A 174229-nucleotide genomic window follows, 5' to 3' on the forward strand; every position below is an offset into this window, starting at 1 on the left:
CGGCCCGCTCGGCTACCCGATCACCGACGAGCTACAGGCGCGCGGCCCGTTCAACGCCGTCACCGGCGCCATGAACGCCTTCCAGGGCGGCGTGATCTACTGGTCCCCCGCGAGCGGCGCCTGGCCGGTGTGGGGCGAGATCCTGGTCAAGTGGAGCTCCGCCAAGCGCGAGTCCGGCACGTACGGCTACCCGACGGGGCCGGAGATCCGCTCCGCGACCGGCACCTACTCGCAGACCTTCCAGCGCGGCGTCATCAGCTGGCCCTGAGTCCTTGCATGCACTGATCCCCCGGACCCGTCGGTGCGGGGCCGGGGGATCGGCGTTTCCGGTCAGCGCGCGGCGGCGACCAGGTGGCGCTCGGTGGCGGCGGTGAGCTCGTCCAGCAGGGCCGAGAGCTCCGCGGGGCGGCGGTCGATCGGCGCGAAGTTCCCCTCGCCGTCGAAGTCCGTGAACAGGCCCAGGCTGACCTGCGCGCGGGCGTCGACCATCGAGAAGTTCGCGGTGATCTGGCGCCAGTGCTCCACGGCGCGGACGCCGCCGTCGGCGCCGTACGCCACGAAGCCGACGGTCTTGCCGGCCCACTCCGGCCCGATCGAATCGAAGGCGTTCTTGAACGCGCCGGGGACGGAGTGGTTGTACTCCGGGGTCACGAAGACGAAGCCGTCCTGCGCGTCGATCGCCTCGCCCCAGGCCGTCACTGCGGCGCTGTCGTACTGCCGGTTGGCGGCGCCGGGCACGGTGGCCGAGGTCAGGAGCGGGATGTCGAACTCCTTGAGGTCGAGCACGGTGACCTCGACGTCCTCGCGCGCCCCCGCCGCGGCGGCGACCCACTGGCCGACCTGCTCCGCCTTGCGGCCGTCGCGGATGGATCCTTCGATGATGCCGATCTTCATGAGCGCCCCTTCGATGAGTGTTCGCCCGGTCCGGGCGTCGCTTTCCACCGTAGCGTAGCGGACCACGGTGCGCTATCTGAAGGGTGTTCGCCACCGCCGGCACGGGCGTGAAGACCGTGAACCCGTTCGAGTAGCGGCACAATGGCGGGCATGAGTGACGACGATCCGGTGCTCGCGCACGTCGGCCCGCGGCTGCGGGCCATCCGGCAGGAGCGCGACATCACCCTGACAGCGGTCGCGGAGGCCACCGGCATCTCGGTGAGCACGCTCTCGCGGCTCGAGGGCGGAACCCGCAAGCCCACGCTGGAGCTGCTGCTCCCGCTCGCGCGCACCTACGGCCTGCCGCTCGACGAGCTCGTCGACGCCCCCGAGACCGGCGATCCGCGGGTGCGACTCAAGCCGGTTCGTCACGGCGACCGCACCGTCGTCCCGCTGACCCGCCGCGCGGGTGGCCTGCGCACCTTCAAAGAGGTCATCCGGCCCCGTCCGGGCGACGGTGCCGCGCCCACCCCCGTCTCGCACCCCGGCTACCACTGGGTGTACGTCCTCGACGGCGCGCTGCGCCTCATCCTGGGCGAGAAGGAGATGGTGATCAAGCCCGGCGAGGTGATCGAGTTCGACACCCGGCTCCCGCACTGGTTCGGCAGCGCCGACGGCAAGCCGGTCGAGTACCTCGGCATCTACGGCCCGCAGGGCGAGCGCGCGCACCACGTGCGCGGGGAGTAGCTCAGTCGGACAGGCCGGTGGCCTTGCGGAGGTGGCTCACCCCGGGCAGCTTGTTGACGCCGCGCTGCACCTCGCTGAGCTTTCCGGTGACCTCGACGAGCGGGGGGAGCACGGCGTCGAGGGTGTTGAGCGCGGGATCCGCGACGGCCGTGAGCCGCTCGACGCGGTCGATCACGTTGTTGGCCCGCTCGATCATGTCGGCCATCGCGAGCATCACCTTCGGCAGCTCGGCGATGAGCTCGATGGTGTCGGGCGGGATGGTGCTGAGCTTGCCGACGCTGGTCACGGTGCGGCCGGTGTTGTCCATCGCGCGACCGGCGGCGGACCGCACGGAGTCGACGAGGTCGTTGACCGATTCGCTGATGCTGGGTGGGGCCTTCGGGGGCTCCGGCTTTCTCGCCATGCGACGATCATCGCCCGTCGGGCGCCCGCGCACGGGGATTTGGCTACAGCGACGCGCCGAACCGCTCGACCGCGGCGCGTGCGGTGCGCAGGCCCTCGCTGTCCGGCCCGTCGACGGTGACCGCACCGGACGGGTGCAGGACGACCTCGCCGATCGAATCGCCTGTGGTGTTGACGCGGACGGCCCAGGCGTAGGCCTCGTCGGCCAGCCAGGCGTCGGGGCGCAGTTCCGTGAGGTACCACGCCCCGACGTTCAGGCCGACGGGATCCAAACGATCAGTCCTCGTCGGACTTGATCTCGAGCAGGACGGTGCCCTGCGTGACAGCAGTACCCGGCTCGACGGCCAGGCCGGTGATGACGCCGTCCTTGTGCGCGGCGACGGGGTTCTCCATCTTCATGGCCTCGAGGACCACGACCAGATCGCCCGCGCTGACCTGCTGGCCGTCCTCGACGGCCACCTTGACGACGGTGCCCTGCATGGGAGCCGTGACCGAGTCGCCGGTCGCGGCCACGCCGGCGCCGCGGTCGCGGGTACGCGCCTTCGGCTTGCGGCGAATGACGCCGGCGCCACCTGCGGCACCGCCACCACCGCCGAGCGACAGCTCGCCCGGCAGGGAGACCTCGACGCGGCGACCGTCGACGACGACGACCACGTTCTGGCGGGGAAGGGCGTCGTCCTCCTCGATGGGCTGGCCACCGGTGTAGGGCTCGATCGGGTTCTCCCAATCGGTCTCGATCCACTTGGTGTAGACCTCGAAACCGTTCTCATCCCCGATGAACGAGGGGTTGGAGACGATGTGGCGGTGGAACGGGATGACCGTGGCGAGGCCCTCGACCTCGAACTCGGCCAGCGCGCGCCGCGACCGCTCCAGCGCCTGCTCGCGGTTCTCGCCGGTCACGATGAGCTTGGCGAGCATCGAGTCGAACTGGCCGCCGATGACATCGCCCTGATCCACGCCCGAGTCGACGCGCACGCCGGGGCCGGTGGGCTCGCGGTAGACGGTGATGGGGCCGGGAGCGGGCAGGAAGCCGCGGCCCGCGTCCTCGCCGTTGATGCGGAACTCGAAGGAGTGGCCGCGCGGAGTAGGATCCTCCGTGATCTCCAGCTCCTTGCCCTCGGCGATGCGGAACTGCTGGCGCACCAGGTCGATCCCCGCGGTCTCCTCGGTGACGGGATGCTCGACCTGCAGGCGGGTGTTCACCTCGAGGAAGCTGACCAGGCCGTCGGCCGCGACGAGGAACTCGACGGTGCCGGCGCCGTAGTAGCCCGCCTCGCGGCAGATGCGCTTGGCCGACTCGTGGATGGTGGTGCGCTGCTCGGTGGTGAGGAAGGGCGCGGGGGCCTCCTCGACGAGCTTCTGGAACCGGCGCTGCAGCGAGCAGTCGCGGGTACCGGCGACGATGACATTGCCGTGCTGGTCGGCGATGACCTGCGCCTCGACATGGCGGGCCTTGTCCAGGTACCGCTCGACGAAGCACTCGCCGCGGCCGAAGGCGGAGACCGCCTCGCGGGTGGCCGACTCGAAGAGCTCGGGGATCTCGTCGATCGTGTACGCGACCTTCATGCCGCGGCCGCCGCCGCCGAACGCCGCCTTGATGGCGACGGGCACGCCGTACTCCTTCGCGAACGCGACGACCTCGTCGGCGTCCTTGACCGGGTCCTTGGTGCCGGGCGCCATCGGGGCGTCGGCGCGCTCGGCGATGTGGCGCGCGGTGACCTTGTCACCGAGATCGCGGATCGACGAGGGCGACGGGCCGATCCAGGTCAGGCCCGCGTCGATGACGGCCTGCGCGAAGTCGGCGTTCTCCGAGAGGAAGCCGTAGCCGGGGTGGATCGCGTCGGCGCCCGACTTCTTCGCGGCGTCGAGGATCTTGTCGAAGACGAGGTAGGACTCGGCCGAGGTCTGTCCGCCGAGGGCGAAGGCCTCGTCGGCCAGGCGCACGAACTTCGCCTCGGCGTCGGGCTCCGCGTACACGGCGACGCTGGTCAGGCCGGCGTCCCGGGCGGCGCGAATGACGCGGACGGCGATCTCACCGCGGTTGGCGATGAGCACCTTCTCGATCTTCTTGTCAGCGTGGGCTGCCACTCAAGTCTCCTCGTTCCCTGGGCGAGCGCGGGCGCGTCGCCGTCGTTGTCCCGTCGGGGGCTCAAACTCCTGACGAGTGTATGCCTACTCACTTGTTGCGAAGCCGACAGTCCCCGGTCGGTTTCGGTTACCCGCGAGTAACTCCCGCGTCGCCGATCTCGGTCAGCATCGAACGTAGCGCCCCGAGGTACAGCGTGACACTCCGGCGCGCTGTCTCGAAGCCCGGGAACCGCGCAGCCACGTGAAGTCCGGACGGTGTGCGCAGCATCCAGAGGTAGACGTCCTCGATGGAGTAGTCGCGCGAGCGCAGGGCCGCGGCGCCGCCCGCGTCGTTGACATCGGAGCCGGGGGCGGAGCGGGTGTCCATGAAGGAGACGACGAACCGCGGCGGCGGCGCCTGCGAGTGATCGGGCAGGTCCGCGAGCGCCTCGGCGATGCGCAGGTAGGGCAGGGTGCTGCCCGCCTTGGACCGCTTCCATTCGCCCTGTGCGCGTTGCGCCAGCTCGCCGAAGGTGCGTGCGCCGGTGGTGTCCAGCCGGAACGGCGCGATGCCGACGAACCAGCCGAGCGCGGCGATCCACTGCTCGGCGTCGCGGGTGTGCCGGGTGACGGCGCACCGGAACACCGGCCCGAATCCGAGGTCGGTGTTGATCTTGGCCATGCCCGCGAGAACACCGGTGACCAGCGATGCGCCGGACTCGGAGCACACGCGGGCGAAGTTGTTGGCCCGCTCGTCGTCGAGCAGGTGGAAGTTCAGCGCACCCTGAGGCAGCCGGGGTACGCCGTCGGGGTCGCGACTCAGCGCCGCGCGGGTCTCGTCCGCGAGGATCTTGGCGCTGATCGGCAGCAGGGGCATGGGGAAGGGATCGGGCCGGAACCCGGTCTCACTGAGGTACTCGTTCCACATCCGCGACGCCGGGTGGCTCGCGTCGGCCCGGTCCGCGACCTGCCGGTCGGTGTCCGAGTAGTTCACGTAACTGCCGGTCGGCAGGAGGCGCGCGGCGTCCTCGCTGATCGCCTCGCGGTAGAGCTCGCGGAGCTCGTGGGGGCTCAGGATCAGGGAGTAGCCGTCCAGCAGTGAGTGGTCCGCCGCGAAGAACAGCGTGAACGAGTCGTCCCGCGACACCGTGGAGAACATGTACGCGGGCCAGGTCAGCGGGGCCGTGGACCGGTCGAACTCACCCAGCAGCTGCTCGACGAGCGGTCCGGTGGACCGGTAGGTGCCGATCGTCCTGATCCGCAGGTCGACGGTGGCCGTCTGCGCGCTCCGGCGGAACGGCGCACCGTCGTCGTCGAGGAAGACGTGGGTGCGCAGGACCTCGTGCCGGTCGATCCACGCCCGCAGCGCGGTGCGCAGCCCGGGGATGGACAGGGGCTCCTCGAATTCGATGCCGACGCCGAGCCAGGACTCGCGGCCCCCGTCGATGTGCCGGCGCCGCAGGATCGCCTGCGCGCCGCGCAGATGCGCCTCGTGCACGTGCGAGGTGCCGCGCGGGTCATCGCGCCAGCGCGCCGCGGGACCCGTCGTCGGGGTCCAGTTGCGGAGTTCCCCCGGGCGCAGCGGGTACGCGTCCAGCTCGGTGAATTGCATGGGGGACTTCCGGCAGGGCTAGGCGGCGAGGCGTCGTTTGATGCGCGCCAGCATCGCCGACATCCCGCGCAGGCGCAAGGGGCTGACCACGGAATCGAGGCCGAGCGCGTGGTGGAAGTCGTCGGGGACGGCGGCGATCGCCGCGGCGGACTGGCCGTCGAGACCCTGCGCGAGGATCGACGCGAAGCCGCGCGTGGTCGGCGCCTCGGGCGGCGCGCTGAAATACAGCCGGACGGCCTCCCGGTCGGAGGCGTCGACGTCGAGGAACAGCGGCGACTGGCACTCCGGCACCGGCTCCATCGCCGCTGCCGTCAGGTGCTCGGGGAGCGCCGGCAGCTCGCGCGAGAACTCGAGCAGCAGCTCGAGCCGGTCCTGCTCGCCGACGCCGGCGAAGTCGTCGACGATCTCCGCCAGGGGCTGCGGGAGACCGCTCATGATCCGGCGGTCGGGGCCGCGCCAGGCTCCTCGCCGCGGACGATGGGCGCCCGCACCGTGTTGCCCCACTCGGTCCAGGAACCGTCGTAGTTGCGGACGTCGTCGAACCCGAGGAGGTGCGTGAGCACGAACCACGTGTGGCTCGAGCGCTCACCGATCCGGCAGTACGCCGTGACGGGCGCCGTCGAATCCAGGCCGCCGTACACCTCGAGGAGGTCGGCGTGGGGCAGGAACCGGCCGTCCTGCCGGGCCGCCTTCGCCCACGGGATCGACACCGCGGTGGGAATGTGCCCGCCGCGCAGGGCGCCCTCCTCCGGGTAGTCGGGCATGTGGGTGCGCTCGCCGGTGTACTCCTGCGGGGAGCGCACGTCGACGAGGGCGCGGCGGCCGAGATCGGCGCAGACCTCGTCGGCGAAGGCGCGGATCACCGAGTCGTCGCGCTCCACGACGGGGTAGTCGCTGCGCGGGTACTCCGGCTGCTCCAGCGAGACGTCGCGCGCATCGCTGATCCACAGGTCCCGGCCACCGTCGAGCAGGCGGACGTCCGGATGGCCGAACAGCGTGAACACCCACAGCGCGTAAGCGGCCCACCAGTTCGACTTGTCGCCGTAGATCACCACGGTGTCGTCGCGACTGATGCCCTTGCTGCGCATCAGTTCCGCGAACTGCTCGCCGGTGATGTAGTCGCGCGTCACCGGGTCGTTGAGGTGCAGATGCCAGTCGACCTTCTGCGCCGTCGGGATGTGCCCGATGTCGTAGAGGAGCACGTCCTCGTCGGACTCGATCACCTTGAGGCCGGGGACCCCCAGGTGTCCGCTCAGCCAGTCCGCGGTGACGAGGCGCTCGGGGTGTGCGTAGTCCTGCAGTTCCGCGCTCGGATCGGTCTCGATAGCCACGCCCGTCAGCCTAGCCCCCGTGCGCGACCGCCCGCGCGACGACGCCGCGCAGGTCGACGGCGGCGGCGAGGTTGGTCGCGGCGAACACGGTGGTCTCCTCGTCGGTGCCGGTCCACCCGACGTACAGGTGGGCGGGACGGTCCGCGGCGGTCCGGCCCGGCAGCGCGGACCACGCCAGCCGGAACCAGGTGCGGTCCGCGGCGCTGCCGTCGGGCGCGCGGACCGGCGCGGGCAGGGCGCCGACGCCGGCACAGGTGGTCACGGGACGCGCCGGGTCGGGCGGCGCGTCGACCAGCGCGGCCAGGGTGCGGCGGGGCAGGAGCGTGAGCAGCGGGCCGAACGCGTCGTAGCGCCCGGCGTCCGGGAGCGCGCCGAGCACTCCCTTGACGTCGGCGCGGAGGACGACGACGCCGCCGGCGCCGGCGGCGGGGTCGACGACGACCTCCGCGTCGACGATGGCGTTACCGCGCAGGTCGCCCTCCTCGCGCCGGTTCACGGACAGCCCGAGTACGGCCTGCCCGTCGGGACGGACCCAGCCGAGCTCGGCGGCGATCTCAGCGGCGGCCCGGAACAGGAGGGTGGACTCGGTGCCGCCGAGCGCGGCCGCGCGGGCGGCGAGGTCGGCGCGGTCGAGGTGCGCGACGGTCCAGCGGTCGGGTCCGACGGGGTGGTCGCGCGCGGGACCGTCGTGCTCGAGGCGCCCCCGGGCCAGCCGGGTCGCCGCCGCTGCGGCCCGCGCGGCGGCGGGCAGCTCGCGGGCCGCCAGGGCGGCGTCCCGTCGGGCGGCGGCGAGCGGGGCGGCGGCCGCACGCGGGTAGGGCAGGTCCCGGGCCGTGCCCAGCGCGGCCTCCGCGACCGCGGTCGCGGTGCCGACCCCGTCGGCGAGGACGTGCGAGACCACCAGCGTGACCGCGGAGCCGCCGTCCGTGAGCGGCAGCACCCCGAGGTGCCAGCCCGGCCCGGACCACGGATCGATCGGGGCCGCGGCGCGCTCGTCGAGCCAACCGTCGATCGCCTCCCGCGGGCGTGGAGCCGCCTCCACCGCGATCCGCGGGGCCGCGGCGGTGGCCACCCAGCGGTCGCGGCCGAAGGGCAGCGGCGAGTGGGCGATCCGCCGGCCCAGCAGACCCTCCGTGAGCGCGCTCCGGAATCGCTCCAGACCGGGCAGGTCGATCCCGCGGTCGTAGGTCCACACCACCTGGATGAGCGAATTGCGCCCCGTCGCGCGGGTGGCCGAGGCCGCGCCCTGGTCGACGAACGCGAGCAGGTCGGCCGTCATGCGGCGGCCCCGGCGCCGACCAGGCCGGCCGCGATCCGGTCCCGGATCCGCCGGACGACCCCTGGGGCGAGCGTGCCCGGGGCGTGCCGCAGCTCGATCGACAGCCGTCCGTCGAAGGTCAGCGCGTGGTGGTGCAGCCCGACGAGTGGGGCCAGTGCCTCGGGCGGCGCGCCGTGCACGAGGGCGCGGACTCGCTCGATGTCGACCTCCGAGCTGGTGTGGAAGTCCAGCGCGACGACGCCGTCCGGGGTCGACGGTGCCGGAACCGCGCCGATGTTGCTCAGTCGCACGGGAGCCCCGCCCGTCACCGTCACCGGCGCGGAGCCCGCGAGGGCGGCCGCGACGGTGCCGTCCGCGAGGTCGGCGCGGAGCCGCTCGAGGACGGCGCGGCCGATCTCCTCGGGAGCCGTGTCACCCCGTACCGCGATGGGCACCGTCGACGATCCCGCGAAGTTGGTGACCGCCGCTGCGGGGACCGCGGGCTCGGCGCGGGCCCGCAGGTCGACGGGGCTGAACACGGCCAGCGGGACCGCCTCGTCGGCGGGCCGGTCGAGCTCGGCGCGCTCCGCTGCGACGATGATCCCGGCGAGGAGGCCGTGGACGCTCAGGCCCGCCTCCTTCGCCCGGCGCCGCAGCGCACCGGTCGCCGCGGCGTCGAGGCGGATCCGGTCGAAGGCGAAGTCCCCGGCGTCGACATCGGCGGGTGCGGGCACGGTCGCGGTGGGGAGCACCTCGATGACGGACCCTGCCGGCGGCGCGCCCGCCGCGAGGCGATCCGCCAGGTCCGTCGGGGCTGCGGGCAGCCCGGCCGGGTCCGCGGGCTCGGCACCCGAGTACAGCTCCCACAGCCGCAGGTTCAGGTACAGCGCGTGCGCGCCGTCGGCGACGGCGTGGCTTACGCCCAGCGTGACCCGGTGCAGGTCGCCGTCCGAGACCAGCTGCACCGCGGCGATCTCCTGCGCGGCGTCGACTCCGAGGCGGACATCGCCGGGTGCGAAGGGGCGCAGCTCGACCTGGATCGGTGCGGCCGTCTCGTCCGGTGCCGCGTCCGGCGCGATCAGGTCGAAACCGAAGGCGTGCGCCGCGATCCGACCCGCGAGCACGGGGTGTTCGCGGCGGAGGGCGGCGTACGCGCGGGCGAGGCGGCCCGCGTCGATCGGTCCCCGGACGGTGAAGCTGCCGCTCGAGACGGTCCCGGTGAGGACGTAGGGGATCTCGAGCGGGGTCAATGGGCGGCTGGGCATCTCAGACCTCCAGTCCGGCGAGGGAGGCGACCGTGGCGGCGTCGAAGTCGACGGTGTCGGGCGCCGACAGCGCCGGCGCGCAGCGCACGTCCACCCCGTCGTCCTCGGCGATCGACTCGATGATCGTCGCGGCGCGCCGGGCGGGGATGTCGCCCAGGTCGATGAGCGACGAGATCCGCTGCGCCCGACGGCGGACGGCGGGATCGAGCAGGACGTCGAAGGCGGCGTGCAGCCGCTCCGGGGTCACGCCGCGCATCGGCAGGCACGCGCCGACGCCGAGGTCGGCGACCCGGGCGCCCCAGAAGGGCTGATCGGCGAGCACCGGGCAGATCAGCGTGGGCAGACCCGCACGCAGCGACGCCGCGGTGGTGCCCGCGCCGCCGTGGTGGACGGCGGCCGCGCAGAGCGGCAGCACCTCGGCGTGGACCACCTCGTCGACGACGCGGACGTGATCGCCGAGGTCGGCGCCCACGAGGTCGCTCCAGCCCGCCACGACGAGGCCCCGTCGACCGCGCTCGGCGCAGACCCGCGCGAAGGTCCGCGCCATCCCGTCGGGATCCGCGATCCGCATGCTGCCGAAGCCCCAGTAGATCGGGGCGGCGCCGTCGCGCAACCACTGCATCAGATCGGCGTCCGTGCGCTTGCGTTCACCCTGGCGCAGCCACGCGTCGGCGGGGACCTCCGGGAAGCCCAGCATCGGCCGGGTGCGGCTGAACTCGGGCACCAGGGCAGGGGTCAGGGCGGCGTCGTAGAGCTGCAGGTCGACGATCTCGTGCGCGTCGCGGTTCTTCGCGCGCCGCGAGCGGTAGGGGGCCTCGCCCACCGACATCCGGTGGTAGTTCACCGCCGCCCGCACGTGGGTCCACGTGAAGGAGTCGCCGAGCGTCCACGTCGCGCGTTTGACCATGCGCGGCGAGCGCGACAGCACGTCACTGGTCAGACCGGCCGGGGTGTACTGCGTCATGGGGTAGACGCTGTTGACGGTGCCCGGGAAGAACCGGTAACTGATGATGCTCGCGCCGCTGCGCCGGGTGATCGGGAGCGCGAAATCGACGGCGTCCGAATGGGTCAGGACCACATCGGCGTCCAGGCACACGGCCTCCGTCTCCCGGGAGATGGTGGCGATGTTGCGCACCAACCACCGGCCGTAGGCCCGCATCCGCTCGACGGGGCGGTGGATCACCTCGCGGTAGTCGTCGTCGTAGTCGGGCACGATGTCGTTGAGCCGGTGGGCGTCCAGACCCGCCGACCGGATCAGCGCGACCAGCGGGTCGCCCATGGCGGCGATCGTCACGTCGTGCCCGCGGGCACGGAGCGCGAGACCGATCGCGATCGTCGGTTGGACGTCGCCACGGCTGCCCATGGCGAGGATGCAGACCTTCATGTCGGAGAAGTCCTTTCGGCGGTCGGGCGGAGCTCGGTTCGGGGGACGACGGCGTCGTCGTCGACGGCGGCCAGCGATGCGCGCACCGGGCGCAGGAGCAGCAGCGTCAGCGGCAGGACCGGCACGGCGACCAGCAGCGGGATCAGCTGACACGCGACCACCGCGTAGTCGATCGGCATGCTCAGGGCGGCGGTGATCGACGCCGCGGTGCTGAGGACGACCGCGACCAGCCACAGCGGATCGACGGCACCGATGGCTCGGACGCATCGGCGTTCGGTCCGGACGCGGCGGTTCCACCGCTGGGCCCGTGCGGCGTCCCCGCGCACGGCCAGTCGCATCATCAGCGTCGCGACCGCCGGCCGTCGCAGTACGAGGCCCGCGCAGATCGCGGCGGCCATGAGCCCGCCGATCCCCGTCTCCACGAGGAGGATCACCCGGGGACTGCCCGAGATCGCGGCGGCCGTGATGGACGAGGCGAGGAGCACGAGGGTGAACAGCTCCAGCGGATCGGCCGCGCGCCGCACCGACGAGCGGACCAGGATCCGGACCGCCACGAGCGTCGTGCCGGTGACGAGGGCGATCAGTTGCCCCACGCCGAACAGGTAGCGCAACGCCAGGTACACGCCCACCTGCAGGCCGACGTCGACGAGCAGCGCCACCGGCGGGGCCGGTGGCGACTCGGTGTCGGCGAGGGGGACGGTCATGCGGCGGTGCCGATCTCGAGCAGCGCGTGCGCACCGTCCGCGATCCGTTCGAGGAGACGGAGACGGACGGCACCGTCGAGCGTGCCGGGCAGCGCGCGCGACTCGATCGACAGCCGGCCGCCGAAGGTCGAGACCAGGTACGAGGTGCCGATCGGCACGGCGGGAGCACTCTCGCCGACGTGGCCGGCGGCGTACTCGCGGATGCCGGCGGCGCTCCGGACGATCTGCGCGTGGAAGTCGCGGACCTCGAGCCCGGCGGGCGTGAGGGGATCGGGCACCGCGCCGAGGTTGCTGATGAGAACGGGCGGGCCGTGGCGACGGGTCCGCGGGTCGGGCATCGGGCTCACGGCGGTCCGCAGGACGGTGCCGTCGCGCACGTCCGCACGGATCCGGTCCGACACGGTCCGGGCGATGTCCGCGGTGGGGGCGTCGGTGACCGCCACGTACGAGAAGCCGCACAGCGCGGTCACCGACCGCAGCGGGATGGGCGGATCGACGCGGCTGCGGAAGTCGACCGGGGTGAGCAACGCCACCGCCGCGTCCTCCGCGCATTCGGCGAGCTCGGCGCGGGCGATGATGCCGCTGACCAGCGCGTGCGTGGAGACGCCGTGGGCGCGGGCGGCGGTGTCGAGCGCGGCGGTCTCGGCAGTGCCGAAGCGGATCCGCAGCACGTCGTCGACGTCGGAGCCCGGCTCGTCCGGGAAGTCCTTCGGCACCGCACCGTGCCAGACGGTGCCCGCGAGCCGCTCCTCGTAGTCCACCTCCCCGGGCAGGTGCCCGCGCTCGGCCATCACCCGGTGCGGCTCGGCGGGGAAGTCCCCGGCGCGCCGCACGATCGGCGTCGCGCCGCTCGCCAGCGCGGTGTACAGCGCGAATAGCCGGGCGGCGATCGCGACGATGCCGGAGCCGTCGGTCGCGGCGTGGCTGGCCCAGAGGGTCAGCCGGTAGTCGTCCCCGATCCCGGTCAGCGTCAGCGCCGCCAGTTGGTCGGCGCCGACGAACCAGGGCGGTGTCTGGGCGTAGCCGGTCCAGGGCGCCGCGCTGTCGCGGAAACCGATGGCCGCGGCCACCGTCGGGTCGCCCGGGGCGAAGTGCGGGCGGCCCTTGACGTCCACGATCCGTGCCGCCAGCACGGGGTACTCCTCTAGCAGCGCCGCGAACGCCGACCGCAGCGCCGTGACGTCGACGACGCCCCGCAGCGCGTACGACGTGCCGATCACCTCGCGCGAGGCGGGCCGGACGAAGGACGCCTCGGAGAAGGTGAGTGCGCGGTGGGTCTGCATGAGCGGCTCCTGTTCTGAACGGTGAGGCGGCGTACGTGCGACGGGTCAGGCGGCGGGGGACCGGCGGGTCGCGGTCTGGACGAGTGTGTCGATGCGGTCGGCGACCGCGGTCCGTGCCGCGGGAGAAGCGGTGCCGCCCAGGGTGATCGCGTCGATCCCGAGCCGCCCGCGGAAGGTCGAGATCTGGTGGATGGTGGCCGACGGGGACGGCCGTCGCGACCCGGCGGGGACGCGCAGGCCCGCGGCGTCCATCGAGACGATCGGCCGCAGGTCCTCCGCGACGAGCCCGTCGGGCAGCTCGACGTCGAGCACGCCGAGATTGCTCACCACGACCGGCGGCTCGGCGGCGGTGGCCGTGGCGGTGGCCGTGGCGGTGGCCAGCGCCGCGAGCGCGCGGCCGGAGGTGATGTCGTTGCGCGCCGCGGTCGCGACGGCCGTGCCCAGTGCGGCGGGGTCTGTGCTGCCGGTGATCTCGGGCGCGGCGTAGGAGGCGCCGACGAAGTTGGTGACCTCGGTCGGGGCGAGGAAGGGGCGCACCCGGTGGCGCAGGTCGACGAGCGTCATCGCGCCGATCCGGATCGGCGCGGCGGGGTCCTCGTCGAGGAATCCCGCGCGTTCGGCGCAGAGCAGGACGCCGGAGAGCAGCGCGCTCACGCCGACGCCCTGCGCCGCCTCGCGGAACCGCGCGGTGGTCGCGGGGGAGAACCGGAGCGAGACCGTGTCGGGGAGGTGCTCGTCCGCGTGGTCCGCCGTGCCGAGGACGGGCGCCGCGCCGTACCACCGCGCACCGTCGAGCCGGGCGCGGCCGGTGCTGACCTTGGGGACGTCGAGCTCGGCGAGGACGGCCTGTGCGGAGCGCGGGAACGGATGCGGTTCGGCGGTCGTCGTCGCACCGGTGCGCACCAGTGCCGTGTAGTGCGTCCAGAGCCGGGCGAAGAGGGCGAACAGGTGGGTGCCGTCGGCGAGGGCGTGGCTGACGGCCAGGGCGACCCGATGCCGGTCGCCGAGCGTCGCGATGTGCAGGCGGGCGAGCGCCGAGGTGGGGTCGACCAGGAGGTCGCCGGGTTCGTCGGAGATTCCGGCGCCGGCGACAGGGGCGACGAACGCGAAGCCGTCGCCGCTGGGGGCGACGGCGGCGTCGAGCTCGGGGTGCTCGGCGCGCAGCGCGGCGAGCGCAGCGGTCAGCGCATCGATGTCCAGCGGGCCGCGCACGGTCAGCTCGAAGGCGCACGTCGTGGGATGCGGGCCCACGAAGCCGATCTCGGAGGAGGCGAGGGGGCGGAGCGTCGTGGTCATGAGAAGACGCTAAGACGGGGTTCATTCCTTTCGCGAGACGAACGAGTAGTGTCGCTCGTCACGCGATCTGACCCTTGACCAGGGTTGTGGTAGATCCTCGCCGAGGGACGCCCGGGTGTTCCCGCAGTTCGGACGCTGTACGTGATCGAAGCCTCAACCGTGCGGCGGAACTGCGGAAACGTGGTGATCTCGCGGTGTTAACGGGATGCTTACGTACTGTCGATCGATGAACCTGTGAGGTCCGACACGTCCGTGATGGTGAAGATCAGGCTTGGGGCGCCCGGGGATGGGGCTGAGGCCATCTGAAGGTTGCGGCCGCCTCTATCCGATCCACACGATGCTGAAGATGATCAGCATCTCGGCCTCGTCGTCGACGAGGAAGGACAGTAGGCCGTGACTACCGAACTGCGGTCGCGGTACTCCGGATGCGCGTCGGGGCGCGTCGGCCAGGAATCCCACGGTGCGGCCACTAGTTCTGCGACGCGGGTGAGGAATGCATCGTGTGCGACCTCGTTGGTGCTCAGGAGATCGTGGTACTGCGCCGGCGCAGGTTTGATCATCCTGGGCTGATAGGTCATTGCCGGGCTTCCCACCCCGGAATGGGGTGCAGGTCCTTCGCCTCCGTCTCCCGTGCAGCTGCAGCAGCAGTCTCGAAACCGGGTGCCGAGTAAGCAACGGCGCGGAGCCGCCATCGATGGAGCACCGCGCGCAACTCGGACCACTGGCCGAGGTCATTGCGTGCCGTGTCGAGTGCGGCTCGGTACTCGACCAGGAACTGGCCGTGCCAGGGGCCCGGCAGGATCGACAGGAGCTGCGAGGGATCGTCGGGTTCGGGCTCGACCCAGGGTTCTGCAGTCATCCGCGCTCCTCCAGTTGCGGGAACTCGCTACAGCGGAGTTTACGGGGTTGCGCTACCAGAGGTCGGTGACGCTGACGCCCAGCTCACTCAGCAGCCCGCGTGTCAGCGGGAGGGAGATGCCGATGACGGAACTGGGGTCACCGTCGATGCCCTCGACGAACCATCCGCCCAGACCGTCTAGAGTGAAGGCTCCCGCCACCTGCAGGGGTTCCCCGGTCGCGACGTAGGCGTCGATCTCGGAGTCCGACGGTGCGCCGAACCGCAGCGTCGTGGATCGCGTGCCGACCGCGTCGCCGAGCACGGCACCGTCGGACAGGAGGACCGCGCAGTGGCCGGTGAGCAGGCGACCCGTGCGGCCGCGCATCGCGCGCCAGCGCGCCGTGGCGACCTCGGGGGTGTGGGGCTTGCCGACCAGCTCGCCGTCGATGGAGAGCATGGAGTCGCAGCCGATCACCACGGCGCGGCCGGGGACCGGATCCTCGGCGATCCGTGCGACCACGTCCTGCGCCTTGGCGCGGGCCAGGGCGAGCACGGTGTCCTCGTGCGTGGTCCCGGCGGGCAGCGCGGCCTGGACGGCGTCCTCGTCGACCTGGGAGACCGAGACCACCGGCGAGGTGCCGGCGCCGCGCAGTACCGACAACCGGGCCGGCGAGGCCGACGCGAGGACGAGACGAACGGGAGGGGTCAAGAGCCCTTCGTCCAGAACACCGGGGTCTGGCTGGTGAAGGCGTTGGGGCCGTTGAAGTACTGCGGACGCATCCGCTCGCGGCTGCTGCCCCACAGCGACTTCGGGCCGCCGGGGCCGGTCTGCGGCGCGGAGCCCGTCGCGGCGGCGAGCACCGCGACCACGGCCGCCACGTCCGCGGCCGAGGGATTGCCCTTCTCGAACCGGATGGCGGCCTTGAGCTTCTCGACGTCCGCCGTGCTCGGCTCCACCGGCTTGTCGGCCGCGCTCACAGCGGGATGTTCCCGTGCTTCTTGGGCAGGGTGGCGACCACCTTGCGCTCGAGCATGTTCAGGGCCGTCACGATCTGGCCGCGGGTGTGCGAGGGCGGGATCACCGCGTCGACGTAGCCGCGCTCGGCTGCCACGTACGGGTTGACCAGCGTGTCCTCGTACTCCTGCTGCAGCGTCAGGCGCAGCGCGTCGACGTCCTCGCCCTTGTTCGCGGCTTCGGCCAGCTCCTTGCGGTAGACGAAGCCGACGGCCCCGCCCGCGCCCATGACCGCGAACTGGGCGGTGGGCCACGCCAGGTTGATGTCGGCGCCCATGTCCTTGCTGCCCATCACGCAGTACGCGCCGCCGTAGGCCTTGCGGGTGACGACCGTGATCTTCGGGACTGTGGCCTCGCCGTAGGCGTAGAGCAGCTTCGCGCCGCGGCGGATGATGCCGTCGTACTCCTGGCCGGTGCCGGGCAGGAAGCCGGGCACGTCCACCAGGGTGACGATCGGGATGTTGAAGGCGTCGCAGAAGCGCACGAAGCGGGCGGCCTTCTCCGAGGCGTCGATGTCGAGGCAGCCCGCCAACTGGGTGGGCTGGTTCGCGACGATGCCGACGCTGCGGCCGTCGATGCGGCCGAAGCCGACGATGATGTTCATCGCGCGCTGCGGTTGGATCTCGAGGAACTCGTCGTCGTCGAGCAGGCGACGGATGACCTCGTGCATGTCGTAGGGCTGGTTCGGCGAGTCCGGGATCAGCGTGTCGAGCTCGCGATCCTCGTCGTTGATCGAGTCCTCGATGGAGCCGGTGAGCGGATCGGTCGGCACGAACCGGGGGGCCTCGGCGCGGTTGTTCGACGGCAGGTAGGTGAGCAGCTCGCGGACGTAGTCCAGCGCGTCCTGCTCACCGGACGCGACGTAGTGCGCCGTGCCCGACTTGGTCATGTGGGTCTGGGCGCCGCCCAGCTCCTCCTTGGTGACCTCCTCGCCGGTCACGGACTTGATCACGTCCGGGCCGGTGATGAACATCTGGCTCTCGTGATCGACCATCACCACGAAGTCGGTGAGCGCGGGGGAGTAGACGTGGCCGCCGGCGGCTGCGCCCATCACCACGGAGATCTGCGGGATGACGCCCGAGGCCTGCGTGTTGCGGAAGAAGATCTGCGAGTACAGGGCGAGCGAGACGACGCCCTCCTGGATGCGGGCACCGGCACCGTCGATGATGCCGACCAGCGGGCGGCCGGTCTTGGTGGCCAGGTCCATCACCTTGACGATCTTCTCGCCGTAGACCTCGCCCAGTGATCCGCCGAAGACGGTGGAGTCCTGGCTGAAGACGCACACCTCGCGGCCGTCGATGGTGCCGTAGCCGGCCACCACGCCGTCGCCGACGGGACGGCGGGCGGCCATGCCGAAGTTGGTGGAGCGGTGCTGCGCCAGCTTGTCCAGCTCGACGAAGGAGCCCTCGTCCAGCAGCGCCAGCACGCGCTCGCGCGCGGTGAGCCGGCCCTTCTCGTGCACCTTCTCGATGGCGGCCTGCCCCATCGGGGCCATCGCCTCGGCGTCCTTCTTGCGGAAGGCGGCCAGTTTGCCCGCGGTGGTGTGGATGCTGGGCTCGGCGCCTTGAGCGTCGGCCGCGCCGTCGGTGGTGGAGGCACTCGTCATGGAAGTGACTGTAACCAATAGAGTCGGCCTTCTAGTGCACTGCCCGCCGATGGAGGAGACACGGATGACCGAGAACACGGAGCTCCCGGACGGGGCGGCCATCGCCGACGCCGTGCGCGGCACCCGATGGCACGACGTCTCGGTGGTCCCCACCACCGGATCGACGAACGCCGACCTCGCCGACGGGGTCCGCGCGGGCGACGAGCCCGGGCGGGTGCTCATCGCGGACGTGCAGACCGCGGGCCGCGGCCGGCACCTGCGCCCCTGGTCGGCGCCCGCCGGCACCCAGCTGTCGGTCTCGGTGAGCGTGCCGGTGCCGCCCGCGGCCGCGCCCCGCGCCGGGTGGCTCTCGCTGGTGACCGGCGTCGCCGCGGCCGCCGCGGTGCGGGAGGTCACGGGCCTGCAGGTGGGGCTCAAGTGGCCCAACGACGTGCTGCTCGAGGCCGGGCCCGGCAAGCGGGGCGGCAAGACCGCGGGCATCCTCTCCGAACTCGCCACCGCCCCCGGCGGCGGGCTGGTCGCGGTGATCGGCACCGGCCTGAACACCACCCTCGCCGCGGCCGACGTGCCGGTGGAGACCGCCACCTCGCTGCAGCTGGCCGGTGCGGAGAACCCCGACCGGACGGCGCTCGCCATCGCCTACCTGCGGCACCTCGACGCCGGCCTGCGGGCCTGGTCCGACGATCCCGCCGCCGCGCGGCGCGACTACCTGGCCGTGTGCGTCACCGTCGGGCAGCAGGTCCGGGTGGAGCTCCCGGCCGACGAGGTGCTGCTCGGGACCGCCGTCGACGTGGACGTCGAGGGCCGGGTCGTCGTGGCCGACGAAGCCGGGACGCGCCACGTGCTCTCCGCCGGAGACGTCACCCACCTGCGGCCGGCCTGACCGATGCGGTTCCCGGAGAAGGTACTGATCGACGACGAGCGCATCCTGCTGCACGTGCGGCCGCACGCGAAGGCGATGATCGCGCCGGTGCTGGCGCTGTTCCTCGCCAGCGCCGCCGCCGGGGTCGCGCTCGGGCTGGTCGCGCGCGCGAAGCTCGACGGTGCCTGGCCCGACTGGCTGGTGCTCACCGTCGCGATCGTGTGGCTGATCGTGGTCGCCTGGTTCACGGTGCGGCCCTGGGCGTCCTGGCGGGCCACCCACCTCGTGGTCACCGACCTGCGGATCATGTTCCGTGCGGGCATCGTGCGCCGCCGCGGCATCGACATCCCGCTGCGCCGGATCAACTCCGTGCAGTACCACCAGCGGCTGATCGACCGGATGCTGCGCTGCGGCGTGCTCACCGTGGAGTCCGCGGGCGAGGACCCCCTCGCCTTCCCGAACGTCCCGCGGATCGCGCACACCCACTCGCTGATCGTGGACGCGCTCGACGACGCGGACGCCGGAGGCTCGGCGGAGTACCCTCGGCGGTCATGACCACGCGGGTGCTCCTTGCCGAGGACGACGAGGCGATCGCATCGCCACTGGCCAGGGCGCTCTCGCGCGAGGGCTACGAGGTGACGGTGGCCGCCACCGGCACCGAGGCGCTGCGCACCGCGCTCGACGAGGACTACGCGCTGCTCATCCTCGACCTGGGGCTCCCCGAGCTCGACGGGCTCGAGGTGTGCCGCGAGGTGCGGGCCGCGCGACCCGACATCGCGGTGCTGATGCTCACCGCCCGCACCGACGAGATGGACTTCGTGGTGGGCCTCGACGCCGGCGCCGACGACTACGTGGGCAAGCCCTTCCGCATGTTCGAGCTGATGGCCCGCACCCGGGCGCTGCTGCGCCGCAGCGCCCCCGCGCAGGGCGCCGCCGAGGTGCTCGACGCCGGCGGGATCCGGCTCGACGCGACCGCGCGGCGGGTCACCGTCGACGGCGACGACGTCGCGCTGGCCAACAAGGAGTTCGAGCTGCTGCGGTTCCTGATGGAGCACACCGGCCGGCTGCTGAGCCGCGAGGAGATCCTCGCCGACGTCTGGGGCGACTCCGACCTGCGCGGCTCGAAGACCCTCGACATGCACATCTCCTGGCTGCGCCGCAAGATCGGCGACGACACCGGACCGCACCGCCGGATCGTCACCGTGCGCGGCGTGGGCTTCCGGTTCGACGCTGAGTAGGTCGGCGGAGTGGGTCAGCGGGGTTCCGGCTCGCGCACCGGCCGGGGCGGCGGGTCCGCGCCGTCGTCGGACGCGGCGGCCGGGAGGAAGATCGCGAACGTGGTGGGCTTGCGGCTCTGCAGCTGCAGGCGGCCCCCGTCGCCCTCGATGAAGGCCCGCGCGAGCGCCAGGCCGACGCCCGTGCTTCCCCCGGCCGAGTAGCCGCGCCGGAAGATGCGCTGCGCGTCACCGTCGGACAGGCCCGAGCCCTCGTCGGCGACGGTGACGAGCACGGTGTGCGCGCCGACCGAGCCGAGGGTCACGGTGACCGCGCCGCTGCCGTGCGCGAGCGCGTTGTCCAGCAGCACCGCGGCGGCCTCGCGGACCCGGGAGGCCGTGGCGCGGGCGGGGAGCGGGCCGCCGCCGTCCGGCGTCACGATCAGCCGGCGGTGCGCCTTGAGGAAGGTGGGCGCGAGGTCGTTCAGCAGCGGGGTCAGCGCGGCGCGGACGTCGACGGCGCCCTGCGCGTTGCGTTCGGTCCGGGCCATCTGCACCATCTCGCTCACCGAGGTCGTGAGCCGGTCCACCTGGTCGAGTGCGGCCCGCGCCTCGACGACCACCTCGGGATCGGCGTGCAGGGTGAGCTCGTCGAGCCGGATGTGGATGGCGGTGAGCCGGCTGCGCAGCTGGTGGGAGACGTCGCCGACGATCTGCCGCTCGCGCTGCAGGCGGTCGGCGATCTCCTCGGTCGCGGCGTCGAGCACGTCCAGCACCCGGTCGAGCTCCTCGATGCCGTGCCGGTGGGGATCGGGCCGGAAGTCGCCGTCGGCGAGGCGCTGGGCGCGCTCGGCGACCTCCTGCACGGGGTCCGCCACGCGGCTCGCGGTCACGGCGGCCACCACCACGCCGGCGGTCACGGACAGCACCATCACGATCAGTTCGATCGTCAGCGCGCGGTACTGCTCACTGCGCACGGCGGAGTAGTCCTGTTCGAGCCGCAGGACCCCGGCGTCGCCGAGGGAGGTGCCCTCCACCATCGGGTGCTCGAGGGGTTCCTGCGCGCCGACGGTCAGCTCCCGGGGCGTGCCGGAGGTGTCGGTGTAGGTGAGCACCAGGCGGCCGTCGGAGGGGACGAGCAGGCGCAGCCGGTCCGTCGGCGGCTGCCCGACGACCCCGGTGCGCTGCTCCTGGCCGAGGATCTCCGACGAGGCCCGCTGCAGGCGGTGCTGCAGGTCGGTGCGAGCGGTGTCGTCGAGCCAGCGCCAGGTGTAGAACATCAGCGGCAGGCCCAGGAACAGGCCGGTGACCGCGACGACCGCGATGGTCGAGCGGAGGATGCGGTAGCGCACGCTGCGCGGACTAGCGGTCTGCGGAGGCGCTGCTCGAATCCGCATCGTCGACGGGGATCGACTCCTGCGCGGGAGCGGTGGTGATCTCCTCCGGGAAGGCCCAGCGGCGCAGCGCCCAGAACCGGAACGCCATCTGCAGCAGGTTGCCCACGATGTAGTTCAGCACGAAGTCGACCACGATCAGCGTGGTCTTCGAGTCGACCTGGCGCAGGTTGAAGAAGTTGTTGGCGATGAAGATAGGCGCGGCCATGATCAGCACGCCGATGCCGGAGATGACGAAGAACAGCAGCGCCTCGTGGTGCTTCTCCCGCCCGCCGCGGTTCTTGAAGCTCCACTCGCTGTTGAGGATGTACGACAGGATCACGGCGCACACGCCGGAGAAGATCTTCGCGACGGTGGGCTTGTCGCCGAGCACCGTGAGCACGAGGCCGTAGAAGATCGCGAGGTCGAAGACCGCCGTCGTACTGCCCACGATCGCGAACTTGATCAGCTCGTGGTGCTGCATGACCAGCCCGCGCAGGGGAGCGGGGGTGCGATCGAGAACCGCTTCGATGAATGCCACGTGCGCCACTGTAACGGAACCGTGAATAGTACCGCGCGTCGTGTGACGAGGTCGTACCGGGCCGTAACCCCGTGCCGGGCGCCCCGGCGGCATCCCGGACCTGCGATTATGGACCCGTGAGTGTTCAATCGCGCCAGGGGCGTCCCGTCGTGGCGATGGTCGGCGGCGGGCAGTTGGCCCGCATGACCCACCAGGCCGCCATCGAGCTCGGACAGAGCCTGCGGGTCCTGGCCGCCGCGCCCGACGAGCCGGCCCCGCAGGTGTGCCCCGACGTGGTCCTCGGCGACCACGACGTCCTCGACGACCTGCGACGCGTCGCGACCGGCGCGCACGCGCTGACCTTCGATCACGAGGGCGTGCCCACCGAGCACCTGTTCGCGCTGCAGGCCGAGGGCGTGGTCGTGAACCCGCCGCCGCAGGCCCTGATGTACGCCCAGGACAAGCTGGCCATGCGGCACCGTCTGGCCGATCTCGGCGTGCCCGTGCCGGGCTTCGCGGAGGTCGGTGCCGTCGACGACGTGCGCGCCTTCTGGGACCGCTACCCGGGCGCCGTGGTGCTCAAGGCCGTGCGCGGCGGGTACGACGGGCGCGGGGTGTGGCTGCCGGAGACCCTCGACGAGGCGCTGGCGATCGCGCACGAGCAGTTGGCGGCCGGCGTCCAGGTGCTCGCGGAACAGCGGGTGGAGCTCGCGCGCGAGCTGTCGGCGATGGTCGCCCGCTCGCAGTTCGGCCAGGGCGCCGCGTGGCCCGTGGTCGAGACCGTGCAGCGGAACGGGCAGTGCGCCGTGGTGCTCGCCCCCGCGCCGGGCCTGTCCGACGCGGACGCCGCGTTCGCGGAATCGCTGGCCCTGAGCCTGGCGAACGAACTGGGCGTCGTCGGTGTGATGGCGGTCGAGCTGTTCCAGACACCGTCGGGCGAGATCCTGGTGAACGAGCTGGCGATGCGCCCCCACAACTCCGGCCACTGGTCGATGGACGGCTGCACGACCAGCCAGTTCGAGCAGCACCTGCGGGCCGTGCTCGACTACCCCCTCGGCGACACCGCCGCCCGCGCTCCGCTGACGGTGATGGCGAACGTGCTCGGAGCCGCGCAGGAGCCCGAGATGAGCATGGACGAGCGGCTGCACCACCTGATGGCGCGGATGCCCGACGTCAAGGTCCACATGTACGGCAAGGGCGAGCGGCCCGACCGGAAGGTGGGGCACGTCAACCTCGTCGGCGGGTTCGACGGTGACCGCGAGGACCCCGAATACGTCGCCTCGCTCCGGGAGCGGGCGGAACGCGCGGCGCACTGGATGGCGACCGCGGAGTGGACCGATGGATGGAGCGTGCATGGCTGAGAACGGATCGGGGCCGCGCGTCGGCCTGATCATGGGCAGCGACTCGGACTGGCCCGTGATGGAGGCCGCAGCCGAGGCGCTCGCCGAGTTCGGGGTGCGGTTCGAGGTGGGCGTGGTCTCGGCGCACCGCACGCCGCAGCGGATGCTCGACTACGCCCGCGACGCCGCGGGCCGCGGCATCGAGGTGATCGTGGCCGGCGCCGGCGGCGCCGCGCACCTGCCGGGCATGGTCGCCTCCGCGACGCCGCTCCCGGTGATCGGCGTGCCCGTGCCCCTCAAGCACCTCGACGGCATGGACTCGCTGCTGTCGATCGTGCAGATGCCCGCCGGGATCCCCGTGGCGACGGTGTCCGTGGGCGGCGCCCGCAACGCCGGTCTGCTGGCCGTGCGGATCCTCGGCGCCGGCGATCCCGCGCTGCGCGCGAAGATGGTCGCCTTCCAGGACGGGCTCGAGCAGATGGTGCTCGCCAAGGACGAGGCGCTGCGCAAGCAGCTGCTCGAGGGCTGACCGGCAGCGTCACCCGGTGACCGTCAGCGTCACCGCGTGACGCCGGACGGCGTGCGCAGGCGTCCGTCGTGGACCTCGACGAGGTGGTCCGCGCCCGTCAGCAGGGAGCGGTCGTGCGTGACCAGCACCGTCGCGGTGTCCTGTTCCCGCGTCAGGCGCGTGAGCAGGTCGACGACCGCCGCGCCGCGCTCGTGGTCCAGGGCGCTGGTCGGCTCGTCGACCAGGAGAACCGTCGGCTCGTTCATCAGCGCGCGGGCGATGTCGACGCGTTGACGCTGTCCGCCGGACAGCTGGTGCGGCCGCCGGTCCGCGTACCCGCCCAGGCCGACGGCGTCGAGCAGGTCCAGCGCCCGGCCGCGGGCCCGCCGCGCGCTGCCGCCGCGGATCACGGCCATCACCTGGAGTTGCTCCGCCGCGGTGAGGGAGGGCAGCAGATTCGGCTGCTGGAAGACGATGCCGATCTTCTCGCGCCGCAGCTCCGCCAGCTTCCCCCGGGACATGCCCGTCGTGGACGTCCCGTCGATCACGACGGTGCCGCTGTCGGGCGTGATGAGGGTGGCGGCGACGGCCAGAAGGCTCGACTTCCCGGATCCGGACGGTCCGACGACGGCGGTGAGCGTGCCCGCCGGAGCCTCGAGTGAGACGCGGTCGAGCGCGGTGAGGCGGCCGTCGCCGTCCGGGTAGGTCAGGGTGATGTCGGTCAGGTTCAGGGTCATCGTGCGCTCCCGAGTGCGGTCAAGGGGTCAACTGAGGTGATCCGGCGGATGGACAGCGCCGCTCCGAGGGCGCCGAGGACGATCATCACGGCGGCGGGTACCAGGACGGTCCCGGGCGTGAGCAGGAACGGGACCGCCGATCCGGCGACGACGGCGCCCAGGCCCGCGGCGATCGCGGTCCCGAGGGCGGTGCCGCCGACGAGGAGGACGAACGCCTGGCCGAGCGCGTCCTTGAGCAGCGCCGGCGTGGACGCGCCGAGGGCCTTGAGGATCGCGACGTCGCCGCTGCGCTGAATCGTCCAGACGGTGAAGAACGCCCCGACGACGAGAGCGGAGATCGCGAACAGGAAGCCGCGCATCAACTGCAGCGAGCCGTTCTCGGAGGAGTAGGAACCGATGGCGGACAGGGACTTTCCGGGGGTGACGGTGGTGGTCCCGATGGCTCGGTCGGCCGCGCCCAGGTTGGCGCCCGGCGAAGTGGTGAGGGCGATGACGGTGGCCGCGGGGCTCTCCTGGTGTCCGGAGGGCGGGGCGAGCGACTGCCACGCGTCGAGGCCGGTCCAGATCACCGGCGTGTGGCTGAAGGAGGCGTCGCCGGACACGGCGGCCACCGTGAACGCACGGCCCGCGATCGTGACGGACTGGCCCGCGCTCACCCGGAGGTCCGCGGCCGCGGCGTCGGAGAGGACGACGGCGTCGCCGCTGATCTCACTGCTCTCGGGGGCGAGAGTGCTGCCCGGCTGCACGCCGAAGGCCGTCACGCCCGTGCTCCGATCGCCGGCCGTCGCCTTGGTGGTGGTGATGCCCAGGGGTTCGGCGTGCTCGACGCCCGGCACGGCGGACCACTGCCGCCACTGGGCCTCGGTCACCGTCGAATCGGAGAAGGACAGGTCCTGCCCGCCCGACGGGCTCTGGAAGGCGAGGTGGTCGGCGGGCAGATCGGCGATGGCGGAGACGTTCTGCCGGGCGAGTCCCCCGGTCAGCCCCGACAGGAGACCGACCAACAGGGTGATCAGCACGATGACGGTCCCCATGAGGGCGAACCGCCCCTTGGCGAACCTCAGATCTCGTAAGGCGACGAACACGGTGTGGGCCAGTCCTTTCCGGCTGTGAATGTGATGTCTCCACGGTCGTCGCCGGACCGCCGCCGCGCCTCTCGCGCACGGTGTCAGTTCGCGGGCCGAAGGATGGCGGCGGATCTACATCTTTCGGAAGAGGCGCGGGCGGGTGCGGGTCAGTAGCGTGGGGACACTGTGACCGGCAGATCGGCGACGCCCACTCCCACACCGCGCAGCTCGGTGTGGTGCCTGCACCTGTTGATGGTGGGGCTGCTGGCGTTCGTCGCCGTCCGCGCCCTCGCGGACGGGGCTCCGCACGCAGGGGCCTCGCTCGCCGCCGCGGTCGTCTGCGTACTCGTGTACGCGGTCGGCGCGTTCGCGCCGGCGGTGCGCGGATCGCGGGGCCGGGCGCGGGTGTGGATCGCAGCGCTGTGCGCGGCGTGGCTGGTACTGCTCGTCTGCACGGGGGATGCGGTGTGGGTCGCGTTCCCTTTGTACTTCCTCCAGCTGCACCTGTTGCCGCGGCGGACGGGGCTCGTGGTGGTCCTCGCGACCACCGCCGCCGCCGTGATCGGATTCGCCGTGCACGAGGGGGCCTTCAGCCCGGCGATGCTCATCGGGCCGGGGCTCGGGGCGGCGGTGGCCGTCGTCGTGGTGTTCGGGTACCAGGCGCTCTACCGGGAGAGCGAACGCCGGCGGGGCCTCATCGAGGAACTCACTGCCACACGGGCGGATCTGGCCGCGGTGCAGCACACCGCAGGTGTTCTCGCAGAACGGGATCGGCTGGCGCGCGAGATCCACGACACGCTCGCCCAGGGGTTCTCGAGCATCCAGTTGCTCCTGCACGCGGCCGAACGGGCGCTGCCCCCGGAACCGGGGGAGACGGACCTCGCGGCGGTTGCGGACCGCGCGGCGGCGAAGGACCTCGCGGCGGCGAGGGACTACATCGTGCAGGCGCGCCGTGCCGCCGGCGACAACCTCGGCGAGGCCCGCCGGTTCGTGGCCGCGCTGACGCCGCCCGCCCTCGACGGCACGACCATCGCCGGGGCACTCGAGCGGCTGTGCGAAGCGACCTCCGCCCGCCACCGGATCGACGCCGCCTTCCGCCTCGCCGGGCGCCCGAGGCCGCTCGCCAAGGCGCAGGAGGTCGCGCTGCTGCGGGTCGCGCAGTCGGCGCTGTCGAACACGGTCCGGCACGCCGATGCGGCGAGCGCGACGGTGACGCTGACCTTCGAGGAGGACGCCGTGGAGCTGCTGGTCGCCGACGACGGACGCGGGTTCGACACCGCATCGGTCCCACTGCCGGAACCCGGCACCGGCGGGTTCGGGCTGCCTGCGATGAACGCGCGCGCACGCGAACTCGGCGGCGTCCTGGACGTGACGTCGACACCCGGCGGGGGAACCTCCGTCCGGTTGCGCATCCCCCTGGAGGACAACGGAATCGAGGCACGCGATGACCGATGAACCGATTCGCATCCTCATCGCCGACGACCATCCGATCGTGCGCGCCGGACTGCGCGCGGTGCTGCAGACGGAGCCCGGGATGGTCGTCGTCGCCGAGGCCGCGACCGCGGAGGAGGCGGTCGCCCGGGCGGCGGTGGGCGACGTCGACGTCGTTCTGATGGACCTGCAGTTCGGGCGCGGCATGGGTGGCGCGGAGGCGACGGCGCAGATCACCGCGCGACCGGACGCTCCCCGGGTCGTGATCATCACGACCTACGACTCGGACGCCGATACGCTTCCCGCCATCGAGGCGGGGGCGACGGGCTACCTGCTCAAGGACGCCCCGCCGGAGGAGCTCGCCGCCGCCGTCCGCACCACGGCGGGAGGGCGCACCGCGCTCGCGCCGTCGGTCGCCGACCGGCTGGTCAACCGGCTCCGGGTTCCGGGTGCCGCCCTCACCCGCCGGGAGGGGGAGGTGCTCGCCCTCGTGGCCGACGGGCTGTCCAATCACGCGATCGCCGCGGAGCTGCACCTCACCGAGGGCACCGTCAAGTCCCACCTGGCCCGCATCTACGCCAAGCTGCACGTCGAATCCCGGACCGCCGCCGTCGCCGCGGCCGTCAACGCGGGCATCCTCCGGCGCTGACGCGGCCCTCGCCGTGCCCCGGTTTCGGCACCGCCCGAAATCGACTGTGAAACCGTGACCACTGGTGACAAACCGGACGTGATCGAGATCGCCGCCACGGCCGGGATCGGCATCCGCCACGTTCGGTGACCTGCTGACGAGCGTTCGAGTGTCCGATTTGTCACCAGTGGTCACGGTTTCACAGCCGACGAATCGTGCCGTGGTGTCTTTTCCGGATGAGTCGCTATCGGATGTTTGGTTACGTGCGACTAACTGACAGGATTCGCGCGGGGCTAGAATCATCGGCGAACACACCACGTAGACGCTGATGGAGGCCGTCAATGGCAGGCAACCCCGACTTCGATCTGTTCCAGCTCCCCGAGGAGCACCAGGAACTGCGCGCAGCCATTCGGGCGCTCGCGGAGCGCGACATCGCGCCTCACGCCAAGGATGTGGACGAGAAGGAGCGGTTCCCGCAGGAGGCGCTGGACGCGCTGGTCGCCAGCGGTTTCAACGCCATCCACGTGCCCGAGGAGTACGGCGGCCAGGGCGCCGACTCCGTCGCCACCTGCATCGTGATCGAGGAGGTGGCCCGCGTCTGCGGCAGCTCCTCGCTGATCCCCGCCGTCAACAAGCTCGGCACCATGGGCCTGATCCTCAACGGCTCCGAGGAGCTCAAGCAGCAGGTGCTCCCGTCGCTCGCGAACGGCGAGGCGATGGCCTCCTACGCGCTGTCCGAGCGCGAGGCCGGCTCCGACGCCGCGTCGATGCGCACCCGCGCCCGCAAGGACGGTGAGGACTGGGTCCTCAACGGCTCCAAGTGCTGGATCACCAACGGCGGCAAGTCCACCTGGTACACGGTGATGGCGGTGACCGACCCCGAGAAGGGCGCCAACGGCATCAGCTCGTTCGTCGTGCACAAGGACGACCCGGGCTTCTCCGTGACCGGCTACGAGCACAAGCTGGGCATCAAGGGCAGCCCCACCGCCGAACTGGCCTTCGAGGAGTGCCGCATCCCCGGCGACCGGATGATCGGCGCCGAGGGCACCGGCTTCAAGACGGCGCTGCAGACCCTCGACCACACCCGCCCCACCATCGGCGCGCAGGCCGTGGGCATCGCGCAGGGCGCACTCGACGCGGCGATCGACTACATCAAGGACCGCAAGCAGTTCGGCAAGTCCATCTCCGAGTTCCAGGGCGTCCAGTTCATGGTCGCCGACATGGCGATGCGCCTCGAGGCGGCCCGCCTCATGGTCTACACCGCCGCCGCCCGCGCCGAGCGCGGCGAGAAGAACCTCGGCTTCATCAGCTCCGCGTCGAAGTGCTTCGCCTCCGACGTCGCGATGGACGTGACCACCGACGCCGTGCAGTTGCTCGGTGGTGCCGGCTACACCCGCGACTTCCCGGTCGAGCGCATGATGCGCGACGCCAAGATCACCCAGATCTACGAGGGCACCAACCAGGTCCAGCGCATGGTCATGTCGCGCCAGCTGCTGCGCTGATCCGTCGATCGCCCACGATTCGACAGCGGCGCGCCCCCGTCGTCCGGTCCGGGCCTAACCTGGACCGCATGACGGGGGCGCACGCGTATCGCGGGACGGTCCGGGCAGTGGTGACGACGGTGACGGTGCTCGCGCTCGGCGCGGCCCTCGCCGCGTGCGGCGACAACGGGCGGGCGGCACCGTCGGGCAGTACGACGGCGAGCGCCACGACCCCGGCGGGCACGGCACCGTCGGGCGGCTCGACGGTGAGCCCGCGCTCGACCTCCCCGCGGCCCACGCCCGGCACGTCGGCGCTGACGACGCCCAGCACGCCCGCGGGGCGAACGGAGCTCTCCGACCTGCGGATCGGGCGCAACGAGGGACACGACCGGGTAGTGCTGCAGTTCACCGGGCCGGCGCCGGGATACACGGTCGAGGCGGCGCAGGGGCCGATCGCCGACTGCGCGTCGGGCGCGATCGTGGCGGGCGCGGGCGGCTACCTCGTGATCCGGATCGACGGTGTCCAGCTGTTCGGCGAGAACGGCGAGACGGTCTACACGGGGAGCAAGAAGGTCACGGGCAGCGGGCCCTTCGTGGGCGATGCCACCATCTTCTGCGCCTTCGAGGGGCAGCTGCAGGTGGCCGTTCGGCTGCTGGACGGCGCGCAGCGGCACGTGAACTCGACGCTGCGCGACCCGGGGCGGATCGTGCTGGACGTGTGGAAGGACGAGGGGCCGTAGGCCGGGTCAGGCGACCCGGGCGGTGGCCTTCTCCGTGGCGAACTTGTCCATGAGCTTGCCGGCGTCGGGGTTCGACACGTGGATCACGGAGGCCGGGGCCGCGAACGGGGCCAGCAGGCCGTCGTACAGGTCGTCGACGGTGCGCCACTCCCGGGTCGAGAGCACGCGGTCGCCGGCGGCGTAGCCGGCGGAGGCGGACAGGGCGGTGGACCGCGCCACGACGATCTCGGGGGAGTCGCCCGCGAGCGCGGTGCCCGCGCCGCCGGGCGTGAAGGCGTCGGGGTGTACGCGCACCTCGGTGGTGTAGTCGTCGATGCCGGGCGGAAGGTCGGGTACCGCCTGGCCGAACGCGTCGAGGCCCACTGCGAGGAGGTCATCGACCCCGGCAAGATCCAAGGCCTCCTCGATCCGGTCCGGCGCGCAGAAGGTGACCGACCCGGAGTCGCCGAAGCGGACCTCGCACCCGGCCCACCACGCGCCGAACAGGATCCCCGCCGTTTGCCAGTGCGCCGGCAGCAGCACCCCGACGGCGTCGCCCGGGCCCAGACCGTACTGATCGCGGAGCAGGTTTCCGCACTTGGCCGCCCAGTTCCCGAGCGTGACGGCGGACAGGCCCATCCGGGCGCCGGAGGCATCGTCGTACCAGGTGAACCGGGGCGCGGCACCGTCGGCCTGGACGATCGGGACGAGGAGGCGGTCGGTGACGGTCAGTCCACGCACGGGACGCCTCCGTCCTGCTGGGCGGTGAAACCGGGCTTGTTGAGGAGCGAGCTGATGCGCGCCGCCTCGCTGGGGTCGAGCGCCTCGGTCATGCCCGGCGCGAGTGATGTGGTGGTCGTGGCGGAGTCCGATCCCGAGTCGCTCGAGGAGCCCGGACCCGAGTACCCGTCCTGGATGAGGACCTTGACGTGGCCCGACGACACCGAGGTGCTCGCGACCACGGGGAGGCCGCCGAGCAGGGCGGCCACGGCCTTCGCACCCTGGTCGTTCGACGAGCTCGCGAGTACTGCGCTCCCCGAGCTCAGGCCCGACTCGGAGGTCGACGCGTTGCCCGTCTTGCCCTGCCCGAAGCCCTTGTTGCCGAGGAAGCTCGACACGCCGCTGGCGAGGCCCGTGGTGGAGCCGCCGTTGACCACGTCCACGGTGTACGACGCGCGGTTCACGGCCGGCACCGCGGGCGAGCTCGACGGGGTGGTCATCGTCTTCGTCTTCGGCGCGTCGCCCCCGAGGAGGCCGGCCACGTAGGCCTGGACCTGCTTCGGGTCGACGACGACCACGGACTGCTGCCCGTCGTCGCTCCAGCCGTCGTCGCGGACGACGGGGACCGTCGAGAACTTGATTTTGCCCGCCGACAGGTTCGCGAGCTCCTTCGCGAAGCCCATGACGTCCCAGTCCTGATCCAGCGTGACCGAGGTGGTCAGCGCGTTCTGGAGCTGGCTGAGCTTGCTGGGGCTGGTGAGCGTGCCGGTGGAGAGGATCTTGCTGGCCAGAGAGGCCATGAACACCTGCTGCCGGGTGACGCGGTCGAGGTCGCCGCGCGGCAGACCGTGTCGCTGGCGGACGAAGCTCAGCGCCTGCGGGCCCTTGAGGGTCTGCTTGCCGGCCCGGAACCGGGCGCCCGAGTACGAGTCGTTGACGGGCTTCTTCAGGCAGACGTCCACGCCGCCCACGGCGTCGGTGAGGCGGGAGAAGCCGACCAGGCCGATCTCGGCGTACCGGTCGACGGAGACGCCGGTCAGGTCCGCGACGGTCTCGATCAGCGCCTTGCGACCCTCCTCGTTGCCCTTCTGAACAGCCGTCTTCTCGTCGTCGCCGTCCTTGATCGCCTTGTCCCGGGTGACATTCGCGGCGCCGGCGAAGGCCGAGTTGATCTTGCCCTTGCCCTGGTCGGGGATCGCGACATAGGCGTCGCGGGGGATCGAGATCGCGGTGGCCGACTTCCCGTCGTTGGGGATGCGGATCAGGATGATCGTGTCGGTGTTGAGGGTGCCGTCGTCGACGCCCGCGTTCAGCCGAGCCAACTCCTGCTTGGAGAGCGGGTTGCCCTTCGCGTCGGTGCGCGAGTCGGTACCCACCAGCAGGATGTCGGTCGCGCCGTCGGGTTTGGCGGCGAGCGTCGGACCGCGCTCGATGTCGCCCGCGAACCGGGACCACCAGAACCAGGCCACACCGGTCACGACCAGCACGACCGCCGTGATCAGCGCGATCAGGGCCTTGCCGCTGCGCTGGAGGCGTTCGCGGGTGTCGGCGGACAGGTCGGCTGCACGGGGCACCTGCCGCGGTCTCTGCGCGCCGTCGGCGCCGCCCTCGTTCTCCGCGCGGACGCTGCGACGCTTCGCGTCGACGCCGCGGGAATGGCGTGCGCCGCGTGGACTCGGGCTGTCGGACACCCACCACTCCTTGTCGCCGGGATCGGGCCCGCTTCTTCGGCCCGCTTGATCACATCCCCATAACGGTACCGACTGGACCTGGGAACTTTCGCATGCGCGGCCGTCACGTACGGTTTGCAGTGTGAACCTGGTGATCACCGGCGCGTCCGGCCAGTTGGGATCGGCGCTGGTCGGGGCGGCCGCGGACCGTGGGGTCGCGGTGCGCGCGCTCGGCCGGGACGCCCTCGATGTGACCTCGCCACAGTCGGTCGAGGGCCTCGATCTCGCGCCCGGCACGGTCCTCATCAACTGCGCGGCGCACACGGCCGTCGACGCCGCGGAGTCCGAACCCGACGCCGCCGAGGCGCTCAACGCGCTCGCGCCCGGTCTGCTGGCCCGACGGTGCGCCGCCGCCGGCGCCCGGCTCGTCCACCTCTCGACCGACTACGTCTTCGGGCCCGCACCCGTGCCGCCCCGGGCCTGGGAGCCGGGGGATCCGACGGCACCGTCGAGCGTGTACGGGCGCACCAAGCTCGCCGGGGAGGAAGCGGCCCGGGCGGCGTACCCGCGCACCGTCGTGGTCCGGACCGCGTGGGTGTACACCGGACGTGCTGCCGACGGTGCCTGGGCTCCGGACTTCGTCGGGACCATGGGGCGGCTGGCCGACGGCGGCGTGGATCCGAAGGTCGTCGACGACCAGACGGGCTCGCCCACGTACGCCCCCGACCTCGCCGTGGGCCTGCTGGACCTCGCCGCTCTGCTGTCCGCCGAGCGCGGCCGGGGCGGCGGCGTGCTGCACGCAGCGGGCGGCGGCGCGGCGACCTGGTTCGACCTGGCCCGGGGCGTGTTCGAGCGGGTCGGCGCGAACCCGGCGCGCGTCACGCCCTGCACGTCGTCGGAGTTTCCCCGCCCCGCGCCCCGCCCGGCGTACTCGGTGCTCTCGCCCGCGGCGTGGGCGGCGTGGGGACTGGCGCCCCTCCCGGACTGGCAGGACGCGCTGGACCGGGCGCTGGGCGCCACTTCTGCGACCGACCGGTAACCTGTGCGCGTGCCCGGAACCGCCGACGAGATCGCCCCACCCCCTGTGACGCTCGGGGTGGTCACCGTCACCTATTCCCCGGGCGAGCACCTCGAGAACTTCCTGACCAGCATCGACGGTGCCTTCTCCGGCGCCGCGCCGCGCGTGCTCATGGCCGACAACGGGTCGGTCGACGGTTCCCCCGAGGCCGCCGACGCCGCACACGCCACGGCGGAACTCCTGCGCACCGGCGCGAACCTGGGCTACGGCGGGGCCATCAACTTCGCGGTGGCCCGGCTGCGCGCCGACGCGGCGGCCGGCACCGCGCCGTTCCCGGACTTCCTCCTCATCAGCAACCCGGACGTCGTGTTCGGTCCCGGCTCGATCGACGAGCTGATCGCGGCCGCGGCGCGGCACCCCGAGGCGGGCGCGCTCGGTCCGCTCATCCGCGACCCCGACGGCACCGTCTACCCGTCGGCGCGCAACGTCCCGAGCATGCGGTACGGGATCGGGCACGCGCTGCTCGGCACGGTGTGGAAGTCGAACCCGTGGACCCGCGCGTACAAGCAGTCCGAGGCGGACCTGTCGGAGCGGGAGGCGGGCTGGCTCAGCGGCTCCTGCCTGCTCGTGCGCCCCGAGGCCTTCGCCGCGATCGGCGGCTTCGACGACCGCTACTTCATGTACATGGAGGACGTGGACTTCGGCGATCGCCTCGCGCGGGCCGGGTGGCGCAATGTCTACGTCCCGAGCGCGGAGATCGTGCACGCCAAGGGACACGCCGCGGGGAAGGTGCCGGAGCTCATGCTGCCCGCGCACCACGCCTCGGCGTACCGGTTCTTCGCCGACCGGCATCCCGGTCCGGCGGCCGCGCCCCTGCGCGCGGCGATGAAGGTGGGGCTGGCCGCGCGCTCGCGGATCAGTGTTCTCGCGGCGACGCGGAGACGAAAAGGGGAATGATGAGTTCGGTGGAACAGGACGCCGGGGTGGACCTCAGTGATGTCGAGGCCGTGATCCTGGTGGGCGGCAAGGGCACTCGCCTGCGGCCGCTCACTCTGTCGGCGCCCAAGCCGATGCTGCCCACGGCGGGCAAGCCCTTCCTGACCCACCTGCTCTCGCGGATCCGCGACGCCGGTATCCGCCGCGTGGTGCTGGGGACCTCGTTCAAGGCGGAGGTCTTCGAGGAGTACTTCGGCGACGGATCCGAACTGGGACTGGAGCTCTCGTACGTCGTCGAGACGGAGCCGCTGGGCACCGGCGGCGGCATCCGCAACGTGCTACCCGCCCTGAAGGCGGAGAACGTGCTGGTGTTCAACGGGGACGTGTTGGGCGGCAGCGACATCCGCGCCGTCGTGAACACGCACCGCGAGAAGAACGCCGACGTCACCATGCACCTCGTGCGCGTCGCCGACCCCCGCGCGTTCGGGTGCGTGCCCACCGACGCCTCGGGCCGCGTCACCGCGTTCCTGGAGAAGACTCAAGATCCGCCGACGGACCAGATCAACGCCGGCTGCTACGTGTTCAAGCGTTCGGTGATCGAGGAGATCCCCGCCGGGCGGCCGGTCTCCGTGGAGCGCGAGGTGTTCCCCGCGCTGCTCAACGGTGATCGCAAGCTGTACGGCCACGTCGACTACGGCTACTGGCGCGACATGGGCACCCCCGAGGACTTCGTGGCCGGCAGCTCGGACCTGGTGCGGGGCATCGCACCGTCGGCCGCTCTGGACGGCGTCCGCGGCGAATGTCTGATCCACCCCGGTGCCTCGGTGGCGCCGGGTGCGCTGGTGATCGGCGGGTCCGTCATCGGTCGCGGAGCGGAGATCGGTGCGGGCGCAAGGCTCGACGGTGCCGTCGTCTTCGACGGTGTGCGGATCGAGGCCGGCGCGATCGTGGAGCGGTCGATCATCGGATTCGGCGCGCACATCGGGCCGCGGGCGCGGATCCGCGAGGCCGTCATCGGCGACGGTGCCTCCGTCGGCGCCCGCTGCGAGCTGTTGCACGGCGCGCGGGTCTGGCCGGGGGTCGAGCTGCCCGACGGTGGCGTGCGGTTCTCGACGGACGTATAGGGGCTCCGGCGGTGGCTGACTTCCTGCGGTACGTGGCGATCGGGGACTCCTTCACCGAGGGGGTGGGCGATCCCGATCCGACGGGCACGCACGAGTACCGCGGCTGGTCCGACCGTGTCGCCGAGGTACTGGCCTCGCACTCACCGGATTTCGGCTACGCGAACCTGGCGATCCGCGGCAAGAAGATGGACCAGATCGTTGCCGAGCAGCTCGATCCGTGCCTGGAACTGGCTCCGGACCTGGTGACCGTGTACGCGGGTGCGAACGACTTGATCCGGCCGTCGGTGGACGTGGACGCGGTCGTCTCCGCCTACGACGACCTCCTTGCGCGGCTGGCGTCGTCGGGCGCCACGGTGGTCGTGTGGACGGCGGCCGATACGCACGGCAGCGGGATCTTCGGCGCTCTCCGCGGCCGGTTCGCCGTCTACAACGAGCTGGTGCGCGAGATCGCTTCCGACCGTGGGCTTCTGCTGCTCGACTACTGGCGGATGAAGGAGTACCGCGACCTGCGGATGTGGGAGTTCGACCGCATCCACATGTCGTCGCCGGGGCACGTCCGGATGGCCGCCGGCGTGCTGGACCTGCTGGGTGTGCCGCACGCGCTGGAGATCCCGGACCTGGGTCCCGCGCCGGTGATCTCGCCCGCCGAGGATCGCGAGATCAAGCGGAAGTGGCGCCGCGAGTTCGCGTACCCGTGGATCTCCCGCCGCGTGCGCGGCATCTCCACCGGCGACGGCCTGCCGCCGAAGTACCCGACGCTCATGCGCCCCGTCGGGGTCCCGGCGGACCGATAGCCTTTCCTGGAACCCATGCGTGCGGCGCATGGGTGGAAAATTTGCAGGTCAGTGGCTGTTTTCCGGAACTTGCCATGCGTCCTTCGCATGGCTCGGTGGGTCTCGGCGCCGCTGTGCGATCCCTCCCGGCCGCTCGTCGCGTCCTCATAGCGCCGTTCACTCGTCATAACGTTGCAACGCTATGAAGGAGCAGGACCGACCTGTGGACCGCGGTCCGGTTAGGGGTGAATTCGTCCGAACAGAGTGTCGCGAGCGACTTCGACTCGACCTGCCGGGGCACGACGACTTCCGTGGGATCGACCACCTCGTGTGCAGGCTCGGGGACGATTTCGTGGCAGGTCTCGTGTTGTACACGGGAACCGAGACGCTCGCGTTCGGCGAGAAGAAGCGCGCCGTGCCGGTGAGTGCGCTGTGGGAGCTCGGGCACTGAGCAGCCGGGTAGGCGGACATCGCCGACGGCGTCGCCCTGTGTGGTGTCGGACCAATGTCATCCGATCAGACGATTGTCCACTTTGAGTAGATCTGGAACGCTCGCGAAGTGCCGATGACATGGTTCTCGATGAGTGACGGAAATGTAACGCGGGGACGGGCGCGGAGGCTCGTCCGCGCGGTGGCGATCGTCTGCGCGATCGTAGGAGCGGCGACCGCGTGTCACGGTGACCGAGGCGGCTCGTCCGCTGACGGCACGGAGTCTTCGACCCGATCCAGCTCCAGGTCGTTCGACATTCCTTCAGGGTTTCGCCTGAGCATCGCAGTGCCGGATGGTTGGAACGCCTTCGACGGGGAGCTCAGTGCAGACAAGCGTCAGTACGGCCGCATGATCTATTTGACCTCTCCGGGCGGACCTACATCTGAGGCGGCTCTCAATGCTGCGGCGGGGGCGCCAAAGCCCGGCCAGGCAGCCGTCCACCAGGTAGGGGTCATCGCGTACACCCCGTGCCCGGATGCGAGTCTCGCCGCGGGGCGCTGGACGGAGGAAACCACGATGCCGTCGTCGGAGTCAGGTCCGTACGGCCGCCGTGACTTCCGGGCGAGCCGCGCATTCGCAGGTTCGGGCTGCGTGACCGTCGTCGCGACCGATTTTGCTGGGAAGGGCGAGACGCCCGCATCAACTGCAACGGACATGGCACGCGGGATGACGGCGGACGGTGGCGTTGAACTGACGCGGTCCTAGTGGGTGCACGAACAGACAATTGCGTCGGATCAGTGAGGAGGACGGGGACGTGGGGGACCTTCCACACGGCGACGGACGTCGACGAGGCGGCGGAGCGAGTGATTCGACCGCGGCGCCGCCGCGGATCATGATGCGGTTCGACAGGAGGCTCGGCGCGTATGTTCCGGAAACCTCGGAGCGCGGTGTCCCGGGTGCCGGCACTCCCGGGGCGAGTGCGCTACGGCCGGCGCATCCTGCTCAGAGCCCTGCACGACCGAGACAGCTGAACCGAACGACCGCGGCGCCGAACGGTTCGCCGTTGCCGCGGACGTCACCCTCGGACCGGATGCCTGTGCGTGCGCGTCGCCCGTCGCCGACCGACCCCACTGTGGTGAGGAGGCCTCAGCCGGTCGGGCAGAACATGCCGACACCGCCCCCGCGAGGTGTCGTTCCGGCGCCGGTTGGCAGGCGTCGTATTTCCCGGCGCGTCGTGATCGCTGGTGGGTTCGTTGGAGTCCTGGTACTCGGAGCTGCGATCGGCGGGACGGTTGCGCTCCGGTCGGGTGGTGGAGGCCCTGCCGTCGTCGCGGACGGCCAGACCGAGGGCCCCGGAGCCCCACTCACTCCGGGCACTCGTCCTGCAGGGTCGCCCTGCGATGGCATCACCAGTGCGACGCTGGCTGCGGCAGACCTGGACGTGTCGTCGCAACGCGTTTCCGAGCGCGCCAACGATGTGGAATGCGGGTGGGAGACGTCACGATACAGCTGGCGGCCGTCATTGATTCTCAGCGCGATGAGCCCGGCTTTCAGGGACCATCAGTCGTACATCAACACAGCGCGCAGTGCTTACCGGGTCACTGACGAGAATGTCGCCGGGCGTGATGCGGTGTTTCTGCACGACAGCGCCGATGCAGGGTGCAGCATCGTCGTGTCTTCCAGCTACTGGACGTATCAGATCGAACTGACACAGACGACCGGTCGGCCCGTTCCGACGTGCGCAGATGTCACGCCGTTCGCGGAAGCGCTCGTTCCTCGATTGCCTGCGTGACGCTCTCGGCGCAGGCAGGCCTGTTCGGCACCTGCGCACGGCGGACCGTCGGACATGCGCACCGTGACGCGACTACTCGTCCGGGACGAAGGCCTTCGCGGCGGCGACGAGGCCGCCGCCGAGCGGGAGGATGACGGGGAGCAGGTTCTCGTCGGCGGCGATGATGCGGGTGGCCTCACGGGCGGCGAAGGCCTCGTCGTCGTGGGCGTCGGGATCGGGGACGCGGTAGCCGGCGTCGCCGAGGTTCACGACCACGACGCCGCCCGGACGGAGCAGGCGCACGGCGTCGATGACGTAGCGCGGGTGATCGACGGGGTCCCCGTCGATGAAGATGAGGTCGTAGGCGGCGTCGGCGAGACGGGGGAGGACGTCCAGGGCGTGACCGTTGATCAGGCGGGTGCGGTTCGCGGCCACGCCGGCCTGCTGGAAGCCGATCTTCGCGGCGGCCTGGAACTCCTGCTCGGAGTCGATCGTGGTGAGCACCGAGTCGGGCCGCATGCCGGAGAGCAGCCAGAGGCCACTGATCCCCGCGCCGGTCCCGACCTCGACGACGGACTTGGCGCCGCCCGCGGCCGCGAAGACCGACAGCAGAGCGCCGACGGACGGCGACACCGCGTCGACGCCCAGGTCGGCGGCGCGTTCGCGGGCCGACGACATCGCGTCGTCCTCGACGATGGCGTTCTCGGCGTAGGTGACGAGGGCGGATGCAGCTGAATCAGACACATCGAGAGCCTAGCCGGTCGCGAACCGGTTACCCGGCCGTGACTCGATCGTTAGCTAAGGCGATGCATGCACAGCCAACACTCAGGGAGGGATCAGCACCCCCACAAGGCGACAGGGAAAGGTATCGGTCAGTGAAGAACTCTCATCGCGAGATTGCCGATCGTGGGAACAAAACGGTCGCCTCGGGAGTTCTGTCAGGTGAATAGCCCCGCTGTTCGGCGGCGGCACGAGGAGGAGCGCATGGCCCTGGCCCGCAAGGCCGGACCCCGGCAGGAGTCGCAGCCCCAGGCTGCGTACGCCACGTTCGACGACGAGCGTGCTGCTGAACCCGCAGGCACCGCCGCATTCGACGCGTCCGGTGATCGCTCCGACATGCCCTCCTGGGACGAGCTCGTCCGCGAACACGCCGACCGCGTGTACCGCCTCGCCTACCGTCTCTCCGGGAACGCGCAGGACGCGGAGGATCTCACGCAGGAGACCTTCATCCGTGTGTTCCGCAGCCTGCAGAACTACGAGGCGGGCACCTTCGAGGGCTGGCTCCACCGCATCACGACGAACCTCTTCCTCGACATGGTCCGCCGTCGCAACCGCATCCGCATGGAGGCTCTGCCGGAGGACTACGAGCGCGTACCGTCGTCCGACCCGGACCCCGGGCAGATCTACGCGGACGCCAACCTCGGCCCGCAACTGCAGACCGCGCTGGACGCGTTGGCACCGGAGTTCCGCGCCGCCGTCGTCCTCGCGGACATCGAGGGCCTGAGCTACGAAGAGGTCGCGACCACCCTCGGGGTGAAGCTCGGCACGGTGCGCTCGCGCATCCACCGCGGCCGCAAGTCCATCCGCGAGGCGCTGGCCAATCAGGGCCTGACCAGCAGCGCGGCGCTCGCGTACTGAGCGCCCGGCACGGCACCGTCGGGAACCGACGAACGGGACTCGATCCGTTGAACCCGTGAGTGCAGGTACTGTGGCGGTAGGCCGAGACGGCCGGTTGACCGGAGTAGAGGAGGGGAGCGGCGTGGAGCACCTCAGTGGCAGTTTCAAGCGCGCGTTCGCCCGCCGCCCCGGCGAGTTCTCGTCCACGGAGCACCTGGCGTACGAGGCCGTCGTCGCCTATGTCGACGGTGAGCTCCGCATGAACGCCCACCTCCGCGCCGGAACGCACATCGCGGAGTGCCCCGTCTGCGCCTCGGAGGTGGACGCGCAGCGGCAGGTCCGTGCCGCGCTCCGCGAGTCCGGCGAGATCACCGTCCCGCACCGGCTTCTGGGCCAGCTCGCGCAGATCCCCACCGAGTGCCACGGTGCCCCGTTCGAGGGCTTCCCCACCTTCCAGCCCGAGTCGTCGCGACGCGACGCGCGCAACAAGCGCGGCCGCCGGCGGAACGCTCGGTAGATTCGACTCGTGACGTCCGATTCCGACGCCCAGCGTCCCCGGCTGGAGCCGCGCCCCACGCACCGTCCCTCGGTCTCGGAGGGCGAGCAGGTGGTCTTCGGTCGGCCCGACGGGGTCGACGGTGCCTTCGCGCCCGACGCGGTGCGCCGCGCCGTCGACGGCCGCCCGCAGCCTCGGGCCGCGGCCCCCGATCCCGTGCTCACCGAGGCGTTCTCCCGCCCCGCCGGCAGCGCGGACGCCCTGCAGCGCGACCCCTACGCCGGCCCGCTCGACGCGGAGCCCGAACCCGAGCCCGCCGACCCGTGGCGCGACACCGAGTCGCTCGCCGCGCTGGGCGAGCCCGGCGTCAAGGCCCCGCCGCGGGCGGAGCCGCAACCCGACCCGGAGCAGCTGGGCGTGCGCGACGTGCTCTTCGGTCGTCGCGTGTCCGTCCGCGCGCTCGTCGTACTCGGGGTGATCGCCCTGGTCATCGGCCTGCTGGGCGGCGCCATCGGCCGGGTCACCGGCACCACGATCCAGAAGCTGACCGATTCCCGGGTCACGCTCCCCGTCGACGACACGAAGGTCACCGACCAGGGCGCCATCGCCGACATGGTCTCGAAGGTCGGCCCCAGCGTCGTCACCATCGAGGTGCGCACCCGCACCACCGGCGAGACCGGGTCCGGCTCGGTGATCAACGCCGAGCGCGGCTACATCATGACCAACAACCACGTCATCGAGACGGCGGCCACGAACAAGGACGCCAAGATCGAGGTCGTGTTCTGGAACGGCACCCGCACCCCGGCGCAACTCGTGGGCACCGACCCGAACACCGACGTCGCGGTGATCAAGGTCGCCGTCAACGGCCTGCAGCAGATCTCCCGCGGCGACTCCGGGCAGCTGTTGCCCGGCCAGCAGGTCGTGGCGATCGGCTCCCCGCTGGGGTTGCGGCGCACCGTCACCTCCGGCGTGGTGTCCGCGACGCACCGTCCGGTCCAGGGGCCCGCCGACGGGCCCAACCCGCCCGCGGCCTTCGACTCCGTGCAGACCGACGCGTCGATCAACCCCGGCAACTCCGGCGGCCCGCTGCTCGACCTCAAGGGCCGCGTGATCGGCGTCAACACCCTCGGGCTCGCGCCCGGCGGCGGGTCGATCGGCCTCAACTTCGCCATCGCCTCCAACGTGGCGTTCCCGATCGCCGAGGCGATCATCCGGGGCGACAAGGTGGTGCACGCCGACCTCGGCGTCAACGGCCGCGAGGTCAGCAACGACACCGCGACCGGCGTGCGCGTCGAGAACGTCAAGAAGGGCGGCGCCGCCGACAAGGCGGGCATCCGCGAGGGCGATGTCATCACCAAGGTCGGCGACACGGAGGTCGCCGAGTCCGCGGACCTCATCGTCGCGATCCGCGCCGTCGGCGTGGGCAAGGAGACGACGGTGACGGTGGCCCGGGACGGCCGTCAGGTCCCGATCAAGGTGACGCCCGAACCGCTGAGCTGAGACGCCGCCCCGTGCGCGCGGTCCTGAGCTTCCCGTAGCATGGCGGGGTGTTCTCGAATCTCGGCATGGGGGAGATCCTCATGCTGGTCGTCGTGGGTCTGGTGATCCTGGGGCCGGAGCGGCTTCCCGGGGCGGTCAACTGGTTCTTCACGGCCATGCGGCAGGTGCGCGACTACGCCACCGGCGCCACGCAGCAGCTCAAGGACGAGATGGGCGGCGACTTCGACGCGATCCGTGAGCCCCTCCAGCAGATCCAGAACCTGCGCGGAATGACGCCCACCGCCATCGTCACCAAGCACCTCCTGAACGGAGACGACACGGTGGTCCGCGAGATCACCGATCAGGTGCGCTCCACCGCCGACTCGCTCAACCTGCGCAAGGTGGTCGACGGTGCCGGTGCATCCGCCGCGGCGTCGGCGCCGCTCGAGGTGCCTGCCGGCCCGATCCCGACGATGCCGCGGATGCACAAGCCGCTGCCTCCGGAGGAGCGCCCGCCGTTCGACCCCGACGCCACATAGGCCGCCTACGAGTTTCGGCAGCGCGCTGCCGAGATTCGTGACCGCTGCCTGCACCCGGCAGCGTTGGAGGAATCCGTCAGCGTCGGTAGGACTTTCGGCAGCGTTCAGCGCGAACGATGCGGTCGTCCGGGGCGCGCCTGTGGATAACCACGAATCTGTGGAAAGTGGCCCCGCGAAGCGCGGCCGGAGGTCGGCGGTGGGGTTCACTGGCCGCATGGGGGAGATGTGGACACGACGGCAGCTCAGGGCGATGGGGTGGAGCGACACCCGGATAGCGCGAGCCGCCGAGCAGGAGTTCGAACGGCTGGCACATGGTGTGTACGGCGTCCGCGACGACGGAGCCCCGCAGTGGGTGCGCGATCGCGATCGGGTACGTGCGGCGGCGCTGACCTGTGAGGCGGTGGTCAGTCACGAGAGCGCGGCATTCCTGCACGGCATCCCGTTCCTGCGTCCGGACAGGCGCTACGTCCACTTCACGATCGACCGCACCAGCGGCGGTTGGAAGCGGCGCAAGCAGTACGTGCACGCTCGCCCGTTGCCCGCGGATCAGGTCGCGATCCTCGACGGCGTGCGCGTGACCTCCCGGTGTCGGACCGCAGTGGACGTCGCGATGTCCGGCGGACTGGAGCGCGGCGTCTGTGCGTTCGACGCGGTCCGGCTCGTTCCGCGGTTCCCGCAGCCGCGTGATCCGGAGCCGATTCCCCTCGCTGAGCTACAGGAGTGCCTGGAATCACTGGCTCGATGCAGGGGCGCGGCTACGGCTCGTCGAGCCCTCGAGTTGTCGGTCGAATGTAGTGAGTCGGCGGGAGAGTCGCTGTCCCGCATGCAGATGCTGACCGCCGGCCTGCCGATGCCGCACCTGCAGACCCCGCACGTACTCCAGGACGAGCTGTTCTACGCGGACTTCGACTGGGGACGCGTGACAGGCGAGTTCGATGGCCGCGCGAAGTACGGCGACGAGCCCGAGGAGATCGATGCCGCGCTCGCCGAGGAGAAGCGCCGCCACGAGCTCTTCGCCGTCGCCGGGATCGAGGTGGTCCGCTGGCGCTGGCGCGTGCTGAACACGACAGGCGGTCTTCGTCGGCTTCTTCTGCCGGCGCTGGCGCGCGGCGGACTGATCGAGGCCAGTGCGTGAGCGCGCCCCGCGCCCGCGGTTTCGGCAGCGCGCGGACGAGACTGTTCAACGCTGCCGATCGACGGCAGCGCTCACGAATGTCGGCAGCGCGCTGCCGAAACCCTCCGTACCGACGACGGGCGTAACCGCTGCGGCCAGCCGTGAACCGCCGCATCCGGAGGTGGACCGCCATGACCGGCGGTGACCAGTGGCGGACCGTCGGCTACAGGTGGCGGGTGGTGTCGATCCCCAGCGACATGCCGGCCAGGCCGCGCTTGCGGACGGCCAGCCTGTCGGCGATGCCGCGCAGGGCCGCGCCGGTGGGCGAGTCCGGGTCGGACAGCACCACGGGCGTTCCCGCGTCGCCGGCCTCGCGCAGCTGCGGATCCAGCGGGATCTGGCCGAGCAGCGGCACGTCGGCGCCCACGGCCCGAGTGAGCCTGGCCGCGACCTGCTCGCCGCCGCCGGAGCCGAAGACGTCGAGGACGGTGCCGTCGGGCAACGTCAGCCCCGCCATGTTCTCGATGACGCCGGCCACGCGCTGGCGGGTCTGCAGCGCGATGGCGCCGGCCCGCTCGGCGACCTCGGCGGCCGCGGTCTGCGGGGTCGTGACCACGAGGATCTCGGCGCCGGGGATGAGCTGCGCGATCGAGATCGCGACGTCGCCGGTGCCGGGCGGCAGGTCGAGCAGCAGCACGTCGAGATCGCCCCAGAAGACGTCGGCGAGGAACTGCTGGAGCGCGCGGTGCAGCATCGGGCCGCGCCACACGACGGGGGTGTTGCCGGTGGTGAACATCGCCACCGAGATGATCTTCACGCCGTGCGCTTGCGGTGGCATGATCATCGAGTCGACCTGGGTGGGCCGCGCGTCGGTACCCATCATCCGCGGAACGGAGTGCCCGTAGATGTCCGCGTCGAGCACGCCCACGGACAGTCCGCGAGCGGCCAGCGACGCCGCGAGGTTCACGGTCACGGAGCTCTTGCCCACGCCGCCCTTGCCCGAAGCCACCGCGTACACGCGGGTCAGCGAGCCGGGCTGGGCGAACGGGATGACGGGCTCGGCCTTGTCGCCGCGCACAGTCTTGCGCAGCTCGGCGCGCTGCTCGTCGTTCATCACGTCCAGCTCGACGCGCACCTCGCCGGTGCCGGGCACGTCCGCGACGGCCGTCCGCACACGGTCCACGATCTGCGTACGCATGGGGCAGGCGGAGGTGGTCAGGTACACCTCGACGTCCACCGACGAGTCGGCCTGCACCGCGACCGACTTCACCATCCCCAGATTGGTGATCGGCTTGCCGATCTCGGGGTCGTTCACGGTGGCCAGGGCCGACCGGATCGCGTCTTCGGTTACCGCACTCATAACGTCCTCCATCGTATCCGCAGGCCCGGGCCGCGGAAATCCGCCTCAGCGCGGGGGACGGGGCACCGTCGGCGAGGACGACGGTGCGGCCGGCTGGGACGACCGCGTGGGGCGACCGGACGGCGCCGCCGGACGGACCGAGGAGGGAGTCGGTGCCGCGGTCGACGCGCCGGTCGACGGTCCGCTCGGCGCGATCGCCAGCGCCCCGCCGGGGCCGATCGGGGCGGGCGTCGAGGGCAGGGCCGGGCCCGACGATGGTGCGCCGGCGGGGCTCGGCACCGGGCTCGGGCAGTCGACGACGGTGGGGAGCGGCTTACCGTCGGCCCCGAGGGCCGCGGACGACGGTGCCGCCGGTCCCGAGGGCTTCGCGGAGCGCGTGACCGACGGGGCGGCGGACGGCGAGGGCGTCGGCTTGGCGGACGGAGCGGCGGAGGGACGGGTCGCGCCCGAGGGGCGCGCGGCACCGGCGGGGGTGCCGCACCCGACGATCACCACCTGGCCGGGCGGAAGCGGTTTGGGCAGCTCCTTCGGCGGGGCGACGGGGGCGGTCATGTCGGGGATGCCGCCCACCGGGATCGCGCGGTCCTTGTACGCCTTCGCCCAGGCCACGACGTTGTCGACATACGAATTCGACTGGTTGTACGCGAACACCGCCACCCGCTGCTGCGCCTCGGACTGCAGGTCGGACGCGCTGGAGCACAGGTAGCGCGCGGCGCCGTACGCGGCGTCGCGGACGTTGTCGACGTCGGCCCTGCCGTCGCCGGAGTTGTCGCCGCCGAACAGCGCCCAAGTGGTCGACAGGAACTGCATCGGGCCGAGCGCCCGGGCGTACCCGGCGCCGTCGCGGATCACCGCGTTGCCCGCCAGCGTGCCGTCCAGCGCCGGCCCCTCGATGGGGGTGAGGGTGCGTCCGGAGGCGTCGACGTTGCCGCCGTCCGCGTGCCCCGACTCGATCCGGCCGATCGCCGCGACGAGGCTCCACTCGATGCCGCAACCGGGCGCCTCGAGAGCCATCCGGTCGGCCGCGGCCTGGTAGGCCGCGTACGCGGCGCCGGGGATGCCGAGCGGGCCGGGCGCGACCTTGACCGCCTCGGGACGCGGGGGAATGGGGACGTGCCGCGGTGCGGGCGCGGGCGGCGCGTCCGACGGTGTGGGCGGGCGCAGGTCCGCGATGCCGATCGCGGCCTGGGCGACGAGCTCGGGCCCGGTGGTGCGCGCCGGCGTCGGGGCGTGGATCGACGCCGCGTCTGCGCCGGCGACGCCCAGCAGCAGCGCTGCGGCGCCCGCAGCGGCGCCGGCCCCGAGGATCCGCACGGTCGTCCCTTCCGGTTACTGACGAGTCAGTTTCGTGTCGCACGGTACTGCGCCGTAGTACCGGTGCGGGTGGGACTTACATGAATAACAGGGCTGATCTTCAGGAAAGCGCGGCGATCGCGTCGGCCAGTGTTTCCGGGGCGTCGTGCGCGCCGTGGATCCGCCACGGCGAGACCCACGCGGACTCGGCGAGGCCGGTGTAAACGGCGCCGGTGCGCGTCTGCAGGCCCGCGTCCGTCTCGTACGCGTCCCGCGCGCGGGTGGCGTCGCTCTTCTCCCGCCACTCGGCCCGCTCCGCAGCGAGAGCCACGCCCACGTCCAGGTACACCTGCAGGTCCGGGACGGGCAGGCCGAACCGGCTGAACTCGGTCTCGCGGACCCACCCGGCCACGGCACCGTCGGCGCCCTCGTGCAGGCGGGCCGCACTGTAGGCGGCCGAGGAGGCGGCGTACCGGTCGAGCAGCACCACGTCGTGCTGCTCGAGCGCGGCGCGGATGTCCGGCGCCGCGGCCTGCCGGTCGAAGGCGAAGAGGAGGCCCATTCCGTACACGGATTCGGCGACATCGCCGTTGCCGCCGCGCAGCGCCTCCGCCGCCAGGTCGGCGAACTGCGTGCCGTAGCGGGGGAAGGCGAGCGCGGCCACCGTCAGGCCGCGCGTCGTGAGGCGCTCTGTGACCGCGCGGGTGAGCGTGTTCTTCCCGGCACCGTCGAGGCCTTCGATCGCAACGAGTCGTCCCATGGCCGCCGATCGTATTCACCGGTGGACGGTGTCGCAGAACCGGACACGCCGCGCGAGGTGACAGTATGGATCCATGAAACCCCGCATCCTGGTGATCGACGACGATCCCGCGCTGGCGGAGATGCTCACCATCGTCCTGCGCAACGAGGGCTTCGACTCGACCGTGGTGGGCGACGGCACGCAGGCCCTCAGCGCGGCGCGCGAGTTCCGGCCGGACCTGGTCCTGCTCGACCTCATGCTGCCCGGCATGAACGGCATCGACGTGTGCCGCGTGCTGCGCGCCGACTCGAGCGTCCCGATCGTGATGCTCACCGCGAAGGCCGACACCGTCGACGTGGTGCTCGGGCTGGAGTCGGGCGCGGACGATTACGTGATCAAGCCCTTCAAGCCGAAGGAGCTCGTCGCGCGGGTGCGTGCGCGGCTGCGCCGCACGGACGACGAGCCGAGCGAGCTGCTGTCGATCGGCAACGTGATCATCGACGTCCCGGCCCACAAGGTCACCCGCGACGGCGAGGTGATCCAGCTGACGCCCACGGAGTTCGACCTGCTGGTCACGATGGCCCGCAAGCCGCGCCAGGTGTTCACCCGCGACGTGCTCCTCGAGCAGGTGTGGGGGTATCGCCACCCCGCGGACACGCGCCTGGTGAACGTCCACATCCAGCGGCTGCGCGCCAAGATCGAGAAGGACCCGGAGAACCCGGAGATCGTGCTCACGCTGCGCGGGGTCGGCTACAAGGCGGGTCCGGCGTGACGGGACCCCACCGATCGTGAGGGCGCGGGCCGGAGCGGCCCGGCTGGCGGACTGGCTGCGGGAGGCGGTGCGCGCGGTCCGTTCGGACCCCGCGGTCGTGCTGCGCGACGGTGCGCGGTACGCGGCGATGGGCCTGTCCTACGCCGGGCGGGTGTGGCGGCGGTCGCTGCAGCTGCGCGTCGTGACGCAGACACTGGTGCTCAGCCTGACCGTGCTGCTGCTGCTGGGGTTCGTGCTCACCTCGCAGATCGCCAAGCAGCTCATCGACGCCAAGTTGACCGCCGGCAAGGAGGAGACGGCCCGGGTCAAGCAGAGTCTGGAGATCGCGCTCGGGCGCAGTGAGCCGCGCACCGAGGGCGTCGAGTCCGTGCTGCGCAGCGTCCGGTCGAGCCTGGTCAGCCAGGGCCTGGACGTGGGGCCGACGGCCGCGCGGTCCGGCAACTACGACCCGGTGCTGATCGTGCCGCACGGCGCCGGCCGGCAGCCCACGGTGTCGGGGAACGAGACCGAGGTCCCGCAGGCCCTGCAGAACTTCGTCCGCAGCGGGCAGACCGCCTACCAGCACGCGACGGTGACCGATACGACGGGCCGGTACGGCAAGGTGCTGGTGATCGGCACGCCGGTGCAGTCCTCGATCCAGGGACTCGAGCTGTACCTGGTGTTCCCCCTGACGCAGGAGGAGAACACCCTCACGCTGATGCAGGGCACGCTGTACACCGGGGGTGGCGTGCTGCTGGTGCTGCTCGCCGCGGTGAGCCTGCTGGTCGCGCGGCAGGTGGTGCTGCCCGTCCGGTCGGCCGCGCGGATCGCGGTGCGGTTCGCGGAGGGGCGGCTCAAGGAACGCATGCCGGTGCGCGGCGAGGACGACATCGCCCGGCTCGCGATGAGCTTCAACGACATGGCCGAGTCGCTGTCCAAGCAGATCAACCAGCTCGAGGAGTTCGGCAATCTCCAACGCCAGTTCACCTCCGATGTCTCGCACGAGCTGCGGACGCCGCTGACCACAGTGCGCATGGCGGCCGACATGATCGCCGACTCCGCCGACGAACTGGACCCGGGCCTGCGCCGGACCACCGAGCTGATGCAGAAGGAGCTGGACCGGTTCGAGACGCTGCTCGCCGAGCTGCTGGAGATCTCCCGGCACGACGCCGGCGTCGCCGAGCTGCACTCCGAGCAGATCGACATCGAGGTGCCGATCGCCTCGGCCCTGGCCACCGTCCGGCACCTCGCCGAGCAGTCGGACACCGAACTGATCCTCGACATGCCGGACGACCCCGTCATCGTCGAGGCCGACACGCGCCGCGTCGAGCGGGTGCTGCGCAACCTGCTGGCCAACGCCATCGACCACAGCGAGGGTAAGCCCGTGATCCTCACCATGCGCGCCGACGACGATGCCGTTGCCGTCACCGTCCGCGACTACGGCGTGGGCCTGCGGCCCGGGGAGGAGAAGCTGGTGTTCAACAGGTTCTGGCGCTCGGACCCGTCGCGGGTGCGCCGCTCCGGCGGCACGGGCCTGGGCCTGGCGATCAGCATCGAGGACGCGCGCCTGCACAGCGGGCGGCTCGAGGCGTGGGGCGAACCCGGCAGCGGGTCCTGCTTCCGGCTGACCCTGCCCCGTGCGCGCGGCGGCAAGGTGACGGTGAGCCCGCTGCCGCTCAAGTCGACGATGCGGCGCGCCGGCGGCACGGAGGGGAACTCCGATGACGCGTAGGCTCCTCGCGGTCGCGCTCGCGGGGCTGCTGCTGCTCACCGGCTGCAGCAACATCCCGGATTCGACGAATCCCCGGGTGATCGGCGACCTGGGCGGCGGGACCACCGCCCCAGACCGCGACCTCGGGCCGCGGCGCGATGCGCAGCCCGAGACGATCGTGCGCGACTTCCTCAAGGCCAACGCGGTGGCGGACGGCAACTACGCCGCATCGCGGAAGTTCCTGGTGCAGAACGGCGCGGGCAACTGGCAGGTGCCCAAACAGGCCGTCGTCGTCAAGGACATCGACGTGCTGCCGGGCGAGCGCTCCGCCAACCTCATCAAGGCGACGATCCGCGCCCAGGCCACCGGCTTCTTCGGCGCCGACGGCACACTCGAGCCGACCACGCAGTCCATCACGCAGAACGTCCAGTTGGTGCAGGTCGACGGGCAGTGGCGCATCCAGGGCCTCAGCTCGGTCGGCGACACCCCGATGCTGGTCATCGACACGACGCAGTTCCGCTCGGTGTACCGGCGTCACCTGCTGTACTTCCCCGATCCGACGGGCCGGACCCTGGTGCCCGACGCGCGGTGGCTGGCCAGCCCGCGCCCGAAGCTCGCCGCGGACCTGCTCATGCTCCTGGTGCGCGGTCCCCGCGCGAGCCTCAAGGACGCGGTGCTCAACCCGTTCGGCAGCTCCGCGGCGGTGCGCGGCGCCGTCACCGACGCGAACGGCGACCAGCGCGACCCGGGCGTCGGCTTCGCCGGTGTCCACGTCGACTTCACGGGCCTGCCGCGCGTCGAGCCGGACGTCGCGAGGCTCGTGGCCGGCCAGGTCGTGTGGTCGCTCCAGAGCGCCGAGGTGCAGGGCCCGTACGTGATCACCGTCGACGGAACGGCGCTCGACGAGAAGCACCAGGCGGGCTGGAATCCCAACGACGTCGCATCGCTCAGCCCGAACGCGTCCTCGGATCTCGCCGTCGGCCTGCACGGCGTGCTCGACGGCCGCTTCGTCAAGGTCTCGGGCTCGCAGGTGACGCCGGTCGCGGGGCCGCTGGGGGCGAGTACCTCGATCCGCTCGGTCGGGCTGTCGAGTTCTGGTCGGCAGGTCGCCGCGGTGCTCGACACGGGCGCGCGCGGCGGGCCCGGTACTTCCCTGGCGCTGGGGCCCTACGGCGGCGTGCCGACCCAGGTCCTCACCGCCGCGGTCTCCATGACGCGGCCCTCGTGGACGCCGGACGACACCGGCGTCTGGACGGTGGTCGACGGTGCGCGGGTGGTCAAGCTACGACTGGACCAGACGACGGGCGAGGTCTCGAGCTCGGACGTGGACTCCGGCGAGGTGGCGGCGGCCGCCCCCGGGCCGATCACGGAGCTGCGGCTCTCGCGCGACGGCGTCCGGGTAGCGCTCGTGGTCGGCGGTCGCGCGCTGGTCGGCGTCGTGCAGACGGCACAGACGGGGCAGACGAGGATCACGCACCTGCAGTCGGTGATCACCGACCGGGAGCCGGCGGCCTCGTCGATCGACTGGCAGACCGGCGACCAGTTCGTGGTCGGCCGCAACACCTCGGATTCGCCGGTGCTGATGGTGCGCTACGACGCCGGCGATACGACGCCCCTGCCGAGCCGCAACCTGTCGCCGCCGGTCACGAGCGTCGCCGCGTCGAGCTCCACGGTGTACGCCACCGACTCGTCGGGTGTGTGGGAGATCGGCGTCGCGCCGGACAACGACGCGCAATACTGGAGCCAGGTGGATCGCCTGGCGGGGGGCCGGGCGAACCCGGTGCTGCCGGGGTAGTCGCGCCGGGAGCGGGGGAGCGATGCGCGTCGAGCGGGCGGTGCGCGGTGTCCTCGGCGGGGTCGACGACCTGGTCGAGCTGGCGGTGCCCCGCACCTGCGGCGGCTGTGGCGCGCCGCGCGTGCGCTGGTGCGGCCGCTGCGAGGCCGCCCTCCACGATGCCCCGGCGCTGATCTGCACCACGGCGCCGGCCGGGGTGCCCGTCTGGACGCTGGGCCGGTACGACGGTGCGCGGCGCCGCGCGGTCCTGCAGCTCAAGGAGCGCGGCCGGGGCGATCTCGCCGTTCCGCTGGGCCGGGGCCTCGCGCACGCGCTGCTGCGCCTGCGGGGATGGGGCGAGTTCGGGCTGTCTTCGGGACCGCTCGTCCTGGTCCCGGCACCGACGACCGCGTGGGCGGCCCGGCGCCGCGGCGGCGACGTGGTGACCGCCGTGTGCCGGGCTGCGGCCCGCACGGCCGCTCCCGTCCAGGCGATGACGGTGTCGCCCGTCCTGCGGTCCGTCGGCGCGGCCGAGTCGGTGGGGCTGGGCGCCGCGGCGCGGGCGCGGAACGTGCGCGGCACCGTCCGGGTGCGCGCCTTGCCGGGTCCCGGCACCGTCGTCCTGGTCGACGATGTGGTGACCACCGGGGCCACCCTGGCGGAGTCCGTCGCCGTCCTGGCCCGACGGGGTGTCACCGTGGCGGCGGCGATCACCCTCGCGGCCGCGTGAATCAGTAGGGCGGCGCCAGGTCCGGGAACATCGGAAAATGCTTGACATTGCGGGTCCAGAGCTCGGCGCCGCAAGCGGTGGTGGTCGCGGCGATCACGTAGTCGACGACGTCGATTCCCGAGTGCGAGGCGCGGTAGTGCCGGGCCAGCGCCCCCGCACCGTCGGCGATCTCCTCCGAGACCTCGACCCACTCGAAAACCGAGAGAAACGCGCGCGTGGACGACCTCTCCGGTGCGCGCATGCCGCCGAGTACCTCGGTCCGGGTCAGCACCGATGCGAGGAGGCGGCGCCCGCCCCGGCGGGCGCCGGACAGCCGATCTCGAGCCTCCCGGCGTCCCCGGAGATTGTCGATGAAGATCGACGTGTCGAGGACGATCGCTGGGCCGACTACCACCGGGCGAACCTGTCCTTCCGGGCGGGGCGGATCGCCTCCACGTACTCTTCGCCGTCCGGCGCATCGGGCCCCCACGCCCCGAAACCTCGATCGAGTGCGGCCTCGAACTCGTCGGTGTCGGCGCCGCCGTAGGTCCGGTCGACGGCACGCCGGATCAGCTCGGCGAGCCCGAGGCCGGACGACCGCGACTCGGCGAGAAGGCGCTCGTACTGCGCGTCCTCGAGAGTGATCTGCGTACGGTGACTCATGATGTAACCCTACATCGCATCGTCGGTCGCCGCCCGTGTCGCGACGATCGCCGGGGTAGGCCCGCTGGTTGCGATGACAGATCCGGTACCGCGGGTGACGCGCCAGTGAACTCACAGCGACCAAATCCTGGCGGGAAGGGAGAACGCGGGCTATCTTCGGGGGTACCTTTCCGGTTCGAGTTCTAGGAGGTGATGTCGCACTTCCCAGGCGCCCGGCAGTCCGCCCGGCGTTCGAATCTGCGCCTGCAGTCACGCATCTGACCACGCGCCGGAGTAGTGATCCGGCCGAGCGTGGAGCTGTGGGCCCGCATGAAAGGTTTCACATGACCCTTCTGTCCCCGCGCGATACGAATCGCGCCCACGCGACCCCCAACGTCGAGGTCGACCCCTTCCGCGAACCCGGCCATGTGGCCGACGAGCGCGACAAGGAGTTCCTCACGCCCAACGCCCCCGTGGCCATCGACGGCCGCAACGTGGAGGTGCCCGAGCACTTCCGCGTCTACCTGGAAGACAAGCTGGCCCGGCTGGAGAAGTTCCGCTCCACGATCACGATGTTCGAGGTGAACCTGTTCCACGAGCCGAATCCGCGGCAGTCCAAGGCCTGCCAGCGGCTCGAGCTCACGGTCCGCGGCAAGGGCGGCGTCGCCCGGGCCGAGGCGGCGGCGGAGAACTTCTACGGCGCGTTCGAGACGGCGCTGACCCGGCTGCAGAGCAGGCTGCGCAAGGCGTCGGATCGCAAGAAGGTGCACTACGGCAACCGGACCCCGGTGTCGGTCTCGGAGGCCACGGCACCGTCGGCCCTTCCCGACGCGCCGATCGACGACTCCGACGGCGATCCGTACGCCCATCTGGTCGAGGATCACCTGCCCGGTCAGGTGGTCCGCATCAAGGACCATCCGGGCACCCCGATGACGGTCGATGACGCGCTGTCGCAGATGGAACTGGTCGGCCACGACTTCTTCCTGTTCTTCGACAAGGAGACCGAGCGGCCGTCCGTGGTGTACCGCCGGAAGGCTTTCGACTACGGCCTCCTCCGCCTGACCTGACGTTTCGCCTACCATGGATCCCGGTCGCCCGACAGGTGGCCGGGATCCGTGCTGTCGTGCCGCTCGCGCGACGCGTTGGCAAAGATCGTTTTCATCACGGGATTGAGGTTGCTCAGTGGTTCTCTCCAAGGTGCTGCGGTTCGGCGAAGGCCGGATGGTCAAGCGGCTCGATGGTCTGGCCTCCTACGTGGAGAGCCTGAACGACGAGTACGAGGCGCTCTCCGACGAGAAGCTCCAGGCCAAGACCGAGCTGTTCAAGAAGCGCTTGGAGAAGGGCGAGACCCTCGACGACATCCTCCCCGAGGCTTTCGCGACGGCCCGCGAGGCGGCGTGGCGCGTGCTCGGGCAGAAGCCCTACCACGTGCAGATCATGGGCGCGGGTGCGCTGCACCAGGGCGACATCGCCGAGATGAAGACCGGCGAGGGCAAGACCCTGACCTCGGTCATGGCGGCCTACGCCAACGCGCTCACCGGTCACGGCGTGCACCTGGTCACGACGAACGACTACCTCGCCAAGCGCGACGCGGACTGGATGGGCCGCGTGCACCGCTTCCTCGGGCTCGAGGTGGACTGCATCCTGGCCGGGCAGGACCCGGACCGCCGCCGCGTGGCGTACGCCGCGGACATCACCTACGGCACCAACAACGAGTTCGGCTTCGACTACCTGCGCGACAACATGGCGCACAGCGAGGAGGAGCTGGTCCAGCGCGGCCACCACTACGCCATCGTCGACGAGGTGGACTCGATCCTCATCGACGAGGCCCGCACGCCGCTGATCATCTCCGGCCCGGCGGACGGGTCGAGCAAGTGGTACACGGAGTTCTCGCGGATCGTGCCGCTGATGGAGAAGGACGTCCACTACGAGGTGGACATCCGCAAGAAGACCATCGGCGTGAACGAGGCGGGCGTCGAACTGGTCGAGGACCAGCTCGGCATCGAGAACCTGTACGACTCGGCGAACTCGCTGCTGGTGAGCTACCTCAACAACGCGATCAAGGCCAAGGAGCTCTACGAGCGCGACAAGGACTACATCGTCCGGTCGGGCGAGGTCCTCATCGTCGACGAGTTCACCGGCCGCGTGCTCGCGGGCCGCCGCTTCAACGAGGGCATGCATCAGGCCCTCGAGGCGAAGGAGAACGTCGAGATCCAGGCGGAGAACCAGACCCTGGCGACGATCACGCTGCAGAACTACTTCCGTCTCTACGACAAGCTCGCGGGCATGACCGGTACCGCCGAGACCGAGGCCGCCGAGCTGCACCAGATCTACAAGCTGGGCGTCATCCCGATCCCCACGAACAGGCCGATGATCCGCAAGGACCAGACGGACCTCATCTACAAGACGGAGGAGGCGAAGTTCTCGGCCATCGTCGAGGACATCGCCGAGCGCCACGAGGCCGGCCAGCCCGTGCTGATCGGCACCACGTCGGTCGAGCGGTCCGAGTACCTCTCGCGCCAGCTCGAGCGCCAGAAGATCCCGCACACGGTCCTCAACGCCAAGTTCCACGAGCAGGAGGCGGCGATCATCGCCAAGGCCGGAACGCCCGGCGCGGTGACGGTGGCCACCAACATGGCGGGCCGCGGCACCGACGTCGTGCTCGGCGGTAACCCGGACATCCTCGCCGACCTCGCGCTGCGCGAGCGCGGCCTGGACCCGGTCGAGACGGCGGAGGAGTACGAGGCCGCCTGGGACGAGACGATCGAGAAGATCAAGAAGGAGTCCAAGGAGGCGGCCGACGACGTGCGCGACGCGGGCGGCCTCTACGTGCTCGGCACCGAGCGGCACGAGTCGCGGCGCATCGACAACCAGCTGCGCGGCCGCTCCGGCCGCCAGGGTGACCCGGGCGAGTCCCGGTTCTACCTCTCGCTGGGTGACGAGCTGATGCGGCGCTTCAACGGCGCGCAGATCGAGGCGTGGATGAACCGCGTCAACCTGCCCGACGACGTGCCGATCGACAACAAGTTCGTCTCCCGTGCGATCCGCAGCGCGCAGACGCAGGTCGAGCAGCAGAACTTCGAGATCCGCAAGAACGTGCTCAAGTACGACGACGTGCAGAACGAGCAGCGCAAGGTCATCTACGACGAGCGTCGCAAGATCCTCCGCGGCGAGGACCTGTTCGACCAGATCAACCACATGACCGACGACGTCGTCTCCGCTTACGTCGATGCCGCCACCGCCACCGGCTACGTCGAGGACTGGGACCTCGAGGAACTGTGGACGGCGATGCGCACGCTGTACCCGATCGACCTCGACTGGAAGCAGGTCGTCGGCGAGGACGAGAACGGCGACCGCGACGAGATCACCGGCGCCGAGCTCAAGAGCATCCTCCTCAAGGACATCCACGCCGCGTACGACAAGCATCAGGAGAGCATCGAGAAGGCCGCCGGCGAGGGCACCATGCGGCAGGTCGAGCGGTCCGTGCTGCTGACGGTGCTGGACCAGAAGTGGCGCGAGCACCTCTACGAGATGGACTACCTCAAGGAGGGCATCGGACTGCGTCAGATCGCCCAGCGCGATCCGGTGGTCGAGTACCAGCGCGAGGGCTTCGACATGTTCAACGGCATGCTCGAGGGCCTCAAGGAGGAGTCGGTCTCGACCCTGTTCAAGGTGCAGGTCCAGCAGCCCGAAGAGGACGCAGCGGCTCCGTCCGAAGACGACGATGCCGCGATCACGCTGAGCAAGGCCCTCGCCGAGCCGGATCCGGAGAAGATCACGCTCTCCGGTCCCTCCGAGTCGGGCGACCTCACGGAGATCTCGCAGAGCGCCGACGAGCCGCAGGGCACGCGCTCCGAGCGTCGTGCGGCCAAGCGCGAGGCCGACAGGGCCGCGCAGAAGGCGACCGCCGCGCGCGCCAAGCACCGCCGGTAACAGCGACGGACGGATCGGCCCCCGCATCCCGGGATGCGGGGGCCGATCCGTGTCCTGCGGAGGGTGGCGACGCGCCGCCCTCTTCGAGGTTCGCTCGCCGACCAGGATGTGGCCGCGGTCGGTGGCGCTACTTGCCGCCCTTCTTCGCGTACTCGGGCACCCTGGCCTGGCCGGTGCGGGCACCGATCGCGTCCATCATCCGGTCGGTGGCGCGGCGGATCGACTCCTGATCGTCGACGCTCGCGTCGCTGAGGTCGAGCGGCGGCAGCACGTCGACGGTGACCCGGCTCTTCCAGAAGTTCTTCAGCGTGCGGTGGTCCGTGCGGCCCAGTGCGATGGGCACGATCGGCGTGCCGGTGGCCAGCGCGACGCGCACGGCGCCGGTCTTGCCCTTGTACAGGCGTCCGTCGGGGGAGCGGGTGCCCTCCGGATGGATGCCCCACGCGCCGCCGCCCTCGACGATCCCGGTCGCCGCCTCGAGCGCGGGCGCGGACACGGAGCCGCCGCGCCGGTCGACGGGGATCTGCCCCATGCCGGAGAAGAAGACCTTCTTGAACTTCCCCTTGATCCCGGGCTGGGTGAAGTAGTCGGCCTTGGCCAGGAACATCACCGGGCGCCGGGCGCTCTGCACCACGTAGAACGAGTCCGAGATCGCGAGGTGGTTGGCAGCGAGAATCACCGGCCCGGTACGCGGAATGTTCTCCAGTCCGGTGTATTCGGGACGACCCCAGGCCCAGAGGGCGGGGCCGATCAGCAGGTGGCGGGCGACTCGGTAGCGGAACGCGGCGCGCAGAGAACTCAGCGACATGCCCCATTGTGTACCGCCCCGCGGGTCCGGGCGTCCGCGATTGGCGGAATCAACCCCCGGCGGTGCTCACGCCGCGGTCGTGAACGCGACCCACCGCCACCGTCCGGCCGTGGCCTCGACCCTGCCCGCGGCCGCGAGGACGCGGTCCCCGCGGTTGTAGGTGAGGAAGATCTCGGCGCCCACGTCGGCATCGCCGGCGCGCGACCGGGTGCGCGGTGCGAGCGCCCGGGGTGTGCCGACGTGCACGTCGCCCCAGCCGGACACGATCCCCGCCGGACCGTGATCGGCGAGCGTGCGGAGCACGTCGACGACGGTGTTCGAGGCGATCGCCGCCAGGTGCTTGGCGGGCCGCCGTCGGTCGAGCACCTCGAAGACGGGGCGCAGCGTCGACAGCACGAACCGGTGCGCGTCGGGGTGGACGGCGGCCACGGGCCCGGGCAGGGCCGTCGGGGCCGGCGGTCCGGGCTCCGACGGTGCCGGGACCGGCGGTGCGGCCGGTGCGGCCCGCGTCCGGGTCAGCGGCTGCGCCGGCGGCTCGGCGGACGGCGCGCGCAGCACGACGAAGCCATGGTCCCTCGACGACGGCGCGCGGGACCCCGTCCCGCCGGCCGTGAGAATGATCGCCCCCATACTCATTAGACGCATCAGGAGGCCGTTCGGATCCCTCGTACTCGAACCGGCTCGTCCCCGCGCATCCCGTATGCTGGCGCCGAAGATCGACCCTGGGGAGGTGCAGTGAAGGGCAGGCTCGGCCAGTCCGACGCGGAGTTCTACGCGTTGGAGAATTCCACGACCCCCACGCACGTCGGGTCGCTGGTGATCCTGCGCCCCGAGCAGGGCCTGGACTACGAGCGACTGCTCGACACGATCGAGGAGCGCCTCGCCGAGGTGCCGCGGTACCGGCAGAAGGTCCGGACGGTGCCGCTGGGCATCGCCCGCCCGGTGTGGATCGAGGACCGCGACTTCGACATCACCTACCACGTCCGGGTCTCCGCGCTGCCGCAGCCGGGCAGCGACGATCAGCTGCACGACCTCGTCGCCCGCCTGAACTCGCGTCCGCTCGACCGCGAGCGCCCGCTGTGGGAGGTCTACCTCATCGAGGGCGTCGCCGACGACCGGCTGGCGGTGTTCACCAAGACCCACCTCGCGCTGGTCGACGGCCGCGCCAATGTCGACCTGATGCAGTTGCTGCTCACCGACACTCCGCACACGCCGCAGCCGCCCGAGGACCTGTGGATGGGCCAGCACGAGCCGAGCGACGGCGAGCTCGTGATGGGCGCCGTCATCGACATGCTCTCGCGCCCGAAGCGCACCGCGGCCATGATCCAGGGCGTCGTCGGCGAGGTCGCCGAGTCGATCACCGGGCTGCAGGAGGACGCGGCCAACGTGATCGAGCGCGCGTCGTCGCTGGTGCGCGCCCGCACCGCCGTGACACCGGTCCGCTCGCTCAACGTGCCGATCTCCCGGAGCCGGCGGTTCGCGGTCGCGCGGATGGACCTCGAGGAGTTCCGGCGGCTGCGCGCCGCGTATGGCTGCACGGTCAACGACCTGCTGCTGTCGGTCGTGGCCGGCGGCCTGCGCACGTGGCTGATCTCGCGGGGCGAGCCGATCAGCGCCGGCACGGAGGTGCGGGTGCTGGAGCCGATCGCGGTCGACGACGTGGGCCTGGGCGTCGGGGAGCAGGTGCGCGCGTACATCGTCCGGCTGCCGGTCGCGGAGGGCAACGCGGTGGTCCGGATGCGGCAGATCGCGCACGGCGCGGCCGCCCAGGTGGACCGGGGTCGGCAGGTCGCGGCCCGGGCGCTCGCCGCGAGCGGCGGCTTCACGCCGCCCACGCTGCACGCCCTCGGCGCGCGCACGGCGATGAGCGTCTCGCCGCGCTCGTTCAACATCCTGGTCACCAACGCGCCGGGGCCGCAGGCGCCGGTGTACCTGGCGGGCATCGAGGTGCAGCAGGTGTACCCGGTGCCGCCGCTGATCGCCAATCAGGTGGTGTCCATCGGCATCACGTCGTACAACGGCACCGTCTACATCGGTCTCAACGCCGACCGCGACGGCATGTGGGACGTGATCTCGATGACGGAGTTCCTGTACGAGGCGCGCGACGAGCTCGCCGCGTCCGCGAAGGGGGAGTAGATGTCGGTCCGCGTGTACGTGCCCAGCACCCTGGCCGGGCTGCAGGTCCTGCAGCGCGACGGTGAGCTGTTCCCGTTGGGCGGCACCGTCTTCGGTGTGACGCCGGCGCTGCGCGAGGCGTACACCTCCGGCGACGACGAGGAGCTCGCCGAGGCCGCCATGCGGCAGGCCGCGCGCGCCTCCCTCCGGTTGCTCGCGGTCGACGGTGCGCCGGAAACCGATGGCGCGGAACCGGATCCGATCCGCCGCGTGGTCATCACGGCCGACGTCCCCGCCGCGAAGGAGCGTCCGGACCTCGACGACGCGGTGCTCAAGGTGACCGAGCCGATCCTCCTGAAGAACGTGATCGCCGTGCACGTGGACGTGTCCGACGCCGAGGGCGCCGTCACCCGCGCCGCGCAGGTCGTCGACGCCGCGGACCTGGGCGACGAGGACGCCGAGCTCGCCGTCGGCGATGCGGAGGACCACGACCTCGCCTGGTACGCCACACAGGAACTGCCCTTCCTCCTCGAACTCCTCTAGCCTGGAGCTGGACTTGTAACGAGACGAGGTGAGACCGTGGCTGCTCCGCTGCGCGATGGCGCGCCGTTCGACCCGCTCGTCGATCTTGCAGGCCTGTGGACCACGGAGCTCGCGGAACGTTTCATTCCGTTGCCCGGACTTCCGCCGGCGAAGTACGAGAGTCAAGGGGGGACGCTCGTGGTGAGTCCGCGCGAGGGGACCGCCAACAGCTACGCGGCCGCGGAGCTGGTCCTTCAGTTGCGAGGTCCGGCGCGAACCAACGGGTTCACCGCGTACACCGCAGTCAACATGCGGTTCGACGACCAGACGTGGATCGAACCCGATCTCGCGGTCCTGCGTGAGCCTGCGCAGCAGGTGACGTGGGTACCGGCGGCGCAGGTGTTGATGCCCGTGGAACTCGTGTCCAGGAGCAGTCGCCGCCGGGACCGCATCGACAAGCCTGCCCTGTGTGCAGCGGCGGAAGTGCCGTACTACCTGCGGGTGGAGATCGACGGCAGATACGTGGAGGTCGAGCTCAGCGAGTTGGTCGACGGTGCGTACCGCGTGATCGCGCAGGCGGTGAGCGGCCAGGAGTTCCGCACCGAGGTGCCCTTCCCGCTGACCTTCGACCCGCTCGACCTGCTGGAACCGGGCATCGCGCGCCGCTGACCCCGTAGGTCCGCCTACGGTGGCGGGATGCCTGTGCGGATGATTCGACGCGTTGACCGCGTTCATGGTCGCGGTGGGGATCCTCGTCGCCGGGGCGCCGCTGGCATCGGCGGCGCCGGTGCCGCTCACCGGTGCGCAGTGCCGGTTCGACGGGCACGGGTTCGCGCGGACGGCACCGATCGAGTACACCGGCGCGCCCGCGCACTTCAGCATCAAGGGCGACGGGGCGGGCGGCAACGACGGCTGCAACGTCTTCGGCATGACCGCCGGGTCACGGGGGAGCAGTTCCGCACGGCCTTCGACGGTGCGCGCACCGCCAAGGTCGCGGGCGACCGGTTGCGGGTCGCCGACGGTCCGTGGGGCTACTGGGACTTCGTTGCGAACGGCCCGGCGAAGCCCTCGCCGCGCAGCGCTCGATAGGACAACCTCACAGAAATTGTCCCAACTACCTACGGCATCGTAGGCTCACGGCATGAGCAACCGTTTCCGCGCCCTCCGTGATTGGCTCGAGTCCCCGGCCAAGGACGTCTCCGCCGAGCACCCCCGCACCAATCTGGTGCGCGGCGCCGTGGCGCGACTGACCACCCCGCTGCTCCCGGACGACTACCTGCACCTGATCAACCCGCTGTGGTCGGCGCGTGAGCTCCGCGGCAAGATCGTGCGGGTCCAGCAGGAGACGGACGAGTCGGTCACCCTCACGATCGAGACGGGGTGGGGCTTCAACACCAAGTATGAAGCCGGCCAGTACGTCGGCATCGGCGTGCTCGTCGACGGCAAGTGGACGTGGCGCTCCTACTCGCTGACCTCCGTGCCGGACATGGGGCACGGGCGCGGGCCGCGCGAGGTCTCGATCACCGTCAAGGCGATGAACGAGGGCTTCCTGTCGAACCACCTCGTCACCGGCGTCACCGAGGGCACGATCGTGCGGCTGCAGGCACCGTCGGGCGACTTCACGCTCCCGAACCCCCTGCCGCACAAGGTCCTGTTCCTCACCGCGGGCAGCGGCATCACGCCCGTGATGGCGATGCTCCGCACGCTGGAGCGGCGCGGCATCCCGGCGTCGACGGACATCGTGGCCGTGCACTCCGCCCCGAACGCCGACGCGACGCTGTTCCGCGACGAGCTCGAGGCGTTCGACGCGAACCACGACAACGTCTCCGTGCAACTGCGCTACACCCGCGACGCCGGCCGCTTGACGCCCGCCAACATCGGCGAGGTCGTTCCGGACTGGCAGGAGCGGCAGACGTGGATCTGCGGCCCCGGCGTCTTCCTCAACGACATGGAGAAGGGCTGGAAGGACCGCGGCATCGAGTCGCGGCTGCACCAGGAGCGGTTCACCGTCGAGCGCGCCGATGTCTCGGCGAGCGGCGGCGAGGTCACCTTCCTCAAGGCCGGCAGGACCACCGATGTCGACGGTGCCACCACCCTGCTGGAGGCCGGTGAGGCCGCGGGTGTGCAGATGCCCTTCGGCTGTCGCATGGGCATCTGCCAGACCTGCGTGGTGCAGCTCGCCGACGGTCAGGTCCGCGACCTGCGTAGCGGCGACCTGCACACGGAGGGCGAGCGCATACAAACTTGTATCAGCGTGGCCGTGGGCGACTGCACGCTCGACGTCTAGCCCGGAGCCGTGCCCCATTGCATCACCGTGCGGTGGGCGACTGCACGCTCGACGTCTAGCAACGATCCTGACCTGCGGGTCCGTCACATCCGTTGACAGTCTACGCGGCCGTAACTTACGGTTGCGTAGGTTAGAGACGGACCACTGAAGGGCGGCCCCGCATGGCGATCACCGACATCCCCGAGTACGCGCACCTCACCGAGGCCGACATCGAGACTCTGGGGGCGGAGCTGGATGCGATCCGGCGCGACATCGAGGCCGTCCGCGGCGAGACCGACGTGCAGTACCTGCGGCGCACCATCGCCGTGCAGCGCGGGCTCGAGGTGGCGGGCCGGGCGATGCTCCTGGGCGCGCACAAGCGCGGTTTCTGGTGGGGTTCGGCGGTCTCGCTCGGCCTCGCGAAGATCATCGAGAACATGGAGCTCGGGCACAACATCATGCACGGGCAGTGGGATTGGATGAACGATCCGGAGATCCACTCGACCACGTGGGAGTGGGACAACGCCGGCACCTCGCGGCTGTGGAAGCACACCCACAACTACGTGCACCACAAGTACACGAACGTCCTCGACATGGACGACGACGTGGGCTACAAGACGCTGCGCGTCACGCGCGATCAGCCGTGGACCCCGTTCAACTCGGGCAACCTCGTCTACAACACGATCCTCATGTTGCTCTTCGAGTACGGCGTGGCGATCCAGCACCTCGAGCTCGGCCGCGCGGCCACCAAGTGGAAGAAGTCGTGGTTCGACCGCGAGGGCTTCAAGGCGGACGCTTCGGACGTCGGCCGCAAGATCGGCCGCCAGGTGCTCAAGGACTACGTCGCGGCCCCACTCGTCGGCGTGCCCTTCGGCGGTGCGCGCGGCTGGCGCAAGGCGCTGACCGCGACGATCACCGCCAACGTGATCCGGAACGTCTGGACCAACGCGGTCATCTTCTGCGGCCATTTCCCCGACGGAGCCGAGAAGTTCACCAAGCAGGACGTCGACAACGAGACGCAGGCGCAGTGGTACCTGCGCCAGATGCTCGGCAGCGCGAACCTGTCCGGCGGCCCCGTCGTCGACTTCCTCTCGGGCAACCTCAGCTACCAGATCGAGCACCACCTGTTCCCCGATCTGCCGTCGAACCGGCTCTCGGAGATCGGCGTCCGCGTGCGCGCGCTGTGCGAGAAGTACGACCTGCCGTACACGATCGGGCCGCTGCACGTGCAGTACTACAAGTCCTGGCGGACCATCGCCAAGCTGTCGCTGCCCGACAAGTACCTGCGCGACACCGCCGACGACGCTCCGGAGACCGCCTCGGAGGCGATGTTCGCGGGCACCGAGTTCGCGGAGCCGCGGGTCGACGCGGCCACCGGTCGCCGGTTCGGCCTCAAGGCCGCCCGCGCCGCGGTGCACGCGCGCCGTCGTCGGGCCTGACCTCCCGTCCTCGATGCCCGACGGTGCGCCGCGCACCGTCGGGCATCGACGTGTGCGGGGTGCGTCACTCCTGGAACAAGATCGATGACTTTGTCCTACCCGGCTGCTACAGTGGAATCGTTCTGTTCTTGAGGCCGCTGCATGCGGTCGTACCGATTGGGGATCGCCTCGTGGCTATCACTGACGTCGCGGAGTACGCGCACCTGACCGACGCCGACATCGAGGCGCTCGGTGCCGAGCTGGACGCGCTGCGCCGCGAGATCGAGGAGAGCCGCGGCGAGGAGGATGCGAAGTACATCCGCCGCGTCATCAAGAGCCAGCGCATCGCCGAGACCGCCGGCCGCGTCTTCGGGCTGGGCGCCGGGATGAAGGGCTGGAAGGGCAAGGCCGCGTGGGCCGCCTCCGCCGCGTGCCTGAGCTACGCGAAGGTGATCGAGAACAACGAGCTGGGCCACAACATCATGCACGGCCAGTGGGACTGGATGAACGATCCGGAGATCCACTCCACCAGCTGGGAGTGGGACAGCGCCTCGGACGGCAAGTTCTGGCGCCACACCCACAACTACATGCACCACAAGTACACCAACGTCACCGACATGGACGACGACATCGGCTACGGCATCCTGCGCGTCACGCGCGATCAGCCGTGGGAGCCGTACATGCTGTTCAACCCCATCTACAACTTCACGCTGATGATGGGCTTCCAGTACGGCAAGGCCGTGCAGCACCTCGAGCTGATGAACGCCATGAAGGCGGCGCTCAACGGCGGCGAGCAGTACGCCGAGTACGACTGGGAGGAGTTCCGCAGCAGGCTCAAGGTGGTCCTCACCAAGATCACCAAGCAGACCGCGAAGGACTACGTCCTGTTCCCCGCGATGGCCGTGCCCTTCACCGGCGCCCGCGGCTACAAGAAGGCGGCCTCGGCCAACCTGGTCGCGAACACGGTGCGCGACGTGTGGGATCACATGACCATCTTCTGCGGCCACTTCCCGGACGACGCCGAGAAGTTCACCATCGAGGACATCGACAACGAGACCCTCCCCGAGTGGTACCTGCGTCAGATGCTGGGCACCGCGAACTTCGAGGGCAGCAACGCGCTGCACTTCATCACCGGGCACCTGGGTCGGCAGATCGAGCACCACCTGTACCCGGACCTGCCCTCCAACCGCTACAACTACATCAACTCGCGCCTGGTCGAGATCTGCGAGAAGTACGACCTGCCCTACAACACCGGGCCGATGTGGAAGCAGTACGCGGAGTCCTGGCGCACCGTCATCAAGCTCTCGCTGCCGGACAAGTACCTGACGGCCACCGTCGACGATGCGCCCGAGACGCACTCGAACAAGCGCTTCTACGACGAGTCGGGCGCGACCACCGTGGTCAAGGGTGAGATCGATGCAGACGGCAACCGTCGCGGCCTCGTCTCGCACGTCGAGGAACTGGCGGCAGCGAAGTAACGGGGCGGGCCGGACGCGCGTAGCCTTAGACACGTGGCTATCACTGATGTCGGCGAGTACGCACATCTCGATGACGCCGACATCGAGCAGCTCGCGCGGGAGCTGGACTCCATCCGCGCCGAGGTCGAGTCGTCGCGCGGCGAACGGGACGCCCGGTACATCCGTGGCGTGATCCGGGCGCAGCGCGTGCTCGAGGCCGCGGGCCGGCTCACCATCCTCGGCTCCAAGAGCCGATGGTTCTGGGCCGCCGGCGCGGGCATGCTCGGGGTCGCCAAGATCATCGAGAACATGGAGCTCGGGCACAACGTCATGCACGGGCAGTGGGATTGGATGAACGATCCCGAGATCCACTCCACCACGTGGGAGTGGGACATGGCCTGTCCCGGCGCGCACTGGAAGCACTCGCACAACTTCCTGCACCACAAGTACACCAATGTCGTCGGCATGGATCTGGACGTCGGCTACGGCGTCCTCCGGGTCACCCGCGACGAGCAGTGGGAGGCCAAGCGGTCCGCCCAGTTCCTCAACAACCTGTTCCTCGGGCTCACCTTCGAGTGGGGCATCGCCCTGCACGACATCGAGCTGGCCGAGGCCATCGCCGGGAACAAGCCGTGGCCGCAGACCCGGAAACAGCTGCGCGAGTTGGGCGTCAAGGCCGCGCGGCAGCTGGGTAAGGACTTCGTCCTGTACCCGGCGGTCAGCAAGGCCGTGGGCGGCTCCTTCGGGCGCACGTTGTCGGCGAACCTCACGGCGAACATCGTCCGCAACATCTGGACCTACGTGGTCATCTTCTGCGGGCACTTCCCCGACGGTGCCGAGAAGTTCACCACCGAGTCCATCGTCGACGAGACGCCGGGCGAGTGGTACCTGCGGCAGATGCTGGGCAGCGCGAACATCTCGGGCGGCCGCGCCATGGACTTCATGACGGGCAACCTGAGCTACCAGATCGAGCACCACATGTTCCCCGACCTGCCGTCGAACCGGCTCGCGGAGATCAGCGTGAAGGTGCGGGCGATCTGCGAGAAGTACGACATCCCGTACACCGAGGGCCCGCTGCTGCGCCAGTACTACTTGTCCCAGCGCACCATCGCGAAGCTCTCGCTGCCGGACCGCTGGCTGCGCGCCACCGCGGACGACGCGCCGGAGACGGCGTCGGAGCTGCGGTTCGCCGCGATCCGCGAGCGCCTCGTGGTCGCCCAGGAGAACGCGCAGGACAGGTTCGTCCTCGCGCAGGAGAACGCGCACGACCGGCTCGTGCACGCCCAGGAGGCGGCGCAGGACCGCCTGGCGCACGCCCGCGAGGCGGCGCACGCGGCGCAGCTCGAGGTGGAGCGAGTCGGGCTCCGCACGGCGATCGCCGAGGCGGCGCGGCACAAGGTCGAAGAGAAGCGGGCACGGTCCGAGGCGAAGCGTGCGGGTCGCCGTCGGCGCCGGAGCTCCGGCGTGGCGTAGACTTCTTACTTTGGGCAGCCTAAGACGACTGCCGAGTCGTCCTCGTCGGGAGTGTTTGTTGATGAAGCCCTTGCGCGTCGCGATCGTGGGTTCCGGGCCGTCGGGCTTCTTCGCCGCCGGGAACCTGTTGGAGCAGGACGACATCGAGGTGCAGGTCGACGTGTTCGACCGGCTGCCCACGCCGTTCGGCCTGGTCCGCTACGGCGTCGCGCCCGACCATCCCGCGATCAAGTCGGTCACCAAGATCTTCGACCGCACCGCGCAGCACGAGAACTTCCGCTACTTCGGCAATGTCGAGGTCGCGACCGACATCCAGGCCTCCGAGCTCGCGCAGTGGTACGACGCCGTGATCTACGCGATCGGCGCGTCCGGCGGCCGGCGGCTCGAGGTCGACGGTGCCTGGCTCCCCGGTAACCACCCGTCGAGCGATTTCGTCGGCTGGTACAACGGCCACCCCGACCGCCGCGACCTCGACGTCGACCTCGGCGTCGAGCGTGCCGTGGTCATCGGCAACGGCAATGTCGCGCTCGACGCGGCCCGGATCCTGGTCACCGGCACCGAGAAGCTCGAGGGCACCGACATGGCCGAGCACGCGCTGGCGGCGCTGCGCGGTTCGGCGATCCGCGAGGTCGTCGTGCTCGGCCGTCGCGGCGCGGAGCAGGCCGCGTTCACGCCCTCCGAGGTAGCCGAGCTGGGCAAGTTGCCGGGCGTCGACGTGATCGTCGACCCGGCCGACGTACCGGCGGAGGACAAGGAGCGCGACAAGGCCCGCCCGCCGGTGGAGCGCAACAACATCAAGCAACTGCGCAAGCTGGCCGCGCTCGAGCCGACCGGGGCGGACCGTCGGATCGTGCTGAAGTTCCTGCGCTCCGTGGTCGGCATCGGCGGCGACGACGCCGTTCGCACGGTCTCCATCGCCACCAACGAGCTCGCCCTCGGCGAGGACGGCACCGTCGAGGCGCAGCCCACCGGCGCGGTCGCCGAGCACGAGGCGGGCCTGGTCATCCACGCCGTCGGTTACCACGGCACCCCGATCCCCGGCATCCCGTTCGACACGGAGCGGGGCGTGTTCCGCAACGCCGACTCGCGGATCGTCGGGTACGACGGTGCGCCCCTCCCGGGCCACTACGTGGTCGGCTGGATCAAGCGCGGACCGTCGGGCGTCATCCCCACGAACCGCGACTGCGCGCGCGACACGGTCTCCGTCCTCCTCGCCGACGTCGCGGAGGGCAGGCTCGCGCGCAGCGACTTCGACGGTGCCCAGGTCGAGAAGCTCGTCGTCGAGCGCGTGCCGAACCTCGTCGAGTACGACGGATGGATGGCCATCGACGCGCACGAGACCGCCCTCGCGGAGGAGGACGATCGGCCGCGCGTGAAGCTCACCAGTGTCGACGCGATGATCGACGCGGCGCAGGCGGCTACGGACTGATCCGGCCGGTTCAGCCCAGCAGCGGCCGCACCGATGCGTAGGCGTCGGGCCGGTTCGTGCTCGGCAGGTCGAAGACGCGGCTGACGGGTCCGCCGGCGGCACTCCGGGGCCAGCCCGGATCCTGTGCGGTGACGAAGGCGACTGCCGCGGAATGGATCTCGTCGGAGAGCGACTGCGGCGGGTGGGCTCCGGCGAGTGGCTCCACCGCCGAGCCGTCGAGGCAGTCGAAGAAGAAGGGCACATCCAGGCAGTGCCCGGCGAGCCCGAATCGCCCTGACGGCCAGGAGAACCGGTAGGTCCAGGTCGGCGCGTCGCCGCGGAAGCCGGCGATGCGGGGGACGCTGACGCGGAACATCTTGTCGCTCAAGGCCCGCCCGGCGAGGCGCGCCTTTCCACGCGCCGCGATGTCGCTGTTCGCGGCGAGGTACGGGGCGCGCTGACGCTTCGGGACGGCGAGCGCGGCGAGGATCGCACCGGTCGGGACGAGCGGCGTGATCCGGGCCATCGGCCCCTCGGTGAAGGCCATCGCGAATTCGTCGTCGACGGTCCCGATCACCAGCGGTTTGTCGGCGCCCGCGCCGCCGCGCAGGGCCTCGGTAGTGGGGCGGGGGAGCAGGTCGCCGTCGACGGTGGGCCCCAACTGCAGTCCGTGGGTGAATGCGGCGCGCAGCCCTCGGATCCCGATCGACGTGGCCTTCTTCTGCAGATCGAGGATGCGCTCCTCGAGCACCGTCGACAGGCCCGCCCGAGTCGGTGCGATGCCGGCCCGCGCCGCGAGGTCCCGGCCGAAGGCCTCGGCACGCGCGGCCGATGCGTCGGTGAGCACGCCGGACAGGGCGATCGCGCCGTGGAACAGGTGCTGCGCCACGGGCATGCCGAGGAGCGTCAGAACCGCGCCGCCGCCCGCGGACTGTCCGGCGATCGTGACGCGGCCGGGGTCGCCACCGAACGCGGCGATGTTGCGCCGCACCCAATCCAGCGCTGCGAGCCAGTCCCGCACCCCGCGGTTCGACGGTGCGTCCTCGATCCACCCGAAGCCGTCGAAGCCGAGGCGGTAGGAGATCGTCACCGTGACCACGCCGTCGCGGTTGAAGTTCCGCCCGTCGTACCAGGGGCTCGCGGGGGAGCCTGCGAAGTAGCCGCCGCCGTGGATCCAGACCAGCACGGGCAGGCCGGCACCGACGGCCGGGCGTTCCGGCGAGGGCGTGAAGACGTTGACGTTGAGCGTCGAGTCCCCGGGGATCGACGGCTCGGGAATGAGCACGACTCCGGGGTCGCCGCGCTGCGCGGTGGCCCCGTACGCCGCCGCGTCGAGCACGCCCTCCCACGGCGCCTTCGGGACCGGGGCGGCGAACCGCAGGTCACCCACGGGCGGCTCCGCGAAGGGGATACCCAGGAACGCCGCGGACCGCGGCGCACCCCGCCCGCCCGTCGTCGGCCGCCAGCGGCCCCGGACCACGCCCGCGTCGGTCGCGACCTCGGGGTGTCCGTCCGCCGTCATGCGCATCGTCCTCCAGTCCGTGGGCGGTGCGCGGCGCACACCGTCGGGTGATCCCTCCGCAGGAGAGTCTTCCACCCGCCGCAGTCCCAGCCGGTCTAGCCTCGATCGGACATGGACATCTCGATCACGCGCGCGGACCTCGACGACCCGGCCCTTGCGGACTTCCTCCTCGCCCACCTGCGCGACATGGAGCCGACCGCACCGCCGGAGAGCCGGCACGCCCTCGACCTCGCTGCGCTCCGCGCCCCGGGTGTTCGCCTGTGGACGTTGCACCGGGACGGCGAGCTCGCCGGCACCGTCGCACTCGCGGCGGTCGAGCCCGATCATGAGGAGGTCAAGAGCATGCGCGTGGCTCCTGCCGCGCGCGGTCTCGGCATCGGGCGACTACTGCTCCGGCACGTCCTCGACGACGCACGCGCACGCGGTCTCGAGCGGGTGTCGCTCGAGACCGGCAGCCAGGAGTTCTTCGCGCCGGCTCGCGCCCTCTACGTCGCGCACGGCTTCGCGGTGTGCCCGCCCTTCGGTGGGTACATCGCGGACCCCAACAGCGTCTTTCTCACCAGGATGACCGCTGAGATGTAGCCCTGAGCGGCGCCGGGCAGGGAAGTCCCAGGTCGCACAGGGGCGGCGCCGCTGGAGGTCACTTCTCAGCGACCATCCCGAGTACGGACCGGACCGGACGGCACGCCCGGCACGCCCCGAGCCCGGAGTTCGAGACGGCGCAATTCGAGAGCCCGCGCATTTCGGGTGCGGATGGCTTCCCGCCCCCGATTCGCCCGGGCGGCCCGCCCGCCCGCAGCCGCTCCGCCCGCCCGCTCCGGCCGCCCGGACCGCGCGCCGCCGTCGACGTCCGCGGCCGGAATGCGCCGGGTACCGTCGTTGTTGAGATCGGTGGCGCCCCGAAGCCATCGGGGAAGAGCCGGACTAGGAGCTGATATGACTGACAACGGCACCATCACCACCACCCCCGGCCGCGAGACCGCGGTGCTGGCGGGCGGCTGTTTCTGGGGGATGCAGGACCTGCTCCGCAAGCAGCCGGGCATCGAGGCCACGCGGGTGGGCTACACCGGCGGCAGCAACGACCACGCCACGTACCGCAACCATCCCGGTCACGCGGAGGCGGTCGAGATCGTGTTCGATCCGGCGAAGACCAGCTACCGCGACGTGCTGGAGTTCTTCTTCCAGATCCACGACCCGTCCACGAAGGACCGGCAGGGCAACGACCGGGGCTCGAGCTACCGCTCCGCGATCTTCCCGCTGAGCGAGGAGCAGGAGAAGGTGGCGCGCGACACCATCGCCGATGTCGACGCCTCGGGGCTGTGGCCGGGCAAGGCCGTCACCACGATCGAGGCGCCGGCGCCGTTCTGGAACGCCGAGCCGGAGCATCAGGACTACCTCGAGAAGTACCCGGACGGCTACACCTGCCACTTCCCGCGGCCCGGCTGGAAGCTGCCCAAGCGGGCGACGGCGTGATCATCGCCCCGCGCCTCGGCTGACGTCCGGGCGCGGGGATCACCGCAGATCGAGGGTGGCGATGCCGGTCAGCCGGCATCGCCACCGTCCGTCTCGGGACACGAGGACGGCGAGCACCGCCTCGCACGCGCGGCAGCGCATGACCAGGCCCATCGCCGTGGCGAAGACCCGCGCGATCGCGATCTCGCCGTGGGCGCCGCAGCCGGCGCACTCGGCGGCGGCCGCGCTCAGGTCGACGCCGAAGACCTCCGCCAGCGGCCCCGCCGCGGCGTTCCCGTCCAGTTCGGCCATGATCAACCACCTCCGAATCGTTCGGTGCGGATCGCCGACGCGGCGTGCCCCAGCGATACCGCCCACGCTGCGACCGTCTCGACGAAGGGCGTCGGCCCGCACACGAACAGTGCTGGGGACTGCGCTGCGGGAATCGTCGCCTCCGCGAACTCGTCCTGGGTGAGCCGGCCCGCGGGGCGGGCACCGTCGGACTCGCGAGTCCGCACGACATCGACGCGGGTGCGTTCGAACCCGGCGAGCTCGGCGCCGAAGAAGGCGTCGGCCCCCGTCCGCAAGGAGTACAGCAGCCGGAACTCGACGGGTCGCTCCGCGCCCTCGTTGGCCGCGGCCATGGGGATCAGCGGCACCACGCCCGAGCCGCCCCCGATCAGCTGCACCGGGCCGGCGTGCGCGGGATCGTCCGGCCTCCAGATGAAGTAGCGGCCCAGCGGCCCCTGCAGTTCCACCTCGTCGCCCACCGCGAGGTCGCGCACGAGGTAGGGGGAGACCTCGCCGTCGGCGACCTCGGCCACCACCAGCGTGAGCCGGGTGCCGGAGCCGGACGACGCGATCGAGTAGGACCGGGACGCCTGGTAGCCGTCGGGTGCGGTGAGCCGCAGGTCGACGTGTGCGCCTGCGTCGTTGCCCGGCCAGGTGGGCACCTCGAACGTCAGTCGCCGGGCCGTTGCGGTCTCGGCGCTCGCCTCGACCAGCCGCGCCCGGTGCCAGGCCACCCGCCGCGCGGTCACCAGTACCGCTCCTCGCTCCACGGGTCGCCGTGCAGGTGGTAGCCGTTCTGCTCCCAGAAACCGGGCTCGTCGTCGGGCATCATCTGCAGCGCGCGGATCCACTTGGCGCTCTTCCAGAAGTACAGGTGCGGCACGAGAAGCCGTGCGGGACCGCCGTGCTCGGGGTCGAGCGGCGCGCCCTCGGCCTCGATGGCGATCCACGCCTGGCCGTCCAGGAGTTCGTCGAGCGGCACGTTCGTGGTGTAGCCGCCGTAGCTGTGCGTCATGACGAAATCCTGTGTGGTCTCGATGTTCTCGAAGATCGCATCGAGTGGCACTCCGCGCCAGGGCATCTGGAGCTTGGTCCAGTGCGTCACGCAGTGGATGTCGGTGGTGATGTCCTCCACGCCCAGCGCGAGCAGTCCGTCCCAGTCCCAGGAGTGCTTCTCGCCGGTCTCGGTGTACACGGAGAACTCGAACCGCTCCGTGCTCACCTGTGGTGTGGGCCCGGCCGAGAGTACGGGCCAGTCCTCCACCAGAGTCTGCCCGGGCGGCAACGCGGGATCGTCCCGGCGCCGCCGGCCGCCGAAGCCCTGATTGATGATCGCCATCCCACCGCCTCGCTCACCGGATTTGCACGAGCATAGCGCCGAACTCGCCCGTGCGCCGGGGGAATCCGCGAGCCGTCAGGCCCAGTCGGGGGTGGCGGTCAGGTCGGCCAGCAGGCCGCGGACCGCCATCGCCCGACGGTGCGCCGTCCCCTCCAGTCCGTCGAGGGCGCACTCAGGATCGGCGGGCGGACCGAGATGTGTACACCCGCGAGGACAATCGAGAACGGCCTCCGCCAGGTCGGGGAAGGCCGCGACCACGTCGTCGGTGGAGATGTGCGCGAGCCCGAAGCTGCGGATACCGGGGGTGTCGACCACCCAGCCGCCCGCGGGCAGCCACAGCGCCACGGACTGTGTGGACGTGTGCCGCCCCTTGCCCACTCCGGACACGACGCCGGTGGCGCGGTTGGCATCCGGCACGAGGCGGTTGACCAGAGTCGACTTCCCGACGCCGCTGTGCCCGATGAGCGCGGTGACGCGTCCGGTCAGCAGATCGTGCGCCTCGTCGAGCGGGTCGCCGCGGCCGGCGGCGATCACCGTCAGGTCGAGGTCGGCGAACGCGGCGGTGAACTCCTCCGCGTCGGCCAGGTCGCCCTTGGTCAGGCACAGTACCGGCGTCAGTCCACCCGCGTAGGCGGCGATGAGGGTGCGCTCGACGAAGCCGGTGCGCGGCGGCGGGTCCGCGAGCGCGGTCACGATGAGCAGCTGGTGGGCGTTGGCGACGACGATCCGCTCGTACGGGTCGGTGTCGTCGGCGGTCCTGCGCAGCACCGTCTTCCGCTCGTCGACCCGGACGATCCGCGCCAGGGTGTCCTTGCGGCCGGTCAGGTCGCCGACGACGCCGACCGAGTCCCCGACGACGATGGGGGAGCGGCCCAGCTCGCGGGCCCGCATGGCGGTGATCACCCGTTCCGGGGCGCCGCCGAGGGCGCAACCCCAGCGGCCGCGGTCCACGGAGACGACCATCGCCGTCTCGGCGTCGCTGTGGTCGGGCCGGTTCTTGGTGCGTGGACGACTGCTCTTGCCCGGGCGCACCCGGACATCGGTCTCGTCGTACTCGCGCTTACCCAACGAGCTGGCTCACGACCGGTTGCCCAGCAGCGTGTTCCACATGGCGGGGAAGTCGGGCATGGTCTTGCCCGTCGTCGCGATGTCCTCGACCTGCACGCCCTCGGTGACCAGCCCCAGGATCGCGCCCGCGGTGGCCATGCGGTGGTCGGCGTAGCTGTGCCAGACGCCGCCGTGCAGCGTCGCCGGCTCGATGTGCAGGCCGTCCTCGGTCTCGGTGCAGCGCCCGCCGAGCGCGGTGATCTCGGCGGTGAGCGCGGCGAGCCGGTCGGTCTCGTGGCCGCGCAGGTGAGCGATGCCCCGCAGGTGCGACGGTGAATCCGCCAGGGCCGCAAGCGCGGCGACGGTGGGCGTGAGCTCGCCGATGTCGCGCAGATCCCAGTCCACACCGTGCAGGGCGCCGGTCCCACTGGCGATGATCGCACCGTCGGCGTACGAGACCCCGGCCCCCATCGCCGTGAGGATGTCGGCGAACTGCACACCCGGCTGCGTCGACGCCGGGTTCCAGTGCGGGACGGTCACGGCGCCGCCGGTGACCGCCGCCGCCGCGAGGAAGACGGTGGCGTTCGACAGGTCCGGCTCGACCGTCCAGTCGTGCGCGCGGATCCCGCCAGGCGCGACGCGCCAGGTGTTCGCCTCGGAGGTGTCGACCTCGGCGCCCGCGGTGCGCAGCATGTCGACGGTCATGTCGATGTGCGGCATGGACGGGACGGGCTTGCCGTCGTGGTGCACCACGACACCCTCGACGAAGCTCGGCGCGCTGAGCAGCAGGCCCGAGACGAACTGGGAGCTCGCCGACGCGTCGATGGTGACGGTGCCGCCGCGGATCGGTCCGTCGCCGTGGACGGTGAAGGGCAGCCCGTCGCCGTCGATCCGGGCGCCGAGCCCGCGCAGCGCGTCGAGCACCGTGCCCAGTGGCCGGGCCCGGGCCTGCGGGTCACCGTCGAAGTCGACGGTGCCGCGCGCCCCGGCCGCGAGGGAGGGGAGGAAGCGCATCACGGTGCCGGCGAGTCCGCAGTCGACGGCGCCGCCGTGCAGCGGACCGCCGGTGACGGTGACCGTGGTCCCGCCCGCGAACGCGACCTCGGCTCCGAGGGTCTGCAACGCGGCGGCCATGAGGTCGGTGTCGCGGCTGCGGAGGGCGTTCGTCAGCGTCGAGGCGGACGGTGCCTGAGCGGCCAGGATGTACGCGCGATTAGTGATCGACTTCGAGCCCGGGAGGGCGATCGTGCCCGTCACCGGGCCGACGGCGAAGGGCGCAGGCCACAGCTCCAACAGGTCCACCGGCCCATCCTCGCACATGAGGGCGACCTCACCGCGTGCTACCTTGCTGGGCAGAACAGGTCAGGTCATCACCGCCGGGAGATCCTCGATGAAGCGTAATCGTACGTCCGTGGGCAGGGCTGTCTCGACGGCTGCCACCTTCGCCGCTGTGGCGACCGTCGCGGGGCTCCTCGCGCCCGTCGCGTCGGCCGATCCGAAGCCGGCGGAGCCGCCGAAGAACAAGGCCGGCGAGCTGGTCATCGGTTCCGGCAACCTCCCCGACTCGATGGACTTCGGCGGTGCCGTGCTGTCCGGTGCGGCCGCGGGCTGGAACGGCGCGTGGGCGTCGCTGAACACCGCCAAGGTCGATCCGGCCGACTGCAAGGTGCTCTACGCGGGCCTGCCGATCCCCAAGGGCACCGACACGGCGCAGACCAACGGAAGCTCGCGTGGGACCACCTGGTCGATGGTGGTCTCCAAGTTCGCGATCGATGTGGCGCCGCTGCGCGCCGCGCTCCCGAAGTGCGCGTCGTTCAAGGCCGTCAAGGACGGCGTCGTCAATGAGGTCACCGTGCGCGAGATCGCCGCGACCGGCATCCCCGGTGGCCTGGGCCTCGAGTTCACGCAGAAGAGCAAGCGCGGCAACCAGGTCGAGTACCTGCAGTCACGGCAGTACACCGGCGTGGTCAACGGAGTCACCATGTCGCTGCGCGGTGGGCGCCAGTCCCGCGAGGCCGCCCCCTTCGTGGGTGCCGACGATCAGCTGGCCGTCGATCTGCTTCGCGTGCAGAGCACCATCCTGAAGAACCCGCCGGAGCCGCAGCAGGCGGCCCCCGCTCCCGCCGCGAGCGGGTCGGCGAAGCCCGCGGCGCCGGCCTCTGCGAAGCCGGGCGCGCCCGCGTCGGCCAAGCCGGCCGCGCCGTCGGCGAAGCCGGCTGCACCGTCGTCGGCGGCCCCGAAGGCGCGCTGATCTCTGAACTAATGTTCAGGTAGAATCCGGGGTGTGGAGACCACTCGGGAGTTCAGCGTCGGACAGCTCGCCGCCCGCAGTGGCGTGGCGGTGTCTGCGCTGCACTTCTACGAGCGCGAGGGGCTGATCACCGCACGCAGGACCTCCGGCAACCAGCGGAGGTATCCGCGGGAGATGCTGCGCCGCGTCGCGTTCATCCGGATCAGCCACCGCGTGGGCATCCCCCTGTCCACGATCCGCGAGGCGCTCGAGACGCTGCCGAACGGCCGCACGCCCACGCGGACGGACTGGGAGCGCCTCTCGCGCTACTGGCACGACGATCTGTCCCACCGGATCGACGAACTGACCCGCCTGCGCGACAACCTCACCGACTGCATCGGCTGCGGCTGCCTGTCCATGGCTTCCTGCGCACTCGCGAACCCGCACGACGCCCTGGCCACCACCGGCGTCGGGCCCCGGCGCGTGTTCGACAGCTTCGAGGAGTAGTCCGATGTGCGGACGGTACGCGGTGACCACGGATCCGGCGCTGTTGGCGGGCGAGATCGACGCGGTGGACGAGACGGAGGGCGTCGAGCTCGACGTGCCGGGCTACAACGTCGCGCCCACGACGACCATCGTCACCGTCGTCGCGCGGCACTCGCGCGAGCAGCCCGACGATGCCCCGACCCGGCGGCTGCGCGCGATGCGCTGGGGGCTGCTGCCGCACTGGCAGAAGTCGCTGAGCGGCCCGCCGCTGTTCAACGCGCGCGCGGAGTCCGTCGCGGAGAAGCCGGCGTTCCGCACCGCGATCAAGAACAAGCGCTGCCTGATCCCGATGGACGGCTGGTACGAGTGGCAGGTGCTCGACCCGGATGGCAAGAAGCCGCGCAAGCAGCCGATGTACCTGACCCCGCAGGACGGCACCCGGATGTACATCGCGGGACTGTGGTCGGTGTGGCGTCCCGCCGACGCCGGGCTCGACGTGCCGCCCGTCCTCTCGGCGACGGTGCTGACCACGGACTCCGTCGGCCCGCTGCGCGCGGTGCACGACCGGATGCCGCTCGTACTCACCCCCGAACTGTTCGACCAGTGGCTCGATCCCGACGGTCCCGTCGACCCGGCGCTGTTGCTCCCGCCCGCCCTCGACGTGGCCGAGCGCATCGAGATCCGCCCGGTGTCCGCCTTGGTCAACTCCGTCAAGAACGATGGTGCCGCCCTCATCGAGCGCACCGAGCCCGGCTCCGGGCCCGGCCAGCTCAGCCTGCTCTGACGGAACCTGTCGGACCCTCGATCTACGCTGCGGAGCATCGAAGAAATCGAACCCTTGGGGGAGGGGGCGATGGCGGCACACTACTGGGTGATGCTGATCGTGGCGGGGCTGACCGCTGTCGGTGTGGTCGGGACGCTGTGGCAGAGGCAACGGTCGGAGCAGATGGATCGCCTGCTGAAAGCAGAGCATGAGGCGCGCACCGAATGGTGGAAACGGTTCGAGTGGGCTGCGGAGCAGTCGTTGAAGTCCGACGACATCGGGCAAGCGTTCGGACTACGGATTCTGGATGCGCTGTCCGTGTCCCCGCTCGTGACCACGAGCGAGCGGGAAATCCTGCGTGTGGTGGCGATCGGCTCCCGAAGGCGCAACAATATCAACAGAAAGAAAGGCGCCCGGCGATGACGAGCATCGAAGACAGTGCCCGTGAGCGGGACGAGGCTGATTTCGAGCTTCGGGGTCGAACCCCTGAGGCACGCCAGGCGAGCGCCAGCATCCTTGTGAACATCGATCGACAAGAGGGCAAGACGACCCCGCAGTGGGTGATCGACGTCGCCGAGGGGCGGCTCCCGGCCTGAACCGGCAACCGCCCCGTCGAGCTACGTGATGGTGCGGATCAGCTTCTTGTTGAGGAACTCCTCGATTCCCAGCGGGCCCATCTCGCGGCCGAACCCGGAGCGCTTCACGCCGCCGAAGGGCAGTTCGGCTCCCTCGGCGAGCACACCGTTGACGAACACCATGCCCGCCTGGATCCGGTCGGCGACGCGGGCGGCCTGCTCGGGATCGGTGGTGAACACGTAGGACCCGAGGCCGAACGGGGTGTCGTTGGCGAGTGCCAGCGCCTCGCCCTCGCCCTCCACGCGGTAGACCGTGGCGACGGGACCGAACAGCTCCTGCCGGAACGCGGGGTTGTCCTCCGTGACGTTCGTGAGGACGGCGGGCGGGTAGAAGGCACCGTCGCGCTGCCCCTCGATGGCGAGGTGCGCGCCCGCCTCCACGGCGCTGTTGACCTGCTGTTCGAGCCCGATCGCGGCGCGCTCCGAGGACAGCGGCGCGATGCCCTCGCCCGCGGCGAGGATCTTCGCGGTGAACCTCGCGACGAAGTCGTCGTACAGGTCGGCGGCCACGATGAACCGCTTGGCCGCATTGCAGGACTGGCCGGTGTTGTCGAGACGGCCTGCGACCGCGGCGTCGACCGTCGCGTCCAGATCGTGGGTGGAGAGCACGATGAACGGGTCCGAACCGCCCAGCTCGAGGACGCACTTCTTGAGGTTCCGGCCGGCGACCTCCGCGACCGCCGCTCCGGCCCGCTCCGAGCCGGTCAGTGACACCGCGGCGACGCGGGGGTCCGCGATGATGTCGGCGGCCTGCTCATTGGTCGCCCGGATGTTCACGTACGCGCCCGACGGCAGGCCGGCCTCGGTGAAGATCAGCTGCATCGCCTCCGCCGATTCGGGGCACTGCGGTGCGTGCTTGAGCAGAATCGTGTTGCCCGCCGCCAGGTTCGGGCCCGCGAACCGCGCCACCTGGTAGTACGGGAAGTTCCACGGCATGATCCCGAACAGCACGCCGATCGGGGAGCGGCGGATCACCGCCGAACCCTCGCCCTCCAACAACTCCAGCGGCTGATCGGCGAGGAAGCGCTCCGCGTTGTCGGCGTAGTACGTGTAGATCGCCGCCGAGAAGTCGACCTCGCCCAACGCGTCCTCGAGCGGCTTTCCCATCTCCCGCTGGATGATTCCGGCGAGCATCTCCCGGCGCTCGGTGTGCAGTTCGGCGACGCGCCGGACGAGGGCCGCGCGCTCGGCGACGGTGGATTCCTGCGGCCAGGTGCGCGCGGCGCGCGAGGCGGCGTCGAGCGCGGCCTCGACCTCGGCGGGCTCAGCGGTCGGGTAGGTCTGCAGCACCTCGCCGGTCGCCGGGTTCGTGACTGCGTACTGGACGTCGACCATGTCGGATCTCCTCGTGGGGGACGGAACGGGTTCGTCCCCCACGATAGGCGCCCCAACACATCCCGTGTGTCGTCTCCGACGCTACTGCCACGCGAACAACTGCACCTGGTACCCGTCCGGGTCGAGCACGCCCGCGTACCGCTGTCCCCACGGCGCGTCGAAGGGTGCCATCGCACCGGGATGGCCGGCAGCGAGAAGCTCCGCGTACACCTCGTCGACCACGGCGGGCGAGGCGCAGAGCACACACAGCGTGGCGCTCTGGCCCGTCGGCTTCACCCAGTCGGGCTCCATCGTCCGGATCACCGCGGCGGTGTCCCACATCAGCCGCATCCCGCCGGGCAGCTGTGCCTCCACGTGCGGCTCGTGCTCGGCACCGTCGGGAATGTCCAGGCCGAGCAGGCGGTAGAAGGCGAGGGTGGCGGCGAGGTCGTCCGCGACCATGCCGATGGCGTCGAAGCGCAGGCGTTCAGTCATGGGATCACCGTATGCGCGGTGGTGCCGACGGGTCTTGAAGGTTTCGGACATACTCGACTGCGTGTACCGCGAACGCGCGTCGAGGATCCCCGGCGCGGTCCGGTGGTCCTCGACGGGGAGCGCCGGGACCGCGCTGATCCTGCCCGACGGCTGCATGGACGTCATCGTGATCGACGGCGCGCCCGTCGTCGCCGGTCCGGACGCCGTCGCGGCGCACGTCATGAGGTCCGACGGTGCGCGACTCGACGGCCTGCGGTTCCCGCCCGGTGTTCTCCCGCAGCTGCTGGGCGTCGCCGCCGACGAGCTCACCGGCGTGCGCGTCCCCCTGGCCGAGGTCCTCCCGCGCCGCCGGCTGAAGGTCTCGCACGACCCCGAGGAGATCGCGGCGCAGCTCCTCGACGACGTGGTCCTCGACCGACGGATCACCGGGATCGCGGCCCGGCTCGAGACGGGGCGCCCCGTCGCCGGCATCGCGACGGAGGCCGGGCTCGGGGAGCGGGCGCTGCACCGTCTGGCCCGGCGATCGTTCGGCTACGGCCCGAAGACCCTCGCGCGGATCCTCCGGTTCCAGCGCGCGGTGACCCTGATCCGTGCGGGCGACGCGCTCGGCGTCGCGGCGGCATCGTCGGGCTACGCGGACCAGGCCCACCTGACCCGCGAGGTGCGCGCGCTGACCGGCGTCACGCCGCGGACGCTGCTCGCGCCTGCGCACACGATGGAGTCCGGCGCTACCAGTTGATGCCGGGGAGGCGGTTGAGGGTCTTGCGGGCGAGGCGGCGCAGGCCCTGATCACCGGAGATGCCGAACAGCGGGCTGACCGCCGCGGTGGAGATGTCCTTCGACAGGTCCTTCGTGGCGGCGAGCCGACCGCGCGGCGTATCCACCTCGGCCACATCGACTTCCACGACCTGCGCGGCGCCGGCCCCGTCGTCGTCCGAACCGGCGGACTCGGGGAAGAGCAGATAGCCCTGGTGCTGCGCGGCGGCGGCGATCCGCGGCGAGAGGAACTGGCCGAACTGGGCGAGTGTGCCCAGCGGGGTGTCGATGCGGCGCGGCCGCTCGACGATGGCGCGCACCACGATCTGGCCGGCTTTCTCCACCGACAGCGCCATGGCGTTGTCGTAGGCGTCGGTCGGCTCGATCATCCGGGTGCGGGTGAGCGGCATGTGGATGTTGGTGAAGGTCACGTGGTCCGACATCGTCTCGGCCGCGGTGATGTCGCTGAACGCCTCGAGCGCCGACTTCGAGGCGATGTACGCCGCGAACCGCGGCCCGCGCACCTGCACGCCGATCGACGACACGTTGACCACGTGCCCGGACTTGCGGGCGACCATGTGCGGCAACAGTTCCAGGATCAGGTACACGGCGCCGAAGTAGTTCACGGCCATCGTGCGCTGGTAGTCGTGGGCGCGGTCGACCGAGTCGACGGTCGCGCGCCGGATCGATCGCCCGGCGCTGTTGACCAGGACGTCGACGTGGCCGTGCTCCGCGAGGATCTGAGCGACGGTGGTGCGCACGGCCTCCGGGTCGGTCACATCGCACTGGTAGGGCCGGACGATGCCCTTCGGGACACCGGGCAGCCCCGGCTCCGCCTCGATGCGCAGCACCGCGTCGGCGAGGTCCTCGGGCTTGCGGGCGACGATGAACACGTTCGCGCCCTTGAGCACTGCCTGCTTCGCGGCCTCGCGGCCGATGCCCGAGGACCCCCCGGTGAGCAGGATGTGCTTGCCCACGAGCGGGCCGCGGGGGTCGTCGCGGCGGTTTCTGGCGGGATCGAGGTGCTCGGCCCAGTAGCGGAACAGGCGGGGACCGTAGGACTTCAGGCGCGGCAGCGCCACCCCGAGTCGGCTCAGCACCCGGTAGCTGGCCTCCGAGTCGAAGCGGGTGTTGTAGAACGGGTGATCCAGGATCGACGGCGGGATCCCGATCTGGCGGGCGACGGTGTCCCGGAACGCGCGCACCTCGTTACGGCGCCCGATGCGCGCGGCCAACTCGCCCAGCGGCGCGCTGGGCAGCGGCAGCGTCTTGGGGCCGGAGAACGCGGGCGCGATCGCCTCGTAGATCGCGGCCATGCTCTGGCCCTTGGGGTCCGCCAGGTGGTAGACGGTGCCCGGCGCCGGCGGAGCGGTCACCAGTGCGACCAGAGCGGCGGCGACGAAGTCGACCGGCACGATGTTCGTGTACCCGAGGTTGGCGAACGGGACGTGCAGGTGGTGCGGGATCGTGCCCATCAGGCGCAGGAACGGGAAGAAGTAGTACGGGCCGTCGATCTTGTCGATCGCCCCCGTCATCGAGTCGCCCACCACGATGGACGGGCGGTAGACCTGCCAGGGCACGGACGAGCCGCGGACGAGCCGCTCCGCCTCGTACTTGGTGCGGTGGTAGGGGGTGGGGAAGTCCTGGGCGACGTCGAAGTCGGACTCGGCGAACCACCCCTCGTGGTTTCCGGCCACCGCGAGCGAGGACACGTGGTGCATCGTCGCGCCGAGCCGCTCCGCCAGTTCCAGGGTGTTGCGGGTGCCGCCGACGTTGGTGAGCTGCTGGATCTCCTCCGGCGCCTCCATGTCGTAGACGGCGGCGAGGTGGATCACGTGGTCGACGTGCTCGGGCAGGTCTCCGGGGGTGATGCCGAGGCCCGGCTCCGTGACATCGCCCGCCACCGGCACGACCTGCGGCGCCAACTCGTGGCCGAGGTCCGCGATCAGCCGCTCGAACCTCGGCAGTGACGCGTCGCGCACCAGCAGGTAGATCGTGCTCCCGTGCTCCGCGGCGGCGAGCCGCGCCACCACGGCACGGCCGATGAAGCCCGTCCCGCCCGTGACGAAGTAGCTGGCCATATCACGAACCTACTTTCCGGCGCGGCCACCGCCAAACCCGCCTTGCCCGCCCGCACTCACCTATTGACTACCACGCCCGGTCACGGGGCGGCGAGGGGCGCGAGCACGGCGGACGTCGCGGCCACGAGGTCCGACGGTGCCAGCTCCACCTCCAGGCCCCGTCGGCCGGCCGAACAGAAGACGGTCTCGAAGCCCAGTGCGGACTCGTCGACGGCTGTCGGCAACCGCCTGCGCTGCCCGAGCGGGGACACCCCGCCGAGCACGTAGCCGGTGACCCGTCGCACGTCAGTGGGGTCGGCCATGGCCGGTCGGTGCAGGCCCAGCGCAGCGCCCGCGGCCTTGAGGCTGAGCTTGCCGGAGGTCGGCACGATCGCCACGGCGAGCTGCTTCCCGTCTGTGATGACCAGCGTCTTGAACACCCGCGCCGGGTCGTTCCCCAATGCCTGCGCCGCCTCGCCGCCGAAGGACTCGGCCCGCGGATCGTGCTCGTACGCGTGCACCCGGAACTCGATCCCCGCCGCCTGCAGCGCCGCGATCGCCGGCGTCGCCGCCGCGTTCTTCTTCCCCATGCCGCCCAGTCAATCAGGTGGACTCGTGGTGGACGAACGGTATGAAGACTCGCACGACGAAACGAAGCCGCCTCCGTGTTCTGGGCGTATGACGACGTCGAGCACAGTCAGGTTGGACGCTTCTCCCTCCACCCGAATCGTTCCCTCCCCACCGAAACGCCCGTTGTTTCGAGGGGAGGGAACGGATCGGGGGGAGCGGGCGGTGAACTGGTGGGGAGGGGACGGAACGGCGGGGAGAGGACGGATCGAGGGGGGAGCCCGACGGTACCCGGGGCCCCGGATTGCGGCGTACCGTCGACGGACGTGGGATGGATCGCCGAGAACCTGAGTCCCTCCGCGCTGGCGGCGCGGGCGCTGCGGACCCGCCGGCTGGTGCGCGCGCCGATCTGGCTGTTCCAGCACGGGCTGGGGCGGTTGATGGGCCCGCGGATGGTGATGATCGAACACGTCGGCCGGAAGTCCGGCGAGCCGCGGTACGTGGTGCTCGAGGTGGTCGATCGGCCGGACGTGGACACCGTGGTGGTGTGCAGCGGCTTCGGTGAGACCGCGCAGTGGTACCGCAACCTGCGCGCTCACCCGGACTGCCGGGTCACCGTCGGGAACCGGGACCGAGCGGCGCGCGCCGAACTGCTGGACCCCACGGCTTCCGACGAGGTGCTCGAGCGGTACCGCACCGCGCACCCGGTGGCGTGGGAGCGGCTGCGGGGCGCGATCGAGAAGGCGGTGCAGCACCCCGTCGACGGTCTGCCCATGGTCCGGCTCCGGCTGGGTTGATCCGGACGGCACGGGAACAAGCGGGCGGACCGCGCTGTTGCAGAGGTCGTGAGTGCAGGTAGCGGAGCAGCGGTCCTCGAGCGACCGGTAGCCTTCGTCGGTATGACCGACCGGGAGAACGCGGACGTAGCGGAACTGGACTCGGCGCCCGACGAGACGACCGAGACGCCCGAGCAGCTGACGGCGCGTTTCGAGGCCGAGGCGCTGCCGCTGCTCGACCAGCTGTACGGCGCCGCGCTGCGGATGACCCGCAACCCGGCGGACGCGGAGGATCTGGTCCAGGAGACCTACGTGAAGGCCTACAGCGCCTTCCGCAGCTTCAAGAAGGGCACCAACCTCAAGGCGTGGCTGTACCGCATCCTCACCAACACGTACATCAACGGTTACCGCAAGAAGCAGCGGCAGCCGGCGCAGTACCCCACGGACGAGATCACCGACTGGCAGCTCGCGGCCACGGCGGAGCACAGCTCCACCGGCCTGCGCTCCGCGGAGATCGAGGCCCTGGACGCGCTGCCCGATGACGAGATCAAGGAAGCGCTCTCGAAGCTCCCGGAGGACTTCCGCATGGCGGTGTACTACGCCGATGTGGAGGGCTTCCCGTACAAGGAGATCGCGGACATCATGGGAACCCCCATCGGCACGGTGATGTCGCGGCTGCACCGCGGCCGGCGTCAGCTGCGTGCCGAGCTGGAGGGGGTCGCGCGGGAGCGAGGGTTCCTGCGGGGCGCCGCCGACGACGAGGTCGACGCCGCCGATCAGGAGGTGGAGAAGTGACCTATTCGTCGGACGGGAACCCGGACCTCGAGCTCGACTGTTCCGCCGTGATGGCGGACGTCTGGCTGCTGTTGGACAACGAGTGCGACTCCGCCGCGAAGGAGCGGCTCAAGGCGCACATCGACGGCTGCTCGCAGTGCCTGTCGCACTACGGCATCGAGCAGCAGATCAAGTCGCTCGTGAACCGCAAGTGCGGCGGTGAGCGCGCCCCCGAGGGGCTGCGCGAGCGGCTGACGATCAGCATCCGGCACACCGAGGTGCGATTCCGCCCGGAGTGACCGGTCCGCACACATGACGAGGGCCCGCCGACATCGCGTCGGCGGGCCCTCGTGCGCAAGTGCGGTGAATCCCTGATGGCTCAGGAGTTCGGACGCTTGCCGTGGTTGGCGGCGTTCTTCTTGCGCCCGCGCTTCTTACGTCCACGCTTTCCCATGGCGGTCTCCTTCCTGTCCCGAGCTCATTCGCAGTACCGGCTATTGTTTCACGACGGCACCGACGACGACAAAAAGGCGGTCCCATGGCCTCCCTCGCCGACCTCCTGGCGATCCACACGGACCTCCCCGGCCGTGCCGCGCGCCACCTGCAGCGCATCGCCGGCGAGTGGCAGCTGCTCGCCGATCTGTCGTTCGCGGACCTGCGGCTGTGGGTGCGCAACGACCCGGAGGGCGACCGGACCGACCCGTCGTACATCTGCATCGCGCAGTGCCGCCCCAACACGACCTCGACCGTCTACGACTCCGACGGTGTCGGCGTCGTCGTCCCGCCCTGGGAGGCCCCCACGCTGCACGCCGCGTTCGAGGGCGCCGTGGTGGTGCGTGGCGTGACCCCGGCCTGGACGGGCCCCTCCCGGGTGCGACGCGAGGCGGTCCCGGTGTCCTCGGACGGCGGGGTCGTGGCCGTCCTCACCCGTGACTTCAACGTCACCCACCCGCGCACTCCCAGCCCGCTCGAGGTCGCGTACACCGAGTGCGCCGACGACCTGTGCACGATGGTCGCCGAGGGCACCTTCCCCGAGCGGGAGGAGCTGCCCACCGGCGAGGCGGAACCCCGGGCCGGCGATGGTTTCGTCCGAGTCGACGCGCAGGGCAAGGTCGTGTTCGCGAGCCCGAACGCGCAATCGGCCTACCGTCGGATGGGCGCGCCCAGCGACCTCGAGGGCAGTGGTCTGGTGGAGGTCACCGCGGAGCTGGTGGGGGACTCCTTCGAATCGGAGGACCTGGCCGTCGCGCTCGACGGTGCGTTGCAGCGCGGGGAGGGCTCGCGGATCGAGCTGACGAAGGGCGGCGTGACCGTCGTACTGCGCGTGCTCGGCCTGCATCCGAACGGCCGGCCGGCAGGCGCCGCCGTGCTGCTCCGCGACGTGACGGAGCTCAAGCGCCGCGACCGCGCCCTGATCTCCAAGGACGCGACCATCCGGGAGATCCATCACCGGGTGAAGAACAATCTCCAGTCGGTCTCGGCCCTGCTCCGGCTGCAGGCCCGCCGCACGCGCAACGACGAGGCCAAGCGCGCCCTCCAGGAGTCCGTGCGCCGCGTCGCATCGATCGCGCTCGTACACGAGACCCTGTCGATGAGCGTGGACGAACACGTCGACATCGACGAGGTGATCGACCGGCTGATCCCGATCATGGGCGATGTCGCGCCGGCCGAGGGCGCGGGGACGGTCACCGTCGTGCGGCGTGGCGACGTGGGCCTACTCGACGCCGACCGCGCGATGCCGCTGGTCATGGTCGTCACCGAGCTCATCCAGAACGCGATCGAGCACGCCTTCGGGCCGGGGGAGTCGGGCACCGTCGAACTGCTCGCGCACCGGTCCACCAGGATGCTCGAGGTCACCGTCCGGGACGACGGTGCCGGCCTTCCGCCCGGCTTCACCCTCGACGGTTCCGACCGCCTGGGCCTGCAGATCGTGCAGACGCTCGTGACGTCCGAGCTGGGCGGTGAGCTGCGCCTGACCACCTGGGACGGTGGGACGGACGCGGTGGTGCAAGTGCCGCTCCAGCCCGCCTGACCGGCGCACGAAGAGGGCCCGGTGGAGATCCACCGGGCCCTCTTCGAGTGGTGCTTCCTACACAGCGGTGCGCGTGCGGGTGCGCGCGTTGCGACGCTTGAGCGCGCGACGCTCGTCCTCGCTCATGCCGCCCCACACACCGGCGTCCTGACCGGACTCCAGCGCCCAGGACAGGCACTCGGCGGTCACGGGGCAGCGGTTGCAGACCAGCTTGGCGTCCGCGATCTGCGCGATGGCCGGGCCGCTGTTCCCCACGGGGAAGAAGAGCTCGGGATCCTCGTCGCGACAGATGGCCTTGTGGCGCCAATCCATGTCAGTACACTCCTTCAGGCGCGCGGGCGCGCCACTCATCGCAGGTGCCGATCCGGCACCGAATTTCCAGGCTGTTAACGCGGGGGGAACCGAACTGTTTCCGCGTTGTTACGTCATGAATATTTCCACGTTCCCGGCAGTAGTCAAGAGATTCCGACTCAGAGGTGGGTTATCTCACAGCGGGGGCGGTGAGACCGTGCCTACGAGCGGTGTACTACACTGCTGCCGGTTCAGCGGCGTGCCCGCAAGAATATCCGCACACGCTGCAGGTTTGCAACAGTTTTCTTGCGCTTGGTGATCAATCGCTCAATCCGCCCGTGGTGCTGGCCTCATGTCGAGTCCGTGGGAAGCCCCGGCCGGGAGGCTGCGCTCGCCGCCGTGCCGGTCAGCGCACGCGCGGCAACGGGGGCAGGTCCGCCACGACCCGGATCCGCTCGGGCGAGTACCAGAACCGCACCTCGGTGCGCTCGCCGAGATGGTCCCCGTCGACCTGAGCCGCGACCGGGACGTCGCTGGTCACGCGCAACTCGGGCAGGTCGTCGTGCCGGACGAGATGGCGCACCGTCGGGCCCTTGGTGCGGCGGGCCGAGAGCATCTGCCGGACCAGCATCAGGTTCGGGATCGTGCGCATCGAGCGCGACGCGAACACGCCCAGCCCGGTGCCGTAATCGGTCCCCGGGTTGGTGACGACGGCGCGGTTGTTGAGGAAGGTCCACGGGCTCGCGTTCGAGACGAACGCGAAGTGCACCCCGTCGATGTCCTGCCAGGTGCCCGGCTGCTCGCCCGGCAAGTGGACGGTGAGCTGCGGCTCGCGTCGCGCCGCCTGGAAGAAGGTGCGGATGGAGGTGCGCACGTACCGCCCCGAGGTCGCGGCCTTGCCCTTGGCGCGCAGCGCCTCCATGTTCGCGATGACCTCGGCGTCGACGCCCATGCCCGCGTTGAACAGGAAGTAGCGCTCGTCGGCGCAGCCCAGGCCGATGGTCCGGAAGCTGCGGCGCGCCAGCAGGTCGGTGAGGTGGACGGTGGCCTCCTCCGGATTGCGCGGGACCGCGAGGGACCGGGCGAAGACGTTCGCACTCCCGCCGGGGATCACCGCGACGGCCGGCAGGGATTCGGGGGCGGCCGGGGCGGCCTCGCCGGGCAGGCCCTCCCGCCCGAGGATTCCGCACACCACCTCGTTGACGGTGCCGTCGCCGCCGTGCACGATCACCAGATCGGTGCCGTCCGCGCGGGCCGCGGCGGCGAGCTCGGCCGCGTGACCGCGGTGTTCGGTCTGCGCCAGGGTCACGTCCAGCGTGGACGCCAACGCCATGGCGACGAGGTCTCGTCCCGCCGCGGTGATGGACGTGGCGTTGGGGTTCGAGATCAACAGGGCGCGCACACCGAGCAGCCTACCCACGCCGCCCCGATACCCTGGTGCCGTGACGACCAACGACGGTGACCGGCCCCGCGCGACGCGCTCGACGGCGAAGCGCTCGGGCGCCACGCGTACCGCCGCGCCCGGCACGGTCCTCGTGGCCGGCGGCCTCGTGGCGCTCGAGGGCGCGATCGCGCTGGTCGTGGGCGTCGTCGAGCTGGTGCGCGGGCTGACCGGCAGCGCCGCCACCACCACCGGCGCCTACGGCCTGGCCTTCTGGATGATCCCGATGGGCGCCGCAGTGCTCGCCGGCGGCGTCGCGCTGCTGCGCGGCAAGCGCTGGGGCCGCACCGTGGGCGTGCTCACCAACCTGCTGCTCGGTTTCACCGGCATCAGCGGCGCTTTCGCCCAGAGCTCGCCGCTGCTCGGCTACCCCCTCCTCGCCCCAGCGATCGTCGTGCTCGTCCTGCTGTTCAGCCCGCCGACGGTGGCGTGGCTCGAGGGGGAGTACCGCCGGGACTGACCGGGGTCTTGGGCCCGGTACGAAAGACAGCGTCGGGCCCTCCGTCACTCGCCGCGCCTTGCGCGACTACCGATTCTGTTCGGGGCGGGTGAGGAAGATCGGCTTGCCGAAGGTGGTCAGTGTGTCGTCGGTGGCGTCGGTGCTGATGGCGACGGTGGCGTAGGTGCGGACTTGGACGCCGCCGATGCAGTTGTCCACGGCGATGCGGATGTCGCGGGACATGACCTGCGCGTTGGGGCCGACGACGGCCTTCTTGGCGTACGGGATGTCTTTGGTGGTGCCGGGTTTGAGGATGCCGGAGATGTTGCCGGTTTCGGTGACGGTGTCGGAGAGGGTGCCGGAGAGGCTGCCGGTTCCGGTGCCGGAGACGCTGCCGCCGCCTTGGCCGCCGCTGGAGCCGCCTTGGCCTTGTCCGGTGACGGTGCCGGATGCGGTCACGGTGGGGGTGATCGAGGCGGTGGTGGCGTTGGATAGGGATCCGCCAACGGTCAGGCTGTCAGCGGTGACTGCGCAGCCGACTTGAACTCCTGTTGTGAGGGTTGCCGACTTGATCTTGTTGACAGGCTTGTGTTTTGCGTCGGCGATCTCGATCTTCGCTTCGCCGCCGACGGAGCTGAATCCTTCGAAGCTCTGGGGTGATCGATTCAGCGGTGGCACGCTGTCGAGCTTCTCGCCGAACTTGGAGACGGTCACCTTCCATCCGTCCCGGGTGATCAGTTCGCGGCTGGTGTCGGCGAACTCGCCGGTGCGGATCTGTCCGGGGACCGGCACGCGCATCAGGGGCGCCGGCGGCGGGGCCACTGTAGCCGCCGCAGGTGACGGCTTGGGTGCTGGAGCGGGCGCGGCAACAGCCGGGCCGGCGGCGAGCGTGACCGCCGCCGCAGCGGCACACAGCGCGATCAGCGTCCGCGGCAGCCGAGACGTGTGGGTACGTGCGGAGGTTGGCATGTCGAAGTCTCCCTGGGTGAAGTCAATTCACAGATGTCACATCTGCAACAACAGCCCCAATGGCACCACACTGGGCACGTGTACGCAATCCGGGTAGATAACAGATCGATCACAGTTGCGTGGATATCGCATCCACGTGATCGCGATCACAGACCCGGTGGGGTCGCGGTGTGCGGCCGGTCTACGGGTGCAAGGTGGGCAAGGTTTCCGGATTCAGGTGTATTGACCTGCGGTGTTTGTGGTGCGCGGCGGCGACGGTGGCTCCGAGAGTCGATCCTCGGTAGGCGAGCTAACCGTGGGTGATAACGAATTTGAACTACGGCAATGAGACAACTATCCGCTACGGTTGGATCTACCGGATCGCGATAGCCCGGCTGATGTGCCCGTGATGTAGCAAGTTTTGCCGAAAGGGGAGGCCCATGTCCGCGGACGAGGCCCGGCCGCTAGCTGTGCAACAACCGGCACCGGGGCCCCAGCCCGGTGCGTCCAGATCGGCGTCGCCGCCCCCGAGTGCGGCCACCGGGGGCGAACCTGATGGGAAGTCCGCCGATGACGAGCTCCGCGCCCTGGCGCGGAAGGCCGCCGGGCTGGTCATCGGACTGGTGCTGTTGATCGGCTGCGGGTTCGCCGTCTCGCATCTGAACGCGTGGGGCGAGCGGTGGACGATGCCGTTGGTCTTCGTGGTGTTCGTGCTGGTGATGATGCTCGCGAGCAACCTTGTGGTGGGTGGCGCGAGTGCGGTGTGGAACGCCGCCCGTAGCGGCGCCCGGTGATGACCCCACCTGCCGAGCCTGGTCGGAGCGGGGATGGTGCTGCGGTGTTCGCCTCGGCGTTGCGTCGGCTGTTCACTCTGGCCGGTTCGCCGACGGTGCGCGCGGTGGCGGACGCTGTCGGGGTCAGCGCGGCGACGGTGTCGAACTGGCGTACCGGTCGGCATCTACCCGCTGAGTTCGAGACGGTCGAGCCGATGCTGGTGTGGTTGACCGCCCGCGCCACCAGTAATCGGCACGTGGTCGCCGAGGTGGTGACGGTCTCGCAGTGGCAGCAGTTGTTCAGCACGGCGACCGGCCGTGATCCCGCGCTGCCGGTGCTCACGCAGATCGCGACCGCGGCCGAGCAGTGGGCGCTCGACACCGATACCAGCGAGCCTGTGCAACTCGACGCGGCTCGGTTTCTCCTTCTGAGCTGTGTCGCAGTCTCGTCGACCGGAGTTCTCACTCTTCGCGTCCCCGAGCTGCCCGCCGCCGCGGGCCGCATAGTAGCAGAGCTTGTTGAGATCGGTGTTCTGAGCCTGACTCCCGACCCCGGCGACGAGAACCAGGACCTCGTGCGATTGACGGATCTGCGCGTGATCGAGACCTGGTCGCGCCTGTCGACGTGGGTCGAGCAGGCCCGGCCGGTCCTCATCTCCCGCAGCGCACTCGAGCAGGACGCCCAGCGCTGGGCGACCGCCGGCCGGCCCCGCGCGTGGCTCTACGACCACGTGCGCCTGACCTTGACCGCGGACGCGTTGATCGCACTCAGCCCCGACCTTGGCGCTGCGGGCACGCAGAGTGCGGCGTTCTGGTTCGGAGCGGCGACCACTGCGCATATCCCGCCCGGAACCGTCACCGAATTCTGGGCCGCCTCGCAAGCTGCGTCCCTGCGCACGCTCCGCGTGCATCAGATGATCGCCGCCGTGCTCATCGCGCTCATCGCGATGACCCTCGGCCTCGGCCTCGCCCTCGGCGCCGTGACCGCATGAGGCCGGCGATGAACGCCCGCCAAGACCGTGACACCCGGCCAGCATCCGGAGTCGCCGAGGAGGCCGCTGCACCGCACGATGATGGGCGATATGCGTTGTTCAGTGGGCCGTTGAACAAGCCCCGAACCGGGGTGCCGTGTTTAGTCACCCCACTAAACACCACTAAACAAACCAGTCCTGGCCTGCGAAAACGCGTGTTCAGTCGGATTCGGCGATTGACAACGTCGAATCGTGTGGAAGCTTGGCATCCATCACCCGGCACTTCGCCGAATCTCCGATCCACTTCCCCGCATTTTGGAGTGTTCTGATGCCCACACCCACCCCACCGCCGCGGCAACCGCAGCCGGTGCCGCTCCCACCCGGGAGCCCGCGGCACGCCCGCACCGCCACCGAACCGACCAGCAGCGCGTCCGACGACTCGTCGCAGTCGGTGCTCCAGCAGCGTCTGCAGGGAGCGTTCCTCACGATCATCGGCATCGCCGGATTGTTCGGCGGTGTCCTGTTCTCCATCGAAGCACCCCGGTTCACCCCGGTGCCGGTGGTGTTCCTGACCTTCTGGCTCGTGATGGTCATCGTCGGGAAGATCCTCTTCGCCGGCCTCGGGAAGCTCCGCGAGACCGGTGTCACCGCTGCGCCCGCGGCCGCGCAGGTGCGTGCGGCGGCTGCGGTCGCTGGGATCGTCGTCGCTGTCGGGATGATGGGATTCGCCGCCACCACCGGCGTCGGCGCGGGTGTGGCGAACGCGGTCTGCCCGGGGGATGCGACCTGCCCGCCCGGCCCCGGACCGACCCTGACGTTCGACCCGCCCACCCAAACCCCCGGCGGGCAGCAGGGCAACCAAGGCGGGCAGCAGACCGGTGGCAACACCGGCGCCACCTCTCCCTCACCGGCCGGTAGCGGCGGGGACAACGGCCCCGGAATCCAGGCCCAGACCCCACAGTTCGGCAGCCCCGGCCAGCAGGCACCGAACATCCCCGGCAACGAACAACCCGGCCAAGGCAACCAGGGCGGCCAGCGGCCTGCGCAGGGCAACGGGCAAGGTCAGCCGAACCAGAGCCCGGCGGTGCAGACCACCGCGCCCGGCGGGCCCCGTCAGACCGACAATCAGCAGCCCGGGCAGCAGACCCAGTCCGGGCAGCCCAGCAGCCCCACTGTCACGGTCACCAAGACCGAGTCGCAGTGCGCGGTCCCCGGCGCCGGCAACGGCGCAGCAGGAGCCCCCGGGAACCCCGGCAACAACGACTCAAGCAACAACGGCGGCAGCACCGGGCCGGACGGTGGCGAGAAGAAGGACGGCGCCCCGTCGTGGGCATACCTCGTTGGCGAAGTGTCAGCGTTGATGGCCGGCCGCCGTGGTCGTAAGGCTGGCCCGCTCAACCCGGATGGATCTGCTCCGACCAACGACATGACTCCGAACGATCAGGTCGACGGGGAAAACTACAAGGAGTGGACCACCCCCGACGGGAAGCGGACGTTCATCCTGTCCGAGAACGCCGACGCACCGTCCAAGTACCGCTTCAACATCAACGAAGTCGACCGCCCCGACGGCGGCAGCGTCGACGTCAACGACGACGGCTCACTCTCCACCTACGACCGCGACGGCAACGAAGTCAACCGATTCACACCCTGGGCCTACGACACCGTCACCGGCCAGAAGATCCCCACCAGCTACACACGCGACGGCAACGACCTCATCCAAACCATCAACCGCCCGGAGGGCAACAACAACCCGATCCTCGCCGACCCGCCAGGAAACGACGGCCCACCGCCGATCGATTCATCCCTCCCGGGACGCCCGGACCCTGCCTCGACAATGCCCACCAATGAGCTGCCCGACGCCGAGCGGCCCACCCTGCAACCGCCCGTATCGGCACCTACGGAAAGCCCGTCACAGTCCGCCGCGCAGAGGATGATCGCTGGACCGATGAGAGATGCGCTCGCGCAAGCCAGAGGAGAGGACAATCCGACGCCGAGCCCCCTCGACAGCATTTTGCAGGCGACGGGCAAGACGCGATCATCCAGCCCGTTGGCGCCGCTCGAGTCCGTCGCCGCGCGCGTCCAGGACCCGGACGCACCAACAGACCCCATGGGCCCGTTGCTTCGCCAGGTTGAAGCGAACACCCAGCCCGAACGATCTGCAATCTCCGAGGTATCAGATCTTATCGGAGCTGCGCGGCAACAAATACTTCAAAATAGGGTGAACCCAGCCCTTGATCGCTTGCGTCGCGCGCAGGAAGATTACCAGGAGAACCCGAACAACTACCTCAAGAAGAAGGTTGAGGAGGCCCGGGCTGACCTCGCCAAGGCTTACGCGGAGATCGGGTCCCTGCCAAACATTGATGGCGTCACACCTGCGAGGGTGACTCGCCTAGCTAATGGTGGTTTCGAGTTCCGCAGGCCGGACGGCGCAATAGTAAATATCGTCGCTGGCCGCGACGGCGGCATCATTGCTTCCGAGGATATTCCCGGAGGAACTCTAAGCACCATCTTTAACGCCGACGGAAGTCATGAAACCGGACTTGCCGATCAGGGCGCTGTATACCCAATGGATGGCTGGGTGTATGACCTCGTTGGCATAGTTCCGATCGGAAAACTTACCTCCATCGGACTGCGGCGGGGAGTCGAAGTCGCTGGAGGTGAAACCGCCGAACAGGCCATGCTCAAGGCGATCGCCACTGCCCAAGCGAAAGCTGTCGCCGCAGGGAAACAGCAAGCCGCTCAAATCACAGTCAACAACGCGGCTGGGCTTGAGGCGGCTAGATGGCTCGAGCGGAACTTCTATAAAGGAGCCGACGTCGACACGGCGCGCTTCAAGGTTCCTGGGCTGGGGGTGCGACGCGTCGACCTGCTGACACCGTCAGGGAACGCCATAGAGGTGAAGACGGGATTTACGCGACTGAGTGCAGTTCAGGACCAGGTCGCGAAGGATGCGGCTCTTGCGGCAGGAAATGTGCCCGGCTTCTCTGGTGGTGTAGAGTGGGTGTTCTTCAAGAGTGTGATTACGGGCGAGGGTGGTCCCGATCCGAAGTTGATCGCTGCATTGAATGCGGCCAATATCCCGTGGAGGATGATGTGAGTTCAGTAAATTGGGGTGACTATTCGGAGTTTCACGTGATTTCTCCGACTCCTCCGCGCGAGGATAGTCGAGACGGGGCTCGTAGGCAGTACGAGAGCTGGCTGTCTCAAAAGCCTCAACGGATCCAAGAAATCAAGGTGTTGCTGGCTCTCAATGGGCTGCCAGTATTGGATAGCGATGAGTCCATTCAGTTGGTCACCGATTGGTTTATCACTCACGTTGAGGGAAGGGTTCCCGCGCTTGCGGAGGCTCCAGGTATGCTCTCGGCGCGCTGGTACTCGGTCTGCAACGATCTTGGCACATACCTTGGCGACGTCATGATTGAGCGGATCCCGACCGTGCGTTGGGAGTTCTTCACTCCGTCCGACTCGGGATTGATTCAATACCAGAAGCCGGTCGTCTATGGATTCACGCTCGGTGAGCGGACGGTTGACGATGAGCTCGCTTTCGACTTGATCGGTACGTGCGTGCAGATCGGCCAACGTGTGATCCTCGGGGAACCATTGCTGGACAGGAACAAGCGGTTCATGCTGCACGAATTGGAGCTGGCTGAACGGTACGCCTGAACGGGATCAACGCCCACTGTAATGCGCGGCGGCATACCCGGTGAGCCCGAACCGGGTCAGCTGCGGCACGTCGTCGCGGTCGTACCCGAACACGGCGGCGGAGGCGGGCAGGATCATCACGTTGCGGCCGAAATCCGCGGGCTGGCCGAGGAACCGCGCCGTCAGCACCCGTCCGAGGTGCCCGTGCGCGACGAGGACGACGTCGCCGTCGGCCATCGCGACGCGCGACCGGTCGAGCACCCGGTCCACCCGCGCGGCCACGTCAGCCATCGACTCCCCGCCGGGCGCCCCGGACCGCCACACCGTCCACCCCGGATCGTCGACGCGGATCTCGGCGCTGGTGAGCCCTTCGTAGTCGCCGTAGTCCCACTCGGCGAGGTCGGGGTCGACCCCGGTCACCGTCAGGCCCGCGAGCTCGGCGGTGCGGGCGGCGCGGTGGCGGGGGCTCACCCAGACGGTCGGGTTCCGCAGCGCCAGCGAGTCCAGCACGGACGCCAGCGCGGCAGCCTGCTCCGCTCCGGTGTCGGTCAGGTCGATGTCGGTCGACCCGGTGTGGCGGCCCGACCGCGACCATTCCGTCTCGCCGTGGCGGATGTACACGAGGCGTGCTGCGGTGCTCATCCGCTCATCGTTGCGCATCGATGGGTACCCTCGCAGCATGACCGGTGCCACGCCGCCCGACGGCGCCCCCTTCGTCCTCGCCGTCGCCAACCAGAAGGGCGGCGTCGCGAAGACCACGACCGTCGCCAGCCTCGGTGCGGCGCTCGTCGAGCTGGGCGCCCGCGTGCTCGTCGTCGACCTCGACCCGCAGGGCTGCCTGACCTTCTCGCTCGGCCACAACCCCGATCGCATCGAGAACAGCGTGCACGACGTCCTGTTGGGCGACAAGAGGATCGACGAGGTGCTGCTCGAGACCGAGGACGGCGTCACGGTGCTGCCGGCCACGCTGGACCTCGCCGGCGCGGAGGCGCTGCTGCTCATGCGCGCGGGCCGGGAGTACGCGCTCAAGCGGGCCCTCGCGGACGTCGCCGACCGCTTCGACGTCGTGATCATCGACTGCCCGCCCAGCCTGGGCGTGCTCACGCTCAACGGCCTCACCGCCGCCGACGCGGTCGCCATCCCGCTGCAGTGCGAGACCCTCGCCCACCGCGGCGTGGGGCAGCTGCTCAAGACTGTGCGCGACGTGCAGGCCATCACCAACCCGGAGCTGGGCATGCTCGGCGCGATCGCCACGCTCTACGACGCGCGCACCACGCACAGTCGCGACATCCTCTCCGACGTCGCCGACCGCTACGGCCTCGCGGTGCTCTCTCCGCCGATCCCGCGCACCGTCCGGTTCGCCGAGGCGAACGCCGCCGGCCGGACCGTGCTCGCGGGCCGGAAGAACAAGGGTGCCACCGCCTATCGCGAACTGGCGCAGAGCATCCGGGCTCACGTCGCCGACGGTGCGCCCCTGGTCACCTGGGCGGCCGAGTAACGAGATCAGGCCGGACGGTACGCCTGTACCGTTTCGCCCCACTGGCTCACCAGCGCGTCGCTCGCCAGCGTGAGCAGGACAGGCCCCGTCGAATAGCCGGGCCGAGCGACGGGCGTCGACCGGACCAGCGTCCGGGAGTTGAGATCGTAGGCGGTGAGCGACGTCGGGCCGGGAACCACGATCTGGCCGCCCACAACCGCGCCGGGCCCCAGTGTGCCCGGGATCACCATCTCGGCCACGAGCGACGGGGCGTCGACGACGACGGTCGAGGTCCCCGTGAAGAACGACGCGATCCCGGCCTCGGTCACCACGGGCACGTCCCGCGGCGCGCCGCCGGCCGGCGTCGTCACATCCACGGAGCGCAGCTCGCGGCCCTGCAGGTCGACGGTGACCACTCGCGCGGACCGGCCGTCCTGCGCGGGCAGATAGGCCACGGCACCGGCGGCGGCGGCGGTGACGAGGCGGGGACGGTCCCCGTCGACGGGCTCGGAGGAGCCGAGGGCGGACGCGACCACGGACGAGGTCTCCTGCGGCTCGCTCGCCTCCTTCGGGGACGCCCCGATGACGGTGAGCCGCGGGTAGGGCTCCGTCGGGCAGGTCTCGAGGACGGTGATCGAGGCACCGGAGGGGAGGGCGGAGCCGATGGTGCAGCCCGAGCGGGGCTGCACGCCGGGGTTCACGGGGACGTCGGGCTTGCCGTACTCGACGGTGCGCACGAGGTCCGAGCGGAACACGTCGACCCGCGTGGGCCCCTGGACGATCGCGTAGTTGCCGTCGCCGGTGAGGGTGACCTCGTGGTCCTCTCGCCCCGACCGGCTCGCGCGGCGCTGTCCGGTGACCGGGTCGAGGGCCATGACCTCGCCGCAGCCGCGGACGTCGCGGTAGAACGCCAGGACCAGGCCGGCGTTGGCGGTCAATCCGCACACCTGCGTGTCGCCGCGCGCGTACCGCCAGGTGCGCTTGCCGGTCGCCGGATCGTGCCCGGCGACCTCGCCGCCGCGGGCGGTCACGACGGTGCCGCCGAGGGCGAGGACGGGGCGGTCCGCCTCCGTGGTCCAGGCCTCGTGGAGCGCCGCGGGGAGCTCGATCAGCGAGCCGGGCACCGTCGACGGGGCCGGGGCCGTCTCGCTGACGGCCTTGCCCGCCGAGCCGGCGTTCCACGCCACGAAGCCCGCCACGATCACCACGATCACGATCACGGCCGACACCGCGAGATCGACACCGGTCCTGCGTTCGGGTTTCACCACGGCCCCGAGCCTACTGGCGGGAGGTCGCAGGACCCGTCAGCTGGCGTTGAAGCCGACGGAGCGGCTCTCGTTCGCGCCGAGCTCGACGTAGGAGACGCGGGCGGCGGGCACCAGGTAGCGCTTGCCCTTCTCGTCCGTGAGCTCCAGCAGCTCGGTGCGGCCGGCGAGCGCATCGCCCACGGCCTTCTTGACGTCCTCGGACGAGTCCTTGCTCTGCAGCACGAGTTCGCGGTTCGACTCCGCGATACCGATCTTGATCTCCATGGCACGAGGTTATCCGTCCCCGCGCCGTGGAGGCGCCGCGAGCCCGGCGATTCAGCTGAGAGCAGCCATCGAAGGCGCTCAGCCGAGGCCGAGGGTCGCCATCCGCTCGGCGTGCCGGGTCTGCAGCGACTCGAAGAACTGCGCCACGCCGGGCAGATCGGCGGAGTGTTCGAAGAGCAGCGCGGCGAGCTCGTCGCGCGTGGCGAGCACCTCCTGCGCCTGGGTGATGGCCTCGGAGAGGAGCCGCCTGCCCCACAGTGTGAGCGGCGACCGCAGCGCGGGGTTCGCGGAGATCGCGCCGCGCACCCGGGAGACGGCGAATTCGGATTCGCGCGTGTCGGACAGCACGGCGGCGACCACCGATGCAGGCTCGCCCGGCAGGGCCCGCGCGACCTCGGAGTAGAAGTCGGCGGCCAGGCCGTCGCCGATGTAGGCCTTGACCAGCGCCTCGTTCCAGTTCCGCGGCGTCGTCCGCTCGTGGTAGCGGGTGATCACCGGGACGAACGGCGCGGTCGCGACGGTCACGTCCTGCCCGCGACGGTCCAGCTCGGTGTCGAGCAGCTCGAAATTGCGCATCTGCGCCGCCGCCATCGAGGCCACGGCGATCCGGCCGCGCAGGTCCGGCGCCATCTCGGACTCCTTCGAGAGGCGCTGGAAGGCGGCGAGCTCGCCGTACGCGAGCACCGCGAACAGTGCCGCCACGCCCGGGTGCTCGGCGGTGGTTCCCCGATCCTGCGACTGTTCGCTCATAGTGCACATGCTAGTGCGAGCCGCGACGCGGGGTACCATGGTGAACGTGCGATCCAGCGAGGTCGCCGGTAGTTGTGCGCGCACTCCGCTCCGAACCGGGGCGTTGAAGTCGAGGACACGGCGCGGATCGTCACGATCCGGGCCCGGATTCATGGCCGGAAACAGTGCGCGCGGGAAACACGCGACGCATACGCCGCCCATGAAAGGCAGACATCATCACCACCACCAATAACGACATCCACACCGAGCCCGCTACCGAAGAGGGCATGCCCGACGTCCACGTGATCGGCGACGATCACGTCTCGCCCAGCTTCGCCGAACTCGGCGTCGACCAGGGCATCGTCGACGCCCTCGGCAAGCGCGGCATCGAGCGCACCTTCGCGATCCAGGAGCTCACGCTCCCGCTCGCACTCGCCGGTAACGACCTGATCGGTCAGGCCCGCACGGGCATGGGCAAGACCTACGGCTTCGGCGTCCCGCTGCTCAACCGCCTCATCACGCAGGCCCGCGCCGAGGTCGGCGAGGACGGCCTGCGGGCGCTCGACGGTACGCCGCGTGCCCTCATCATCGTGCCGACGCGCGAGCTGTGCGTGCAGGTCACCGAGGACCTCGAGCGCGCCGCCGACGGCGTCCGCGTGCAGACCACCAAGGGCGAGCGCGACCTGAAGATCACCTCGATCTACGGCGGCCGCCCGTACGAGGCCCAGATCGAGGCGCTGCAGAAGGGCGTCGACGTGGTCGTCGGCACCCCGGGCCGCCTCCTGGACCTGGCCAAGCAGGGCCACCTCGTGCTCGGCAAGATCCAGATCCTCGTGCTCGACGAGGCCGACGAGATGCTCGACCTCGGCTTCCTCCCGGACATCGAGAAGGTCCTCGGCATGGTCCCCACGGACCGCCAGACCATGCTCTTCTCGGCCACCATGCCCGGCCCGATCATCACCCTGGCCCGCACCTTCCTGCGGCAGCCCACCCACGTGCGCGCCGAGCACCACGACGACTCCGCCGTGCACGAGCGCACCACCCAGTTCGTGTACCGCGCGCACGCCCTCGACAAGGTCGAGATGGTCGCGAAGATCCTGCAGGCCGAGGGCCGCGGCGCCACGATGATCTTCACCCGCACCAAGCGCACCGCCCAGAAGGTGGCCGACGAGCTCGCCGAGCGCGGCTTCAAGGTCGGCGCCGTCCACGGCGACCTGGGCCAGGTCGCGCGCGAGAAGGCGCTGGGCAAGTTCCGCGACGGTTCGATCGACGTGCTGGTCGCCACCGATGTCGCGGCCCGCGGCATCGACATCGACGACGTCACCCACGTCATCAACTTCCAGTGCCCCGAGGACGACAAGACCTACGTGCACCGCATCGGCCGCACCGGCCGCGCGGGCAAGACCGGCACCGCCGTCACCTTCGTCGACTGGGACGAGCTGCACCGCTGGGAGCTCATCGACAAGGCCCTCGGCCTCGGGAAGCCCGAGCCCGCGGAGACCTACAGCTCCAGCGAGCACCTGTTCACCGACCTCGGCATCGACCCGAAGGTCAAGGGCAGCCTGCCCGGCGTGCGCAAGCGTGCCGAGGGCGAGGTCGTGGAGCGCAAGCCCCGCGAGAAGCGCGAGCCCCGCGCCCGGACCCGCACGCGCACGCGCGGCGGTCAGAAGTCCGACGGTGCCGCCCCCGCCGAGGCCGTCACGGAGGCTCCCACGTCCGACGGTGCGCCGTCCGCCGCCGGTCCCGAGGGCTCGGGTGCCGAGGGCGATGCCCCGGCTCGCAAGCGCCGCCGTCGCCGCCGCTCCGGCGCGAAGAAGCCCGAGGGCGCCGCGCCCGCCGAGGCCGCGGCCGAGTAGGTCCCCCGAACGACGGACCCCGCCATCACCTTCCGGTGGTCGCGGGGTCGTCGTGTCTTCGGGGAACGTGAGGTCATGACCTCGACCTCCGCCCCATCGGACACCCAGGCGCCTACCTCGCGGCGCATCGCCTCGCTCGATGTGGCTCGTGGCATCGCGATCCTCGGCACCTTCGGCACCAACGTGTGGATCTTCACCGACCCGCAGGGGATGGTCGGGTACCTGGAGACGGTGGGCGGCGAGTCGCTGCCGATCCGCGTGCTGCAGACCCTCGCGCAGGGGAAGTTCCTCGGCCTGCTCAGCCTCATGTTCGGGGTGGGCCTGGCGATCCAGCAGGCGTCCGCCCAGCGGCACGACAGGCCGTGGCCGGGACGGTACTGGCGCCGCGCCCTGGTCCTGTTCCTCGACGGCCTGCTGCACTTCCTGCTCGTCGCCGAGTTCGACGTGCTGATGGGCTACGCGCTGGTCTCGTTCCTGGTGTCCGCGCTGTTGATCCTGCGCCCGGTCGCGCGCACGCGGTGGGTGATCGCCGCGGTCGCCGTGCACCTGGCGGTGGTGGCGCTCGCGGTGGTGGGAATGATGCTGCCCGACGCTGATTCCGGACCGAACACCCCCGGCCCCAATCCCTATGCCGACGGCTCCTTCTGGGACCTCGTGCTCTTCCGCGTCGACCACGGTCTCCTGTTCCGCGCGGAGACGATCTTCATGATCCCGCTGACCATCGCCGTGTTCCTCACGGGCGCACGTCTGTTCCAGGCGGGAATCTTCGAGCCGGGCGGCGCGGCCCTGCGCCACCGGTTGATGGCGATCGGTGCGGTGGCAGCGGTCGCGGACCTCACGGTCGGGATCGGCGGTGCGCCGCTGGATCTCGCCGGGCCGGCAGTGTTCGTCGGCCGGTACGTCCTGGCCCCGGTGGTCGCGCTGGGACTGCTCGCGCTGATCGCGGAGTTCTACCAGCGGCGGGCGGTCGGCCCCGTCGGCGGCGCACTGAGCAATGTCGGCCGGACCGCCCTGAGCTGCTACGTGCTGCAGAACCTCGTGGCCTCGGCGCTCTGCTACGGCTGGGGACTGGGCTTGGCGGCCCGGTACGGCTCTGAGCACCGCCTGGCCTTCACAGTGGCCGTCTACATCGCGGTGATGGCCTTCCTGCTCGCCGCGTCGGCGCTGTGGACCCGGCGGTTCTCCCGCGGCCCGATCGAGATGCTCATGCGTCGCGCCGCGTGAGCCGCGAGTGCGGTCGTTCCCCCACGGATACCGCAGGAGAACGACCGCATTCGGGCTGAGACCGGAGGCTACGACTCCGACCGGCGGCTGCGCAGCGCCCAGACGCCCACACCCACGAGGATCACGACGACCACCGGGATACCCACCCACAGCCACGTGTTCGACGAGGAGTCCTTCGACTCGCCCGCGGCCTGCGTGGCGGACGGCGCGGCTGCGGCACTGGACGGTGCGCCCTTCACCGCGGCGGCCTGCGAGCCCTGATCGGCCGGCGGCGGGGAGTCGACCACGGCGCCTGTGACCTGGTTCAGCCACACCTTGTCGGTGCGGTTCGCCCCGAAGTCGAAGAGGCCGTCGAGCTTTCCGGACCGCTCGTCGGCGGAGTCCTGGATCCGGCCCGTGCGCCAGTTGTCCTCGAGGAACTTGGTGATCGAGGCCTGCTCGATGGCGTCGTGGTTCACCGTGTTCTTGCGGGCGAAGGGCGAGATCAGCAGGAAGGGCTGGCGGGTGCCGGGGCCGCAGCGCACCGACTGTCCGGCGAGTGCGGGCGCCGCGGCGTTCGCGCAGATCGCCTTGTCCAGCTTGGGATCCTTGCTGCCCGAGAGGATAACCGGAGCCTGGTGGTCGTACCAGCCGTCCGAGTCGTCGTACGCGAGGATCACCGCGGTCGACGCCCAGTCCTTGGACTGCTGCAGCCGGTTGACGTAGGTGGTGACGAAGGTCTGCTCGTCGAGCGGGTCCGAGTAGGCGGCGTGGCCGTCCTGGTACTCGCCGGCCTTGAGGAAGCTCACCGCGGGCAGGCTGCCGGCATTCAATGCGGCGTCGAAGTCGGTGAGGTCGTAATTGTGGTTCGCGGGTCCGGCGTGCCCGACCTCGGCGACGTTCGCGGGCGCGACGTGGTGCTCGTTCGCCGTGGACTTGTAGTACGCGAACGGGTTGTGGTGCGGGCTGTAGTCGATCGACGCGTTCCCGGCCACGTTGCGGTGCGTCGTGTTGCACAGCGCGCGGGCGTCACCAGCGGCCGCCGTCGACGGGCGGAAGCCGCCCTGGAACCAGCCCCAGGACACCGACCTCTCGTTCAGCAGGTCGCCGATGTTCTTGCCCTGCATGGCCGCCAGCGCGTCCTTGCCGGTGCGATTCTTGTTCGAGCAGTCGTCGTACAGCGGGTCCGGGTCCTCGTACAGGGTGCCCACGCCCGCGGCGTTCGGGGCCCCGACGGTGTACTTGTCCGGCGCGGTGGTCTTCTTCCCGGTCGCGGCGTCGTAGGACTCGACGCCGAAGGTCTGCCCGGAGATCAGGTTGATCGCGCCCGGCGTCGACGGGCCGAACTGGGTGGACCAGAAGTTGTCGTTCAGGGTGTAGTTCTGCGCGTAGTTCCACAGGCCGGCAACGGTGTTGCCGTCGTAGTAGCCCATCACCGAACCTGGGTGCTCGAACATCCCTGGGCCGGACGAGGCGCACTTGTCCTTCGTGGTGAACTCCACGAACTTGTCCATCGCGCCGCCGTTCGCGGCCTCCTGCTCGGCCGTGTACTCGTGGTTCTGGTCGCACGTCACCGCCTGGCCCGGCGTGAAGCGGAAGGGCTTGTACTTGTTGGGGTTCGCGTCGCCGGCGAGCCCGGCGCGGGTGAAGGTGTTCACGTCCGTTGGGGTTCCGGGCGCGGCGGTGAACCGCGGGGCGTCGAGGCCCGAGCCCTGCAGCTTCTCGCCGGCGGTGTTGGCGGCCACCGGGTAGGTGCCGAAGTAGTGGTCGAAGGAGATGTTCTCGTTGAAGATCACCACCACGTGCTTGATCGGGGTGGCGGTGTCACCGGGATCGGCGAGCACCGACGGTGCGCCGATCGCGCCGGCCGCCAGCGTGATCGCCGCGGCACCGGCGAGCGCTGCGGCCCGACTGGTGCGGGAACGAGTTCCCCGGTAGCGGAAGGGGTTCACAGTATGCCTCCTGTCGTGGAGCAGTCCGTTCCCGCGTCGCGGGGCGGAAGATAGAAGTAGCCGCCGCCGAACGGGGCGATGTAATCGGTGAGCGGTTCGCCGCTCAGCCGTTCCTGGACGGCCTCGAACTGCGCGACCACGTCGCGCTGCAGGCACGTGAACACCAGACCCAGGTCGAGGTTGCCGTTGACGTCGAGTCCGCCGGCGTAGTTGTAGGCGCGCCGGAAGATCCGCGAGCCGTCGGTCTCCGCCGTCCGCGGATTCGCGAGCCGGATGTGGCTGGTCAGCGGGATCACGTCGCCGCCCGGATCGTCGGCGTACTGCGGCGCGTCGAGTTCGGTGCTGCCGTCGATCGGGGCGCCGCTCGCGCGGTCGCGGCCGAAGATGTTCTCCTGCTCGGACAGGGAGATCCGATCCCAGAACTCGGTGAGCATGCGGATCAGGCGCACCACGAGGAAGGTGCCGCCGCGGGTCCAGGGCTGGGCGGCATCGTCGAGCCACACGAGCCGGTCGAACTCCTCCGGGCGCACATTGGACGTCCCGTCTTTGAAGCCGAAGTGGTTGCGGGGCGCACCGTCGGGCCTGGGGGACGGTTGCGAGCCGTCCTGCCGCCACCGCGGCGCGAGCCCGCCCCGCCCGGCGCGGCTGAGGTCGCGCAGCGCGTGCAGCACGGTGTCCTGATCCGCGGCGCGGATCTCCAGGATGAGGTCGCCGTGGCAGCGCGCCGGATCGAGCCGGTCGTCGTCGAACTCGCGCATCGGACGGATGCCGGCCGGCCGCTTGTCGGCGTGCCAGCGGTCGAAGAAGCTCGCCCCGTAACCGATGTTCACGGTGAGGTCGGGGGCGCCGTCGAGGTCGGGGCCGAGGGTGCCGGAGTCGGTGGGCGGGGCCGTGATGGCGGTGGCGACGGGCGTGCGCGGCTGCCGCAGCGCGCCGATCCGTTCGCGGAGCGCGTGCAGCAGCGCATCCGTCTCGGCGGCGGAGGTACAGGTCAGGTCGAAGGCGGCGTAGGTGGCATGCCGCTGTTCGGCCACCGGCGCGGGCTTCGGAGCCGACTCGTCCCGCGCGCACGCCGCGAGGCCGACGGCTCCCGCGGCCGCGGCGGTCCCGCCGAGGAAGCCGCGCCGCGACGCCCTCACTTGGTCCGCCGGACGTCGGCGATCGCGGCGATCGGGGCGAGCAGTTCGACGAGGCCGCCGAACGCGGTGTTGAGCCGTTGCCGGTCGGCGAGGGGGAGTTCGCGGAGCGGGCGGCCGGGGAACCGGGCGGCGAGGTCCGCGCACACCGCGTCGGCGCGGTCGAGCGCGGTACGGGCCTCGGCCAGCCGGGGGTAGCGCGTCGTCAACACGGGGTTCAGCGCGTCGAGCACGCGGCGGGTGCCCTCGAGGTTCGCGCGGGCGGTGTCGAGGCCCGTGTGCGAGCCGGCGTCGTCGGCACCGGTGAGGGTGAATTCGATGGTGTTCTCGGTGATCTCGTGCGCGCGCAGGCCGATCTGCAGGGGATTCACCGCGAGCGAGGGGTAGTCGGAGAGCAGCCCCGCGACATCGGTCACGAGGGCCCGCTCCAGTGCGGCGGGCACCGTCGGGGAGGGGGCCCAGAGCGCTGCCTCGATCGCGTGGAAGCCGGTCGCGTCGCCGGTGGTGCGGCGGCCGTTGATCTTCCCGTCCCAATCGCCGAAGGCGTCGTACGCCGCACCGAGCGTCTCGTACAGCCGGTGCGCCGCGCGCCATGCGGTGCGCTGGGTTTCGACGTCCGGCGCGGCGGCGAGGGCGGCGACGGCATCGCGCAGCGCCGGCAGGCGCCCGCCGACCCAGGTCTGGTAGTCGAGCGTCGCGGGGGTGAGGTCCTGTGTCGAGGTCGGGATCACGGCGGGCCCGCGCGGCGCGTCGCCCGGGACTCGGAAGGACGCCCCGGTGACGGCGTCGGTCTCCGCGAAGTAGCACTCGAACCGGTACTCGCCGGAGCCCAGCGCGACGCGCAGCAGCCGGGTGGCCTGCGGAGCGAGCGCGTCGAGCTCGGCGTACACGGCACCGTCGGGCCCGGCGAGCGCGAATTCGAGCGACCGCGTGGAGGTGTTCGTGACCGCGAAGGTCCGGTTCCCGGCGTCGACGGTGCCGGACGGCGCCGCGCAGCCGTCCAGCTTCGCGGTCAATCCGACGGTGCCTGCGGGCGCGGCAGGGCTCGACGACGGGGCGGGCGTGGTCAGCAGATACGCGCCACCGGCCACGGCGACGACCGCGGCGAGCGTGAACGCGGTGGGCGCGACCCACCGTCGGGGAACCGGCACCCGTCGACGCTAGCCAGCACGAATCGGGCAAACCCGGACATGATACTGCGGCGTCCGAAGGACTTCACCGAGCGTTCACGGCGCACTGGGACGTCGGTGACGGGGGCTTGACCGAGTCTTGAGGCGGGCGCGTCAGGGTGTGCGGCGCTGCGCCTGCAGCGGAACGTGGCTCAAGCCGCCCCACAGCAGTTGGACGGTGGTGGCCACCGCCTCGTCCTTCGGGATCGGACGGTCGGCGTACAGCCAGTAGCGCGCGCTCACCTGGCTCGCGCCCACGAGGCCGACGGCCAGCATCCGCGCGCGGTACGGGTCCAGGCCCGAGTCCTGCGAGACCAGGTCGTACACCGCGTCGATGCACAGCTCCACGGCGCCCTCGACGCGCTCCTGGACGACGGGCTCGAGCACGTCGGACTCGAAGATGAGCTTGTAGCCCTGGCTGTCCCGGTCGACGAAGTCGAAGAAGGACCGGACGGCGCCGATCACGCGTTCGTGGTTGTCGGTCGAGCTGCTCAACGCCTCGCGCACGCCGGTGACCAGCGCCTCGCCGTGTGCCTTGAGTACGGCCACGTACAGCTCGAGCTTGCCGGGGAAGTGCTGGTAGAGCACCGGCTTGCTGACGCCGGCGCGGACGGCGATCTCGTCCATGCCCGCCGAGTGGTAGCCGAGGTCGACGAACACGCTGCTCGCGGCCTCGAGCAGTTGGATACGCCGCGCGCTGCGCGGCAGGCGGGCTGTGCGGCGGGGTGCTGGATTCGCTCCGCCGCGGGAATCGCCCGCCGCGGTCGTCGCGCCCAGATCCGCCATGTGCTCCACCTCACCGTTCCCGGGGCTCGCATACTGCCCCGCATCGCCCGGGACTCGTCACGGCCCGGCTCGTCGACAATACTCCCGCCGCGTTCGCCGACCTCGGCTTGCTCTGGCAAGCTGCCCGGTGTGTCGGCTCTCGCGCAGGTGAACCGGACCAGCGATGTCTGGCCCGGACAGTTCGTCACCCTCCGCGGGCGGCGGGTGTTCGTGCGGCACGTCGACGCCGCTGCGGAGACGACGGCACCGCCGGACCCGCGACCGACGGCCGTGATGATCCACGGCCTGGGCGGCTCGTCGATCAACTGGACCGACCTCGGTCAGGTGCTGGCGCCGACCGCCGCGTCGTACGCCCTGGACCTGCCCGGATTCGGGCTCTCGGACCCGCCGGCCGACGGTGACTACGGGATCGAGGAGTTCGCGTGGACCGTGATCGCGTACCTCGAGACCCTCGTCGCGGTGCGTGGACCCGGCGTGCACCTGATCGGCAACTCCCTCGGGGGTGCGATCGCTGTGCGCGTGGCGATGCTGCGGCCCGACCTGCTGCGTTCGCTCACGCTGATCTCGCCGGCCTTCCCGGATCTGCGCCCGCGCGTGCGGCGGCTGCAGTTCCTGCCACTGTCGCTGGTGCGGATCCCGGGCCTGGGGCCGGCGGGCTTCCGGCTCGTCGCCAGCGCCTACCCCGAGCAACAGGTGGATCGGACCTTCGGCGAGATCCTCGTCGATCCGCGGGTCATGGGGCCGGTCCGGCGGCGACAGGCCGTCGACCAGGCCGTGGCCCGCGCATCCATGCCCTGGGCGCCCGACGCGCTCGCGGCGAGCTTCAACGCGCTCGTGCGCAGCTGGCTGGTGGACCTCGGTGCGTCGCACTGGGCCGCGGCCCGCGCCGTCTCGGTGCCGACGGCGGTGGTCTGGGGCGCGCGTGACCTGCTGGTGAGCGTCGGGGTGGCGCCCAAGGTGGTGCGGCACATCAAGGGCAGCACGCTGACGGTGTTCGAGGACGTGGGCCATGTGGCGCAGATGGAGCGTCCGGAGGAGACGGCGCGGATCGTTCGCGATCTCATCGTCGCGACGGAGCGGGCCGTCGGGGAGACGTGAGGCGCGTGTCGGTTCCACTCGGGGGGCACCGGTCGTGGAATTGTTGACGACGTGAGTAGTCCTTCGAACCCGAGGCGTCCCCGGCCGGACGGGCGTGCGCCGCTTCGGGCGGAGTGGGATCCGATCAACTCGACCGCTGCGACCTCGGGCGATCAGCGCAACCGGCCGTTGCGCGAGCGTCGCTACGCCAAGCAGGGCCGGCTCGGCCGGATCCTGCGTACCTACGGCTGGCGCGCGTACGCCGTGCCGGTGCTCGCGGTGCTGACGGCCGTGGCGCTCGTCGTCACCTTCTGGGGCAATCCGTTCGCCACGGAGCACCGGACCGACGGCGCGACCGAGAACCTCTCGCGCAACCCGACGCCGGAGAAGACGATCGTCGGCGCACCGTCGAAGGTGGTCCCGGGGCCCGTGCCGCCCGCGGGGATGCTGCCGGTCGGGGGCCAGTTCACCGAGAAGGGGCAGGGGATCTGGCACGTGGTGCCCGGCGCGACGCCCAAGGTCGGCGAGGGGAGGCAGCAGACCTTCACCTACATGATCGCCGTCGAGGACGGCGTGGACATGAGCGCGTTGAGCGGCGACCAGGCCTTCGCCGCGATGATCGACAAGACGCTGTCCGATCCGCGCAGTTGGATCCACGACCCCGCCGTCGCTTTCCAGCGCATCGACAAGGGCACCCCGACCTTCACCATCTCCCTGACCTCGCCGATGACCACCCGCTCGGCCTGCGGCTACACGATCCAGCTCGAGTCGTCCTGCTACAACGGCGAGCTGGGGCGCGTGGTGATCAACCTGGCGCGCTGGGTCCGGGGCGCGACCGCCTTCGAGGGCGACCTCACCGGTTACCGGCAGTACGCGATCAACCACGAGGTCGGGCACGCCATCGGGTACGCGCAGCACGTGCCCTGCCCCGCGCAGGGGGCGCTCGCGCCGATCATGATGCAGCAGTCCTTCGGCGTGAAGAACCGCGACATCTTCGACCTGGACAAGTCCGAGGGCTACGACAACGACCTCACCTGCCGGCCCAACGCCTGGGTCGCGCCCACTCTCAAGTAATCGTTCCGCGGGCCGACGGTGACCCCGTCCCCCGCCCCGGGGGGCGCCCCGGGAATGGTGGCGGGCGCACCGTCGTTGAGCAGGACGTGACCGTACTGCCCCCGCTCGTCGAGCCCGCCGCCGATCTGACCCGCGACGAGGTCGCGCGGTACTCCCGGCACCTGATCATCCCCGAGATGGGCGTCGAGGGGCAGAAGCGCCTCAAGAACGCCAAGGTGCTGTTCATCGGCGCCGGCGGCCTCGGCAGCCCCGCGCTGCTGTACCTCGCCGCGGCGGGTGTCGGGACCATCGGCATCGTCGAGTTCGACGAGGTGGACGCGTCGAACCTGCAGCGCCAGGTGATCCACGGCGTCTCCGACCTCGGCCGCCCGAAGGGCGAGAGCGCCCGCGACTCCATCGCCGAGATCAACCCGCTGGTGCAGGTGAACCTGCACCCGGTGCGGCTCGAGCCGGAGAACGCGGTCGAGCTGTTCGAGCAGTACGACCTGATCCTCGACGGCACCGACAACTTCGCCACCCGCTACCTCGTCAACGACGCGGCGGTGCTGGCGCACAAGCCCTACGTGTGGGGCTCCATCTTCCGGTTCGAGGGGCAGGTGTCGGTCTTCTGGGAGGACGCGCCCGACGGCCCGAACGGCGAGAAGCAGGGCCTGAACTACCGCGACCTGTACCCGGTGGCGCCGCCGCCCGGCATGGTTCCCTCGTGCGCCGAGGGCGGCGTGCTCGGGATCCTGTGCGCGTCGATCGGGTCGATCATGGGTACGGAGGCGGTCAAGCTGATCACCGGCATCGGTGACTCGCTGCTGGGCCGGCTGATGGTCTACGACGCCCTCGAGATGAGCTACCGCACGATTCGTATCCGCAAGGACCCGGCGTCGCCGACGATCACCGAGCTCATCGACTACGAGGAGTTCTGCGGGGTCGTCTCCGACGAGGCCGAGCGTGCCGCGGCCGGCAGCACCGTGACTCCCGCCGAGCTGGCCGGGATGGGCACCGCGGGCATCGATTTCGAGCTCATCGACGTGCGCGAGCCCGTCGAGTGGGACATCGTCCACCTCGACGGTGCCAAGCTGGTCCCCAAGGGCGCCTTCGAGTCCGGTGAGGGGCTCGCGCAGGTCTCCGCCGACAAGAAACTGGTGCTGTACTGCAAGACCGGCATCCGCTCCGCCGAGGTCCTGGCGACCGTCAAGGGCGCAGGTTACCGCGACGCGGTGCACCTGCAGGGCGGCATCAACGCCTACGCCCGCACCGTGGATCCGTCACTGCCGGTCTACTGAGAGGTACGCTAGCGCGAGGTTCTGACCTGCGCTAACGGTCGCGCGGGAGGCGATCGCGCCCTATCGTTCGGGGCATGAGCGATCGAGAGCGCTCGGCGTACGTGACGGCGCCGACGGGGTGGCCGCACGACCTGGTGCTCGAGTACGTGGAACACGTGCTCCGCGACCGAGGCGAGGTCCCGGAGGGATCGGGGGTCGCCGCCCGGCTCACCGACTCCGCCGCGAACGCCGACCATTCGACGACCTGGCGGGTCCGCTACACGGTCGCGTCCGGCGGCGCGTTCCGGCCCGTGTTCCGGCCTCTCAGCCTGAGCTGATCGGAGACCGTGTCGACGCCGGTCGCGCGAGTCGACGATGATGGCGGCGTGAGAGTTCTCGTCGTCGACGACGATCCCGCGATCGCGGAGACCGTGCGCCGCACGCTGGTCGCCCAGGGCTGGACCGCCGCCGTGGCCGTCGACGGCGCGGCCGGCTTCGACGAGGCGCTCGCCGGCGAGTTCGACCTGATCGTCCTCGACGTGATGATGCCCGGCCGCAACGGTTTCGAGGTGGTGCGAGACCTCCGGCGTGCGGAGGTCTGGACGCCGGTGTTGATGCTGACCGCGAAGGACGGCGACTTCGATCAGGTGGAGGCACTCGACTTCGGTGCCGACGACTACCTCACGAAGCCCTTCTCGGTCGCCGTGCTGGTGGCCCGACTGCGCGCGCTGGCCAGGCGCGGGGCCCCGGCACGGCCCTCGGTGTTGATGGTGGGCGACCTGCGGCTCGACCCGGCCGCGCACACGGTCCATCGCGGCGATACCCGGATCGAGCTGGCTCCGCGCGAGTTCGCGCTGCTGGCCTTCTTGATGCGCAACGCGGGCACCGCGGTCTCGAAGGTGCGGATCCTGGAGTCGGTGTGGGATGTGAACTACGACGGCGACGAGAACGTCGTCGAGGTCTACATCCATCACCTGCGCAAGCGCATCGATGCGGCGTTCGGCGTCCGGTCGATCGAGACCGTTCGCGGGGTCGGCTACCGGATCACGTCGTCGGGAGCGTGAACCAGAACCTGGTGCCGCCCCGCCCGTCCACGTCGACCCCGTAGGTGCCGTCGTGGGCCCGGACGATCTCCGCGACGATCGCGAGCCCGAGACCCGAGCCGCCGCTCGATCGCGAGCGCGCGGCGTCGAGTCGGACGAATCGCTCGAAGACCCTGTGCCGGTCCGCCTCCGGTATCCCCGGCCCGTCGTCGGTGACGGCGACGGTGACGGTGCCCCCGTCGGCCGTCATCGTCAGCGTGAGGCGGGTCCGTGCGTACCGCGCCGCATTGTCGGTCAGGTTCCGCACCACCCGCGCCAGCTGGCCCGGGTCCCCGCGGACGATCGCCGGCACCGTCGACACGTCGATCCCGTGCCGCCCCAGCGCGCGCAACCGCTCGGCCTCGTCGGCGACCAGCCGCGCGAGGTCGACGTCCGTGCGTGGCACGGGGGCGCCGCTCTCGTCCGCGCGGGCCAGCAGCGCCAGGTCGGCGATCAGGCCGCGCATCCGGTCCGCCTCGGGCAGGAGGAGCGTCCGCACGGTGTCGACGTCGACCGGCTCGTCGGTCTGGTCCGCGAGGTCGAGCAGTCCGAAGATCGACGTGAGGGGGCTGTTGAGCTCGTGGGAGGCATCGGCCACGAACCTCCGCTGCGTCGTCTGTGCCGTTTCCAGGCGACCGAGCATCGCGTTCATCGTGCGGGCGAGGGTCTCGACCTCGTCGCCGGTCGCGGGAACCGGCACGCGCTCGGCGAGATCCGCGTCGCTGATCTCGGCCACCTGGGATCTGATCCGCTCGACGGGGGAGAGGGCGCGGCCGACGAAGACATGGGTCAGCCACGCCATCGCGGCCACGACGACCGGGAACACCGCCGCGCACAGTCCCGCGACGAGGAGCACGAGCCGGTTCAGCGCGGACTCCGCGGTACCGACCTCGACCGTGAAGTCGCCTGCGGCGGTGCGCACTCCGACGCGCGTCGCCCGGTACTCGGCGTCCGATGGGGCGGCGGTGGCACCGTCGAGCACCGTCCGTGCTCCCGCAGGTACCACGCCCCCGAGCGCGCCGCCGGGGTGCGATCTGCTCGACCGGAGGACGCGGCCCTCGCTGTCGAGGATCTGGATGAGGTCGATGTTCTGGCCCGGGCTGAGCAGGCCGTCGTCGATGCCGTCGGGGCCGGACTCGGCGAGCGCCGCGGCGATGTCGGTGGCGCGTGCGGTGTTCGTGTTGTCAGCGGAGTCGAGCAGGACCCGGTGCAGGACGAGGACCATCACGGCGCCGGCGATGACCAGGGCGACGGTCACGAGTGCGGTGGCTGTCAGGGTGAGCCGGCTGCGCACCGGACGCAGCACCCGGATCACGCGCTGCCGCAGGTTTAAGGTTCCGCTAAGCGGGTGCGGTTCACCCTGGTCGCATGAATCGGAATCTGCGGGCATGGGTACTGGTCTACTCCGTGCTGATAGCCGTTGTCGTGGTCGTCGGACTGATCGTGGCGTCGGGGCCGACGCGCGTCGACTCCGCCGTGATGAACGCCATCGAACCATCCCGCTCCGCGGGCGTCACGTCGGTGGTCTCCGTGCTGACCGACCTGTTCAGCCCGGTACTGATCCCGGTGTGGGCGCTGTGCGTCGCCGGATTCCTCCTGTTCCGTGACCGCCGGGTCCAGCGGGCGGTGACGGTGCTCGCCGCGGTCGCCGCAGCCGCGGCGGTGGCCGAGATGATCAAGCTGGTCGTCGGCCGTCCCCGGCCGCCGGCCGCGGATCAGCTCGGTGCGCACGAGGCGACTCTGTCGTACCCGTCCGGCCACGTCACCGGGACGGCTGCGCTGCTGCTCGCGGTCGCCCTGGTCGGCATCGCCGGGCGGTCGGCGGCGCGGTCGGCGACGGTCGCCGCGGCACTCGTCGTCACCGTCTTCGTCGCGTGGACGCGGGTCTACCTCGGCGTGCACTGGCTGACCGATGTCAGTGCGGGCTTCGTCGTCGGTGCGGCGACGGCGGCCCTCGTCGTCGCGTTCGCCCCGACCGTGATCGCGTTCGTCGCCGAGCGGGTGGCCGGACGCCTGCCCGACCGCGCGGGCGGCTGGCTCGCTCCGATGCCCTCGGAAGAGGAGCACCCGACGAGCGGGGCGCACCGTCGCACGGTGGGGACGCACCGATGAGCACCACGACGGGCGTCCGCGCACTCGCGGTCCGCGTACCGCTGGTCACCGGGTACTTCTGGGTCATCAAGATCCTCGCGACCACCGTGGGCGAGACCTGCTCCGATTACCTCAACAGCCACCTCGGCTGGGGCCTGGCGAACACGACGTGGTTCATGACCGGACTCCTGCTCGTCGCCCTCGCCGTGCAGTTCAGCCGCCGCGGATACACCCCGTGGATCTACTGGCTGGTCGTCACGCTGATCAGCGTCGTCGGAACCCTCATCACCGACAACCTCACCGATCAGCTGGGCGTGCCGCTGCAGGCGACCACCGCGGTGTTCGCCGTGGCGCTGATCGTCGCCTTCGCCGCGTGGTACGCGAGCGAGCGGACGCTGTCGATCCACACCATCGTCACGCGCCGCCGGGAGACCTTCTACTGGCTCACGGTGCTCGTGACCTTCGCGCTGGGCACCGCCGCAGGCGACCTCATGGCCGAGCAGCTCCAGCTCGGCTACCTGCGATCCATGCTCATCTTCGCCGCGGTCATCGCCCTCATCGCGGTCGCGCACCTCCGCTTCGGGCTGAACGCGGTGTTCGCGTTCTGGGCCGCGTACATCCTCACCCGCCCGCTCGGCGCGTCCATCGGCGACCTGCTCTCGCAACCCCGCGACAACGGCGGCCTGGGCCTCGGCACCACCGTCACGTCCGCGGTCTTCCTCGCCGTGATCGTCGTGCTCGTCGGGTACCTCACCGTGACCCGACGGGACGTCATCGCGCCGGTCTCGCGGCCCGACGGTGCCGCCGGGACCGGGAAGTAGGTGGGCACGATGCAACAGTTCATCGTCAGCTTCGGCCTGCTCGCGGTCTTCGCGCTCATGTTCGCCGAATCCGCCTGCATCCCCGTCCCGTCCGAGGTGACCATGCTGCTGGCGGGCGCGCTCGCCGCCGGCGCCGTGCCCGGCGCCCACCTCAACCTCGTCGCCGTCATCGCGGCCGGCACGCTCGGCAACGTCGCCGGGAGCTACCTCGCCTGGTGGATCGGACGGGAGGGCGGACGCCCCGCCGTGCGCCGCTGGGGTCGCTACGTGCGCCTGCACGAGTCGGATCTGGACCGGGCGCAGGAGTGGTTCCAGCGTCGGGGATCGGTGTCGGTCTTCGCCGGCCGGCTGCTACCCGTGATCCGGACCTTCATCTCCCTCCCCGCCGGCATCGCGGGCATGCCGCCCGTGCGGTTCGGGCTCCTGACCTTCGCCGGATGCCTGCCGTGGACGGCGGCCCTCGCGGTCGCCGGCTACGCCGTCGGTACCCGCTGGGAGTCCATCGCCAACGCCTGCCACGGCCCGACGTACGTCATCGCCGCACTGGTGGGTGTGGCCTTCTGCAGCGCGGCGTGGGTCTTCTACCGCCGGCGTGGTGGGCGAGAGGGCCTGGACGAGGCGTGAGGTCCTCGTCGGGGGTCGCTCAGCGGACGGTATCGGGCGCCGTGCGGCTGCGACCGTCGGCCGTGCGGTAGCCGAGTGCGTAGCTGGGGCAGCGGTCGACGACGGTGACGACCTCGTCGGCGGTCGCACCGTCGGTGACGATCCACGGGCGGCGGGTGTTGTCGAAGACCCGGGGAAGCCCGCGGACGCACTCCGCCGCGTGGCGACATCGCGCCGGCTCCCAGGTGATCACGAATCCGTTTCCGGGGTACTCGAGCACCCGTGGGCGCTCCGCTTCGTTGCTCATGGCGACCTCCGACTTCGATGGTTCCACCGGGAAGGGCCGCTCGCCGGATGATTCCGCGGATGGAGCGTCGGCGGCCGACGTCCTCCGCTCGCGGCGGAGAGTTAGTCGAGCGCGATGAGTCGCTTGACCAGCTTCCCGGTGGGCGTGCGCGGCAGGGACTCGACGAAGCGCACGGCGCGCGGCAGCTTGTAGCGGGCCAACTCTCGTCCGGCGTAAGCGATCAGCTCCTGCGCCAGCTCGTCGGACGCAGTCGCACCCGGCGCGAGTTCCACACAGGCCAGCGCCGTCTCGCCGAGCTCGGCGTCGGGCACGCCGATCACCGCGACATCGGCGACGGCGGGGTGCATGATCAGGGCGCTCTCCGACTCCTGCGGGTAGATGTTCACCCCGCCGGTGATGATCATGAAGTCCTTGCGATCGGTGAGGTAGAGGTATCCGTCCTCGTCGAGGTAGCCGATGTCGCCGGTGGTGGCCCAGTTGTCGTGGTCGGGATGCTGTGCGGCCCGGGTCTTCTCGGGCGCGTTGTGGTACTGGAAGGGCATTGCCTCGCGCTCGAAGTAGATCGTACCGATCTCCCCGGCGGGGAGCACGGCACCGTCGGCCCCGCAGATCCGGGCGACGCCCAGCCCGGCCTTCCCCACGGACCCGGGGCGCTCCAGCGCCTCCTGCGGGCCGATGAAGGTGGCGCCGGCCGCCTCGGTGGACGCGTAGTACTCGTGGATCACCGGGCCCCACCACTGGATCATCGACCGCTTCACCTCCGCCGGACACGGTGCGGCGGCGTGGATCGCGACCTTGAGGCTGCTCGTGTCGTACCGCGCGCGCGTCTCGTCGGGCAGCTTGAGCATCCGCACGAACATGGTCGGCACCCACTGGCTGTGCGTCACGCGGTACTTCTCGATGAGCGCCAGGGCCTCCTCGGGGTCGAACCGGTGCATCATGATCACGGTGCCGCCCACCGACATCGTGACGCCGCAGAACCGCAGCGGCGCAGCGTGGTACAGCGGTGCGGGGGAGAGGTACACGGTGTCGGCGTCCATGCCGTACGCGGGCGCGAAGATCGCGGTGTAGGCGTCGGGGATCTCGTCCACCCGCCCCTCCGGCAGCGGGATGCGGATGCCCTTCGGGCGGCCCGTGGTGCCCGACGAGTAGAGCATGTCGGTGCCGCGCGGCTGATCGATCAGCGGTGCCGCGTCCGCCGCGGCGAGGACCGCGTCGTAGTCGTCGAAACCGGCGATGTCGCCGCCCCACGCGATCGTGTGCCCCGCGCTGGCGAGCGCGGGCAGCTCGCGCGCCTGCGAGACCGCCTGCGCCACATCCGCTCCGGCGAACAGGGCCTGCGCCTCGCAGTCCTCGAGGATGTAGTTCACCTCGCCGGGAGTGAGGTGGAAGTTCACCGCCGCCACGTAGAGGCCGCTGCGGATCGCCGCCACGTAGGCGCAGAAGATACGCAGGTCGTTGCCCGCCACGATCGCGATCGTGTCACCGCGCCGCAGCCCGAGCGCGTGGAGGTGGTGTGCCAGCCGCGTGGACTCGTCGTTCAGCCGGGCGTAGGTGAGGACGTCGCCGGTGGCGGCGTCGATCGCCGCGGGCTTGCCGGGGGTGAGCTCTGCGAACGCTCCGGGATACATGAGAACCACCTCTAACTTGTCGGTGGCTCCACGGTAGCGCCGGGCCGGATCCGTGGAAGGCGTTCAAGCGAAGTCGCAGGACTGGAAGGATGGGTGGCATGGACGTCATCCTCATTCCGGGCCTGTGGTTGGACGCGGCGAGCTGGGACGCGGTCCTCCCGCCGATCGTCGCCGCGGGGCATCGTCCGGTCCCGCTCCGCCCGCCCGGGCTCGGCGCACCGTCGGACAGCGCGGCCGAGGTGGGGCTCGCCGACTGGATCGCCTCGGTGACGGCGGCGGTCGACGCGGCCGACGGCCCGGTCGTCCTGGTGGGGCATTCCGGCGGCGGCAACGCCGCGTGGGGTGCCGCCGACGCGCGCCCGGACCGCGTGGCTCGCGTCGTGTTCGTCGACACCGTCCCGCCGCCCGACGGTGCGCCGATCAACCAGTTCGAGGTCGTCGACGGCGTCGTGCCGTTTCCGGGCTGGGACTTTTTCGACGACGAGGACGTCCACGACCTCGATCCCGCCGTTCGAGCGCAGGCCGCTCCGCTGGCGCGCTCGGTGCCGGAGCGCATCCCGCACGATCCGATCGCCTTGGGTGATGCTCGGCGCCACGGGATCCCGGTCACGCTGCTGATGGGCGGTCTCGACGAGAACGCGCTCGAGGCGCAGCTCGCTCAGTGGAGCGGGCACGTCCAGGAGTACACCGCGATTACCGACCGCGAGGTGGTGCGGATCGATTCCGGGCACTGGCCCCAGTTCTCGATCCCCGATCGGCTGGGTGGGCTGATCGTGGCCGCGATCCGCTGACTCACCCCACCGGATTCGCGGACAGCCAGGACGCGTAGTCGTTGAGGAGCGCGACCAGGGGGAGGGCGTCGACGGTGCCGACCCGCTCGCCCCGCAGCGCGGCGCGGATCCCGGGCACGCGGGCGGCGATCCGGTCGCGCTCGGAGAGCTCGTGGTGGCTGAGCCCGCGCTGCTCGCCGAGCACGATCCGCCGCGGGTGATCCGCTCGCAGCGCCTGTGCGAGTGCATCGAACTCGTCGCGGTCCAGTGCGGGGAGATGTACCGAGAAGCTCATGACCGCTCCGGTATCGGCGTCGTCGACCTCCTCCGACTCCTCCAGCCAGTCGGCGTACTCCTGGCTCAGGTCGTCGAGCGCCTCCTCGTCGTCGAAGGAGAGCGTGCGCGCCTCGACCGCCGCGCGCAGCGCCGATACCAGTCCCCGCACGGTCTCGGGGTCCGACGATGCCGCGTACCACCGATGTGCCTCGTGCGGCACCACGAGCCGGTCCGGCCGTTCGGCCGTGAGGCGGGTACGGACACCGTCGAACTCTCCGGCGGTGAGGTCGGGGAACTGGACGGAGACGGTCACGACGGGGCGGGAGTCTGGCACGCCCTCCATTGTCCCGAAGATCGTTCTAGGGTGGGGACATGGCCCTCGAAGGTGATTACGCAACGGAGAAGGCCGGCTGGGTTGCGGACCAGCTGGCGAAGATCGACGAGACCGGGACCACCGCCTCGGTGTCGGTCGCAGGGATGGCGGTGGTGATCTTCACCTACCGCGGCCCCAAGTCCGGCAAGCTCTACCGGCGCCCGCTCATGCGCGTCGAGCACGACGGCGTCTACGCGGCGTTCGCGTCGAAGGGCGGCGCCCCCGACAACCCCGTCTGGTACTCCGCTCTGCTGAGCAATGACGAAGTCGAGGTTCAGGACGGTACCGCTGTGATGACCGGGACGGTGCGCGAGATCCACGGCGCCGAGCGCGAGGAGTGGTGGGCCCGTGGCGTCGCCGCGTACCCGCCGTACGCCGAGTACCAGGAGAAGACCGACAGGTTGATCCCCATCGTCCTCGTCGAACCGGGCCGCGCCTAGCCACCTCGACAGCCGCGCGCGGGTAGATTCACTATCGTGAGCCCCGTCGAACCCCCCGCGCACGTCCTCTCCACCTTCGGACTGGACGAGACCGAACCCATCGCCCTGGGGGCGGAGTGGGACGGCGGCTGGCGCTGCGGCGAGGTCGTGCTCTCGCTGATCGCCGACCACGCCCGCGCGGCGTGGTCGGCGAAAGTCCGCGAGGACATCTACGTCGAGGGCATGCGCCTGGCGCGTCCGTTCCGCGCCACCGACGGCCGGTACGTCGTGTCCTCGTGGCGCGCAGACACGTTCATCGCGGGATCGCCCGAACCGCGGTACGACGAGATCATCTCGATGGCGAACCGGCTGCACGAGGTGACGGAGAAGCTCGAGCGTCCCCGGTTCCTCGCGGCGCCCGCGGTGGCCCCGTACACCGACGTCGACTACTTCGGTTTCGCCGACCGCGCCGCATGGGACGACAAACCGCTGTCGATGGCGCGCAAGCTCGGCGCACTCGACGAGACCGTGGAGCACCGCGCCCGCGCCGTCGAGCTCGTCGGCGAGCTCGCCGCGCTGCGCACCCCGGTCGAGTCGAAGCCCCAACTGGTGCACGGCGACCTCGCGAGCTCGGTGCTGTTCGCCGGCGCCGCTGCACCGGGCATCACCGATTTCACGCCCTATTGGCGCCCCGCGGCCTGGGCGTCCGCGGTCGTCGCCGTCGACGGGCTCTCCTGGGGCGGGGCCGACGACGGCCTGCTCATGCGCTGGAACGACCTGCCCGAGTGGCCGCAGATGGTGTTGCGGGCCCTCATCTTCCGGCTCGCGGTGCACGCCCTGCATCCGCGCTCGGAGGCCGACGCGCTGCCCGGGCTCGAGCACATCGCCGAGATCGGCCGGTGGCTCCTCTGACCGAGCCTGTCCGGCGGATCCTCGTCGCCCACGGCACGCGCTCGGCACACGGCGTTGCGATGGTCCGCCAGCTCGCGGACGCCGTCGCCGCCCGGACCGGCCAGCTCGACGTCGCCTTCGTCGACGTGCTGGGGCCGTCACCGTCGGACCTGCTGCGCGAGTCCGACATCCCGACGGTGCTCGTGCCGGCCTTCCTCGCCGCCGGCTACCACGTGCACACCGACGTGCCCGGGCACGTCGCGCGCAGCGGCCATCCCCGCGCTGTCGTCACCGCGCCGCTCGGTCCGGATCCGGCTCTCGTGGGCGCGCTGGTCCGCAGGCTCGACGGTGCGGGGCTGCGGCCCGGCGACGCGGTCGTGCTCGGAGCGACCGGATCTTCCGACCCCCACGCCCGCGACGACGTCCGGACCATGGCCGGTCACCTCGCCGCGCGGCTGGGACAGGACGTGCCCGTCGGCTTCCTCGCGGCGGGCGTGCCGACGGTGGCCGATGTCGTCTCCCGGATCCGCACGCCCGGCCACCGCATCGTGATCGCCGCGTACCAACTGGCCGACGGACTGTTCCACGCCCGGCTCGCGGAGGCGGGTGCCGATGCGGTCGCGGCGCCGCTGGGGCTCGCGCCCGAGGTGATCGACCTGCTGGTGACGCGGTTCGCGGCCGGGACCGCCGAGCTCGATCGGACCCGGTAGCGACTCAGACGCGATAGCGGCGCAACGGGATCCGGTCGCCGTCGGCGAGCACACCCTCCGCGCGGAGGTTCTCCAGTTGCCGGGTGCGGATGTGTTCCGCGGGACGCCCGCTCGCGGGGACCACGCGGTGCCACGGCAGGTCGGACGCGTCGGTCCGCATCACCCAGCCCACGATCCGCGGCGAGCTCAAGTCCAGCTCGTCGGCGATGTCGCCGTAGGTGCGCACCCTGCCCGGCGGGATCGCCGCGATCAGCGCCCGTACCGCCTCCACCTGCTCCTCGGTCACCTTCGCCACGGGCGTCAGCCGATCAGCCGTCGGGCGTACTCGCCGGCCAGGTGCGGGACCTCCTGCGCCACCATGTGATCCGACGGCACCGTCACCACCTCCGCGTGCGGCAGCGCCGCGAGCTGCGCGTCGTTGACGTACTGGGCGCGCTCGGCGCGCAGCAGAACCGTCGGGACGTCCGACGGTGCGCCGACGGCCGGCCGGGCCAGCTCGCCCCACAGCGCGACCATCGCGGGCAGACCGATGTCCCACTCCCAGCGGCCGGAGTCGCGGCGCACCAGGTGCTCGGCGATCTCGTCGTCCATGACCGCCGCCGGCACCCGTTCCCAGGCGCCGGACGTCTTGTCCTGCTCGGCCTCCTCGGGCGAGGTGAAGTCGAAGAACTCGATGCTCTGCCCGGCGATCGTCTCGCACATCCGCGGGTCCAGCTGCTGCGCCGGATCGAGCAGGAGCAGCGCGCGCACCAGGTCCGGGCGCGCCGTCGCGAGCCGACAGGCCAGCGCGCCGCCCAGCGAGTGCCCGATCACCACGGCGGGGCTCGCGGCCGTCACGGCGTGGCGCTCCAGCACGCCGACGAGGTCGGCGACGTGCTGTTCGAAGTGCCACGGCGGGGCCCACGTGGACCGGGCGTGCCCGCGCAGGTCCGGGGCGAGCACGCGGACGCCGGGCAGCTCGTCGTCGGCGAACCGCCGCCACCGGGCGCCGTGGCCGGTGACGCCGTGGATCGCGAGCACCGTGGTGGCGTCGGGGGAGTCGGGGCCGTAGACGTGGGTGTTGAGCATGCCCCGATTCTGCCCTGCCGCGGACATGTCGGTGGGCTGTGATGTGATCGACGGACGCGATCGGAAGGGGGTGCGCGATGGTCGGCGGCGGAACGGGTGGTTCCCGCGGGGACGGTTCCCGGGGCGACGGTGCGGGCAGGCACCGTCGGCCGCGCCTGCGGCTGCAGTACACGGCCCCCGAGCCGCCTCCGGTCCGCGAATGGGTGGGGCCGATCGCGGAGCTCGCCGCTCCGGCGTCGGGCGCGCTGCCGCTGGACATGGGCGGGTGGGCGCCGTACCGGATCCGCGGGGGCCCGGGCACGGGCAAGACCGCCGCGTTGATCGACATCGCCGTCGCCAAGCTCACCGATCCGTTCGTCGATCCCGAGTCCGTGCTGGTCCTCGCGGGGAACAAGCGCTCCGCCGGGGCGCTGCGCAGCGAGCTCTCCGCGCGCGTGCTCGCCGGGAGCGAGGGGGTGCACGCCTCCGGGGAGCCGCTGGTACGCACGGTGCACTCGCTGGCCTTCGCGGTACTGAGGCTCCAGGCGTCCGGTACGGGCAGTCCGCCGCCGCGGCTGATCACGGGGTCGGAGCAGGACGCCGTGGTGCGGGAACTGCTGCGCGGCAACCTCGACGACGGTGGCGCCTTCTGGCCCGAGCGGCTGCGGCCGGCGCTCGTCACGAACGGCTTCGCGGGCGCGCTGCGCGACCTGTTCGCGCAGGCCGCGCAGCGGGGCGCGGGGCCGGACGAGATCGAGGACCTCGCGCGCCGCTACAACCGCGGGGAATGGCTCGCGGCGGCGAACGCGCTGCGCGAGTACCAGGAGACCACGCTGTTGCGCGGCTCCGTCGGGCTCGCCGGGCCGCAGGCGGTGGCACCTGCAGTCGACGCGGCGGAGCTCATCGACGCTGCGGTCACGGCCCTGGCCACCGACGATGCGCTGCTCGCGCAGCAGCGCGAGCGCATCCGCTTCCTGCTGGTCGACGATGTGCAGAACCTCGACCCGCTGGCCTCGGCGCTGATCCGGCTGCTGGGCACGGGAACGGAGCTCACGGTGATCGCGGGGGATCCGGACCAGGCGGTGAACTCGTTCCGGGGCGCCAGCACGCGGTTCCTGCAGAACATGGAGGTTCCGCCCGAGCGGGACGTGTTGCTCGAACGCAGCTTCCGGTTCGGGGAGGAGGTGGCGGCCGCGGTGAACCGGGTCTCGGCCCGGCTGCCGCACCGTTTCGGGGCCGTCGCGCCCGAACGGCCGCGGCCGGGATCGGCCGCGGTGCGACTGTTCTCCACTCCGGCGAAGGAGGCCGACGCCATCGCCGCGATGTTGCGGCGCGAGCACGTGCTCGGCGGCGTCCCCTGGGAGGAGATGGCCATCGTCGTGCGCTCGGTGTCGGCGTCGGTCGCGCCCCTGCGGCGCGCACTCGCCTATGCCGGCGTTCCCGTCACCGTCCCGGCCGACGATGTGCCGCTGGCGCGGCAGCGCGCCGTGCACGCGCTGTTGCTCGTGCTGCGCGCGGCCGTCACCCCCGAGGGGATCGACCCCGCCGAGGCGGTCACTCTGCTCTCCGGCCCCGTGGGCGGCGGGGATCCGCTCACGCTGCGGCGGGTGCGCCGCGCGGTGCGCCGGGCCGATCCGGCGGAGGAGCGCGGCTCGGCCGAGATCCTCACCGCGGTGCTCACCGAGTCGTCCGAGTTCGCCCCCTACCGCGCGGTGCTGACCGAACTCGAGGCCGAGCCGGTCGAGCGGGTGCTCGCCGCTGTCCGCGCCGCCCGCGCGGCCGCCGAGCACGGCACCGTCGAGGAGGTGCTCTGGGCCGCGTGGGCCGCCACCGGTCTGGCGGCCCGGTGGGGCGCGCTCGCGCTCCGCGGCGGCACCCTCGGCGATCAGGCCGATCGGGACCTCGACGCGGTGATGGGCCTGTTCGATTCGGCGGCCGACTTCACCGACACGCTGCCCACCGCGTCGGTCGCCGCGTTCGTCGAATACCTGGAGCAGCTGCAGATCCCGCGGTCCGACCGCGCGCGCGGCCGCAGCGGTCAGGCCACCGTCCCGGGCGTGACGCTGCTGTCCGCGCACAGCGCAGTGGGCCGCGAGTGGGACGTGGTCGCCGTGGCCGGGGTGCAGGAGGGGCGCTGGCCCAACCTGCGCCGCCGCGGCGGGCTGCTCGGCACGGACGAACTGCTGGACGCGCTCGACGGCATGGATCCGTCCGCTCTGCCCACGGTCTCACGGTCGCTGCCGATGCTCGCGGAGGAGCGTCGCCTGCTGCTGGTGGCGTGCTCGCGGGCGCGGCGCGTGCTGCTCATCACGGCGGTCGACACCGCGGACGGCGAGGGTGACCTGGTGCCCTCGCGGTTCCTGCAGGGCATCGCACCGTCGGGCGACGAGGACCCGGAGACGTACACCCCGGCGGTGGAGAGCGCACCGTCGGCCTCCCTGGACCTGCGCACCCTGGTCGCGGTCCTGCGCACCGCGGCCTGCGACCCCGAGCGCGGCGAGGCCGAGCGCGAGCACGCCGCCCGGCAGCTGGCGCGCCTCGCGGCGGACCGGGTGGCCGGCGCCCACCCCGACAGCTGGTACGGCCTCGCCGGCGCGAGCACCGACGATCCGCTGTGGCAGCCCGACGACGGGCCGGTGGCGCTGTCCCCGTCGAACGTGGAGGCGCTGTCGGCGTGCGCGCTGCGGTGGATGCTCGAACGGTTCGGCGGGAGCGATGGGGACTCGGCCAAGCAGGCCACCGGCAACCTGGTGCACACCCTGGTGCAGGCGGTCGCCGGGCGGATCCCGAAGGACGAGGTCACCCGCTCGCTGGAGAAGGTCTGGGACCGAGTGGATCTCGAGGCCGACTGGTTCGCACAGCGGGAGCTGGCGCGCACCGAGGCGATGCTGGAGTCCTTCCGCGCGTGGTTGGCCGGGAGCCGCGGCGAGCTCACCGAGGCGGGGGTGGAGATCGGCGTCGACGCGGTCATACCCGGAGACGCCGCGGCGGGCGGCGACGACCCCGATGTCCGCATCCGCGGCCGGATCGACCGGCTGGAGCGCGACGCCCTCGGGCGGGCCGTGGTGGTCGACGTGAAGACCGGCCGCACCCTGCCGACGCAGGCCGAGGGGCAGGCGCAGGCCCAGCTGCGCACCTATCAGGTGGCGCTCGCACACGGCGGTATCGGTGGCGTGCCGGAGACACCGGGCGGTGGCAAGCTGGTGTACGTCGCGAAGTCGCACAACAAGACCGGGGCCACCGTCCGTGAGCAGGACGCACTGGCACCCGAGGACGTGGACGAATGGCTCGGCGTGATCCGGGAGGCGGCGCGCCGCACCCGGGGCCCGGTGTTCCCGGCCACGCTGAACGCCTCGTGCCAGTACTGCGCAGTGGCGTCGTGCTGTCCGGTGGTGGACAAGGGAAGGGCGGTCACCGATGACTGAGGGGTTCCCGCACGCGCCGTTGATTTCGGCGGTGGACCTGGCGCACGAGCTGGGCCAGGCGTTCGCGCCCACCGAGGAGCAGCGCGCGGTCATCGAGGCGCCGCTCGGTCCGTGCCTGGTGGTCGCGGGCGCCGGGGCGGGCAAGACGGAGACGATGGCCGGCCGCGTCGTGTGGCTGATCGCCAACCGCTACGTCACACCGGACCAGGTGCTGGGGCTGACCTTCACGCGGAAGGCTGCGCAGCAGTTGATGATCCGGGTGCGCAAGCGGCTCGCCCGGCTCGCGGGGGCGGGCGTGGTCGACCGGATCGACCCGTCGGGTGAGCTCCGGGCGTCGCTGCGCACCGTCGAACCCGAGATCAGCACGTACCACGCCTACGCGGGCAGGCTGCTCGGCGACTACGGCATGCTGCTGCCGGTCGAGCCGTCGGTGCGGCTCGTCTCGGAGACCGAGCGGTGGCAGATCGCGTACGACGTGGTCACCGGGTGGGACGGCGCGCTCGAGGTCGACAAGAATCCGACGAACCTCACGGAGGCGGTGCTGGGCCTGTCCGGGGCGCTGGCCGATCACCTCGTCACGCCCGATCAGCTGGAGGCCGACGACGACGAGTTGGAGCGGCTCATCGGTCTGCTCCCGCCCGGCCCGCGGCAGAAGGCCGCGCCGAACGCGGCGCTGCTCAAGGCGGCGGAGATCCAGGAGCAGCGGCGGCGACTCATCCCGCTGGTGCGGGGCGTCGCGGCCGAGATGCGCGCACGGGAGGTGCTCGACTTCGGCAGCCAGATGGGGCTCGCGGCGCAGCTCGCGCTGGCGAATCCCGATGTCGCGGGGTTGGAACGCGCGCGGTTCGGGGCCGTGCTGCTCGACGAGTATCAGGACACCGGGCACGCGCAGCGCATGCTGCTCGCGTCGCTGTTCGGCGGCGCGGCCGGCGCCGCCGCGGTCACGGCGGTGGGTGACCCGATCCAGTCGATCTACGGCTGGCGCGGTGCCTCCGCGGCCAACCTGCCCCGGTTCGCGACCGACTTCCCGCAGGGCGACGGATCTCCCGCCCCGCGCCGCGAGCTGCTCACCAGCTGGCGCAACCCGACGAGCGCGCTCGATCTCGCGAACGCGGTCTCCGAGGACCTGCGCAGCCGCGGCGTCCCGGTTACCGAGCTCAGGGCCAGGCCAGACGCGCCGCCCGGCGACCTGCGGATCGCCCTGCACCCCACGGTGATCGACGAACGGGACTGGGTCGCCGACGCGATCGCGGAGCAGTGGCGCGGCCGCATCGAGGCGGGGGAGGAGCCGCCGACGGTGGCCGTGCTCGTCCGCCGCAACGCCGACTCCGCCGGGCTCGCAGCCGCGCTCGGCGAGCGGGGCGTTCCCGTCGAGGTGGTGGGCCTCGGGGGCCTGCTGCACACCCCGGAGGTGCAGGACGTCGTCGCGCTGCTGCGACTCGCGGTCGAACCGCTGGCGGGCACGGCGGCCATGCGGTTGCTCACGGGGCCGCGCTGGCAGCTCGGTGCCGCCGACCTGCGCGCGCTGTGGGACCGAGCGCGGCGGATCGCGCACACCACGGGTCGCGCCGCGGCCGGCGCGGTGTCCAGCGCTGAGCAGCTCGACGCCGCGCTGGACGCGACGCTGCCGTCCGAGTCCCTCGACGCGGCCGGCCTCGGCGACGCGATCGCCGACCCGGGCCCCGACGCGAACTACTCGTCCGCGGGGCTGGCGAAGATCCGCTCGCTCGACCGGGAGGTCCGGCACGTCCGCGAGCGGCTGGGCCACCCGCTGCCGGAGGTCGTCGCGGAGGCGGAGCGGGTGCTGGGCGTGAGCATCGAGACCCGGATCCGCGCCGCTCGCCAGCTCGGCGGCCGCGCCACCGGGCGCGAGCACCTCGACGCCTTCGCCGACGTGGTCGTCTCCTACGCCGAGCGCCCGACCGCGACGCTGCCCGGACTCCTGGGCTTCCTCGCCGCCGCGGAACGGGTCGAGGGCGGCCTGACGCCGGGCGATGTGGAGGTCGCCACCGACCGCGTCCAGGTGCTCACGGTGCACTCGGCGAAGGGCCTGGAGTGGGACGTCGTCGCGGTGCCGCACCTGTCGGAGGGCATCTTCCCGTCGGGGCGCGCGATGCCCACCTGGCTCTCCAGTGCCGCCGAGCTGCAGCCGACGCTGCGCGGCGACGTCGCGGAACCGGGGGAGACCGACGGCGTGCCGCGCCTGGACCTCGCCGACTGCAACAACCGCAAGGATCTCGAGGACGCGCTGGACGCGCATCGCAAGGCGCTCAAGGGCATGAACATGCACGAGGACGAGCGGCTGTTCTACGTCGCCGTCACGCGCACCCAGTCCGTGCTCCTGCTCTCCGGCCACTACTGGAGTGAGGACGTCAAGACGCCGAAGGCGCCGTCACGGTTCCTCGTCGCGGCCCGCGATCACGCCCCCGACGCGGTGCAGGAGTGGGCCGGCGAGCCGCTCGAGGACGCGCCCAACCCGCTCGAGGCGGAACCCGTGCAGGCGCCGTGGCCGCGCGACTTCCTGGCGGCGCACCGTCCGGCCATCGACGCCGGGGCCGAGCGCGTCCTGGCGGCGCTCGCGCAGGTGTCCGCCGAGCCCGATGCCGACGGTTCCGGACTCGACGAGGACGATCCGTACGGCTGGGCCGCCGAGGTGACCGCGCTCCTCGCCGAGCGGGCGCGGCAGGCGGAGGCGGAGCTCGAGGTCGCGGTGCCGCGCGAGGTGTCGGTGAGCCAGCTCGTCGAACTGCGGCGCAGTCCCGCCACGTTCGCGAGCCGGCTGCGGCGCCCGGTGCCCTTCAAGCCGAATCCGTACGCGCGCCGCGGCACCGCGTTCCACGCGTGGCTCGAGCGCCGGTACGGGGCGTCGCGGCTGCTCGATCTCGACGAGCTGCCCGGCGCCGCCGACGGTGACGCGGGCGCGGACGAGAACCTCGCCCTGCTGCAGCGCAGGTTCGAGGAGAGCGAGTGGGCGGCGCGCACCCCCGTCGACATCGAGGTGCCCTTCGAGATCGCCGCAGCCGGCACCGTCGTCCGCGGACGGATGGACGCGGTCTTCCGCGATCCGGGCGGCGGGTTCACGGTCGTCGACTGGAAGACGGGCGTCCGGCCCACCGAGCCCGCCGACGAGCGGGCGGCCGCCGTGCAGCTCGCGGCGTACCGTCTGGCCTGGGCGCGGCTGCGGGACGTGCCCGTCGACGACGTGCGGGCGGCGTTCTTCTACGTGCGCTCCGGGGAGACGGTGGCACCGTCGGACCTGTTGGACCACGCCGGTCTCGCGGACCTGATCACGAGCGCTGGTGAGCGCTGAGGGTCAGGCGGTCTCGCCGGTGTCGCGGGCGATCCTGACGGCCGTGACGACCATCGGGAGCTGGAGGGGGAGCCGGGCGTAGGCGCCCAACCGTAGCGGCAGCGGCTTGTCCGACCACTGCTGCGCCATGTACACGTTGGCCGGGAAGACCGCCGCGAACAGGGCGGTGGCCGCCACGCCGCCGAGCCGGCGCGTCGTCGGGGACGCCAGCAGCGCCGCGGTGGTCAGCTCCGCGACACCGGAGAGCCTCGTGGCTCGGCGGGGCGTGAGCCCGAAGGGCAGGTTCGGCGGGACGATCGAGTCGAAGGGCTTCGGGGCGACGAAATGCGCGACACCCATCCCCGCCAGGGAGAGGGCCATGCCCTTCGCGGCCTTGTCGGTGCGGCGGGCGGGGCGGTCTGTGGACACCATCTGAAGATTGTGGCAGATTGCACGTCGGCTCCGGGGACGTGCTAGACCGGACAGGTAGTGCCCAGCGTTCGTGCGAAGGATCGTCCAGGACAGGTATGACTGCACGCAGTAAGTTCCGTCGCCGGAGTAGATCCGAGTTGACGGACCTCCCCGACCACGCGTTGGTCAGTGTCCTGCGCATCCCCGCCGGGGACTCGACGAATCCGTGGCGCGCCATCGGCGTCCGCATTCTGGTGGCGCTCGCCGCGCTCTTCGTCGCCGTGATCGTGGTGTACCTCGAGCGCGACGGGTACCGCGACTCCGCGATCGAGGGCAAGTACACCGACACGAACCGGCTGAGCTTCCTCGACTGCCTCTACTACGCGACGGTCTCCCTCTCGACCACCGGCTACGGCGACATCACGCCGGTCACCCAGGGAGCGCGCCTGGTCAACGTCCTGTTGATCACCCCGTTGCGCATCCTCTTCCTCATCGTCTTGGTCGGAACCACGCTCCAGGTGCTCACGGAGCGGTCCCGCCAGGCGTTCAAGATCCAACGCTGGAGGTCTGCTGTGCACAACCACACGATCGTCGTGGGCTACGGCACGAAGGGCCGGACCGCGGTGAGCGCGATGATCAACGACGGCATGGAGCCGGGCAAGATCGTCGTCGTCGACACCGACCAGGCCGCTCTCGAGCTCGCCGAGATCGACGGGCTCGTCACGGTCCGCGGCGACGCCACGAAGGCCGACGTGCTGCGGCTCGCCGGCGCGCCCCGCGCCGCGTCGATCATCATCGGCGCCAACCGCGACGACGCCGCGGTGATGGTCACGCTGACCGCCCGCGAGCTCGCGCCGCGCGCCAAGATCGTCGCGTCGATCCGCGAGTCCGAGAACACGCACCTGCTGCGCCAGTCCGGTGCCGACTCGGTGGTCGTCTCCTCAGAGACGGCCGGTCGCCTGCTGGGCATGGCGACCACCACCCCGTCGGTGGTGGAGATGATCGAGGACCTGCTCTCGCCCGGCGACGGCTTCAACATCGCCGAGCGCGAGGTGACCCGCGTCGAGGTGGGCCGCTCGCCGCGGCACCTGCCGAACATCGTGTTGGGCGTGGTCCGTAAGGGCCACCTCTACCGCGTCGACTCACCCGCCGTCGCCGTGGTCGAGGCCGGCGACCGACTGTTGTTCGTCCGCAACGCGGACGCCAAGGTCCCGAACTGAGTTACGCGCCCGTCGCCGCCGGCCTGTCGGTGCCCGCGTACTGCGACCAGCTACCGGGGTACAGGCGGCCGCTGTCGAAGCCGGCGTGTTCGGCGGTGAGCAGGTTGTGGCACGCGGAGACGCCGGAGCCGCAGTAGGCGACGAAGTCCTCGCCCGGCCGCAGGCCGGCCGCCTCGAACCGGTCCCGGAGCTCCGGGACGGGGAGCAGCGCACCGTCGACCACGTTGTCCCGGCACGGCACGCTGACGGCCCCGGGGATGTGCCCGGCGCGCGGGTCGACGGTCTCGTTCTCGCCGCGGAACCGGTCCGCGGGGCGCGCGTCGATGACGGGGACGGCGCCCGCCGAGGCCTCGTCGATCGTCGCCAGACGGTCCGCCGGCCAGGGCCTGGGCGTGAAGGTCGCGGGCGAGGGCACGACGGTGCCGGTGTCGTCGAGGGGGCCGAGCGGACCGTCGAGCAGGGCGGCGTCCTCGCCGAGCGACCGGAGCAACCAGACGAGTCGCGCCGCCATGACGCCGCCGGCGTCGTCGTAGGCCACGACGGTCGCGCCGTCGCCGATGCCCGCCGCGGAGAGCCCGGCGGCGAAGGCCTCCGGCGTGGGCAACGGGTGCCGGCCCGCCTCCGGGGACGCCGGCGCGGCGAGGTAGCCGTCGAGGTCGACGTACACCGCCCCGGGCAGGTGTCCGGCGTCGTAGGCCTCGCGGGTGGAGCGCCCGTCGAGGTAGCACCGGGTGTCGGCGAGGATCACGCCGGGATTGGCCCGCACCCAGGCGGCGTCCACGAACGGTTCGATCATGCCGTCAGCCTACGATGATGAGTGTGGCGAAGCTCAGTCTGACCGTGCCCCCGCTCCTGTCGCGTTTCCACGTCGACCGCGCCGACGACCTGCGCGCCGACGAATCCGCGCTCGACGCCGCCTGGGCGACCGCGAAGGTGTTGCGCATCGACCCGCGCGGCCGCTTCGACCTCGACGGCACGGCGTTGGTGTTCGCCCGCGGGCACGAGGTCGCGTCGTCGCGCCCGGCGGACGCGGTGCTGCTGGGCCGGGTCGACGGTGCGCCCGTCTTCGCGCTGCGCGTCGAGAAGTTCGACGGTGCCGACCTCCGGATGCGCGGCCACCTGCTGTCCCCGGTCGACTCCGCACTGCTCGGCGAGGCCCTCGGCATCCTCAATTGGCATGCCACCGCCGGGTTCTCGCCGGTCGACGGTGCGCCGACCGTCCCCGGGAAGGCGGGCTGGGTGCGCACCACCGCCGACGGGCGCGAGGAGTTCCCGCGCACCGACGGCGCCATGATCACGCTGGTCCACGACGGCGGCGACCACGTCCTACTCGGCAGGCAGCACCAGTGGCCCGAGCGGCTGTTCTCGTTGTTCGCGGGGTTCGTGGAGCCGGGGGAGTCGCTGGAGCAGTGCGTCGCGCGCGAGCTGCATGAGGAGGCGGGGATCGCGGTCGACGAGATCACCTATGTCGCGAGCCAGCCCTGGCCCTTCCCGCGGTCGCTGATGCTGGGCTTCACGGCCCGCGCCTCGCGGGACGCGGAGCTCGACTTCCGTGACGGCGAGATCGCCGAGGCGCAGTGGTTCAGCCGGCTGCAGGTCCGGGAGGCGCTGGCCGCGGGGGACTGGAGCACCGACGCCCCCGATGCGCCGCTCCTGCTGCCCAACTCCATCTCCATCGCCCGCGCGATCACCGAGGCGTGGGCGGCGCAGTAGGTCTCCACCCGGATCTCCACCTGCGGGACGAGGGCTTCCGCGCGAAACGCTCGTAGCTTTCTTCCCATGAGCTACGTACGAGGTTTCCTTCCCTGGATCGTCCTGGCGGTCGCGTCGTCGACCATCGGCTGGCAGTGGGGCGCTCTCGGTGCCCTGGCTGCGACCGCGGTGGTGCTGCATCTGGATCGGCGCGCGGGCATCCGTGCCGGCGCCCTCGAGTTCGGCGGCGCGATCTACTTCGTCGCTTTGGCGGTGCTCGCCTTCGCGGCGCCGCACTCGCCCCTCGAGGCTTACGACGGTGCCCTCTCCTCCGGGTGGCTCGCGGTGATCGCGGGTGTGGGGCTGGCGACGGGGCGGCCGTTCACGCTGGCCATCGCGCGCCGGTCGGTCGACGAGGAAACCGCCCGGCATCCGATGTTCCTGCACGTCAACATGGTGATCACCGCGGTGTGGACGGTGTCCTTCGCGGTGACCGCGCTGCTCGGCGCGGCGTGTGTGGCGACAGGGGAGTCGGAACTGGTGCGCATCGCGGTGCAGGTCGCGGCGTTCACGGTGCCGGCGCTGTTCACGAAGACCTACGTCGCTCGGATCGGGGAGCGGCGGGCCGCGCTCGCGGCAGCGTGAGACTTGCAGAATCCTCTGGCCAGTGTACGGACAGTGTCCGTACACTGGCTGTCGGAGGTGGCCGACCATGACTGCTGCGAAGACGCGCAGGTTGGAAGTGCGAGTCGACGAGGAGACCGTTGCGCGGATCAACCGCGCGGCGAGCATCGTTGCTGAGCCCGCATCGGAGTTCCTGCGCAAGGCGGCGCTGTCCCGCGCGGAAGAGGTTCTCCGAGACGCTCTGACCACGTCGATGCCCGCGGATCAGTTCGACGAGCTGCTCAGTGGCCTCGATCGTGCGGACGAGGCGCCGGCGCTGGAGGAGCTGGCGCGGCGGCCCCGGGTCTACCGCCGGTCCTGATGTTCGATTCGGAGCGCCTGAACGCGACGCACGAGGTGGAGGTGTTCGACTCGGGCAACACCTGGTTGGATTCCTGGCTCCACACGTTCGCGCGACGGGCGGATTCCACGGGGATCGCGAGGACGTACGTGTGGACCGCGCCGGGCGACAGGCGAGTGGTGGCCTACTACGCGCTCTGTCCGACCGAGGTGGACCGCGCCGCGGACGGTGACCGCGCCGCGGACGGTGTGCCGTCGTCGATCGCCGGCGGCGTGTCGCGGATCCCGGGATACCTGCTCGCGCGGCTGGCGGTGAGCCGGGATCACCAGGGGCGAGGCCTTGGCGGGCAACTGCTTGTGGACGCGCTGGAGAAGACCGTGGAGGCCTCGGAGATCAGTGGCGGACGCGCGATCGTCGTGGATGCGATCGACGATGCCGCGCAGGAGTTCTACCGGCGGTACGGATTCGTCCCGGTACGCGGGAGGCCCAGGCGGCTGGTGATGAAGACGGCCACAGCGGCGCGGGCGGTGCGCGGTGGATGAGTCTGGGCGACAAAAAGTGCGGTCATTCGTCTCGAGGATCGTTGAGACGAATGACCGCACTTTTCTAGGAAGGACCTTAGACGCCGAGCTTGCGTTTGACGTCGGCCAGCGACGGGTTGGTCGCGGTACTGCCGTCCTCGTACTTCACGGTGGGCACCGTCTGGTTACCGCCGTTGACGCCCTCGACGAAGGCCGCTGCGGTGGGATCCTCCTCGATGTTGATCTCGGTCCAGGAGATCCCGTTGGCCTTGAGGCCCGTCTTGAGGCGGTTGCAGTAACCGCACCACGTGGTCGTGTACATCGTCAGCTGGCTCATGTCACAACTCAACCACGCCGCCGTGATGGTTCTTCCCGCGGTTCGCAGCGCGTGACGAAGGCCTGGAGGTCGTCGGTCAGCGGCCTGTCGGGGTCGGCTTCGCGGCTGCAGGCTTCGTCGGTGCGGTCGGCGCGACGACTGCTGCGGTTTCGGGCTTGGCAGCGGGCTGCCCGGGGATCGGTGCGGGATGCTGATCCTCGGAGAAGGATTCACCTATGCAGTGAACACTGGACTTGACGCGTCAGGTCTTCAGCCTGGACAGCATATCTACGGGTACAATCAGGTCAGGGAAGTTATTACATACTGGGACAGGGCTGACGCCAAAACCGGCCAAGTTGAGCGGGTAGTTTCTCGTTCGCTGATACCGGTAGATGGAATCGAAGGTGTGGTGGCAGCGGAATGAACATGAAGTCGCAGAAGCTCAAGTTTGTCTACGCCGGTCTTGCGGGCGCGTTGGTTTCAGCGTTGATATTCGGTGTGATGTGGTATGCATACGTTGACCGCAACCGCTACGAGGGTCCCAGCATCAACACGAGCGGTATGAAGTTCGACGTTCCCAAGACGACTGTGCAACTACGTGAGGCCATCGGCAAAACTCCCGATGAGGCGAATCGCCACTTCCGGATCCCGAACAAGAATAGTTCAGTGAATCCGGTGGTGGTGCCGTTGAATGCCGAAACGAGCCTCGTCGAGGGTAAGATTTCACAAATCTGCTTCAACCCTGCCTCCAAGCAAATGATTTACGAAATCGCCAATCAAAATCAGCTGACCGACTCGGAATGGCGGCTCGCGAAGGCGGCGAGAAACCCTCAAACTCTGACACGGCTAGTGCCCGCGGGATGCAGTCTCGATCCTCTCATCACAGCGTTTGACGTTGACTGATTTCGGACCTCGATACACAACAGAGCCCGTCACCTTCCCTGGGGAGGTGACGGGCTCCGTTGCTGTTCCAGCAGCGTCTACCCCGCGAACCGCAATAGCGGCCCCGCGCGCTGTCGCTCACCGAGGCCGTCGATGCGGCGGGTGGGAGCGATCCCCAGCTCGTCCATGATGTCGGCAGCGCGGACGTTGCCGACCTTCGGCAGCGCCTCGAGCAGCGCCTGCACCTTGAGCTTGCCGACGGCGGACTCGGCGCTGCGGTCGAGCACGGCGGCGAGGGTGGTGGTGCTGGCCTTGATCGCGGCGCGGGCGGTGCGGACCTCGGCGGCTTTGGCGAGGGCGTTGGCGCGCTGCTCGGGGGTAAGGGTGGGAAGGGGTATGTCGGCATCTCCTGGTGGTGGGGTGTTGCTGTCGGGCGCGACGGTAACCGGTGGGGCTGACGCACTGCGGGGACGGCGCGGCGAGCGACAGCGCCGATAGACCGCAGCCCACCGGCGTACGTCTCGGGTGCGGTGTCAGAACCTGCAGGTCACGCGGGAGAGCTCAGGCGCGGTTTCGCGTCACGACGAGCAGTCGTGCATGGCGGGCCGTCTCGGTCGCGGCGCACTGTGCGGTGGCGTCCGTGGAGACGCGGCGTTCAACGGGCGCCTGGACGAGCTGCTCGAGAATCCGCTCCTGGTGCCTGCCACGGCTCAACCACGCCGCGCCGGGACTTCTTCCCCGGTCCGGACCTGTCAGCCCGGACTGGAATACTCGACTCTGTGATCGAAGCACTGGACCCGGAGCAGCAGGAGGCGGTTCTCGCACCGCGCGGACCGGTGTGCGTGCTGGCGGGCGCGGGCACGGGCAAGACCCGCACCATCACCCACCGCATCGCGCACCAGGTGTCCACGGGGCACGTCGCCGCGGGCCAGGTACTGGCCGTCACGTTCACCTCGCGCGCGGCGGGGGAGATGCGGGCCCGGCTGCGCGGGCTCGGGATCGGCGGGGGCGACGGGCAGCCCGGCGTGCAGGCCGTCACCTTCCACGCCGCCGCGATGCGGCAACTGCGGTACTTCTGGCCGCGGGCGATCGGCGACACCCGCTGGGAGCTGCTCGACAACAAGTTCCCCGTGATCGGCCGCGCCGCCCGGGATTGCGACCTGCGCCCGGAGACCGACACGATCCGCGACCTGCTCAGCGAGATCGACTGGGCCAAGGCCTCGCTGGTCACCCCCGAGACCTACGCGAAAGCCGTCGAGGAGACGGGGCGCACCGCCCCGATGGCTCCGGGCACCGTCGCCGATGTGTACGCGGCGTACGAGCGGCGCAAGACCGATCAGGACGGCAACCGCCTGCTCGACTTCGACGACCTGATCCTGGTCACAGCCGCGATCCTCGAGGACAACCACATGATCGCGGAGGAGTTCCGCGACCGGTACCGCAGCTTCGTCGTCGACGAGTACCAGGACGTCACGCCGCTGCAGCAGCAACTCCTCAACGCCTGGCTGGGCGACCGCGACGACCTCACGGTGGTCGGCGATGCGAACCAGACCATCTACTCCTTCACCGGCGCCACCCCGACCTACCTACTCGACTTCACGCGCCGCTTCGAGGACGCGACGATCGTGCGGCTGCAGCGCGACTACCGCTCCACGCCGCAGGTCGTGGCCCTGGCCAACAAGGTGATCGGCGCGGCCCAGGGCCGGGTCGCCGGGACGCGCCTCGAGCTCATCGGGCAGCGCCCGGAGGGCGCGGCCCCGATCTACGCCGAGGTGGACGACGAGCCGGCCGAGGCGAAGCTCGTCGCCAAGCGGATCCGCGAGCTGCTGGCCAAGGGCGTCCCCGCCAGCGAGATCGCCATCCTCTACCGGATCAACGCGCAGTCGGCCGTGCACGAAGCGGCGCTCACCGAGGCGGGCATCCCGTACCAGGTGCGCGGCGGCAGCGCCTTCTTCGAGCGTCCCGAGATCGGCCAGGCCGTGCGCGCGCTGATGGATCGCGCGGGCCAGTTCGGCGGCGTCGCGGGGGAGGAGCTGCTGTCGCTGGTGCGGGGCGCGCTCGAGCCGCTGGGCCTCACGGAAACGCAGCCCGACGGTGCCCGCGCCCTGGAACGGTGGCAGGCCCTCGACGCGCTGGTCGACCTCACGAAGAACCTGTCCACGGAGCGTCCGGGCCTCACCCTGGCCGAACTGATTGGTGAGCTGCGCGCCCGCGCCGAGGCCAAGCACCCGCCCACGATGCAGGGCGTCACGCTGTCGTCGCTGCACGCCGCGAAGGGTCTGGAGTGGGACGCGGTGTTCCTGGTCGGGCTCACCGAGGGCTCGGTGCCGATCTCGCAGGCCATCGCCAAGGGCGATCCGGAGCCGATCGAGGAGGAGCGGCGCCTGCTGTACGTGGGCGTCACCCGTGCGCGGGAGCACCTGCACCTGTCGTGGGCGCTGGCCCGCAACGAGGGCGGCCGCAAGACGCGCAAGCGCACCCGCTTCCTCGATGTCGTGGCCGGCCAGGCCGATGCGGGCAGGCCTCGTGCGGCCGAGAGCGGACCGTCGAAGGGCAAGCGCCGCAGCTCCGACATCTGCCGCGTGTGCGGCGGCATCCTCGACACCCGCGAGGAGAAGCTGCGATCGCGCTGCGAGGACTGCCCGTCCGACCTCAACGACGCCCTGGTCGAGGCACTGAAGATCTGGCGCACCGGCCAGGCGCGCGACCAGCAGATCCCGCCCTACACGATCTTCTCCAACGCCACGCTGTTCGCGATCGCGGAGCACGAGCCGCGCACGCGGGCCCAGTTGATGCGGATCAACGGCATCGGCTCGACGAAGATCGACAAGTACGGCGACGAGGTCCTCGCCATCGTCTCCGAGCACGCCTGAGGCCGCCGAAACGCTCAGATGTCCAGATCGTCGACCTCGGCGAAGGACTCGCCGCGCTCCATGAGCACGCTGAAGTGCGCGAGCCGCCGCTGGTCCACGGCCGTCGAATCGGAGTCCGCTTGCCAGTAGCCGTACGGCCGGACGTCACCGCGCGGGAGGCCACGCTCGTGCCGGAACAGGTCGCGGATCGCGCGCATCTCCGCGCGTTCGCCGGCGGCCCACAGCGTCGTGCCCGAGGGTGCCTCCCGGGCCGCGTCCAACAGCGGACCGTCGACCCGATTGACCACGACGCCCTCGGGCGCCTCGAGCTCAGCGATCACGGCCGGGTCGTCGGTCCGCACGTACGCGACGCCGCGGGCACCGTCGGGCCAGTGCCGGAACAGGGAGTACAGCGCCGCGACGGCGGACTCGTCGGCGAGCAGGAGGGCAGGGCGTCCCGAGTCGTGATCGGGTACGAAATGCGGTCGCGGTCCGACGATCGGTACGACATCGCCCGGCCGGACCGCCTCGATCCAGCGCATCATGGGGGAGTCGTGGCCGTGCCGCAGGACGTCGATCTCGATGGTCTCGGTGCCGGGGTCGAAGCTGCGCACCGTGTAGATCCGGGAGGCGGGGGCGGCACCGTCGACCCCGGGGACGGTGAGCCGGACGGCGAGGTTCGGTAGGGCCCAGTCCGCGTGGACGACGGTGCCGGACAACCGGCCCCGGATCCGGACGAAGGGGCCCGCGGCGTCGCCGACGGACAGGATCCGCAGCGTGAGGGCCTGGATCTCACGGGTCGCGTGGCCCTCGCTCTCGAGAACGGCGCGCGCCCGTTCCTCGGTCATCTCCTCGCCGCCGGTGGGACGGATCGTCATGCCGCTCCTCTCCTCAGTGAACTGAGGCTAGCCTAACTCATGACGACGGGCCGTGTACACGTGTCCGGTTCGACGGCAAAAGGCCAGGTCAAAAATAACTTGTGCGAATAGTTTCGTCCGCATACTGTGGATCTCGACCGCACGGGATGACGCGCGAGGTACGTCCTCGCCCGCCGGAACGTGATTGACCAGCACGCGAAAGGAGGCATACGAAATGAACAACGCAGTTATCAACTCAGCCAAGCAGTTCACCGCAGCAGAGGGTGGAGTGTTCGCAGCAGTAGCGGTTCGTGACGGTGTCTCCCCCGGCCTGCACGGCATGTCGCCCAGTTCCTGGCGTCTACGCCCGCAGATGCCGATTCGCGACGTCGATCACGAACCGCTGACGCGCCCCGTGTGTTCCGTGCAACGAGGTTAGGTCTCACGACCCACCTCTTCACACTCACCACGGGACCCGCAGCCGCGCGGAACCCGTGGATTCACGGTCTCTCATCCACCCCGCACCATCGGGGATCGAGGACCGCCACACGGTTCGCGCACCCACCCGGAAGAAACATCCCGTGCGCCTACCCGGCGCCGCTACCGAGGCCACCTGAACCGCAGGTGGAAAGGTGATCAGAAGTGCCGACCATCCTGGACGAACGCCCCGTGGAGGGGAACGTCCGCAGCATCGATTCCGTCAGTATCAGCATCGAGAGCCGCGTGCCCTGTCGCGCCGGCGATCCCGACCTGTGGTTCGCAGAGGCCCCGTCGGACCTCGAACGGGCCAAGACCCTGTGCGAGACCTGCCCCCTGCAGCGCGCCTGCCTGGCCGCCGCGCTCGACCGCGCCGAGCCCTGGGGCGTGTGGGGCGGGCAGATCTTCGACCAGGGCGTCGTGATCGCCCGCAAGCGCCCGCGCGGCCGGCCGCGGAAGAATGCGGCCTGAGCGCAGTGAGCCCCGATCCGAGAGGATCGGGGCTCACTCGTTTCCGGGGCGGTCTCCGGGGGCGATGTTCCCGTGCACTCCCACGGCGCCGCCGCGTTGTCCCCGGTGACATTGCTGCGGCAGCGCTCGTGACGCACGCTGGATGAGTCGGAGAAGTGGTCGGAGTCACAGGGGTTCACGCAATCCCGGCCGACCGCGACAGGCCTCCGGGAGAGGAAGACTCATGAGCGATCGATTGACTGCGGACCTCGCGGAGGGCATCGCCCGCGCCCGGGACACCGACTACCTGAACATGAACGCCCTCCTCACGGAAGAGGAGCGGGCGCTGCTCGCCAAGGTACGGGTGTTCGGCGACCGCGAGCTGCTGCCCATCGTGAACGACTACTGGGAGCGCGGCGAGTTCCCGCACGAGATCCTCCCGAAGCTCGCGGCCTTGAACATCGTCGGCGACACGATGTCCGGCTACGGCACCACGCCGATGTCGGCGGTCGGTCAGGGCCTCGTCTCGTACGAACTGGGCCGCCTCGACGGCAGCATCGGCACGTTCATGGGCGTGCACGTGGGCCTGGCGATGCAGTCGATCTACCAGCTGGGCTCGGAGGAGCAGAGGCAACGGTGGCTGCCGCCCATGGCCGCGCTCGAGAAGGTCGGTGCGTTCGCCCTCACCGAACCCGACCACGGCTCCGATTCGGTGGCGCTCGAGTCCACCGCCACCCGCGACGGTGACACGTGGATCCTCAACGGCCGCAAGCGCTGGCCGGGTAATGCGACGTGGTGCGACGTGATCGTCGTCTACGCGCGCGACACCGCGGACGGCACGGTGAAGGGGTTCGTCGTCGAGAAGGACGATCCGGGCTACAGCGCCACCAAGATCGACGGCAAGGTGTCGCTGCGGATGGTGCAGAACGCCGACATCGTGCTCGATGAGGTTCGTGTCCCCGATGATCGGAGGCTGGTGCACTGCAACGGTTTCCCTGATGTGGCGAAGGTGCTCATGGGTACCCGCAACATGGTCGCATGGTCGTCGGCGGGGCACGCGGTCGCGGCGTACGAGATCGCGCTGACGTACGCGCAGCGGCGCATCCAGTTCGGGCAGCCGATCGCGCAGCGCCAGCTCATCCAGTCGCAGCTCGTGCAGATGCTCGCCGATGTCACAGCCATGCAGCTCTACTGCATCCGTCTCGGCCGGCTCCTGGACGAGGGCGAGGTCACCGACACCATGGCGGCGCTCGCGAAATACTACTGCAGCGTGAAGGCGCGCGACGTGTGCCGCCAGGCCCGCGACATCCTGGGCGGCAACGGCATCACGCTCGAGTTCCACGTCATGCGCCACCTGTGCGACATGGAGGCACTCGTCACCTACGAGGGCACCGCCGAGATCCAGTCGTTGATCGTGGGCCGCGAGGTCACCGGCAGCGGTGCGTTCGTCTGAGCTGCGGTCTCACTCCGGTGGTGTCTGCGACAGGCACACCAGGTGCCCGTCGGGGTCGCGCACCACGGCCATCCGCTCGCCCCACGGCCGCTCCTCGGGCGGGTCCACGACCGCCCCGCCGCGCGCGGTCCAGGCGTCGACGGTGCCGGCCAGGTCCGGCACGAGGAAGCCGAGGGCGACCGCGGTGTCGCTGGGCCGGGTGGCGCGTTCGTGGAGCATGAGCTCGACGCCGTCGCCGGTGGTGAGCCACGCGAGCTCGCCGGCGGCGCAGGCGAGGCGCAGCCCGAGGAGGCCCTCGTAGAAGGCGAGCGCAGGGCCGAGGGCGGCGACGGAGACGACGAGGCGGGAGATCGACGCGGTCATGGTCGCGACGCTACGATCATTGACAGGTACCTGTCAATAAGGGGAGTGGATGGACCGCGCAGAGCTGCTCACGGAACTGGTCGACGAGGTCTTCCGGCTCAACGCCGCCCTGCTCGCGGAGGGCGACGGACTCGCCGCCACGATCGGCACCACGGCCGCCGGGTGGCGCGTGCTGGGCCTGCTGGCCGACGGTGCCGCCACCGTCGCCGATATCGCCCGCCGGCGCGGCCTGCGGCGGCAGAGCGTGCGGGAGAGCGTCGAGCGGCTCGAGCGCGACGGCCTCGTCGTCCGCGGGCCGAATCCCGCGGACCGTCGGGCACCTCTGGTGGAACTCACCGACCGGGGCCGAGTGGCACTGCGCGACATCGAGCCGGCCCGAGCGGCGTGGGCCGACCGGCGGGCCGAGGGGCTCGACGGTGCCGAGCTCGCCGCGGCCGTCCGGGTGCTCAGGCGTCTCCGGGAGTGATCACTCGTCGCCGTCGAGCAGCGGGATCCAGTGCTCGACGATCGACCGGTACGGCGCCTCCGCCTCCATCTGCGAGCAGATGCCGACCATCCCGAGCAGCACCCGGAAGAGCATCACGTACTCGGCGGGGAGCGAGAGCTTGCGGCCGGTCTGGAACTGCTCGCCGCGCACGTCGGTGGCGGTGTAGGCGGCCTTCATCAGCCACTTGCGGGTGAAGTGGAAGCTCTCCGACCGCAGCGGGTCGACGTACGGCGCGAGGTAACTGCGGATGTCCTCCGGCGTGATCTCCAGGCGCGGAGGGATGAAGCCCTGGCTGCGCAGCAGCGGGAACAGGGCGTCGTAGTCCTCGTCGCGGGCGAGCCGCAGGATCTTCCCGACGGCGGGCGGGATGCCGCCCGGGTACTCGGCCACGGCGCCGAAATCGAGCGCGATGAGCCTCCCGTCGGGGGCGATCATGAAGTTGCCCGGGTGCGGGTCGCCGTGCAGCAGGCCCGTGCGCGCCGGCGCGGACACCTCGAACTCGGTGAGCTTGGACGCGGCGTCGTTCCGCTCCTCCTGCGTACCACCGCTGATGACCTCGCGCAGCGGGCGACCGCTCACCCACTCGCTGATGATCACGGTGGGAGCGCTCGCGAACACCTTGGGCACCTTGACGTTCGGGTCACCGTCGAAGGCCTTCGCGAACTTGCGCTGGTTGGTGGCCTCGTACCGGTAGTCCAGTTCCGCCTCGGTGCGGTCGGTGAGCTCCTGCACCAGTGACTTCACGTCGGCGCCGGGCGTGAGCGGCTTGAGCACGGAGCTGAGCCGCCCGAGGGCCTTGAGGTCGGCGCGCAGCGCCTCGTCGGCGCCCGGGTACTGCACCTTGACGGCCACCTCGCGACCGTCCGCCCACACGCCCCGGTGCACCTGGCCGATCGACGCGGAGGCGGCGGCATCGTCGTCGAAGGAGCTGAACCGGTCGCGCCAGCCCGTGCCGAGCTGCTGATCGAGGACCTTGTGCACGGTGGCCGCGGGCATCGGCGGCGCCTCGTTCTGCAGCTTCGCGAGCGCGTCCCGGTACGGCGCGGCGTACTCGGGCGGGACGGCAGCCTCCATCACGCTCATCGCCTGGCCGAGCTTCATGGCGCCGCCCTTGAGCTGGCCCAGCACCTCGAACAACTGCTCCGCGGCCTTGGCCTGCAGTTCGGCGTTGACCTCGTCCTTGTCCGCGCCGGCGAGCCGCTTGCCCCAGCCCACCGCCGTGCGGCCGGCCATTCCCAGCGGCAGGCCCGCCAACTTCGCGGTGCGCTTCGCGCCACCGCGGGTGATCTCGGACATCGGGCCCCCTGGAGTCAACCGGCAGCCTCGGCGGCGGAGGGAGCGGAGACCCCGCATCCGCACCCGGGGTGCATGAACCATCGTCGGACGGCGATAGCGCTGCCCTCGATCTCCAAAGTACAGCCGAGGATGTCCGGCGGTGGAGCGCAGTCCCACCGCCCGGCGGCCACCGCGTCGACCTGCTGGGCCGCGACGGCGGCCGTCATCCGCAGTACCTGCGCCGACGCGCGCCCCGACCTGCCGAAGAGCTGACACGCCAACGTGGGCCAGCCGGGGTCGGCGTCGGAGCGGCTGCGGTCCAGGCAGCGCAGGCAGGGCCCCGCGCCGGGGAGGATCAGCGGGCCGATCACCCCGGCACCGTCGCGCAGCACGACCGGAAGATGAGGCACCCGCGCCCGCATGAGCCGCGCCACCAGTGCCGGGTCGGGGGAGAGGTGGTCCGTGAGGAGCACCAGATCGACCTCGCGGCCCGTCGGTGACCAACCGCGCGCCGTGCCCGCGCTCACCCGGACCGCGTCCAGCGCGGCGAGCTCGCCGAGAACCGCGTCGGCGACCGGCCCGCGCCCGTGCAGGTGGACGCGGAGCGGCGAGCGCGGCGGTTCGGCCTCCAGCAGGTCGTGGTCGCGCAGCGCGTCGAGCAACTCGGCGACGTCGGCGGGGGTCATGCCGAGATCCGCGGCGCGGCGCTCCAGCTCGCGCGCGCTGCGGAAGGTCTGCAGCCAGCGCAGCAGGTCGGCGGTCGCGTCGGGCGCGAGCCACGGCGGCGGCTGCAGGACGGGCGCGCCGGTCGCGGAGGCGCCCAGCTGGACGAGCGTGGGCGGACGCACCACGACGGTCAGAAACGGGCTCAGACGGTGCCGCATGCGCCCAGTCGATCACGCCGCGACGCGCGCGGACCGCCTCAGGAGCCGGTTATCCACAGGGCGAGACCAGCGCTGAACTGCGGCGACGTACCGCCGGCAGGATCAGTTCTCGTCGGTGCCCGAGTCCTTGCGCATCTCCCGCTCGATGGCCGCGATCGGATCGTCGAGGTCGGACAGGTCCGTGCCGGTCGCGTCGCCGAGGAAGCGGTCGATGAAGCCCGCGGGATTGTCGAGATCGGAGGCGTCCGGAATCAGGTCCGGGTGGGCCCACACGCCGTCGCGCTGCTCCATCGACGTGGCGGTCAACAGGCGCTCCCACAGGTCGGCGGCCTCGCGGACCTTGCGCGGGCGCAGTTCGAGGCCGACCAGGGTGGCGAAGGTCTGCTCGGCCGGGCCGCCCGACGCGCGCCGGCGGCGCATGGTCTCCCGCAGCGCCGCCGCACTGGGCAGCCGCTCCGAGATCGCCGCGTGGACCACCGTCTCCACCCAGCCCTCGATCAGGGCGAGCAGCGTCTCGAGCCGCTCGAGCGCGGCCTTCTGCTCGGGCGTGGCTTGGGGCTGCAGAGCCGCGCCCTGCGCGGCCATCAGCTCCTCGAGCTTGGCCGGGTCGCCCAGCGCCGACGGGTCCAGTCCCTGGGCGAGCTCCTCGATGCCGGACATGTCGATCGTGATGCCGCGCGCGTACTGCTCGACGGTGTCCAGCAGGCGCGACCGAAGCCACGGCACGTGCGAGAACAGCCGCTGGTGCGCGGCCTCGCGGGCGGCGAGGAAGACGAGGATCTCCTGGTCCTTCTGCTCGAGGTCCTTGCTGAAGGCCTCGACGGCCGCGGGCAGCAGCGCCGCCGTGTCGTCCGGGCCCAGCGGGATCCCGATGTCGGTGCTGGTGAGCACCTCCTTGGACAGGGAGCCGAGCGCCTGCCCGAGCTGGGTGCCGAAGGACATCGACCCGAGCTGGGTGAACATGCCCATCATCGGGGCCGCCATCTCGCGCGCCTCCTCGGGCATGTTCTGCAGCCACGACCCGGAGATCTTCTCCGCGACCGGGTTCACCAGCCGCTTCCAGGTGGGCAGGGTCTTCTCCTGCCAGTCCACGGGCGTCCACGCGGCGATCTTCTGCGGACCGGCCGGGAGCACCGTGGCACCGTCGAGCCACAGCTGCGCGAGGTGCGTCGATTCCTCGACCGCCGTGCGCTGGCCCTCGGTGACGGGCTCGTGCTTGCCGAGGGTCTGCCGGGCGAGCTGCGCGGCGACGGTGTAGTTGACGGGATCGCCGGTGGCGCCGCCGGGCGCGGTCATGCCCGTCCCCATCCCGGAGATCATCTGGCCGAGCTGGCTGAGCATGTCGCCGAGCTGCGACATGTCGAAGGGCTGGCCGGCGCCGAACGGCTGGTCCCCACGGCGCCCGTTGCTGTCGTCACCGTCGTCGTTCGACGCGGAGAATCCGAAGGGCATGTCGTTCATGACTCCACGGTACTGCCCCGGTCGGGGCGCGTCCGCCGCGTCCGTCACGCTCTGGGCGAACAGCCGTGCGCCGGGCGACGACTACGCTGTGGCCCGTGACGGAACGCAGGATCACGACCGTACTCGCCGCACTGCTGCCCCTGGTGGTGCTGGCGCTGCTCGCCATGGTCGTGACGGTGCCCTACGTGGCCGTCGGCCCGGGCGACACGGCCGACACCCTGACCACGTACACCGAGAAGGACAAGGACGGCAAGCCGCAGGCCCGTAGGGTCATCACGATCGACGGACTGCCGGTGCACCAGCCGGCCGGTCAGCTGCGGTTCACCACCATCTCGGTGACCGACGGCCTCAACCTCTACGGTGCCCTCGCGAAGTGGGTCTCCGGCGATCAGATCGCGCCCCGCGACGCGTACTACCAGCCGGGCGCCACGCGCGAGCAGATCGAGGAGGGCAACCGCGAGCAGTTCACCGGTTCCGAGTCGGCGGCCACGATCGCTGCGTTGCACTACCTCAAGATCCCCACGGCGATCGGCGTCGTCGGGTTGAGCACGGGCGGACCGTCGGAGGGCAAGCTGCGCGAGGGCGACGTCCTGGAGTCCGTCGACGGTGCGCCCGTCACCGCTGCCGACCAGGTGGCCAAGGCCATCGCGGGTAAGAAGCAGGGCGATACGGTGACGGTGGCGGTGCGCCGCGCCGACGGGACCGCGCAGGTCCCCGTCGCGCTGCGGGACTCGGACGGCAAGCCCAAGCTGGGCATTTCCGTCGGGCAGGTGCCCGCCGATCCGAAGATCCGCATCGGGTTCGGGGTGCAGCAGGTCGGCGGTCCCTCCGCGGGCCTCATGCTCACGCTCGGCATCATCGACCTCGTCGAGCCCGGCGACCTCACGGGCGGGAGGAACGTCGCGGGAACCGGCGAGATCACCGCGACCGGCGACGTCGGGCCGATCGGCGGCATCGCGCACAAGCTCCAGGGCGCCAAGCGCGACGGTGCCTCCGTCTTCCTGGTGCCCGCGCGCAACTGCTCGGAGGCCAAGAACGACCCGCCGAAGGGCCTGCAACTGGTCAAGGTCGAGAACCTCGACGGTGCCGTCAGGGCGCTCGCCGATGTGCGCGAGGGGCGCCCCGCACCGTCGTGCTGACGGGCGCCGGCCCGTCGTGCCCGACGGTGCCGTTCTAGTCCTCGTCGAAGGTGGCGAGCAGGCCCTGGACGAGTCCCGGCGCGAGCTGATCCGCGCGCAGCAACTCGGTATCGGCGAAGGGATCGTCCGCGTCCTCGGGCTGCAAGGACAGCAGAGTGATGCGGTGGCCGTCGCGCAGGACCGCCGCCACCATCCGCGCGACCTTGCGCTCCGGGTGGTTCTCCGCGGCCTCGCGGCCGGCCCGGTCCGCGGCATCGACGTCGGCGAGGTGCGGCTCGAGGGCGCCGTCGAGGTCGGCCTCCGCGTTGGGCGGGAGCACGATGATCTCCTGCACGAGCGCGCAGCCGACGATCTCGTCGGGCCAGGTGGTGGTCGCGAGAACGTGGTTCAGCTCGGTGCTGCCGCCCCGCGGATCGCCGGGCAGCGGCTCCTGCTCGATCACGGTGAGCGAGGCACCGTCGTCGAGGATGTCGGCCCAGTCCGGCTGGCTGGTGGCCAGCAGGGAGGTGGGGACGAGACCGAATAGCTGGGGCGGCTGGCCCCAGCCCTGGGGTTCCACGAATTCGATCGCCTCGCGGGCGGCGCGGCCCAGGGCCGCCTCGTCGAAGACCTGCTCGGGCTCGTCGTAGCTCACGGGCCCATGATCGCATCCCCCGCGTCGTCGCTGCACACGTCGGTGAGCACGGGCGAGTCCGATCTCGGGCAATCCGTACAGTGGTTGTCGTGACGACACCTCGTGCCGCGGGCATCCCCTCACTGTCCCGCCGGGCAAAGATCCTCATCGCAGTCGCCGTGGGCCTCCTGGCTCTGCTTCTCGTCGGGCCGCGCGTGGTGGACGTGTACACCGCGTTCCTGTGGTTCGGCTCGCTGGGACACGCGGGAGTGCTGCGCACCGTCCTGCTCTCTCGTCTCGGGCTGTTCGTGGTGACGGGCCTGATCCTGGCCCTGTTCACGTTCGCCGGGATGTGGCTGGCGTACCGGGTACGGCCGGCGTTCCTGCCCTCACCCACCGACGATCCCGTGGTCCGCTACCGCGCCGTCGTCACGAGCAGGCTGAAGACCTTCGCGATCGTGCCGGCGGTGCTCATCGGCCTGATCGCGGGCATCTTCGGGCAGGCGTCGTGGCAGCAGGTGCTTCTCTTCTTCAATCGGCAGCCCTTCGGCAGCACCGACGCCGAGTTCGGCATGGACATCGGCTTCTACGCGTTCACTCTGCCCTTCATCGAATTCGTGCTGGGCTTCCTGTTCGCGGGCCTGATCCTGATGTTCCTGGCGAACCTCGTCTCGCACTACGTGTTCGGCGGGATCCGGCTCGCCGGCCGCGACGGCTCGCTCTCGCGCGGCGCTCGGATCCAGCTCGCCGCGATCGCCGGCGTGTTCCTGCTGACCAAGGCTGTGGCCTACTGGTTCGACCGGTACGCGCTCGTCTACTCGAACCGCTCGCCGATGTTCACCGGCGCCAACTACACCGACATCCACGCGATGCTCCCGGCGAAGGCGATCCTGACGGGCATCGCGATCATCTGCGCCGCGGCCTTCTTCTTCGGCATCGTCCTGCGCGACCTGCGGGTGCCCGCCATCGCGACGGTGCTCATGCTGTTCTCGTCGCTGGTCGTCGGCGTCGGGTGGCCCACCGCGATCCAGACCTTCTCCGTGGGCCCCAACGCGGAGAAGGAACTGCCCTACATCGCACGGAACATCGCGGCCACCCGGGACGCGTACGGCCTCGCGAACGCGAAGTACGAGACCGCCGATGCGAAGGTCACTCCCGAGGCTCTGCAGACCCTCACGGCCAAGGACGCACCGTCGTTGCAGAACGTGCGCCTGCTCGACCCGAACGTGGTCTCGCCGGCGTTCGCCAACTTCGGCAAGCTCAAGGACTACTACAAGCTCACCGACCAGCTGTCCGTCGACCGCTACGACGTGGGCGGCAATCTCACCAACGTCCTCCTGGCGCCGATCGAGTTGAATCCGGCCGAGACGCCGGCGGACTGGACCTCGCGGCACATGGTCTACACGCACGGCAACGGGCTGCTCACCGCCCCCGCCGGACAGGTCGACCAGGTCGTCAGCGAGAGCGGTAAGGACGCGGTCGCCAACGCCAATGCGGGTGGTCAGCCCGTGATCACCCGCAACGGCGTCGCGGGCAAGGCCACCGTCTCGCAGCCGCGCATCTACTTCGGCGAGATCATCGGCTCCGACCCCGATTTCTACTCGGTCGTGGGGAGCACGGGCGATGCGCGCGAACTCGACAGTGATTCGGAGCGCTCGCGCTACGAGGGCTCCGGCGGCGTCGGGATCGGCAACTGGTTCACGCGTCTCGCGTACGCGATCAAGTTCACCGAGCGCAACATCCTGCTCAACGGGAACATCGGGCCGGACTCGAAGATCATCTACCAGCGCGATCCCCGGGACCGGGTCAAGCAGCTCGCCCCGTTCCTCACGGTCGACACCAAGACCTACCCGATGGTCGACTCGCGCACCGGTCGCATCCTGTGGGTCGTCGACGGCTACACCACGCTGCCGAAGTACCCGTACGCGCAGCAGACCTCGCTCTCGGACGCCACCGGCAGCAGGCAGCAGGCGGTGGCGGGGCAGCAGGCCCAGCGTCGTCAGGTGGACGAGAAGGTGGGCTACATCCGCAACTCGGTCAAGGCCACCGTCGACGCGTACGACGGCACGGTGCACCTGTACCAGGTCGACGAGAAGGACCCCGTGCTCAACGCGTGGAAGAACGTGTTCCCCGGCGTGGTCGAGCCGAAGAGTGCGGTGCCCGCCGAGGTGGCTCAGCAGTTCCGGTACCCGCAGGACCTGTTCGAGGTCCAGCGCTTCCTGCTGCAGAAGTACCACACGACGGACTCGAACACCTTCCGGCAGCAGAACGACCTGTGGCAGATCGCCGCGGCGCCGAAGGAGACGCCCGACAAGGACGGCCTCCAGTCCCCGTACTACTCGGTGGCGGCGTCCCCGGGCGGCGGCGCGGCGCGGTTCCAGCTGTCGTCGATCCTGCAGCAGAAGGATCAGGCGTACATGGCGGCCTACGTGTCGGTGGCGTCGGACGGTGAGGATGCGGGCCGGCTCGTGGTGCGCGACGTCCGCGGGCTGCCCGGCAGGCAGACACCGGGCCCGGTGTGGGCGGTTGACCTGATCACTGGCTCCCAGTCGGTGGCGAACGACAAGGCGAACATCCAGGCGCTGAGCCCCAAGTTCGGCAACCTGCAGGCGATCAGCCTGGCGAACGGCGGGCTGACCTATGTGTGGCCGATGTACGCCCAGGGCCAAGGTGGGAACACGGCGCCGAAGCTGATCAAGGTGCTCAGCCTGAATCCGGTCACGGGTGGCGCGGGGTACCGGACGACGGTCGCGGCGTCGCTGTCCGACGCCGGCTACCGGGGCGTCGATGCGGCGCTCGCCACCGCTGCGACGGGCGTCTCGGGCCCCACGCAGGGACAGACGGTGCCCACGCCCACGCAGCCCGGCAACGGCGCCCAGCCGCCCGCCACGCCCAGCGGCGACACCCCGGACGTCCAGGCTGCGGTGAAGGCCGTCGGCGACGCCTGGGGCGCGGTGCTGTCCGCGCAGCGCTCCGGTGACCAGGTCGCCGTCGGCACCGCGATGAAGCAGCTCGGTGACGCCGTCACCAAGCTGCAGGACGCCGAGTCGAAGGCGCGGGGCGGCAAGTGATCTCCGCTCCCGGGCCGGGTTCGACGATGCCCGTCCGGCCCGGGAGACTCACGTCACGTTCAATCGATTTGCATATCGCGACAGCCTTCCAGTAACGTTGTGTTCACACCGACGCGGGGTGGAGCAGCTCGGTAGCTCGCTGGGCTCATAACCCAGAGGTCGCAGGTTCAAATCCTGTCCCCGCTACAAAGGTCGAAGGCCCCCGGAGAAATCCGGGGGCCTTTCGCATTCCCGGGCTCGCCTGACGTCGTCGGTATCGTCGGGGCGTGGACGGCGACCGTCACGGACGACGACGCGCAGCGCTCTCAGATCCTCCAGGAGCTGCTGGGTGGAATCGGCGAGGGTTCGTGGATCACGCCGCGGTTCCAGTGCGACTACGGCGCGCAGATCACGATCGGCGACAACGTCTGGTTCGGCGGCGGCGTCATCGTCTGCCCCGGCGTCTCGATCGGCCGGAACACGGTGATCGGCGCGGGCAGCGTCGTCTCTCACCCAGTCCACGTTCGCGATGGCCTCGACGCTCCACAGCTCCGACCTCGACCGGTCGCACGTAGTCAGTGCCGCGAGCGTAGGCGCCGACCGCGGGCTCGGCGGAGCTACGGCCATCCGTGCGGATCGGCGCCGTGGGCGGCACGACCTGGCTACGCTCGGCGTGTGCCGACCAGCGCTGATTTCCGGGCGTGGTGCGCCGCGGGAGGGTACGACGAGCGGCCGATCTCCGAGCGGGACCGCCGCGGTCTCCGTCTGGTGTCGATCGCCGCATACGCCGCCGCGGTGGTGAGCTTCGGGTTCGCCGTGGTCGGGTTCGCCTTCGGCGGTCCGCACGAGGTGTCGCTCGTCAACCTCGTTTCCGGTGCGGCACTGGCGGTCGCCCCGACCCTGCGTCGCTTCGGGCCGTGGGCGCCCCCGACGAGCTTCTTCGTCGTCGCCGTGATCACGCTCTGGAGCCTGTGCACACTCCTCGGCGAGGGCGTCGGACTGCTGTACTACTACCTGGTCATGGCGGTGGGGATCCCGATGATCGTGGGTGTGCGGCGGCTCTTCGCCTCTGCCGTGGTCGTGGTCGTGTGCCTCGGCGCCGTGATCTACCTGCACTTCACCGTGCCCGACGACACGGGCCTCGTGCCGCACTGGTTCGCCGCCACCGGATTCGTCGTCAACGTGATCGTGGCCGCGTGTCTGGCCGTGGCGATCGTCGGTTCCGGGCTGTTCCAGATCGAGCGTGCGGAGACGGCTCTCGCCGAGGAACTGCGCCGGTCGGACGCCCTGCTGAACAACATCCTGCCGCGCTCCGTCGCGGAGCGGCTCAAGCAGCCGGACCACGCGGAGGTCGCGGACTCCTACGACGACGCGTCGGTGCTGTTCGCCGACATCGCCGGGTTCACGGAGATGTCCAGTCACACCGCGCCAGCGGACGTGGTGCGGTACCTCGACCGGCTGTACACGACCCTCGACGCGCTCGTGGAGCGACACGGCCTCGAGAAGGTCAAGACCACGGGCGACTCCTACATGGTGGTCAGCGGGGTGCCCGAGCCGCGCCCCGATCATCTCCAGCAGCTCGCCCGGTTCGCGATCGCGCTGCAGGGTGCTGCGGCCGGTGTGCCGAACGCCGACGGCAGGGCGACGCCGCTGCGGATCGGGCTCGCCGACGGTCCCGTGGTGGCCGGGATCGTCGGGTCGAAGAAGTTCTTCTTCGACGTCTGGGGCGACGCGGTCAACGTCGCGTCCCGGATGGAGTCGACCGGCGTAGTCGGCCGGATACAGGTCACGGCGTCAGTGCACGAGCGGTTGGTGGGGGGGTTCGCGTTCGAGGAACGCGGCGTCATCGCGGTCAAGGGCAAGCCGGACCAGACGACGTGGTTCCTCCTCGGCGAGCGGGCCTCCGGGGCCTAGCGGCCCCGCGTCCGCGGCGTCAGCACTGGTACGAGTTGTCCGCGCCGATCGACTTCACAGTGGGCTTGCGGGCGCCGCTGCAGGTGATCGTGTTGTCGTGACCGCTCACATCGACGGACGACGCCGATCCGAGCTTGATCGAGTTGCCGCTGCCGATCAGCTTCAGGCTCGTCACATCGCGGAAGGTGAGGGTGTTGTCGTGGCCGCTGACCTCGACCCGCTTGCAGTTCGACGTGAACACGATCGAGTTGTCCGAGCCGATGAGCTTCACGTCGTCGTTGCACGCCAGGGTACGGACCTGATCGTGTCCGTTGAGCTCGATCGCGGCGGAGGCCATCGGGGCCGCGACGGTGCCGGCGATCACGGTGGCGGCCGCTGCGGCGGCGAGGCCGGCGAGGGGCTTGCGCATGTCTGTCGTCCTTCTACAACGGCGGATCCGGGCGAATCGGACGCTATCAGGGTTCCGATCATGATGAGTGGGACGGTTCCGGTTGTGTGACGCGGTCGGCAGAGTGGTGCGGCATACCCGGACGAGTCCGCTCGTCCGGCGCGGACACAGGAGTACACATGCCCACCCTCGTCATCGTCGCCTTCGTCGGGCTGCTCGGTCAGCTCGTCGACGGGAGTCTCGGCATGGCCTTCGGCGTCACCGCGACGACCTTCCTGGTCGCTCTCACGACGCTCTCGCCCGCCGCGATCAGCGCGACGATCCACCTCGCCGAGATCGGTACCAGCGCCGTGTCCGGCGCCTCGCACTGGCGGTTCGGCAATGTCGACTGGAAGGTGGTGCGGCGCATCGGCGTTCCGGGCGCGATCGGCGCGTTCGCCGGGGCGACGGTGTTGTCCAACCTGTCGACGGAGATCGCCAAGCCGCTGATGGCCGTGATCCTGCTCCTGCTGGGCCTGTACGTGTTGTTGCGCTTCACCTTCCGCGGCATCGACACCAAGAATCTCGGCAAGCCGCTCGCGTCGCGGTTCCTCGCGCCGCTGGGCCTGTTCGGCGGCTTCGTCGACGCCACCGGAGGCGGCGGCTGGGGCCCCGTCGGGACGCCGGCGCTGCTGGCATCGGGCCGGATGGAGCCCCGCAAGGTGGTCGGCACGATCGACACCAGCGAGTTCCTCGTCGCGCTCGCCGCCTCGCTCGGCTTCCTGGCCAAGCTCGGTGGCGAGGGCGTGAACTTCGGCTACGCCGGCGCGATCCTACTGGGCGGCGTGATCGCCGCACCGATCGCGGCGTGGCTGGTGCGGCACTTCCCGCCGCGGCTGCTCGGCGCCTCGGTGGGCGGCCTGATCGTGCTCACCAACGCGCGCACCCTCATGGGTAAGAGCGCCCTGGCCCTGGACCCCGGTGTGCAGCGCGCGGTGTACGTCCTCGTCGTGGCGGGCTGGATCGCGGCCTTCGCCTACTCCTTCGTGCAGTACCGGCGCGACGCGGTGCTGGAGTCGGCGGATTCGATCGGCGAGCTCGCGGCCCGCAACGCCGCCGGGGCCGACGCGCCGAAGGCTCCCGTCGCGGCCTGATCCTCGCTTGCGCTGTGGAGGATTCTTCCCGCTGGGCGGGCAGAATCCTCCACACGTGCATACGGCGCCGACCGTAGGGTGGTGCCATGGACGTCCGGATCGGTGACCCCGCCCGCGACGCACCGATCGTGGCGGCCCTGCGCACCGCGTGGACGGCCACGTCGGGCGACGGCCCCGCACCCGACGACGACACCCTCACGGACCGGATCCGCGAGTGGTGGGAGTACGACCGTCGCACGGTGTTCCTCGCGGGTGAGTACTCGCTCACGGGCGGCGGCGTCTCGGGCATGATCTCGTTGCACGAGTACCGGCGGATGCCCACGCCCGGTGCCGATTCCAGTTCCTGGGGCTATGTCGGCCATCTGTTCGTGTTCCCGGCGGTGCGGCGGGAGGGATACGGCCGCGCGCTGATCGACGCGGTACAGCAGGAGGCGCGCACGCGCGGCTACCGCCGCCTCGTGGTCGCACCGAGTGACATGGCCGCCGGACTGTTCCACCGCAACGGTTTCCGGGCGGCGGATGAACTCATGGTGTGGGAGCCGGATTCCGCGACCAGGTCGTGAGTGACCGCGGCCCGCTGCCCCGATCCAGGGCCCGGACGAACACCCAGCAGCCGATGCCGGACAGCGCCATGCCGATCCCGAAGGTCGCCGCATAGCCCAGGAGATCGCCGGACACCCCGCCGGCGAAGCCGGCCGCTCCCTGTGCGGCCACCACCGCGCAGGCCAGGAGTGTGTAGTCGGCGCCCGCGTGCTCGTGCTCGCTGGCGTCCATCATGAGCGTGAACAGCGCCACGGTCGCGGCGCCGCCGAAGACGTGCTCGGTGAGGTTCGCGGCCACGACCATCGGGAAACCGCCCAGGCCGATCGCCGCCGCGACGTACAGCCCGATCGCGACGGTCTGCGACACACCGCCGCCGATCAGTGCGGCGCGCCGCCCGTAGCGGAAGGCCCACCAGCCGCCGAGGGCCGAGCCCACCAGCGCACCGGCCGAGCTGAGCGCGCCGCTCACCAGCGCGATCTCCTTGAGGTTCAGACCCGTGTCGTGCAGGAAGGGGCCCGCGATCGCGGAGACCATCGCGTTGCCGAACTTGTAGGCCGCCAGGAGCGCGATCAGCGCGATCACCCCGGGACGGCGCAGACGGTGCCACCAGGCGGTGCTCAGCCCTCCTGGAGGCCCGGGCGGGGCGGTGGACGGCGGACCGTCGGGCGGTGTCTCGTGAGCCAGGAACGCGACGGGGACCGTGCACAGCAGGATCAGGCCGCCCAGGGTGAGCAGGAGGACCCGCCAGCCGCCGTCCGCGTAGATCCAGAGCAGTCCGCCGCCGCCGGCGATCATGCCGAGGCGGTACGCGCCGGTCTGGATGCCGTTGCCGAGGCCGCGCTCGCGGGGGCCGAGCAGGCGCACCGTCAGGCCGTCGGTCGCGATGTCCTGGGTCGCGGAGAGCAGGTTGATCGCCGCGATCGCGACGAACAGCCAGCGCAGGGATCCGGCGAGGTCGGTGGCGGCGAGGGCGAAGGCGACGCCGGCGGACCCGAGCTGGGTCGCGAGCAGCCATTGCCGTCGGGTACCGATCCGGTCGACGGCGGGCGCCCAGAGGAACTTGATGCCCCAGGGCAGGTAGAGGAAGGACGTGAGGCTGATCGCGGTCAGTGACAGGCCGGCGTCCCGGAGCAGGACCGGGATCGCCTGCGTGAAGAAGCCGAAGGGCAGGCCCTGGGCGAAGTACAGGCCCGTCAGGAGGACGAGCACGCGCACTGACACCCCGTGATTCTGGCAGACCGCGCGGTGTGCGGCGGCGGTGACCGGACCCGCGAACGCCTGTGGCGGCCGATCCACGAGGGATCGACCGCCACAGGCGTTCGTATGACAGCGGGGTGCGAGCTTAGCCGCGGCCGCCGCAGCTCGGCCACGCGCCGATGCCCTGCGAGGCGAGAACGTTCTCGGCCACGCGGATCTGCTCGGCACGCGACGCGTTGTGCGGGCTGCCGCTGCCGCCGTTGGCGTTCCAGGTGGACTGGCTGAACTGCAGCCCGCCGTAGTAGCCGTTGCCGGTGTTGGTGCTCCAGTTGCCACCCGACTCGCAGGCGGCGATGGCGTCCCAGTTGACGCTGCCGGCGTTCGCAGCACCGGTGCCGAAGGCAACGGGAGCGGCGACGATCGCGCCGGTGACGGCCATCATGCCCAGGGTCTTACGGATGTTCTTCAAGGGGTTCCTTTCGCCGTTGCGCATGCCAGGACACAGCCCGATTGGGGCGGAGGTGTCGGGGAAAGACATGGACCGTGCCTTCTCTGTCGGGCACGGCAGTGGGCTGAGGAAGATCGCTCAACCGGCTTCGGCGACGTGGTGCGTCACTCTGGAAGCCGTCCGGCGCCCGAGGAAGAGTCTCTCGTTTCGGCGGCGGGCCCACACATACGCGGTGGTTCGCGGATTCAGTTTTGTTCCCGGTGACCGGGTCGAGATGAACACTAGGGCGCTATCGGGCCGGTGTCACCCCCGCCTCGGGACGGTCGCGGTTTGATAACGCTTCGGTCACGGTAGCCTGTGAAGACGGTAAGTCCAGGTCATGGCGGGAAACGCTAGCAATAGCTTGCATAGGCAATGACCTGCGAAAAGTGACCGCAATCACAGGTCGATTGTGGTCCCGATCACGTGAATCCGAGGTCACGGAACGGTGTACGCACCCGCGCTCGGGCGCTGTCCCGGGACTCGTGCGGTACGGCCGCGACGGCGGTGCGGGCCTCCCGACCGTCACCGCCGCCGCTGTTCCGAACCCTGTCGTACGCCGCCTACGGCGTCGTCCTCACCACGTCCTCGTCGCGGGGGCGCGCGGGCTCGTCGATCGGTCCGGGCCGGTCGACGGTGATCCCGGGCGCCGGGTCTCCGGAGCAGTACCGCTCGAGGAATCCGTCCCGGAACCGCGTGAACGTGCCGTCGAGGATCGCCGCCCGGGCACCGGCGGCCAGGTCGGTGAGGAACCGGACGTTGTGCCGCGTCGTGATCGCCACCGCCGACGGTGCGTCGGTCCGGTAGAGGTGGTGCACGTACGCCCGGATCCAGCCCGCATCCGATGCCGCGCCCGGGGCCTCGCCGGAGGCCTCCGGGTCGAGGACCCGAAGGTCCGATCGGAATCGCGGGGACGAGATCTCGATCGGGCCGCGTGCGGTCAGCGCGACGCCCTGCGCTGCGAGGTCCTGCGCCGCGGTCGATTCCACCAGATCGACCCCCGTGTCGACGGCGTGCAGCAGTTGTTCGGGGCCGCGCGCCGCGGCGAGCACACGGGGCCGGGCGTCGCCGAGCTCTGCGAGCAGCGCGCCCAGTGCGTCGCCCGGTTCGGGCGCGAGGTCGACGATGCGAAAGCCGCCGAACCCCAACCCGCCCGACAGGACGTCCTCCTCGTGGCGGGCGAGGACCTCCCGGACCGCGATGCGGGAGTGCCCCGGCCCGGCGGAAACGCCCACCCACAGCGACATTCCGTCGCGGCGCAGCGCGGTGAGCCAGTTGTGTTCGGCGAGGGCGCGTCGCGCTGCGCCCGGATCGACCGGTGCGAACACGATCGCGCCGCCCAGGCGGTGCGCCGCCGCGATCGCGTCCGCCGGGTCCGACGAAGGTGCCGAGACGTCGACGAACACAGGCACGGTCCATCCGCTGAAGGCGGCGAGTCCGCCGGCCTCTTCGATCAGTTCGGCCCCGGGGCGCAGTCGCATCCGTGATCCGTCGACGGTGACCGCACGGACTCCGGCTTCGCCGGCGGTCGCCGGCGCGATGCCGGGGACGGCGCCGAGCGGCGCGGCTGGAACGAACGCGGGGGTCGCGATAGTGCCGTGTGCGGTGCGGAGGGTGCCGGCCCGCGCGTCGCCCATGCGGCAGTCGATCTCGAATCGCACCGGGTCGGTGATGGATTCGGCCCGCAGCCGGGTGTGGGCGGAGATGGAGCGGTAGTCCGATCGCAACTCGGACAGCTCGGCCACGAGCGCGCGGTTGCTCGCCCGGAGCTCGGAGAGTTCCGCGGTCCCACGTGCGACGGTGCGCGGCGTCGGGATCCGCATCGGTGCGGGCGTGGGCGCCGGCGCCGTCGTCCGTACGGTCCGCTGCGGAGGTGCGAGCTGCGTCAGCGGGGCCCGAACGGCGGGAACGGGATCGGTCGTCGGCTGATCCGGCAGCGCTCCCTGTGTCGACCTCGCGCGGAGCCCGTCGCCCTCGACGTCGATGCGCGGCAGCGCCTTGTCGAGCCAGCGGGGCATCCACCAGGCCCGTTCCCCGAGGACCGCCATGGCCGTGGGCATGATGATCATCCGAACCAGGAAGGCGTCGAACACGATCGCCGCGGCCATGGAGAAGCCCATCAGCTTGAGGAAGGTCATCGATGACAGGGTGAAGCCCGCGAACACGGAGATCATGATGATCGCCGCCGCGGTCACCACCCGCGCCCCCGAGCGGTACCCGATGCGGATCGCCTCCAGCGCGGGGGCGCCGTGGTGGTGTTCCTCGCGCATGCGGCTGACGAGGAACACCTGATAGTCCATGGCGAGCCCGAACACGATGCCGATCAGGAAGATCGGCATGAACACCAGGATCGGCCCGCGCTCCTCGGGCGCGATCCACCCGAGCCACCCGTCCTGGAAGAACCCGACGGTGACGCCGAACGTGGCGGCGATCGAGAGCAGGAAGCCGAGCGCGGCGATCACCGGGACGATCACGGACCGGAAGACGATCATCAGCAAGAGGATCGCCAGCCCCACCACGACGATCAGGTAGAGGGGCAGCTTCGAGGTCAGTGCTTCGGAGAAGTCCGCGTTGATCGCCGCGGCGCCGCCGATCCCGACATAGGTCGACGTGGCCCGCCCTACTGCGTCGGCCCGGTCCCGGACCTCGTCGAGCAGCGTGGCTGTCTGCGCCGTGGACGGGCCCGATTCGGGAACGATGACGAACTGCGCCGCATCCCCGGCCGCGTTGGGCACCGGCCCTATCACCCCGTCGTGCGCGATCCCGGGCAGAGCACGCACCTCCTCGGCGAACCGCTTGGTGGCCGCGGCGAGATCGCCCTTGCCCCGGGTGTCGACGACCGCGACGAGCGGGGAGGACTTGCCGGCACCGAACGCCTCGCTCTGGATCTGCACGGCCGCCTTGTCCGACGGTGCGGCGAAGTCCAGGCCGAGCTCCAGCTTGCCGATCGGGATGGCGGACACGGCCAGGATCGCGACCGCGCCCACGAGGAAGGGCAAAGGCTTGCTCGTCAGCAGGTCGCCGATGCGCTGCCCCAGCGGGCGACGGTGCGTCTGGTCGGGTGTCCACAGGAGCGGCAGGCGGGGCTTGAACACCGTCGACTTGAACAGGCCCAGCAGGGCGGGGAGCACCGTCAGCGCCACGAGCACCGCGAGTGCGACGGTGACGGCGGCGCCGAGGCCCATCTGCGTGAGGAAGGACATTCCGGTCAGCGACAGGCCGCAGAGCGCGATGATCACCGTGGCGCCGGCGAAGACGACCGCGCTGCCCGCCGTGCCGACCGCGAGCCCCGCCGCGTGCGAGCGGTCGCCGGTGTTGGTGAGTTCCTGCCGGTAGCGCGAGATCACGAACAGCGAGTAGTCGATACCCACCGCGAGGCCGATCATCATCGACAGGCCGGTGGTGGACGTACCGAGCGTGAGGAAGGAGGTGCCGATCGCGATGATCGACGACGAGAGGCCGATTCCGATCAGGGCCGCGCCCAACGGCATCAGGGCGGCCAGCAGCGCGGCAAAGGTGATGATCATGACGATCACCGCCACCGCGATGCCGATGAGCTCCGCCGGTGGCTCGGTCTCGGTCTCGTTGGCGGCGCCCGCGCTCTCGACGGTCAGGCCCGCGTCCCTGCCGGCCTGCTTCGCCGCGGCGACCGCCTCCTTCGACTCCTCCGAGACCTCCTTCACGGCGCTGAAGGAGAAGTGGATCTGCGCCACTCTTCCGTCGCTGCTGAGGCTCTCGGCCGCGGCCGGGCCGGCGGTCGGGTTGCCGATCGCCGCCTTCTCGGCGGCGGTCAGCTGCGGTACGGCGCGCAGCTTCGCGACGACCGCCTCGACAGCGGCGGCGTTGCCGCCCCGATCCAGCCGCTCCCCGTTGGTCGACTGCAGCACGACGGTGGCGCTGGGGGCCTGCGTGCCCGCGGTCTCCGGGAACTTCTCCTGCAGCACGTTCTGCGCCTCGACAGCGCGACTGCCCGGAATGTTGAAGTCGTCCTTGAAGGGCTTGGACAGCGACGACCCCGCCGCCCCGATCGCGAGGAACGCGACGATCCAGAGCACGAGGACGAGCCACCATTTCCGGTAGCAGAACCGTCCGACCTTGTAGAGAAGCGATGCCATGCGTCCAGTCTGGCTATCGCCCCGCTCGCGCGATAGTCTGCGAAAGGTGTTGGGGACGACCGATGTCCGATCGGTAGACGATGGTCGTACGGGGTCGCGAGGCACCCCCTACGAAAGTCGTAGTCGCGCCTCGGCTACGAGTGCGCCAGCCCCGCGTCGTGCGCGAGGATCGCGAGCTGCACGCGGTTGGCCGCGTCGAGCTTGTCCAGCAGCCGCGACACGTGCGTCTTGACCGTCGCCTCGCTCATGAACAGGTCGCGGCCTATCTGCGCGTTGGAGTTCCCGGCGGCGACACCGAGGAAGACCTCACGCTCCCGGTCGGTGAGGACGGAGGTCCTGCGGAGGGCGGTCCGACGGTGCTCCTCCCGTGGGTCGTGGGCGAACCGCTCGATGAGCTTGCGGGTCACACTCGGTGACAGCATGGCCTCGCCCGAGGCGACCACTCGGACACCGTCGAGGAGCTGACGCGGCGGAGTGTCCTTGAGCATGAATCCCGCCGCGCCCGCCTGGAGCGCGCGCAGCACGTAGTCGTCGAGGTCGAAGGTCGTGAGCACGACGACCTGCGGTGGATCGGGCTCTGCCCGTACCAAGGCGGTCGCGGCGAGGCCGTCGACCACGGGCATGCGGATGTCCATGAGCACGACATCCGGACGCAGGTCGCGCACGAGCCCGACCGCCCGGTCGCCGTCGCCGCCCTCGCCGACGATCTCGAGGTCGTCGGCGGATTCGATGATCATGCGCAGCCCGGACCGCACCAGTGGGTCGTCGTCGATGATGACGATGCGGATCACAGGGCCTCCCGGGGTCGTGACCATCCTGCCACGGCCCGTGAGGGATCAGCCCCGCTCGACGGGGAGCTCGGCGTACACGCGCCAGCCGCCCGGACCTGTGCGGGCGGCGGTCATCCAGCCGCCCGCCAGCTCGACCCGTTCGGCGAGGCCGATGAGTCCGGCGCCGGACCCGGGCAGCGACGCCACGGGCGACCGCGGGGGATCGTTGACGACCTCGACCGACAGGATCTCGCCGTCGAGCAGTACCGCGACGTGCACGGACGCGGCACCCGCGTGCTTGCGCACCTTCGTCAGGCTCTCCTGCACGATGCGGTAGGCAGTGCGGCCCAGCGTCTCCGGAACCGCATGCGGCGCCATGGCGTCGGCGCCGACCCGCAGGTCGACGACGGTGCCGCCCACGCACGACTGCTCCGCGAGGCGGTCGAGGTCGGCGAGGCCGGGCTGTGGTGCGAGCGGCTCGGCATCGGCACCACGGAGCACGCCGAGTACGCCGCGCAGGTCCTCGAGGGTCTCGTGCGCGGTGGTGCGGATCTCCGCGGCGGCGCGTTCGACGGCGTCGGGCGCGGCGCCCGTGTTCACCTCGAGCGCCCCGGCCTGCAGCGCGATCAACGAGACCCGATGCGCGAGCACGTCGTGCATCTCGCGGGCGATGCGGGAGCGCTCGGCCGAGCGTGCCTGCGCGGTGCGGAGTTCGCGCTCCGCCTCGGCGCGTACCGCGCGCTCGCGCAGCGACTCGATGAGGTCGCGCCGCGCGCCGACGTAGGAGCCCCACAGTGCGAAGGCTGCGGCGAAGGCGACGCTCGTGAGGGTGTCGGCGAGCCGCCAGGGTGTACTCGTCCACGGATGCGGGACGCCGAGGCAGGCCGCGGTGAAGACGGTCGCGATCACCAGGACGCGGTCGCGCCGCCGCACCGCCAGCGTGAAGAGGCCGAGGAGCGCGACACCCGGGAAGCCGACGACGAGGGTGAGGATCCCGCCGAGGACGGTGACCTCGAGGGGCCATCGCCGGCGCCACCACAGCAGAGGTGATCCCAGCAGTCCCACGATGAGGACGACGTAGCCCAGGGTGGTCCCGCCGGCGCGCCATTCGACCACGGCGGTGGTCACGGCGAGCAGCGTGGACAGCAGCACGCAGAGGCAGTCGCGCAGCCGCGGAGCGGTCCACCACCGCTGCCAGCGCGGGCCGACCGCTCTCGAATCCATGGCGATCACGCTACCGATCGGGGATCGCGTGGGGGAGTCGCCGAAGGTCGCGCTCCCGTCCGGCACGACTACGACTTTCGTCGCGATTCGGTGCGCCCCCTCGGACGCGAGCGGGGCGCCGCCGCGGCTGTGCCGCGCCGACGCCCCGTCGAACCTCCCCCTGGTCTACTTGAGCTGCGAGCTCGTCAGGTCCAGGTGACGACGCGCGATGATCAGCTGCTGGATCTGCTGCGTCCCCTCGAAGATGTCGAGGATCTTCGAGTCGCGGGCCCACTTCTCGAGCAGCGTCCGCTCCGAGTAGCCCAGCGCGCCCGCCAATTCGACCGCCTTGAGCGTCACGTCCGAGCCGACGCGGCCGGCCTTGGCCTTCGCCATCGACGCGTTCATCGAGTTCGGCAGCTTGTTGTCCGCCATCCAGCCGGACTTCAGCGTGAGCTGGTACGCGGCCTCCCAATCGGACTCGAGCCGGATGAACTCGGCGGCCGCGTGCGGCAGCGTGTTCACGGGTGCGTCGTAGTCGATGACGATCCCCGCGTCCTCCAGGACGGTGCGCAGCTCCTCGAGCGAGGCGCGCGCGCAGCCGATGGCCATGGCGGCCACCAGCGGGCGGGTGTTGTCGAAGGTCTGCATGACCCCGGCGAAGCCCTTCTCCACGTTCACTTCCGGGCTGCCCAGGATGTTCTCGAACGGGATGCGGCAGTCCTCGAAGCGGATCTCCGCGGTATCGGACGCGCGGATGCCGAGCTTGTGCTCGAGGCGGGCGACGGTGACGCCCGGGTGCTCGCGCGGCACGACGAAGGACTTGATCGCGGCGCGGCCGGCGCTCTTGTCCACGGTCGCCCACACCACGATGTGGTCGGCGCGCGAACCGGACGTCACGAAGATCTTGGTGCCGTTGAGGACCCACTCGTCGCCGTCGCGCACGGCGGTGGCGGTGACCGCCGCCGAGTCCGAACCGAAGGAGGGCTCGGTGATCGCCATCGACGCCCACACCTTGCCGAACCGCTCGAGCTGCTCGTCGGTCGCCACCGCCGCGATGGCGGCGTTGCCGAGGCCCTGGTACGGGAACGCGAGCATCAGACCCGTATCGCCCCAGCACATCTCGATCGCATTGATGATCGACTCCATGGTGCCGCCGTTGCGGCTGCCCGCGGTGACGTCCACGGCGGGCTTGGGCTTCTCCTCGCCGTCGCCCTTCTTCCGGTCGCCCGAGGCGGCCGACGGGGCCTGGCCCGCGTCGGCGAGCCCGTCGTAGAGCGCCGCGATGGTGTCGAGTTCCTTGGGGTACTCGTGCTCGGCGAGGTCGTACTTGCGCGAGATGGGGCGGAAGATCTCGGCCGCGCCCTGGTGCGACATCTCGGCCGACGCCTTGAGCTTCTTGGGAAGTTCCAGATTGATTGCCATGATGGTTCTTTCGTGTCAGAAGTTCAGGTCGTCTAGAGGACGACGACGCCCTCGGCGATGCCCACGGCGCGCAGATCGCGGTACCAGCGCTCCACCGGGTGCTCCTTGGTGAAACCGTGCCCGCCGAGCAGCTGCACGCCGTCGAGCCCGATCCGCATGCCCTTGTCGGTGGCGAACTTCCGCGCCAGCGCGGCCTCGCGGGCGAAGGACAGGCCCTGCTCGGCGCGGGCGGCGCCGCGCCACACGAGCAGCTCGAGACCCTCGATCTCGGTCGCCATGTCGGCGACCGCGAAGGCCACGGCCTGACGGTGCGCGATCGGCTCGCCGAAGGCTTCCCGCTCCTTGACGTACGGGGTGACGTAGTCGAGCACGGCACGCGAGGTGCCCAGTGCCAGTGCTGACCAGCCGAGGTGGGCCAGGCGCACCACGTCGGTGTAGTTCTGCGCGGCGGTGTCGAGATCGACCTCGCCGAGCAGCGCGGTCGAGGGGACCTTGACGTTGTTGAGGTTGAGCCGGCCCAGCGACGCGGCGCGCAGGCCCATGCTCGGATCGCCCTCGACGATGACGCCGTCGGTGCCGGACTCCACGATGAACAGCGCGGGCTTACCGTCGAGCTCCGCGCCGACGACGAACAGTTCGGCCGAACCCGCCTGCGGGACCATCGACTTCACGCCGCTCAGGACGTAGCCGCCCGAGGTGCGGGTGGCCTTGGTGCCCAGTGCGAACGGGTTGAACAGCGCACCCGGCTCGGCGATGACCACGGAGGACTGCGGCACCGACTCGCCCGCGTACTCCCTGAGGTAGGTCTGCTGCTGGCCGTCCGAGCCGAACTGCGCCAGCGCAACGGCCACGCCGCTCGGGGCGAGGATCGGCAGGGCCAGGCCCATGTCGCCGTGCGCGAGGGCCTCCGCCACCAGGGCGTTGGTCACCACACCGCGCTCGGAGCCGGCACCGTCGAGCTCCTCCGGCACGTTGATCATCGTGATGCCGAGCTCGGTGGCGCGCTCGAGCAGCGACTCGGGGGCCTCGGTGGCGGCGTCGGCGTCGAACGCCGCGGGCCGGATGATCTCGGCGGCGAAGTCCCTCACCGTGTCGGCGATCATCTGCTGCTCGTCGTCCGGCGTCAGGTCGTAGTTGGACCGGCTGCTCGAGCCGAGGCGCTTCGGCTTGCCGGTGCCCGCGACCACCTTGAAGGTGCGGTTCGCGGCGCCCAGCGCCTTGAACCCGGTCCTCGTGCCCTCATAGGCGACGCGGTTCACCAGGCCCTGGAGGCCACGGTTCTGTACGAAGGGCGTCTGGACCACGGCCATCAGGGCGCGGATCAGCTGCCCGGTGGGGTTCCGCCGGATCGGGTTCTTCCCGATGGCGCTGGTGTCCCGGGGGTCGGTTGACGTGCTCATCTCCACCATCTCGTCTTCGCGGCGAGGCCGGTCACGGGAGGATTCCCGGCCGGCGCGATCGCCAACTTACTCTTGAGTCAGGAGTGACCTTACTCCGCGGTAAGTTGCGTGCCAAGAGGTGGGACGAAAGCCGTGTCGCTGTGTCAGTCCGTGAGACGGCGGAGCACCTGCGGATGCAGCACCGGGTTCGCCGCGACGGCAGATCCGGCGTGGGGTCCGGGCGTACCGTCGGTGCCGGTGAACAGGCCGCCGGCCTCCCGGACCACGATCTCCACGGCGGCCAGATCCCACAGGGACACCTCGGGTTCCACCGCGATGTCCACCGAGCCCTCGGCCACCATGCAGTAGCTCCAGAAGTCGCCGTAGCCGCGCAGCCGCCACGCGTCGTCGGCGAGAGCGAGGAAGCGGTCGCGGCTCGCTCGGTCGGCGAAGTAGGACAGATCGGAGAAGGAGATGCTCGCGTCCGCGATCTCGCGGACGCCCGACACGGAGATCCGGCGGGGCGCGGCACCGTCGAAGGAGACGAACGCGCCGGCGCCCGCCGAGGCGAACCAGCGCCGCCGCAGCGCGGGGGCGGAGACGACGCCGACCACGGGCACGCCGTCCTCCAACAGCGCGATCAGCGTGGACCACACGGGGACCGCCCGCACGTAGTTCTTGGTGCCGTCGATCGGGTCGACCACCCACTGCCGGCCCGCGAACACGGGCTCGCCGCCGAACTCCTCGCCGAGCACCGCATCGTCGGGACGCTCGGCGGCGAGCCGCTCGCGGATCAGCGTCTCGGTGGCGAGATCGGCGTCGGAGACGGGCGTGAGGTCGGGCTTGGCGTCGACCTTCAGGTCCAGGGCGCCGAACCGGGCCATGGTCAGCGCGTCCGCGGCGTCCGCGAGGGCGAGGGCCAGGGCCAGATCGGGATTCGGGGAGTTCGACGGTGCGCTCGACATGCGAGAACGGTATCGGAGCGCGGTCGCGGGCGCGCAGCGGACGCCGTCGGTAATCTGGGCATATGGTCTGGATCTGGATTCTGATGCTCGCCGCGATGCTGGGTGCGTTCGTCGTCATGTGGCAGCGCTCCAAGCGCGGCACGCTGGGCACCGCGCCCGCCGGTCCGGGCATGGAGGACGGAACGCTCACGCTCAGCGGTGTCAGCCCGCGTCCGGTCGAGGCGGACCAGAAGGGGCAGGCATTCGTCACGGTCTCCGGTTCGATCGTCGGCCCGACCACGGCGCCGACGCCCGTGTACCGGCGGCTCGTCGTCGACTTCGCGGAGCGCTGGCCGGAGGTGGGGGACAGGCTGCCGGTCTACTACAAGGTGGGGAAGATCGACAGCTCGTGGCAGCTGGGCAGTCTTACCCCGCCACCGGACTCCTACGGCGCGCCCGGCCAGTATCCTGGGTGACTGTGCATCCTGACGTAGCCGCAGACATCGAGAGCCTCGACACCACCCTGCAGACGGTGGAGAAGGTGATCGACCTCGACGAGCTGCGCCGGCGCGTCGACGAGCTCGAACACAAGGCGTCGGACCCCGAGCTGTGGAACGACCAGGCGAACGCGCAGCAGGTCACCAGCCAGCTCTCCCACGCGCAGGCCGAGCTGCGTCGCGTCACCGATCTGCGGCAGCGGCTGGACGATCTGCCGGTCCTGTACGAGCTCGCCGAGGCCGAGGAGGGCGAGGATCTCGCCGCCGCGCTCGAGGACGCCGACGGTGACCGCGCCAAGCTGCGCACCGAGATCGAGGCCATGGAGGTCAAGACCATGCTCTCGGGCGAGTACGACTCGCGCGACGCGCTGATCAACATCCGGGCCGGGGCCGGCGGCGTCGACGCCGCGGACTGGGCCGAGATGCTCATGCGCATGTACATCCGCTGGGCCGAGAAGCACGGCTACGGCGTGGAGGTCTACGACACCAGCTACGCCGAGGAGGCGGGCCTGAAGTCCGCCACGTTCACCGTCAAGACCGACTACGCGTACGGCACCTTGTCGGTGGAGATGGGCACGCACCGGCTCGTCCGGATCAGCCCGTTCGACAACCAGGGGCGGCGGCAGACCTCCTTCGCCGAGGTCGAGGTCCTGCCGGTGGTCGAGACCACCGACCACATCGACGTCAACGAGAACGACGTCCGGGTGGACGTCTACCGCTCCTCCGGTCCCGGTGGCCAGTCCGTCAACACGACCGACTCCGCGGTGCGGCTCACGCACATCCCCACCGGCATCGTCGTGACCTGTCAGAACGAGAAGAGCCAGCTGCAGAACAAGGTCGCGGCGATGAAGGTGCTCTCCGCGAAGCTGCTCGAGCGCAAGCGGCAGGAGGAGCGCGCCGCGATGGACGCGCTCAGCACCACCGAGGGCGCCTCCTGGGGCAACCAGATGCGCTCCTACGTGCTGCATCCGTACCAGATGGTCAAGGACCTGCGCACGAACTACGAGGTGAACAACCCGTCGGCGGTGCTCGACGGTGACCTGGACGGCTTCATCGAGGCCGGGATCCGCTGGCGGATGCGCGGCGATGACGATCAGTAGCCTCCTCGCGAACTCGGCGCTCCCCACCTTCACGGGGTGGCGCCTGCTGATGTTCGAGCGCATCCTGCCGATCGCGCTGTGGATCGTCGGGGCCGTGCTCGCGAACCGGTTCGTGAACTGGTCCTCGGCCCGCGTCACGATGCACATCGACGCGCAGTTCAAGAAGGGCGACGCGCTCGTCCGGTCGGAGTCGGCCAAGCACCAGCACGCGCTGATCCAGGTGATCAGCTGGGTCGCGATCGCGGCGATCTACCTGTTCATGGGGTATCAGATCGTCAAAGCGCTCGGCGTCCCCATCAACGCGCTCGTCGCGCCGGCCACCGTCATCGGCGCCGCCCTCGGCTTCGGCGCCCAGCGCGTGGTCCAGGACCTGCTGGCGGGCTTCTTCCTCATCACCGAGCGGCAGTACGGCTTCGGTGACGTGGTGAACCTCTCGCTCACCGGCGGCTCCACCGCCGAGGGCACCGTCTCCGACGTGACCCTGCGCGTGACCAAGCTGCGCAACACCGACGGCGAGGTCATCACGGTTCCGAACGGGCAGATCGTCAAGGCCACCAACCTGTCCAAGGACTGGGCGCGCGCGGTGGTCGACATCCCGCTGCCGAAGAACGTGGACATGGGCAAGGTCAACTCACTGCTGCAGCGCGTGGGGGAGCGGGCCTACCACGACCCCGTGATGTCCACGCTGCTGCTCGACACGCCCTCCCTGATGGGCGTCGTCTCGATCGACCTCGACCAGGTGAACGTGCGGATGGTCGCGCGGACGCTGCCCGGCAAGCAGTTCGAGGTCGGCCGCAACCTGCGTGAGCGCATCGTCCGCAGTCTGGCCACCGCCGGCATCGACGTCGCGCCCGTGACCGACACCGTCGACGACGAGGCCGAAGTGAGGCCGTCATGACCGATCCGTCGAACCGGGCTCCCGCCGCCGCGGAGGAGTCCTCGAGCACGCCGGCCCCCCAGCGGCCGACGCCGTGGGAGCGACTGCCCAAGACCGTCCCGCACACCCGCGCCCGCACCAGCACCGCGATCCTGATCCTGGTGTTCCTCGGACTGTCCTGGTGGTACCTGTCGCTGCGCGATCAGTTCGTGCCGCAGGACGTCCAGCGGTTCGGCACGCAGGCACCGGTGACGGCGCCGCGCACCACCGCCGAGCCCACCTACGACGAGCCGACCGTCCGCTCGAGTCCGGTGCGATCGTCCGCGGCCACGTCGACCGCCGCCAGTGGTACGGCCGAGCCGTCCGGATCCGGCGCACCGTCGTCGACGGTGCCGGGCGGCTCCGTCGAGCCCAGGACGGCGCCGTCGGGCGGTACGACGGTGGGCGGCACGACGCCGGGCGGGATCGTCCTGCCCGGCGGCGCGACGATACCCCTCCCGGTGCCGGGCGCACAGATTCCCGGGGCCCCGACCAGCGGCGGCGCACCGACGACCACGGTTCCCGCGAGCTGAGCCCCGGCGTCAGTACACTGGGCGACCGTGATCACGCTCCAGAACGTCACGATGAAGTACAAGGCGTCCGCCAGGCCGGCGCTCGATGACCTGTCGGTCGAGATCGGCAAGGGCGAGTTCGCCTTCCTGATCGGGCCGTCCGGATCGGGCAAGTCGACCTTCTTCCGGCTGCTCCTCAAGGAGGACAAGCCGACGAGTGGCGATGTGTACGTGGGCGAGTACCACGTGAACAAGCTGTCGGCGCGGCGCGTGCCGCAGCTGCGGCAGTCGCTCGGCTGCGTCTTCCAGGACTTCCGGCTCCTGCAGCAGAAGACCGTCGCCGAGAACGTGGCCTTCGCGCTCGAGGTGATCGGGAAGCCGCGCAACGTGATCGACCGGACGGTGCCGCAGGTGCTGGACTACGTGGGCCTCGGCGGCAAGGCCAACCGCATGCCGAGCGAGCTGTCGGGCGGTGAGAAGCAGCGCGTGGCCATCGCCCGTGCGATCGCCAACCGACCGCTGCTGTTGCTCGCCGACGAGCCGACCGGCAACCTCGACCCCGACACCTCGGCGGAGATCGTGGACGTGCTCGACCGGATCAACCGGGCCGGCACCACCGTGGTGATGGCCACGCACGACCGCCACATCGTCGACTCGATGCGCCGCCGGGTCATCGAGTTCCGGATGGGCGAGATGGTGCGCGACGACGCGACCGGCGTGTACGGGCTGGGCCGCTGACGGCGCCCGCCGCGCCCGCCCACCGACGAACGAAACCGAAGGACTGAATCCACGTGCGTGCCAGTTTCATCACCAGCGAGGTCTTCACCGGCCTGCGCCGGAACGTGAGCATGACGATCGCCATGATCCTCACCACCGCGATCTCGCTCGGCCTGTTCGGCGGCGGCCTGCTCGTGGTGCGGATGGCCGACAAGAGCCAGGACATCTTCCTGCAGCGCGTCGAGATCCAGGTGTTCGTCGACGACAAGGTCGCCGCCGACGATCCGGACTGCCAGAAGGCCGTCTGCCAGGCGATCGAGTCGAAGATCAAGGCGCAGCCGGGCGTGGACTCGCTCGACTACATCTCGCAGGACAAGGCGCTGGAGACCGCGAAGACCAAGACCTTCGCCGGTCAGCCCGAGCTCGCCGAGCTGGTGCGCCCGGGCGTGCTGCCCGCCTCCTTCAAAGTGCGCGTCGGCGACGACAAGAAGTTCTCCGCGGTGATCGACGCGGTCAAGGGACAGCCCGGCGTGTCCGGCGTGCAGGACCAGCGCGAGCTCGTGGAGCGCGTGTTCTCCGTGCTGAACGGCGCGCGCAATGCCGCCTTCTTCGTGGCGCTGATCCAGGCCGTGGCCGCGATCCTGCTGATCGCGAACATGGTCCAGGTGGCCGCGTACACCCGACGGACGGAGGTGTCGATCATGCGACTCGTCGGCGCCACCCGGTGGTACACGCAGCTGCCCTTCCTGCTCGAGGCGGTGCTCGCTGCGCTGATCGGCGCGGTCCTCGCGATCGGCGGCCTGTTCGCCGGCAAGACCCTGTTCTTCGACCGGGCCCTGCGGGAGATGTACGGCGTGAACATCCTGGCCAGGATCACCAGCACCGATGTGCTACTGGTCTCGCCCTGGCTGATCCTCGTGGGCGCCGGTTTCGCCGCCGTCACCGCCTACCTCACCCTGCGGTTCTACGTGCGGGAGTAGCGCCCGCCCGCGCTCGCCGACGATAACTCGCTTTCCGCGTACCGTCGTACCCCCGTACGATGGAGTGGTTGTCCAGCCGCACCGGCACGGTGCCGGCAGCCGCGCGGAGAAGGGAAGAGGCGATGGCGAAGGAGAAGGGGCGCTCGGTGATCGCGAGCAATCGCAAGGCGCGCCACAACTACGCCATCCTCGACACCTTCGAGGCGGGCGTGGTGCTGGTGGGTACCGAGGTGAAGGCGCTCCGCGAGGGCAAGGCCTCCCTGGTGGACGCGTACGCGACCATCGACGACGGCGAGGTCTGGCTGCGCGGCCTGCACATCCCCGAGTACGGCAGCGGGTCGTGGACCAATCACACGCCGCGCCGCACCCGCAAGCTGCTCATGCACCGGCGCGAGATCGATTCGCTGACCGGGAAGATCCGCGAGGGCAATCAGACCCTGGTGCCCCTGTCGATGTACTTCAACGACGGCCGCGTGAAGGTCGAGCTGGCGCTGGCCAAGGGCAAGCAGGACTACGACAAACGGCAGGACATCGCCCGGCGCACCGCCGAGCGCGAGCTGGTCCGGGAGCTGGGCCGGCGCGTCAAGGGCATGCGCGGCTAGCTTCTTTTCGACGGTGCGCGGCGTGTCGCGCCCGATTCGTCGGGTTGCGGGCGTTCACTGGAGATACGAGTTACTGGTGTGACTCATGAGACTCAAGTGAAGGAGCGGATCCATGAGTGTCGAGAACCGTGCCAAGGTCGTGTCGCTGGCGCATCGTGTGGGCGCGGTGCTGCTCACCGTGCTGGTCAACATGAACGCCTCCGCGGCGGGCGTGCGCCTGCGCACCGTCTGAATAATCGTTGGACACCCGCCGGTGACGGTGCGGTAGTATGGAACTTCCACTCCGCAAGGGGTGGGCACCGCGGAAGCGGCGATGAGGGGCCGATCGGTTTCGACTTCGTTTGTTGACGCGGGGGAAGCGTGCCGGTGCAGGCTGGAGACCACCGTAAGCGTCGCAGCAACCAATTAAGCGCCGATTCCAATCAGCGCGACTTCGCTCTCGCTGCCTAAGCAGCCAGGCGAGTCTGTCAGTCCGGGTTCGCCCTCGGCCCGGGTACTGGCATCAGCTAGAGGGATTCACCTCGCGGTGCGGTCGCGGCATCGCGGGGGACATCCAACAGCGACTGGGATCGTCATCCTCGCTCGTCCGTGAGACGGGGAGATCCGAGTAGAGACACAGCGGACTGCGCACGGAGAAGCCCCGTAGAAATAGCGGAGGACCCGGGTTCAATTCCCGGCGGCTCCACAGATGGTCCCTGACTTGCACCGCAGGTCAGGGACCGTTTTCGTTCCCAGATCTGTCCCCGTTAGCGGGTTGTCCCCGCGTTTTCCCCGCACGGCTTTCCGCAGCCGCGCCGGAAGCGCACGCCCATGCGCGCAGCGATATCGTCCAGGTCGTCGGGGTACAGGTGCCCGTAATGGTCGAGTGTCACCGTCGCCGACTTGTGCCCGAGCTGCTTCTGGATCGTCTTGATGTGTGCGCCGTCCGCGATCATGAGCGACGCCGCAGTGTGACGGAGCTGGTGTGCTGTGACGCGGGGGAACCGCTTGCTCTCGTACAACGCTGCCTCTGCCTCGGTCATGTCCTTATGTCACCGAGCACCTGTAGGTCGATGTGGATTCCGTTGACGTTTCCCTCTGCGTCGTATTTGGGGCCATCGGCAACGCGGGCTGCGTGCGATCACCCCGAGGCACTAACCCACTTCATCATCAGGATGTGGGAGCCCGTGGACTACACACGGGTGCCTGGCTCCGCCGAGGGCTTCGAGGAGACGAGTGGGCCCCGTCTACGTCCTGGTAGGAGCGGCGTTCACCGCTGGTTCATACTGCGGGGGCTGTTCACCCAATACGTGAACGACCGCCCTGGGCGACGCTGACCGATGTCCAGACAACGCAAAACCACCAGCCGCAAGGCACCGTCCACCCGCGCATGGGCAGTCCCGCCCGATCACAGGACGGGCTGCGCAGCTGTTTGCGGGGCGTCGGAACGTCTGCGTTCGCATATGCGCTGGGCGCTGCGGGGTGTCTCTGTGAGGTTGTGGGGACACCGCTTCACTCTGGTGCTACCGTCCAGGTATTCATGTTGTCGAGCTATAGGTGCACGATGTCAGATACCGAGCTCAGTCCGAAACTGAGGATCGCATTCGCGTGTAGGTCCGTGCCGCCGTCGGGCGGCAGACGCAAGCTGACTCCGCCTGCGCCCGAGCCGCCGAAGCTGCACCGCTGGCGCAAGCTGGTCTACGCCGCGATCCTTCCTCTGCTTGTGACCACGTTGTCGTTCAGCGCAGCTCCCGCGATGGCGGTGTGTCCGCCAGGAGCGACGACTTGCATCCCTGGTCCAGATCCGACGCAGGGTCCGCAGCCGACGCAGGGCGGTGTCCCAACGACGGCTCCTGGGGCACCCCAGACAACAGTTCCTGGGTACACGCCGCCTGACACGCCGAGCGCTCCGACGCAGGGTAACGGCGGTTTCCAGGGGACCGTGATGCCGATGCCCACGCCTGACGACGTGGACCCGAACTCGTGCATCATGAACTGCACGCCTACTCAGGCTCCGACCGTCACGCAGGCTCCGACGACCGCGCAGCAGCCGCCGACGACGGGGCAGAGCCCGCCGACAACAGGCGCGCAGACGAACAATCGTGCGACGTCGGTGTCTGAGCCTCCGCGCAACTCTACTTCGGACTGTCGAGTCAACTCGAACCCTGTTACCGTCAACGCGAGTGGTCCGATGGCGGATGACATCAAGGCGGCTGTGAACGTGTGGCGGGCGTTGGGTGCGAAGATCGAGGTGGTAGATGGTCCCGCCAACACATCGATCGCATTCGCTCCCTCGAATGATATCTGGGACGGTGAGTACGTTCCGCTGTCGCGGGCGATTCAGGTAAACACTTCGAGGGCTGTGTCTTCGACTCAGAGGGTTCGTGTTTTGGTACACGAGTTGGGGCATGCGCTCGGACTGGCAGACGGCGTCACCCCGTTCATGAGCGGGGCTGTCGACGCGCCCACGGCAGATGACATCTCGGCGATAGCGGCGCTTCCGACGTGTGGAACGGGCACGCGAGGCGGTGATCCACAATTCTGTCTGGTCAAGTACGAGAACGGCGGATGTGTTGGCGGCTCAATTGTCGGCGGCGATAAGGGAATCCCAGAGGTGAAGGTTCCAGATGATTACATCTATGATCCGAAATGTGAGCAGCTTCAAAGTTCTGGGCAAAGCTGTTTCGCGTATTCACTAAAGCATGACTACTGCTCGGGTTCGCCCGATCAGTTCCCCTCCCTTGGCGCGAACGCGAATTTCAGTGGACCATGTGCCCGTCACGATATGTGTCTTGATGGGTACGGTACGAAACAAACTGGAAAAACCGGAAAGGATCTATGGACCTTCTGTAATGGGCAGCTCTATTCGGATTTGGTGCAAAATTGTAGGTTTATGTACGGACTTGCCGATCCGAGGTTGGCGGTGTGTACGGAGACAGCTCGTGTATATTGGGATATAGTGACCGCAAATGGTATCTACGACATTCTATTCGGAGCGCCAAAGTGATGAACAAGCGGAAAAGTGCAGTGGTGACTGTGGGGGTGGGCGCGCTCCTCTCTGTATCAGGATGTGTTGGTCCGTATTCGCCCCCTGACCCGAGTCAGCTGGTTTCGACGCAGTCGACGTGGATTCGTCCGTCGATGACAGCGCCTGAGATGATATCGATTCAGCTTATTGATGCGTTGAATCGAGCGGACAGGAATAGCCTTCTCGAACTGACGTGCGGTGTGCTCCACTCGCAATTTGCCCACCAGTCGGAGGAGGAGTTTCGCGCTGCACAGCAGGATTCGTTCCGTGAACGTGGGAACGGAGCGGTCCGAAGGATGACGGACAATCTGTTGTCGAATAACGGCGCTAGTGTCACTGCTCGCGTAGCTGTTAGGTATGATAAGCATGCAGTGGGTATGGACTCCGATAACACCGTTCTTTACTTCGGTCGTTGGGAGAAGTTGAACGATAAATGGCGGATATGCGATTTTGTAGCGGAGACGCGATAGTCCAGCATGGCGCCACGATGACCGACTTCGAAATCGCGCTATCGTCCTGGTATTTACGTCTGCCGACGTAGGGGTGTGTTGTGGCGGATGCTGAACGAGACGTGAAGCCAGTGATCCCGTCGAAGTGTCGCCGAAGCCTTGCTCGACGGGGTGCGGCGGTGACGGTAGTGATACTTGGAGTTGTCGGCAGCATGGCTGGGTGTGTCGGTCCTACTGTTGTGCCCGATTCGGAACGGCGATCTTCGACGCAACCAACGACGATTATCGCTCCGTCGTCGGAGATTGGGCGTGTGACGATTGCGCTTATCGACGCCTACGATCGCGGGGATCGGGCTCATGCATTGCTGCTGAGTTGCGGTCATCTGCATCAGTCGATTCTCTCACTCACCGACGATGCGTTTCTTGGGGCGTACCAGAGTGTTGACTGCGCTCGTTGATTCTCCCCAGTTCTGCTAACTGAATCTCCCCACTTGTGTGCACCCGCCAAGTAATGGGCGGGGCCTCCCCGTGATGCTGGTGGTCTCTGACCACGCACCAGCCCTTCGAGGGAGGCCCCGCTCGTTCATGCTCACACAAGGAGAGACCGTGGAAGCACATGCTCTGCGCAAGCAGGGGTGGACGATCTCAGCGATCGCCCGTCATCTGGGACGGGACCGTAAGACCGTCCGCAACTATCTCAACGGGGTCACCGAGCCGGGTGTCCGCCACCGGGACGAGGACCCGTTCGAGCCGTTCGCCGAGTACGTCACCAGCCGCTTGCTCGAGGACCCGCATCTGTGGGCGCAGACCCTGTTCGACGAACTCGTCGAGATGCGGTTCAAGCAGTCGTATTCGTCGCTGACCCGGCAGATCCGGGACCGTGGCCTGCGCCCGGTGTGCCCGCAGTGCACGACCGCGGTGAACCGTCCGA

The 174229-nt window shown here is 70.6% G+C and carries 173 protein-coding genes, 1 tRNA gene, 1 other RNA gene and 2 pseudogenes (1 of these 177 running past the window's edge); 97 read left to right on the forward strand and 80 right to left on the reverse strand.

All coding sequences use genetic code 11. The features are described from left to right. Positions 1-268 carry the 3' portion of an LGFP repeat-containing protein gene (locus tag AXK61_RS02990; RefSeq protein ID WP_068743729.1) on the forward strand. Its footprint begins 353 nt before the window's first position, so 268 of the gene's 621 nt are visible here — the last part of the coding sequence; its start codon lies off the left edge, out of view; its stop codon occupies positions 266-268. A gap of 62 nt (positions 269-330) precedes the next feature. Here AXK61_RS02990 and AXK61_RS02995 read toward each other — a convergent pair whose 3' ends face one another. After that, the gene (locus AXK61_RS02995) at positions 331-894 is read right to left on the reverse strand and encodes an NADPH-dependent FMN reductase (protein WP_068570457.1); all 564 of its coding nucleotides are present in this window, start codon (positions 892-894) and stop codon (positions 331-333) included. A 141-nt stretch (positions 895-1035) separates the two neighbouring features. On the opposite strand from AXK61_RS02995, the gene AXK61_RS03000 reads away from it, so the two are divergent. Further along, a complete protein-coding gene (locus AXK61_RS03000) occupies positions 1036-1620 on the forward strand; it encodes a helix-turn-helix domain-containing protein (RefSeq protein ID WP_414929979.1) in 585 nt (194 codons plus the stop codon). Position 1621: 1 nt separating this feature from the next. On the opposite strand, the gene AXK61_RS03005 is transcribed toward AXK61_RS03000, so the two are convergent. From AXK61_RS03005 to AXK61_RS03080, 17 genes are all read right to left on the reverse strand, one after another. Continuing rightward, on the reverse strand, positions 1622-2023 hold the full coding sequence (locus AXK61_RS03005) for a hypothetical protein (RefSeq protein ID WP_068570458.1): 402 nt from the start codon (positions 2021-2023) through the stop codon (positions 1622-1624). A 43-nt stretch (positions 2024-2066) separates the two neighbouring features. Continuing rightward, the gene (locus tag AXK61_RS03010) at positions 2067-2294 is read right to left on the reverse strand and encodes a hypothetical protein (RefSeq protein ID WP_068570459.1); all 228 of its coding nucleotides are present in this window, start codon (positions 2292-2294) and stop codon (positions 2067-2069) included. Between the two features lie 4 nt (positions 2295-2298). After that, the gene (locus tag AXK61_RS03015; protein ID WP_068570460.1) at positions 2299-4110 is read right to left on the reverse strand and encodes an acetyl/propionyl/methylcrotonyl-CoA carboxylase subunit alpha; all 1812 of its coding nucleotides are present in this window, start codon (positions 4108-4110) and stop codon (positions 2299-2301) included. 127 nt (positions 4111-4237) lie between these two features. Continuing rightward, positions 4238-5701 carry a condensation domain-containing protein gene (locus AXK61_RS03020; RefSeq protein ID WP_068570461.1) on the reverse strand — a complete coding sequence of 488 codons (1464 nt, stop codon included), beginning with the start codon at positions 5699-5701 and terminating at the stop codon, positions 4238-4240. 18 nt (positions 5702-5719) lie between these two features. Then, positions 5720-6136 carry a SufE family protein gene (locus tag AXK61_RS03025; RefSeq protein ID WP_068570462.1) on the reverse strand — a complete coding sequence of 139 codons (417 nt, stop codon included), beginning with the start codon at positions 6134-6136 and terminating at the stop codon, positions 5720-5722. Then, complete coding sequence (locus AXK61_RS03030) at positions 6133-7032, reverse strand: sulfurtransferase (protein ID WP_068743731.1); 900 nt, start codon at positions 7030-7032, stop codon at positions 6133-6135. Before AXK61_RS03030 ends, AXK61_RS03025 begins: the two co-directional genes overlap by 4 nt. Positions 7033-7042: 10 nt before the next feature. Continuing rightward, on the reverse strand, positions 7043-8311 hold the full coding sequence (locus AXK61_RS03035) for a hypothetical protein (protein WP_068570464.1): 1269 nt from the start codon (positions 8309-8311) through the stop codon (positions 7043-7045). Continuing rightward, positions 8308-9555, reverse strand: a complete 1248-nt coding sequence (locus tag AXK61_RS03040) for a phthiocerol/phthiodiolone dimycocerosyl transferase family protein (protein ID WP_068570465.1) — start codon at positions 9553-9555, stop codon at positions 8308-8310. The genes AXK61_RS03035 and AXK61_RS03040 overlap by 4 nt, the downstream gene beginning before the upstream one ends. Before the next feature lies 1 nt (position 9556). After that, positions 9557-10939, reverse strand: a complete 1383-nt coding sequence (locus tag AXK61_RS03045) for a glycosyltransferase (RefSeq protein ID WP_068570466.1) — start codon at positions 10937-10939, stop codon at positions 9557-9559. Then, on the reverse strand, positions 10936-11643 hold the full coding sequence (locus tag AXK61_RS03050; RefSeq protein ID WP_068570467.1) for a VC0807 family protein: 708 nt from the start codon (positions 11641-11643) through the stop codon (positions 10936-10938). The genes AXK61_RS03045 and AXK61_RS03050 overlap by 4 nt, the downstream gene beginning before the upstream one ends. Next, positions 11640-12926 (reverse strand): phthiocerol/phthiodiolone dimycocerosyl transferase family protein, encoded by a 1287-nt coding sequence (locus AXK61_RS03055; protein ID WP_068570468.1) that lies wholly within the window; start codon positions 12924-12926, stop codon positions 11640-11642. The genes AXK61_RS03050 and AXK61_RS03055 overlap by 4 nt, the downstream gene beginning before the upstream one ends. A 45-nt stretch (positions 12927-12971) precedes the next feature. Then, a complete protein-coding gene (locus tag AXK61_RS03060; protein ID WP_068570469.1) occupies positions 12972-14222 on the reverse strand; it encodes a phthiocerol/phthiodiolone dimycocerosyl transferase family protein in 1251 nt (416 codons plus the stop codon). A gap of 321 nt (positions 14223-14543) precedes the next feature. Next, the gene (locus AXK61_RS24760) at positions 14544-14681 is read right to left on the reverse strand and encodes a hypothetical protein (protein WP_156485541.1); all 138 of its coding nucleotides are present in this window, start codon (positions 14679-14681) and stop codon (positions 14544-14546) included. A 115-nt stretch (positions 14682-14796) separates the two neighbouring features. Continuing rightward, the gene (locus tag AXK61_RS03065; RefSeq protein ID WP_068570470.1) at positions 14797-15081 is read right to left on the reverse strand and encodes a DUF6247 family protein; all 285 of its coding nucleotides are present in this window, start codon (positions 15079-15081) and stop codon (positions 14797-14799) included. Positions 15082-15133: 52 nt separating this feature from the next. Beyond that, on the reverse strand, positions 15134-15769 hold the full coding sequence (locus AXK61_RS03070; protein ID WP_068743733.1) for a Maf family protein: 636 nt from the start codon (positions 15767-15769) through the stop codon (positions 15134-15136). After that, a complete protein-coding gene (locus tag AXK61_RS03075; RefSeq protein ID WP_068743735.1) occupies positions 15766-16038 on the reverse strand; it encodes an acyl-CoA carboxylase epsilon subunit in 273 nt (90 codons plus the stop codon). The genes AXK61_RS03070 and AXK61_RS03075 overlap by 4 nt, the downstream gene beginning before the upstream one ends. Then, a complete protein-coding gene (locus AXK61_RS03080) occupies positions 16035-17681 on the reverse strand; it encodes an acyl-CoA carboxylase subunit beta (protein ID WP_068743737.1) in 1647 nt (548 codons plus the stop codon). The genes AXK61_RS03075 and AXK61_RS03080 overlap by 4 nt, the downstream gene beginning before the upstream one ends. 64 nt (positions 17682-17745) lie before the next feature. On the opposite strand from AXK61_RS03080, the gene AXK61_RS03085 reads away from it, so the two are divergent. The 3 genes from AXK61_RS03085 to AXK61_RS03095 are packed head-to-tail and all read left to right on the forward strand — an operon-like array spanning position 17746 to position 19781. Beyond that, positions 17746-18564 (forward strand): biotin--[acetyl-CoA-carboxylase] ligase, encoded by an 819-nt coding sequence (locus tag AXK61_RS03085; protein ID WP_068743738.1) that lies wholly within the window; start codon positions 17746-17748, stop codon positions 18562-18564. A gap of 3 nt (positions 18565-18567) precedes the next feature. Then, the gene (locus tag AXK61_RS03090) at positions 18568-19098 is read left to right on the forward strand and encodes a PH domain-containing protein (protein WP_068743740.1); all 531 of its coding nucleotides are present in this window, start codon (positions 18568-18570) and stop codon (positions 19096-19098) included. Continuing rightward, the gene (locus tag AXK61_RS03095; RefSeq protein WP_068743741.1) at positions 19095-19781 is read left to right on the forward strand and encodes a response regulator transcription factor; all 687 of its coding nucleotides are present in this window, start codon (positions 19095-19097) and stop codon (positions 19779-19781) included. The genes AXK61_RS03090 and AXK61_RS03095 overlap by 4 nt, the downstream gene beginning before the upstream one ends. Positions 19782-19795: 14 nt before the next feature. Here the strand turns inward: AXK61_RS03095 and AXK61_RS03100 are convergent, their stop codons facing one another. Further along, a complete protein-coding gene (locus AXK61_RS03100) occupies positions 19796-21109 on the reverse strand; it encodes a sensor histidine kinase (RefSeq protein WP_068743743.1) in 1314 nt (437 codons plus the stop codon). Between the two features lie 10 nt (positions 21110-21119). Next, positions 21120-21671: a GtrA family protein gene (locus AXK61_RS03105; RefSeq protein ID WP_156485542.1), complete on the reverse strand. Its 552-nt coding sequence runs from the start codon at positions 21669-21671 to the stop codon at positions 21120-21122. 116 nt (positions 21672-21787) lie between these two features. Here AXK61_RS03105 and AXK61_RS03110 point away from each other — a divergent pair, with 116 nt between their 5' ends. Then, positions 21788-23011, forward strand: a complete 1224-nt coding sequence (locus tag AXK61_RS03110; protein ID WP_068743744.1) for a 5-(carboxyamino)imidazole ribonucleotide synthase — start codon at positions 21788-21790, stop codon at positions 23009-23011. Then, positions 23004-23519 carry a 5-(carboxyamino)imidazole ribonucleotide mutase gene (purE, locus tag AXK61_RS03115; protein WP_068743746.1) on the forward strand — a complete coding sequence of 172 codons (516 nt, stop codon included), beginning with the start codon at positions 23004-23006 and terminating at the stop codon, positions 23517-23519. Before AXK61_RS03110 ends, purE begins: the two co-directional genes overlap by 8 nt. A gap of 29 nt (positions 23520-23548) precedes the next feature. Here the strand turns inward: purE and AXK61_RS03120 are convergent, their stop codons facing one another. Further along, complete coding sequence (locus tag AXK61_RS03120; RefSeq protein WP_068743747.1) at positions 23549-24235, reverse strand: ABC transporter ATP-binding protein; 687 nt, start codon at positions 24233-24235, stop codon at positions 23549-23551. Beyond that, the gene (locus AXK61_RS03125) at positions 24232-25269 is read right to left on the reverse strand and encodes an ABC transporter permease (protein WP_231855409.1); all 1038 of its coding nucleotides are present in this window, start codon (positions 25267-25269) and stop codon (positions 24232-24234) included. The genes AXK61_RS03120 and AXK61_RS03125 overlap by 4 nt, the downstream gene beginning before the upstream one ends. A gap of 219 nt (positions 25270-25488) precedes the next feature. Between AXK61_RS03125 and AXK61_RS03130 the strand changes: the two genes are divergently transcribed. The 4 genes from AXK61_RS03130 (at position 25489) to AXK61_RS03145 (ending at position 29582) form a co-directional block, all read left to right on the forward strand. Continuing rightward, entirely contained in the window at positions 25489-26757 is a 1269-nt protein-coding gene (locus AXK61_RS03130; protein ID WP_068743750.1) for a sensor histidine kinase, read from the forward strand. Beyond that, positions 26747-27382 carry a response regulator gene (locus AXK61_RS03135; RefSeq protein ID WP_068743752.1) on the forward strand — a complete coding sequence of 212 codons (636 nt, stop codon included), beginning with the start codon at positions 26747-26749 and terminating at the stop codon, positions 27380-27382. Before AXK61_RS03130 ends, AXK61_RS03135 begins: the two co-directional genes overlap by 11 nt. A 320-nt stretch (positions 27383-27702) precedes the next feature. Further along, positions 27703-28863 carry an acyl-CoA dehydrogenase gene (locus AXK61_RS03140; protein WP_068743754.1) on the forward strand — a complete coding sequence of 387 codons (1161 nt, stop codon included), beginning with the start codon at positions 27703-27705 and terminating at the stop codon, positions 28861-28863. Positions 28864-28931: 68 nt separating this feature from the next. Beyond that, entirely contained in the window at positions 28932-29582 is a 651-nt protein-coding gene (locus AXK61_RS03145) for an AMIN-like domain-containing (lipo)protein (RefSeq protein WP_156485543.1), read from the forward strand. A 6-nt stretch (positions 29583-29588) separates the two neighbouring features. On the opposite strand, the gene AXK61_RS03150 is transcribed toward AXK61_RS03145, so the two are convergent. Together AXK61_RS03150 and AXK61_RS03155 are read right to left on the reverse strand one after the other, a co-directional pair. Next, positions 29589-30302, reverse strand: a complete 714-nt coding sequence (locus tag AXK61_RS03150) for a TIGR03089 family protein (protein WP_082789189.1) — start codon at positions 30300-30302, stop codon at positions 29589-29591. Beyond that, a complete protein-coding gene (locus AXK61_RS03155; RefSeq protein WP_068743758.1) occupies positions 30290-31972 on the reverse strand; it encodes an LCP family protein in 1683 nt (560 codons plus the stop codon). Before AXK61_RS03155 ends, AXK61_RS03150 begins: the two co-directional genes overlap by 13 nt. 121 nt (positions 31973-32093) lie before the next feature. Here AXK61_RS03155 and rfbD point away from each other — a divergent pair, with 121 nt between their 5' ends. From rfbD to AXK61_RS25310, 6 genes are all read left to right on the forward strand, one after another. After that, on the forward strand, positions 32094-32990 hold the full coding sequence (rfbD, locus tag AXK61_RS03160) for a dTDP-4-dehydrorhamnose reductase (protein WP_068570487.1): 897 nt from the start codon (positions 32094-32096) through the stop codon (positions 32988-32990). A gap of 9 nt (positions 32991-32999) precedes the next feature. Continuing rightward, complete coding sequence (locus AXK61_RS03165) at positions 33000-33926, forward strand: glycosyltransferase (protein ID WP_231855410.1); 927 nt, start codon at positions 33000-33002, stop codon at positions 33924-33926. Positions 33927-33934: 8 nt separating this feature from the next. Continuing rightward, complete coding sequence (manB, locus tag AXK61_RS03170) at positions 33935-35029, forward strand: mannose-1-phosphate guanylyltransferase (protein ID WP_414929980.1); 1095 nt, start codon at positions 33935-33937, stop codon at positions 35027-35029. Positions 35030-35040: 11 nt separating this feature from the next. After that, on the forward strand, positions 35041-35823 hold the full coding sequence (locus AXK61_RS03175) for an SGNH/GDSL hydrolase family protein (protein WP_068570489.1): 783 nt from the start codon (positions 35041-35043) through the stop codon (positions 35821-35823). A 181-nt stretch (positions 35824-36004) separates the two neighbouring features. Then, positions 36005-36253, forward strand: a complete 249-nt coding sequence (locus AXK61_RS03180; protein ID WP_068570490.1) for a hypothetical protein — start codon at positions 36005-36007, stop codon at positions 36251-36253. Positions 36254-37397: 1144 nt separating this feature from the next. After that, positions 37398-38024 carry a DUF3558 family protein gene (locus AXK61_RS25310; protein WP_217491763.1) on the forward strand — a complete coding sequence of 209 codons (627 nt, stop codon included), beginning with the start codon at positions 37398-37400 and terminating at the stop codon, positions 38022-38024. 72 nt (positions 38025-38096) lie between these two features. On the opposite strand, the gene AXK61_RS03185 is transcribed toward AXK61_RS25310, so the two are convergent. Continuing rightward, positions 38097-38747 (reverse strand): O-methyltransferase, encoded by a 651-nt coding sequence (locus tag AXK61_RS03185; RefSeq protein ID WP_068570491.1) that lies wholly within the window; start codon positions 38745-38747, stop codon positions 38097-38099. Positions 38748-38987: 240 nt separating this feature from the next. On the opposite strand from AXK61_RS03185, the gene sigE reads away from it, so the two are divergent. The 5 genes from sigE (at position 38988) to AXK61_RS03210 (ending at position 43269) form a co-directional block, all read left to right on the forward strand. Beyond that, complete coding sequence (gene sigE / locus AXK61_RS03190; RefSeq protein ID WP_068743760.1) at positions 38988-39641, forward strand: RNA polymerase sigma factor SigE; 654 nt, start codon at positions 38988-38990, stop codon at positions 39639-39641. 121 nt (positions 39642-39762) lie between these two features. Then, complete coding sequence (locus AXK61_RS03195; protein WP_068743762.1) at positions 39763-40137, forward strand: hypothetical protein; 375 nt, start codon at positions 39763-39765, stop codon at positions 40135-40137. Positions 40138-40146: 9 nt separating this feature from the next. Continuing rightward, positions 40147-41616, forward strand: a complete 1470-nt coding sequence (locus AXK61_RS03200) for a S1C family serine protease (protein ID WP_068743763.1) — start codon at positions 40147-40149, stop codon at positions 41614-41616. A 47-nt stretch (positions 41617-41663) separates the two neighbouring features. Continuing rightward, on the forward strand, positions 41664-42134 hold the full coding sequence (gene tatB, locus AXK61_RS03205; RefSeq protein WP_068743765.1) for a Sec-independent protein translocase protein TatB: 471 nt from the start codon (positions 41664-41666) through the stop codon (positions 42132-42134). Between the two features lie 214 nt (positions 42135-42348). Beyond that, entirely contained in the window at positions 42349-43269 is a 921-nt protein-coding gene (locus AXK61_RS03210; RefSeq protein ID WP_082789190.1) for a type IV toxin-antitoxin system AbiEi family antitoxin domain-containing protein, read from the forward strand. Between the two features lie 202 nt (positions 43270-43471). Here the strand turns inward: AXK61_RS03210 and AXK61_RS03215 are convergent, their stop codons facing one another. The 3 genes from AXK61_RS03215 to AXK61_RS03225 all read right to left on the reverse strand — a co-directional run bounded on the left by AXK61_RS03215 (position 43472) and on the right by AXK61_RS03225 (position 46661). Beyond that, positions 43472-44608 carry an Mrp/NBP35 family ATP-binding protein gene (locus AXK61_RS03215; protein WP_068743768.1) on the reverse strand — a complete coding sequence of 379 codons (1137 nt, stop codon included), beginning with the start codon at positions 44606-44608 and terminating at the stop codon, positions 43472-43474. Positions 44609-44653: 45 nt separating this feature from the next. Next, a complete protein-coding gene (locus tag AXK61_RS03220) occupies positions 44654-45922 on the reverse strand; it encodes a lytic transglycosylase domain-containing protein (protein WP_068743770.1) in 1269 nt (422 codons plus the stop codon). Between the two features lie 100 nt (positions 45923-46022). Next, positions 46023-46661 (reverse strand): dTMP kinase, encoded by a 639-nt coding sequence (locus tag AXK61_RS03225; protein WP_068743772.1) that lies wholly within the window; start codon positions 46659-46661, stop codon positions 46023-46025. Between the two features lie 73 nt (positions 46662-46734). On the opposite strand from AXK61_RS03225, the gene mtrA reads away from it, so the two are divergent. The 4 genes from mtrA to AXK61_RS03245 all read left to right on the forward strand — a co-directional run bounded on the left by mtrA (position 46735) and on the right by AXK61_RS03245 (position 51606). Further along, positions 46735-47412 (forward strand): MtrAB system response regulator MtrA, encoded by a 678-nt coding sequence (mtrA, locus tag AXK61_RS03230; RefSeq protein WP_068570499.1) that lies wholly within the window; start codon positions 46735-46737, stop codon positions 47410-47412. Between the two features lie 97 nt (positions 47413-47509). Then, the gene (gene mtrB, locus AXK61_RS03235) at positions 47510-49123 is read left to right on the forward strand and encodes an MtrAB system histidine kinase MtrB (RefSeq protein ID WP_231855418.1); all 1614 of its coding nucleotides are present in this window, start codon (positions 47510-47512) and stop codon (positions 49121-49123) included. Further along, on the forward strand, positions 49113-50897 hold the full coding sequence (gene lpqB / locus AXK61_RS03240) for an MtrAB system accessory lipoprotein LpqB (protein WP_068743775.1): 1785 nt from the start codon (positions 49113-49115) through the stop codon (positions 50895-50897). The genes mtrB and lpqB overlap by 11 nt, the downstream gene beginning before the upstream one ends. Positions 50898-50919: 22 nt before the next feature. After that, positions 50920-51606 (forward strand): ComF family protein, encoded by a 687-nt coding sequence (locus AXK61_RS03245; protein WP_068743776.1) that lies wholly within the window; start codon positions 50920-50922, stop codon positions 51604-51606. Position 51607: 1 nt separating this feature from the next. Here the strand turns inward: AXK61_RS03245 and AXK61_RS25315 are convergent, their stop codons facing one another. Both AXK61_RS25315 and AXK61_RS25320 read right to left on the reverse strand, forming a co-directional pair. After that, the gene (locus AXK61_RS25315) at positions 51608-52000 is read right to left on the reverse strand and encodes a type II toxin-antitoxin system VapC family toxin (RefSeq protein ID WP_197466732.1); all 393 of its coding nucleotides are present in this window, start codon (positions 51998-52000) and stop codon (positions 51608-51610) included. Further along, positions 51994-52248 carry a ribbon-helix-helix protein, CopG family gene (locus AXK61_RS25320; RefSeq protein ID WP_068743778.1) on the reverse strand — a complete coding sequence of 85 codons (255 nt, stop codon included), beginning with the start codon at positions 52246-52248 and terminating at the stop codon, positions 51994-51996. Before AXK61_RS25320 ends, AXK61_RS25315 begins: the two co-directional genes overlap by 7 nt. A gap of 323 nt (positions 52249-52571) precedes the next feature. Between AXK61_RS25320 and hpf the strand changes: the two genes are divergently transcribed. Further along, entirely contained in the window at positions 52572-53294 is a 723-nt protein-coding gene (gene hpf, locus AXK61_RS03260; RefSeq protein WP_082789192.1) for a ribosome hibernation-promoting factor, HPF/YfiA family, read from the forward strand. A gap of 154 nt (positions 53295-53448) precedes the next feature. Further along, the gene (gene secA, locus AXK61_RS03265) at positions 53449-56160 is read left to right on the forward strand and encodes a preprotein translocase subunit SecA (RefSeq protein WP_068743901.1); all 2712 of its coding nucleotides are present in this window, start codon (positions 53449-53451) and stop codon (positions 56158-56160) included. A 127-nt stretch (positions 56161-56287) separates the two neighbouring features. Here secA and AXK61_RS03270 read toward each other — a convergent pair whose 3' ends face one another. Then, a complete protein-coding gene (locus tag AXK61_RS03270; RefSeq protein WP_068743781.1) occupies positions 56288-56968 on the reverse strand; it encodes a lysophospholipid acyltransferase family protein in 681 nt (226 codons plus the stop codon). Positions 56969-57034: 66 nt separating this feature from the next. Further along, positions 57035-57598 (reverse strand): Rv3235 family protein, encoded by a 564-nt coding sequence (locus AXK61_RS03275; protein WP_068743784.1) that lies wholly within the window; start codon positions 57596-57598, stop codon positions 57035-57037. A gap of 105 nt (positions 57599-57703) precedes the next feature. Here AXK61_RS03275 and AXK61_RS03280 point away from each other — a divergent pair, with 105 nt between their 5' ends. The 8 genes from AXK61_RS03280 to AXK61_RS03315 all read left to right on the forward strand — a co-directional run bounded on the left by AXK61_RS03280 (position 57704) and on the right by AXK61_RS03315 (position 67648). Continuing rightward, positions 57704-59104 carry a WS/DGAT/MGAT family O-acyltransferase gene (locus AXK61_RS03280; RefSeq protein WP_068743786.1) on the forward strand — a complete coding sequence of 467 codons (1401 nt, stop codon included), beginning with the start codon at positions 57704-57706 and terminating at the stop codon, positions 59102-59104. After that, entirely contained in the window at positions 59105-59626 is a 522-nt protein-coding gene (locus tag AXK61_RS03285) for a DUF6912 family protein (protein WP_068743789.1), read from the forward strand. It abuts the gene before it with no gap. Positions 59627-59662: 36 nt separating this feature from the next. Next, positions 59663-60274: a Uma2 family endonuclease gene (locus AXK61_RS03290; RefSeq protein ID WP_068743791.1), complete on the forward strand. Its 612-nt coding sequence runs from the start codon at positions 59663-59665 to the stop codon at positions 60272-60274. Positions 60275-60746: 472 nt separating this feature from the next. Next, positions 60747-61892, forward strand: coding sequence for a ferredoxin reductase (locus AXK61_RS03295; RefSeq protein ID WP_068743792.1), 1146 nt, complete (start codon positions 60747-60749; stop codon positions 61890-61892). A gap of 161 nt (positions 61893-62053) precedes the next feature. Continuing rightward, entirely contained in the window at positions 62054-63310 is a 1257-nt protein-coding gene (locus AXK61_RS03300) for a fatty acid desaturase family protein (RefSeq protein WP_068743794.1), read from the forward strand. A gap of 170 nt (positions 63311-63480) precedes the next feature. Continuing rightward, entirely contained in the window at positions 63481-64767 is a 1287-nt protein-coding gene (locus AXK61_RS03305) for a fatty acid desaturase family protein (protein ID WP_068743796.1), read from the forward strand. A gap of 33 nt (positions 64768-64800) precedes the next feature. Then, positions 64801-66219 carry a fatty acid desaturase family protein gene (locus AXK61_RS03310; RefSeq protein ID WP_068571871.1) on the forward strand — a complete coding sequence of 473 codons (1419 nt, stop codon included), beginning with the start codon at positions 64801-64803 and terminating at the stop codon, positions 66217-66219. A 61-nt stretch (positions 66220-66280) separates the two neighbouring features. Then, positions 66281-67648, forward strand: coding sequence for an FAD-dependent oxidoreductase (locus AXK61_RS03315; RefSeq protein ID WP_068743798.1), 1368 nt, complete (start codon positions 66281-66283; stop codon positions 67646-67648). Positions 67649-67658: 10 nt separating this feature from the next. Here the strand turns inward: AXK61_RS03315 and AXK61_RS03320 are convergent, their stop codons facing one another. Beyond that, a complete protein-coding gene (locus AXK61_RS03320) occupies positions 67659-69149 on the reverse strand; it encodes a carboxylesterase/lipase family protein (RefSeq protein WP_068743800.1) in 1491 nt (496 codons plus the stop codon). A 111-nt stretch (positions 69150-69260) separates the two neighbouring features. Here AXK61_RS03320 and AXK61_RS03325 point away from each other — a divergent pair, with 111 nt between their 5' ends. Beyond that, entirely contained in the window at positions 69261-69731 is a 471-nt protein-coding gene (locus tag AXK61_RS03325) for a GNAT family N-acetyltransferase (RefSeq protein WP_068743802.1), read from the forward strand. A 354-nt stretch (positions 69732-70085) separates the two neighbouring features. Continuing rightward, positions 70086-70622, forward strand: coding sequence for a peptide-methionine (S)-S-oxide reductase MsrA (msrA, locus tag AXK61_RS03330; protein WP_068571864.1), 537 nt, complete (start codon positions 70086-70088; stop codon positions 70620-70622). Between the two features lie 39 nt (positions 70623-70661). Here msrA and AXK61_RS03335 read toward each other — a convergent pair whose 3' ends face one another. The 5 genes from AXK61_RS03335 to aroA form a co-directional block, all read right to left on the reverse strand. After that, positions 70662-70913, reverse strand: coding sequence for a DUF6510 family protein (locus AXK61_RS03335; protein ID WP_068571862.1), 252 nt, complete (start codon positions 70911-70913; stop codon positions 70662-70664). Positions 70914-70915: 2 nt separating this feature from the next. Next, positions 70916-71641, reverse strand: coding sequence for an FAD-binding oxidoreductase (locus tag AXK61_RS03340; RefSeq protein ID WP_231855411.1), 726 nt, complete (start codon positions 71639-71641; stop codon positions 70916-70918). Continuing rightward, positions 71638-72231 carry a molybdopterin-dependent oxidoreductase gene (locus tag AXK61_RS03345; RefSeq protein WP_068743803.1) on the reverse strand — a complete coding sequence of 198 codons (594 nt, stop codon included), beginning with the start codon at positions 72229-72231 and terminating at the stop codon, positions 71638-71640. Before AXK61_RS03345 ends, AXK61_RS03340 begins: the two co-directional genes overlap by 4 nt. A 75-nt stretch (positions 72232-72306) precedes the next feature. Then, positions 72307-73299, reverse strand: coding sequence for a ribosome small subunit-dependent GTPase A (rsgA, locus tag AXK61_RS03350; RefSeq protein WP_068743804.1), 993 nt, complete (start codon positions 73297-73299; stop codon positions 72307-72309). A gap of 9 nt (positions 73300-73308) precedes the next feature. Beyond that, on the reverse strand, positions 73309-74598 hold the full coding sequence (gene aroA, locus AXK61_RS03355; protein ID WP_082789194.1) for a 3-phosphoshikimate 1-carboxyvinyltransferase: 1290 nt from the start codon (positions 74596-74598) through the stop codon (positions 73309-73311). 91 nt (positions 74599-74689) lie between these two features. Between aroA and AXK61_RS03360 the strand changes: the two genes are divergently transcribed. From AXK61_RS03360 to AXK61_RS24765, 5 genes are all read left to right on the forward strand, one after another. Further along, positions 74690-75529, forward strand: coding sequence for a hypothetical protein (locus tag AXK61_RS03360; protein WP_068571855.1), 840 nt, complete (start codon positions 74690-74692; stop codon positions 75527-75529). A 33-nt stretch (positions 75530-75562) separates the two neighbouring features. Then, the gene (soxR, locus tag AXK61_RS03365; protein WP_068571853.1) at positions 75563-76015 is read left to right on the forward strand and encodes a redox-sensitive transcriptional activator SoxR; all 453 of its coding nucleotides are present in this window, start codon (positions 75563-75565) and stop codon (positions 76013-76015) included. Between the two features lie 4 nt (positions 76016-76019). Further along, on the forward strand, positions 76020-76778 hold the full coding sequence (locus tag AXK61_RS03370) for an SOS response-associated peptidase (protein ID WP_068743810.1): 759 nt from the start codon (positions 76020-76022) through the stop codon (positions 76776-76778). A 69-nt stretch (positions 76779-76847) separates the two neighbouring features. Then, positions 76848-77180, forward strand: coding sequence for a hypothetical protein (locus AXK61_RS03375; protein WP_068571849.1), 333 nt, complete (start codon positions 76848-76850; stop codon positions 77178-77180). Then, complete coding sequence (locus tag AXK61_RS24765; RefSeq protein WP_156485544.1) at positions 77177-77353, forward strand: hypothetical protein; 177 nt, start codon at positions 77177-77179, stop codon at positions 77351-77353. Before AXK61_RS03375 ends, AXK61_RS24765 begins: the two co-directional genes overlap by 4 nt. Positions 77354-77374: 21 nt before the next feature. On the opposite strand, the gene AXK61_RS03380 is transcribed toward AXK61_RS24765, so the two are convergent. Further along, positions 77375-78727, reverse strand: coding sequence for an NAD-dependent succinate-semialdehyde dehydrogenase (locus tag AXK61_RS03380; RefSeq protein ID WP_068571847.1), 1353 nt, complete (start codon positions 78725-78727; stop codon positions 77375-77377). Between the two features lie 81 nt (positions 78728-78808). Then, a complete protein-coding gene (locus tag AXK61_RS03385; protein ID WP_197466734.1) occupies positions 78809-79201 on the reverse strand; it encodes a VOC family protein in 393 nt (130 codons plus the stop codon). Between the two features lie 61 nt (positions 79202-79262). On the opposite strand from AXK61_RS03385, the gene AXK61_RS03390 reads away from it, so the two are divergent. Beyond that, a complete protein-coding gene (locus AXK61_RS03390; RefSeq protein WP_068571843.1) occupies positions 79263-79940 on the forward strand; it encodes a helix-turn-helix domain-containing protein in 678 nt (225 codons plus the stop codon). On the opposite strand, the gene AXK61_RS03395 is transcribed toward AXK61_RS03390, so the two are convergent. Both AXK61_RS03395 and ybaK read right to left on the reverse strand, forming a co-directional pair. Next, on the reverse strand, positions 79930-82038 hold the full coding sequence (locus AXK61_RS03395) for an SDR family oxidoreductase (RefSeq protein ID WP_068571841.1): 2109 nt from the start codon (positions 82036-82038) through the stop codon (positions 79930-79932). The genes AXK61_RS03390 and AXK61_RS03395 overlap by 11 nt on opposite strands. Before the next feature lie 80 nt (positions 82039-82118). Then, positions 82119-82607: a Cys-tRNA(Pro) deacylase gene (gene ybaK, locus AXK61_RS03400; RefSeq protein WP_068571840.1), complete on the reverse strand. Its 489-nt coding sequence runs from the start codon at positions 82605-82607 to the stop codon at positions 82119-82121. A 303-nt stretch (positions 82608-82910) separates the two neighbouring features. Here ybaK and AXK61_RS03405 point away from each other — a divergent pair, with 303 nt between their 5' ends. The 3 genes from AXK61_RS03405 (at position 82911) to rsrA (ending at position 84433) form a co-directional block, all read left to right on the forward strand. Further along, entirely contained in the window at positions 82911-83381 is a 471-nt protein-coding gene (locus AXK61_RS03405) for a nitroreductase family deazaflavin-dependent oxidoreductase (protein WP_068571838.1), read from the forward strand. A 102-nt stretch (positions 83382-83483) separates the two neighbouring features. After that, complete coding sequence (locus AXK61_RS03410; RefSeq protein WP_082778045.1) at positions 83484-84155, forward strand: sigma-70 family RNA polymerase sigma factor; 672 nt, start codon at positions 83484-83486, stop codon at positions 84153-84155. Then, a complete protein-coding gene (gene rsrA, locus AXK61_RS03415) occupies positions 84152-84433 on the forward strand; it encodes a mycothiol system anti-sigma-R factor (protein ID WP_082778044.1) in 282 nt (93 codons plus the stop codon). Before AXK61_RS03410 ends, rsrA begins: the two co-directional genes overlap by 4 nt. 80 nt (positions 84434-84513) lie before the next feature. Here the strand turns inward: rsrA and AXK61_RS26030 are convergent, their stop codons facing one another. Beyond that, positions 84514-84588, reverse strand: a complete 75-nt coding sequence (locus AXK61_RS26030; protein ID WP_371820987.1) for a 50S ribosomal protein bL37 — start codon at positions 84586-84588, stop codon at positions 84514-84516. A gap of 84 nt (positions 84589-84672) precedes the next feature. Here AXK61_RS26030 and AXK61_RS03420 point away from each other — a divergent pair, with 84 nt between their 5' ends. Then, positions 84673-86166 carry a sensor histidine kinase gene (locus AXK61_RS03420; RefSeq protein ID WP_068743812.1) on the forward strand — a complete coding sequence of 498 codons (1494 nt, stop codon included), beginning with the start codon at positions 84673-84675 and terminating at the stop codon, positions 86164-86166. 57 nt (positions 86167-86223) lie between these two features. On the opposite strand, the gene AXK61_RS03425 is transcribed toward AXK61_RS03420, so the two are convergent. Then, positions 86224-86478: a WhiB family transcriptional regulator gene (locus tag AXK61_RS03425; RefSeq protein ID WP_013125780.1), complete on the reverse strand. Its 255-nt coding sequence runs from the start codon at positions 86476-86478 to the stop codon at positions 86224-86226. A gap of 385 nt (positions 86479-86863) precedes the next feature. Then, a complete protein-coding gene (locus tag AXK61_RS03430) occupies positions 86864-87859 on the reverse strand; it encodes a diacylglycerol/lipid kinase family protein (protein ID WP_068571904.1) in 996 nt (331 codons plus the stop codon). Positions 87860-87899: 40 nt separating this feature from the next. Here AXK61_RS03430 and AXK61_RS03435 point away from each other — a divergent pair, with 40 nt between their 5' ends. Then, on the forward strand, positions 87900-88358 hold the full coding sequence (locus tag AXK61_RS03435) for a hypothetical protein (protein ID WP_068571833.1): 459 nt from the start codon (positions 87900-87902) through the stop codon (positions 88356-88358). Between the two features lie 66 nt (positions 88359-88424). Here the strand turns inward: AXK61_RS03435 and AXK61_RS03440 are convergent, their stop codons facing one another. Then, entirely contained in the window at positions 88425-89306 is an 882-nt protein-coding gene (locus AXK61_RS03440) for an MspA family porin (protein ID WP_082778043.1), read from the reverse strand. Between the two features lie 419 nt (positions 89307-89725). Between AXK61_RS03440 and AXK61_RS03445 the strand changes: the two genes are divergently transcribed. The 4 genes from AXK61_RS03445 (at position 89726) to AXK61_RS03460 (ending at position 94692) form a co-directional block, all read left to right on the forward strand. Further along, the gene (locus AXK61_RS03445; protein WP_068571830.1) at positions 89726-90079 is read left to right on the forward strand and encodes a hypothetical protein; all 354 of its coding nucleotides are present in this window, start codon (positions 89726-89728) and stop codon (positions 90077-90079) included. Between the two features lie 44 nt (positions 90080-90123). Beyond that, positions 90124-91050 (forward strand): hypothetical protein, encoded by a 927-nt coding sequence (locus AXK61_RS03450; RefSeq protein ID WP_068743820.1) that lies wholly within the window; start codon positions 90124-90126, stop codon positions 91048-91050. Positions 91051-91357: 307 nt separating this feature from the next. Beyond that, a complete protein-coding gene (locus tag AXK61_RS03455) occupies positions 91358-94126 on the forward strand; it encodes a hypothetical protein (protein ID WP_139057975.1) in 2769 nt (922 codons plus the stop codon). Positions 94127-94263: 137 nt separating this feature from the next. After that, positions 94264-94692 carry a hypothetical protein gene (locus AXK61_RS03460; RefSeq protein ID WP_068571824.1) on the forward strand — a complete coding sequence of 143 codons (429 nt, stop codon included), beginning with the start codon at positions 94264-94266 and terminating at the stop codon, positions 94690-94692. Between the two features lie 6 nt (positions 94693-94698). Here the strand turns inward: AXK61_RS03460 and AXK61_RS03465 are convergent, their stop codons facing one another. Beyond that, entirely contained in the window at positions 94699-95313 is a 615-nt protein-coding gene (locus AXK61_RS03465; protein WP_068571820.1) for a histidine phosphatase family protein, read from the reverse strand. A 37-nt stretch (positions 95314-95350) separates the two neighbouring features. Here AXK61_RS03465 and AXK61_RS03470 point away from each other — a divergent pair, with 37 nt between their 5' ends. Then, positions 95351-96169, forward strand: coding sequence for a ParA family protein (locus AXK61_RS03470; protein ID WP_068571818.1), 819 nt, complete (start codon positions 95351-95353; stop codon positions 96167-96169). Positions 96170-96174: 5 nt separating this feature from the next. Here the strand turns inward: AXK61_RS03470 and AXK61_RS03475 are convergent, their stop codons facing one another. The 3 genes from AXK61_RS03475 to AXK61_RS03485 all read right to left on the reverse strand — a co-directional run bounded on the left by AXK61_RS03475 (position 96175) and on the right by AXK61_RS03485 (position 98430). Continuing rightward, positions 96175-97416: an Rv3212 family protein gene (locus AXK61_RS03475; protein WP_197466735.1), complete on the reverse strand. Its 1242-nt coding sequence runs from the start codon at positions 97414-97416 to the stop codon at positions 96175-96177. A gap of 36 nt (positions 97417-97452) precedes the next feature. After that, positions 97453-97680: a DUF3107 domain-containing protein gene (locus AXK61_RS03480; protein ID WP_068571814.1), complete on the reverse strand. Its 228-nt coding sequence runs from the start codon at positions 97678-97680 to the stop codon at positions 97453-97455. Between the two features lie 78 nt (positions 97681-97758). Beyond that, positions 97759-98430, reverse strand: a complete 672-nt coding sequence (locus AXK61_RS03485; protein ID WP_068571812.1) for a ferritin-like fold-containing protein — start codon at positions 98428-98430, stop codon at positions 97759-97761. A 266-nt stretch (positions 98431-98696) separates the two neighbouring features. Between AXK61_RS03485 and AXK61_RS03490 the strand changes: the two genes are divergently transcribed. Further along, complete coding sequence (locus AXK61_RS03490) at positions 98697-100265, forward strand: DEAD/DEAH box helicase (protein ID WP_068743823.1); 1569 nt, start codon at positions 98697-98699, stop codon at positions 100263-100265. A 75-nt stretch (positions 100266-100340) separates the two neighbouring features. Beyond that, positions 100341-101489, forward strand: a complete 1149-nt coding sequence (locus AXK61_RS03495; protein WP_068743824.1) for a DUF418 domain-containing protein — start codon at positions 100341-100343, stop codon at positions 101487-101489. 68 nt (positions 101490-101557) lie between these two features. On the opposite strand, the gene AXK61_RS03500 is transcribed toward AXK61_RS03495, so the two are convergent. From AXK61_RS03500 to AXK61_RS03515, 4 genes are all read right to left on the reverse strand, one after another. After that, the gene (locus AXK61_RS03500) at positions 101558-103420 is read right to left on the reverse strand and encodes a phospholipase C (RefSeq protein WP_068571806.1); all 1863 of its coding nucleotides are present in this window, start codon (positions 103418-103420) and stop codon (positions 101558-101560) included. Further along, positions 103417-104559, reverse strand: coding sequence for a Dyp-type peroxidase (locus AXK61_RS03505; RefSeq protein WP_068743826.1), 1143 nt, complete (start codon positions 104557-104559; stop codon positions 103417-103419). The genes AXK61_RS03500 and AXK61_RS03505 overlap by 4 nt, the downstream gene beginning before the upstream one ends. Continuing rightward, on the reverse strand, positions 104556-105707 hold the full coding sequence (locus tag AXK61_RS03510; RefSeq protein ID WP_068571802.1) for an EfeM/EfeO family lipoprotein: 1152 nt from the start codon (positions 105705-105707) through the stop codon (positions 104556-104558). Before AXK61_RS03510 ends, AXK61_RS03505 begins: the two co-directional genes overlap by 4 nt. A 132-nt stretch (positions 105708-105839) precedes the next feature. Next, the gene (locus tag AXK61_RS03515; RefSeq protein WP_068571800.1) at positions 105840-106511 is read right to left on the reverse strand and encodes a TetR/AcrR family transcriptional regulator; all 672 of its coding nucleotides are present in this window, start codon (positions 106509-106511) and stop codon (positions 105840-105842) included. Positions 106512-106640: 129 nt separating this feature from the next. On the opposite strand from AXK61_RS03515, the gene AXK61_RS03520 reads away from it, so the two are divergent. From AXK61_RS03520 to AXK61_RS03540, 5 genes are all read left to right on the forward strand, one after another. Then, positions 106641-107609, forward strand: coding sequence for an alpha/beta fold hydrolase (locus tag AXK61_RS03520; protein WP_068571798.1), 969 nt, complete (start codon positions 106641-106643; stop codon positions 107607-107609). Between the two features lie 51 nt (positions 107610-107660). Further along, positions 107661-108662 carry a DUF3152 domain-containing protein gene (locus AXK61_RS03525; protein WP_068571796.1) on the forward strand — a complete coding sequence of 334 codons (1002 nt, stop codon included), beginning with the start codon at positions 107661-107663 and terminating at the stop codon, positions 108660-108662. Positions 108663-108757: 95 nt separating this feature from the next. Beyond that, positions 108758-109939, forward strand: coding sequence for an adenylyltransferase/sulfurtransferase MoeZ (gene moeZ, locus AXK61_RS03530; RefSeq protein WP_175400035.1), 1182 nt, complete (start codon positions 108758-108760; stop codon positions 109937-109939). A gap of 74 nt (positions 109940-110013) precedes the next feature. After that, positions 110014-110256 carry a hypothetical protein gene (locus tag AXK61_RS03535; protein WP_068571792.1) on the forward strand — a complete coding sequence of 81 codons (243 nt, stop codon included), beginning with the start codon at positions 110014-110016 and terminating at the stop codon, positions 110254-110256. Between the two features lie 48 nt (positions 110257-110304). Continuing rightward, positions 110305-110982 (forward strand): response regulator transcription factor, encoded by a 678-nt coding sequence (locus tag AXK61_RS03540; protein ID WP_068571900.1) that lies wholly within the window; start codon positions 110305-110307, stop codon positions 110980-110982. On the opposite strand, the gene AXK61_RS03545 is transcribed toward AXK61_RS03540, so the two are convergent. After that, on the reverse strand, positions 110963-112315 hold the full coding sequence (locus tag AXK61_RS03545; protein ID WP_231855412.1) for a sensor histidine kinase: 1353 nt from the start codon (positions 112313-112315) through the stop codon (positions 110963-110965). The genes AXK61_RS03540 and AXK61_RS03545 overlap by 20 nt on opposite strands. Positions 112316-112368: 53 nt before the next feature. Between AXK61_RS03545 and AXK61_RS03550 the strand changes: the two genes are divergently transcribed. From AXK61_RS03550 to AXK61_RS03560, 3 genes are read left to right on the forward strand one after another with little or no spacing between them, the layout of a single operon-like run. Next, positions 112369-113112, forward strand: a complete 744-nt coding sequence (locus tag AXK61_RS03550) for a phosphatase PAP2 family protein (protein WP_082778046.1) — start codon at positions 112369-112371, stop codon at positions 113110-113112. Continuing rightward, a complete protein-coding gene (locus tag AXK61_RS03555) occupies positions 113109-113912 on the forward strand; it encodes a COG4705 family protein (RefSeq protein WP_068571788.1) in 804 nt (267 codons plus the stop codon). The genes AXK61_RS03550 and AXK61_RS03555 overlap by 4 nt, the downstream gene beginning before the upstream one ends. A 9-nt stretch (positions 113913-113921) precedes the next feature. After that, entirely contained in the window at positions 113922-114536 is a 615-nt protein-coding gene (locus AXK61_RS03560; RefSeq protein WP_068571898.1) for a DedA family protein, read from the forward strand. A gap of 19 nt (positions 114537-114555) precedes the next feature. Here the strand turns inward: AXK61_RS03560 and AXK61_RS03565 are convergent, their stop codons facing one another. Beyond that, on the reverse strand, positions 114556-114822 hold the full coding sequence (locus AXK61_RS03565) for a (4Fe-4S)-binding protein (RefSeq protein WP_068571787.1): 267 nt from the start codon (positions 114820-114822) through the stop codon (positions 114556-114558). Positions 114823-114923: 101 nt separating this feature from the next. After that, positions 114924-116453 carry an acyl-CoA synthetase gene (locus AXK61_RS03570; RefSeq protein WP_068743827.1) on the reverse strand — a complete coding sequence of 510 codons (1530 nt, stop codon included), beginning with the start codon at positions 116451-116453 and terminating at the stop codon, positions 114924-114926. Between the two features lie 98 nt (positions 116454-116551). On the opposite strand from AXK61_RS03570, the gene AXK61_RS03575 reads away from it, so the two are divergent. After that, complete coding sequence (locus AXK61_RS03575; protein ID WP_068743829.1) at positions 116552-117244, forward strand: alpha/beta fold hydrolase; 693 nt, start codon at positions 116552-116554, stop codon at positions 117242-117244. 1 nt (position 117245) lies between these two features. Here AXK61_RS03575 and AXK61_RS03580 read toward each other — a convergent pair whose 3' ends face one another. Next, the gene (locus AXK61_RS03580) at positions 117246-117833 is read right to left on the reverse strand and encodes a hypothetical protein (RefSeq protein WP_156485546.1); all 588 of its coding nucleotides are present in this window, start codon (positions 117831-117833) and stop codon (positions 117246-117248) included. Between the two features lie 38 nt (positions 117834-117871). On the opposite strand from AXK61_RS03580, the gene AXK61_RS03585 reads away from it, so the two are divergent. The 3 genes from AXK61_RS03585 to AXK61_RS03595 are packed head-to-tail and all read left to right on the forward strand — an operon-like array spanning position 117872 to position 119892. Next, positions 117872-118312, forward strand: a complete 441-nt coding sequence (locus tag AXK61_RS03585) for a nitroreductase/quinone reductase family protein (RefSeq protein WP_068571782.1) — start codon at positions 117872-117874, stop codon at positions 118310-118312. Between the two features lie 36 nt (positions 118313-118348). Beyond that, on the forward strand, positions 118349-119203 hold the full coding sequence (locus AXK61_RS03590; RefSeq protein ID WP_068571780.1) for a TIGR02569 family protein: 855 nt from the start codon (positions 118349-118351) through the stop codon (positions 119201-119203). Continuing rightward, positions 119191-119892 (forward strand): sirohydrochlorin chelatase, encoded by a 702-nt coding sequence (locus AXK61_RS03595; RefSeq protein WP_082789195.1) that lies wholly within the window; start codon positions 119191-119193, stop codon positions 119890-119892. Before AXK61_RS03590 ends, AXK61_RS03595 begins: the two co-directional genes overlap by 13 nt. A gap of 4 nt (positions 119893-119896) precedes the next feature. Here the strand turns inward: AXK61_RS03595 and AXK61_RS03600 are convergent, their stop codons facing one another. Continuing rightward, positions 119897-120187 carry an MGMT family protein gene (locus tag AXK61_RS03600; protein WP_068571778.1) on the reverse strand — a complete coding sequence of 97 codons (291 nt, stop codon included), beginning with the start codon at positions 120185-120187 and terminating at the stop codon, positions 119897-119899. 5 nt (positions 120188-120192) lie between these two features. Then, the gene (locus AXK61_RS03605) at positions 120193-120960 is read right to left on the reverse strand and encodes an alpha/beta fold hydrolase (RefSeq protein ID WP_068571892.1); all 768 of its coding nucleotides are present in this window, start codon (positions 120958-120960) and stop codon (positions 120193-120195) included. A gap of 77 nt (positions 120961-121037) precedes the next feature. Here AXK61_RS03605 and AXK61_RS03610 point away from each other — a divergent pair, with 77 nt between their 5' ends. Both AXK61_RS03610 and AXK61_RS03615 read left to right on the forward strand, forming a co-directional pair. Then, positions 121038-124364 carry an ATP-dependent helicase gene (locus tag AXK61_RS03610; RefSeq protein ID WP_068743832.1) on the forward strand — a complete coding sequence of 1109 codons (3327 nt, stop codon included), beginning with the start codon at positions 121038-121040 and terminating at the stop codon, positions 124362-124364. After that, positions 124357-127674, forward strand: coding sequence for an ATP-dependent DNA helicase (locus tag AXK61_RS03615; RefSeq protein ID WP_068743833.1), 3318 nt, complete (start codon positions 124357-124359; stop codon positions 127672-127674). The genes AXK61_RS03610 and AXK61_RS03615 overlap by 8 nt, the downstream gene beginning before the upstream one ends. A 3-nt stretch (positions 127675-127677) precedes the next feature. Here AXK61_RS03615 and AXK61_RS03620 read toward each other — a convergent pair whose 3' ends face one another. After that, positions 127678-128085 carry a DoxX family protein gene (locus AXK61_RS03620; RefSeq protein WP_139057972.1) on the reverse strand — a complete coding sequence of 136 codons (408 nt, stop codon included), beginning with the start codon at positions 128083-128085 and terminating at the stop codon, positions 127678-127680. 95 nt (positions 128086-128180) lie between these two features. Between AXK61_RS03620 and AXK61_RS03625 the strand changes: the two genes are divergently transcribed. Next, positions 128181-129284 (forward strand): potassium channel family protein, encoded by a 1104-nt coding sequence (locus tag AXK61_RS03625; RefSeq protein ID WP_068571772.1) that lies wholly within the window; start codon positions 128181-128183, stop codon positions 129282-129284. A 1-nt stretch (position 129285) separates the two neighbouring features. Here AXK61_RS03625 and AXK61_RS03630 read toward each other — a convergent pair whose 3' ends face one another. Further along, the gene (locus AXK61_RS03630) at positions 129286-130080 is read right to left on the reverse strand and encodes a sulfurtransferase (protein ID WP_068743834.1); all 795 of its coding nucleotides are present in this window, start codon (positions 130078-130080) and stop codon (positions 129286-129288) included. A gap of 14 nt (positions 130081-130094) precedes the next feature. Between AXK61_RS03630 and nudC the strand changes: the two genes are divergently transcribed. From nudC to AXK61_RS03650, 4 genes are all read left to right on the forward strand, one after another. Further along, positions 130095-130997, forward strand: a complete 903-nt coding sequence (gene nudC / locus AXK61_RS03635; protein ID WP_082778039.1) for an NAD(+) diphosphatase — start codon at positions 130095-130097, stop codon at positions 130995-130997. Between the two features lie 66 nt (positions 130998-131063). Further along, positions 131064-131621, forward strand: coding sequence for a hypothetical protein (locus tag AXK61_RS03640; RefSeq protein ID WP_068743836.1), 558 nt, complete (start codon positions 131064-131066; stop codon positions 131619-131621). A 67-nt stretch (positions 131622-131688) separates the two neighbouring features. Beyond that, positions 131689-131961: a type II toxin-antitoxin system TacA family antitoxin gene (locus AXK61_RS03645; protein ID WP_068743837.1), complete on the forward strand. Its 273-nt coding sequence runs from the start codon at positions 131689-131691 to the stop codon at positions 131959-131961. Next, complete coding sequence (locus tag AXK61_RS03650; RefSeq protein ID WP_068743839.1) at positions 131961-132482, forward strand: GNAT family N-acetyltransferase; 522 nt, start codon at positions 131961-131963, stop codon at positions 132480-132482. The genes AXK61_RS03645 and AXK61_RS03650 overlap by 1 nt, the downstream gene beginning before the upstream one ends. A gap of 76 nt (positions 132483-132558) precedes the next feature. On the opposite strand, the gene AXK61_RS03655 is transcribed toward AXK61_RS03650, so the two are convergent. After that, positions 132559-132798, reverse strand: coding sequence for a mycoredoxin (locus AXK61_RS03655; RefSeq protein WP_068743841.1), 240 nt, complete (start codon positions 132796-132798; stop codon positions 132559-132561). A 405-nt stretch (positions 132799-133203) separates the two neighbouring features. Here AXK61_RS03655 and AXK61_RS24770 point away from each other — a divergent pair, with 405 nt between their 5' ends. Next, positions 133204-133680 (forward strand): hypothetical protein, encoded by a 477-nt coding sequence (locus AXK61_RS24770; RefSeq protein WP_156485547.1) that lies wholly within the window; start codon positions 133204-133206, stop codon positions 133678-133680. Positions 133681-133757: 77 nt separating this feature from the next. On the opposite strand, the gene mihF is transcribed toward AXK61_RS24770, so the two are convergent. Then, positions 133758-134057 carry an integration host factor, actinobacterial type gene (gene mihF / locus AXK61_RS03660; RefSeq protein WP_068743842.1) on the reverse strand — a complete coding sequence of 100 codons (300 nt, stop codon included), beginning with the start codon at positions 134055-134057 and terminating at the stop codon, positions 133758-133760. 381 nt (positions 134058-134438) lie between these two features. Between mihF and AXK61_RS03665 the strand changes: the two genes are divergently transcribed. Then, a complete protein-coding gene (locus tag AXK61_RS03665) occupies positions 134439-136532 on the forward strand; it encodes an ATP-dependent DNA helicase UvrD2 (RefSeq protein WP_068743843.1) in 2094 nt (697 codons plus the stop codon). Positions 136533-136546: 14 nt separating this feature from the next. On the opposite strand, the gene AXK61_RS03670 is transcribed toward AXK61_RS03665, so the two are convergent. Next, the gene (locus tag AXK61_RS03670; protein ID WP_082789196.1) at positions 136547-137389 is read right to left on the reverse strand and encodes a siderophore-interacting protein; all 843 of its coding nucleotides are present in this window, start codon (positions 137387-137389) and stop codon (positions 136547-136549) included. A gap of 648 nt (positions 137390-138037) precedes the next feature. Between AXK61_RS03670 and AXK61_RS03675 the strand changes: the two genes are divergently transcribed. Both AXK61_RS03675 and AXK61_RS03680 read left to right on the forward strand, forming a co-directional pair. Continuing rightward, a complete protein-coding gene (locus AXK61_RS03675; RefSeq protein WP_068571886.1) occupies positions 138038-138316 on the forward strand; it encodes a WhiB family transcriptional regulator in 279 nt (92 codons plus the stop codon). A 223-nt stretch (positions 138317-138539) separates the two neighbouring features. Beyond that, positions 138540-139748 (forward strand): acyl-CoA dehydrogenase family protein, encoded by a 1209-nt coding sequence (locus tag AXK61_RS03680; RefSeq protein WP_068743845.1) that lies wholly within the window; start codon positions 138540-138542, stop codon positions 139746-139748. 9 nt (positions 139749-139757) lie between these two features. On the opposite strand, the gene AXK61_RS03685 is transcribed toward AXK61_RS03680, so the two are convergent. Beyond that, complete coding sequence (locus AXK61_RS03685; protein ID WP_068743846.1) at positions 139758-140111, reverse strand: VOC family protein; 354 nt, start codon at positions 140109-140111, stop codon at positions 139758-139760. A gap of 49 nt (positions 140112-140160) precedes the next feature. Here AXK61_RS03685 and AXK61_RS03690 point away from each other — a divergent pair, with 49 nt between their 5' ends. Beyond that, a complete protein-coding gene (locus AXK61_RS03690) occupies positions 140161-140577 on the forward strand; it encodes a MarR family winged helix-turn-helix transcriptional regulator (protein WP_068743848.1) in 417 nt (138 codons plus the stop codon). Here the strand turns inward: AXK61_RS03690 and AXK61_RS03695 are convergent, their stop codons facing one another. The 3 genes from AXK61_RS03695 to AXK61_RS03705 all read right to left on the reverse strand — a co-directional run bounded on the left by AXK61_RS03695 (position 140578) and on the right by AXK61_RS03705 (position 144218). Continuing rightward, on the reverse strand, positions 140578-141894 hold the full coding sequence (locus AXK61_RS03695; protein WP_068571742.1) for an ABC1 kinase family protein: 1317 nt from the start codon (positions 141892-141894) through the stop codon (positions 140578-140580). It abuts the gene before it with no gap. Positions 141895-141908: 14 nt separating this feature from the next. Next, positions 141909-142757, reverse strand: coding sequence for a hypothetical protein (locus AXK61_RS03700; RefSeq protein ID WP_068743850.1), 849 nt, complete (start codon positions 142755-142757; stop codon positions 141909-141911). Positions 142758-142859: 102 nt separating this feature from the next. Next, positions 142860-144218 carry a zinc-dependent metalloprotease gene (locus AXK61_RS03705; RefSeq protein WP_068743852.1) on the reverse strand — a complete coding sequence of 453 codons (1359 nt, stop codon included), beginning with the start codon at positions 144216-144218 and terminating at the stop codon, positions 142860-142862. Positions 144219-144313: 95 nt separating this feature from the next. On the opposite strand from AXK61_RS03705, the gene AXK61_RS03710 reads away from it, so the two are divergent. Then, on the forward strand, positions 144314-145357 hold the full coding sequence (locus AXK61_RS03710; protein WP_082789197.1) for a YlbL family protein: 1044 nt from the start codon (positions 144314-144316) through the stop codon (positions 145355-145357). A gap of 34 nt (positions 145358-145391) precedes the next feature. Here the strand turns inward: AXK61_RS03710 and AXK61_RS03715 are convergent, their stop codons facing one another. Further along, positions 145392-145991, reverse strand: a complete 600-nt coding sequence (locus tag AXK61_RS03715) for a PPA1309 family protein (RefSeq protein ID WP_068571885.1) — start codon at positions 145989-145991, stop codon at positions 145392-145394. A gap of 89 nt (positions 145992-146080) precedes the next feature. On the opposite strand from AXK61_RS03715, the gene AXK61_RS03720 reads away from it, so the two are divergent. From AXK61_RS03720 to AXK61_RS03730, 4 genes and pseudogenes are all read left to right on the forward strand, one after another. Next, positions 146081-149041 (forward strand): UPF0182 family membrane protein, encoded by a 2961-nt coding sequence (locus AXK61_RS03720; RefSeq protein WP_068743854.1) that lies wholly within the window; start codon positions 146081-146083, stop codon positions 149039-149041. A 112-nt stretch (positions 149042-149153) separates the two neighbouring features. Beyond that, positions 149154-149227: transfer RNA gene (locus AXK61_RS03725), tRNA-Met, on the forward strand. A 207-nt stretch (positions 149228-149434) separates the two neighbouring features. Continuing rightward, positions 149435-149518, forward strand: a pseudogene (locus AXK61_RS26035) (sugar O-acetyltransferase); the annotation flags it as partial. A gap of 177 nt (positions 149519-149695) precedes the next feature. Beyond that, positions 149696-150934: an adenylate/guanylate cyclase domain-containing protein gene (locus AXK61_RS03730; protein ID WP_231855413.1), complete on the forward strand. Its 1239-nt coding sequence runs from the start codon at positions 149696-149698 to the stop codon at positions 150932-150934. Between the two features lie 19 nt (positions 150935-150953). On the opposite strand, the gene AXK61_RS03735 is transcribed toward AXK61_RS03730, so the two are convergent. Further along, the gene (locus AXK61_RS03735) at positions 150954-151343 is read right to left on the reverse strand and encodes a DUF3060 domain-containing protein (RefSeq protein WP_068743856.1); all 390 of its coding nucleotides are present in this window, start codon (positions 151341-151343) and stop codon (positions 150954-150956) included. A 158-nt stretch (positions 151344-151501) separates the two neighbouring features. Here AXK61_RS03735 and AXK61_RS03740 point away from each other — a divergent pair, with 158 nt between their 5' ends. Both AXK61_RS03740 and AXK61_RS03745 read left to right on the forward strand, forming a co-directional pair. Continuing rightward, positions 151502-152455 (forward strand): sulfite exporter TauE/SafE family protein, encoded by a 954-nt coding sequence (locus tag AXK61_RS03740; RefSeq protein WP_068743858.1) that lies wholly within the window; start codon positions 151502-151504, stop codon positions 152453-152455. Positions 152456-152541: 86 nt separating this feature from the next. Beyond that, on the forward strand, positions 152542-153018 hold the full coding sequence (locus AXK61_RS03745; RefSeq protein WP_068743859.1) for a GNAT family N-acetyltransferase: 477 nt from the start codon (positions 152542-152544) through the stop codon (positions 153016-153018). Here AXK61_RS03745 and AXK61_RS03750 read toward each other — a convergent pair. The 8 genes from AXK61_RS03750 to hisN all read right to left on the reverse strand — a co-directional run bounded on the left by AXK61_RS03750 (position 152981) and on the right by hisN (position 164539). Continuing rightward, positions 152981-154219, reverse strand: a complete 1239-nt coding sequence (locus AXK61_RS03750; RefSeq protein ID WP_068743911.1) for an MFS transporter — start codon at positions 154217-154219, stop codon at positions 152981-152983. The genes AXK61_RS03745 and AXK61_RS03750 overlap by 38 nt on opposite strands. Before the next feature lie 121 nt (positions 154220-154340). Then, positions 154341-154664, reverse strand: coding sequence for a transglycosylase family protein (locus AXK61_RS03755; protein ID WP_068571732.1), 324 nt, complete (start codon positions 154662-154664; stop codon positions 154341-154343). Between the two features lie 581 nt (positions 154665-155245). Next, positions 155246-158797 carry a tRNA-guanine transglycosylase gene (locus AXK61_RS03760; protein WP_068743861.1) on the reverse strand — a complete coding sequence of 1184 codons (3552 nt, stop codon included), beginning with the start codon at positions 158795-158797 and terminating at the stop codon, positions 155246-155248. Positions 158798-158931: 134 nt separating this feature from the next. Continuing rightward, positions 158932-159588, reverse strand: a complete 657-nt coding sequence (locus tag AXK61_RS03765) for a response regulator (RefSeq protein ID WP_068571730.1) — start codon at positions 159586-159588, stop codon at positions 158932-158934. Positions 159589-159633: 45 nt separating this feature from the next. After that, entirely contained in the window at positions 159634-160791 is a 1158-nt protein-coding gene (locus tag AXK61_RS03770; protein WP_068743913.1) for a sensor histidine kinase, read from the reverse strand. Between the two features lie 165 nt (positions 160792-160956). Further along, positions 160957-162195, reverse strand: coding sequence for an acyl-CoA dehydrogenase family protein (locus tag AXK61_RS03775; RefSeq protein ID WP_068571728.1), 1239 nt, complete (start codon positions 162193-162195; stop codon positions 160957-160959). 32 nt (positions 162196-162227) lie between these two features. Then, positions 162228-163604, reverse strand: coding sequence for an acyl-CoA dehydrogenase family protein (locus AXK61_RS03780; protein ID WP_197466737.1), 1377 nt, complete (start codon positions 163602-163604; stop codon positions 162228-162230). Positions 163605-163738: 134 nt separating this feature from the next. After that, positions 163739-164539 (reverse strand): histidinol-phosphatase, encoded by an 801-nt coding sequence (gene hisN, locus AXK61_RS03785; RefSeq protein ID WP_068743863.1) that lies wholly within the window; start codon positions 164537-164539, stop codon positions 163739-163741. Positions 164540-164601: 62 nt separating this feature from the next. Between hisN and AXK61_RS03790 the strand changes: the two genes are divergently transcribed. From AXK61_RS03790 to ssrA, 8 genes are all read left to right on the forward strand, one after another. After that, positions 164602-164994, forward strand: a complete 393-nt coding sequence (locus tag AXK61_RS03790) for a hypothetical protein (protein ID WP_068743865.1) — start codon at positions 164602-164604, stop codon at positions 164992-164994. A gap of 2 nt (positions 164995-164996) precedes the next feature. Next, on the forward strand, positions 164997-166115 hold the full coding sequence (gene prfB, locus AXK61_RS03795) for a peptide chain release factor 2 (RefSeq protein WP_068571875.1): 1119 nt from the start codon (positions 164997-164999) through the stop codon (positions 166113-166115). Further along, on the forward strand, positions 166102-167013 hold the full coding sequence (locus AXK61_RS03800) for a mechanosensitive ion channel family protein (RefSeq protein ID WP_068743867.1): 912 nt from the start codon (positions 166102-166104) through the stop codon (positions 167011-167013). Before prfB ends, AXK61_RS03800 begins: the two co-directional genes overlap by 14 nt. Continuing rightward, a complete protein-coding gene (locus AXK61_RS03805; RefSeq protein WP_068743869.1) occupies positions 167010-167564 on the forward strand; it encodes a hypothetical protein in 555 nt (184 codons plus the stop codon). Before AXK61_RS03800 ends, AXK61_RS03805 begins: the two co-directional genes overlap by 4 nt. 27 nt (positions 167565-167591) lie before the next feature. Continuing rightward, positions 167592-168281: a cell division ATP-binding protein FtsE gene (gene ftsE / locus AXK61_RS03810; RefSeq protein ID WP_068743870.1), complete on the forward strand. Its 690-nt coding sequence runs from the start codon at positions 167592-167594 to the stop codon at positions 168279-168281. 53 nt (positions 168282-168334) lie between these two features. Then, entirely contained in the window at positions 168335-169240 is a 906-nt protein-coding gene (ftsX, locus tag AXK61_RS03815) for a permease-like cell division protein FtsX (protein WP_068743872.1), read from the forward strand. Between the two features lie 122 nt (positions 169241-169362). Further along, positions 169363-169842 carry an SsrA-binding protein SmpB gene (smpB, locus tag AXK61_RS03820; RefSeq protein WP_068571721.1) on the forward strand — a complete coding sequence of 160 codons (480 nt, stop codon included), beginning with the start codon at positions 169363-169365 and terminating at the stop codon, positions 169840-169842. A 317-nt stretch (positions 169843-170159) separates the two neighbouring features. Next, positions 170160-170530: a transfer-messenger RNA gene (gene ssrA, locus AXK61_RS03825) on the forward strand. 58 nt (positions 170531-170588) lie between these two features. Here the strand turns inward: ssrA and AXK61_RS03830 are convergent. Beyond that, positions 170589-170843, reverse strand: a pseudogene (locus AXK61_RS03830) (tyrosine-type recombinase/integrase); the annotation flags it as partial. A 1169-nt stretch (positions 170844-172012) separates the two neighbouring features. Here AXK61_RS03830 and AXK61_RS24780 point away from each other — a divergent pair. Both AXK61_RS24780 and AXK61_RS03835 read left to right on the forward strand, forming a co-directional pair. After that, on the forward strand, positions 172013-172828 hold the full coding sequence (locus AXK61_RS24780; protein ID WP_156485548.1) for a phospholipase A2: 816 nt from the start codon (positions 172013-172015) through the stop codon (positions 172826-172828). A 1055-nt stretch (positions 172829-173883) separates the two neighbouring features. After that, positions 173884-174229 (forward strand): helix-turn-helix domain-containing protein (locus tag AXK61_RS03835; RefSeq protein ID WP_156485549.1); only part of this gene is annotated, 346 nt, incomplete at its 3' end.

Origin of the sequence: Tsukamurella pseudospumae (genome assembly GCF_001575205.1) — a bacterium.
Lineage (GTDB): Bacteria > Actinomycetota > Actinomycetes > Mycobacteriales > Mycobacteriaceae > Tsukamurella > Tsukamurella pseudospumae.

What these genes read in the sequence shown, in the direction of transcription:
- AXK61_RS02995 (WP_068570457.1), bottom strand. Translation starts at nt 894, where the DNA reads ATGAAGATCGGCATCATCGAAGGATCCATCCGCGACGGCCGCAAGGCG.
- AXK61_RS03000 (WP_414929979.1), top strand. Translation starts at nt 1,036, where the DNA reads ATGGCGGGCATGAGTGACGACGATCCGGTGCTCGCGCACGTCGGCCCG.
- AXK61_RS03005 (WP_068570458.1), bottom strand. Translation starts at nt 2,023, where the DNA reads ATGGCGAGAAAGCCGGAGCCCCCGAAGGCCCCACCCAGCATCAGCGAA.
- AXK61_RS03020 (WP_068570461.1), bottom strand. Translation starts at nt 5,701, where the DNA reads ATGCAATTCACCGAGCTGGACGCGTACCCGCTGCGCCCGGGGGAACTC.
- AXK61_RS03025 (WP_068570462.1), bottom strand. Translation starts at nt 6,136, where the DNA reads ATGAGCGGTCTCCCGCAGCCCCTGGCGGAGATCGTCGACGACTTCGCC.
- AXK61_RS03035 (WP_068570464.1), bottom strand. Translation starts at nt 8,311, where the DNA reads ATGACGGCCGACCTGCTCGCGTTCGTCGACCAGGGCGCGGCCTCGGCC.
- AXK61_RS03040 (WP_068570465.1), bottom strand. Translation starts at nt 9,555, where the DNA reads ATGCCCAGCCGCCCATTGACCCCGCTCGAGATCCCCTACGTCCTCACC.
- AXK61_RS03045 (WP_068570466.1), bottom strand. Translation starts at nt 10,939, where the DNA reads ATGAAGGTCTGCATCCTCGCCATGGGCAGCCGTGGCGACGTCCAACCG.
- AXK61_RS03050 (WP_068570467.1), bottom strand. Translation starts at nt 11,643, where the DNA reads ATGACCGTCCCCCTCGCCGACACCGAGTCGCCACCGGCCCCGCCGGTG.
- AXK61_RS03055 (WP_068570468.1), bottom strand. Translation starts at nt 12,926, where the DNA reads ATGCAGACCCACCGCGCACTCACCTTCTCCGAGGCGTCCTTCGTCCGG.
- AXK61_RS03060 (WP_068570469.1), bottom strand. Translation starts at nt 14,222, where the DNA reads ATGACCACGACGCTCCGCCCCCTCGCCTCCTCCGAGATCGGCTTCGTG.
- AXK61_RS03065 (WP_068570470.1), bottom strand. Translation starts at nt 15,081, where the DNA reads ATGACTGCAGAACCCTGGGTCGAGCCCGAACCCGACGATCCCTCGCAG.
- AXK61_RS03080 (WP_068743737.1), bottom strand. Translation starts at nt 17,681, where the DNA reads ATGACGAGTGCCTCCACCACCGACGGCGCGGCCGACGCTCAAGGCGCC.
- AXK61_RS03085 (WP_068743738.1), top strand. Translation starts at nt 17,746, where the DNA reads ATGACCGAGAACACGGAGCTCCCGGACGGGGCGGCCATCGCCGACGCC.
- AXK61_RS03090 (WP_068743740.1), top strand. Translation starts at nt 18,568, where the DNA reads ATGCGGTTCCCGGAGAAGGTACTGATCGACGACGAGCGCATCCTGCTG.
- AXK61_RS03095 (WP_068743741.1), top strand. Translation starts at nt 19,095, where the DNA reads ATGACCACGCGGGTGCTCCTTGCCGAGGACGACGAGGCGATCGCATCG.
- purE (WP_068743746.1), top strand. Translation starts at nt 23,004, where the DNA reads ATGGCTGAGAACGGATCGGGGCCGCGCGTCGGCCTGATCATGGGCAGC.
- AXK61_RS03120 (WP_068743747.1), bottom strand. Translation starts at nt 24,235, where the DNA reads ATGACCCTGAACCTGACCGACATCACCCTGACCTACCCGGACGGCGAC.
- AXK61_RS03125 (WP_231855409.1), bottom strand. Translation starts at nt 25,269, where the DNA reads ATGGGGACCGTCATCGTGCTGATCACCCTGTTGGTCGGTCTCCTGTCG.
- AXK61_RS03135 (WP_068743752.1), top strand. Translation starts at nt 26,747, where the DNA reads ATGACCGATGAACCGATTCGCATCCTCATCGCCGACGACCATCCGATC.
- AXK61_RS03140 (WP_068743754.1), top strand. Translation starts at nt 27,703, where the DNA reads ATGGCAGGCAACCCCGACTTCGATCTGTTCCAGCTCCCCGAGGAGCAC.
- AXK61_RS03145 (WP_156485543.1), top strand. Translation starts at nt 28,932, where the DNA reads ATGACGGGGGCGCACGCGTATCGCGGGACGGTCCGGGCAGTGGTGACG.
- AXK61_RS03180 (WP_068570490.1), top strand. Translation starts at nt 36,005, where the DNA reads ATGAAGGAGCAGGACCGACCTGTGGACCGCGGTCCGGTTAGGGGTGAA.
- AXK61_RS25310 (WP_217491763.1), top strand. Translation starts at nt 37,398, where the DNA reads ATGCCGACACCGCCCCCGCGAGGTGTCGTTCCGGCGCCGGTTGGCAGG.
- sigE (WP_068743760.1), top strand. Translation starts at nt 38,988, where the DNA reads ATGGCCCTGGCCCGCAAGGCCGGACCCCGGCAGGAGTCGCAGCCCCAG.
- AXK61_RS03210 (WP_082789190.1), top strand. Translation starts at nt 42,349, where the DNA reads ATGGGGGAGATGTGGACACGACGGCAGCTCAGGGCGATGGGGTGGAGC.
- AXK61_RS03215 (WP_068743768.1), bottom strand. Translation starts at nt 44,608, where the DNA reads ATGAGTGCGGTAACCGAAGACGCGATCCGGTCGGCCCTGGCCACCGTG.
- AXK61_RS03225 (WP_068743772.1), bottom strand. Translation starts at nt 46,661, where the DNA reads ATGGGACGACTCGTTGCGATCGAAGGCCTCGACGGTGCCGGGAAGAAC.
- mtrA (WP_068570499.1), top strand. Translation starts at nt 46,735, where the DNA reads ATGAAACCCCGCATCCTGGTGATCGACGACGATCCCGCGCTGGCGGAG.
- lpqB (WP_068743775.1), top strand. Translation starts at nt 49,113, where the DNA reads ATGACGCGTAGGCTCCTCGCGGTCGCGCTCGCGGGGCTGCTGCTGCTC.
- AXK61_RS03245 (WP_068743776.1), top strand. Translation starts at nt 50,920, where the DNA reads ATGCGCGTCGAGCGGGCGGTGCGCGGTGTCCTCGGCGGGGTCGACGAC.
- AXK61_RS25320 (WP_068743778.1), bottom strand. Translation starts at nt 52,248, where the DNA reads ATGAGTCACCGTACGCAGATCACTCTCGAGGACGCGCAGTACGAGCGC.
- hpf (WP_082789192.1), top strand. Translation starts at nt 52,572, where the DNA reads ATGACCCTTCTGTCCCCGCGCGATACGAATCGCGCCCACGCGACCCCC.
- secA (WP_068743901.1), top strand. Translation starts at nt 53,449, where the DNA reads ATGGTCAAGCGGCTCGATGGTCTGGCCTCCTACGTGGAGAGCCTGAAC.
- AXK61_RS03270 (WP_068743781.1), bottom strand. Translation starts at nt 56,968, where the DNA reads ATGTCGCTGAGTTCTCTGCGCGCCGCGTTCCGCTACCGAGTCGCCCGC.
- AXK61_RS03275 (WP_068743784.1), bottom strand. Translation starts at nt 57,598, where the DNA reads ATGGGGGCGATCATTCTCACGGCCGGCGGGACGGGGTCCCGCGCGCCG.
- AXK61_RS03285 (WP_068743789.1), top strand. Translation starts at nt 59,105, where the DNA reads ATGTCGGTCCGCGTGTACGTGCCCAGCACCCTGGCCGGGCTGCAGGTC.
- AXK61_RS03295 (WP_068743792.1), top strand. Translation starts at nt 60,747, where the DNA reads ATGAGCAACCGTTTCCGCGCCCTCCGTGATTGGCTCGAGTCCCCGGCC.
- AXK61_RS03300 (WP_068743794.1), top strand. Translation starts at nt 62,054, where the DNA reads ATGGCGATCACCGACATCCCCGAGTACGCGCACCTCACCGAGGCCGAC.
- AXK61_RS03315 (WP_068743798.1), top strand. Translation starts at nt 66,281, where the DNA reads ATGAAGCCCTTGCGCGTCGCGATCGTGGGTTCCGGGCCGTCGGGCTTC.
- AXK61_RS03320 (WP_068743800.1), bottom strand. Translation starts at nt 69,149, where the DNA reads ATGACGGCGGACGGACACCCCGAGGTCGCGACCGACGCGGGCGTGGTC.
- AXK61_RS03325 (WP_068743802.1), top strand. Translation starts at nt 69,261, where the DNA reads ATGGACATCTCGATCACGCGCGCGGACCTCGACGACCCGGCCCTTGCG.
- msrA (WP_068571864.1), top strand. Translation starts at nt 70,086, where the DNA reads ATGACTGACAACGGCACCATCACCACCACCCCCGGCCGCGAGACCGCG.
- AXK61_RS03335 (WP_068571862.1), bottom strand. Translation starts at nt 70,913, where the DNA reads ATGGCCGAACTGGACGGGAACGCCGCGGCGGGGCCGCTGGCGGAGGTC.
- AXK61_RS03345 (WP_068743803.1), bottom strand. Translation starts at nt 72,231, where the DNA reads ATGGCGATCATCAATCAGGGCTTCGGCGGCCGGCGGCGCCGGGACGAT.
- aroA (WP_082789194.1), bottom strand. Translation starts at nt 74,598, where the DNA reads ATGTGCGAGGATGGGCCGGTGGACCTGTTGGAGCTGTGGCCTGCGCCC.
- AXK61_RS03370 (WP_068743810.1), top strand. Translation starts at nt 76,020, where the DNA reads ATGTGCGGACGGTACGCGGTGACCACGGATCCGGCGCTGTTGGCGGGC.
- AXK61_RS03375 (WP_068571849.1), top strand. Translation starts at nt 76,848, where the DNA reads ATGGCGGCACACTACTGGGTGATGCTGATCGTGGCGGGGCTGACCGCT.
- AXK61_RS24765 (WP_156485544.1), top strand. Translation starts at nt 77,177, where the DNA reads ATGACGAGCATCGAAGACAGTGCCCGTGAGCGGGACGAGGCTGATTTC.
- AXK61_RS03380 (WP_068571847.1), bottom strand. Translation starts at nt 78,727, where the DNA reads ATGGTCGACGTCCAGTACGCAGTCACGAACCCGGCGACCGGCGAGGTG.
- AXK61_RS03385 (WP_197466734.1), bottom strand. Translation starts at nt 79,201, where the DNA reads ATGACTGAACGCCTGCGCTTCGACGCCATCGGCATGGTCGCGGACGAC.
- AXK61_RS03395 (WP_068571841.1), bottom strand. Translation starts at nt 82,038, where the DNA reads ATGGCCAGCTACTTCGTCACGGGCGGGACGGGCTTCATCGGCCGTGCC.
- ybaK (WP_068571840.1), bottom strand. Translation starts at nt 82,607, where the DNA reads ATGGGGAAGAAGAACGCGGCGGCGACGCCGGCGATCGCGGCGCTGCAG.
- AXK61_RS03410 (WP_082778045.1), top strand. Translation starts at nt 83,484, where the DNA reads ATGACCGACCGGGAGAACGCGGACGTAGCGGAACTGGACTCGGCGCCC.
- AXK61_RS03420 (WP_068743812.1), top strand. Translation starts at nt 84,673, where the DNA reads ATGGCCTCCCTCGCCGACCTCCTGGCGATCCACACGGACCTCCCCGGC.
- AXK61_RS03425 (WP_013125780.1), bottom strand. Translation starts at nt 86,478, where the DNA reads ATGGATTGGCGCCACAAGGCCATCTGTCGCGACGAGGATCCCGAGCTC.
- AXK61_RS03440 (WP_082778043.1), bottom strand. Translation starts at nt 89,306, where the DNA reads ATGCCAACCTCCGCACGTACCCACACGTCTCGGCTGCCGCGGACGCTG.
- AXK61_RS03445 (WP_068571830.1), top strand. Translation starts at nt 89,726, where the DNA reads ATGTCCGCGGACGAGGCCCGGCCGCTAGCTGTGCAACAACCGGCACCG.
- AXK61_RS03455 (WP_139057975.1), top strand. Translation starts at nt 91,358, where the DNA reads ATGCCCACACCCACCCCACCGCCGCGGCAACCGCAGCCGGTGCCGCTC.
- AXK61_RS03465 (WP_068571820.1), bottom strand. Translation starts at nt 95,313, where the DNA reads ATGAGCACCGCAGCACGCCTCGTGTACATCCGCCACGGCGAGACGGAA.
- AXK61_RS03470 (WP_068571818.1), top strand. Translation starts at nt 95,351, where the DNA reads ATGACCGGTGCCACGCCGCCCGACGGCGCCCCCTTCGTCCTCGCCGTC.
- AXK61_RS03480 (WP_068571814.1), bottom strand. Translation starts at nt 97,680, where the DNA reads ATGGAGATCAAGATCGGTATCGCGGAGTCGAACCGCGAACTCGTGCTG.
- AXK61_RS03485 (WP_068571812.1), bottom strand. Translation starts at nt 98,430, where the DNA reads ATGAGCGAACAGTCGCAGGATCGGGGAACCACCGCCGAGCACCCGGGC.
- AXK61_RS03490 (WP_068743823.1), top strand. Translation starts at nt 98,697, where the DNA reads ATGCCCGACGTCCACGTGATCGGCGACGATCACGTCTCGCCCAGCTTC.
- AXK61_RS03495 (WP_068743824.1), top strand. Translation starts at nt 100,341, where the DNA reads ATGACCTCGACCTCCGCCCCATCGGACACCCAGGCGCCTACCTCGCGG.
- AXK61_RS03515 (WP_068571800.1), bottom strand. Translation starts at nt 106,511, where the DNA reads ATGGCGGATCTGGGCGCGACGACCGCGGCGGGCGATTCCCGCGGCGGA.
- AXK61_RS03535 (WP_068571792.1), top strand. Translation starts at nt 110,014, where the DNA reads ATGAGCGATCGAGAGCGCTCGGCGTACGTGACGGCGCCGACGGGGTGG.
- AXK61_RS03550 (WP_082778046.1), top strand. Translation starts at nt 112,369, where the DNA reads ATGAATCGGAATCTGCGGGCATGGGTACTGGTCTACTCCGTGCTGATA.
- AXK61_RS03555 (WP_068571788.1), top strand. Translation starts at nt 113,109, where the DNA reads ATGAGCACCACGACGGGCGTCCGCGCACTCGCGGTCCGCGTACCGCTG.
- AXK61_RS03560 (WP_068571898.1), top strand. Translation starts at nt 113,922, where the DNA reads ATGCAACAGTTCATCGTCAGCTTCGGCCTGCTCGCGGTCTTCGCGCTC.
- AXK61_RS03565 (WP_068571787.1), bottom strand. Translation starts at nt 114,822, where the DNA reads ATGAGCAACGAAGCGGAGCGCCCACGGGTGCTCGAGTACCCCGGAAAC.
- AXK61_RS03570 (WP_068743827.1), bottom strand. Translation starts at nt 116,453, where the DNA reads ATGTATCCCGGAGCGTTCGCAGAGCTCACCCCCGGCAAGCCCGCGGCG.
- AXK61_RS03575 (WP_068743829.1), top strand. Translation starts at nt 116,552, where the DNA reads ATGGACGTCATCCTCATTCCGGGCCTGTGGTTGGACGCGGCGAGCTGG.
- AXK61_RS03585 (WP_068571782.1), top strand. Translation starts at nt 117,872, where the DNA reads ATGGCCCTCGAAGGTGATTACGCAACGGAGAAGGCCGGCTGGGTTGCG.
- AXK61_RS03605 (WP_068571892.1), bottom strand. Translation starts at nt 120,960, where the DNA reads ATGCTCAACACCCACGTCTACGGCCCCGACTCCCCCGACGCCACCACG.
- AXK61_RS03610 (WP_068743832.1), top strand. Translation starts at nt 121,038, where the DNA reads ATGGTCGGCGGCGGAACGGGTGGTTCCCGCGGGGACGGTTCCCGGGGC.
- AXK61_RS03615 (WP_068743833.1), top strand. Translation starts at nt 124,357, where the DNA reads ATGACTGAGGGGTTCCCGCACGCGCCGTTGATTTCGGCGGTGGACCTG.
- AXK61_RS03620 (WP_139057972.1), bottom strand. Translation starts at nt 128,085, where the DNA reads ATGGTGTCCACAGACCGCCCCGCCCGCCGCACCGACAAGGCCGCGAAG.
- AXK61_RS03625 (WP_068571772.1), top strand. Translation starts at nt 128,181, where the DNA reads ATGACTGCACGCAGTAAGTTCCGTCGCCGGAGTAGATCCGAGTTGACG.
- AXK61_RS03630 (WP_068743834.1), bottom strand. Translation starts at nt 130,080, where the DNA reads ATGATCGAACCGTTCGTGGACGCCGCCTGGGTGCGGGCCAATCCCGGC.
- nudC (WP_082778039.1), top strand. Translation starts at nt 130,095, where the DNA reads ATGATGAGTGTGGCGAAGCTCAGTCTGACCGTGCCCCCGCTCCTGTCG.
- AXK61_RS03640 (WP_068743836.1), top strand. Translation starts at nt 131,064, where the DNA reads ATGAGCTACGTACGAGGTTTCCTTCCCTGGATCGTCCTGGCGGTCGCG.
- AXK61_RS03645 (WP_068743837.1), top strand. Translation starts at nt 131,689, where the DNA reads ATGACTGCTGCGAAGACGCGCAGGTTGGAAGTGCGAGTCGACGAGGAG.
- AXK61_RS03650 (WP_068743839.1), top strand. Translation starts at nt 131,961, where the DNA reads ATGTTCGATTCGGAGCGCCTGAACGCGACGCACGAGGTGGAGGTGTTC.
- AXK61_RS03655 (WP_068743841.1), bottom strand. Translation starts at nt 132,798, where the DNA reads ATGAGCCAGCTGACGATGTACACGACCACGTGGTGCGGTTACTGCAAC.
- AXK61_RS24770 (WP_156485547.1), top strand. Translation starts at nt 133,204, where the DNA reads ATGAAGTCGCAGAAGCTCAAGTTTGTCTACGCCGGTCTTGCGGGCGCG.
- AXK61_RS03670 (WP_082789196.1), bottom strand. Translation starts at nt 137,389, where the DNA reads ATGACGATCCGTCCCACCGGCGGCGAGGAGATGACCGAGGAACGGGCG.
- AXK61_RS03680 (WP_068743845.1), top strand. Translation starts at nt 138,540, where the DNA reads ATGAGCGATCGATTGACTGCGGACCTCGCGGAGGGCATCGCCCGCGCC.
- AXK61_RS03685 (WP_068743846.1), bottom strand. Translation starts at nt 140,111, where the DNA reads ATGACCGCGTCGATCTCCCGCCTCGTCGTCTCCGTCGCCGCCCTCGGC.
- AXK61_RS03690 (WP_068743848.1), top strand. Translation starts at nt 140,161, where the DNA reads ATGGACCGCGCAGAGCTGCTCACGGAACTGGTCGACGAGGTCTTCCGG.
- AXK61_RS03695 (WP_068571742.1), bottom strand. Translation starts at nt 141,894, where the DNA reads ATGTCCGAGATCACCCGCGGTGGCGCGAAGCGCACCGCGAAGTTGGCG.
- AXK61_RS03700 (WP_068743850.1), bottom strand. Translation starts at nt 142,757, where the DNA reads ATGCGGCACCGTCTGAGCCCGTTTCTGACCGTCGTGGTGCGTCCGCCC.
- AXK61_RS03705 (WP_068743852.1), bottom strand. Translation starts at nt 144,218, where the DNA reads ATGAACGACATGCCCTTCGGATTCTCCGCGTCGAACGACGACGGTGAC.
- AXK61_RS03735 (WP_068743856.1), bottom strand. Translation starts at nt 151,343, where the DNA reads ATGCGCAAGCCCCTCGCCGGCCTCGCCGCCGCAGCGGCCGCCACCGTG.
- AXK61_RS03740 (WP_068743858.1), top strand. Translation starts at nt 151,502, where the DNA reads ATGCCCACCCTCGTCATCGTCGCCTTCGTCGGGCTGCTCGGTCAGCTC.
- AXK61_RS03745 (WP_068743859.1), top strand. Translation starts at nt 152,542, where the DNA reads ATGGACGTCCGGATCGGTGACCCCGCCCGCGACGCACCGATCGTGGCG.
- AXK61_RS03760 (WP_068743861.1), bottom strand. Translation starts at nt 158,797, where the DNA reads ATGGCATCGCTTCTCTACAAGGTCGGACGGTTCTGCTACCGGAAATGG.
- AXK61_RS03770 (WP_068743913.1), bottom strand. Translation starts at nt 160,791, where the DNA reads ATGGATTCGAGAGCGGTCGGCCCGCGCTGGCAGCGGTGGTGGACCGCT.
- AXK61_RS03775 (WP_068571728.1), bottom strand. Translation starts at nt 162,195, where the DNA reads ATGGCAATCAATCTGGAACTTCCCAAGAAGCTCAAGGCGTCGGCCGAG.
- AXK61_RS03780 (WP_197466737.1), bottom strand. Translation starts at nt 163,604, where the DNA reads ATGGTGGAGATGAGCACGTCAACCGACCCCCGGGACACCAGCGCCATC.
- hisN (WP_068743863.1), bottom strand. Translation starts at nt 164,539, where the DNA reads ATGTCGAGCGCACCGTCGAACTCCCCGAATCCCGATCTGGCCCTGGCC.
- AXK61_RS03790 (WP_068743865.1), top strand. Translation starts at nt 164,602, where the DNA reads ATGGTCTGGATCTGGATTCTGATGCTCGCCGCGATGCTGGGTGCGTTC.
- AXK61_RS03800 (WP_068743867.1), top strand. Translation starts at nt 166,102, where the DNA reads ATGACGATCAGTAGCCTCCTCGCGAACTCGGCGCTCCCCACCTTCACG.
- AXK61_RS03805 (WP_068743869.1), top strand. Translation starts at nt 167,010, where the DNA reads ATGACCGATCCGTCGAACCGGGCTCCCGCCGCCGCGGAGGAGTCCTCG.
- smpB (WP_068571721.1), top strand. Translation starts at nt 169,363, where the DNA reads ATGGCGAAGGAGAAGGGGCGCTCGGTGATCGCGAGCAATCGCAAGGCG.
- AXK61_RS24780 (WP_156485548.1), top strand. Translation starts at nt 172,013, where the DNA reads ATGGCGGATGACATCAAGGCGGCTGTGAACGTGTGGCGGGCGTTGGGT.